We start from the raw sequence: 230686 nt of genomic DNA on the forward strand, positions 1-230686 counted from the left end.
GCCGCCTTACTTAGTAGAGCTTCGTCTCCGGGGTGTAGCCTTCCACATTATCCTTCACGCGCTGCAGGAACCGTCCGCTGATGACTCCGTCCAGAATCCGGTGATCCAGCGACAGACAGATATTCGCCATCGAACGAACGGCAATCATATCATTGATGACGACAGGCTTTTTGACAATGGATTCAAAAGTGAGAATCGCTGCCTGCGGATAGTTGATGATTGGATAAGACAGAATCGAGCCGAACGAACCGGTGTTGTTCACCGTGAACGTGCCGCCCTGCATATCATCCAGGCGCAGCTTGCCCTCCCGTGTCTTCAGTGCCAGTTCGTCGATCTCGCGGGCCAGCCCGGCGACATTCTTCTGATCGGCTTTTTTGATGACCGGCGTCATAACCGAATCCTCTGTGCCTACGGCCAGCGAGATGTTGATGTCGCGTTTGACGATGATTTTGTCCACGGCCCAGACGGAGTTCATGATCGGGTAATCCTTGATCGCACTAACCACAGCCTTCATCAAAAAAGCGAGATAAGTCAGGTTGATCCCTTCCTTGCGCTTGAACTCATCCTTCAGCTTGTTGCGCAGCACCACCAGATTGGTCACATCGACCTCGATCATCGTCCAGGCATGCGGGATCTCCGAGACGCTCTGGCGCATTCTGGTAGCAATCGTATTACGGATCGGCGTAACATCGATCAGATATTCCGAGCTGCTGCCCCGTCCGCCTTCGATCTCAATCGTCGGAATCTTCGGTGATTCGCTAAGGTGCAGGCCGGAGTTGCGGACCGGCTGAAGTGCGTCCGGCACAGGCTGGAGCACAGGCTGCTGCGCTGCGGGTACAGCGGCAGCAGGAGCCGTGTCAGGCACGGGCGCTGCGGCAGGGGCTACAGCGGATGCCGGCGGCTGAACGGCGGCCGCACCGCTTGCAAGGAACGTGAGCACATCCTTGCGTGTGATACGTCCGCCCAGGCCGGTGCCCGGCACGGCCGCCAGGTTGATGCCGTGCTCGGCGGCCAGCGACTGCACAGCCGGAGAGTACCGGGCGCGCATTGGAGCTGCGGCGTCATAAGCCGCAGCGGGCACGGGCGGCCGCGCGGCGGCGTGGGCCGCCTGCGGGGCAGTGCCAGATGCCGCAGCCGGGGCAGCGGCAGGGGCTGGGGCGTCACCGGAAGCTGCCGGTGACGGGGCCGCAGCGGCTGGCGCGGCTGAGCCAGCCACAGCGATGCGGGCGATGATCTCGCCGACGCTGACCGTCTGGCCCTCCTCGGCCAGCAGCTCGACCAGCGTGCCGTCTACCGTTGCAGGCAGCTCCGCGTTCACCTTATCCGTAATCAGCTCGCAGATCGGCTCATATTGCTCTATCGAATCGCCCGGCTGCTTCAGCCATTTCCCGATGGTCGCCGATACCAGCGATTCAGCCAGCTGCGGCATAATTACATCCGTCAGCGTTGTATTGTCAGACATAATGTCACTCCTTAAAGTTTTGTAAGCGTGGACTTCTTGAATTTAGTTCGTACAAAACTGCTTCGGAAGCATAGGCTTAGTTTGGTAAGCGTGGACTTCTTGAATTTGCTTCGTACAAAACTGGCTTCGAAAGCCAGCCATGAAATCCTGCACTTAATACAACATTCGCTCATACAAATCTGCCCAAAATCAAAAATGTTGCTCAAAACGCAGCAATTCTCTTCATTCGGTTGGCTGAGCGGACATATTGTTGTATTTCGTGCAGCATTCTTCCCAATTCACTGTATATTTCATATCCAAGTTGCACATTCTGCAACATTCTTGCCCGGGCCCGGGTCACGGTGTCCCGGAAGGATAAATTATTTAACTTAGTACTGCGCCAGACGCAGCATTTCAGCCTTGACCTTGTCCTTGCTGAGCAGGAAGAATTTCTCCATCGGCGGTGAGATCGGCATCGCCGGAACATCAGGTCCGCACAGGCGGAAGATCGGGGCATCGAGGTCGAACAGACAGTGCTCGGCGATAATCGCCGCCACTTCAGCGCCGATACCTCCGGTCTTGTTGTCCTCATGGACAATCAGCACCTTGCCGGTCTGCCGGACAGCGGCAATAATCGCCTCGCGGTCCAGCGGCTGGAGGGTACGCAGATCCAGGATATGTGCGGTGACGCCATGCTCCTTCTCCAGCTCCTCCGCTGCCTGCATCGCAAAATGCAGCGGCAAGCTATACCCGATCACCGTAATATCGCTGCCTTCACGCAGCAGATTCGCTTCACCAATCGGCACGGTGTAGTCGCCTTCCGGCACATCGCCCTTGATCAGCTTGTAGCATTTCTTGTTCTCGAAGAACAGCACCGGATCAGGATCACGGACAGCCGCCTTGAGCAGGCCCTTGGCATCTGCTGCCGAATAAGGAGCCACAATCTTAAGTCCCGGCGTGCCGAAGAAGATCGACTCCGGGCACTGCGAATGGTACAGCCCGCCGAAGATGCCGCCGCCGATCGGCGCACGGATGACGACCGGACAGTTCCAGTCATTATTGGAACGGTAACGGATTTTGGCTGCTTCACTGATAATCTGGTTCGTTGCGGGCAGCATGAAATCCGAGTACTGCATCTCGGCAATCGGCTTCATGCCGTACATCGCGGCACCGATGGCCACACCTGCAATGGCAGATTCCGCAAGCGGTGTGTCCAGCACCCGTTCTGCGCCGAACTGCTCCTGCAAGCCTTTGGTCGTTGTGAAGACGCCGCCCTTCACGCCGACATCCTCACCCAGCACGAACACTGACTCATCGCGCTCCATCTCTTCCTTCATCGCCAGCCGGATTGCATCGATATATTCCATCATCGCCATGGCTTAAGCGCCCCCCTTCAGGCCGGATTCATCGTAGACATGCAGCAGCGTATCTTCCGGTTTCGGGAACGGCGCATTCTCCGCGTAGGTTATAGCTTCTTTCAGTTCAAGATTATATTCGGCAGCCAGATCACGCTCCTGCTCGTCACTCCATAGACCGAGTCCGGTAAGATAGGTGCGGAACGCGGCGATGCCGTCTTTTGCCCAGTTCTCATCGACTTCCTCCTGCGTCCGGTAAGCCAGATCGTTATCCGAGGTGGAGTGCGGCGACAGGCGGTACATCATTGCTTCAATCAGGGTCGGGCCTTCTCCGGCCAGCGCCCGTTCGCGGGCTTCCTTCACCACGCGGTACACCTCCAGCGGATCATTGCCGTCCACCCGGATGCCGGGGAAACCGTAGCCAAGCGCACGGTCGCTGACCTTGCCGCCAAGCTGCTTGTGGGCCGGAATCGAGATCGCATACTGATTGTTCTGGCAAAAAATAATCATAGGCAGCTTATTCACACCGGCAAAGTTACACGCTTCATGGAAATCCCCCTGGTTGCTGGAGCCTTCCCCGAAGGTGACGAAGGAGACGAACTTCTTCTTCTGCATCTTCGCCGCCAGCGCGAAGCCTGCTGCATGCGGAACCTGGGTCGTGACCGGGCTGGAGCCCGTTACAATCCGCAGGCGCTTGCTGCCGAAGTGGCCTGGCATCTGCCGGCCGCCGCTGTTCGGATCTTCCGCCTTGGCGAACACGGACAGCATCAGCTCGCGCGTGGTCATTCCAACAGAGAGGACAAATGCATAATCCCGGTAATACGGAAGGAAATAGTCGTTCTCCCGGTCCAGTGCAAATGCCGCCGCAACCTGTGCCGCCTCCTGCCCGATGCCGGATACATGGAAATTGATCTTGCCCGCACGCTGTAACAACAGACTGCGTTCATCATATTTTCGTCCGAGCTGCATGAATCTGTACATATCGATAACCTGGCCGTCTGTGAGTCCAAGCTGCTTATGTCTGTTAACGGTGTCTACAGTACCTTGGGATTCCATATAAGAGGTACCTCCTTGAAAGTATTGCCGGCGCCAGCTTCCAGCCCCCGCTATCTCTAACCGGTTCAGGACGCGTCCGCCAGGCGGATTGACCTTAATATTATTATATATGCCCTGATCCTATCACCAGGTACTAAATTCATTATAATCGTTTTCCCGGCAAAAAGAAAAGCCAAAATCCCTCCGCCATGCAGAAGCACTGGAAACGAACAAATATAGCCGGTATGGAGCGATATTGGCGCAGTACGCGCCTTCCGCTCCCTCCGGCCTTCTTGTTAAGCTCTCTATCGCACGCTAGAATCCGATTGCTCTTCCATCTACCGCCAGCATCGCCTCGCCCAGAACCTCCGACAGTGTCGGATGGGCATGTACAGCCTCCCCGACCTCCCAAGGTGTGGCATCCAGGATCTGTGCCAGCGCCGCTTCACCGATCAGATCGGTCACATGCGGGCCGATCATCTGCACGCCGAGAATATCCCCGTTCTTCGCGTCCGCTACTACCTTCACGAAGCCGTCCTTCATGCCATAGACAATGGCTTTGCCGATCGCGGAGAACGGGAACTTCCCGGTCACCGTCTCACGGCCGAGCTGCTTCGCTTCCTTCTCCGTGTAGCCGACACTTGCCACTTCCGGCCGTGTATAGACACAGCGCGGAACCAGATGGGCTTCATACGGATGGAGCGCTTCACCGGCCAGATGGTTGACGGCACGGATGCCCTCATGGCTGGCAGCATGAGCCAGCTGCAGTCCGCCGATACAATCGCCAATCGCATAGATATGCGGTTCACCCGTCTGCATATTGGCATTTACCGCAATGACACCTGTGTCGAAGCGGATATCTGTATTTTCAAGCCCGAGATTCTCAATATTCGCTACGCGTCCCACGGATACGAGCAGCTTGTCAGCCGACAGGCTCTGGCTCTGCTCCCCCTTGCGGGCTTCAATCGTAATTCCTGTCTCTGACACCGTGCAGGTCTCGGCATCCACCGTTGTTCCGGTGAGCACCCGGACTCCGCGTTTCTTCAGCAGGCGCAGCAGCTCGCGGGCCACCTCTTCGTCCTCCTGCGGCAAAAGCTGTCCGGCTGTCTCGACAACAGTCACCTGTACACCAAAATCAGCCAGCATCGACGCCCACTCTACACCAATCACTCCGCCGCCTACGATAATGATCGATTCCGGCAGCTCCGTAAGCGTCAGCGCTTCCTCACTGCTCAGAATTACCTTGCCGTCGGGCACAAGGCCCGGCAGAACGCGCGGGCGCGAGCCGGTAGCGATAATGAGATTCGTAGAGACCACGGTCTCCATCTCGCCATTCTCCAGCTCCACAGCCACTGCGCCGCTTCGGGGAGAGAAGATCGAAGGACCGATAATCCGGCCTTTGCCCTTCAGTACCTGAATCTTGTGCTTGCGCATCAGATACTGCACCCCTTGATGAAGCTGCTCCACTACTGCTTCCTTGCGCTGCTGTACTTTGGGGAATACCAGCTTAGTGCCCGTAGTCTCTATACCGTAGCTTTCGCTCTCGTTGATTTCAGCCAATACCTCTGCACTGCGCAGCAGTGATTTGCTGGGAATACAGCCGCGGTGCAGGCAGGTTCCGCCCAGCTTGTCCATTTCAATAACGATAACGGATTTGCCCAGCTGCGCAGCGCGGATCGCTGCTACATAACCGCCGGTGCCACCGCCAAGTATCGCTACATCACAGGTCATTGTCATGATATGTATCCTCCAGTCATTCCTCTTGAATTCAGTTCAATCTATTATATTGTACTCTCTTTCGGGAGTAATACAAAACCTACAAACGTCATGTATTCATGGACTTTTGCAGGTTAAAGCGTTATCATATGGGTGAATTCAAACGGCTGCGAAGAGGAGCGACTGTGATGAAACTGCTAATTTCACGCTTCATTGCCATCCTTATTCTGGTAATCCCCGGCCTCCTGGCCATGACGGGCTTCCTGATGATGAAAGATGATCTGTTCAATTATTTCGCCATGCATGGCGATGAGACTGCTATTCCCAAATTTGCGTGGCTGCATTTCGGCGGCGGACTGCTCTTATTCCTGGCGGGCATGACCTTCCTCGGCGGCTGGATTCTAACCCGAGACCGCAAAAAGAACTACGTAGGCCCCCGCTTCCGGGAGAAGCAGCAAACGCAGCAGCCCCCGTCCACCGAAGCCCGCTCCTAATCCTACAACTGAAACAGGGGATGTCTCAAGCCATGAACGAACCGGCTGCTGAAGCATCCCCTGTTGGTTATTGATCACCCGCTATGAGTTACCTGCTGGACACGCCCGCTCTCTCACTCAGCGCTCATTCACTCTCCAGCCGCTTCCTTGCTCCCCCGCACCAGCTCGCTGTAGAGGCCGCCCTGCTGAAGCAGCTCCTCGTGCGAGCCCTGCTGAAGCAGGCGTCCGCCCTCAAGCACCAGGATGCGGTCGGCCGCACGGATCGTGCCCAGCCGGTGAGCGATGACGAAGCTGGTCCTCCCGCGCATCAGCGCCTGGAGCCCTTCCTGAATCTTAATCTCAGTCACCGTATCGATGCTGCTTGTCGCCTCATCCAGCACCAGCATGGACGGATTCGCCAAAATTGCCCGGGCAATAGCCAAGAGTTGCTTCTGTCCCTGGCTGATGCCGCTGCCGTCCACAGACAGCATCCGGTCGTACCCATCTTGAAGTCTCATGATGAAGGCATGGGCATTGGCCAGCTTCGCGGCCTCCTCCACCTCTTCATCGGTTGCACCCAGCCGGCCGTAGCGGATATTATCGCGGATTGTGCCTTTGAACAGGAAGGAGTCCTGGAGGACGAAGGCCATATGGCTGCGCAGACTCTCGCGGGTGACCGTTGACAGCTCCCGCCCGTCCAGCGTAATACTGCCACGACTTGGGTCGTAGAAGCGGGACAGCAGGCCGATTAGCGTTGTTTTGCCGGCACCGGTAGGTCCAACCAGCGCAATCATCTCTCCGGGCTTCGCCTCGAACGTAATTCCCTGGAGCGTATCGGCGCCACCTTCATAAGAGAAGGACACATCCGTGAACTTTACGGCTCCCTCCACATGTTCCAGCTTCACCGCCTCGCCTTCATCCCGGGCCTCCGTCTCCTCATCCAACACCTCGAAAACGCGCTCCGCACCGGCGATAGCTGATAGCAAGGTATTCCACTGGTTCGCGAGATCATTCAGCGGCCGGGTGAACTGGCGGGCATATTCGGCAAAAGCAATAATAATCCCCACTGTCACCAGCCCGCGGATCGCCAGCAGCCCCCCGACTCCGGCCACGATGGCAAAGCTCAGATTGTTCAGACCATTCATCAGCTTGGGAATGAAGCCCGAAATCGATTGCGCCCAATACCCCGACAGCATAATCCGTCTATTACGCTCTCTGAAGCCGGTAATTACCCGCTCCTCCTGCGAGAAGGCTTTGATAATCCGCTGCCCGGACAAGGTCTCTTCAATGAACCCGTTCAGCTCCCCCATGTTCCGCTGCCGCTCCTTGAAGAGCGGGCCGGTACGCCGGGTAATCCAGCGCATGCCCAGCATCATCAGCGGCACCACAATGAAGGTCAGCAGCGTCAGCAGCGGGCTTAGCCACAGCATGACGCCCACCGTTCCCACCAGCGTCAGAATACTGGAAAAGATCTGAATCGCCGAGCTGTTCAGCGTCGAGCTGATATTCTCAATATCATTGGTCAGACGGCTCATAATCTCCCCCTGCTGCCTGCGGTTGAAGAAGGAGATCGGCAGGCGGTGCAGGTGCGAGAACAGATCGGTCCGCATCCGGTAGACCGTCTCCTGGGCCACCTCGATCATCCAGACATTTTGCAGCCAGGAGACCAGAGAATTCAGCAGGTAGACGAGCGCCAGAACCAGCAGGAAGACAGCCCACGTTCTGCCGCCCTCCCCGCCGAGATAATCGTCCACTGCCCGGCTGATCAGGTAAGGTCCAAGGAGGGACAAGGCTGAGCTTAGCAGAACCATGAACAGCACTAAGATCAGCTTTGTCCGGCGTTCGGCGAGATACGTCCATATGCGGCCTAGTGTGCCCGACCAGTTCTTGGCCTTCGCCTTCGGCTTCCGGCTGCCCATCGCCCCGAAGATTTTGGCTTCGCCGTGGCCTACCTCCAGCTTCGGATAGCGGAACGGCTCAATGAGTGCTTTGAACATGCTGCGCCTCCCCTGTCTGCGATTGATAGATTTTGCGGTACAGCGCGGACTCATCCATTAGCTCGGAATGGGTCCCCTGCGCAATCAGCCGTCCTTCGTCCAGCAGCAGAATCAGATCCGCCGAGGCGGTTGAGCTGATTTTCTGTGTGATCAGGAAGGTCGTGCAGGACAACTTCTTCAATTCTGCCAGCAAAAGTCCCTCCGTCACCGCATCAAGCGCACTGGTGCTGTCATCCAGAATCAGAATCGCCGGTCTGCGCACCAGCGCCCGCGCAATGCTCAGACGCTGCTTCTGCCCGCCCGACAGATTGACTCCGCGTTGCCCGAGGGCAGTATCGTAGCCTTGCGGCAGCGCCGCAACCGTGTCATGAATCTGCGCTGCCGCCGCTGCCTGCTCAATCTCTGCCTGACTCGCCGCTGCATTCCCCCAGGCTATATTCTCCCGGATCGAGCCGGTGAACAGGAGCACCTCCTGCGGTACATAGCCAATCGAGCCCCGTAAGGTCTGCATATCCATCTCCGTATGCTTCTGTCCGTCCACCAGGATGCTGCCGCTGCCGCATTCATACAGCCGGGGAATCAGCGTTACCAGAGAGGTTTTGCCTGAGCCGGTCGCGCCCATAATCGCCACACGTTCACCCGGCTGCACCGAGAAGGAGATGTCCTCCAGCACCTTAATGTCACTGCCGGGATAGCTGAAGCTGACCTGCTGGAATTCAACCTTGCCTTGGACAGCCGACGTTATACCTTCTCCTGAAGTCATGCCCAGCTCGCCAGGACCTTCACTTGCCGCCATCACTTCAGCGATCCGTCCGGATGATGCCCGTGCGCGGGAGAAGCTTACCATGATCCAGGAGAGCGCTGACAGCGCTCCCATCGTACGCAGCGAATAGTTAATGACAGCAACCGTCTGGCCCAGCGTAGCATCCCCTGCAGAGATCTCAATACGCCCAAACCACAGCACGGCCAAAATCCCGGCATTGACGATGATCATAATGAACGGTGTTGAGGTCTCGGTGAGCCTCAGCGCAGCAACAGTCGATCTCATCAGCTCTCCGCTGAACGTCGCGAACCGCCCGATCTCATGGCCCATCCGCACAAATACACGGATCAGCCGGATTCCGGTCAGATTCTCCTGAATAACACCATTCACGCCGTCAAGCCTCGTCTGCACATTGCGGAACAGCTCGGACGCCCTGCGCATCAGCCAGATCATAAATATCACCAAGAACGGCAGGGTCACGGTCAGCAGCAATCCCAGCTTGATATGTACAACAAGCGCCATAATCACGCTTCCGATCACAACCAGCGGAATACGGGTCATGAACCGCAGCCCCATGAATATCGTATCCTGTATTTGTGTTACATCCCCAGTAAGGCGGGTGATCAGGGATGAGGTAGGGAAGCGGCTAAAAATATCGTAAGAGAACGACTGTACCTTTTCATACAGTTCGTCACGCAGGTCGAACGCGAACCCCTGACTGGTATGCGACGCAAAAAAGGAGCTGAGTATTCCCGCCACAAATGCCACAGCGGCACTCCCGACCAGCACACCGCCCCACAGCCAGACGACAGCCGTGTCCTGTTGCCGGATACCGTCATCAATGATTTTGGAGATCAGCAGCGGCTGCGACAGCTCCACGGCCAGCTCAATCAGCATCATGACCAGCGCGGCAATGGCAGCGACCCGGTATTTTTTAAGAAAAGTCAACATTAGCTTCATCGAAGATACCCCATTTGCTTATTCGTAGAGCGCATCCCGCAGGCGGGTAGACATGGCAGAGCCTTGTCCCGACTTCAAAATGACCCGGCGCAGTGCCTTGTTGCTGCGGTTCAGCTCAGTGAGCTCGGCCAGCATGTCTTCCAGTAAATTCTCCGTACCCGGGATAAGCTCCCCCTTCTCCCGCAGTGCATTAATCCGTTCCTTATATTGCTCCAATTTCTCTGTCACCTGACTAACTTCCCTTCTGTTCACTATATTCTCCTGCTGAAGACACAATTGCGTTTATTATAGCACATCCCGGGCGGAAACAATGTTTGCACTGGCTACTCCGGCCCCGAGTATGATACTCTAGTAAGGTCGATTTTTTGGTCGTGTAGCAGATTAGCTGAACAGTGAAAGGACAGATGGACGTGGCACAATTATTTTTCAGGTATGGAGCTATGAACAGCGGCAAATCCATTGAGATTCTCAAGGTTGCCCATAATTATGAAGAGCAGGGCAAGTCGGTGCTCCTCTTCACACCTTCCATTGATAACCGGGATGAAGTGGGATACATCTCCTCCCGGATCGGACTGCGCAAGCAGGCCATTCCTATCGACGAGCAGACCGATATTTTCAGCATGGTCAGCAGCAGTCTGCCGAAGCCCCACTGTGTGCTGATCGACGAGTGCCAGTTCCTGAGCAAGGACTGCATCCTGCAGCTGGTGCGCATTGTGGATGAGCTGGACATTCCGGTGATGGCCTTCGGCCTCAAAAACGATTTCCAGAACAATCTGTTCGAAGGCAGCAAATATATGCTGATCTACGCTGACAAGATTGAAGAAATGAAGACCATCTGCTGGTTCTGCGCACGGAAAGCCACCATGGCGCTGCGCGTCGAGAACGGCAAGCCGGTATACAGCGGCAAACAGATCCAGATCGGCGGCAATGAAGCCTATTACCCGGTCTGCCGTAAATGCCACAAGAATCCTCCATTGTAAAATACCCTAATATACAACATTAAAACGCACTCCAGCCCTAATCCGGCCGGAATGCGTTGTTTGTTCTCCCGTCTATTGAATCGCTTGAAGCGCCTTATGCTCATCCTCCTTGCGGACGAACAGTTCATGCTGTACCGTAGCCTTTCCGCCGAAGTTAGCACGCCGTGTTGTCTCTCTCATCCCGCCGTTAATCCGGGAACGGTGCGGGATGCCCTCTGCCGCAAGGCGGCTTTTGACCCGGAAATATTGCCCCTGATCGAAAGTAGTGTACACTAATGTGCGCTCACGAGGGACAAAGAAATGCCAGATGCCTCTAAGAAAGCCCACATGCGTCACCTCCCTTTAGTTCAGATAACGTTCATTAAGAATCCGCAGATGATGCCGCTCATGTCCGATGATCAGACAGAGCTGCGCACGCACAGACATCGCTATCCCGCCAAAATTCCCTGTACGGGCATAGACGTCCTCCGCAAGACTATCTGCCAGCGCCAAGGTGGACTCCCGGACGATCCGGTAGTGCTCAATCATCTCCTGCAGCGTGAAGCGGTCGAACGCCCCGGCAGCCGCATAATCATTCTCCTCATAACCAGGCAACGGCGCCTGTTCTCCCCTCGCAAAACACAGCAAGCGGTAAGACATAATGCGGTCATTATCCGTCAGATGTCCTAGCATTTCCTTGATACTCCACTTCCCGGGGGCATAGCGGTAGGCTCCTTGCTCCTCTGTCAGCCCGCCAAGCAAAGCCAGCACCTGCTGAGTCTGCTCTCTTAGAATGATGCTCAGCTCTCCTTCGGGCGGCACCAATGTAATATATCTGGACTGAAATTCGGTGTACTCTCCTTGCGCAGGACGCTGATTCATGGTAAAAACCCCTCTCCAAACCAAATTTTAAGAAATATTTGCCGGATTGTGTCAAAACCTGTTGTTGTATCTTAACCTATTATGTATAATATCACCAGGATTACAGATTTGTTAATCTATTTCCCGGGAGTGTAAGCATGCTTGATTTTGTGCTTTATATGGTGTTTTCCATTTTAGAAACATCTGCAATGTTTTATTTGGCTTTCAAGGTTTTTAAAATTGATGTTTTTCTTGTGGAAATGATATTTGCTGCTACATTAATGGCATTTGTCTCGTTTGTTCTCCGTAATGATTATAAACTGATATTAACCGATGTATTCTTCCAATATTTATTGACCTTCTGCTTTATCTGGCTTTTATTTAGAATTCATATTTTTTATGCTGTTTCTATGACAGGACTGACATACCTTGCCTATATGTTCATACAATCCTCATGTTATCTCTTGATGAAATTAATAGGACTGTATCAAGTTGGGTTACCTTATACGTCAATAGCTGTATATCTCCTTCAATTTATTTCTGCAACCGGAGCTATAACTATTGGAACTTATATCGGCAAGAAGAAAAAAGGATTTGACTTCGTGCCTGACAAACAAAATGTCAAAGTTAAAATTGAACTACGTGAAATAAAAATTTTGATTCTAAGTGCACCCTCCTTAGTTTTTGTTATATTATTGGTGTTCCTAACAGAAAAATATTCGCAATATTTCTTCCTTATGCCCATGATTTATGCTGTTTTGCTCTATTCTTACCTATATCTTTCATATAAGAAGGATCAAACACACAATGAATTTATTAGCTAATAGAATTGCTATCACAATTAAAAATGCTAACCCCGAGGAAACTCATTCTGTCGAAGTCATGCAATACTCCCTCGGCATTATATTAAATACATTACTAATCATAGTAAGTACAGCAGTTATAGGCCTTATTGCCGGCCGTTTAACAGAATGTTTAACCTTTCTGTTAAGCTTCTGTATCCTTCGCCTCGCCTCTGGCGGATTTCATTTAAAAACAGCTATGGCTTGTAATATTGTCACTACTTTGTTAAGTACCCTACTACCCACTTTAATCACATTTTCAGAATTCGGCCTTTGGATGGCTAACTCAGCCAGTTTGCTTGTCATGATTTTATTCGCTCCAAACCCTGATAAAAACTCAAGAATTTCCGCTTCAATTTATCCTATTTTGAAGTTGGTTTCTATAGTAATGGTCTCATCTAATTTCTTTATTCAATCAACTGTGCTAGGATTGGCGTTTTTGGTCCAGTCATTAACAGTAATTCCCTGGTCAAGGAGGCAAACACATTGAGAAAATTTATCGCAAAGCAGCTTTCATCCGCTCTTGCCGGATCAGCGCGTTTCTTTGTTTCAATCATGAAGCCAGCGATTCACAGCCCGGAAGCGCCAAAAGAATTACGCAAGTAATTACACAAGGATGGGGAGTACATGCGTGTCTTACTAAACGACGGCTCTTCCCGCAGTATCCGGGAGGAGGAGATATTGTATTTCTCTAACCACAAGAATACGATATTCGTCCATACGAAAGAAGGCGAATTTGTTCTCCCTACCACTCTTTCCGATTTGTATGCAGCTTACGGAGGCATGGGCTTTGAACGTCTTGACCGCAGCAATGTAGTCAACATTGGCAATATTGACGGTTATGATCCGGAACGGAAGATTGTTCTGTTCAATCAAGGGGAACAATTTGCTACTGTATCGGAATCCAATGAAACACGTATCCGCAGATTTCTAGCTTCAAGGAAAAACGAATCACCGTTATAGAAAGTAAAAAAGCAGCGATCCTCCAATAAGAGGGTCGCTGCTTTTTTTACAGTCATATATGGCTAATTAAAACAAATTCAATCATTATCACATATTATCCAACTTATGTAAAGAAAAATTCAGAGGGCGAATCCCAGCAGACGGATTATATTCCAGATGGTACCATTTAGCTAGAAGCATATTATGAATATTGTGATTATCTTTCTCACCACTCTCAACCATGATGGAGGAATACAATGGAAACTTACTTTCATCCTTCTCCGCGCCCCTCATCACTTGAGCTATTGTCTGACGAACAATTAAAGAGCATCTACGAATTGGCGCTGGAAGCCAAGGCTTCACCGGATTTTATTCAGATTATCAGGAACGTTCTCACTACGCGGAATATCTCAAAAACCCAACATCATTAGAATGCGAAGCTCTCCATCCATAAGTTACACCTGCACAGACGACCAAAAACCATCCTCCATGTTAAACGGGGATGGTTTTTGGTGTGTAGCAACCTTTTGTCTACTCGATGATTTCGGTCTTGAACACGTTCTCCAGCTTACCGCCGAGGCGCTTTTTCAGGGGAACCTTGATGTCGCGTCCCAGCTCTTTGAAGAAGGTCTCTGCATCACATTTGACGTTCTGAGCCATGGCAATGACGGTTCCATCGGCAACGATATTCTGATTCACTTCAAGCGGTACATCTACTTCGATATCGTATTTTTTGGTCAGTGTCTTGATGTATCGTGCAAAAATCTCCAACAGCTCTTCGTTGTTGAAATTCTCGATCGCAGCTTTTCCTTTACTGGTAAACTTCATATTGATTCTCATGTTTCTTATCCCCTTTTCTGTCTAACCATTTGTAGTTTGTTTATGGATCAAGATGAATAGATGGCTGCAAGAAAGGGCAACATTATTCATTTTTGAAGCAAGCTAAGCCGGGCCCTTCATTACTTATATATGCCCTTGATCTGCTGCACTTTGAACTGGGTGAATTCCTTCAAGGCCTGAATAACCTGGTCCTGTTCGTCTTCCTTCAGCTCATAGATACCTTCACGCAACCATTCACCAAATAAGTACGCCTGGCGTCCCTGACGCGGCTGCCTGCGGAGACTGTCCAGACTTCCCTCGAATTTATCGTTCAGCACGTCGGTCAGGTTGTATTTCTCAATCTTCTCAATAACCATTCCTGCCCCATATTCCGTTTCATAAACGATGACCTCGTCAGAATCGAAGGAAACATATGACGTTTCTTTGTCTTCCTTCGCCCGGAATTCCTTCAGCTTGTTAAATGCCGTCTCGTAGATATAGTCCTGAGACTGATTATGCTGCGGCAGCTTGTATCCCTGCTTGAGTGTCTTGATATACTCGATATCAGGCATATAGTCGGCCAAATGATACATCCGGTTCTTGAGATCTCCTCCGAGGGCCTCAATGATCTTGTCGAGGTTATCCTTCAGCGGGATACTCTCTCCCCGTTCAATCTTGCTGAGCTGTGAATAGCTGATGCCGCTCTTCTCTTCCAGCCCCCTGAGGGTTAATCCGCGGGCCTTTCTGAAGTGCCGGATGAAATTCCCCAGCTCATCGGGGTAATTATCGAAATCGTTCATTTGAGCCACCTCTACCTATATCATAACACAAGACAACAATTTGTGTTTCATAATAACAATTGTTTGTGTAAAATCTTTGTTCCTGAACCGTAAAAACCAACACATCCATTTAATATATATGGAGTTAATCCCCATAAATGCAAGCTCACGTGATCCGATTTCCTTATTCTCTCAAAAACACCCCGATTTTATCCGATATACTCTAATGTAAACTTAATACCACAACTGGAGGAATGTTCATGTCTTACACAATGGAAGTCAATGTTGCAAAAAACCAGGTGATCGTTAGGGCCTACGGGTTGACTGAGAGTGACGTACCCGCATACATAGCAGATTTCGAAAATGCACTGAAGCAGCTGAAGCCGGGCTTCACCGGATTCACCGATGTGACGGGTTCCCCAACCGTGCTCTCCCCTGAAGTAGCCGCAATGCTCGCTCCCACCGGTGACCGCGCGATAGAAGCAGGGGTAGGAGGCTGGGTATACGTTGCAGATTCCCCGGTCTGGAAAATGCAAATGAAACGGCTGTTCGGCAAATTCGCCGTACATTACCCTACATATCAAGAAGCCGATGCTTACCTGAGCAGCCTGGGCAACCAGTCCGTTAATTAAGTAGGAGGAGGAAGTTCTCTTGTTACCCATCTCTTCAACTTCTTCTCCGGGTGTTATCCCCGTGACGGATTCGAATTCGATGCATGCGATTATCTCAAGCAGTATCACATATGACCGTAACAGGATCGACAGCAAGATTTCGGAGTTAGCTTCAGAATTGCGGGAAGACAGCAGTGCGCTGCACAGCACAATAATGTTCCAAGCTCACTCTCCCGGATTAAAGAGGACAGCGATGAGATCAATTCCTCCAACCCGGAAACCAGCACCGACCCTGCTCCAGATTCAACTTCGCTGGATATTCTGGTGTGACTGCACATGTAAAAACCGTTCCTTACCGGAACGGTTTTTACTTTGTTAACGGATTCACCACATATAATGACCCAGGTATTTTTTATTATTCCTTAATACCCCGGCCAAGGACGCCGCACACAATATAATATAGAGTCCCAGGAAAAGCGGCATGGACAGGACCGCCTTACGCTCAATAATTCCCATTCCAATAAAAGTCATCCCTAATATGAGATAGGGCAGGACCATCCCTCTTTGAAAAGAGGCCCGCTCCTCCTTACTCAAACCATCCCTAACGGATTGCCGAAGGAACACATCAAGTCCAAAAAAGTGACAAGCCGCTTGTGTGAGCATCCAGATCCCTAAAAGAATCTGCGCTATGATTTATACCACCTCCTTTGCTTATCCCTTCATTATAAACTAAAAAAGCCACTCGAATGAAGGAGTGGCTTGATTTGTTATTTATTCCGTTGACGAGCTTCACTAGCTTTGATATATAATATATTCCAGCAGTTTACAATATTCATCCTCATGATACCTTTGATTTTCGTTGTTCAATCCAATCCTTACTATATAGCTATTATCTCATTTGTTGTTCTCTATTCGCTTTTAACAGGCGTTTACAGATCACATGCAAGCCATGACGCAGACGTGGCCGTTACTCAATGGCGACTGTCTCAGGATCATCCTAGACAAATAGAACGTTACATCATAACCGACCACTGTATGGAGCCACATTGTTGCACTTCTTGCAGGATTCCCCTGAAATCTTACTGGCTGTGGAGTTAGGCCTCTACATCATCGCAGCAGCGCCGAATGTAATCGGTTTTTCGATTACATTTGGGCCACATGCCTCTGCCGCGCTCAATGTAATCGGTTTTTCGATTACATTTGAGCCACATGCCTCTGCCGCTCTCAATGTAATCGGTTTTTCGATTACATTTGGGCCACATGCCTCTGCCGCACTCAATGCAATCGGTTTTTCGATTACATTTGGGCCACATGCCCACGCAGCGCCGAATATCGTTGGCTTTTCGTGTATATCGGACCTGGCTTCAGTGAAACAAAATACCACTGGCTATTGGGGAATACGATTTCCCATTAGCCAGTGGTATTTATTGTTAAGCTATTCCTGCCCCTAACCCTTTCAAGACACCTTATGCTCAATGCGCAGCTTGTCGGCGACCATGGCAATAAATTCCGAGTTAGTTGGCTTGGATTTGGAGATATTAATCGTATAGCCGAACAGGTGGGAGATGCTGTCGATATTGCCACGGGTCCAGGCGACTTCAATCGCGTGACGGATGGCGCGTTCTACGCGGGAAGGCGTGGTCTTGAACTTCTCGGCAATAGCCGGATACAGCGTCTTGGTGATGGCACCAAGTATCTCAATGTTGTTATAGACCATGGTGATGGCTTCACGCAGGTATTGGTAGCCTTTGATATGCGCAGGGACGCCGATTTCATGAATGATTGAGGTAATATTCGCGTCCAGGTTCTTGCCCTTGGACAGCGGAACCACATTACTGGAAGATCTGGAAGAAGAATAGCCGGACATGCTTCCGGAAGTGCTCATGCTGCCCTGCGTGCCGACCAGCTGACGCACACGGTTCGCCAGAACCTCCATGTCAAACGGTTTCAGAATATAATAAGAGGCTCCAAGCTGAACGGCTCTCTGTGTAATGTTCTCCTGGCCAAAAGCGGTCAGCATAATGATCTTGGGCTGCGGGTTCAGATCCATATCACGCAGGCGTTCAAGAACGCCGAGGCCGTCCAGATGCGGCATAATAATATCAAGGATAAGGACATCGGGGATCTTGCGTGCTCCGCTGAGCATCTGAAGTACCTCTTCCCCATTGTAGGCAATGCCTGTCACTGTCATATCTTCTTGTTCAGTAATGTACTCGGCGAGCAAGTTCGTGAACTCCCTGTTATCATCGGCCAACAACACTTCAATATTCTGCACTGGCTGCTTCCTCCTTATATATCTGCTATTCAGAAAATATTTATCATCTTCTCTCCCTATAACTTTCGACATCACGTTTGAATATCCTTCTGTCGAAAATTATTTTTCTTTATTTTTTTTCGGTGTTGATTTATAATTAAATATTTTGTTTCACGTTTCGAGGATAATCGCTGCCCTTCGACAAAAAAATCTTAAGGCTAAACCGCCTTAAGATTGTATTGAAGCTCCTGATCCTGTTGAACCACACCGGAGTCCCTAAGCATCCACTCAATGAAGCAGCCATACCCTGACTTAGGATCATTGACGAACACATGGGTCACTGCACCGATTAGACGGCCGTTCTGGACAATCGGGCTGCCACTCATCCCCTGGACAATCCCCCCGGTCTTATCGAGCAGACGCGGGTCGGTGATGCGCAGCACCATGCCCTTAGTAGCAGGGGTCTGTTGACGGGCCACATGGATGATCTCTACGTTGAAGCGTTCGACCTGCTGACCATCGACGACAGTAAGAATCTGTGCGGGACCTTCCTTCACTTCCGAACTCATGGCTACCGGAATCGGCTCCTGATACAGGCTGTGCTCGGGATTACGGGTCATTTTACCGAAAATTCCGAAATCCGTGTTGCTCTCCACATTTCCGAGAACCTGGCTTTCCTTCAGAAAATGGGCCCGTTTCTCCCCCGGATCGCCATCCTGGCTCTTGGAGATTGAAGTGACGCTGGACTGCACGATATGGCCGCTGCCAACCACAATCGGCGTACCTGTGTTCATGTCAGTGATGACATGCCCAAGGGCCCCATACACACCCTGCTTCGGGGCATAGAAAGTTAGGGTCCCTACACCTGCTGCGGAATCGCGGATGTAGAGCCCGAGCCGCCACACCTTGTCTGTGCGGTCATACGCGGGCTTCAGCTGAGCCGTATGCTCTTTACCGCCGCGTTTGTAGACGATGCTTAAGGAATCATTGCTTTTGCCGGCCTGCTCGACCAGCCTTGCTACCTTCGATACCTCGTCCAGCTTCACCCCGTTGATGGAGATCATCAGATCGCCGGGCAGGATGCCGCTGTTCTCGCCGGGTGAAATCTTGGACTGCTCCGATACTTCAATCAGATGATGACCAACAACCAGCACGCCTGCCGACTTCACCTTCACGCCAATCGTCTGACCTCCGGGGATGACCTTAAGTTCATTCTCGGTTCCCTGTACCGCCCTAAGCGGCTGATGTTCAAGCGGTGCTGCGTGGATCTGTGAGGGTCCCGTTATGCCTGATAAACTGAGAAAGAAGGCAAATAAAAGGCCGGGCATTAACTTCCTGAGGTTAGGCTTCAATGGCTGTCACACTCCCTTTTGCTTCTTTCGCTTGACGAAAAAGGTGGTCGCCAATTGCGTACCTATAAGATAACCCTGCCCCCAGGCTTTTATTACTGTCAATCATTGTCCCGCTTAGCTTGCAGCTGCCTTGCTGGCCTCGGCCAGACCCAGCATCTCCTGTGCGTGATGCAATGTTTTTTCGGTAATTTCCACACCGCCCAGCATCCGGGCCAGCTCCATTACGCGGCCTTCAGCCGAGAGGGAGTCCACCTCGGTCATCGTGCGTCCGTCTTCGACTTTTTTGGCAATCAGGTATTGATGATCCGCCATACAGGCCACCTGCGGCAGGTGGGTAATGGAGAACACCTGGCAGGTGGAGGACAGCTTATACAGCTTGTCCGCGATGGACTGGGCTGCCCGCCCGCTAACCCCGGTATCCACCTCATCAAAGATAAGGACTGGAATCGCATCATGCCGCGCAAAAATACTCTTCATTGCCAGCATAATCCGCGACAGCTCTCCGCCGGAGGCGATCTTGCCCAGCGGACGCAGCGGCTCGCCGGGATTCGGGGAGATCATGAATTCAGCGCTGTCGATCCCCTGCCGGGTCAGACGGTACCGCCGTCCCTGATACTCCATGCCGCGTGGATCTTCGAGCGTCTCCATCTTCACCTGGAGTGAGGTCCGTTCCATCTGCAGATCCTTCAGCTCTCCCTCGACCTGTGAAGCAAGATCCGTCGCACACTGCCGCCGCGCTCCGCTCAGAGCTTCGGCTGACTCCATTAAGATATGAAGCAGGCCATCGCGTTTGGCCGTTAATTTCAGGATATATTCGTCTTTATTCTCCAGAAGATCCGTCTCCCGCTCAATCTGCTGATAATATTCCAGAATCTGCTCCACGCTATCCCCGTATTTGCGCTGCAGTCCTGTGATCAGATCCAGCCGGTTCTCAATATCCTCCAGCCGCGCCGGATTGAACTCGATCTCTTCACGGTAGTCGCGCAGCTGAAACGCCGCATCCTCCAGCTGGTAATAAGCCGACTGCAATTGCTCGAAGACTGCCCGCAGACCCTTCTCGTCATACCGCACCGCATCTTCAAGCCTGGAGATTACATTGCCAATGGACTCCAGCCCTTGCCTGTCATACAGCAGCTCGTATGCGCCGGATACTGAATCCATCATTTTCTCACTGTGGGATAGTTTTACCCGTTCTTCGGCAAGTAATTCATCTTCTCCCGGTTTTAGTCCCGCAGCAGAAATTTCCTCCAGCTGAAAACGGTACAAATCCAGCATCTGATACGCCTTTTGGCTGGATTCCTGAAGTTCCCGGAGTTCTTTTTCCACTTTGGCGAAGGCTGTATATTTCTCCTGATAATCCGCTTTGAGCGGTCCGATCACCGGTTCCCCATAGGTATCCAGCAACCCTAAGTGACGTTCAGCCTTCAGCAGGTTCTGATGCTCATGTTGTCCGTGAATATTGACCAGTTGTTCCCCGATTTCGCGCAGCATGCTCAGATTGACCATCTGGCCGTTCACGCGCGAGGTACTCTTGCCCTGGGAGGTAATCTCCCGGCGGATCACCAGATGCTCCTCACGCTCTGCCCCGATGCCCAGCCGCTCCAGCGTATCCCAGACCGGATGAGTTCCCGGCAGACTGAAAAGCGCTTCCATTTCGGCCTTCTCACACCCGTACCGGATGGAGTCAGCGGAACCGCGTCCCCCGGCAATGAGTGCGAGCGCATCGATGATAATTGATTTTCCGGCACCGGTCTCCCCTGTAAGCACATGGAATCCCGGATAAAAATGCACATCCACCGCCTCAACCACGGCCAGATTGCGTATAGACAATGTCTCTAACACGAATACTGCACCTCCGACATGATGATTGTCTGTCTGCCCGCAGGCTGAATTACGATATATAGCCCATAATTTGTGAAATGACGTCCTTGCTGTCCTCCGGCTGGCGGCAGATAATCAGAATGGTGTCGTCTCCGGAGATCGTACCCATAATTTGCGGCCAGTCGATATTGTCGATCAGCGCAGCCACGGAATTGGCCGTTCCCGGCAGACATTTCATGACCACAAGATTCGCGGAATAGTCGATTTGTACAAAGTTGTCCACCAGCACCCGCTTCAGCTTCTGAGTCGGATTGTAACGCTGGTCGGTGGGCAGAGAATACTTGTAACGCCCGTCATCCATCGGTACCTTGATCAGCAACAGTTCCTTAATATCGCGGGATACGGTAGCCTGTGTTACTTGAAAGCCTGCTTCCCGTAGCGCCTCGACCAGATCATCCTGGGTTTCGATTTCCTTTTGCGAGATAATTTCTCTAATCTTGATATGCCTGTGTCCCTTCATTGTTGCCTCCCGTATTTATATAGTGCTTAACTGGATTCTCCGTCGTCCTTGCCGAAATTAATTACATGAATGTTGGAATTCACCGTATCCACATAGAGTACCCCGCTGCAATCCGGGTAGATCAGCAGATAGGGGAGGATGTAGTCCCGGAGTCCGCTGCCGGTGAATTCGAGCTCCTTGCGGGGGCGGGAGAGGATGACCAGATAGTAATGCTCCTCATTCCTGATGGCTACGTAATCAATGAACAGCCTGCTGTACATCGGTGCCCCATTCACCTGAAAAGACAGCGGGATCTTCAGCTTCCCGCCGATGACCTCGTACCCTGCATCCTCCAGCAGAGCGATGGACGGATGGGGCTGAATGACCTTGTTGATCGGCACCCGGTCCTTCATGAAGGAACCCGGGGACCCCTGCAGCCAGATATAGATTCTATAAAGGATAAAGATTGCCGCCGCCAGTCCTATAAGTGCCACTACAGCCTTGTCCGAGCTCGCCACTCCCATCACCTCGGTGAATCTATTCGCGTGCGGGCGGCTGAAATCCTGCTTCCGGCTGACAATCTGCCGCTAATTTCCGGTTCGGGAAGACCAATAATTCTTATATTGGCAGCAAAAGAAACTCATCGCTTCGATGAGTTTCCATGGCCCGCAGCGCTGAAGGTTGCATTCGCTTCCTTAATGACGGAGTCGGCAAGCGCGGCGAAAGTATTCGGCTGTGCTTCAGCCGCAGAAGTCTGCTGCACTGAAGGCAGCAGCTTCCAGTGTGCCAGAAATTCGATATTACCTTCCCCGCCGGTAATGGGGGAATATGTCAGTCCTGCAAGCGTGTAGCCCAGTTCGGCTGCCATGGTCAGTACGTTTACCAGCACCTCCCGGTGAACAGCCGGTTCGCGTACGACTCCAGACTTGCCCACCTTCTCGCGCCCGGCTTCGAACTGCGGCTTAATCAGCGCAGCGATATCAGCAGGACGGTTCAGCAGCGCCATGAGCGGCGGCAGGATGATTCTCAGTGAAATAAAGGAGACATCGATACTTGCAAAGTCAGGTACCGGTCCCTTCAAATCAGGCGGGGTCATGTAACGGAAGTTGGTCTGCTCCATTACGGTTACCCGCTCATCATTACGCAGGCTCCAGTCGAGCTGGTTATGTCCCACATCAATCGCGTACACATGGGCTGCACCATTCTGAAGCGCACAATCGGTGAAGCCTCCTGTAGAGGAGCCGATATCCAGCATGTTGCGGCCGGTCAGCTCGATGCCGAACTGCCGCAAGGCCTTCTCAAACTTCAAGCCGCCCCGGCTGACATACGGGTGCAGCGCTCCCTTGACTCTGAGGACAGAGCTGCGGAGCACCTTCATCCCCGGCTTTTCAATCCGTTCTTCGTTCGCAAGCACCAGGCCCGCCATAATGGCAGCCTTGGCCTTCTCCCGGCTGTCGTAGAAGCCTTGCTCCACCAACAGCACATCAATTCGTTCTTTAGGGTGTTCCATGTTCATCTCCCGATCACTTCGGTCCGCCCTCCGTCCCTGCCCTTAGGAGGTGGAGGTTGACTTATAGGTATAAGTGCTGAGCCCTTTCATTGACTTAATACGTGCGCACACGGCTTCAACGGTAAGCCCCGTCTCCTGCCGCTGCTCCTTGATGGACCCATGCTCGACGAAAATATCCGGCACGCCCATCAGGTGAACATGCGCATCATATATCTCCTGCTCTGCAAAGAACTCCAGCACCGCACTGCCAAGGCCGCCGGCCTGGCTCGCTTCTTCCAGCACCACCATACCCGTTCCGGCATGTGCCAGATCAAGCAGCATCGTGTTATCCAGCGGCTTCAAGAAGCGCGCATTGACTACACCGATCTGAATACCTTCACGCTTCAGTACTTCCGCCGCTTCTTCGGCCACCTGAACCATCGGGCCGCAGGCAAGCACGGCATAATCCTCTCCGGGACGCAGACGTTCCCAGGTGCCGATAGGCAGACTGTGCAGCTCAGCATCCAAAGCCACCCCCGTGCCGTTAATCCGCGGATAACGGTAAGCAATCGGTCCTTCATTATAGTCCAGCGCCGTCTTCATCATGTGGCGCAGCTCATTCTCATCCTTCGGCATCATAAGCACCATGTTCGGGATATGACGCATAAACGCGATATCGTACACGCCCTGATGGGTCTCTCCGTCCGCACCGACGAAGCCCGCACGGTCGATGGCGAACATAACATTGGCATTATGGCGGCAAATGTCGTGAACAATCTGATCATAGGCGCGCTGCATGAAGGTGGAGTAGACGGCAAATACCGGCTTCATGCCTTCCATAGCCAAGGCCGCACATAAGGTGGCCGCATGCTGCTCCGCGATCCCGACATCAATCATCCGGTCCGGGAATTCCTTGGCAAACGGGAATAGTCCCGAGCCGCCCGGCATCGCCGGTGTTACGGCAACCAGCCGCTTATCCTGATGCCCCAGCTCAATTAACGTCTGTCCGAAGACTTCCGTATACATCGGATTGCCGACCGCTTGAAGCACCTGGCCGGATTCGATTTTGTAAGGGGAAATGCCATGCCATTTATAGGAATCGACTTCCGCCGGTTTGTAGCCCTTGCCTTTGGTGGTAAGAACATGCACCAGAACAGGCCCGGATACATTATCCGCCTGATGGAAGGTGTCGATCATCTTCTCCAGATCATGACCGTCTACGGGCCCCAAATAGGTAAATCCGAGTTCTTCGAACAGAACACCGGGTACCAGCATGTTCTTCAGGCCGTCCTTCACATTCTGCGCAGTCTTCGCCAGACGTCCGCCGATGGCCGGGATTTTCTTCAGCAGGCCTTCGACCTCGTCCTTAGCCCGCAGATAATGACGGTCCGAACGGATCTTGCTCAGATAGTTATGCATCGCCCCAACATTCGGCGCAATGGACATTTCATTGTCGTTCAGGATCACCATGAGCTTGCGGCGCTCATGCCCGATATGGTTCAGCGCTTCAAAAGCCATTCCGCCAGTGAGGGCGCCATCGCCGATAACGGCAATTACCTTATTGTCTTCACCCTTCAGATCACGGGCCATCGCCATGCCCATTGCCGCTGACAGAGAAGTGCTGCTGTGTCCGGCTTCCCAGACATCATGCTCACTCTCCGTACGTTTGACGAAGCCGCAGAGTCCGCCCTGCTTGCGCAGCGAGTCGAACCTGTCCTGACGGCCGGTCAATATCTTGTGGACATACGCTTGATGCCCTACATCATAGATCATCTTATCCCGGGGACTGTCATAGCAGTAATGCAGGGCCAGCGTGAGCTCCACGACTCCCAAATTGGATGCGAGATGTCCCCCTGTTACTGACAGCTTCTCGATCAGAAACTGGCGGATTTCCTCCGCAAGGGCAGCCAGTTCCCCGACTGATAAAGATTTTAGCTCCTGAGGATCATTTATTTGTGGAAGCAGCACGAGTATTCCCCGCTTTCCTAGATGTTGTTAAAATATAAACCCCATTATAACACAAACGAAACGGCTGTCGAAACACAGCCGTTTGCCGAATCTTCATTTAGTGGTCACGTGACATCAAATAATCTGCAATTTCCAGCAGCCGGGACGGGTCCTGGAACCCTCCCTTTAGGATCGCCAAATGCGCAGCAGCCGTAAGTTGCTTCACCTCTTCGCGCGAAGCTTCAAGGCCGATGAAATACGGATAGGTCACCTTCTGCTGCTTGATATCACTGCCGGTTTTTTTGCCCAGCTTGCTCTCATCACCGATGAGGTCCAGAATATCATCCTGAATCTGGAAGGCAAGGCCAATCTGTGTGCCGAACCGGCGCAGGGCCTCCAGCTGCCCCTCATTCGCACCGGCGATTCTGCCGCCCGCAAGCAAGGAGAAGATCATCAGATCGCCAGTCTTGTGCAGATGAATATACTGGAGCTGCTGCAGGTCGGTCATTCCCTGCTCGCCTTCCATATCGGCTACCTGACCGCCGACCATACCGCGCGGGCCTGCCATCTCAGCCAGATCCTCCACGATGGACAACACGCGCTCTGCCGGAACCCCATACTTACGGGAGGCTTGTACCACACTGTAGAACGCATGGGTCAGCAGCGAATCCCCGGCCAGAATGGCCATCGCTTCCCCGAAGACCTTATGGTTCGTCAGCTTGCCGCGCCGGTAATCATCATTATCCATCGCAGGAAGATCGTCATGAATCAGAGAATAGGTATGCACCATTTCAATCGCAGCTGCTACAGGCAGCGCAGCTTCGCGGCTGCCGCCCAGTGCTTCGCAGGCAGCGGTAACCAGCAGAGGCCGCAGGCGCTTACCACCAGCTTGCAGCGAGTATTCCATCGACTCTCTTAGGACCCCGGGGACGTCCCAATGCTCCGGTACGACCCCGCTTAGAGCAGCAGCAACCCAGCTGCTAATGTCAGCTATATACTGCTCCAGCGGTTCGCGGCCCTGCGGCCCCGCCGCCCCGCCGGATGGCTCAAGCTCAGAATGACTCATCGCTATCGCCTTCCAGCCGGCTGCCGAACGGCTTCTTCCGCAGTTCGCCATCCTCTACGGTGATCATCTCAATCTTGCGCTCTACCTGCTCCAGCTTGCTGCCGCATAGCTGCGAGAGCTTCATTCCCTGCTGGAATAAATCAATCGCTTTCTCCAGGGGAACGTCACCGTGTTCAAGCTCACGCACGATACCCTCCAGGCGCTCCATGGCTCCTTCAAAATCCAACTCAGCTTCCTTCGCCATTCGCTTTGCCATCCTCCTTCATTCCCCATACGTGGCAGTTTAGTTGTCCGTCATTAAGCTTTATGTTGACCACATCGCCAAGCTCTACTTCCTTCAGCGATTTGATTAAATGCTGTTCCTTCTCGTCATACACAAGGCTGTAGCCCCGTGACATGACCTTAAGCGGGCTGAGCGCATCCAGATGGCGCAGCTCTGCCCCGAACCGCGCGCGATTATCTGCAAGGCGCGCCTGCATAGCCGCCGTCAGCTCACGGGTGAGGCCATCCGTGCGCCGGCGGGCAGCGCTGACGCTGCTAAGCGGATGGAAGCGCTGCAGGCTCTGGTGCAGCAGCGCGCTGCGCCCCTGTGCGCGGCTGTGCCTTGACTCTGCTGCGCGGAGCAGGGCCGCGCGCAGCATGTCCAGCCGCTGCGCGTGCTGGGCCAGCTGCCGGCGGGGGCCGGCCAGCGCCAGCGAGCGCTGCAGCGCAGCGAGGCGTTCGCCGCCGCGCTGCGAGCGGCGCAGCAGCCCTTGGCGCAGCCGCTGCCGGGCCATGCGCAGCTGCCCGGCCAGCTCGGCTGCGCTCGGCACAGCGAGCTCCGCCGCTGCCGTAGGGGTGGCCGCCCGGAGATCGGCGGCGAAATCGGCGATCGTGAAGTCGGTCTCGTGGCCCACGGCCGAGATGACCGGAATCCTGGAGGCCGCTATCGCCCGGGCGACGGCCTCTTCATTGAAGGCCCACAGCTCCTCCAGGGAGCCGCCGCCGCGCCCGACAATCAGCACATCGGCCTCACCCATGGTGTTCAGGTTCTGAATGGCCTGTACAATAGACGGGCCAGCCCCCTTACCCTGCACTAGTACAGGGTAGAGCACAATCGCCACCTGCGGGTAGCGGCGCTGCAGAGTGATGATAATGTCCCTCACAGCCGCTCCTGTCGGGGAGGTCACAACCCCTATACAGCGCGGGAATTGCGGCAGCGGACGCTTGCGCTCCGCTGCGAACAGTCCTTCCTTCTCCAGCTTGCTCTTCAGCTGCTCGTATGCGAGATACAGACTGCCGATTCCGTCAGGCTGCATATGTGTCGCATAGAACTGGTATTGCCCGTCCCGTTCATATACGGTCACATTTCCTCTGGCGATGACCTTCGTGCCTTCCTTCGGCACGAACGGCAGCCGCGAGTTATGCGAGGCGAACATGATGGCTTTGATCCGGCTGCTCTCATCCTTTAGCGTGAAGTACATATGCCCGCTTCCGTGATGGGTGAAATTCGAGATTTCACCGCGAATCCATACATCGGACAGCAGCGTATCCGAATCCAGCTTCATGCGGATATATTTGTTAAGCTCCTTGATGGAGTAGATCTGCCGCTCTGCCGCCATAAGTCCGGCCTACTTCAGGCCGCGGAGGCGTTTGGCCGCGATCAGCGTGTTGCTCATCAGCATAGTGATCGTCATCGGTCCCACTCCGCCCGGCACCGGCGTAATGAACCCGGCCACTTCCCGGGCACTCTCATAATCCACATCCCCGGCAAGCTTGCCGGTATCCAGACGGTTCATGCCGACATCAATCACAATCGCCCCCGGCTTCACGAACGAAGCATCAATGAAGTTGGCCCGGCCAATCGCTACCACCAGGATATCAGCCTGACGGCTAAGCTCAGCCATATTCGCTGTGCGCGAGTGGCACATGGTTACTGTGGCATTCTCACGCTGTAACAGCAGGGATACAGGCTTGCCGACAATATTACTGCGGCCGATCACAACAGCATGCTTACCGGAGATGTCCGTACCGGTCCGCTTGATCAGTTCAATGACCCCGGCAGGCGTGCATGGGAGCAGACTGTCGTCCCCAATGACGAGGTTCCCCACATTGACCGGGTGGAAACCGTCCACATCCTTCTCTACCGAGATGGCGTCAATCACAGCCTTCTCCTCAATATGCTTCGGAAGCGGCAGCTGAACGAGAATGCCGTCAATATCGCTGCGGCCGTTCAGGTCTGCCACCAGTGCCAACAGCTCCTGCTGGGTGGTAGCGGCATCCAGCCGGTGCACCTCGGAATGGAAGCCCAGCTCAATACAGGACTTCTCCTTGTTGCGCACATAGACCTGGGAAGCCGGATCTTCGCCGACCAGAACGACAGCCAGACCCGGCTTCACGCCGCGCTCCGCTAGATCTGCAACCTCCCGGGCAATCCCGATCCGAATGTCGTCCGATACCTGTTTACCGCTGATAATCGCTGCTGTCATGTAAGTCTCTCCCCTATTGTCTATTGAAGGCTTATAAGCCTGTTACTGCCGCTTGCTGCTGAATCTGAACCGGTTCTGAAGCTGAACTACAGCTCCGCTCTAAGCGTGTCCACATCCTGAATCATCTTGCCGAGGACACCGTTCACGAATTTACCGGAATCCTCTGTGCCGAAATGCTTGGCCAGATCAATTGCCTCATTGACAGATACCTTGGCCGGCACATCGCTGGCGAAGATCATCTCGAAGGTCGCCAGACGCAGAATCTGACGGTCTACGCGTGACAGGCGGCTCATCTGCCAGCCCTTAAGATAATGCTCCAGCATATCGTCAATCGCCATTTTGTGCTCCCACACGCCGTTGACATGCGTAACTACATAGGCCTTCAGTTCGATCTCATCCGTAATGACGCGCTCGGTTTCGTTCTCATCCGCCGCTTCTTCAATCAGCATGTCAACCGCCTCGGTTACTTCAACATCATTCATTTCCATCTGATACAGGCTTTGTACAATAATTTCTCTCGCTAAACGTCTCTTCATGTGTTCCTCCTACGAACTAACTTTCATTCTTGTTTTGATTTTATATTTCAAAAAAAACCGCGCAGCCTTTCTTCCGCAGGTCAGCAACTCAAAGTAACGGGTTCCAGGCTTCCGGGAGAAAGACTATCGCGGTTCACTTGAAGGGACGCCAGCGCCCGGACAGCCGCTCTGCGATCTCCTGCCATTGAAACAGGGGACCCTGCGCGGTATCCTTTCGTTTGCCGAACGTATATCCAATGAACACTACCAGTGCAAAGAACAGCATATCCCAAAAACCGCTAATCAGATAAATCAATCCGAGAAAGACACCGAAGGCAACTCCGGTAATTCTACCCCCGTGACTTTCCCATACTTCTCTCCAGGACATCAGGGAAACTCACCTCTATTCCACTCGACTTTTGAAGCTTGGTGCCTGTGTGAGGTTAGCAATGTATACAGACACATCGGCAACCGGAATTCCGGTTGTCTCCTGCACGAAATCATGCACCTGGCGCTGTACATCTGTGGTAAGCAGCGGCAATGAATGCTCGCCGTCGACGACCGCCCGGATCATAATCTCAAGACCCGCCTGTGAGACACGGATGCGCGATTTCAGGTCGCGTATACCCTTCACTTTGCCCGCAGCCTTCAGACTCAGGTTCTCAATGGTCTCCATTGAGATCTGAATATCCCCGTATTCTGTACGCTGATCCACAGACGGCAGGGATGCGCGGTCGCGGCGCAGGGAGATGTAGAAGAAGCGGATGCTCAGCAGAAACAGAATGACCGCCACCGAGATTGCAGCAATATAGACCGCCGGTCCGTCCGAAATCTCATACTTGTCCGGGATGACACCGCTTAAGAGGAGGATGGCAGTTACAGATAGTATTCCAATGCTTAAGCTGTACAGGAACAGCAGAAGCCTGTCCAGAATTTTGGCCACGAGTCTCACAACCTCCTAAAATTAAGGTAAACCCTCGACGCACTGTCGGGGGTTTATGGAAGAACTGAACCCTTACTTCACGCGGATAACCGCATCCGTGTCCTCGCTCTTGTCAATGCTTGTATTGCTTTTGAACTGCACATCATGAATATGCACGTTCACTTCCACAACGGTCAGACCGGTCATGGTTTCGATGGAGCGCTTAACATTACGCTGAATTTCAGCAGCCACTTCCGGAAGACGGTAGCCGTATTCGATAATTACGGACACATCCACCGCAGCCTCGCGCTGTCCAACCTCAACCTTAACCCCTTTGGACAGGTTCTTGCGTCCGAGAAGCTCAACGATTCCGCCGGCGAAACCGCCGCTCATTCCGGCCACACCTTTCACCTCAACGGTTGCCAAACCGGCGATCACCTCGATCACCTCTGGAGCGATCTGGATTTCACCGATTTCCGTACGTTCAAATTCTGTCGGCAATGTACTCATTTTGGACTTCACACCTTTCCAGCAAGTAGGGGCACTTCAAGCGGGCAGTACGCCTCTTATTAAACATACTATATCATTTGACGAACTTTATGACAAACCATGAGAAGCCGTCCTAAACTTCATACTCCTCAAGGAACTTGATATCGAAGTTCCCGTCCAAAAACACCGGATGCTCCAGCAGTCTCTGATGAAATGAAATGGTGGTATGTATGCCCTCCACCGCAAATTCAGCCAGTGCACGCTTCATCTTCGCAACAGCCTCATCCCGGGTAGGTGCCCACACGATCAGCTTGGCAATCATGGAGTCATAAAAAGGTGAAATGGTATAGCCGGGGTACGCTGCGCTATCCACCCGTACGCCGAGTCCGCCCGGAGGCAGATAGAAGCCGATTTTGCCGGGAGACGGCATGAAATTACGTTCAGGGTCCTCCGCATTGATCCGGCACTCGATCGACCACCCGTTGATGACAATATCCTCCTGGGTGAAGGAGAGCGTGTTGCCTTCCGCCACAGAGATCATTTCCTTGATCAGATCCACTCCGGTAACCATTTCTGTCACGGGGTGCTCCACCTGGATACGGGTATTCATCTCCATGAAATAGAACTGGCCGTCAGGTCCGAGCAGGAATTCCAGGGTGCCCGCCCCCGAGTAATTAACCGCAAGCGCGGCACGTACAGCTGCTTGGCCCATCGCCTCACGGGTCTCCGGTGTCAGGATGGAGCAAGGTGCTTCCTCCACCAGCTTCTGGCGGCGGCGCTGCACAGAGCAGTCACGTTCGCCCAAATGGACTACGTTGCCGTGATTATCGGCGATAATCTGAATCTCCACATGCTTCATGCCGGTCAGGAATTTCTCCAGGTAGACCCCGGCATTGCCGAAGGCCTTCTGCGCCTCCTGCTGGGCTGCGGTAATCTGCTTCACCAGCGATTCTTCATCCTCGGCAATGCGGATGCCCTTGCCTCCGCCGCCTGCGGTAGCCTTGACGATGATCGGATACCCGATATCCCGGCCAAGCATCACCGCTTCTTCTATGTCGCCGACAAGCCCGTCGGAGCCTGGAATAATCGGAACCCCCGCCTGCTTCATCGTCTCCTTGGCTACGGCCTTGTCGCCCATCCGCGTAATCGCATCCGGTGAAGGGCCGATGAAGGTAATGTTACAGGATTCACAGATCTCGGCGAAATCCGCATTCTCGGCCAGGAAGCCATAGCCGGGATGAATAGCATCGCATTCCGTCAGCGTGGCAACGCTCATAATATTAGTAAAGTTCAGATAGCTGTCCTTGGCGGGCATCGGTCCGATACAGTACGCCTCATCTGCAAGTCGGACATGCAGGGAATCGCGGTCCGGCTCCGAATAGACAGCCACGGTGGCAATACCCAGCTCGCGGCAGGCCCGGATAATGCGGACCGCAATCTCGCCGCGGTTGGCAATCAACACTTTTTGAATGTTCATGCGTTTCCTCCCAAAGTTTAGCGAAGCTTGCAAGCTCCTCCTCATTCTCGCGGCAATTATTCCGCTCTCACCAGAAACAGCGGCTGGCCGTACTCCACCAGTTGGCCGTTCTCAACCAGGACAGAGACAATCTCGCCCTTCACTTCGGCCTCCAGCTCATTCATCAGCTTCATCGCTTCAATGATGCAGACCGTGGATTTCTCATTCACCCGGTCTCCGACATTAACAAAGGCAGGCGTCTCCGGTGAAGCGGCACTGTAGAAGGTCCCGACCATCGGCGAGACGATTTTATGTAATGCGCCTTCAGCGGAGGTTGCGGGCTGCTGCGCCGCAGCAGGAACTTCACTAACAGCCGGAGGGGCAATGATCTGCGGACTTTGCGGCTGCGGGGCTGGCGTAAAGGGGTAGGTATAAGGAGCCGCCTGAATTACTGTTCCTTCAGCTTCAGAGCGATCCGGTTTACGGATAGCCAGCTTCATACCTTCGCTTTCAATCTCCAGCTCGTGCACGGAGGAAGTCTGGTCCAGCAATTGAATCAATTCCTTAATCTCGCTTAACTTGAACATTGGGTAGTTCACTCCTTCAGCTTTCTCTCGAAGCCATTTTGGGACGCTGGCTGAGCAGGGTACGATATCCGTTCTGACAAGCTTACCCATAAGGCGGGTGTGCTCTGTAACTCTCTTGAATCGCTACCTTGTGTAACCGCTGCCTGCGTAATCTTCTTTTTCTATACATCGATAACTTTATGTATTATATCACAAACGCTAGAAATGGAAAGAGCCTGGGACGCGCCCGGGCTCTTTCGGCATTTTATTCTATTTTCCCTGATTATATTCAGCCGGCTTACTGCTCCGAGACGTATTGGACCTTAATCTTGTCCTGGGTAACGCTCAGTTCCTTCATTACAAAGTCCACGATGCCAACCGCCTGCTTCACATCCAGCTTATCGCTCAGCACCACGATCGTGTAGGCATCACCGGATTCTTCTTTCACGATGGCCTCGCCGTATTTTTGTTGAAGCTTCTCTTCAATCCCGGTGATCTTGGACTCCTTCTCCTCCAGCTTGCTGAGCTGCTCCTGGGCTGCTGCATTCTCAGCCGGTGTCTTATCCATATCGTTAATCAGCGCCATCAGATCATTGTGATCCTTAAGGTTCTTTTGCTCGCGTTCATACAGGTAGTTCGTGAACAGGCTGCTGGCTGATACGCTCTGCGAAGCCACTTCATCCAGAATCGCCTCGTCGTCCTTCGCCGGAGTCTTGTCTGCAGCGGCTGACGTATCCTTGCTGTCTTTGCTGTCCTTGGTATCCTTAGTGTCCTTATTTTCCTTGGTATCCTTGCTGCCAGCCGTATCCTTGCCTTTATCAGCCGTAGCCGCCTTGTCCGTTGCAGCAGTTGTATCCTTGGCAGTGTTGCTGCTGTCAGCAACCACACTGCTGTCATCTATCACGGCCGGAGTCGTACTGTCCTCGGTTGCCACTGTCGATGCCGCTTCATCCTTGGTGGTCTTGCTGCTGTCATCTACGGTTCCTACTGCAATTCCCTTGTCCGTGCTGACCTCTTTGATGACAAGTCCGCTGTCCAGCGTAGTCGCAGTTCCACCGCCCGTTCCGTCTTTTATAGTATCCACCTGGATGCTGCCTGCGGTTTCTTTAGGGATGGGAGCCCCCGTATCTTCCGTGAACAGATAATATGCAGAGAGCACTACCATCAAACTGAGCATAGAAACCAGCCAAATCGTTTGTCTTTTGCCCTTCATTGTTTATACCTCCTATAATTTTGTTGCCAGCCCTCTTGTCGTCTCTGAGTCGTGTGTATCGTACAAGCCTCTTCTGTTAAAGCATATGCCGGGGTTGCCGGAGACATGCCTATTCCTGCTTGCGCGGGACAACAGAAATCCGGTAGACCGGTACGTTAAGCCCTTTTTCAACCGCCTGCTCAATCAGACTGCGCACGACCTTGTTCTCTGCCCCTTTGGCGACCACCAGCACTCCCCGTACCTGGGGCTTCACCCGCTTGGTGATGATCGGAGCCTCGTTCCCTGACTGGCTGTAAGTGACGATCTGGCCGTCCCTGGTGTACTGGGTGGTATGGCGTTTACCGCCGCTGGCATCCGTTTCTTCACTTTGCTGCTGCGAGTCGTTCATATTGCGCTGCACGATAATTTCCTCTGTGGAATCTACAGTGACCATGATATCCACAGTCCCGACCCCCACAATTTTCTCCAGAATCTCCTTGGTGCGGTTCTCCATCGCCAGTTCGATGCTGTCAAAAGAATTCGCGCTCCCGGCCTCCTGCTGCAGGACGGTCTGCGAGGTCCCGCTGTCCGGCGGTTCACGCCCCGTGTTCTCGTTGTCCAGCTTCTTCACATTCACGAAGGAGTTGAACAGCATGATCGCAACACCCAGCAGGCCGATAATGATCAGCCAGCGGAAGGTGTGGCTGCGCTTCGGGCTGCCGCTGCCGCCGCCTCCGGCCCACTGCTCCAGCTTTTTCAGCCAATTGCCCATTGATTGCCCGCCTCCTCTTATGATTTCACGGTACCGGCCCCGCTGCTCTGCACCTTGATCAGAGCGGGGTCCAGGTTCCAGTTCTGCTCCAGCAGCTTGATAATTGTTCCGGCTTCCTCCGCCAGGGTCTCCTTCACTCCTTCTGTGCCGTTCGCGGAAGAGGAGGACGCCGGAGCCGCACCTCCTGAGGAGGACGCTTCCTGCGCTTCCCCCTCTCCGCCGCTATCCTCCAGGCTGACCTGGACCGGCTCCACAGGGGTGATCTGTATCGGCCCGGATGACGGCGGGGCTACAGTGCCATTGCCCGGGACAGCACCTCCGGAGGCACTCTGCTCCGGCGGGAGAGCTACCATGACTGAGGAGATCAGCGGCACCTCCTCGCCCAGCGGCGCATTCGGATTCGGGCCCATAGCCAGGGCCACCGTCACCTTCACCCCGCCTAGCCCGGTGCTCCCGGCAATCTGGTCGCGCATCTGGCCGGCGATTTCCTCGGCAGCCAGCTTCAGGCTCTGGTCACGTGCTCCGGCAGCAAGCATCCGCCCGTCTGCCAGAATCTTGTCCAGCGAATCCGGTGCACCCTCCGCTCTGTTCAGCAGCCCCCCGCTTCTCTCCTGCTGCTGCATCGCCATGGTCAGCTCCTTGCTCGCATCCCCCTTCAGCAGAGAGATGATCGGGCTGAGCATCGTCAGCAGAACCAGCAGGCTGAGCACCAGCCTGGCGTAGCGTTCCATGGATTTACTGGGCAGGAGCATCTCCACGAATGCAGCCATCAGTACGACGAGAATCAGCTCATGGAGCCAACTGCTGAGCCAGGACATGGCGCACCTCCTTATCATTTCGTGCTATCGCATCATCACAGTCACATTGCCCGCGGTCAGCATAATGGTTACCGCCAGGAAGAACATCAGCGAGACGGCGGCCAGCGCCGCGAAGACATAAATCATGCTTTTGCCGATCGTCTGCAGGCAGGTCACGATCGGTGTCTCGCCCAGCGGCTGCATGACGGCGGCGGCCAGATTGTAGATCAGGGCGAGGATCAGGATTTTGATCGCCGGGAATGCGCACAGGAAGAGGATAATGATTACTCCCGACAGCCCGATGGCGTTCTTCACCAGCAGTGAGGCCGAGATGACCGTGTCCGTGGCATCCGCGAACATTTTACCGATCACCGGCACGAAATTCCCTGTAATATATTTGGCCGCGCGTATGGTCACTCCGTCTGTAACCGAGCTGGTAATCCCCCGGACAGAGATCACGCCGAGAAACACCGTCAGCAGCACCCCGAGCAGCCCGGCCCCGATATTGCGCAGCAGGTTGGCCAGATGGGTCAGCTTGTATTTCTCCGACATGGCGCTCACCAGATGCAGTACCGCCGAGAAGAACAGCAGCGGGAAGACCAGCGTATGAATCAGCGTGCCTACGGTATGGATCATGAATACGATCAGCGGGTGGGTCACAGACACCGTGACGATATTGCCCATCGAGGCCAGCAGCGCGAACAGCAGCGGAATCATGGCCATCATGAAATCGATCATCCGGTCGATGGCATCCTTGGCATAACCGATCGCGACATTGAAGCTGTTAACGGCGATGACCAGCACCACCATGTAGCAGAGCATATAAGCGATCTTACTGACGGATTTCCGTTCAAAAGCAGTCTGCAGCGTCTCCAGAATCATGCTCAGCACACTGATCATCACAATCGTGACCAGCAGCTTGCCGTTATAGAGCACCTCGTGCCACATGAAGTTCATCAGGCCGGCCAATACGCTTTTGAAGCTTAAGCCCTTATCTCCCGGCAGCAGCATATCCATCAAGGAAGGCGTCCGGCCCTCCGGGAAAAATCCCCCGTAATCCTTCATCAGCTGGTCCCAGTAAGACTCCACTTTGTCCTTTGGCAGATGCTCCACCTGCCCCTTCACCCACTGGTCAACAGGAGACGTAGAGCCTCCGCTGCCGCCTGCAGCCGGGGACGAAGGAACCGGGGCCGTGCTTGCAGCATCTGCAACACTTGCAGAACTTGCGGCGCTTGCCGTGCTTCCACACAGCAGAAGCAGCTGGAGCACCAGCAGCAGGGCTGGCAGAAGCAGGAGCGCTTTTACCCCTTTTGGCGGCCGAAAAAACCTATGCTCCTGCATTCCCCTCACCTCCGCTTTACTCCAACTTGTCCGGCATATCCGCTGTATCAGGCTGGCAGCAGCTTCATGACGGTTTCAATAATAATGCTGATAATCGGAACAGCCAGCACCATGATCAGCACCTTGCCGGCCAGCTCAATCTTGGAAGCAATCGATTCCTGCCCGGCATCCCTCACAATCTGCGCCCCGAATTCCGCGATATAGGAGATGCCGATGATTTTGAACACGGTTTTGATATGGATCATTTCCATCCCGGAGGATTCCGCGACCCGCTCCAGCGTACCGAGAATCGTTCCGATCTTGCCGATCAGGAACAAGAATATGAGAATGCCGGCCGCAGTGGTGAGCAGGAAGGCAAATACCGGCTTTTGCTCCTTCAGGACGAGGATCAGGACCGTCGCCAAGATGCCAATTCCCACAATCTGAATGATTTCCATAACTTCAGCCTACTGAAAAAGAAAAATCGTTTTGATTTCCTGCAGCAGCCCATCCAGCATCCGGATGACCATGAACAGGACGATGATAAAGCCGACAATCGTTACCCAGTGGGCGATATCCTCTTTGCCCATCTGCTTAAGCACCGTGTGGATCATGGCGATAATGATGCCGATGCCGGCAATCTGAAAGATCGCGTTGACTTCAATATTCATTCCTGGCACCTCGCTAAAAGATCAAAATGACGATCAATGCTCCAAGCAGCAGCCCCAGGCTTTTGCTCACCTTCTCATACTTGCCCTGATCTTCTCTGGCCGCTGTCTCCTCCTGCTTCAATTGCTGTAAAGCCAGAGCAATATGCGTGCTCTGATTCGGCCGGTCACTGGTTCCAAGCGTGCAGCTGAGCTGCCGGATAATTTCCTTCTCCGTGCCCCGCAGCGATGCGCTGCTCCAGTGGGCTTCCACCGCCCGCCGGATGGCCTCTTCCGCACTGTAGTTATGCGGCGGATTCATCTCATCCGCCGCCGTAAGGAAGAAGGCCCGCAGCGGCTCCTTCGTCTGCAGCCCGATCCGGCGCAGCGCCTCCGGCAGCGGCGTGTAGCCGTACTGGATCTCGGTCTCCAGCCGCTGGAGCGCGGCAATCAAGGCCCGGATATGCCTCGGCCGGTCCGCATACTGGGCCGCCCGCTTGAAGCCGGCCAGTGTGCCGGCCAGCACAATCAGTACCGCGCCAAGGAGCTTAAGCATGGCGGTCACCCCCTGACACCGGCTGCTCCTCCGGCGAGACCAGCAGCAGCCCGCGCTTCTGGGCATCCAGAATGCGGAAGGACAAGCCGGAGGCTCCGCGGTGCAGAATCACATACCGCTCGAACATCCGGTGCTCCAGCAGCCCGCCGAGCCCGGGCCGCCGGGCCAGCTCGGACACTTCCTTGCCGTGCGCGGAAGCGACCACCGAGATTCCGGCGTGCAGCGCCTCGGTCACCGCCTCCGCGTCCTCCACGCGGCCGATTTCATCGGCGATCAGCACATCGGGCGACAGGGAGCGGATCATCATCATCATGCCTTCCGCCTTGGGGCAACCGTCCAGAATATCCGTGCGCGGCCCGACATCAAAAGCCGGAATTCCCCGGCGGCTGCCCGCAATCTCGGAGCGTTCGTCGACGATGCCGACCTTCAGCCCCGGCCGGCTGCCATCCCGGCCCCCGCTTGTACCTGCCGACAGCTGCCTGGCCAGATCGCGCAGCAGTGTGGTCTTGCCATGCTGCGGCGGGGACAGGATCAGCGTATGCATGACCCGCTGCCGCCCCCGGTCTAGCAGATAAGGCAGCACGCCGTCGGCGATGCCGTGCACCTCACGGGCAATCCGCACGTTGAAGCCGGTAATATCACGCAGATGCTCCACGCCGCCCCCGCTTAAGACCGTCCGGCCGCAGAGGCCGATCCGGTGTCCGCCCGGAATGGTGATGAAGCCCTTGCGCAGCTCCTCTTCCATCGTATAGAGGGAATGATTGCTGATGAGGTCCAGCAGCCGGTGCGTATCCTCCCGGTCCGGCCGGTACGCCTCGCCGGGTAGCTGGGTCAGGGTGCCGCCAGTACCGATGAAATGATACTTGCCGGAATAGTTGATCTCCAGCGGCCGTCCCTCACGGACGCGAATCTCCTCCACCTTGTCCAGGAGCGCAGCGGGGAGGCCGCCGAGCAGCGCTCTTACTTTTTCGGGAAACAACAGAAGCCAGTCATTTGCCATACCAGGTACCCCCAAGCTGTCCTCTACTAATAGCTTTATTTCATATTTATGCTTGTACTTATGCTTTATGCCTATCATCTATCATTTCTTGAGAATCCCGAATAAGAGAATAGCCACCCCGCAGCCAATCCAGCCTAGCTTGCCCCAGGACAGCTGCTCTGCCATCCCTGTAAGGCCGACAGCCGTGGTCAGAATGAGGATCGTAGGGCCGACAAGCGCCAATCCCGAATTGACAGCCAGCGCCTTATCCACTTGGTTCAGCTTCAGCATAATCAAGGCCGCTGCAATCTCCACAGTGCCGGACAGCAGCCGCAGGCCAGACATCCAGCTTACATACTTGTCCAATGTTCTCAACTCCTTCGTTCAAATCTATGGATCGTACACATACCCTGCATATCAAACAAGCTGTTATCCATGGATATGCGGAAAGGGGCGACTTTAGACAAGAAGAAATGGGGATACTAGCGGAGAATTCAGGAGGTGTGAAAGAAATCATAGTGCCGCCCTCTATAAAAAAATATCATCGGTATGATAAAATTAATTTTGCCGTATCCAAAGATAACTGAGCAAAGAAGGGGATCACAGTCATGCAAGTTCGCAATTTCGTAGTACCGCTTGTATCAGGAACGATAGCCAGACAGGTAAAAGAGGTAGCTATTATTGTATTTTCAGCCTTTCTGGTAGCAGCAGGGCTCCGCCTGTTCCTGATTCCGCATCAATTGCTCAGCGGCGGTGTAGCCGGGACAGCTTCCATCATCGGGTATTTGACTCATCCCAAATTTATCTCGCTGTACTATTTCGCCATCAATCTCCCGATCCTGATCTGGGGCTTCGTCGCCGTGGGCAAAAAGTACATCTGCTATAGCATGCTGTCTGTACTGTGCACTACCTGGTTCCTGACCGTTATCCCTGTGGTGAAGCTCACCAAGGACCCGATCCTGGCCAGTATCTTCGGCGGGGTGATTATTGCGGGAGGGGTGGGCTTCTCGCTGCGGGCGGGCGGTTCTTCCGGGGGCTTCGACATTCTCGGCTCTATCATTACCCGTAAGCGGGATATTCCCATGGGCACCGTGTTGTTCGTCATGGACGGCCTGGTAATCTTAAGTCTGGGCTTCTTCAAAAGCTGGGATTCCGCGCTCTACGCGATGCTCTGTATCTTCGTCAAAAGCCGGGTGGTGGATATGATTCACATCCGCCATGTCAAGCTGACCTGCTTCATCGTCACCAAGGAGCGCGAGAAAATGCTGAACCGGCTGACCAGCCTGCCGCACGGCATCACCGTTGTGAACGCAGAGGGCGGGTACAGTCAGGAGGGCAATACGATGCTGATGACCGTAACCACCCGCTATGAGCTGGCAGATCTGCGCAAGACGATTCTGGAGACCGATCCGAAATCTTTCGTTAACGTGCTGGAGACGGTAGAGATTATGGGCAGGTTCCGGCGGCTAAGCTAGTGAGTGCATGTTGCGGGCCATTCCTAACTTATGTATGATGCAAAAAGAGTGCAGTTCTCCGCTTCGGCGGGGAACTGCACTCTTTTTGTTTTGCGTCTTTGTGTTAAGCATGATGGCACAATGTACTTGGTTATTCGCATACATTTGGCCCATTACCCTAACGACGGCACAATGTATTCGGTTTTTCGCATACATTCAACCTTATAATTTGCGGCTTAGCGGCGGTCCTGTGGACCTCCAACGAAGGCTTGCTCTTGTGTATCCAGGTTATAGGCGGTATGCAGCGCCTGAATAATCTGCTGCAGGTTGCCGGATTCAATCACACAGGACACCTTGATCTCGGAGGTGCTGACCATCTTGATGCTCACGCCTTCATTCGAGATCACCTCGAACATTTTGGCGGCAACACCCGGGTGGCTGACCATTCCGGCGCCGACAATCGACACCTTGACCAGACTGTCCTCGGAAGTCACTTCACGGTAAGGCAATACGCTGTGCAGCCCCTCGATGACCTCCTTGGCCTTCACCAGATCGCCAAGCGCTACAGTGAAGGAGAAATCTGCCGTCTCGTTTTGTACTCCGCTCTGCACGATAATGTCAACATCCACGCCCTCATCGGCCAGCTTGCCGAATACCTGGGCGAGTACCCCCGGCACATCAGGAACTCCCAGAATACTGATCCGGGCCACATTCTTGTCATAGGCAATTCCGCTTACTACTACACCCTGCTCCATGCTTGCTTCCTCCTTCACCACAGTACCTTCATTATGGTTAAAGCTTGATCTTACGACCAGCTTCACTTGATATCGTTTGGCATATTCCACGGCACGCGGATGCAGCACAGCTGCCCCGAGATTCGCCAGCTCCAGCATCTCGTCGTAGGAGATTTCCTTCAGCTTGCGCGCCGTCTTCACAATACGCGGGTCAGTCGAGTAGATGCCGTCTACGTCAGTGTAGATCTCGCAGACATCCGCTTTGATCGCTGCGGCCAGCGCAACCGCTGTCGTATCCGAGCCTCCGCGGCCCAGCGTGGTGATCTCGCCATCCAGCGTCATGCCCTGGAAGCCGGCTACAATCACAATCTGTTCACGCTCCAGCGATTCCAGCACCCGGCGTGGAACAATCTCACTGATCCGTGCCCGGCCGTGGGTCTCATCAGTACGGAACCCGGCCTGCCAGCCTGTATAGGATACTGCATTCCGTCCGATTCCGTGAAGCGCAATCGACAGAAGCGCAACGGAGATCTGCTCTCCGGTAGTCATCAGCATATCCATCTCGCGTGCGGGGGGCTGACCGTTCAGCTGATTCGCCTGATCGATCAGATCATCTGTGGTATCTCCCATAGCGGAGACCACCACAACGCAGCGGTGTCCTTCATCCTGCTTGGCTGCGATCCGCCCGGCGACCCGCTTCATACGTTCAATGTCGCCGACGGAGCTGCCCCCGAATTTCATGACATAAAGTGACAAAGTTCCATTCACTCCCTATTTCGCTCTAAAGTAGCTTAAATTTTGGTTAACGCTTTAACACAGTATAATACGAAAATCATAACATGCGTTAATGGTTTCACAAAATAATATGCCCATTTTTGAAGAACCCGGCCATAACCCCGAACCCGCCACGGCCTGCTCAGGCTCCATTCAGGGGCACTAGTGCTCCTCATTCGCTCATCCAGCCCGCTTCCGCTCCATTCAGGGGCACTAATGCCCTCATTCGCTCATCCAGCCCGCTTCGGCCCAATTCAGGGGCACTAATGCTCCTCATTCGCTCATCCAGCCCGCTTCGGCCCAATTCAACAGCACTAGTGCTCCTCATTCGCTCATCCAACCCGCTTCGGCCCAATTCAGGGGCACTAGTGCTCCTCATTCGCTCGTCCAGCCCGCTTCGGCCCAATTCAGGGGCACTAATGCACCTCATTCGCTCATCCAGCCAGCTTCGGCTCAATTCAGGTGCACTAATGCTCCTCATTCGCTCATACAGCCCGCTTCGGCCCAATTCAGGGGCACTAGTGCTCCTCATTCGCTCATCCAGCCCGCTTCGGCCCAATTCTGGTGCACTAGTGCACCTCATTCGCTCGTCCAGCCCGCTTCGGCCCAATTCTGGTGCACTAGTGCACCTCATTCGCTCATTTAGCCCGCTTCGGCCCAATTCAACAGCACTAGTGCTCCTCATTCGCTCATCCGGCCCGCTTCGGCCCAATTCTGGTGCACTAGTGCACCTCATTCGCTCATCCGGCCGCTTCAGCCCAATTCAACAGCATTTGTGCTCCTCATTACTCTCCTTCACGCCACATTCCGTCCCACCGTAGGCTTCCGTCAAAGGGATTTATCCCTTTGATTCCTAATGTGCTGCCCACTTTCTGCGAATCTGAGGGATTCATCCCTTTGATTTCCCGGTCCTGTCCACTTTTAGCTTAATCTAAGGGATTTATCCCTTTAATTCCCCCGTTTAGCTAACTTCCCGCTAAATCAGAGGGATTTATCCCTTTCATCCCTTTCATCCTTTTTATCCTTTTCATCCCCTTTCCCCATCACTTCTTCCCTCTCGGCCAGCTGCCACACAAGTGGAAACGGCCTTGCCATCCTTTTGAAGGACGGTATCGTTTCAGCGTAAATTGAAGGATAATTTATAGCTTGAAACATATAAGTTTATTTGCAAAAAAAGACCTCCGCCGCATCAAGCGGGGAGGCCCTCAAGTTACATCTGGAATCCAAAAAGGCTCCTACGCGCGGGAGATATATTTACCTTCGCGGGTATCGACCAGGAGAACATCTCCTTCATTGATGAACAGCGGTACCTGGACCGTATGACCGGTCTCCAGAACAGCCGCTTTGGTTGCGCCTTGAGCCGTGTTGCCCTTAACGCCAGGTTCGGTCTCGGTAACCTTCAGCTCTACGCTGGTCGGCAGGTTGATCCCGAGAATTTCGCCCTGATAGCTGACGATATTTACCGTCATGTTCTCTCTAAGGAAGTTAAGCTCCCATTCAAGCTGCTTGGCTGTCAATTCGAACTGGTCGTAAGTCTCGTTGTCCATGAACACATGCTCAGAGCCGCTTGCATACAGATACTGTACGCCACGGTTCTCGATGATGGCGCGGCCAATGGTTTCACCGGCACGGAATGTGCGTTCAACCGTATTGCCGTTACGCAGGTTCTTCAGCTTGGAGCGGACGAAGGCTGCGCCTTTACCCGGCTTCACGTGCTGGAAATCTAGGACGGTGAAGATGTCCCCTTCTACTTCTACGGTCAGGCCTGTCTTAAAATCGTTAACTGAAATCACAAAAAATCCCTCCTGGAATCCATAAATGAACTGAATGATAGTGTCTTACAGTACCAAATAATCCTTCGATGAATGTGTCAGCAGCGTGATGCCGCTCTCGGTAATGACAATATCATCTTCAATCCGAACGCCGCCAAGGCCCGAGAGATAGATTCCCGGCTCCACAGTGACAACCATCCCCGGCTGGATGACTTCATCCGCCAGCTTAGATAAGCGCGGCCATTCATGTACTTCCATCCCGAGACCATGGCCTGTGCTGTGGCCGAAGTATTCACCATACCCGTAGCGGGTGATGATATCACGGGCCAGGGCATCACACTCACGGCCGGTCATGCCGGGCTTGATATGCGCCAGCGTATGAAGCTGCGCTTCAAGCACAATATCGTAGATCTCCTTCAGCTTAGGGTCCGGTGATCCCAGAGCAATCGTACGGGTCACATCGGAGCAGTAACCGTCCAGGAGTGCGCCGAAATCGAAGGTGACGAATTCGTTGTTCCCGATAACCTTGCTGCTCGCTACACCATGCGGCATAGCTGAACGCTCACCGGAAGCGACGATCGTATCGAACGAAGACGAAGTTGCACCATGCGTACGCATGTAGAACTCCATTTCCAGATCGACATCGCGTTCTGTCATGCCCGGCTTGATCACATTCAGGATATGACTGAACGTGGCGTCTGCCAGATCGGCAGCCCGCTGCATAACAGCCAGCTCTTCCTCGTCCTTGAACATACGCAGGTTCTCAACAGCCTTCGATACCGGTACCATAGCTGCCGGGGCAAGAGCCTCCGCATAAGCGGTGTACGCACTGAAGGTCACATCATCCTGCTCGAAGCCGACACGGACTTGTCCGCCCTTCGGCAGCAGTTCCCGCACGGTGTCAATGAATTTCGAGTCATGCTGTACCACCTTGAGGCCATTCACCTGTTCCGAGGCCTGTGTCATATACCGGAAGTCCGTCAGCAGATAACTGTCATCACCGGTAACCAGTACATACCCGGAGGAGCCGGTGAACCCACTCAAATAGCGGCGGTTATATCCGCTGGTAATTAACATCGCATCCAGTCCCAGTTCCTGCAGAACCTTACGCAGCTTGGAGACGCGCTTGTTGCCCATTTTCATTCTCCTCTCGAAATAGCCACATTGTATTTTACCATAGCGGCAGGCCAACTGAGAAGTTTTTTCGAAGGGCCTAGGCTAGCTTCGTCTGCTGTTCGCGTTTGCGTTCATCCGTATACTCGATTGCCGCCGTATATCCGATGAATAATCCCCAGAGCAGGAAGAGGCAGAATTCGCTGATGACCGTGTTCCACGGCAGCTTGAACGGCGGCTGGAGCAGGAATAAGCGCGAGCATGCAAGGAATAGGACCGACCACCACAGCACCCCGTATATCATCCCAGGCCAAGGGCCGTTAAGTTTCCGGAAAATAAACACGTAGATCAAGGAAGCCAATACAGAGAGTACGATGAAGCATAAATAACCAAGCAGATGCCCGGCAGGGGTCAGCAGAAATTCATGCTTGAAAAAGGGTTCCGCCAAAAATCCCGGAATGACCTTGGTAAAGTGCAGAACATACATCAGCCAGTGCAATCCACCCCAGATTAAACCGGCGAAATAACCTAGTTCAATGGAGAAATAAAAAGGATTCGTCTGAACGTTTTTTTGCTTGCTTGAAGAACTCATAGAGCCGCCTCTCTTTCGGTATGGGGTTAATCCGGTTTCCACTCCGCTCTCTATGCCTAGTATGTACAGCTAACGGCAATCCAACTAGTAATGTGTTTAAAAATTAGTTACAATGTATTATATAAATCATATCAATATACGGGAAGGTGAATTGGTTGTCCCAGGAAACTCCCAGTTACGGCGGCCAAGCCGTCATCGAAGGCGTCATGTTCGGCGGCAAGCATGTCAACGTAACAGCAGTAAGACGAAAGAATCAGGAGATTACATTTTTGGAGGTGCCGAAGAGCGATAAGAGCTGGGTCCTTAAACTGCGCAAGATTCCGCTGCTTCGCGGCATTGTCAGTATTATAGATTCCAGCGCCAAAGGCTCGAAGCATCTGAACTATTCGGCAGAATCCTATGCCGAGGATGAGACGGAGCCGGAAGAGCTTGCCAAGCAGCAGGCGAAAGGCAAGGACAAGAAGAAGGACGAAGGCTGGAGCCTCGGAATGATCTTCGGCGTAGCTGTAATGGGGATTCTGTCTTTCCTGTTCGGCAAGCTGATTTTCACGCTGGTCCCGGTATTCGTAGAAGATTTTTTGTTCAAGAATGTATTTGACAACTATATTCTGCACAACCTTGTGGAAGGCGGCATCAAGCTGATTCTCCTGCTTGTCTATCTCTGGGCGATCTCACAGACGCCAGTAATCAAGCGGCTCTTCCAGTATCACGGAGCTGAGCACAAGGTCATCAGCGCCTTTGAAGCCGGTGAAGAGCTGACCGTAGCGAACGTACAGAAATACAGCCGTCTGCATTACCGCTGCGGAAGCAGCTTCATGATGCTGACGATTATCCTCGGTGTAATTATCTACTCGGTCGTCCCGTGGGATTCCCTGATGGAACGGGTGCTGCAGCGTATCGTTCTTTTGCCGGTGGTCATCGGAATCTCATTCGAGGTACTGAAGGGCACCAATGCGGTAAGAGATATTCCCGGCCTTAAGTATCTGGGGTACCCGGGCCTGTGGCTGCAGTTGCTGACTACCAAGGAGCCTAAGGACGATATGGTAGAGGTGTCGATCGCTTCCTTCAACCGGATGCGGGAGCTGGACGCTGCAATTGAAGCAAAAGGATATTCGGAGGCAAGTGTGTCAGGCGGCATTTTGGATCCTGCGAAAGGATGATTAGCCAATGATCAGACATGCTTTGATATTTTGGATCACGACAGCTCTTGCCGTATGGGGCCTGGTGGCAGATATTATGGCGCGCGGCCTGATGGCCCTGTCCATCTTTATCTTACCCCTGATTCTGTTGGGACTGTTGTATTACGCCTACAAGATAGCCCCCGGCAGAATGGGCGGCGGACCCGGACGTCCGCGCACCAAGGTTAAGCCTTCAGCCAAGACGATGTCCAAGGTTGCCGGCATCCGCAAGACCACTGGCTCACCCGGTAAGCGCAAAAGCTATCCCTTCCAGGTTATCGAAGGCAGTAAGGGTAAGAATGACGATCAGTTGCCCAAATATCACTGAATACTGAATTTGCGAAATAAAGCTGCAAAAGGCATCCCCGCGTTATTGAAATAACGTGGGGATGCCTTTTTTTGTTACCGCCTTGGAACGGCGGGCTGAAGGGGTGCCCTCCTGGTGTAGGACGGCGGTGCCGGACGATAGTTAGCGAAGAACTCTTCTCCGGCTGTGATGCCCGCCGTATACAAGGCGTCCGTCTGTGCCTGCGTGATATGAAACTCGGTGGTTGATATGCCCAGCGTAGGGATTTTGACCGTACGAACGAATTTATCCGTCTCAATATACCGTTCATCATGCGCGGAGAGCATCGTCTCCACCATCGCCTCCAGCATGCTGAACGGCCCCGTAATATGATGGGGCTGCGGAGTAGTCTTCCCAATCAGCTGATAGCCGATGGTTGGTGTCCTGCGCTGCGGTGAGAGGAAGCCGTCCTTCTTCTCATCGAACAGCCAGAGCGGGAAATTACTCAACACCCCGCCGTCCACCATATAGACCAGCTGCCCGCTGAACGATTTTCCTCTGGCCGCCTCTCCGGCCAGCCGCAGGATCACCGGATCGAAGAAGTACGGAATGCTGCAGCTCATCCGCACCGCCTTGGCAACTTCGAAGCGCTCAGGCTCGATCCCGTACAGCACCAGATCATCAGGCAGCACCACAATCCGCCCGTTGCTGATATCTGAGGTAATCACCCGCAGCTTGCCGCGCGGCAGATCCCGGAACGTAACTACCCCCTGCTCCAGCAGCAGGCCGCGAATCCATGCTTCCAGCGCCTCGCCGGAGTACAGCCCCTTCTTGAGCAGCACACGCAAGGCCGGTCCGACGAAGGCGGTGTTGTAGAGCGCTCCCCGCTTCAGGAAGGAGGTGAACGGCGTACGCCGGATAATCCGGCTCATGGTCTCACCGCTGTACCCCGCTGCCAGCAGCGAGGCAATGATCGAACCGGATGAGGTTCCTGCCACCCGCCCGAAGCTGCGGCCCGAGCGTTCTGTCGCCTCCACCGCACCTGCCAGAGCAACTCCTTTTACTCCCCCGCCTTCAAATACTGCATTAATCTCCATACATGGCAAACCCCCGTTCCATAGAATGTATTGTTATCTATGAGCACGGGGGACTATTCATGACTTAACTCTTGAAATAGAAGCTGAGCAGACTGGCCAGCCCGTACGGGTCACGGACGACAATATCATTCGCCCGGAACAGGATGCTGCCTGACACCTCATCGTATTTCTCATTATATTTGAGCTGGTTGATAATTTGATCTCCGCTCTGCCATTCCGCTGTTTGCTTGGGATCCCCAACCTTGTAGGAGGCCAGACCGATGTACAGCTTAACCTTCGTTCCCTTAACCTCGTTCACCCACCAGTCCACCAGCTTATCATAACGGGCGGCGCTGAAGGAGAGACTCCAATAGACCTGCGGAGCTACATAATCGATCCAGCCGTTTTGAATCCAGGTGCGCACATCCGCATACATATCATCATAGGCTGACACCCCTGCTGTAGTATCTGAGCCGGTGCTGTCCACCTTTTTGTTGCGCCATACCCCGAACGGGCTCACCCCGTAAGAGACGGACGGCTTCGCTGCATGAATCTCCTGCCCCAGCTGACGGATGAACTGATTGATATTATCCCTCCGCCAGTCGCCTTTGCTGGTAATCCCTTGTGTATTGAAGGTCTTGAAGGCCGTATCATCGGCAAAAGCTACATTGGACGGATAGAAGTAATCATCCAGATGTACTCCATCGATATCATACCCTCTGACCACCTCCATCACCGTGTCAATGATATGCTGCCGCGCTTCCGGAATCCCCGGATTTATGTACAGCTTGTTATCGGCCTTGACGATCCAGTCCGGATGAAGCTTGGCTACATGGTTGGGGGCCAGACTGCTGGTAGAAGCATCTGTGGTGGCCCGGAACGGATTGAACCAGGCATGCAGCTGCATCCCCCGGCTGTGGGCACTGTCAACCATATAGGCAAGCGGGTCATAGCCGGGCTCTTTTCCCTGTGTACCGCTAAGCACCTTGGACCAGGGAACGATCTGTGAAGGATAAAGCGCATCACCAGACGGTCTGACCTGAACGAATACACTATTGAATCCGGCTGCCTTCAGCTTGTCCAGCAGGCTGTCGAACTCCTTCTTCTGCTTGTCGGGATTGCCTGCCGAAGACGTTGAGGGCCAATCCAGATTATACACGGTAGATACCCAGGCGCCCTTCATCGCCTTTGCGGTCTTGGCACCAGGAATCGAAGGTACGGTTGGTGACGGTACCGTTGGTATTGGCACAGATGGCGTAGGTACAGTTGGTGTAGGCACTGACGGAACTGACGGCGTCACAGGTGTAGAAGGACCGCCGATTTCCATGCCGGAGTATAAGGAAATATGCTTCGTAGCCTGATCCCAGAGTACCTGCAGCCCAAGCTGCTCGCTTACAAAGCGAAGCGGTACCATCACCCGCCCCTGCGTGATCTGTACAGAAGTATCCAGACGGACGGCAGCACCGTTAACGATGGCGCTTGTTTTGCCGCTGGTCAGCTGCAGTACATTATTATCCTTGCTGATGGTTGCTGTCTTACTGGCCTGATCCCATTTCACACCGGCACCCAGTCCCTGGCTAACCACCCCAGCAGGCACCATTGTAACATTAGTACGTGTAATATAAGGCGGCACATCCGGGTTCAGCGTCTCCCCATCCAGTTCAATGGTGATTTGCACAGCAGCTGCGCGCACACCCGGCGTCCACACGGGCAGACATAACATAATCACGAGCAGTCCTACGATCCATTTACGGTAATTCATAATTCCTCCCAGGTGTTGAAGTTGTATATAGACAAAAAAATAGCCCTCTCGTCCTTGGTTCAGGGAGAAGGCCGTTCTTTTGTAAACGGAAGCCTTCCTTAGGTGAAAAAGGAACGGTACCCGTTTTGACGTAAAAAAACTGGAAAGGTTGCGCTAATCAAACAAAAAAAGCCACGTTTATGAATCGCTGGCTATCTCATGGTGAATATCGTACAAGGTCTGCACACGCGCTTCATCCCGGCGGAAATATTCCACCAGCGTTTCGATCCGGGTGATGGAATCCCAGCTCAAGTGATGCTCAATGCCTTCAACATCCTTATAAATATGCTCTTGCTGTACCCCAATAATCCCGAGGAACTCCTCCAGCAGCTGATGGCGGTCCACAAGACGTTTCCCCACTTTTTTTCCTTTGCTTGTTAGGACAAGCCCACGATATTTCTCATAGATGAGATATTCGTCCTTATCCAGTTTTTGGATCATCTTGGTCACAGAGGAGGGATGGACTTCCAGCCCCTCGGCAATATCCGAGACCCGCGCATAACCCTTCTCGTCGATGAGCTTATATATGCGCTCCAAATAATCCTCCATGCTGGGTGTTGGCATTCTAGCTTACCTCTTTTCTATAATGAGCGTAACGGTGGGACCGGGCCTTGCTCTAACAATGATACATGCTTCTGCCGCTCCTTGGCAAGTCCTGCCGGTCAGCCGCTTGCCCGCTTAGTGATGTTTACCATGATTCCATTCGCCTGCGGATTGGCACAATAACGTTATCCTCATCCCTAAGGAGCGTGAAATTATGAGCTTAATCACACCCGAACGCCCTCCTGCCAAAAGAACGCGCAAGCCCACCGGCCTCTTCATCCCGGAGCTGGTGTTCTTTGAACCTGATGCGCTGAATTATCCCAAAGGGGAGCGGATTATGGAGTGGGTCAAGTCCCGCAATATTCCCTACCGCATGACCACCTCGCATAACCGGATTACCAATCTGCCGGGCGAGACGGAAGTCGAGCAATACAAAATCGCCAAACGGACGCTGGTGGTCGGCTTGCGCAAGACGCTCACTTTTGACCAGTCGAAGCCGTCTGCCGATTATGCGATTCCGATTGCCACCGGCTGCATGGGCCACTGCCATTATTGTTACCTGCAGACGACGCTGGGAGCGAAGCCCTACATCCGTGTCTATGTCAACACCGGGGACATCATCGATGCCGCCAAAAAATATATCACGGAGCGCTCCCCGGAAATCACGACATTCGAAGCGGCCTGTACCTCAGACCCGCTCGGCCTTGAGCATATTACCGGCTCGCTGACAGAACTGATCGAATTCATGGCGGAGGAGCCGCTCGGGCGGCTGCGCTTCGTGACCAAATACCAGCATGTCGAGCCGCTGCTTAAGCTGAAGCATAACGGCCATACCCGTGTACGCTTCAGCGTGAACGCCGATTATGTAATCAAGAACTTCGAACCGGCCACCTCACGCTTCGAGGAGCGGATTGAGGCCGCCGGACAGATCGCCCGTGCCGGGTATCCGCTGGGCTTCATCATTGCCCCTATCATCTGGCATGACGGCTGGGAAGAAGGCTACAGCGAGCTGCTGGAGAAGCTGGCGCATGCCCTGCCGCCGGAGATTGGCAAGGGGCTGACCTTTGAGATGATCCAGCACCGCTTCACCAAGACAGCTAAGACTGTCATCGAGAAGCGTTATCCGAAGTCGAAGCTGGAGATGGACATTGAGAAGCGCAAGAAGAAATGGGGCAAATGGGGACAGAACAAATACGTCTACCCGGACGAACAGCAAACCGCCCTGCGCGAATTCATCACAGAGCGGATTTTCGAATATTTTCCGGAAGCAGCTATTGATTATTTCACTTAAGTCACCTAATTAGAAAATCAGCCAGCGCGGCGTGATGCCCTGCAGCCAAATCGTAATGCGAAACATCTGGTCGGTGAACAGCAGGATGCCCATGAATACCATCAGCCCGCCGCCCAGCTTCATCAGCAGGTTGGAGTATTTCAGGATTTTGCGTGCTCCGCCCAGGAAAAAAGCCAATCCGAAGAACGGCAGGGCAAAGCCGATACTATATGCCGTAATCATCGTAAACCATGTTCCCGGATCACTGGCCGATAACGCAATTATAGCTGTTAGAATGGGACCTATGCAGGGCGACCAGCCTGCCGAGAACCCGATACCGAAGATAAAGGAGCCGAGGTACCCGGCAGGCTTCCATCTCAGCTCCAGCTTGCGTTCCCGGAGCAGAAACTGCGGCTGGAATACCCCCAGCAGGAAGAGTCCCATGACAATAATAAGAATCGCCGATAGTTGACGGATCAGATCCCGCTGCCCGTTGAAGAATTCACCGAACAACCCGGCTCCAAAGCCAAGCGTATAGAACACTGCCGAGAAGCCCAGAATGAACGCCAGCGTATGCGAGAGAGTCCGGAGACGGACCTCTTTGCTGTTGCTGCCGTTCTTCAGCTCCTGGACCGATAAGCCGGTAATATAAGATAGATAAGAAGGATAGAGCGGCAAGCAGCAAGGCGATATAAATGACGCCACTCCGGCGGCAAAAGCGATTCCTGCATTCAGGTTGGACACGGGCGCATCTCCTTCCATAGTCGGGGTCACTCGGGTCACTTCATGTAGCAACAGAACAGATACAATTATGTAGGTGGTGCAAAGGGCGGCCGGTTGTACGCTTATTTGTTAGGCTGGCAGCCCTTTTTTGCCGATGAGGGTTAGGGTCAATAGTGCAATTAACAGCAGAACAATCGTTGCTCCCGGAGCCAGATTCCATACTCCAGCAATGACCAGTCCGGAAGTGACAGCAATCTCGGCAATCGCCACGGACAGAATAACCGAGGACTTGAAGCTCCGGGACAGCAGCAGACTAATGGCTACAGGAATGGTCAACAGCGCAGAGACCAGCAGTGAGCCGACAATTTTGATCGCCGTACTGATCACCAAAGCCGTTAACACCGTAATCAGCATATTGAGCAGCTTCACCGGAAGTCCGCTGACACTGGCCGCATCCTCCTCGAAGCTGAGCAGGAAGAATTCCTTGAAGAATAAGGTTACGACGACCACAACTGCAATTGTAACGATTCCCACCACGACAAGATCGGTAGTATTGAGCGTATAGATGCTGCCGAACAGATAGCTCATTACATCTGCATTATACCCTTTGCCCAGGGTGAAAAAAAGTGAGGCCAGCGCTACACCGCCCGACATGATGATCGCAATGGACAGCTCGGCGTAGCTTTTGTAGGCTTTGCGCAGCTTCTCAATGGCAAATGAGGCCACGACTGCAAAGATCAGCCCCGCCCCCAGCGGGTAAAAGCCGGTCAGAAAGCCCAGCGCTACCCCGGCGATCGTAACATGCGCCAGCGTATCTCCGATCATGGACAGACGCCGCAGCACCAGAAAAACGCCGATCAGCGGCGCCGTAATGCCAATCATCAGCCCGCCGGCCAGCGCCCGCTGGAAAAAATCACTAAACAGGATTTCCAAGATGAATGTCTCCTACCTTTCAAATATAAACCTTTCATGCGAAAAGCTTTATCAAACCCTTTTTCAAACCCTTTTCGATCCCTCCCAAACCCTCCCTTCCCGAAGGGAGGGCCCCAAGGGCTCTGCCCTATGGACACCCGCTAAGTGCAATGGGCGTGGGAGGACCGATTTTTGCTGCTTAGGGACGTTGGTGGAAGGATCGCTTTGCCTCCCTGCGGGATACGCTTCACAGAAGACGGGATCTACTTACGTCACAAGATTAAGATCAAAAGACTAAGATCAAAAGATTAAGGTCAAAAGATTAAATGATCGTCCTATGTTGCATAATGGACGATCCAAAAACTGACTTAAGCGTCCTATGTTGTACAATGGACGATCCGAAAACTGACTTGGTCGTCCTATGTTGCACAATGGACGATCCGGACAGCACCCCACCCCTTAATTGCAGAACGTACAACAGAATCTTAACTTTTGAGCGGTTAATCGGGTTCTGTTGTATTTCGTACAATGGATATTGGCAGAAAGGCTGGAAAAAGGCCCATTTCAAAGAATCTAATGTACAAACTGCAACAGAACAGCAAAAAGGGCAGAAATTCGGGCAATCTACTGTACAAAATACAATAGGCTGAATTTGGAGCAGTTGGATCGTTTAATGATCAGGGCAACTATCCTCTTATCAGCCAATTTCAACGATCAGGCTATCAGGACAACGTATGCTGCAAATTGTCGACGGCGCAGTTCTGCGCCTCGTGTGAATGGCGGCAGTAGAAATTTATCTTACCGTTCTTCTGGACCGGCTCGCTGCCCAGGTAATTCTTCATCATGTCGATATCATGCGAGACCATCAGGAAGGTCATATGGTGATGGGCATGCATATGCATGATCAGCTCGAAGAATCCGGCCTGGGTCTCGGCGTCAATACCGACGGTAGGCTCATCCAGAATCAGCAGATCCGGATGGTTGATCAGCGCGCGGGCCAGAAAGACACGCTGCTGCTGGCCGCCGGACAGCTGGCCGACTCTTTTCTCGGCGATGTCCTGAATCCGCATGACCTCCAGCGCATCCTCACATTGCCGGTGCTGGGCCTTCGAGACCCGCCGGATCAGGTTCTTGTTGTTGTACAGACCTGACAAGACCACTTCGCGCACGGTTGCCGGGAACAGCGGGTTGAACGCATTCTTCTGCGGCACATAGCCAATCCGCTCCCAGTCCTTGAACCTCCGCACAGGCTGCCCGAATAATTTGATCTCTCCGCTGGTGGCAGGCAGCAGGCCGACGATCATCTTAAGCAGCGTAGTCTTACCCGCACCGTTAGAACCGAGGATGCCGAGGAAATCACGTTCTTTTACCGTATAATTCAGATTTGAGATCACTTTCTGTTCCCCGTAGGAGAAGGACAAATCCTGTATTTCGATCATATGCTGATGGCAGTCCAGGGATACCGGTTGCATGTGAAGTACCGCCTTTCACTTATACTTTCCTTATTATTGTAAGGCCAGAATGAGATTTTGCAAATTTTTCTCCATTAAGGTGAAATAGTTGTCCCCGTTCTTCTGCTGGGCCTCGGTCAAACCTTCTACCGGATTCAGCACCATCGTGGACACACCGGTCTCACTTGCCAGTGTCTTAGCCAGCTTATCAGATACAAGCTCCTCGAAGAAAATATAACGGATGCCCTCTGCCTTAACCAGCGCCGCCAGCTTCACCAGATCCTGACCGCGCGGCTCAGCGTCCGGCGACAGCCCCATAATGGCATGCTGGGACAGGCCGTAGTCCCGCGCCAGATACGAGAACGCCTGATGTGATACGACAATCTCCTTGTTAGGCAGCTTGCCCAGCTCTTCAGTGAACTTCAGATCCAGTGCGTTCAGGCGGCCGGTGAGCTTTTGATAACGCTCTTCATACCCTGCGGTATGCGCAGGATCAACGGCTTGAAGACTATCCTTGATATTCTTAGCCATCACAAGCGCTGACTTCGGGCTTACCCAGGTATGCGGGTCGGTGTGCAGGCTGTCGCCATGCCCGTCTGCTTCAGCCTCTTCACCTTCATGACCGTGATCATGCCCATCGTCTTCGTCGGTTGTAATCAGCTTCACCCCTTGGCTAACCTCTACAGACTTGGTTTTACTGTCACCATCGAGGCTCTTAAGGAAATTTGGGACCCAACCTTCCAGACCGGCTCCATTATAGAGGAACAGCTGCGCCTTGGAAGTACTTATGATATCCTGGCTGCGCGGTGTCCAGTCATGCGGCTCAACCCCTACTGGAAGCAGGTTGATTACATTGGCATCGGCGCCGCCGATTTCGGCAGTGAATTCATATATAGGATAAAAAGTAGTTATAACGTTCACTTTACCTTCAACAATGCTTCCGCTGCTCTTCGGCCCGCATGCCGCCAGCGACAGCGTAAGCAGCAGAACAGCAGCGAGCAGCAGCCCTTTTTGTAAGCTTTTAGTTACCATTTCTCTATCGACCCCTTAAATCGTAAAATTTACTATTAGAATTATAATAGTAATGCTTACGATAAGTCAACTCCGATCTGCATTTCGCCAGTCTGCAGGGCTTCCTGTGCACGGTTAACTCGGAGCAAAAAGAAGCAATCCCCGCTGCCTCTGGCCTGCGGGGATTGCTGTACGGTCACTATACGGATGCTCTTCGCATCCCTATTTCACAATTGCTCCGTTCGGCATGCTATCCGGCACGGTAGCAATGGTCAGCTGCTCGCCCTTGGAGGCGGCCAGGATCATGCCCTGGGACAGCTCACCGCGCAGCTTCACCGGCTTCAGGTTCACAATGCAGATCACCTTGCGGCCCACCAGCTCCTCCGGTGTGTAGAACTTCGCAATGCCGGATACCACCTGGCGCTGCTCGTAGCCAAGATCCAGCTGCAGCTTCAGCAGCTTATCCGCCTTCTTCACCGGCTCGCAGGCGATAACCTGGGCTACGCGCAACTCCGCCTTGGCGAAATCGTCGATGCCGATTTCTTCCTTATGCTCCTCTTCCTCCGGATCGGCAGCAGCCGCTTCCGGGGCCACAGCAGCCGCAGCAGCAGGCGTTGCCTCTGCAGCGGCCGGCTTCCCGGCTCCCATCGCTTCGGCGATGTACGCTACCTCCTGCGCCACATCCAGGCGCGGGAAGATCGGGTCGCCCTTCACCAGCCGGGTACCTGCTGGAATCAGGCCGAAGGATCTGCCGCTCTCCCACGTAGTCAGCTCGCCCGGCTGAATGCCCAGCTGCTCCCAGATCTTCGCCGGAGCGCCGGTCAGGAACGGCTGGAGCAGAATGGACGCGGTGCGCAGTCCCTCTACCAGATGCCGCATCACCGAAGCCAGCTCAGCGCTGCGGCTCTCGTCCTTCGCGAGCACCCAAGGCTGGGTCTCGTCAATGTACTTGTTCGTCCGGCTGATCAGCGCGCCGATCGCGGTCAGGGCAACGGAGAATTCCATCTTCTCCATCGCCTCTTCCACTTTGGCGTAAGTGTTCTGCACTACCGCCTCAAGCTCGCCGTCAAATGCGGTGACTTGCCCGGCGTATGCCGGAAGCTCCCCGCCGAAGTACTTCTCAACCATTGCGCCGGTCCGGTTCAGCAGGTTGCCAAGGTCATTGGCCAGATCATAGTTGATCCGGTCCACGAAGCTCTCCGGCGTGAAGGTGCCGTCCGAGCCAAAAGGAACCTCGCGCAGCAGATAATAACGCAGAGCATCCAGGCCGTAGCGGTCAATCAGCGTCACCGGATCAACCACATTGCCCTTGGATTTGGACATCTTGCCATCCTTCATCAGCAGCCAGCCGTGCGCAAATACCTTCTTCGGCAACGGTTCGCCGAGCGCCATCAGAATGATCGGCCAGTAGATCGTATGGAAGCGGACAATTTCCTTCCCGACGATGTGTACATCCGCAGGCCAGTACTTCTCGTACAGACTGCGGTCCTCCGAGCCATAGCCGAGAGCCGTGATGTAGTTGGTAAGCGCATCGATCCACACGTACACTACATGCTTCTCGTCGCCTTTTACCTTAACGCCCCAGTCAAAAGTCGTACGGGATACCGCCAGATCCTCCAGACCCGGCTTGATGAAGTTGTTAATCATCTCGTTCTTGCGGGATTCCGGCAGGATAAACTCCGGATTCTGCTCGTAGAACTTCAGCAGGCGGTCAGCATATTTGCTCATGCGGAAGAAGTAGCTTTCCTCCTTGACCAGCTCCACCGGATGACCGCTGTCAGGGCTTTTTCCGCCAATAATCTTGCCGTCAGCATCACGTTCAATATCCACCAGCTGGGTCTCGGTGTAGAAGGTCTCATCCGAAATACAGTACCAGCCTTCGTATTCCCCTTTGTAGATATCCCCCTGCTTCAGCAGACGGTCAAAAATATCCGCAACCACCTTCTTGTGGCGCTCCTCTGTGGTACGGATGAAATCATCATTCGAGATGTCCAGCTTCTTCCACAGATCCTTAATACCGACGACAATCCCGTCCACGAACTCCTGCGGGGTCTTCCCGGCCTTGCCGGCCTTCTCTTCAATCTTCTGCCCATGCTCGTCCGTCCCGGTCAGATAGCGCACCTCATAGCCGCGCAGCCGCTTGTAGCGGGCCATCGCATCACCGGCTACCGTGGAATACGCATGCCCGATATGCAGCTTGTCGCTCGGATAGTAGATCGGTGTTGTCAGATAAAAGGTTTTGTTCTCACTCATTACTTCATCATCCCTTCGTTATCCCTAATCGTCCATTTCACACAAAAAACTCCCGCCCCCATTATGGGGCGAGAGTAAACTCACGCGATACCACCCAACATTCCCCGGCTCCTCACAGAGCACAGGCTTCGTCAGTTCCTCAAGCGGAACTGTCCATTAACGCTGGAACACGCCGTGCGCTTACGCAGACCCCGGCTTCAGGCCTTCCGCTCGAACACAGTTCCTCCCGGACCATATTCAATCTGGCATCCCATACCGGCTCCCAGCAGCCCCGGCTCTCTGTAATGGTGTCCATATCTACTTATCCGTTCCTCGGAATATCACTTATTATTCAAAATATACCCATCCCGGCAGCCCGTGTCAAGTCGTATGCAGCGGCTTGTCCCCGGAGGGCTGTTCTTTGCGCGGCGGCACCGGGTCAAGGCCTCCCGGATGGAAGGGATGACAGCGGGCGATCCGCCTGGCAGCGAGCCATGAGCCCTTGAGTGGTCCATGGACCTCAATTGCCTCCAGCGCATAGGCCGAACAGGTCGGGTAGAACCGGCAGGTGGCGGGCTTGAGCGGCGAAATGAACTTGCGGTAGACCCGGATAGGAGCCTGTACCGTTCTTCGTAAGCTAGCCATATTCAGCGTCCCTCTTTGCTGCGGGCGGCCCCGGCCGGCTCTTCTACTCTTCCCTGCTCACAATCCTTGCAGTAGCCGAATACCTCGAATTTATGCTTGACCACCCGGAACTGATCCGGCGGATCGGTTAGATTCATCGGGCAGAATTGAATCGGGTACGTCTTCATACACTGCAGACAAATCATATGGTGATGATGGTGATCCTGACTGCAGCTTGCCTTGAATTTGACGCCTTCTTCAAATACAATCTGCTCCAGTACCCCCAGTTCCTCCATAACGCGCAGGTTACGGTAGACTGTATCGAAGCTCAGCCCGCTATACTTGCGGCCCATATGCTCATATACATCCTTCGCAGACAAATATCCCGTGTTCTCGCCGAATAATTTGGCAAGCGTCTTGCGCTGATCGGTGATTCGCAGCCCCTGCCCCGACATGGCTTCCAGGATTTGATCTGTCGACAGCATTCGCTCATCTCCCATAACATAGGTCGTTTGTGTTGCACTCTCTTTATAATGCCCCAAAAGCACTGCCCCGTCAATAAAAGCGCCTGTTGCCTGCCCTCATCGGCAGACTTGCGGCAGAATACAAAACGGCAGCCGCCCCCTCAGGAGCGCTGCCGTTTTGTATTCTAGAAGAAATTATTTTTTCGCCGGAAGCGGCGTGAAGACAAAGTTAACGGGCAGGTTGCTGCCGGAAGCAACGGTGAAGACCATCTCCACACGGCTTTCGTATTCACCGGTACGGTAGACTACGGCGTTCATGTCCGACTTATCTAATTTGCCCTTGTTCGGCAGATTTACAACCGTGCCGTTTACGAGGATGGATCCAAGGTACCCTCCCCCACGCGGGTTGAAGGTAATCAGCGTATTGGCTGCAACACGTTCCAATACAATTTTGTACAGAACCCCGAAGTTACCGGAGTTGGAAGCTGTTGTCCCGTTCATCGGATCAATGCCGTCCAGGTTCTTGTCATTGACGTTATCGCCCAAGATCAGCTTGGACTGTGAAGAGCCCACCAGATCGGTCACATTCATGATGCGTGTAGAATCCGGATAGGTTCCCCGGTTATGCACGCCGTCTCGGTCAAGAATCGGTAGAATTGGCAGTTCAGCAAGCGGATCTTTGGACTGCTCGACCATAACCACGTTGTATAGAACAGGATAATCACTATTCAGATCCGCACTGAGGGACATAACGTCCTTTGGCTTCATAGCCACTTTGTTCAGGTCTGTCATAATAGAAATGCTCTGTCCCGGCTGCAGGGTAATCTGCGATTGGGCAGAACCGGTAATCATGGAATTATAATATTTCTCAACCGATATCTTACCTGTATATTCCGGAGATACAACCGGACCGGCGATCCCCAGATACTGGGTAGTAATCGTAGTAGGATACAGGTTATTGTTCGTAGCGATCACATAGAGCTTCTGTCTTGTAGACATATTGTTCATATGATGCACAAGGAAGCGTGTGTTGCCTACAGAAGTCTCACGGTACAGTACACCTTCCGTATTAACGGTCTCCGGGCTGTTGCTGCGGATCAGGGTGTAGCCTTCGGACGACAGCGTATACGGCAGGTTAGGGAGCGCCGGGATCATCCCGCCGTCCATACTGATGATGTCCCCAGGAATGGTGAACAGCTTTGTTACTTCATCTTGTGTATACAGTTGTTCATTGGTGATTGTAATCATCTTCTCAAAAGTACTGCTAAGACCGTGCTTATCCGTAACCGTCAGTTGAATGGACAGCGGACCCGGGGTGAAATACGCCAGGGAACGATTGTTCCAGGTAACAGTCAGCTCTTCATTCTCGGGATCATAGCTGGTATCGGTCAGGATTACCGGCTCACCCATTTTGTATGCGTCCTTATCGGTCGTGAATTGCGCGACCGGCGGCTGATTCGGCTGCAGCACTTGGATAGTCACCGGATAAGGATCACTCCACATGTTGTTGGCATCCCGTACCGAATACATAACCGTATAGAAGCCCGGCTGATCATACATATCCCGCTTATTGTCACTCCAACGTTCTTCCACAATCGGCGTACCGTTCGGCGAAGAGCTGGAGGTCACATAAGTCACGATCGTTTCCCCGGCGTAGATTTCCTTCGGCTGAACCGTAAAGGAAGCTGTCGGCTTCGTATTCAGCGTAAGAATAACCCGCTTCTGAACATTGTCAACGGTGTAGGGAATTTTGAGTGCAGAGGTTATCGAGGTTAACGGTATCATGAAGGTGCCTTTGAACTGGTAAGCAGGACCCTTCATGGTAACCTTGGTACCATCGACTGTGTATATCTTGCTGTCTGTCTTGAACCGCATAATGCTAGTGCCCTTGGTTACAATAACTTCTTTGGTTTTGGCGTCATACGTGAAGGCAACGCCGACCATTTCCACCATTGCACGGATGGATACGTACGAGACGCCGTTCTTGACTGCCATCGGCTGATTGGCGGTGTAAGGCGTACCATTCTTGAACATCTTGTTGCTGTTCATCATCAGAATAAGCTGACCGCCACCTGCTGTAGAGGAAGTCATGCTTGGGGTTACAGGCGTGTCCGTTAACGGAGTAGCCGTAGGCACAGCGGCATCGGTTGGAACTGTGCCGTCCACAGGAGCAGCCGTTGCCCCTGGAACCTCAGTAGCGGCCGGAGCCGGAGTCTCTGTTACTGCCGGAATCCCTTGAACCGGTGATGCTGTAGGAACAGGTGCCGGTGTTGGGGTTGGAATCACTGTACCTGCTGGCGGCTCGGTAACAAGCGGCGGCAGCGGATCTGTTGACTCGGGCTGAAGCTGTGTTACCTCAGTGCCTGCCGCTGCGGCCACATTCCCGGTTGTTGTAGTCTGTGTGCTGACAGGCGCGGCCCAAGCCGGGATGGCTGCAGCGACTTGCGACACAGCCAATACTGCCACTAAAAACATTTTTTTGAAATTCATTGTACGACTCCTTCTGCTCCCATTGTAGTATATAAGGCAGGTATCTTCTTGGCTTTCTCTCCACCTTATATTTCCCGTAAAAACGGGAACCGCCCTCTTCAGGACGGCAGCATATTTTGCCACGTTCATTTTACAAAACATAGTATTAGACGCAAGGAACAACGAAAAGTTTCATTCTGTGTAAAGAAAGATCTATATAAATCCAATTATCGCCATTTTCAATGGGGTGACCCACCGATTCTATTATTCGACTGAATGCACTTAGCACATTTTTGCTTGCGATAAGTAATGGGCCTGCTGTCACCAGGAGAGTATAATAGTGTTACAGAAGGCATAAATTAGGATGATTGTTGACAAGAGATCGTGGTCGGGTCCTGATTAAAAACAGAGGGCTGTCCCGCAAAGCTATGAAACGGCTTTGCGGGACAGCCCTAATTACTGGAAAAGCAGACTTACTGTGCTTCAGCAGTCCGGTACTTGCTGCGGTATTCCTTCGGGGTCATTCCCGTCTGCTTCTGGAACACCTTGGTGAAATAACGCCGTTCCTGATAACCGACGCCCGAGCTGATGGCGGTGATGCTCTTATCGCTGCTGGCGAGCATGAATTTGGCAGCTTCAATCCGCTGCTGGGTGACATACTCCACGAAGGTCACCGCGAAGCGGTTCTTGAACAGCAGGCAGAAATAACTGCTGCTAATGCCAATCGTATTCGCCACCTCATCAATACCGAGATCTGTGTGCAGGCGCTCCGTAATGAATTGTGCGGCTTGATTCATCAGCTGCTCCGGTGTTTTTTTGACAGGCTCGTCAGCCGCAGGCACTTCCTGAAACAACGGGATGCTGTTGTACAATTTGTCCTTATACTGCCTGCTGCGAATCCGGGAGCCGATCTCCCGCACCTTATCGCCAAGCTCCCCGTAATGAATCGGCTTGCAGATATACTCCTTCACCCCGAGCCGGATCGCTTCACGCGCATAATCGAATTCCTGGTAGCCGCTGAGCAGCAGCACCTCGCTCGTAAGCCCCATCTCCCGCAGCTTGCCTATGAACGTCAGCCCATCCATCACCGGCATGCGGATATCGCAGAGCACCAGATCAGGCGGCGTTTCCTCGGCGATGCGCAGCGCCTCCATCCCGCTTCGTGCCAGCCCCGCAACCTCCATCCCCATGTCCTCCCAAGGCAGTACAGTATTGAGATTGCTCAGAATAGGCGCTTCATCGTCAACCAATAATACTTTTAGCATAATGGCCTTCCCCCTGCCCGTATTTCGGAATGACGCACTGGATGATCGTTCCTTCCCCAGGACTTGCACATATGAAAATCCCATATCTGTCGCCGTATTCAATCCGTATCCGGTCTGCGACACTGCGTACACCCAGCCCACGCCGCTCCAGATGAATGCCTTGCCCCGGCCGGCCTGCCGGCTGCTGCTCTGCCGCATCATTCACCATATATTGGAACATAGACAACTGGGTCGGGGTCATCCCGATTCCGTTATCCTGTATCCGCAGTACCAGATTGCCTTGGGTCTCCCATACTGTGACACTCACCAGACCCTTATACCCGATCCCCTCAAAACCATGCTGAATGCTGTTCTCCACCAGCGGCTGGAGCGTAAGCTTCAGAATCCCGCAGCCCAGCAGCTCTGGCGGAATCTCAAGCTCATAATCGAACAAATCCTCGAACCTGAATTTCTGGATATCGAGATAATTTCGCAGATGCTTAACCTCTTCCTCCAGCGTAATCTCATCCCTGTCCTGAATGCTGATCCGCAGAATACTCGCCAGCCGGTAGACCATCTCACTGACCTTGCGGCCTTCATTCTGCACAGCCAGCACATTGATCGATTCCAGGGTATTGAACAGAAAATGCGGCTTAATCTGTGCCTGCAGCACACGCATTTCCGCTTGATTCTTGCGCTGCTGTTCCAGATGAACCCGGCTGAACAACGAGTTGATTTTGTCCATAAGATCATTGAAGCCTCTGGCCAGCAGCGTCATCTCATCGTTGCCCTTCTCCTCAACACGGGTAGTAAGGTCGCCGTCCTCTACCCGGCGCATGAAGCGCACAATGACAGCAATCCCGCCTGTAATCCGGTTCATGAAGAACAGATTGAAGATGACAGCGCCCAGGAGGCACAGGAACATCACTACGACGAACCAGCGGGCGAACACCGTCACCTCATGAGACAAAGTATCCCAGGAAGTGACGGAGACCAGACTCCAGGGATACTCCTTGAGGTGGTAGACCGACAGAATGCTTTTCTCGCCGCCGAACTGTGTCTTGAAGCTCTGAAAGCCGGGTTTAAACGTAATCTCCTTCGTAGTGAAGCTGCGGAAATCCTGCCCGTCCAGCTGCCTGTCCGGGTCCAGCAGAATCATCCCGTCATCGTTAACCAGCATGAAAGACACCTTCTGGTCGGTGCCTCCTATCTTAAGATTGCGGAAAATCGACTCGAATTCCCAGTTCTTGATCTGCACCACCAGAATGCCGATATTCTGAAAGAAGCTTAGCTCCTTAATCAGTCGGATTTGCGTAAATACAGCCTCCGTTCCGGTTAGCTCAGGGTATTCGTGCGGGGCCAGCCATTTCGGAACCCCGTTCAGCTTCATTACCTCCTGATACAGCTCGCTGCCTTTGAACTTATCATAGGGCAGCGTGCGGAAGTTCTCCTTATTGAAGACCGATACAATCTCCGAGCTGCCTTTTCCGTTGAAGTTGTACAGGAAGGCATAGCTGATAGACGGATGATTATAGAGCAGACTGCGGAAATTGCGCTGGCTGGCATTCAGGCTGAGCTGCTCGGCGTCGGTTAGATCCTGCTTGGAGGGATCATCCGCGCTGAGCGCCATATGAAATACCGAGGTGGCAATTCCGTTGTCTGTCACATTGTCCATATCCTTGAACACATTGGAAATGCTGTAGCTGATCGCTTTGAGCGAATATTCGGACTGCTGGCTGTATTTCTTCTCAATGGAATTATAAGTGACGAAGAACATAATCATGCCAAGAATGAACAGCGGAATGATAATCAGGCCTAAGAATGCCGTAAACAATTTGTAGCGCAGATTCATCGGCTGTTGCTCCTGACATGATTAATGTTATCCTTTTACACTGCCTGCGGTGACGCCTTCAATAATTTTCTCCTGCAGAACCGCATAGATCACGATGACCGGAACCACGCTGTAGACAATCCCCGCGGACATCTGTGCGTAATTCATCTGGTACTGATCGCGGAACTGGACCATCCCCACAGGAAGCGTCCGCAGCTCGTCATTGGAGAGGAAATAGTTGGCCAGCAGGAACTCATTCCAATTTCCCAGGAAATTAACAATGAATACGGTAACCATCGCCGGAACTGTCAAAGGTACAATAATTCTAGCAAATATACCCGGTGCCTTCAAGCCATCCATGACCGCCGCTTCTTCAATTTCACTGGGTAGCGAGCGCATGAAGGCCGCCAGAATAATGATCGTGAACGGGATTGCATTGGCAATGTAAGGAATAATGAGCGCCCAGTGGGTATTGAGAATATGCAGCTTGCGGACAATCGTATAAATCGGCAGCATCAGCGCATTGTTCGGAATCAGCATCCCGATCAGGACCAGCGAGAAAAGAATGGTGTTCCACTTCCCCTGGCGCATCCGCGTGACCGCGAAGGCAAACATAGACGCAAGCAGAATAGACACCACAGAAGCCAGAACCGAAATATATAAGCTGTTGAAAAAATAAGTGCTGATCTTGGCATTCACCCAGGCTTCCACATAGTTGGACCATTCGAAGCTCTTCGGAATACCGAAGGGATTGAGGGCAATCGCATTGTTATCCTTCTTCACCGAAGAGAAAAGGACGAAGAGGAACGGAAACAGCACAATCACCAGATATCCCAGCAGGGCGATGTGCGGCAGACTTTTCTTCAGAGCGCGCGGCATCAGTATTCAATCCTTTCCGTACGGCGGGCAAACACCAGCTGGTAGAGAGCGGTTACCACGAGTGTGAACAAGAAGATCAGAACAGCGATCGTATTGCCGTACCCGTATTTGAAGTTGGTAATCGCATACTTAATCATATAGGTGGCCATCACCTCGGTAGAACCCGCGGGACCGCCCTTGGTCATTACGATCACGATATCGGCAGCCTTCATCGCTCCGGCAATCGAGAGCATAATCACGACCGAGATGATCGGTACGATCAGCGGCAGCGTGATGCGTGTAGCCCGCTGGAACCCCGTAGCGCCATCGATGGCCGCTGCTTCCTCCAGCTCCCCGGGAATGGAGAGAATCGCCGCCAGCACCATCACAATGTAGAAGCCGGTCCACTGCCAGGCATTCGTAATCAGAATGGACAGCATCGCGAACCGTTCGTCCGACAGCCAGTAGACCGGTTCAATGCCGACCAGACCCAGCACTTTGTTGAACAATCCAATGTTCGGCTCGTAGATGAAGCCCCAGAGAATGCCGATTACTGCGGTAGACATAATGGACGGCATGAATACCGCCGTCTTGTACAGCCCCTTCAGCTTCTTTACATTGGCAATCAGTAAAGAGAAGAACACAATCAGCGGGACCTGTATGCCTACGGAGAACAGAATGAACCAGCCGTTATTTTTCACAGAAATCCAAAAGCGTTCATCTGCCAGAGCTTTCTTGAAGTTGTCCACTCCGGCATATTTGACCGTCTCAGATACACCGTTCCAGCTGGTGAAGCTATAGTAAATCGAGCTGAAGATGGGATAGATGAAGAACATAACGAACAGCACCAGTGCCGGAATAACGAACAGAATGAACACCAGAGGATTTCTCAGTGCCTTATTCATAGCTACCTCCATATTGCTTTTCTTTTGAAAAATGCACCCTGGAGCAAGCACCAGGGCACATGTACATAGGACGCACTTAAGGTTTGAACTCAAAGCTTGGTTGTCACTGCGGTGAACATTTGGACATTCAGCCGCTGTTCTCCCCGGATTTCTAGTGCTTCTTATTCCACTGCAGCGTTGGCCTCTTCCTGAATCTTTTGCAGTGCAGCACCCATCTTCTCCGGAGTCGTCTGCCCGCCAATCAGGCTCTGAATCTGGATATTACTGATTTCAGTAGTGACATCGGCCTGCACCAGTGAGTCAAAGGCCGGGAAGGACGACTTGGAGCTGTTCAATACCGCGACAATCTCACTCATCAGATCATCCGTAATATTCTTGTTCAGCACCGCCTGATCGATCTTCATGGCAGGCAGGACTCCGTCCTCTACCAGACCGCGCAGCTGCATTTCTTCATTGAACATATTCTTAATGAAAGATTTCACGGCCGCAAGCTGCCGCTCATCTTCACCCGCTGATGCCGAGAAGCCATAACCGTTGTTCACATCCCGCATCAGTGCTGTCTGGTCACCCACTCCGCCTTCAACCGCCGGAATATTGAAGAAGCCGACCTTGCCGATCAGACCTTCGCCGGATTGCCCGGCTTTGAACACGGAAGACTTCCAGGTCCCGTCATACATCAGGATCGCTTCACCGCTGGTGAACTGGGTGGTATATTCAGCATACTCGAAGCCGAGCTCACCCTTCTTGAAGTAGCCTTTATCCACCCATTCCTTGTATTTCGCCAAGCCCTTGATTACGTTCGGATCACTCCACTTTGCTTCACCGGTAGCGAATTTCGCAGTCACATCCGGTCCGGCATAGCGGGACCAGAGATGATTGGCCAGCATCAGCGGTACCCAGCCTGCTTTGGAAGCACCAGCCATTGGCACTTTACCATCCGCTTTAATATCGGCCAGCTGCTGCTCCAGTTCAGCGAAGGTCGTTGGAGCCTTCCAGCCCTTGCTGTTATAGTATTCTTTATTATAGAAAAAGCCTTCTCCGGAGCCGCCGATCGGCAGGCCGTAGATTTTGCCTTCATAGGTGAACGGGTCCAGATTGGAGAACTTGTCTTTGATGCCTAATTCATCAAGAATTGGGGTCAGGTCCAGTAGCTTGCCTTCCTTGGCATAGATCTTGGAGTCCGGACTGCCGAACAGGTCGAAGATCTCCGGAGGGTTGCCGGCTGCCATCTCACCGCGCAGCTTCTCTTTACGGTTCACATCCGAATCTACTCCATCCAGCTTGAAGGTCAGCCCAGGCACATCCGCCTGCACTTTGCCCACTACATCCTCAAGAATAGCCAATCGTTTCTGCTTATCTGCCCCAACCTGGGTATGACGGACCGTCATCTCAAAAGGTTCAGCGCTGGCAGGTTCTTCTGTTGCAACAGCATTGGTTGCAGCGGCCTCATTCGTCGCAGCAGGCTCTGTCGTTGGAGACGCATTATTCTTGTTGCCTCCACAGCCAGCCAGCAGCGCCGAGCTAACGAACATCAGGGACAATAGCAGTGTTAGACTTTTTCTCATTACGGGTGACCCTCCCTATTTTATGAATTCCCTTACAACTCTAATTATAGAAAATCACTTTTGTATTCGTAAGGTTAAGATTTATCTTCAATAGGGATAAAATCCTCTAATGAAAGCGAATTCAGTCAGGTTTCCTGACATACAAAAAGCGAAACTCCTCAGAATAGAAGCTCCGCTTTCGATAGTTACTCTATTCAATTAGACCAATGCAGACTCTTTACGGCCCTCTTCAATCAGCCGGTACGCACGCTGCACTTCTTCATCGGAAGGTGACTCCACCCCTTCAAGCTCATAAGGACGGCCAAGCTCCTTCCATTTGTAGATCCCCATTACGTGATAAGGCAGGATTTCGAACTTCTCTACTCCATTTAAGGTGCCAATGAACCGTCCAAGATTCTGTAAATCCTCTTCTTTATTATGAATGCCGGGAACATAAACATGGCGAATCCACATTTTGCGGTTATTATCAGATAACCAGCGGGCCAGTTTCAAGGTACGGTCGTTGGATTTGCCCGTCAGCTTGATATGCGCTTCATCATCAATATGCTTCAGGTCCAAGAGTACCAGGTCGGTAACATCCAGCAGGTCGCTAATTTTCGATCCATCATTATAGCCGTTAGTATCAAGCGTGGTATGCAGATTCCAGCGTTTCTTCACCTCGGTGAACAATTGCTTCACAAATTGCGCCTGGAGTGTTGGTTCACCGCCGGATACGGTCAGGCCGCCGCCGGACGTTTTATAATAATTCAGGTAAGGCTCAATTTCCGCCAGTACTTCCTCAACGGTCATTTCTTTGCCTTCATTTAATTCCCATGTATCCGGGTTGTGGCAATACTGACACTTGAGCAGGCAGCCTTGCATAAAAAGCACGAAGCGGATACCCGGGCCATCCACCGTTCCAAACGTCTCCAAAGAGTGGATATGTCCTTTAAGCATGAGATGTCATCCTTTCAAAAAAACCTTAAAATTTTAACCACTTTCAGACAAGAGTGTACCGCCCTCTTGCAAGGGCGGCAGCTCTTCAGTTCATTTCAGTTCTTGTAGAACAAGAATGCTTCTTACATGGAATCGTGGAATGTACGGTTGATAACATCCATCTGTTGTTCACGGGTCAGCTTGATGAAGTTAACAGCATAGCCGGATACGCGAATGGTCAACTGTGGATAGTTCTCTGGGTGATCCATAGCGTCAAGCAGTTGCTCACGGTTAAACACGTTAACGTTCAAGTGCTGAGCATTATTGTGGAAATATCCGTCCATCATGAAGACCAGGTTGGACTTACGGGAATCTTCGTCTTTACCCAGCGCCTTAGGTACGATGGAGAAGGTATTCGAGATACCATCTTGTGCATCGGAGTAAGGAAGTTTGGCAACAGAGTTCAGGGATGCCAGGGCGCCCTTCTTGTCGCGTCCGTGCATTGGGTTAGCACCAGGAGCGAATGGTTCGCCTTTTTTACGTCCGTCAGGAGTAGTACCGGTCTTTTTACCATATACAACGTTCGAAGTGATTGTCAGTACCGATTGAGTCGGCACAGCATCACGATACGTTTTGTTTTTGCGGATCATCGACATGAAGGTTTCAACCAGTTCAACTGCGATGCTGTCAACAGCGTCGTCGTTGTTACCGTAGCAAGGGAATTCACCCTCAGTTTCAAAGTCGATTGCGATGCCTTCTTCGTTACGGATTGGCTTAACCTTAGCGTATTTGATTGCGCTTAGGGAGTCAGCAGCAACGGACAGTCCAGCGATACCGCAAGCCATCGTACGCAGAATGTCGCGGTCATGCAGCGCCATTTCGATACGTTCGTAGGAATATTTGTCATGCATATAGTGAATGATGTTCAGCGTATTGACATAAGTCTTAGCCAGCCATTCCATCATTGGTTTGAAACGTTTCATTACTTCATTGTAATCCAGGTATTCAGAAGTGATCGCAGGATATTCAGGACCTACCTGAACGCCGGATTTCTCATCTTTACCACCATTGATCGCATACAACAGAGCTTTAGCCAGGTTGGCACGGGCACCGAAGAACTGCATTTGCTTACCGATACGCATTGGGGATACGCAGCAGGCAATCGCATAATCTTCACCCCAGTATGGACGCATTACATCATCGTTCTCATATTGGATAGCGCTGGTCTCAATGGATACCTTGGCACAATATTTCTTGAAGCCTTCAGGAAGCTTCTCGGACCACAGTACTGTCAGGTTTGGTTCTGGAGCCGGTCCCAGATTGTACAGGGTATGCAGGAAGCGGAAGCTGTTCTTAGTTACGCGGGTTGTACCGTCTTCAGCCATACCACCGATGGATTCTGTTACCCAAGTAGGGTCACCGGAGAACAGATCGTTATAGTCAGGCGTACGCAGGAACTTCACGATACGCAGCTTCATTACGAAATGGTCAACGATTTCTTGAGCTTGCTCTTCAGTCAGAGTACCTTCTTCAATGTCACGTTGTACATAGATGTCCAGGAAGGAGGATACGCGTCCAAGGGACATTGCCGCACCATTCTGTTCTTTAACAGCTGCCAGATAACCGAAGTATACCCATTGTGTAGCTTCTTTGAAGTTGACAGCCGGTTTGGAGATGTCCATACCATGTGCTGCAGCCATTTGTTTCAGTTCGCCCAGAGCACGTATTTGCTCGGACAGCTCTTCACGCAGACGGATAACATCTTCTGTCATGGAGTCTACTTCAAGCTCAGTCAGTTGCTGCTTCTTGTCTTTAATCAGGAAATCAATACCATACAGAGCAATACGGCGATAGTCGCCGATGATACGTCCGCGGCCATAAGCATCAGGAAGGCCTGTGATTACGCCGGATTTACGCACCGCTCTCATATCTGGTGTATATGCATCAAATACGCCTTGGTTATGCGTTTTGCGGATGTTCGTGAACATGTCAACGATATTCTGCGGAAGCTCGAAGCCGTAAGCCTTAGTAGCATCGATCATCATCTTGATACCGCCGAACGGTTGGATGGAACGTCTGAAAGGCGCATCAGTCTGAACGCCGACAATCTGTTCCTTGTCCTTGTCAATGTAACCAGGAGCATGGGAAGTGATAGTGGAGACAGTATCGAGGGAAACGTCCCATACGCCGCCTCTTTCTCTTTCTTCCTTACTCAGCTGGGAGATAATCTTCCACAGTTCAGTAGTGTTGCTGGTAGGACCTACGAGGAAATCTTCATTTCCTTCATATGGCTTGATGTTCTTGGCAATAAAGTTATTAACGTCAACTTTCTTGGACCATGTGCCTTTTGTGAAATTTCTCCAGCCAGACTTAACCTCTTGTACTTCTTTTTCAATCACCGACATGCTAAATCCCTCCATTTATATTTAGTATATTTGTAGAGATCGCGGGCTTGAAGGTTAATCCCGTGTCTCGTGATCCCATGAGCTATGGTTGTTATAAAATTCACAATCGCATCTTCATAACCGGGACCGTTGTTTATATAAACATTTTAGTTTATTTTCTGAAAAAGGACTGTGACAAATATCACTCTTTCGGTGATATTTGTCACTTCCATCCAGTCCCATATTAACCTTTAACCTTATTCTTTGTCAGGCAACCGTTAATTAGTTATCGAATTTGCCATAGAATGCGTTGCGGTATACATCAGCAAGCTCGGATACCAGCGGCATTTTAGGGTTGGCAGTTGTACATTGGTCTTCAAATGCACGGTCAGCCAGATAGTCTACACGGGATTCGAAGTCCTTAGGATCGAAACCAAGAGCCGAGAAGGATTCTTCGATGCCGAGTTTTTTATTCATGTCGCGGATCGCATTGATCAGGCTGGTTACGCCTTCTTCGGTAGTGCGTGCTGGCAATCCCAGAATACGGGCAATTTCAGCATACCGTTCGTCAGCTACAAAGTGCGAATATTTAGGGAACGAAGCGAACTTCGTAGGCTTCTTGGCATTGTAACGGATAACATGCGGCATCAGGATTGCATTGGTGCGGCCGTGTGCGGTGTGATACTGTCCGCCCCATTTGTGCGCCAAGCTGTGGTTAATCCCCAGGAATGCATTGGCAAAGGCCATACCGGCAAGTGTCGATGCGTTGTGCATTTTCTCACGGGCCAGTTTGTCACCTTGCAGTGCGGATTTCTCCAGCCACTGGAATACCAGCTGAATAGCTTTGATTGCCAGACCATCGGAATAGTCACTGGCCATTACAGATACATAAGCTTCAATAGCATGTGTCAATACGTCCATACCTGTGTCGGCGACAGCCGTTTTAGGCAAGCTGTATACAAACTCAGGATCGATAATAGCTACGTCTGGAGTCAGCTCATAGTCAGCCAGCGGATACTTAGTATTGTTCCCTGTTGTTTTATCTGTGATAACTGCGAACGAGGTTACTTCGGAACCTGTACCGGAAGTTGTAGGAATCGCAACGAATTTCGCTTTGTTGCCGAGCTTAGGGAATTTGTATACCCGTTTACGGATATCCATGAACTTCTGCTTCAGACCGTTGAAGTCTGCATCCGGATGTTCGTAGAACAGCCACATGCCCTTGGCAGCATCCATCGGGGAACCGCCGCCGAGTGCGATAATGCAGTCCGGCTGGAATCTGTTCATCATAGCTGTACCTTTTTCCACTGTAGTAGTCGACGGATCAGGTTCAACTTCCGAGAATACTTCGATCGCTACAGGAGTCTGGCGTTGACGCAGATAGTGCTCAACTCTTTCTACATATCCCAGCTTCACCATTACAGGGTCAGTGATAATAGCTACGCGTGTAATATCAGGCATTTTGGCCAGGTACTGAGTGGACCCCTTCTCGAAGTAAATCTTGTCAGGTACTTTAAACCATTGCATATTCACGGTACGACGGTTCACCCTTTTCACGTTGATCAGATTGATGGCAGTCACGTTCTGCGATACCGAGTTGCGTCCATAAGATCCGCAGCCCAGTGTCAATGAAGGGATATTGGTGTTGTAAATATCGCCGATTGCGCCGTGTGTAGATGGCGAGTTGACGAGAATACGTCCGGTCTGCAGACGGTTGGAGAACTTCATGATGACTTCTTCATTATTGGAATGGATAGCCGAGCTGTGGCCCATGCCGCCAAATTCAACGACTTGAGCTGCGCGTTCGATACCCTGGTCAGCATTCTTCACTTTGTAGCAAGCCAGAACCGGGCTCAGCTTCTCAGCGGACAATGGATATTTAGTACCTACGCCTTCAAGCTCAGCTACCAGGATCTTCGTTCCGGCAGGAACCTGAATGCCGCACATTTCAGCGATCTTCACTGCGGATTGGCCAACGATAGCCGGGTTAACCGCACATTTCTCTACATTCATTGCGCCGCTGGTCAGCTTAGCTGCTTCTTCTTTGTTGACAAAGTAACAGCCGTTCGCAATCATTTTCTTCTTCACTTGATCGAAGATGGCTTCTTCAATAATGACTGCCTGCTCGGAAGCACAGATCATACCATTATCAAAAGTCTTCGACAGGATAAGGTCTGTTACAGCCTGATCGATATCAGCACTCTTCTCAATGAAGGCAGGCACGTTACCAGGACCTACGCCGAGTGCCGGCTTGCCGCAGCTGTAAGCTGCCTTGACCATTGCCGATCCGCCGGTTGCCAGAATCAGTGCAACGTCCGGATTGTTCATCAGTGCGTTTGTTTTGTCCATCGTAGGAAGCTCAATCCATTGGATGAAGTTCTCAGGTGCGCCGGCTGCTACGCCTGCATCATGCAGAATTTTGGCTGCTGCCGCACTGCACTCTTGCGCTGATGGGTGGAAACCGAATATAATAGGGTTACGTGTCTTAGCGGAAATCAAAGCTTTAAACATCGTGGTGGATGTTGGGTTGGTTACCGGTGTGATACCCATAATGATTCCGACTGGTTCAGCAATCTTCTGGAAGCTGTCATAAACGTTATCCTCAATAACGCCTACAGTCTTGTCGTACTTAATTCCGTGCCAGATATATTCAGTGGAGAAGATGTTCTTCGTAATTTTGTCTTCGTATACTCCGCGTCCTGTTTCTTCAACTGCCAGTTTTGCCAGGTACATATGCTTGTCGAGTCCGGCCAGCGCCATTGCATGAACGATTGTGTTTGTCTGCTCTTGATCCAGGCCCATGAACGCTTCGTGGGCTTTCTTTGCTTTATCCACCAAAACCTGAATATACTCTTCAGCGGTGGTTTGTTTCACTTGGGCGGCGACTTCGTTTTTAACTGCCATCTCCCTCGTCCTCCTGTCAATTTTTAGGTTGTTTCTTTCTATACATTTATCTTAGCACATCCTTTTCACCTTGTATAGTGAAATCTTTCACAAAGTTTAAAGTTTTTTTTGAGTTGTTTTCAAAGCGCTTTCATTCGATCATTTACCGGTATTTTTTCCACATTATATGTATTATTCAATTAATATTTGTCTATTCTGCGAACGCAATACGGTAGTCTGCAGCGTTGATGGCCCATCTTGCCTTGCAATGACGGTTGGGCTTCAGGAATTTTGCTCAAGAATGCCAAGCCGTCCCTTCGGTTCATCCGGTGCTCTTCTACAGACTCACTCTGACGGTGAATATAAATATAAATCTCAGCTAACAAGTGGAACCGGCTTTGCCGTCCTTTTAAAGGAGGGTAGCCCATTCTTCCCATTAACAAGCAGAATCATGCTCTGTAACGCATCCTATTCGGAAAAACACTGAGATAGCCTGATCAGGCCGGAAGCTTCCATCTTGGAAGCCTTTGATATACCCGCCTCCTATCCATTCGCTCATTTGCGGCTCCACCCAATGGCCGCTAATATCGCTCGCAGCAGAGGCTGTCCCATTAACAACCGCAGTTTTAACCACTGGAGTAGTTGCATCTGCTTCTGTAGATGAAACTATATCCGTAGGCGCACCTGCTTCTGTAGCCGCTGCCGCAGAAGCCTGCCCCGCCTGCCAAAGTCCCGGAGGGATCAACCCCGCCATCAGACTCACGATTAATAGCAAATGGAGCGCGTGCTTCTTTCCTTGTCTTCCTGAGGGCTTTTTCACTCCTATTCCCCCTTCATCACAGCTTGAAAGTATCAGACTGCGAACACCAAAAAACCGTGCAGCAGCACGGCTTCGCGGTTTTTTGGTGCATGAAATAAATAATTTGAGTGATTGGGACTGGGAGTCTCTTATATTGCCAAAAAGACACCTATTCTGCTGATTGCGGACTGAGCGGCCGTTATTGGGTCTGGACGAGCCGAACACAAGAGCAAATAAGTTAGTTAAGAGCACCTCAGTCCGCCGAGCGTGCAGAATAGCCCAAACGTCTGAAATAACGGCCTCCCAGTCCGCATGGATTGCTGTAACATCGATGATGTATGGCTGTGATAGGCAAAACTACTGAATACTACGTACGTACCCAAGACTATACAAAATAACCCCACAAAGCCATCCATGCCGCTGACGCGGCACCACAGAAGATGGAAATGGGGAAGTAAAGTTACTTCCAGGGTAGTGGAGCTTTAGCGTAGGTGTTGACTCAGGTACTTTGCGGGGCCCCAAAACATATAAATCTGAGCTTTCAAAAAAGGAGACAGCATCTCTGCTGTCTCCCGTCCCGTTCATCCTTCGCCCCGACTCTAGAGGGGCTTAAACTACTCCACCTTAATCGTATCGAAGAATTTCTGCTGAACCGTTGCGGCCGCTGCATCAAGCTGGGCCTTCGAGTCTGTGCCCTCCTTGGCGAACAGCTCCTGGATCACGTTGGACATCGTTGCATAATAGTCCTGAGTGTTGTACTGGGCTTCGGGCTTGCCGTCCAGCAGCGCCATGATTTCGGGACTATACTGATATACAATATCGTACTTGTCATAGACGGCCTTGGTCTTCTTGCCGAAGTCGGAATCGGCAGCATAGTAATCCAGAAGCGGCGGGATATAATATTTGCCGTCCGTTTTACGCTGGCTGATAATGGCGTCGAGCGCTTCCAGTCCTTTATCTGAGAAATAGTCGAAGGTAATATAACGGAAGGCCATCTCCTGTTCATCCTTGCTGGCATTCGGGTTGATGACCAGATAGTCGCCGCCGAGTACGCCGGTATGCTTGCCGCCCTTCTCTGCCGCTGGCATCGGATAGGTCAGCACATCCTCAGGCTTGAACCCGCCCTGGTTGAGCGCCTGTTCGATGACACCGTCAGACCCGGCCATAACCATCGCTGTGCGGCCCTGCTGGAAGGCGCCCACAGCATCCCCCCAGCCAAGCGCCCAATCCTGGGGAACCGCTTTGGCTTCCCATCTCAGCTTCTTGTAGAAATCCAGCGCTTTGATCCCAGCTTCGGAATTGAAGGTTGCCACTACCTTGCCGCCTTCAATCTTCTGAATCTCCCCGCCTGCTTCAAACAGGAAGTTGGTCCAGTTCCAGCCGGCTTCATTGCCTTTGCCCATCGGGGCAATCCCGGAGATACCTTTCTTGGGATCGGCCACTCCTTTGGCTGTGTTCAGCATGTCGTCCCAGGTCCAATCCATTGGAGGTACGGCTACACTTTTGTCATCGAGCATCTTCTTGTTGATCATTGTTGTAGTGACGTAACCCTTCTGCGTAACCCCATACACCTTGCCGTCAATGATGAACTGGTTCTGCAGCACAGGATTGATCTGATCCTTGAACTCATAGTTGTTCCACAGATCGGTGATGTCGGCAACCCAGCCCTTCTCAATCAGGAATTTGGCTTCGGTGGCATACGTGTTGAAGAAGGTAGGCGCTTCGTTCGCTGCCATCTTCACCCCGATCTCGCTTACATTATACTGCCAGTCGTCCTTGACGATCTCCACATTCGGATAGACTTCCTGGAACCGCTTGATTTTGTCATCCTCCTGCGCTCTCACCTCGGTCAGGTCCGGCGTAGGATAGTGGATTTTAATTGTTACCTTTCTCTGGGTGATATCGTCAGCCGGTGCTGCAGACGGAGTGGCTGACTCTTCGGCCGCCTGGGTTTCCGCTGGTGCAGGTGTCCCCTCCCCTCCATTGGCCGCCGGCTTGTTCCCGTTATTATTGCCGCCGCAGGCGGACAATAAGGTCCCCGTGACCAGGAGACAGGCGAATATGCTGGAAACTTTACGCATGGTAACTCCCCTTTTCCATATCATAATGAGCTTACAAGTTCATCTTAAAAGAGAAACCGGTTACAAACGAGGTGTATTTATATTCCCTTCATGTGCAGGTTTACGATCTCTGCCGGATCTTTTCCTTCCTGCCTAGCCTTTGACCGCTGACAATGAAACCCCGCGCATAATGAACTTCTGGAAGACCAGGAACACCAGGATCGGCGGCAGAGAGACAATGAACAGAATCGCAAATTTGATGTTCGTATTCAGCGCTTTTACATTGATAACGTACTTGTAGATGGCGGTAGCGAGCGTATACTTCTCCTCACTGTGCATAACCAGCGACGGCCAGAACCAGTCATTCCAGGCTGTGGAGAAGATGAAGATCGCCAGTGTTGCAAAAATCGGAATCGACAGCGGCACCGCGATGGTGAAGAAGCTTCTCGGCTCCGAGGCCCCGTCCATCCGCGCCGCTTCCAGAATCTCCGGATGAATCCCGTCAAAGAAATTCTTAAGCAGCAGGAAAAAGAACGTGTTCGCGCCTGCCGGCAGCCAGAAGGCCGCATATTGATTGAGCAGGCCCAGCTCCTTTAGATTAACAAAGTTCGGAATCATATAGCTCGTAGCCGGAATGAACAGGGTCATCAGGAAGAAAAAATAGAAGGCCTTGCGGTAAGGCACATGCATCCGTGAGATACTGAAGGACGCGAGTCCCAGCACAATTAAGGTAGCGACCATATTTCCTGCAAAAATATACAGGGTGTTCCGCAGAAACATGGCCAGATCGATATAATCCAGCGCATCCTTCAGATTGCCGAAATGCCATTCCTGCGGGAAAAAATGCGGCGGAAAGGAATTGACCTCGATATTCGACTTCAACCCGTTGAACATCGTCATGAGGATAGGATACAGCATGCTGAATATCATCAGGACAATGAACAGCACCATAATTCCGTATACCACCCTGTTGCTGGTTTTCTTAAGATCATGCTCCGAGAGAATCCCTCTGTCTGCGCTCTTCATCCTAGTTGTCCTCCTTGTTAAGCTTGAACTGAAGAATGCCCAAACCGCCCAGAACAACAAACATCAGCATCCCCAGCGCAGTCGCCGTACCATAATCCAGTCTGGTAAAAGCATACTTCACAATAAGCAGCGCATACGTCAGCGTAGCATTGTTCGGCCCTCCGTCCAGCAAGGCCATCTGCGACTGGTAGCCCTGAGAGGTGGCGATGACCTGAAGAATCAGCATCAGGAGGATCAGATTGCGCAGTGAAGGCAGGGTGATGTGGCGGATACGCGCCCATACTCCGGCTCCGTCAATCTCGGCGGCCTCATACCAGTCCCGGGGAATACTGAGCACCGCAGCAAGATAGATCAGCATCCCCGAGCCGAACTGCTGCCAGGTCTCCATGAAGACCAGCGAGATCATCGACCACCGGGTATCGGTCAGGAAGGCGATCTGCTCCGCTCCGGTGCTGCCGATGACCGCATTGATCGGTCCAACGGGATCATACAGCCAACGCCACAGCCCGTATAGGACTACAGCAGGCATGACATATGGCAAATACGCGGCAACGCGCACGAATCCGCCGAATTTCCGCAGCTCGGAGATGGCAATGGCAAAGGCAATCGGAACCCAGAAGCCGATCACCAGGCAGAGCAGCATATAGTACAGGGTGTTTTTGACAGCAATAAGTACATCGGGGTCGGTAAGCGCCCTGGCGTAATTGTCCAGGCCGGCGAAGGTATTCCCTTTGACGAAATCAACGGTGTAGAAGCTATACAGGAACCCTTTGAAGATAGGCACCCACATAAACATAATGAAGATAATCAAAGCGGGGACAAGAAACATCACGCCCCAATAATTCTTTTTCCAGCGGTTCTGCTTGTACGGCTTGTTCTCCAGCTCCGCTGGAAGGTGATCGTGTAACGCAGCAGACTGATTCATTCCGGCTCCCTCATTCCTGTCGTCTTTCAGCACTTTATGGGAAAGCGCCTCCTGTCTTCATTGTAGGAAATGAGGGCGAGACTTAACATGTCTATATCTATGGCAATCGTAAGCGTTCTTACTTCTTCAGTTCGCTGGGACTGAACCCAAAGTATTTTTTGAAAATTTTGCTAAAATGCTCCGGCGACTCGTATCCTACCCGCTCCGCAATCTCATACCGCCGCAGATCGGTGTTCAGAATCATCTCCCGGCTGTCCTCCATCCGCAGCTTAATGACATATTCCCACAGGTTATAGCCTGTATTCTTCTTGAACAAATAGCTCAGGTAATTGGGACTGACATGATTCTTCTTCGCTACTTCATGAATCGTCAGCCCCTTCTGGGCGTAATTCCCGTCAATGTACTCCTTCGCCTTCTGCACGATCAGATTGCTGTGCGTATGCAATTCCTCGGGCGACGGATCAGCAGCGTAGTTATTCCAGTTGAAATCCCCATAATAGAACACATAATGATCGGCATGCTCGTTGTTCCAGAGGATCGCCTTCGAGGCTTGCCGGTTCAGCACATCCATGAAGCTCAGCCCCTTCAGAATCTGGCTGATGCCGATGACGGCCCGGAGCTGCAAATAGCGGTTAATATTGTAATGAAGGCTGCGGCCCAGCACCTCCAGCCGGCTCAGCTGGCCGGTGGACGGCTCCTCGTAGCTCTGCTCATCCCACTGGATGATTATGGTGATTTCCTGGTCCGGCGAATAGAAGGCGGTGGAATTCCACTCCTGATCCAACAGCTCCTTGGCAATATTCAAGGCGGCGTAGCGCAGCAGGCCATGATCACGGGTAGTGTACCTCTGCTCAGGCCGGTCTTGCGGCAGGGGGAGCCTGATTTTGATCACCGCAAAAAATGGTCCCTGCAGACTAAGCTCATCCAGCTTGCGCCGCTTCTCCTCTGTCCCCAGCACCGCCGCGGTCTCCGTAAGCAGACTATTCAGCAGCTCACTGTACTCGGGAAGCGGCTCCTCCAGGCGGAAGCGGTCCCCATTACCATCCATATATGTAGCCAGCTCCGGCGACGGTCTATTCATCTTCAGAACAACACTGCGCACCGAATCCAGGAACTGCTCACTGTTCAAGGGCTTGATCAGATAATCTCTCGCCCCCAGCCGGACGGCCATCTGGGCATACTGAAAGGTCTCATGCGCAGAGATGACGATCGTCTGCATCCAGGGCCTGGTCATTTTGGCATGCTGCATCAGTTCGATCCCGCTCATAGCCCCCATCTGGATATCGGTCACAAGCAGATCGATCTCCTCCATACGAATACAATCCAGTGCCTCATACCCGCTGCCGGCTGTATAGATATGGTCAATATCCAACCCGGAAGCAGCCAGCAGGCTGCTTAGTCCTTTGCAAATGAGCGGCTCATCATCAACAACCAGTATATTGAACACCGTACTCTCTCCTCTACTCTATAGTCTCTGACTTCGGAAGGATCACACTTACTATCGTGCCTCCGCGCTCGCGTGGTCCGTAGCTGATCCCGCAATCTCCGCCAAAATGCAGCTGCACACGCTGATGGATATTGCGGATACCGTAGCCGTTCACCGGGTTCGGGCTGTCGTCATGGAGAATCTGTTCGATAGCCTTATAATCGACCTGCTTATAGCCGTTATCCTCAATGGTAATCCGAATCCGGCTATCCTCCAGCACAGAGCTGATGATGATCTCGCCGTCCTCCTCCATATGCTTAACCCCGTGGATAATGGCATTCTCGATCAGGGGCTGCAGGGTGATCTTGGGAATCAGATTCCTGGTGGTCCCGGGAGCGATATTCCAGATAACGGCGAACACATAATCATGCCGGTGCTGCTGGAGCTTGATGTAGGCACTGGCATGTTCAAGCTCTTCTTCGAGCGTGATCAGCTCCCGGCCCCGGCTTAAGCTGATCTTCATCAGCTTGGATAATTCCTTGATCATTTCCGCGGATTCCACGTTGCCTTCGAGCGAGCTTTTCCAATAAATACTCTCCAGGGTATTGTATAGCAGATGCGGGTTGATCTGCTGATAGAGCAGCTGCAGCTGCGATTCCTTCTGCTTCAGCTCCATCTGGTATTTGTACATAATCAGGCTGTTGAGCCTGCGGGCCATATCATACGTGGCGGTAATCAGCACACTGACCTCATCGTTGCTTCCTCTGCGGGGAGTCTCGGGCACACGGTTGCCCGGCTCATACTTGCGTACAAAAAAAGCCAGCTTCTGCAAAGGGGTCATCAGCGAACGCCAGAAGTAGGTAATGATGATCAATCCGAACAGCGCGTAGGCCACCGTTATGTATTGAATAACGCGTTTCATTTCATTCTGCTGCTGGAGCAGGGATTTGACGGGCACCTTGTAGACCAGCTTTTGCTCAAAGGCATGATTGTTGTTCACCACGTAGATGAAGTCATCAGTGATAATATCCTCGGTTCCCTCCGGATCTCCCGCCTCCGAGCCGTCCGGCAGGACGATCACCTCTCCGGTTGAATTCGTGGTTGAGGCCAGTACACGGTTGTTCATATCCGTCAGATAGATTTCCCCGTCCGGCAGCGAGATCGACCTTAGCGATTCACCGATTTTCGATTCCATCTTGGTCACCACCAGCACGCCGAGCGTCCCTGCCCCCCGGTAGATATTATTGACGGCCCTGACATACGTAAGCGTCTTCAGATCTTCGGCCTGCGGGCTCAGCTTCTCGGCGAACATCAGGTATCCGCGGCCTTTCTGCTGTACCACCTGTTCGAACCAGTACGGCCGTTCCTCCTTGGAGAAAAAATAAACCCCCGCCTTCTTCACCTGCGGGAAATTGGGAGCGAAAAAGTAGTAGTTATCGGGATCATATACGTATAGCGAGTAGTAGATGCCGTCCCCCCGCTCCGCTCCCTGCGAATAGCTGCCGAGCAGCTTCTCGATGGTCTCATAACGTTCCACGCGCTCAAGCACTGTATCATCCCCGCTCATGTTGAGCTGCTGCAGGACCGGATTTTGGATGACGGTGGTCGTGATTTTGTTCACCGTATCGATGTCTCTGTTAATAATGGCGAGATTCTGCTTGTTCAGCTCCACATAGGCATTGGTCACATGGCGCTTCAAAATCTCCTCTGCCTTGTAGTTGCCGTAGCTGTTCAGAATCAGAATAGGCGTAATCATGATCAGGAACAGCAGAATCAACTGCTGCTTGACACTGAGCCTGACAATGGGTTTTACAAGCGTGGACAACACCCTGGATTCACCTCCAGTTCCAATAATACAAGTTCTTATATTTTAACAAACCTACAAGCGCTTACACAGGTTTATTTCCAAGTTCTTTATGTCCATTTGTATGGAGTTTTGCTATTGCATCAACCCAGAAACAAAAACCAGCCACAACACGGAGCTGCCGTGGTGACTGGTTTTTAGTGAATAGTACTTATAGCACGGACCTGGCAGCAGAAATTCAAGCTCTGGTATACCCTTGCAATTGCAGCCACGAGGCACAAGCATCCGTCCATGTCTTGGTGTGCAGCTCATCAGGGGCTAAGCCCAGACCGTGTACACCGTGCGCATAGATATGCAGATCGAATGGAACCTTATGACGGCTAAGCCCTGCGGCGAACAGCAGGCTGTTCTCTACCGGGACGTAATCATCATCAGAGGTATGCCAGAGGAACGTTGGCGGCGTGTCCGGGGTTACCTGGAACTCGCTGCTAAGCTTAAGCGACAGTTCTGCATCGGGAACAGCTCCCAGCAGATTCTCCTTCGAGCCCTGATGGGTCACCCCCTCGGTCATCGAGATAACCGGGTAACATAGAATCAGGCGGTCAGGACGGCTGGACAGCCGCTCCAATGGCTCCGGGTGATCAGGATTGCCCAGATCATAAGCTACCCCGGCGGTAGAAGCCAGATGTCCACCCGCCGAGAAGCCCAGAATGCCGAGCCGGTCCGGGTCAATGCCGAATTCGTCCGCACGGAAGCGGATCGTACGCAGCGCCCGTTGCGCATCCTGGAGCGCACTCGGATATTGATAAGGCGCTACACGGTAACGCAGTACGAAGGCAGAGATGCCCAGTGTATTCAGCCACTCCGCAACCGGACCGCCTTCATGGTCGGCACGCATCGCATACCCGCCTCCCGGACAGACCAGAACAGCGGCATTCCCTTTGCCTTCAACTAAATAAGGTGTGATCGCAGGCTGATCCTCTTGACTGGTTCCCAGCGCTCCAGGCACCCCTTCAGGCCATAGCAACAACGTTTCCATTATCATCCCTCAAGCTTTCCTTCTATAATAGAATAGATAATAGAGGAAAAAAGTTCCTCAAGAGCCATTCTATCAAGCTCTTACAATTCATGCAATGCGGATATCACCAGATCCGCTGCCTTCAGCAGCTCCGGCCGGCCAATCCCGACCACGTACATGCCGGCCGCCTTCCCGGCGGCTACTCCGGCCTCTGCATCCTCGAACACCACACAGTCCTGCGGCCCCAGCCCCAGCTCCCTGCAGGCGGTCAGGAAAACCTCAGGGTCCGGCTTCGCCCGCGAGACCTTGTTGCCGTCTACTACCGTATCGAACAGCCCCGCGATACTCAGCTTATCCAGTATGAATTCTGCATTCTTACTCGCAGAGCCAAGGGCGATAGCCACGCCGCGTGCTCTCAGCGCATTCAGATAGGCTCTGACACCGGGCAGCAGCTCCGATTCGTCCAGTCTGGAGATATATTCTACATAGAGGCGGTTCTTCTTCTCCGCCATCGCGAGCTTCTCTCCTTCGCCGAAGCTCAGACCGCCAATCTGAAGCAGAATATCAAGCGACCGCATCCGGCTGACGCCCTTCAGCTGCTCGTTGTCCTCCTCAGTGAACGGGAAGCCAAGCTCACCGGCGAGCGAGCGCCAGGCCAGATAGTGATATTTCGCCGTGTCTACAATCACGCCATCCAGATCGAAGATAGCGCCCTTCATATGCTCCAGCATCATGTCATGCTCCTCTCTGATTGGACTAAAGACGCTAACTCCAGGATTGCACCGGGCGGGCACAGCACCGCCTCCCCGCCGAATCCGGCGAAGCTTACCGCTTCGCTGTTGCCCGGCGCGGCCGTAACCGTTATCTCTTCGCGGCCGATCCGCAGCCGGAAGCTGCCTCCGCGCAGAATCACTGGCAGCTCGACTGCGGTCCAGCCTTGCGGCAGGGCTGGCTGGAGCCCGGCGGTCTCTCCGTCAAAGCTGAGGCCGGCATAGCCAAGCACTGCCGCCATCCATGCGCCGCCGTTCGCCGCCGGATGCGTTCCGCCAATATAGAGATCGCCGACATACTGCTTCGACTCACCGGTAAGATCTACGGTGGCAGTGCGCATAAAATACGGATATCCCCAGTCCGGCAAGCCGATATCCGCTGCAGCCAGCGCGTAGATACACGCACTGAGGCTGGAGCCATGCTCGGTTCGCGGCTCATAGAATTCCCAATTGGCCTGCTTCACTTCCCTGCTGAACCGGCTCTTGAACAGATGTAACATCAGCACCACATCGGCCTGCTTCAGGATTCTTGTGGTTGCAGCCAGCCCATTGCCTCCGCCCCAGTACTCATTCGGGTGGATGACCCGTGCCTTCAGCTCAGCCAGAGATACATCCTCCAGTTGCAGATAACGGTCGAATTGTTCAATCACCAGTGTATCCGGGTCCGGCTGCGGAACATAGAGCTGTGCCAGCATTGCAGTGAATTCATCCAGGAACGGCCCGTCTGCATAAGATTCAGCAAGACCGTTATACACGGCAGAATATTTGTCCTGCAACCGCTCAGCTGTCTGCAAGGCAATCTTCAGTGTCTCTTGAACCATGGCGCTCGTAAATACGTTATTATTCACACGTTCATGGTATTCATCTGGTCCGGTAACATCCAGCAGCTCATAACGCCGCTTCACAGGATTATAGTAAGCATAGGAATAGAAGAAACGCGCACATTCCCAGATGACTTCCGCCCCGCCGTCCGCCAGGATGCTGTCATCTCCAGTGAAGGTCACGTATCGCCAAAGTCCATGCACGACATCTGCACTGATATGAATCTGCTTATCGCGGAAATAGGTCCGCATGGGCCGCCCTGTAAATACATCGTTCACATTGAACAGGGTGCAGGCATCATCCCCCGTATCCTGACTCTCCCAGGCATAAAAAGCGCCTAAATATCCATACTCCGCTGCCTTCCGCCGCGCACCATCCAGCGTGTGGATACGGTACATCATCAGATTGCGGGCAATCCCAGGATCACTGTGCAGGAAAAAGGGCAGCATGAACATCTCCGTATCCCAGAATACCGCCCCCTTATAGACCTGCCCGGACAGGCCGCGCGCCGGAATCGAGACCTTCTCCGACTTCATCGGTGCAATGATCAGCAGCTGATACATACTGTACCGCAGCGCGAACTGCGCCTCTTCATCGCCTTCAATGACACAATCACTGCGTGACCATCGCTCCGCCCACTTGCGCCGGTGCGCCTCCAGCAGCCCGGCGTATCCTGTAGCGGCCGCTGCCTGGAGGGTCTGCACCGCCCGCTCATCCGGCCCGCCTTCGGCAGGATAGCCTTTCACATCGAGCCCCGTGTACACGGCTGCATATTTGTACCATGTATAAGTCTCACCTGCCCTGGCTTCTATAGAAAGATGGCGCAGCGCGGTCCCTCCATCCAGCTCGATAACAGCGTCAACCCGCTTCGGCTGTTCAGCCGTACCTAACGCTATAAGCTCCGCTACCGCCACCGGCAGCCCCAGCTCACCGGTGCATGCGGTTGACAGCAGCACCCCTCCGGCCGAGCGGCTCTGCTGCTCCAGCAGATGGGGGCCGTTAATATCCCACACCGCGCCATCGATTCCAGTCGTAATCTCGATCCGGCAATCGGCGGTACAGTGCAGAGTCCATCTGGCGGCCAGCAGGTGTAGCTGGTCCATGCTGGCGAACCGCTCTGCGGTCAGGGTCACCCTTCCGCCTCCCGGGATGCCGAACATTGTCTCCCGCCGGTGAATAGCAGCACGGAGATCCAGGCTCTGTGCATGAGCCAGCGGTTCGGACTCCAGCACACTAAGTTTGCAGCCGTTGGCACTGACTACCGTATACAGTCCATTCGGGGTGTTCACCGGCTCTCGCCATTTGCCGCCCGTCTGGTCATACACTCCTGCTAGCGTAACCGCTGCAAGCTGCTCCTTCCCGAACTCCTCCAGCACTCCCCGGAAGCCCATGTAGCCATTGCCGATCATATATTTGTTGCCGTTCGCCGTAATCCGCCCGGGTTCAAAGCTATGCTCGCTTACCGTCCAGTCCATTACACACCCATCCCTTCAGCAAGCGGAAGCTCGATCCCTGCTTCATCCACGGTCACCCGCTGATCATAGATCAGCACCTCCGCACTTCCGCCATTGACTGCCCTGAAGGAAACCGACTCTGCATTTACCTTAATGCCCAGCAATACTCCCCTGCACATCACCTGGAAGCTGTAGGCATTCCACTGCTGCGGCAGCACCGGCCGGAAGGACAGGCAATCTCCATCCGAGCGCATACCGCCGAAGCCGTATACAATGTTCATCCAGGCTGCGGCGATCGATGTGGTATGCAGCCCTTCCCGGGTATTCCGGTTATAGTTGTCCAGATCCAGACGCGTAGCGAACTCGAAGAATTGGTATGCTTCCTCCGGCTTGCCGAGTTCACTGGCCAGAATCGAGTGAATGGACGGAGAGAGCGAGGACTCATGAATACATCTCGGTTCATAATATTCGTAATTCGCCAGCTTTGCCTCACGGGAGAATTGCCCGTTATACAGGAACAGGAACATCAGCACATCCGGCTGCTTGATCATATCGTAACGGTACAGGCGATCATATGACCAGTTGGCATAGAGCGGGAACTCGGACACCGGAATGGAGTGAATGTCGAGATGCGGCATATCGAAGAAGCCGTCATGCTCCTCGTAAATGCCGCTGCCGGGATCGAACGGGATTTTCATATGGGCACTCTTGTGGTCCCAGTCGGCCAATTCCTCCTCGCGGAGCGCAGTAGCCGTTATAACCGCCGCATAATCCTCCGGCGTCTCCGCCTTCATTAGGGCTACCGTTTCAAGCGTATATTCGAATAACTTCTGGGCCATCAGATTGATGTAACAGTTATTGTTAACCATCAGCTGGAATTCGTCCGGCCCCATCACGCCGAAATATCCGTATTCCCCGGTGCGTTGACCCCACTGGCCGCGGGATGCGTAGAAACGGCTGATCTGAATCAGCATCTCGGCGCCTTTGCTGTAGAGAAATTCCAGGTCGCCGGTGTTCTTCACATAATGCCAGATGCCGTAGGCGACCGCCGTCCCGACATGAAGCTGCAGATTGGAGTGCTGCCACAGGTCACAGCTCTCTGATCCGTCTATTGTGGCAATCGGATAAAAAGCCCCCGCGCAATCCACCTCCTGCCCGCGCTGCAGCGCCTCCGGCAACGTCTTGTAGCGGAATTCCAGCAGACTGCGGGCCGCCTTGGGATTATTAAACAGATAGAATGGCAGACAGTAGGACTCGGTATCCCAGAAGGCAAGCCCCCGGTAAGCTTCACCGGTCAACCCTTTGGCACCGATGTTGTACCCGGGATGATCTCCGTGATAGGTCTGATACAGCTGAAAAATACAAAAACGGATGCCCTGCTGATTCTCCGGGTCGCCCTCAATCCGGATATCGCTGGCGGCCCAGATGCTGCTCCAATAGTCGGTCTGGTCGGCAAGCACCTCTTCCTCCGCCAGCCGGTCCGCCGCTGCTGCAAGCTCCATGCCTTTTGTCCAGAGACAGTCTGCTGCCTCTGAAGCATCACTGCCTGTCACATTGACCACCAGCTTCGTGAAGGAGGCTGGCTCACCTTCAGCCAGCATAAGCGAGAATTGCCGCCCGATATAGCGGTCCTCTTCCACAAGCTCCGTATGCAGCGCCTGCGGAGACTTCAGGACAAAGCCCGAATACAGCTGATTCCCGGTTGTCAGCGTACGGGCCATAATGGCAGTCACCGTACCCTCCTCTCCGCTGCGCAACTCCCTCCACATGCTCTGGCCGTGTTCCTCATGAGCCATGCCGAAATCAAGCCCTGTGCGAATATCTACTGTACCGTTGAAATTAAGCGGCGTGAACGTGATTTGCTGCAACCCCAGATGGGACAGAGTCATACTTACCAGCCGCGTGAAGCAGAGCTTCAGCTTTTTCCCGTCCGCCAGCTCCCAGATGAATTCCCGTCTGTAGGTCCCGGTTCGGAAATCCAGTCTGCGGGTGTACTTGTCAATACGGGAATGAGCCAGATCCAGCGGTTCACCATCCACCGAGATCCGGGTATGCAGCCAATCTACCGCATTCACCATATACCGCAGCGACCGGATAATGCCCTTATAGTGGTTGCCAACCTCCATCTGCTCATTCAGCCCATTGAAATAGCTGCCCGGCAAAGAATCCCCGCTGTAGCCCTCGTCTGCATACCCCCGTACTCCCATATACTCATTGCCCAGTGAAAAAATCGATTCTGAAGTCCGGTTTCGTTCCGGATCAAAGCCCTCCTCAATAATTGCCCATGGATCGACCTTCAGATAGGGATCTGCTACTTTTGCCATAATTGAAACTCTCCTTCGCTATGTGATGCTTGGGTCTGCTCCTCCGCTCACAGCGGAAACAACGGACACTTTAGTTCCAGAGTATCTCTAACCCCGCGCAGGACCAAGGTCAGCACGTAAGCGAGTTATGTGCATTTGTACGGACATCATTAACATGCGGGAAAACCAAAAAAAGCCGCCCCCCCTAGAACTATCCAGAACAGGGGGGAGCTGCTATAATATCCTATAACACAGGTAAAGGAACTCTTTTCAAGGAAAAAACGTAACCAATCTCACACAAATGAAGTGAAAATTATCACAATGTTAAAAATTCGACACTTTTATGCGAAAATAATTACCCATAAAGAGGAATTCCAAGGTATAATTAATTTAAAATTTACTGAAAAACTGAGGGAATAAAGGGGATGTCGATTATGATAAAGGAACATTATAATGTTATCGAAGCCCGCGGCAATACAAACTGTTTCTCCGAACAGAACTTTAACCGCCTGTTGGTCACCATGAAGGAACGTGTAGTCCCTGAAGGATCACACCTGTTCTGGGAAGGCGATTTCTCGGATAAACTGTTTTATATCAAGCGTGGACGTGTGAAATTAACCAAATCTACAGACGAAGGCAAGGAACTGATTCTGTATATGTATCAGGCAGGCGACATGGTCGGTCAGGCTGACCCTTTCTTCAGCACGAAGCACAGCTTCACAGCCGAAGTCATTGAAGAGAGTGAAGTCGGCGTGATTGAACAGAAGGATCTGGAGATTCTGATCTGCCAGCACTGCGACTTCGCCATCGACTTCATGAAGTGGATGGGGATTCATCACCGTCTCACACAGACGAAATTCCGCGATCTGATGATGTACGGCAAACCGGGCGCACTCTGCTCCACACTAATCCGTCTTGGCAACACCTATGGTGAGAAGACGGGCGACAGCATTCTGATCAACAAAAAAATCACGCATACAGATCTGTCCAACATGATCGGCGCTACCCGTGAGAGCGTTAACCGCATGCTGAGTGATCTGCGTAAAAAAGATGCAGTGGAGTATGAGAACGGCATGATTGTCATCAAAGATCTGGCGATGCTTCAAGAAATCTGCCACTGCGAACTATGTCCCAATGAAATTTGCCGAATTTAATTTCCTATCAATAATACCCTCTATTCACCTCATTGAAACATATCTGACCCAATAAATTTAATAGAGTGGTCAAGGCGCCCTCTCCGGCGTCTTTTTTTCTATCCCCCCTATCAGTAAGCTATACCGACACGGGATCTTATGAAATCGCCAGCATCAATTTGACTATAAATGAATTCCGCTGTATCCGCTACAGATATTTCAGTACCACCTTGGGGCAGAATGTCTTGTCTTACACGATAGGTCCCTATGCGTTCTCCGTCCAGCAGAGCGGTTGGGCACACAATCGTCCATTTAAGAGTTGATCGCTCCAGCAAGCGGTATGCTCGTTCATGTTCTTCTGCGGCACGGGTTGACCTGCGTTTAGACTCACTGGATTGGTAACGGAGGAGATCTGGGGAGCTCTCACTTTGAAGAATGCCCGCAGTTCCTACGGTTATAATGCGCTCTATCCCTTCCTCATACATGGCTCCGATGATAAAAGGCATGCTGTCTGTAAGCGTGGTTGTCCCATCGGTGTTCAATGCACTAATCACTACATCATTTCCCTGCACTGCCCGGGCGACATCCTCTTGATTAAGCACATTACCTTGGAGGATCGTCAGGTTGGCATGGAGAGGCTGAACCTTCTCCGGCGTGCGGACCAGAGCAGTCACATGATGTCCATCCTGAAGAGCGTGGGTAACAATATGGCTTCCCACCCGGCCAGTGGCACCAAGAATCAATATATTCATATGAAAATAACCTCCTGAAGTGTATTATAGCAGGGATTGAGCGGCAAAAAAGCCCCGCAGCATGTAACAGCTGCGGGGCTTGGTACTGGAACTAGCTTGCTTTCTTAGTCTGAGGAGGAACAGATACTTTACGCGGAGTACGCACAGGTGAAATTAGCCAGTAAGCCATTCCGACAAAGACACCGCCGCCGATAATGTTGCCAAGCGTAACAGGAATCATGTTGTGAAACCAGCCGGCGATGCTCACTGTCTCTGGATGATTCGGCAGCAGCACAGCTACGCTGAGCAGCGTCATGTTCGCAACACTGTGTTCATAGCCGCTCGCGATGAAGGCGAACAGACACCACCAGATCAGGACCAGCTTCGCTGCTTCACTCTTGGCGCGGGAAGACATCCATAGCGCCAGGCAGACCAGCCAGTTACAGAGGATGCCGCGGAAGAACAGCTCCGAGAACGGAAGGCTCATCTTTTTGGCAGCCGCCGCGAAGATCAGATGCTCGGCAGGCGCTGCTTTGAAGAGGCCCGATCCCTGAATCAGCAGTGCCAGCACCACAGCACCGGCCACATTGCCGAGGAATACCAGGACCCAGTTCTTCACCGTGTCCCAGACTGTAGTTCTCCCGGCAAGCGTGCTTACCGTGAAGAACATATTATTACCTGTAAACAGCTCTGAGCCGGCGAATACAACCAAGGTCAAGGCAATCCCGAAGGAGGCTCCCATAATCAGCGGCTGGAACGGTGACTTGATCGCCGCCAGCGGTGCCCCCAGTGAGAAGATCAGAATAATACCAATACCCACATATGCTCCTGCCAGGAGGGCCGCCAAAAAATATTTGGGCAGGCTCTCATTCATTTTGTCGCGTTTCCCTACGGCTGTCTCTACGATATTCTCTACGCTCTGCGTAAACATATCCGCACCTGCTCTTCCTTTAATTTAGGTTTGCTACTGCCGCAGGCAGAGTGACCTTAACAACTCCGCCCTCTACTGTAACCGGATAGACTTCTGCCTGCCCACGGTCCGGTGCCTGAACCTCTCCCGTGCGAAGGTCGATCTTCCAGTCATGCAGCGGATCATATAAATAATAGCCTGATACGATTCCCTCCGCGAGCGGGCCGCCCTTCGGGTGGGGACTGTGGTTGCGGACCGCATAAATTGCGCCGTCCGATGTGCGGAATATCGCTAATTCGACTTCTCCTGCATGAACTACCCGGCCGATCTGCAGCATGAAATCTTCCACTGCGCCTATCGTGTATTCCCGATTGCTCCGTTCCATTATGCTCTCTCCCTCTCCCTTTAGACTATACCTGTGTCTCTTCGAACAGCGCGGTGCGGGTGTTTTTGTCATCCAGCATTTTCCGCCAAGGATCACTCACCTGGGCCAGGGCAAAGTCAATACGTGCCGCAAGCTCTTTACGGTTGTCGTCATTACCCATAACCACAGTCTGGATTTGCTCAAGACCCATACGCTCTACCCATTCGGAGGTTCTCTCCAGGTAATTGCCGGTCTCACGGTAGTACTGGATGACAGCGGAGCAGACCTCAACCAGTTCCTCGTCGGTCTTCACCTTGCAGAAGGCATCTGCGATGCGCGGCTTAATCCCGCCGTTGCCGCCGATGAACACTTCCCAGCCGCCGTCATTGCCGACAATCCCGATATCCTTCGTGCACGATTCTGCACAGTTACGCGGACAGCCGTTAACCGCCATCTTGAACTTGGCCGGCATATCCAGCCGTTCATATTTACGCTCAAGCATAGCGCCCATGCCCATGGAATCCTGTGTGCCGAAGCGGCAGAACTGCGAACCTACGCAAGTTTTTACCGTACGCAGCGACTTGGCATAACCATAGCCGGACGGCATATCCAGCTCCTCCCACACCTTAGGTACATCTTCTTTTTTGACACCGATCAGGTCAAGACGTTGTCCGCCCGTTACCTTCACAACCTTCACATCATACTTCAGGGACACATCGGCAATCCGCTTCAAATCCTCAGGAGTGGTCACACCGCCATACATCCGCGGTATAACTGTATAAGTTCCGTCCTTCTGAATATTGGCGCTCATCCGTTCATTGACGAACCGGGATTCCTTCTCGTCCTCATGAGTGTCAGGGTAGATCATCCCCAGATAATAGTTCACTGCCGGGCGGCATTTGGAACAGCCTTCTGCCTGCTTCCAGTCCAGGACATGCATAACTTCCTTAGTAGTCCGGAGGCCTTTAGCCGTAATCTCGGCTACGATCTCATCCCGGCTTAGCGAGGTGCAGCTGCAGATTCCCTGCTTGGCGCTCTGCTGGAAGCTGTCTCCGAGAACGAATTGCAGAATCTGCTCCACCACTGGCTTACAGCCGCCGCAGGAGCGGGTTGCACCCGTGCAGGCTTTGATCTCATCCACCGTAGTGAAGCCGTTCTCCGTAACAGCATCCACAATCGCTTTTTTGGTTACGCCGTTACAGCCGCAGACGATTTCTTCATCAGCCATCGCTTCAACGGACATCCCCTTCTTGGCTCCTCCTCCGCCGCAGCAGCTTGTGCCCATAACCTCATCATAGATTTCATCCGTCATCTCTGTGCTGTTTTTCACAAGCTTCTGCAGGCTGGCAGATTCCGTTACATCACCGAACAGAACGGCACCGACAATCACATTATCCTTAAGCAAAATCTTCTTGTAGGTTCGCTTCCATTCATCCTTGGCAGAAATAACGGTATGCTCCGGCGTTTCTGTGAATTCACCGGCGGAGAATACATCTACTCCGGAAATTTTGAGCTTGGTAGCTACAACTGAGCCTTCATAGCCCGGAGTCTGTACACCAGACAAATGCTTGGCGAGAACCATGCCCTGCTCAAATAGCGGTGCAACGAGTCCGTAGCAGGTTCCCCGGTGCTCTGTACATTCGCCGACAGAATACACATCTGCCATAGAAGTTTGCATATAATCGTCAACTACGATCCCGCGGTTAACGGTAATTCCGCTGTCCTTTGCAAGCTGGACATTCGGCTTAATTCCAACAGCCATCACTACAAACTCTGACGGCAGCACACTGCCATCACTGAAGCGTAGACCAGTAACCCGTTCTTCGCCGGTCAATTCAACTGTCTGCTTGCCCATGGCGAATTTCACACCTTGCCGTGTAAGCTCTGCCTGCAGCATTGAAGAAGCGGTACGGTCCAGCTGGCGCTCCATCAGATCCTCCAGCAGATGCACAACGGTAACATCCATGCCCAGATTGACCAGGCCTTTCGCAGCTTCAAGACCCAGCAGTCCTCCGCCGATAACAGCCGCCGTGCGGTACTGCTTCGCCGCTGCCAGCATCGCATCGCAGTCCGCGATATCGCGGAACCCGACTACCCCATCCTTAGTACTGCCGGGTACGGGTAGAATGAAAGAATTCGAGCCTGTTGCAATAATTGCTTTATCGTAAGGAACCGCCAGTCCATTATCGGTCAATATCAGTTTGTTCTGTTCATCGATCCGGGTAACCGTTGTGCTGGTATGCAGTGTAATATGATTATCTTCATACCACCCGAGATCGTTGAGGATGATGTCTTCAATCGTTTTGCTGCCTTCAAGTACATAGGACAACATAATCCGGTTATAGTTGGGATGCGGCTCACTGCCGAAGACCGAAATATCATAAGCGCCGCCCAGCTTCAGAATCTGCTCAATAGTGCCTACTCCCGCCATGCCATTCCCAATCAGCACTAACTTTTCTCTTTCCGCTGCCACTGGTAGACCCTCCTTCAGAAACTCTGATTTCTTCAATAACTTTACCTGATAGAGAAATTATACTGTCCCCCATTCCATGGCAAGTGTGACCACAGTCACACCTTATGTGAATTTTTTCACACAAGTGAATATGATTGCTCCGTTCTTATATAGGACAACTTCTGGCGTGAATCCAATAGGAATATTATTCAAAAAAACGGATACCCATGCAGTTTCGCACAGTTATCCGTTCACTTATTTCAGTACCAGAGAGATCTCCAGCTTGTCCTGCGGACTGAGCTTCATGTCCACTCCATTGCCGAGCAGCCCTTTATCGTTGACCTTCAGTCTCCATTCCTCGCTGCTGAGCGGGGTATAATCCATCACAGTAAGCACCGTCCGGTTATCTTCGGCAAGCCGGACCATACCGCTGTTCTTGAGCAGTCCCTTGACGGACATATCCTGCATAAAAGAAAGCACATGCGAATGTGTCAGCTCCGGCTGCTCGCTCCCCCCGTTCACCGTGACGATGACAGGCTGAAACATCTTTCCGGTTCCGGCAGGCCCTGCTGACATCGTAATGGCCGAACCCGGTTCCAGGGTCGTATTCAGCTCTTGAACCTTCTTGCCGTTTACCTGAATCTCCCAGCTCATATCCTGACCCAGGGAGACCTTATTTACTTCAAGAATATTAGGGCCATCCGCTGAAAATGTAACAACACCGCTCTTCTTGAACAGCTCTATTATTGAATTTCCAGGCACGTAAGCTTCGTTAAGCAATCTGGCCGAGCTTCCGGCCATTTCACTGTCACCCACCATGACTGAAAAGGTTAATCCCTGGCTTCCGTTACTGCTGCCGCCATTCCCTGATCCCAAGCCACAACCGCTTGCCGCGGTCAGCAAGAGCAGGCACAGCATTAAGCGCATCCATTTCGTGGACATTCCACGGCACCGCCTTCATATGTATTTTCCCGGACTCTTTAAGGATAACGCATAGAGGAAGGGTTCTCAAATCATTTCTGCCGGCAGAAAAAGTAAAAAGTCCCCGAAGGGACTTTTACCTTACAGCAGGTCCTATTGATAACGCAGGAACAGAATGTTGTTCTCCAGATGCACGTGCTCGAAGGTCATGCCTTCCAGTTCTTCAAGGCGGGCATATGTCAGTCGATAAGTCGTGCAGGCATGTGCAGGCGGTGTGTAGTCATTAGTTACTCTACGCAGCTCACGCAGAATCTCTCCGGCCCCGTCATGCTCTGCTTCCAGATTATGCAGCAGTCCGCGCAGCTCCGCAAGTCCTTCTTCAGTTGGATTCTGAGTGTAAGCCAGCATCTTAGGGAATTCGCTCTCTTCTTCCTTCGCCGTGTGCTGCAGCAGCTCTTCACGCAGCATATTGAACAGGCGGTGCATTTCTCCCAGATGCGGTGAATCCTCACCATGAACGCGGAATACCTTGGTTACATTTTGACTGATTAACGGAAGCTCTTCACGCAGATAACGGTGATGCTTGTTCACAATATAATTCACCAGCTCCTCTGAAGAAGCCTCGTTCCAGGCGGTGTCTTCTTCCAGAACGGGGTGCTGCTCCTGCAGCTTGTTCAGCTCCTGCACCATTGCTGCCGGGTCAAGACCCTTCTCGGCAGCGGCTTCAGCCAGCGGCTTTGCGCCTCCGCAGCAGAAATCGATCCGCTGTGCTTTGAAATAATCTGCTGCTTTGGGGAACTGCAGAACAATATCTCTGACCATTGCTTCCGGGGTGAACCCGGGATGAATTGTTGTATCGTTTAATTGATTGGACGCCATGTTGGCCCCTCCTCAGGTTAAAATGTAGGTTTGTGTTTCTTTTCACTTCTACACCTTATCACTGGCCTTAGGCGGAACTTGTGATTGTACGCACTGAATATAACAAATTTTAATGAACGTGAAATTTAAGTATTTCAATGTAAAATATACTAGACATTTTGTTTTATATATTTTACAATATGCGTGAGGTGAGGGAATGGGGAAAAACTTAAGGCTCAAAGCCTCCAGAGCGGCAAAAGACATGTCGCAAAAACAGCTCGCAGATGCCGTGGGGGTCACAAGGCAGACGATTATCGCGATTGAGAACGGTGATTACAACCCCACCCTGAGGCTGTGCATTGACATTTGTGTAACACTCGGGAAGACGCTGGATCAACTATTTTGGGAGGGAACGAAGGATGAACAGAACGAACCTGGATGAGAGACAACTGCAGAAGCGGCACAAGGCGGGGAATCAGGCATTTCTTTTGATGGCATTCTTATTGCTGGCAGACATGGGGCTGCAAAACTACGGAATGAAGTGGCTGGAGTATCCGCTCAGCAATTACGCAATTTTCATGCTGGGTGTAGGCTCCTATCTGGTAAGACTGATCTGGAGCGGTTCATATGTGGGACCGGGCGGCGGGCAGAACGGAGTGAACGGGAGAAGCATTGCGGGTGCAATTCTGGCCATAGTGGTGGCGGCCTGTATCCTTATCGTTACCTTCGTGAATCCAACCGCCGCCCAATCAGCAGCTGACAGCGGTGCGAACGGGAAAGTGATTCTGATCATTTCTGTTACAGCAGGACTGATCATCTTAAGCACTGTATACTTGATCCGGCGGAGGAATAACCGGGCGGAGTAGAGCGGTTAATATCAGGAAATCCAAACTGGGCGCTGGCCGGAAGTCCAAATGTTCACCGCAGCGACGGCCTGGCTTCAAGTTCAACTCTTTTTTTCGAGTTTCATCTTTTTTATTGAACCGTCGCCTGCATATAAGTCCGCTTGCCCTGCGCATCCTTCAGGTAGGGGCCAAGTCCGGCGAACCTTGAATGATCCACATATACACCCGTCATCCATCTGCCTTCGGTCAGGCCGCCGTTCCACTGCAGCACCAGATCGGGGGCAGAGATCCATTCCTGATACACCCTAATGTTCTTGTCCTTATATTCTTTGGCTGGTTTGTTCAATTCGCTCAGCGGCGCCGGGGTCAGATAGGTTGGCACGAAGTATACAGAGATTAGCTCCATATCCTCCTCACTTAGAAAAGCCTCCTCCCCCAAGTAAGGCTGAAGCAGCCGGGTGTTCTCGTACATAGACCAGATTACAGCTTGAAGTACCATGCTCTGGCTAATTCCATTATGAAAAGTAAAACGGCGCTGAGCATTTGAGCCATTCCCTCCCCTTGCCGTTACAGGCTCCAGACAATGACGCTCACAGCCGATGCATTTCCAGCCGGACGGGCCTTGAATCCATTTCTGAAACACACTCCCGCTGTCATTGTCCCCTTTATATAGCGAAGAAATGATCTCATATGGCACGCCGATCCATGCATCCCACAGAGAATCCGGGAGATGGTTATGAAGCATGAACAACACCTTGTCATAGATTAGCTGTACTTTAATCGAAGCAGTCTCCAGTTCGGCGACATCCTTTTTTCCATAGGTTATTTCCCGGGAAAACAAGGTGATGGTCATGGTCCTCGCTCCTAAAAGTTGTGTAAGCCCTCCGCTTCCTTCCATCAGCATCGTCCAAAACACATCCTGTAAGCATCCGCGCTGCCATATAACCCTGGGCTTTTCCTACTTTTGTTAACGCTTCCACACATCCGTAATATTTAGTATGTTCTATTATATTACACAGGTGGGGCCTAAGTGCAAGGTTTATTTGGGCAAAATCCGCATAAATAAGCAGAACTGCATATGAAAAGCCCCTTACCCGGATACCGGACAAGAGGCTGTCATCAAATATATTACGGTACTGCTACTCCACCCAGCTCTCGGCCCAGGTCTGGATTTGCTGCATGACCGGCTCAAGCGCACGGCCCTTCACTGTTAATTCATACTCAATGCGCACCGGTGTCTCCGGGTACACATGCCGTACCAGAATGCCCTCGCATTCCAGATCCTTCATGCGCTCGGACAGCATCTTATCGCTCATTGACGGAATCAGTCCGGAAATATCCTTGAACCGCTTAGGGCCGCTCATCAAGGTCTGAATAATGAGTCCGTTCCAACGCTTGCCCAGAAACGAAAAAGCCGTCTCAAATCTCGGGCACATCGTCAATTGATGTTCTTCCATGGTTATCACCTCTCACTTATGAAGCTTACAATTAGTTAGTATATATAATTTTACCACATTTATTCTGGAATGAACATCGTTTGGCAAAAAAAAGTTCATTAACCACTAGTATTATATTTCCGCTCTCAATCCTTGGTGTCTTCTGCTTTGCGTCTTAGCTGGATGGCTTCTGTAACCACATAGGCAAGATCATCGTTGCTATATAGAGAGAGTACCCCCAGCACAGTATCATCGGAGATGAATCCGGCCTCCTCTGCGGATACCGTCAGGGCCAGCGCATTGGCCAGCGCCTGATTGCCCTCCTGCTGCGGATAAGCCTGCAGATACAAGGCATGCGGGTCCAGCTTGTTATTCACACACCACTGGGCAAATACGAGAATCATCATTTCCTCGTCCCGTTTATAGCTCTCGATGATCCGCTCTTCCATCGACTTGTCGTAATCCTCCATGTTGTCCTCCTCTCTGCTGCGATTCTGACCGCTCAGCGGCTTAGTCTTGCTGCTAATTCATGGCTCGGCAATACAGCCGAAGCGGAAATGCCGCATTGCTCCGGTGTCGCTATATTGCTGAGATAATGGCTGACCGCTCCGCTGAAGCCTCTGCGCTCCAGTACGGTATCCCAGCTGCCAAAGTTCTGCGTGCGCGGCAACGAGCCCTGCTCATATAATATAACCCGTTCCATGTCGGTCACCTCAACCGATCTCCCATGTCCGTGCAGCTCCAGCTTCTCCAGATCGGCTCCGGCATCCCGGACCATGCTGTAATGGCCGGTGGTCCCGTTCTCCCAGCCCAGCATTCCCGAAGCCTGCAGAAGCCGCCCCTCCGCATCCGCCTTCAGGCTGCTATGCAGCAGCTCATAATCCCCGCCGGACAGCCAGAGCAGCAGATCCAGCATATGGATCAGGTCATCATGGATCGTCTCATGGCTGCTGCCCTGCTGCAGCTTCGTGCGGTGCTTGACTGCGGTGGATTGGCTGATGCCTCCGGCCTTATGCAGCCAAGATTTGGCTGCGGCATACATCGGGGCATAGCGGCGGTTGAAGCCCACCCCCAGCAGCAGCCCCTTGTTCTCAGCAAGCTCTGCCATCCGGCGGGATTCCTCCAGATCATAGGAGAGCGGCTTGTCCACATACACGGATACCCCATGCTCCAGGCAAGCGGTCACCAGCTCATAGTGCGTGGTTGTAGGACTATGTATGAACACAGCATCCAGATCCCAGGACAGCAGCTCCGTAAGCTCGGTTGTGCCCCGCTGAAGGCGATAAGCCTGAACTGCCCGCTCGACCGTAGCAGAGGAATGGCTGAGCACACCCACCACCTCGGCCTGATCATGCCGGGAGAGCAGCGGCAAATAGACTTTACGGGCAATATCGCCAATGCCGATCAGTGCCACTCTTTTGCGGACAGATAGTTTCATTAACAGCATCTCCCTTACATACTCGGGGGAATTTCTATTCCCTTATAGATGTATTATACCGTGACATGCTGCGGGAACAATGATCTTTGCTTCAATAATTGCTTTAATTGCTTTTTTTTCAGTATGATGAAATGGATGGAGTGAAGAAGGGGCATAGTATAATGAGAAAATGGCTAACAATTATTCTGTATGTTTCGTGCATAATCCTCGCGTTTATCTACAGGTATGAACTCTTGGCCTGGCTTAGAGAGGATCATCCTTTGTATTTGTCCATGCTCGCGGCCACAGTGCTGGCCTTGTTTCCGGTCCTGCCCTATAAGCTGATTATCGGTCTGTTCGGGTATGCATACGGAAGCTTCGCAGGAGCGTTAATCTGCTGGAGTGCTACCACAATAGCGGCAGCCCTTGTCTATGGAGCCGTTACATCCATGTTCCGGAGCAAATCAATGGCCTATCTAAGCAGAATTTCGGCGCTGGACAGATTTGTGTCCGCTGTGGAGCAGCGTCCTTTTGCATCCGTAGTGATTGCCCGGCTGGCACCGTTTATCCCGCAGATGGCTGTGAATATCTATGCCGGTGCCGCCGGACTGCCTTTCTGGAGCTATCTTGGAGCCACCGCGCTTGGCAAAATCCCCGGCATCGCCCTATACGCCTTCCTCGGAGGACAGATGTTCCAGCATCCGCGAAGTGCCTTTGTAGCTATAATCGTGTATATTGCCGTACTGGCTGTGGCCGGATTGTCCATGCGCCGCCGTCCTTCTGCGGGCCGCTAACACTTCAAGAATATCAGGCATGCTGGCAGTAAGCCTCTATTTGATTTATAATTAAATTGTGATCTATTTAATTGCATTCTACAGATGGAGGGATAACAATGAGTGAATTTCAAGCTGATTCTATAAATTTCAAGACCGAACAGGCCACCTTCGCCGGTGGATGCTTCTGGTGTATGGTATCCCCTTTTGAAGAGCTTCCCGGCATTGTCAAAATTATCTCCGGCTATACAGGCGGACATACTGTAAATCCGACCTACGAAGAGGTATGCTCGGAAATGACCGGACATGTTGAGGCGGTACAGATTACGTTCAATCCGGATATTTTCCCATATAGCAAGCTGCTTGAGCTGTTCTGGCAGCAGATTGACCCTACCGATGCCGGAGGGCAATTCCATGACCGCGGCACTTCTTACGGAACGGCCATCTTCACCCATTCGGAGGAGCAGCGCCAGCAGGCAGAGGCTTCCAAGGCGGCCCTTCAGGCCAGCGGACGCTTCTCTGCTCCCATTGTGACGCCTATTCTTCCGGCTAAGCCCTTCTACCCTGCCGAAGAATATCATCAGGGCTATCACCACAAGAATCCAGGCCATTACAAGCGTTACCGCAAGGGCTCGGGCCGGGAAGCATTCATCGAAGCCCACTGGACCCACAAGGAGGACCCGCAGAGCCTGAAGGAGCGCCTGACTCCGCTTCAATATGAGGTGACACAGAACAGCGCAACGGAATCTCCGTTCCGCAACGAATTCTGGGATCACCATGGGGACGGGATCTATGTGGATATTGTCTCCGGGGAGCCGCTGTTCAGCTCAGAAGACAAGTATGATTCCGGCTGCGGCTGGCCGAGCTTCACGCGTCCGATCCGGGACTATGCGGTCAAGGAGAAATCCGACCTCAGCCACCTGATGGTCCGCACTGAGGTACGCAGCAAGACAGCGGATTCCCACTTGGGCCATGTGTTCAATGACGGCCCTGGAGCGAATGGACTGCGGTACTGTATCAACTCGGCAGCTCTGCGCTTTGTTCCCAAAGAGGATCTGGAGAAGGAAGGCTACGGCGAGTACCGCGTGCTCTTCCAGCATGCTTAAGGCTGGAGATCCCGGCTTGCTTCAAGCTATAGCTTCCTATTTTGCATAACTTGCCTGTGGCCCGAATGTATGCTGTTTTTCACATATATTCGGGTCACTTGCCTGCGTACCTGTACAATGTATGTTGTTTTCCGCATACATTCGGGCCACACACCTGCGCATCAGCACAATGTATGCTGTTTTCCGCATACATTCGGGCCACACGCCCACGTTCGTGCACAATGTATGTTGTTTTCCGCATACATTCGGACCACACACCTACGTACGTGCACAATGTATGTTGTTTTCCGTATACATTCGGGCCATATAATTTCCTGAACAAAACAAAGCCTCCAGCCCGGAGTCACGGGTATGGAGGCTTTGTTCTACTTGTTTTACTTGTTCTGCTTATCCATATTCTCCTCTTCCGTTGCGGCTGGAACTACAGGTGCCGCTTCAGTATGAGGCTGCGGTTCCCGGTCCGGCAGCCGGTTGCCGCCTAGCCGCGCCTGTTCAAGATGCGCGGGTTGCCGCCGTTTGATGCTTTTCCGTAACCAGAGCACCAGCGCCACCACGACACCTGCTACCAGCAGGACGGGGAGTGCAGCCGCCAGTACAACAACAAGCCACTGGAACATCACAGACAACGCCTTCATGCTGCTCTTGAGCGCTTCGGAAGCTCGTTCACCAAGCGGCCCCTGGGCATTGGTCTTGGTAAGGGTAAGACTCTTCTCAGTCTGGTAGAGGCGAAGCTCGACTGTAGAGAACGATACGTTCTGATCGATATACCGCATTCTGCCCTTAATCTGTTCGATTTGCTCTTGGATTTCCCCAAGCTGGTTGGCGAACTGGACGAGATCGGCCGGTTTGGTCGCTTTTTTCATAAAATCAATATATTGTGCCTCCATCATTTGCTTCGCCTTAAGGCGTGACTCCAGGTCCACATATTCCTCCGACACATCCTGCCCCTGGATGCTTCTCTGGAGCTTCTCATGCTTAATCTTCTCCAGATTGTTCAGGAACGGAGAGAAGCCTGCCGCAGGCACTTTTAGGATAATGGTTCCGCCCTGTTCATATTCAGACATATTCTCTGAGAATTCGATAATGTAGCCTCCGGCCAGAGTAACCATATTCCGCACTTCAGTCTGCGCTGCCCCATAGTCGCTTACCTCCATATTGAGGTTCGCCTTGTAGATCAGCTTCTTGTTCAGCCCTGCTACCACATCGGTGCCGGTGAATCCGGCAGAAGCATCTGTCCCTTGCCCACTATCCATCTTGGGGAGTGCCGAATTTCCCCCGCCGCCCTTCACCGCAGCCTGACCATTGTCAGCCATTGCCGTGTTAGCTAGACTATCCTCCTTAGCCTCTACCGCAGCAGGCGCACTTTCCGCTGATCCGTCTGATGCTGCTTCATTTCTGAACGCGCTTTCTGAATTCGCTGCCGAATCTGAATTGCCACTCGACGCGCCGCATCCCGTCAGAACCACGGCTACAACCACTAGATACAATAAGTAATGCAGACCCCATTTTCGCATGCTCATTCCTCCATAAAGTGTAATTGTATACTGCTTACGGTGTTTCAGCTTAGTCGGAGTACGGCCATTATCTCTATCGGTCCGTCCGTTCCGCACTTATCCCTCTTGACGTTCCAAAAGCTGGAAGGTTGCAGCCATTTACGGAAAATAACAAAAAAGACCATTTCGCGATAATTTGTTCTGCGTGGCCTTGTTTGCGTAATGTCTCTGTATTTGTTACAATTACGATGATAAAACGGCAAAAAAACACCAAAAACCCTATTCGCATAGAATAAGGTTATGGCGCTATTCGGACAAGCTCCACCTTGCCCGGGCAGCTGTATTGATTTCTTGCCGATTTATGTTGCCTACTACTACAAGAGGAGGTGAACCCTCATGGCAAAAGACGTATTGTGCGCAGTTAATTCTTGCACCTACTGGGCTGAAGAAAACAAATGCAACGCTGAATCCATCTTCGTTGCTTACCACAGCTCCAAGCAGCCTACACAATCTGAGGAAACAGATTGCAAAACCTTCGAAAGCAAATAATGAATGATTGCAGAATATGAAGGAGCCCTCCACAGGTTCCTTCTTTCTTTTCTCATTCTATCAAGAATGAGAATTATTATCAAGTGTTTCCTGCAAAAATAAAACCACTGCAACCGGAGACTGTACTCTCCCGCTTGCAGTGGTTTTTCTGTGCAACTCTGAGGATTTTAAACGGAACAGCCTCGTCTGTTAACGGGTCGCTGCGCTGTGCTGCTCTCTTACCAGGACCGCGGCCTTCACCATATTGCGCAGTGCGCCTGTGGTCTCTTCCCAGCCCCGTGTCTTCAGTCCGCAGTCGGGATTAATCCAGAACTGCTGGACATCCAGCACGCGCAGCGCACGTTCGATGGCCGAGGTCATCTCCTCTACCACCGGTACACGCGGACTATGGATATCATACACACCCAGTCCAATTCCCTTGTCGTATTCCTGCTCCTCGAAGCTGACGATCAACTCACCATGGCTGCGCGAGGTCTCAATGGAGATGACATCCGCATCCATCGCCGAGATCGAACCGATCATATCATTAAATTCACTGTAGCACATATGCGTATGCACCTGCGTGGTATCCTTGACATGATTCGTGGCGGTACGGAAGGATTTCACCGCCCAGTTCAGGTAATACTCATGATCTCTTGCCTTCAGCGGCAGACCTTCGCGGATCGCCGGCTCATCGACCTGAATCATCTCGATACCAGCCTCCTCGAGCGCGGATACCTCATGACGCAGGGCGAGGGCGATTTGTCCGGCCACCGCTTCCCGGCTGAGATCATCGCGGACAAAGGACCAGTTCAGGATCGTGACCGGTCCGGTCAGCATTCCTTTAACAGGCAGCTTCGTGAGTGACTGGGCATACACGCTCTCCTTCACAGTCATCGGCTCTATAAAGGCAACATCGGCATAGATTACCGGCGGCTTCACGCAGCGTGAGCCATACGACTGAACCCAGCCGCCTGCGGTGAACAGATAGCCGGCCAGCTTCTCGCCGAAGAATTCCACCATATCCGTACGCTCGAACTCTCCGTGTACCAGCACATCCAGACCAAGCTCCTCCTGAAGCGTAATCGCCTCGGCGATCTGCCGCTTGATGAACAAGTCATAACGCTCCTGGTTCCAGACACCCTTGCGCCATTTCAGACGGGCCTGGCGGACTTCAGCCGTCTGCGGGAAGCTGCCGATGGTCGTGGTCGGCAGCAGCGGCAGACGCCACTTCTCCTGCTGAACCTTGACACGCTCGGCGAACGGAAGGCTGCGGTGGTCCGGCAGCTGGGCAAGGGCACGCACCTGCTCCGCTACATCCTCACGCCCGCGCTCCGGTAAGGCACGGAATACGGCCAGCACCTCATGGCTGCGCTCCAGCTCGGCGGCATAACGCTCTCTACCTTCGTTCGCGGCTGCCGCAATCAGAACCAGCTCTGCCAGCTTCTCATTGGCGAACGCCAAGGCATTCTTGACCGCAGCCTTCAGCTTGACCTCACTCTCAACCGTTACAGGCACATGCAGCAGACTTGACGCTGGCTGGAGAATTAACTGTTCCTGAGGCACATAGCTCAGCAGCTTCGCTACCAGCTCCAGCTTGGCATCGGTATCGGCGCGCCAGATGTTGCGTCCGTCCAGGATACCGGCGCCGAGTGTCTTATCCTGCGGCCAGCCCAGGCGTGCAACCGACTCCAGATTCTTGCCGCCGTCATGGACGAAGTCAAGCCCCAGACCTTGCACAGGCAGTGCCAGCAATGCTTCAAGCGGCTCCGCAGCTTCGAAATAAGTCTGCAGCATCAGCTTCAGTCCTGGTACAGCAGCAGCAATCTCATTGTAAATGTTCTGGAGCAGTGCGGTATCCTCAGCCGTTAAGCCGGTAACGATTGCCGGCTCATCGATCTGTACCCAGGCTACTCCTTCAGCCTGTAGCTCCTGAAGCAGCTGTACATACAGCGGGAGGAAGCGTGCGGCAACGGCGGCGATGTCGGCTGCCGGGAAGCCCTTGGACAGCTTCAGGAAGGTATACAGTCCGACTATAACCGGCTTGCCCTCAATGCCTGCCCGCTCTTTGGCGAAGCGGTAGGCGGCCAGCGGCTTATTCGCTGTCAATACCGGGGTCAGGCTGCCGATTTCAGGAACAATGTAATGGTAGTTCGTATTGAACCATTTGGTCATCTCGCAGGCCGGGGCTTCTGCATTGCCGCGCGCCATGGCAAAATACAGATCAAGCGGAATCTCCCCGCCCTTATAACCGTAACGCGCCGGTACGATCCCGAACATGGCGGCGGTATCCAGCACATGGTCATATAAGGTGAAGTCGCCCACCGGGATCAGATCAATTCCGGCCTGCTGCTGGGTCTGCAAGTGCTGAAGCTGGATATCTTCCATCTGTGAGCGGAAGCTCTGCTCATCGATTTTGCCGGCCCAATAAGCCTCCAGTAATTTCTTCCATTCACGGTTCTTGCCGATTCTCGGATATCCGAGGCTGCTTGTCTTGATTCCTGTACTCATTGATGTCCACTCCCCTGTATAATTGTCTGCCCTTATGCCTGCAAGCCTTAATCTGATGCCATCTTACTGCACGCCTCCAGCGCCCCGCAACAGATTCCACGCAATCCGGCTATACAGATTCCCTATAGCAGAACGCCAAAAAAGCTGCACCCTCATAAAGGAGGAGCAGCTTAGACATGGAGTTCCGGCGAAATCAGAACCAGATCAGATAAACCACACCCGCAAGTACAATCCGGTAGATCGCGAAGGGCAGCAGCTTGATCCGGTTAATCAGCTTCAGGAAGAAACGCATCGATACCAGTGCGAATACGAAGGCGCTGATGAACCCGGCAATGAAGAACGGCAGGGCATCCAGCGTAAAATACTGCCAGTTCTTCAGCAGTGAAATCAGGCTCGCCCCGGCCATAATCGGCACCGCCATGATGAAGGTGAAGTCGGCTGCCGCACGGTGGCTCATGCCCAGCAGAACCCCGCCGGATATCGTCGACCCCGACCGCGAAAAACCCGGCCACAGGGAAATGCATTGGATCAATCCGACTGATAGCGCCTGCCTATATGTAATTTGATCCACACTCTCAGTCCGGGTATTCGCAGGCGCAAAACGGTCGGCACAGATCATAAATACGGCTCCTATCACCAGTCCGATCAGCACTGTGGATATCGAGAATAAATGTTCATCAATATAATCCTCGAACAGAAATCCGAATACACCTGCAGGTATCAGCCCTACGATCACCTGGCCCAGCTTCAGCCTGCCTTCTGCCGGAGCCTGCGGCTGACCTTCTGGGACTACAGTCAATTCCTTGCGGCTGAACCTCTTCAGTCCCAGCAGGTCAATGAACCGGTTGCGGAAAATGATGACGACTGCAAGTATGGAGCCCAGCTGAATGACTATCTTGAACGTATTCGCCGTATATTTACCCAGGAACTCCTGCGATTTAAGCCACATATCATCCACGATGATCATATGGCCTGTCGAGGATACCGGAGCAAATTCGGTCAGCCCTTCCACAATGCCCAGGATAATTGCTTTGATAATAGTCAGCAGCTCCATAACTAGCCCCCTAAATTGTTTTCATTATAATAGTTGTAAACTCGCACAGCTATTTCTGAAACTTACAGATACCATGCAATATTGCAGAGTCTAATCCATAACGCTGACTTGACAGACCGGAACGTACACCTTATATTTATATGCATGCGCATGCATTCATTATTTCAACAATTCCATTTACATCAAAGGAGCGAGACCCATGACAAAAGATCTGTTCACCCCCTATGAGTATAAAAGCTTAAAGCTGAAGAACCGGGTTGTCATGCCGCCCATGTGCCAATATTCAGTTACCAATAAAGATGGAATTGCTAACGACTGGCATTACAACCACTATGTCAGCCGTGCCGTCGGCGGTGCCGGACTAATTATTGTCGAGATGGCCGATGTGGAGCCGGATGGCCGGATTACCGATTATGATCTGGGGCTGTGGTCTGATGAACAGATCCCGGCGCTGGCGCGGATTGTGGAAGCCAGTCATGCCCATGGGGCCAAAATTGGAATTCAGGTGGCCCATGCCGGGCGTAAGGCGGAGGATGCCAGCGTCCCTGTCTCCGCTTCCGCTATTCCTTATGACGGCAAGTCCAAAACTCCTCATGCCCTGTCAACAGAAGAAGTTAAAGACATGGTCCAGAAATTCAAACGGGGCGTAGAGCGTGCGGTTCAGGCCGGGTTCGACACCATTGAGCTGCACGGCGCCCATGGCTATCTGATTCACCAGTTCCACTCGCCGCTGACCAATCAGCGGACTGACGAATACGGACAGGATCTGACCTTGTTCGGCCGGGAGGTTATCGCTGCCGCCAAGAGCGTTATGCCTGAGGATATGCCGCTGATCATGCGGATTTCCGCACGGGAATATGTGAAAGGCGGTTATGGCATCCAAGAGGGTCTGGAGATCAGCAGAGCTTATAAGGAAGCCGGGGCCGATATTTTCCATATCAGTTCAGGCGGTGAGGGAGCAGTTGACGCAGAGAATGGACCGGGCAACCATGCAGCCTATCAGTTGCCGCTGGCCAGAACGATCCGCCAGGAGCTGAACGTGCCGGTAATTGCTGTAGGACGGTTGGATGAAGCGCTGCTGGCCAATGCCGTAATCGGCAATGAAGAAGCTGACCTGGTGGCGGTAGGCCGGGGAATGCTGCGGAATCCTTACTGGACACTGGAAGCGGGTGTGACGCTGCGCCAAGACGCAGATGTGCCTAAGCAGTATGCCTTAGGATTCCCGCGTTAAGGACAATTCGTCAGCAGGTTGCCTATGGTGATGGTATACTTATAACAACTACTACTCATTACAGGTATACACCGGGAGGATGGAAGACATGACTAACCCCCCTTCGAATGATCTGATTAACAGCTGGGTATCGCTCTCTCTTATACAGACGAAGGTGGCCGCAGCCCTTGAAGCGAAGCTGACCGAGAACTATGAGCTATCGCTTAAGGAATTCTATGTTCTGCTGTTTCTGTCCGAAGCCCCTGAGAAAAAATTGAAGCTTCAGCAGCTGGAATCAATGGTCGGGCTTAGCCAGAGCGCTGTGTCTCGGCTGGTCAGCCGCTTCGAGGCCAAGGGCTGCGGAGCGCTTGAGCGCAAATCCTGCGAGACAGACCGCAGAAGCATTTATACTTCACTGACTGCCATTGGCCAGGACAAGGTTGACCGGGCGAAGCAGACCGTTAATGAAGTGCTGCAGGAAGCCTTTCCTGTAGACGACACGCAGCTGCTGCTGGAGCAGCTTATCCAGCTGAAGCAATCCTAGACCCGGGCAGCTGCCTGCCGGGGCAACCGGCGTCCCTCCCGAGGGGCGGCGGTTTTTTGTCTGAACCTCCCTCTCTCCCTGAGCATACATCATACTAATACGTAATTAAGAATAGCGGGGTGTATGAATGGTATTCTCTGTTATGCAGCTGGTCGGCGGCCTTATTCTGTCATTAGGCTGGATTCCGCAGATTGTGCAGATCCTCCGGACCCGTTCGGTTGCAGATCTCAGTCTGAAAGCTTACCTGCTGATGCTGCTCGGCATCCTTCTTATGGAGGCATATGCGGTTAACCTGGCGGCGCAAGGGGTCGGATTTGCTTTTCTGATCACCAATTCCTTATCACTAGCCGTTGTAACAACGGTAGTCCTGCTGATTATCCGCTACCGGACCCAAGGGTAACGTTGGTTTTAAAGGCTGCACCTCCGTCCTATCTGCGTTATACTTTCTGTAACAAAAGGATGTGGGAGGTACTGTAAATGAAGCAGAATAAATATGATGATGAGGGTTTCTTTGCGAATTACAGCCAGATGCCCCGCTCTACGGGCGGGCTGGAGGCTGCCGGAGAATGGGAGGTCTTCCGTACCCTGCTGCCTGATCTGACGGGCCAGCGGGTGCTTGATTTGGGCTGCGGCTTCGGCTGGCACTGCCGGTATGCCCGTGAGCAGGGGGCAGATTCCGTTGTAGGCATCGATCTTTCAGAGAATATGCTGGAGCGGGCCAGAGCGATGACTCATGATCCGCAGATTAAATATCAACGGCTGGCGATTGAGGATGCTGCTTTTGGTGCGGATGAATTCGATACCGTTATCAGCTCGCTGGCGATCCACTATATTGAAGATTTCGGCAGCCTCTGCCGCCAGGTCCGGCATTGTCTGAAGCCCGGGGGAGCCTTCGTCTTCTCTGTAGAGCATCCGATCTTCACCGCGCTCGCCGCGCAGGATTGGCATTACAGCCCGGACGGGGAGAAGCAGCACTGGCCCGTCGACAACTATCACTTGGAAGGCGTGCGGCAGGCTGACTTCCTCAATCATGTCGTCATGAAATACCACCGGAATGCTGCTACCTATATCAATACACTGATCCGTTCCGGCTTCACCTTGACCGGGATCTCCGAGCTGCAGCCGACTCCGGATATGCTGGAGCAGAATCCTGCCTGGCAGGAGGAGACCCGGCGTCCGATGTTTCTGCTGCTATCGGCAGTGAAGCGGTAGCTGTTATAGAATATACAGTATTAATGCAGACCAAACAGATATGCGAACTCAGGTGCAGACATGCGCAAAAAAAAGACCAGCCGGACGGTAGTCCGCTGACCTTTTATCATCCCCGTGGTTCACGGAGTTCACATTGCATTATTCACATTCACTGTGCCTTCCTGAGTCTTGGCAAGTGCGGACGGAATCTTAGGTGCCTGAACCAGCTTCCGTCTGCCCAGAGAGGTTGTAAAAGTGATTACATAACCGGCTACAACTACAGCCATCACCGTATACAGCGTTTCTCTTAACGGCATATAGAAGAGGGAAAAAGCCAGAACGATTACATCCATCAGGATAAATACGGTTCCTACCTTAATACCTTTCCATTCACTGATCAGCACGGACAAAATATCGTCCCCGCCGCTCGCCCCGCCGCCCAGCAGGACCATTCCTGCGCCCAGACCTGTCAATACCCCGGACAACAGCGCCGCAACCGGCAAGTTATCCTGCAGGTCAATAACCCAGCCGGAATAGCGTTCCATCAGCCCGTAGAATACCGTGAAGGCCACTACGGATATGAAGGTGTTCACTACGAATGACTTTCCTTTGAAAATGATTGCGATGATGAGTACCGGAATGTCCAAAATCAGGATGCTTAGTGATGGTGAAATCCCCAGTACATACTTGCCGAGCAGCGACAATCCTACGAATCCGCCTTCGGTCAAGTGGTTCTGATAATTAATGTGATAATACGTAAATGCAAGCAATAGTGTTCCGGTCAAAATAATCGCTAACCGGAGCGGCAAACTCATGCCACTGTCTTGTTTCCTCATTACTCGGTCTCCCCTTATCGTATATGGCGGCTAGACGTTCGTGCCGGTCTCTACGAGGGGATGTACGTGAGGAGGTGTTAGTCCTTCGCATACAATACTCCCTTCCCTTCGCAGAAGCGGCTTCGTCAATGAACAACGGTTCGCGCACATTCTACAGGGAAGCTAAGTATAAGACAGATCATAACGTTTCCAAATCGTCCTTTGGGGAATCGTCCTTCGGGGACACATGGTATCCTGATCCTTTCTTTAGTTTGATATGTTCTGAATAGATTATACCACGCGGAAGGGCCACTCTAAACAGTTTCCATCAAAAATAAGCAATCAGCCCTGATTTCTCAGCAGACGGTTGACCGTCTCGCGGCGGACGCCGATCAATTGTCCGATTTCTTCCTGTGTCAGCAGATCTGTAAGCTGTGCGCCATGAGAATATTCGGTCAGCCAGCGGGTCAGCAGAGCCATCCGCTCCCCCGGCGTCCCAACAGTGAGATGATCGAGCCTCGTCTGCATGAACCGCACCTTCTCCTGAAGCAAAAGGGCGATCTCCATCACCTTCTCAGGCTTCTCCCTCAGCTCCCGGTACCATTCTGCAGCCGGAATCAGCTCGACCTCACTTTTCATCATCGCCACTGCGGTTCCATGCGCCTCCTTCGGCGAAATGAGGGAATGATGCGGAACGGTCTCACCAGGATATAACAGGTTGAACAGTACCATGTTCCCGTTCTCATGCAGTCTCGTGACCTTGAACAGTCCGCTCTTCACCTTGAACAGGTTCTGGCCGCCGTCTCCCTGGCGGAATAAGACCTCACCTCTGTGCAGAATCATTTCGCATTCTCCTTTGCCTTCTCTGTATATATATTTTTAATTATACCGAAATAAGACACCAAAATGGAGGGGCAAGCGTAAAACAGCCATTATTCATGAGTTCAACGGTAAAGAAACCGCCCGGGGCAGAGAATGGTCTCTGCTCCCGGGCGGTGTCAGGGAAAGGTAAAATAGGTTATTTCGCTTCAATCGGCTTCTTCCAGAGCCCAAGGATCAGCCCGGAAATCACGGAGCCGATCAGCACAGATAACAGGAACAGCGCGGCATTGCTGGACAGGAAGGCTACGAACACACCGCCATGCGGTGCGGGAACGTTGAGGTTCCACAGCTGGGTAAGTCCGCCGGCTACGGCAGAGCCCAGGATACAGGAGGTAAGCACCCGCAACGGATCAGCCGCAGCGAATGGAATGGCTCCTTCGGTGATGAAGGATAAGCCCAGCACATAGTTGGTTACGCCGGATTTACGTTCGGTCTCCGTGAATTTATTCTTGAAGAATGAGGTGGCCAGAGCAATCGCCAGCGGAGGTACCATCCCTCCGGCCATGACTGCGGCCATCATCATTCCGTTCGTATTGCCGCTGGATGTAAACACGCCGATAGCAAAGGTATAAGCTGCTTTGTTGAACGGGCCGCCCATATCAATAGCCATCATCCCGCCAAGCACCAAGCCCAGCAGAATCTTGTTACCGGTGCCCAGATTATTAAGCACATCGGTCAGTCCCCCATTGATCCAGCTGAACAACGGATCGAACAGGAAGAACATAATCGCACCGGTAATCAGCAGGCTGAATACAGGATAGAGCAGAATCGGCTTCAGTCCGTCCAGTGTGCGCGGCAGGCCCGAGAAGGCTCTGCGGAGCATAACCACAACGTAACCGGCCAGGAACCCTGCGGCCAGACCGCCGAGGAAGCCTGAATTGGAGTTAAGGGCCATTAGACCGCCGACCATACCCGGCATCAGTGCAGGCCGGTCGCCGATGCTCATCGCGATAAATCCGGCCAGGATCGGAATGAGGAAGTGGAAGGCCCCGTCACCGCCGCCGATGCTCTGCAGCAGCTTAACCAGCGGGTTGTCGGGGCTGGCCACCTGTTCAATCAGGAAGGAGATCGCCAGCAGAATGCCGCCGCCGACTACGAACGGCAGCATATGCGAGATGCCGTTCATCAGGTCTTTATAGATTTTGCTTCCAATAGAACCGGACTTCACAGGCGCAGAACCTTCTTCACTACGTCCAGAGCTGCGGTAGATAGGTGCATCCCCTGCTACTGCGATCCGGATCAGCTCCTCTGACTTGCGGATACCGTCGCTAACAGGACGCTGGAGCACAGGCTTACCGCTGAAGCGCTCCATCTCCACGTTCTTGTCGGCGGCAATAATGACCCCGCTGGCCCGGGCAATCTCGTCCGGTGTCAGCACATTCTGCGCACCCTCCGAGCCGTTGGTTTCGACGCGGATATTAACGCCCATCTCCTTGGCCTTCTTCTTGAGAGCGTCCTCAGCCATGAAGGTATGGGCAATTCCAGTAGGGCACGCAGTTACAGCAACTACGAAGCTCTGTGAATTCGGGTTCCCGGTAACGATCCGTGCCGGTTCAGCTTGCGGTGCGGCTGCCTTCGGAACAGCCTTCACTTCCGCTGCCTTGGCTTCCGCTTCCGCCTGAGCTTCAGCCTCCGCTTGCTTGGCATCGAATAAAGCAGACACCTCGGCAGGTGTCTTCGCACCCATGAGCTGTTCGATGAATTCGCTTTCAATGAGCAGCCTGGACAGTGCAGCGAGTGTTCGCAGGTGCATATTTCCAGCTCCGTCCGGCGCGGCGATCATGAAGAATATATGGGCCGGTGCTTCATCCAGGGAGGCAAAATCAATTCCGGCGCTGCTCTTCGCAAATACCACCGTTGCTTCCTTAACGGCCTTGGTCTTGGCATGAGGCATGGCAATGCCTCCGCCGATGCCCGTGCTGGACTGGGCTTCACGCTCCAGAATCTTCTCCTTGAACAGCTTTGCATCCGTGATACGGCCGCTGGCCGCGAGACTGGCAATCAGCTCGTCAATGGCCCCTTCCTTCGTGGTAGCCTGCAGCTCCATTATCATCGTTTCCAGTATCATCAAATCTGTAATTTTCATCAAATCTCAACTCCCCGAATGTACTTGAACCTCTTACCTCTGTTATTCATAGCTGAGATATGGCAATAAGCGGACGAAGCTCTTCAATCAATGTCTTGTCTGCCAGATCGTCGGAGAACGCTGTGGCACTTCCTGATGCCACACCGGCACGGAAGGCTTCCAGCACATTCCCTGTCAGCGATAAGGTGCCCACGAATCCGGCAATCATCGAATCACCCGCACCTACTGAATTTCTCACCTGGCCCTTAGGAGCGCTGGCATGGTAGACCTCTTGCCCTGTAATGAACAATGCGCCTTCTCCAGCCATGGAGACCAGCACATGCTTAGCGCCGCCCGTAAGCAGCTTGCGTCCGTAAGTGATAATCTCCTCCTGGGTGCTGATCTGAACACCGAACAGCTCTGCCAGCTCATGGTGATTCGGCTTGACCAGCAGCGGTCCCTGGGATAAGGCATCCTGCAAGGCCTGCCCGGTTGTATCAATAACGAACTCCGCGCCCTTCTGCTTGCATACTGCAATCAGCCTGCTGTAGAAATCTCCGCCGAGCGAAGGTGGCGTGCTGCCTGACAGGATCACTATGTCACCCGGCTCCAGGGCTTCCAGCTTGTGCAGCAGCGAATCCGTCTCGGTCTCCGTAATGACTGGCCCGGCCCCGTTAATCTCCGTCTCCTGGCCGGCCTTAAGCTTGATATTGATCCGGGTATCGTCCGCAATAGGAACGAAGTCGCGGGATATCCCTTCCTGGCCCAGCCAAGTGTCAATATAGCCTCCGGTGAAGCCGCCAAGAAATCCGGTGGCCGTATTCTCCACGCCGAGCTGCTTCAGAACACGGGATACGTTAATTCCCTTCCCTCCGGGCAGCTTCATATCCCGCTTCATCCGGTTGAGTCCGCCTAATGTTAACTCTTCTACCTCCACGATATAATCGACGGAAGGATTGAGTGTCACCGTATAGATCATCATTCATCCCTCATTTATAATGTTTGTCTTCCCATCCCATCACACCAGTGTATAATCCACATCCAGCTTCTCAAGCTGCCTCCGGAAGCTATCCGGTATCCCGGTGTCCAGAATGCAGTGGTCCATCTCCTGCAAATCTGCAACCTTGCAGAAGGAGATCTGCCCGATCTTGCTATGGTCGGCCAGCAGGATCGTCTGCTTCGCTACAGCGATCATTTTGCGCTTCGTGGCCGCTTCCAGCATATTGGGCGTCGTAATCCCTTCGCGGATATCCAGCCCGTTGGTACCGAGGAAGGCCTTATCCACCCGCACCATGTCCAGCGAGCGTTCGGTCATCGGCCCGACAAAAGCCATAGTGTCCGGCCTTAGCATCCCGCCTGTAATGGACACCTCAATATGCCGGCAATCCTTCAGCTCATTCAGCGCCATGATCGAGTTGGTAATGACCTTGAGATTGCGGAACGGTTTCAGCGCCCGGGCAATCTGCAGGGTGGTGGTACCTCCGTCAAGGAGAATGGCATCGCCATCCTCTATCATCTCCACAGCCTTCCCGGCAATCCGCAGCTTCTCCTCCAGGAACCGGTCTTCCTTGTCCGGAACCGCCGCTTCAAAGTTCACACTCTGCAGGGACACCGCCCCGCCATGCGTACGCTTCAGCAGCCGTGCTTCCTCCAGCTCCTTGAGGTCCCGGCGGATAGTGGATTCCGAGACGGACAGCTCCTGGCCCAGCTCCTGAACCGAGGCTCTTGTATGCTTCTCGACAAACAGCAGAATCATCCGTTTGCGTTCTTCTTCAAACATGCAGCTCACTCCTTAGGATGTGCAGCTACCCGCTGCCGGATTCCTATATATACAGTAACTACTGAATTTAAAGATAAGATGACTGGATTCAAATCACTCGTGATTGATGTTGACCATTTGTGCTCATTTATGATTGTAACAGCGTTTTCATGAACTGTAAAGAGGCTTTCTCTGCTTATTTTTCGCCACTAAATCATGAGTTTAGCCCTGACATTCCTGCCGTATTCACTTCTGCTGCAAGAATTGGAGCATCTTATGCTCATTTCTGCTCATTTCACCCTGTCACTATATCATCCTGTGCGGCAAATTACCTCCCGATTGCCTATTTCACAATGGCAGCGAGCGACATATTTATATTACATATGGGGAAAAGCGGGTGAACAGGAGATGGCCTATTACAATAACAACGGATATGGCAGCGCGGGCGGTAACGGCGGCAATGGCAGTAGCAGCGGCATTAACGGCCACGGAGGGGCGGGCAGCGAAGGCCCAGTAGAAACCGAGGAGCTCAGTGCAGAGGATTATGCGATTATTGCTGCCGGCTTCGGCGTTCTCGGGGAACTGTTCACTTTTTTCTCTCTGGTAAAAGCCAAGCAGGTAACCCAGGAAACAGGCGGAAAGGTAGGTCCGGTTATCGACCCGGTGCTGTTCGTACAGAACCGCAAAAAAAAAGCAGCCAGACGAAAGTCCCGCCGGCTGCGTTGAACGTTTATTTTGTCCCAACCCATCGCTTACTTCAAAGGAATGGCCTCATGCTTCGCAAATATCCCTTGCACCTTCTCCCTCTGCTCCTCTTCAGGCAGAAGGACAATAACAATAATATGCTCCAGATCAGCATGCTCCGCATACGCCTCCGCGTCCTCTTGCGGAATGCCCATCCCGATCAGGCTGACCGCAAGCCCGTCTGTCTCCAGATCTGCTCCCGCCAGCTTGCGGGCTGCCGGACCTGCTGCGACCGCTGAATCGGCCACCATATCCAGTCCTACCCCGAGTCCGCGTGCTGTGCCGAACAAGCCCTTATTCCCCTGCCCTGCCTCCACATCCCCGATTCCTCCATCCTGGCTGATGATCTCCAGCGTGTTCTTCTGCTTTGTCACGGCTGAGATATGCTTCGCCTTGATCCCGTTCTCCTTCAATTCCCCGATCGCCAGCACCGCATCACTCCGGTGTCCAAAAATCCCCAAAATCAATATTGGCATGCGGCATCCCTCCTGTTACTGCGATATTACCACCCTGCCTGGCGGTTGAACCTGCCTTGTACCTTGCTGGCAACAGCGGCTCCGGCCGGTCGTGAATCAATCTCTTCTAATTCGGTTATAAAGATACGTATACATAAATATAAACATAACTTAAGAGATAGGGGGGACTGCCTATGCTTCAAAGCAAGTATTTCCGGACTTGCCTGGCCATTATCGCCTTTTTGACGATTCTGTACCTGGGCTCTAAGGTCATTTTTCTGTTCACACCGCTGGTATCTATCATTCAATTGCTCCTTGTACCGATGATGCTGTCGGGCTTCATGTATTATCTGCTGCGGCCGATCGTCAACTATCTGGGCACCAAAAATGTAAACCGCGGGCTGTCCGTGCTGCTGATCTATCTTGTGTTCGCCGGACTGTTCGTCCTATTCTGGGTACTGGTCTGGCCTACACTGCGCGAGCAGATCCAGAACTTCATTGACAATACGCCATATCTGGTCGAGGGTATACAGAATCAGTTCAACAAGCTCCAGAATGATCCGTCGCTCTCCCGCTTCTTCAAGGGTGATACAGATGTGACCACACGCCTGACGGAGTATCTGAACAATGTCATTACCTGGGTAACGAATTCAATGTCTAATCTGATCGCAGTGATCTCCAGTATTGTCGTGGTAATCGCCACCCTGCCGATCATTCTCTACTATATGCTGAAGGACGGCAATAAGCTGTCTCCGATTCTTCAGGGCCTGATCCCGAGAAAGTACCGCAAGGAAGGCCAAGAGATGTTCAAGGATATCGACTCTGCACTCAGCGGCTTCATCGTTACGCGCGTCCTGCTTAATGTGGTGCTTGGCATCTTGCTGTATATCGGATTTTTGCTGATCGGTCTGCCCTATTCCCTGCTGCTCGCCTTGATCTCCATTCCGCTGAATTTCATTCCTTATGTGGGCTCGCTGCTGGCGGCGGTTCCGGTTATTATCGTGGGGTTCATCGAATCGCCTTCACTCGCGATCTGGTCAGCCGTTGTCATTCTGATCGCGCAGCAGATTCAGGATAACGTGCTGTCCCCGGTCATCTACGGCAAGTCGCTGGATGTGCATCCGCTGACCACGGTGCTGCTTGTACTTGTGGGGGGCGACTTCTACGGCCTGATCGGCGTCCTCATTGCGCTTCCGGTCTATATGATTATCAAAATCATCTTCCTGCGCATTTACGAGATCATTGTCGCCGAACGGGTGGATCAACCCGTCCCTGAGCCCGGCGCTCCGCCAGGGATTGAGATCGAGATTGTCAAGGACGATCAGCTATAGTTGGACAAAAAGCCCTCCGGCGCAGATGATCTCCGCGCCGGAGGGCTTTTCAATGTACACACTTGGATGAATCTGGACTTCAGCCCCGGAGCGAACGGACCACGAAGATGTGGTTGCCCTTAGGCAGATTCTGCCCGTCCCGCAGCGTCACGGAGCCTTTGGTATGTGCGATGATCGTCGCATTGAACGCCACCAGCTGGTCTCCTTTCCAGACGGTAACCGCTGATTTGAAATAGACGGCATTATCAAACTGCAGGCGTTCTGTCATAATATATCCGACCGAATGGAGAACCGGGGGCAACGCTCTCTCTTTGGGAGCCAGAGCTTTGATGTATACAATATCGCGGAAAGGGACGGCAATCTCCTGATGCCCGATGACGGCTACCGAAGCTGCAAGATCCCATCTGCGCAGAACGCCTTTCATGATCGTGTATGGCTGCTCGCCGCAGTACATAATGACCGGTCTGCCAACCCAATGCTTCATGGCTCCACGCCCTTCCCTGTGCCTGAACTACTTATACCTTCGGTATGGACCAGTCTATGCCCTTAAGCCCATGCTGCTCCAGATACTGGTTGGCCTGAGAGAAGGGGCGGCTGCCGAGAAATCCGCGGTGTGCAGAGAACGGGCTCGGGTGCGGAGACTGGATCACCTTATGTCTGCTGCGGTCCACGACCGCGCCCTTGAGCTGGGCATGACTGCCCCACAGGATGAATACCATCGGTTCTGTCCGCTCGTTCAGCTTCTCCATAATGGCATCCGTGAAGGTCTCCCAGCCCAGACCCTTATGTGAATTCGGCTGGCCCTCGCGTACTGTCAGCACTGCGTTAAGCATCAGCACACCCTCTTCCGCCCAGTGCAGCAGCGATCCGTGACCCGGCACCTCTACACCTAGATCACTATGCAGCTCCGCATAGATATTGCGGAGTGACGGCGGAATCCTTACACCCGGCTCGACCGAGAAGCTAAGGCCATGGGCCTGTCCTGCGCCGTGATACGGGTCCTGTCCAAGAATGACTACCCGGGTCTTACTGTAAGGCGTCAGCTTCAGCGCCGAGAACAGCTTGTCCTTCGGGGGATAGACTGTATACTGCTTGTACTCGCGTGCCAGAGCATAGCGCAATTCCTCAAAGTAAGGCTTCTGTGTCTCTTCCTGAAGCACTTCATCCCAATCGTTGCCAAACATCCTGTTCTCCTCCCAATTCCCCTGCTATTAGTATTGTTTCATTACCTGTTATTAACCAGAATAACAGGAACTTATTTGCGACCATAGTCCGCTTTGATCTCGCCCCATGACTTCGTCTGCCATTTCAGCACCTTATTGTCATAGGTATGGCTCCGCAGCCAGCTCTCCGCCCGGTCAATCAGCTGCCAGATCTCCTCTGTGGAGGAATCCCGCGGCAAGGTCGTGGCCACCTTTTTCTGCTTGACCCATTTCATTGCATTGACAGAATCACTGTAGACCGTCTTGCTGCTGCCTTCCTTCTTAAGCAGAGCCAGCGCATGCACAATCGCAAGGAACTCTCCAAGGTTATTAGTCCCTTTGCGGATCGGGCCGCAGGAGAAGATCACATCCCCGGTCTGGGTATCCACGCCTTTGTATTCGACCGGTCCGGGATTGCCCCGGGTGCCTACATCCACGGAGATGCTGTCATAATCGATCTCCTCAGACGTCTCCACGCCAGCACTTCGGCTCCAAGACTTGCCTGACTTGCTTGTACCGGACGTCCCTGAAGCTGCCGCACCCGTTCCCCAGTTGCCCTTCCAGCCTGCCTTGTAGGCTGTCTCAGCAGCCGCCTTGCTCTCATAGGACTTATATTTCGCTCCGGTGTAATGATCCGTCTGCGCTTGGCATTCCGCCCATGTATTGTAGACTCCAGGCTTCTTACCTTCCCATACTACGTAGTATTTCTGCTTCGCCATTCCTGTTGCTCCCTCCTGCCGGTGTAACCTTAATCCAGATTCATATTGTAATGCATCCCGCGTTCATATTGAAGCCCGAATACACTCGAACGCCTGCTGATCCCGAATATATATTGGATAATTACCGGCAGGCGCGTTCATACTAATACGGCAGCTTAGTCCAGCACAGCAAGCGTAGTATCGGCAATGGTCTGGAGCTTGCTTGTATCCTGTGTTGCCTTGACCATAACCCGCAGACCTACCAGGGCATTATGCAGATAAGCAGCAAGCGCCGGGGCCGCATGCCGGGAGGATAGCTCTCCTGTCTCGTGACCGTGCAGGATTAGCCTCTCAATTAATCTCTCTGTATTCAAAAAAGCCTCATTCGCCCGGCCGGCAGCTTCCGGATCATGACCCGACAGCTCCACTGCCGTATTCACCAGCATGCAGCCCTTCGGCTCCTCTTCACTTCTGTGAATTGTGGCTTCGAATAATAGGCGGATAGCTGCCTTGGCGGAGGTGATACCCTCGATCCGGCTCTCCATCCGGGAGCTTATAAGGGATGCATAGCGCTCCAGCGCTTTTATATATAAGGTATGCTTGTCTCCAAAGGTGTCATACATGCTTCGCTTATGAATTCCCATACCGGTTACAAGATCCTGCATGGAGGTCTTCTCATAGCCCTGCTGCCAGAAAATCGTCATTGCCTTGAGCAATACATCATCAATGTCAAACTCTTTGCTTCGTGCCATGATCATGCTCCTTTCGCGGTCTATTTTACCATTTATAGAACGATCGGTAAATATTATTGTAGCAGTGTTAATTAAATCACATCCATTCCGCACCAATCATTCTATATTAATTTTAAGGAAAATCACATCAGCATTTCACACCCAAGGAGGTTATCACATGAGAAAAATCGCATTAATACTTGCGGCATTCACCCTGACCCTGCTCATCGGATGCGGCAACGCAAACAAAAATGCAAGCAACACTGGCACAGCAGCGAACACGGGCAATACGGCGGCTACGGCTGCGCCGGATGCAGTCACTTCGGCTTCGGTAGTCGATAACGGGGAAGCGTTCAAGAAGGCGATCAGCAAAGACGGCACCTGGATTGCGGCTACGCTGAAGGACCTGAGCTTCTCCGAGGAGCTTGTGCTCGACGGACAATTCATTCATAAGGAAGAGCCTGCCCGCAAAATCGCGCTCTATACCCAGGATGCTGATCACAACATCACGAACTCCTTCAAGCTCACCGCTCCGAAATTGACGATCCGCAGTGAGAATGCCCGGATTCAGGGAGGGACGTTTGTGGGTGATGTCTATGTGGAGGCTGACGGCTTCGCCGTCGTGAATGCCACCATTGAAGGCAATGTCTATTTCTCCGATGACAAATACCAGGCTACCTATTCCGCAGCAGATCAAGGGAAGGTAACCGGCGTCACTGAAGTGAAAAAATAATGCGGCAGGGTGCGGGGTGTTTCTTCGGGCAATCAGCCGGGGAGAACACCCTCTTTTTGCATTGTTACCCTGGAAAAGAGGTGCTGGCCTAATGAAATTCATCCGTAAATATGCTATCCTTCCTCTTCTGCTCCTGATGCTCTCCTCCTGCAACGGACAGGATGCGGCCGAGACAGAGCCGCAATACCGGATTCAGTCCGGTCATGATCTGAGTATCCTGACAACGAGCGATACCCATTATTTAGCGCAGGAGCTTAGAGATCTCGGGCCTGCCTTCCAGCAGTTTCTGGCTGCCGGTGACGGCAAGCAGCTCGGCTACAGCAAGGAGATGATGGAGGCTCTGGGCTATGATATCGGAATCCGCAAGCCGGATGTGGTGATTATCAGCGGAGATCTGAGCAACAACGGGGAAGAAGCCAGCCATAAGGAGCTGGCCGGACATCTGAAGCGCATTGAACAAGACACCGGAACCCGGATCTATGTGATCCCGGGCAATCATGATATCCGGAATCCCTGGGCCCGGAGCTTCCGCGATAAGCGCCAATACGCCACAGATTCCGTGAGCGCCACAGAATTCCGCAAAATCTATGGCAGCTTCGGCTATGATGAAGCCCTGCTGAGGGACGAGGATTCGCTCAGCTATCTGGCTGCCCCGTCGGAGGAGCTATGGCTGCTCATGCTGGATACTGCACAGTACGGGGACAATAAAGCGCTGGGCCATCCCCAGCTGGAGGGCCGGATCAGTGACCGGACCCTGGAATGGATCGCCGCCTGCGGCGCGAAGGCCGCTGCCGCAGGCGCGCAGCTCGTGACAGTCATGCATCACAGCCTGCTGGACCACAGTGAATTCATTCAGGAGGGCTTCACTGTAGAAGACCATGCCAAGGTTACAGATGCCTTGATGAAGAGCGGCGTGCAGACGGTTCTCAGCGGGCATATACACATTCAGGATATCAGTGAATACAGTCATGACGGGGAGCGCATCTATGACATCGCCAGCAGTGCTTTATCCGTTTATCCCCATCAATATGGAATCTTAACCTATTCCTCTGCCCGTCAGAGTCTGGATTACAGCACTGCAAGATTAGGGATGGATCAATGGGCAGCCGCCACCGGCAATACCGATCCGAACCTGCTGGGCTTCAGGGCTTACAGTGAAGCGAGTTTCCGCAAGCGGTCTGCCACCCGGAGTTATTCCCGTCTGGCTGAAGACCCCGCCTACGCCCGTTATACGGAGGCTGAGCTGAAGCAAATGGCTGACGTTGTCGGAAGGTTGAACGAGAACTACTTCGCAGGCTCTGCAAGTACGGGCAACGCTGCCGTGACCGCTACAGAAGGCTACCGGCTCTGGCAGGACGCCCCGGCAAGCTGGACGAGAAGCTATGTTCTGAAGATGGCCTTGCAGCAGCCGAAGAACAATCATGAGCTGCATGTCCAGTCTCCTCAGCAGTGATGTTTGAATAACTGGAAAAAGGTGTAAGATAGACAAGTATGCTTACACCTTTTGCTGAGGAGATGATGATCACCATGTTCACACGTATGGATGAGATTATGATTGAAATCCCGGACGTCGAGAAACCGGATCCTAATGCCGCAGCAGCCGTACAAGAGCTGCTCGGGGGCAAGTTCGGTGAAATGTCAACACTTAATAACTACTTGTACCAGTCCTTCAACTTCCGCTCCAAGGACAAGCTGAAGCCCTTCTACGACCTGGTGATGAGTATTACCGCCGAGGAGCTGGGCCATGTTGAACTGGTCTCCCACGCCGTGAACAAATGTCTTAGAGGTTCCACGGCCTATAAGAAACCCGATTCCACGCCTCTGGGGGATGTCAAAGACGCACGGCTGTCTTATCATTTCCTGGCAGGCGCACAAGGGGCCATGCCGTTCGATTCCATGGGCAATCCGTGGACCGGAGCCAATGTGTTCAACAGCGGTAATTTGGTTGAGGATCTGCTGCATAACTTCTTCCTAGAGTGTGGAGCCAGAACCCATAAAATGAAGGTCTACGAAATGACCGACCACCCTGCCGCCCGGGCGGTAGTCGGCTTCCTGCTTGTCCGTGGAGGTGTTCACGTAGTTGCTTATGCCAAGGCCCTGGAGATTGCCACAGGTGTCAATGTCACCAAGCTCGTGCCGATTCCTTCGCTGGACAATAAAGCATTCAACGAAGCCAGGAAGTATGAGGAAAAAGGTGTCCATACGAAGCTCTACACCTGGAGCGATAAGGATTTCAACTCGATTGACCAGATCTGGAAGGGCACGCACCCTGAGGACGGGCTTCCACTGGAGGTCATTCAGGGTGTACCGAAAGGCTTCCCTATCCCCGAAGCCCCGGAATCGAAGGAAGAATTCGCACCGGGCATCTCTGCCGAGGAATTCAAGGAGATTGCCAAACGGCTGAAAATGGCCGGGAATATTCACGACTAGCAGCCAGATCCAAGCCTATCCTAGCGAATAATAGCACCTATAAAGAAGCGGATGTCCCGGAAGCCATGAACTGGCTGCCGGAACATCCGCTTTGTTTGGGTATGGAGACTTGTATGATCTCCGCCTTATAACTCAGGCTCAAGCAGTAGTAGGGTATCGGCCACAGCCCGCCCATTCACAAGCAGCATAATCGTATGCTCACCGGGATAGTGCTTGCGTGTCGTCAGGTTGGCCCAGCGGTGGGTCCGGGTGCCGGAGAGTCTGGTGCCGCCGGGCACGGTTTTGTCGGATAGCAGAAACAGCTTGCGCGAGGTCTTACCGCCGGCCTTGACGAAGTTGATCCCATATTCAATACGGATGCGTACCGGACCGCCCTCCCGGATCGTCAGAGCGTATTGAAGCTCACAGTGCTCCCCGATCCGCAGTACAGCCGGGTCAGCAGCCAATGCAGCCGAGCTGACCAGCGGGGTGCCGCTCTCCTCCGGAGCATATCCGAACAGCTCCATGATCTCAGGGTCGGCCTTGCGGATCAGCGAGCGGCAGCCATGCCGCACAATCCAGTCTGTGTTCACGTTACTGCCCAGCCAGCGGCGGGCGGTGGCTATGACGATATCGGGGTGATCCTTCGCGATATCGTTCAGGTTGTTGGCTACACTTTTGCGCACATAGAGTGACGGGTCAGCCTTTAGCTTCTCCAGCAGCGGCAACAGCGGAGACGGGTCGCGCTTGAACACCGGCAGTGCCTGGCCCCAGGGCAGACGGGGACGGCTGCCCTCGCTGGCAAGCCGCCGCACATGCTCCCCCGGATGCTCCGCCCAGATCAGCATCTGCTCCATCATCCGCTGCGGATCACGCAGCAGGAACGGCCTGACGGCAAATTCCGCCGAGGACCTCTGGGTGAACCGCTCCAGCGCCTCCATCGACAGCTCCCAGTGCTCCCCGCTTCCGCCATACACCTCCACGAAATCCGGGAAGATCAGATACGGAAAGCCGACACAGTCCTTATCTATCGCATACAATATCTTCAGCGCTTCCTCATAGTCCGGGGGCAGGCAGCTGCCCAGCGTCTCTGTAATCCGCCGCATCCGCGCCTTCAGCTCCAGCTCCTCCCACGGCTCCTTCATCGCCTCCGCAACGAAGCGGCCTAGCTCGAACGAACCGTAGACGGCTTTAATTTTCATTCCCAGACTGTGCAGGAATTCTTGGTTGTACATTGCTTTCAGGGGTTCGGCCATTCTTGAATTCCTCCTGCTGATGTAATGGGATTCTCTTATGATGAGAGCATACCATACGAACCGGACAACCCTGTGTCAACTTTCAGCTGGATATATATACACAAAGTTTAGCCTATGTTCAAATCCGGCAGCCTGTCGTACAATAAGATTTAAGTTTTTTCCCGCTGACGATGAACTTATTCAATGAAAGGACTGGGACTTTTGCCACAGACACTTGTTAAAAATATTGATTTTTTCGTAGCCGCACTGTCACAGACCTTCGTATCCGCCCTCCAGCTTGACCCTGACGGAATGTACTCCCAGGTAGGCAGCGGAGTCGTTGAGAAATTCTCTGAGGAGTATGTCCGGCTGAAAAGATTCGACGGCACCACCTCACATTACGCCCGCGACATTACGAAATTCCAGCACAACCATGCCTGAGAAGGCTTCGGGTTTATCAACTAGAGGAAAACCGGCAGAGGAGAAGCAGCGCCCGCCTGTGATCCTCCATCCCTCTTCAAACGCAGACCCTGGACCTTGATCTGGGTCTGTTTTTGCGTTTACTTTTCACAAAATATTAACGTGTGCATTTCAATAAACTATTGACTTGACGTTGCTGGAGAACTAAACTGAAATCGTTAACAATTCCATGTACCCGGGGAGATCCTATGATTACCATCAAAGATATTGCCCGTGTTGCCGGTGTGTCCCATACTACCGTATCGAGGGCGCTGAACGGCAACCCGCTGATCAAGAAGGCCACCCGGGATAAGATTGAACGGATCGCCGCCGAAATGAATTATGTGCCGAATTACAGCGCCAAGAGCCTGGTCACCAAGAGATCATTCATCATCGGCCTGTTCTTCTCCAGTATTGAGCAGGGGACTTCCTCAAGCTTCCTGGTGGATGCGATCAAAGGCATTACGCATAGCCTCGATGAGAACTATAATCTGACGGTGAACGGGATCGACGGTGTCCAGCATTTCAGCAATATTCAGCCGCAGCGCTTCGACGGCATTCTGGTCATGAGCCAGAGCGATGAAGACAATGCCTTCATTTATCATGTGAAGAAGATGGGCATTCCGCTAGTGGTGCTTAACCGCCAGCTGGAGGACCCGGGCATCATGAACGTGGTGGCCAATGACCGTGAAGGCGTGAAGGAAGCAATTGACTATGCTGTGCAGCAGGGTCACCGCAAGCTGGCTATTATTGAAGGAAAGCCCGGCTTCAAGTCCTCAAGCGAACGCAAGCAGGGCTTCCTGGACAGTCTGATTGCAGGCCGGCTTCCGCTGAATCCCGATTATTTTGCCTCAGGAGATTATAGCATTGAGAGCGGATATGCCGCGATGAGCAAGCTGCTTAGCCTGGAGGACCGGCCTACGGCTGTGTTCTGCTCCAATGATGATATGGCGATTGGCGCCATGAATGCCTGTTATGCCCACAAGGTCAGGGTGCCGGAGCAGATCTCACTGATCGGCTTCGATGATATGATGTTCGCCCGCTATACGAATCCCGCCCTAACCACCGTCCGCAAGCCGATTGCCGAGATCAGTGAGCTGGGCATCGCTATGCTGATCCAGCTGCTTCAGCAGCCGGAGACCCCGCCGCAGCAGCTGTTCGTCAAGACTTCGCTGGTTGTACGGGATACGGTGGCCGCAGAATAACTCTACCAGAACCGCCGCTATTTTCTGCAGATACGGAGCCTTCCTGGAGAAGTGAAGGAATTCCGTATCTTGCTTAAAATAAAATGTTAACGTGTGCAATTTATCACTGTATTCTAAAGGAGATCATGACCACTATGACAAACCGTTTATCCAGAAGCACTCACCCGGAGCTAACCCTCCATCCTGAACGGATGATCCAGTTCGGCGAAGGCAACTTCATGCGTGCGTTCGTGGACTGGCAGCTGCAGCAAATGAACAATCAGGGTCTGTTCAACGGCAGCGCCGTCCTCATTCAGCCTATTGCGCAGGGCCCCGGAGGAGTAGCTGAATTGATGGCCGCTCAAGACAACCTGTACACTGTGCTGCTTAACGGCATTATGGACAACGAGACCGTCAATTCCCGCGAAATTATCGGCTCGGTCAGCCGGGTGATTAATCCATATACCGATTATGAAGCTTATCTCGCGCTCGCCGAGAATGATGATCTGGAGTTCATTACCTCCAATACTACCGAAGCCGGCATAGCCTATCTTCCAGGTGACCGCGCAGACGATGCTCCCCCTAAGAGCTTCCCTGGCAAGCTGACTGCGCTGCTCCACCGCCGCTTTGAGCTTGGCAAGAAAGGGTTCGTCATTATCCCCTGCGAGCTGATTGACCGTAACGGCGAGAAATTGCAGGAGATCGTAGAACGTTATGCGGCTGACTGGAACCTTGGCGCAGAATTCCTGCAATGGCTGAAGTCCGAGAATACTTTCTGCTGCAGTCTGGTAGACCGGATTGTTCCCGGTTATCCGCGTGACCAGGCTGCTGTCCTCGAAGCTGAGCTCGGCTATCTCGATAACGTGATGGTAACCGCAGAACCGTTCCTCTTCTGGGTCATTGAAGGGCCGGAATCTCTGGCAGAGCGCCTGCCGCTAGCTAAGGCCGGACTGAATGTCGTGGTGACACCGGATATGACGCCTTACCGCGAACGCAAGGTTCATCTGCTGAACGGACCGCATACTGCTATGGTTCCTCTGGGCCTGCTCGCCGGTCTTGAGACGGTTGAAGACGTCATGAACGACGGTACCTTCTCCCGTTTCGTGAAGCAGTTGATTGAAGAGGAGCTGATCCCGATGCTGGATCTGCCTGCTGAGCAGCTATTGTCCTACGCCGATGCCGTACAGGAGCGCTTCCGCAATCCGTTCATCCGCCATGAGCTGACCTCCATCTCGCTTAACAGCATTTCCAAATTCAAGGCCCGCCTGCTCCCGGTCCTGCTTCGCTACCAGCAGGAACGCGGCAAGCTTCCGGAGCGGATGACTCTCGCCTTCGCCGCCCTGCTGCTCAGCTACCGCGGAGACCGTATTCCCCGGCAGGACGGCGCAGAGGTACTCGCGGTGTTCGATCAGGCCTGGAGCCAGCCGGCCAGCTTCGTGAACACTATTCTTGCCGACACCAGCCTGTGGGGACAGGACCTGACCCGGCTGCCGGGGCTGGCTGATGCGGTTGCCGCCCATTTGCAGCAGCTGGAGCATGAAGATTCCCGCGCAGCATTACAGGAACTCGTCGGCTGAACCCGCTCGTTTGTATGAAGAAGTTCGGAGAAGTGTAGGCTTACAAACTTGGCATATGCTTCCGAAGCGAGTTTGTACGAAGAAGCTCAGGGAAGTGTATGCTTACAAACTTTTAGGAGGGTCAACATGAAGAACTTAATGAAAATGAACCCGAGAGATACGGTAGCTGTAGCCTTGAGGCCGATTGCTGCCGGAGAAGAACTGACGATAGACGGACTGACGGTTCAAGCCGCCCAGGAGATTCCGCAGGGTCATAAGATTGCCCTGACCGGCTTCAGCAGCGGAGATACGATTACCAAATACGGTTCCCCGATCGGTCATGCCACGGCACAAATTGCCGCAGGCGACTGGATTCATACGCATAACATCAAAACCAATCTGTCCGGCGAGGAAGAATACGAGTATGTGCCGGATGTCCATCCGGTAATCTATCCGCGCCGTGATTTGACCTTCCAGGGATACCGGCGGAGTAACGGTAAGGTGGGCATCCGTAATGATCTGTTCATTATTCCGACTGTGGGCTGTGTGAACGGCGTGGCTGAACAGATGCTTCAGGAATTCAAGGCTGAGCATCCCGATCTTGGCGGATTCGACAATCTGACCGTGCTGAAGCATCCTTATGGCTGCTCCCAGCTGGGCGATGACCACCGCATGACCCGCAGCATTCTGCTCGATGCCGTTAATCATCCCAATGCAGGCGGCGTACTCGTCTTCGGCCTGGGCTGCGAGAACAATATCGTCTCCGAGTTCCGCAGCATGCTGGGCGATTATGACGAATCCCGGGTTAAATTCCTGGTAGCCCAGGAGGTAGGCAATGAGCTGGAAGCAGGTCTTGTACTGCTGGAGGAGCTGTATGAAGCCGCTGCGAACGACGTTCGTGAGCCGGTTCCGCTCAGCGAGCTGAACATCGGGCTGAAATGCGGCGGATCTGACGGGTTCTCCGGCATCACAGCCAACCCGCTGCTGGGCGCATTCTCCGACTTCATTATCTCCCAGGGCGGAACCTCAGTGCTGACGGAAGTGCCGGAAATGTTCGGCGCAGAGAAGGTGCTGATGGCCCGCGCAGAGAGCAAGGAGGTCTATGATGATATCGTCTCGCTGATCAATAACTTCAAGCAATATTTCCTCTCTTACGGCGAGCCTGTCTATGAGAATCCGTCTCCGGGCAACAAGGCCGGCGGCATCAGCACGCTGGAGGACAAATCACTCGGCTGCACCCAGAAGGCAGGATCGTCACCAGTCGTGGATGTATTGCAGTATGGCGTGAAGCTGCGCAAAAAAGGGCTGAGCCTTTTGCAGGCTCCCGGCAACGATCTGGTCGCCGCCTCCGCGCTTGCCGCTTCAGATTGCCAGCTTGTGCTGTTCACAACGGGCCGCGGCACGCCGTTCGGCAGCTTTGTGCCAACGGTTAAGATAGCAACGAACAACGACCTTTTTGCCAAAAAAGGCCACTGGATGGACTTCAACGCCGGTCCCCTGCTGGAAACGCCGATGGCCGATGTGCTGGAAGAATTCATCACCTATATTATCGATGTCGCCAGCGGCCGGAAAACACGGAATGAGCAGAATGAAGTGCGTGAGCTGGCTATTTTCAAAACTGGCGTTACCTTGTAGAACTTATTCTATTTATCCTAATCCATTCAAAGGGAGATCCTATTCATGTTCCTAAACGAGGACTTCATGTTGTCCGGCGAAACAGCACGGCTACTCTTTCATAATCACGCCAAAACCATGCCCATAATCGATTACCACTGCCATCTGGACCCGCGCGAAATCTATGAGGACCAGCCATTTGAGAATCTGACCGCAGCCTGGCTGTACGGCGATCATTACAAATGGCGGCTGATGCGCGCGAACGGCGTGCCTGAATCGCATATTACCGGTGACGCCTCTGATTATGACAAGTTTCTGGCCTGGGCCCGTACACTGCCTAAGGCAGTTGGCAACCCGCTGTACAGTTGGACGCATCTGGAGCTCCGCCGTTTCTTCGGGGTAGAGGAGATGCTAAATGAAGCCACAGCGCCGGCCATCTGGGAGAAGGTCAACCGTAAGCTGGCTGAACCGGGCTTCACCCGGCGCGGACTGATCCGCAGCAGCGGTGTCAAAGTGATCTGCACCACCGATGATCCGGCAGATTCCCTGGAGTACCACAAGCTGCTGAGTGAGAGTGAGACTGCCTTCCAGGTGTTCCCGACCTTCCGTCCTGACAAGGCGCTGAACATCGATGCCGAAGGCTTCGCCGCCTGGACCCTTAAGCTGGAGTCGGCCTCCGGCCTGCCGGTCAAGAGCTATGCCGGGCTGCTGGAAGCCCTGCGTAACCGGGTCGCCTTCTTCCATGAGCAGGGCTGCCGCCTGTCGGACCATGCGCTGGATGTCCTGCGTTATGAAGCGGGTGAACCTGGAGCGGTTGAAGCTATTTTTGCCAAAAGAATGCAGGGCGCTACTCTGTCGCCGGAGGAAATCACCCGCTACCGCACAGAGCTGCTGACCGCGCTGATCGGCTTCTATCATGACAAAGACTGGACCATGCAGCTTCACCTGCATGCCTACCGCAACAACAATACGCCGATGTTCCAGCGGCTTGGACCGGATACCGGCTATGACGGCATCAACGATCTGCCGCTGACCACAGCGCTGTCGCAGCTGCTTGACCGGGCCGAGAGCGGCAGCGGCTTGCCGAAGACGATCCTCTACTCGCTGAATCCCGGCGACTACCCTGCCCTGCTGGCTCTGCTGGGCTGTTACCAAAAGGACACCCCCGGCAAGCTCCAGCTTGGCTCCGGCTGGTGGTACAACGATACCCGCAGCGGCATGCGCCAGCAGCTGACGCTGCTGGCCGAAGGCAGTCTGCTCGGCAACTTTGTCGGCATGCTGACCGATTCGCGCAGCTTCCTCTCCTATACCCGGCATGAATATTTCCGCCGCGTACTGTGCGGGCTGCTCGGTGAACTTGCCGAACGCGGGGAAGCGCCGGATGACCTCAGCGTCCTGGGGGCTATGGTCGAAGATATTTCTTACAATAACGCAGCCGGATATTTCGGGTTCCAGACGGCCGACAGCGGAGCCGGGGTCACCGTCTAATGGAGGCATGCTGAAGATGCCGACAATCTATATCGCCGGAGACTCTACCGCTGCCCAGAAGGGCGGCGGGGAAAGGCCGATGGCCGGATGGGGCGAATACCTGCAGCAGTATGTCAGCCGGAAGGTGCGGATTGAGAACCGGGCCATCAACGGACGGAGCACACGCTCCTTCCTGGCTGAGGGCAGACTGGCAGACATGGAGCGGGATTTTCTCCCCGGTGACTTCCTCCTGATCCAGTTCGGCCATAATGACCAGAAGCTGGAGGACCCTCTCCGTTATACAGAACCGCATACCGATTACCGCGAGAATCTGAAGGTATTCATCGATTCCGCCCGCAGCCGGGACTGCTTCCCTGTGCTGCTGACATCGGTGAGCCGCCGCCGGTTCACCCCGGACGGTGAACCTGATCCGCTGGCCGTCGGACTTTATCCGCAGGTCATGCGGGAGGTTGGCGTGGAGACCGGAACGCCTCTGCTCGATGTTTTTGCCGCCTCCCAGCAGCTCTACCGCAGGCTGGGAACCGAAGCATCAGCCGGGCTGTTCATGCATCTGCCGCCGGGTGCCCGCCCTAACTACCCGGACGGCATTACGGATGACACACATTTCTCCAGATCCGGGGCGCAGCAGATTGCAGCGCTGGTAGCCAAGGCGCTCGCCCAGTGTGCGGAGCTGAAGCTGCTGCACCCGTATTTGAGGGTGTAGTTGGGGGATGTAGGCAAGGTAGCAGAAGCGCTCGCATAGTCTGCAGAGCTGAGGCAGCTGTACCCGTATCTGCTTGTGTAGGCGGGAGATGCAAACAATTGTGTCGTGCGAATTAAGTTGTGTATCAGTCTGTGGGGCATTGTAAACGTACTGCACATATTCGCCATGCTTACATGTTGCTTCAATCCTCATTCAGCATGACCAGGCCGCCTGTGACCACTTTTGGACATAGGCGGCCTGATTTGCGGGAATCTCCCCGCGGCGCTCCATGCGAACTCTTGTCCCAGAATACAAAGGAGGCTAACCCTATGACCGTTCCATTTCACTTGGGCGTCCGCGCCCATGACTTCAAGCGGTGTTCGCTGCCGCAATTAATAGATAAGCTGAAAGAGCATGACTTCCCGGCGATTCAGTTGGCGCTGCATAAGTCTTTTCCGGAGAGTGTGACCGAGCTTAGCTCATTGAGTCCGGGGACTGCTGCGTACTATGGCGATGCCTTCAGACAAGCGGGTATTAAGATTGCAGTCCTCGGCTGTTATGTGAACATTATAGATGCTGACCCTGCCAAGCGCATGCAGGCGCTGAGCGACTTCAACACTCATCTGCGGCTGGCCCGTGACTTCGGTGCGAGTCTGGTCGGCACGGAGACCGGCAGCGTAGGTCAGGGGTATACAACGGATAATTTCACGGAGGATGCTTTTGAACAAGTGGTTGAGTCCGTTAGTGCCATGGTTGCTGAGGCCGAACGCTTTGGAGTAACTGTAGGCATCGAGGCAGGCGTCAACCACCCGCTCTACACGGTCCCGTTAGCCCGGCGTCTGCTGGATACTGTGCCGTCTAATAACCTGCAAATTATACTGGATGCCGCGAATCTGATGACCCCGGACAATTACCTTCAGCAGGAGCAGATTGTGACAGAAGCGCTGGAGCTGCTGGGTGACCGTATCGCGGTTCTGCATCTGAAGGATTTCACGGTTAAGAACGGCGCCATCGACATCGTTCCTGCCGGACAAGGGATGCTGAACTTCGCCCCGCTGCTCCGCTACATGAAATATAAGCGCCCTCATATCCAGGGCCTGCTGGAGAGCACTCCTGAGGAACATCTCCAGACTAGTGCTCAGTTGCTGCGAAACATGTATAACGAGGTTTAACAAAAGTGCTCTGTGGATGGATGTTGGAAGGCTGGGAGGCTGGGTAAGAGATGCTCGATAATGGAGGTTGGATGAGAGATGATTAATGAGAGGTAATGAGTGAGGGATGAGGTAAGGACTTCGGCGAATTCAGGGGCATTAGTGCTCTTTATTTGCTCATTTGTCCTGCGTTTGCTGAATTCAAGTGCATTAGTGCTCTTCATTTACTCATTTCGCCCACGTTTGCTGGATTCAGAGGCATTAATGCTCTTCATTTGCTCATTTGTCCTGCGTTTGCTGGATTCAGGGGCATTAATGCTCTTCATTTGCTCCCACTGGGCTGCATCTGATTTACGCACCTTCATGACTGCCCAAAGTATTCAGTTTTTCACACACATTTGCTCCGCTTGCCTCACTGCCGCTCAGTGTATTCGGTTTTTAGCACACATTTGGTCCACGTGCCTTACTGAAGCTGTTTTTCGGTTTTTCACATACATTTACTCCACTCACCTTCGCGCCAGCGCATTACACCCCAACTTTGTACTCCCCTTATCCACGACAGACGCATATTACGATTACTGTACAGTACAAAAGTGCCCCGCCGTATCGATGCATGGGGTACTTGTGCTGCATTCTTGTGCTGTATTTCTGTGCATCAACGTACAGAGGGACGGATACAAGGTACGTATGAGTAAAAGAGAAACAAAGCAATGGAGCAATAAACATATAGCCTTCCCCCTACAAACTAACACCAATAATCTTGCACAAACTGCAGCTTCTCCCCCAACATATACACTCCATAGCTAGTATTGTTGTACAAAAAGCAGGATTTCTCCTCTACCCAAGCTGCCTAGCCTGCACATTCCTGCATTTCCTGCAACAATCCTCAGGCAGGCCCTGGTTTAGGGGGTGCCAGGTTGCATAATCTGCAACATTTGAGGGTATTCGCTCTATATGAGCGCTCCTCTAAATGAACGGTCTTCCAAACGAGCGGTCGACTAAGCTGCGCGCTATATGCATGGCAATAAGACCGCCCATAGCCTAACCGGGCGGTCCGTTGCTTGGTGCCGCTATTCCCCGGCCTCGGGGGAAATCACACCTTTTTTGAGAATAATATTCCCGTAGAGCGCTTCTTCCCCAGTAATTAGAATGGCGTAGCTGTGCTTGGAGCGGTCATAGAAGTCAAAACGCTCTTCATACTCCACCTGCACCGCAGGATCATGCCGGGTGAGAATCTCCTTGTACGTGTCCCATATCACCGGAACGGTGGGGTCCCCCTCCACTACGGCCATGAAGGCCGCCTGAGCCGGAGCATAATGATCCAGCGGGAGCAGCTCCAGGATCGCGTCAAGCAGCCGGGGGATGCCGATCCCGTCAGCCCGCAGCACCCGGGAATGCAGCGCATGTCCCGGATAATTGGCATCTGCCAGCACCAGCTCATCCCCGTGGCCCATCTCCATCAGGGTGCGGACAAGCTCGGGGGAGAGCAGTTTGGGTATTTTTTTGAGCATAGCTTTCGTCTCCTCTCCGGCCTCATTACATTCCGTAGAATGATCTCAGCGCCACAAGTTCCTCAATCCGGTGCGGCGGCAGCTCACGCTCTCCATCAATCATGCGGGTCAGGAAGGTCAGCTTCGCCGTATATTCAAGCCGCTCCATGTTCATATAAGCAGCCATTACATCCTTGCCCCAGGTCAGGGCTCCGTGGCTCTCCAGCAGCACAGCCGTCTTCTTGCCCAGGAAGGGAGTCAGCGAATCCGGGATCTCTTCGGTCGAAGGCGTCCCGTATACCGCCAGTGGAATGTCGCCCATGGCAATGACGGATTCCGGCATCATCATTTTGTCCAGAGCTTCCCCCTTGATGGCAAAAGCGGTAGCATACGGCGGATGCGCATGAACCACCCCGCCCATCTCCGGCAGCTCGTTGTAGATCTTCAGGTGCATCTTCACCTCCGTGGACGGCCGATAGCCCTCCGCTGCATCCAGGATCTCTCCCTGCAGATTGACTTTGACCAGCATATGCGGCTGCAGATAGCCTTTGCTGACTCCTGTAGGCGAAGTAATGACCTCGGTGGCTGACAGGCGGGCTGAGATATTACCGTCGTTGGCCGCGATGAAGTCTTTGTTGAACAGATTCCGGCCGATATCACAGATTAGGCGCCGTAGTTCTTCTTCGTGATTATTCATAATTGCCTCCTTGATTGCTGCTTGATTACTGTATGAAACTTGTCAGTTCTGATGTGTTAAAGAAGGCTGGTACCGCACGGTTGAGCAGGACCGGGCTGCCACGCTGCGGACCTCTGCGGGATCGACGGCTCCAAGCGCCGTCAATTGCACCAAAATGTTGCCGATCGCGCTCGCTTCTACCGGTCCGGCAATAACGTCTTTGCCGGTGGCATCCGCCGTCAGCTGGCACAGCAGCTTGTTCTGAATGCCGCCGCCGACCATGTGAATGCAGTGCACCGGACGGCCGGTGAGCGCCTCCAGCTCACGGATCGTATCCGCATAAGAGCGGGCCAGGCTCTCCAGAATCGAGTGGATGATCTCCGCCCGGGTCTGCGGCACCGGCTGTCCGGTGCGGATGCAGTAGGATTCAATCCGCAGCGGCATATCGCCCGGCGTGCTGAAGAGCGGATCGTTCGGGTCCAGCATGGCTATGCACGCCCCCTGCCGGTCCAGCTGCCCGGCAAGCTCGGCAGCTTCCTGATGGCTGAGCGGTTCCCCCGCTTCAGCCCAGCTCCGCTGGGTCTCCTGGAGCAGCCAGAGGCCGGTGATATTTTTCAGCAGCCGGTTGGTGCCGCGAAAGCAGCTCTCGTTAGTGAAGCCGCTGGCCCGGGCGGCATCGCTTAATACAGGCTCGGCCGTCTCCAGGCCGACCAGCGACCAGGTTCCGCAGCTGATGAATGCAGCGGATGGCAGCGGATTGCTGAATCCGCCGATCCGGTCTGGATCGCCAAAGCCAGGATCAGCGCAACCAGAATCGGCATTGCTGGACTCAGCGTAGCTAGAGCCGAAGCCGCCATACGGAATGGAGGCCACGGCTGAAGCCGTATCATGCGAGGCACCGGCGATGATCTTAAGAGGACCGCTGCCCAGCTCTTCCTGAAGTGCGGGCCGGAGTTCACCCAGCACCGTGCCTGCCGGAACCAGCCGGGGCAGCAGCGTAGCCGGCAGCTCCAGCCTGCGCAGCACTTCGGCTGAAGACGCTGTGGACTGCGGATTCAGCAGGCCGCTGGTGCTCCAGATGGTCTGCTCGGCCACCGCCACGCCGCTGAGCATATAATTGAACAGATCCGGCATCATCAGCAGCTGTCTGGCGGTTGTCCGCAGCTCCGGCTTCGCCATAAGGTCGGCAAATAATTGATAGACCGTATTAATCGGGCTGGACTGGTTGCCCGTCAGCTTGAATTGCTCTGCTGGAGGCAAGGCAGCCTCCAGTACTGAAGCGATGTCCGCCATCCGCTGATCCCTGTAATGATGCGGAGCATCCAGCAGCCCGCCCTGCTCATCCAGCAAGCCGTAGTCGACTCCCCAGGTATCGACGCTTAGAGAGTGCAGCGGGCCATACTTTGCCGCAGCCGCTGCAATCCCTTGCTTGATCTCCTCAAGCAGCCGCTGCACATCCCAGTGTAAATGTCCATTCACCTCTACCGGCCCGTTAGGGAAGCGGTGAATCTCTTCCACCATTACCTTCCCGTCCCCGTAGCTTCCCAGCATCACTCTGCCGGAGCTGGCTCCCAGATCGATGGCCAGCAGCCGGATTCCTTGGTTACCGGTTATCTCCATAGCTCTCGTACCTGCCTCTGTCATCTTCCCACCTCTTCACCTGGAGGATTAATAGAGCGGACCGAAGTTGCGGCAGGCTCTGTAATCGGCACTCTCCAGATTCTCCGTGCCGAACAGCGACCAGACGCGCGGACGGAAAATCCGCGCTTCCTCCACGTTATGCATACTGACCGGAATCCGCAGGATCGAGGCCAGCGTAATGAGATCCGCACCGATATGCCCGTAGCTGATCGCCCCGTGATTGGCGCCCCAATTGTTCATCACATCATAAACTGACTGGAAGGAGCCATGGCCTGTCAGCTTCGGGGCGAACCAGGTTGTCGGCCAGGTAGGGTCTGTCCGCTGGTCTAGCGTATCGTGGACCTCTGCCGGAAGCTCTACGGTGTAGCCCTCTACCAGCTGGAGGACAGGCCCCAGCCCCTTGACCAGATTGAGCCGGGCCATGGTGACCGGCATGCCGCCCCGGGTCAGATAGTCCGTCGAGAAGCCGCCCCCCCGGAAATATTCCTGGGAAGCCGGGCGGAACTGGGTCTGCGCGATACAGGCAGCCGCCTCTTCATCCGTGATGTCCCAGAACGGTTTGATTGCCGGCTTGCCGTCAATACTCTGCTCGCCGGTACCGTCCAGCGCAGCCGAGCCCGAATTAATCAGATGCAGCAGCCCGCCTGCCGCTGCTCCCTCCAGCTCATACCCGGTCACGCGCTTCACGGCCGCCGGACTCCAGAAGGTGCGCACATCGGCAAAAATCTGCGCCGTATTCGTCAGCAGATAATTGAACAGCATCGTCACCCCGTTCAGGCTGTCGTTCTCAGTGGCGACGATATAAGGCGCCCGTCTGCCGTTCCAGTCGAACGAAGAGTTCAGAATCGTCTCCATGAAGTCGCCGTTCGGGAAATGGTCGGTCCATTGCCGCTGGCCCTGGAAGCCGCCCAGCAGGGCATTGTGACCACTCGCTTCCTCCTCGAAGCCAAGCTTTGCAAGCTGCGGATTGCCGGTCATGAGATCACGGGCAATCAGCGTCATTTTGACAACCGTCTCCCACTGCTCTTCTTTAACCTCTTCACTGAGCTGCAGATGCTGCGGATTATTATCCGCCCCCACACGGCAGTTGTCCTTCACCCAGGCCAGCGCCCGCGCGAACTCCTCAGGATCATAGATCCCTTCCTCAAATCTGCGTACAAATTCAGACATATCGATATATTCATTGCGCATGCCGAGATATTCCTGGAAGAACTGCTCGTTCACAATGGAGCCGGCGATTCCCATCGACACAGAACCCATCGACAGATAGGACTTCCCCTTCATCAGAGCGGCTGCCAGCCCGGACCTCGCGAACTGCAGCAGCTTCACCTGAACATCCGCCGGGATTTCCTCGCTGCTGGATTCCTGGACATCCTCTCCGTAGATGCCGAAGGCCGGAATGCCTTTTTGCGCATAAGCAGACAGAACTGCCGCCAGATATACCGCCCCGGGGCGCTCCGTTCCATTGAATCCCCATACCGCATGCGGGATGGACGCATCCATATCCATCGTTTCCGATCCATAGCACCAGCACGGGGTGACTGTAATGGATACGCCCACACCTGCACCCGCGAACTTCTGCGCCGCCGCCGCAGCCTCCTTCACGCCGCCAATCGTAGAATCGGCAATGATACACTCTACCTGTGAACCATCCGGATACCTTACATTCTTCTGCAAAAATGCCGCCACACGCTGCGCCATGCCCATCGTCTGTGCCTCCAGCGATTCGCGCACCCCGCGTCTTCTGCCGTCAATCGTCGGCCGGATTCCAATCTTCGGATAATTTGCTGTCACTGCTGTTCCTCCCCGGAATCGTAAGTTGATAGTATGAGAACACACTGGAGCCATAGCTCCGATTAGTAAGCGCTACCAAATACAGCCTCTGCGGCCTGCACACATCTGTCTTTCATCGCCAACTAATCCATTTCTTCTACATCATAGAATCACTCACCTTCAAAGTCAACACTATTCCACACTTTAAATTTGGTTATTGTGTGGTTTTGTGTGATATAATTGCAGTGAACTGTGGAATTGTTTGTGTTTGTGGGATTTATGTTATGCAGCAGGTTATAGTAAACTGTACATAACTACATAACGTAAGGGTGGGCATGAGTATGAAGGCTTTTGAACGGCGGGATCTGGTCATTAATGAGCTCTACAGGCATAAGAAGGTTCACGTGGCGGATCTGGCGCAGAAATTCGGTGTATCGGAGGAGACGATCCGGCGCGATCTTGACCGGCTGGACAAGGAGGGCATTGCCAAGAAGAATTACGGCGGGGCGATTCTGAACGCTCACACCAACGAGGACCCCTCCTACTCACACAGGCATCAGGTCAACATTGAAGCGAAGCGGATGATTGCGGTAAGTCTGCTGGAGCTGATTAATGACGGGGACAGTGTGATGACGGACACCAGCACTACGGCTTTTGAAGGATTGCGGAGAATTGTGGAGGACAAAAAAAATCTGACCATCATCACCAATTCCCTGGCGGTATTGTCAGAATTCCAGCATTCCGGGCAAAAGCTTATCTCCACGGGGGGCCTGCTCGGGCCGGAGACCAGCTCTTTCGTAGGGCCTACGGCCTCGCAGACTATTCTGAAATATAATGTGGATGTGGCGATTTTCAGCTGCAAGGCACTCTCCATGACCGGCGGACTCTGCGATTCCAACGAAGCGGAGACCGAGCTTAAGGTGCTGATGCAGCAGCAGGCGAGCAAGGTAGTCCTTCTGGCTGACCATTCCAAGTTCGACCGGATCGCCTTCATCCGGCTGTTCAGCTTCGACAAGGTCGATTATATCGTCACCGATCAGCGGCCGTCCGGGGAATGGATCGAGTTCCTTGCCAAATATCAGGTCTCCCTGCTATACCCTGCTGATTCACAATAAGTCTTAACGTTGACGTTTAAAAGCCTGCGCCGACACGTACACGAACCGTTCCGCTCTGGCCATCATATGGAACTTCTGCTCCGGGAAGTGGCGGTACAGGTAATCCACGAAATAACCCGGATTCTCGGCATTGCCGGCGAACAGGTCATAATGCAGCGGAACTACGGTCTCAAAATCTGAGGTCGCTGCGAACTCCGCCGCTTCCCGGTAATTCATATTGCCGACGATATTGCGGCTGCCCCGGTAATAATCGCGTCCATTAATCGGCAGCAGCGCCAGATCGATCTTGCGGCTGCCAACCTCCTCAATCAGCTCAGGGAACAGCACGGTATCCCCTGCATGATAGAGTCTCACCCCGTTCAGCTCCAGGATATAGCCCACGTACTTAGGATGTCCCTGTTCATCGCGTTCAAGCTGTTCGTGCGCAGCTGCCACGGGAATGACCTTCAGCCCGCTTGCAGGCTCAGCTTCAGTGGCAGGTAAGGCAGCAGTCAGCTGATCCTTGCGGATGCCTAGCGCCTGCAGACGTTCCAGGCAGACCGACGGAGCCATGAACTGCGCCTGCGGATTCAGTCCGGCAAGCACGGGGAGCGCCTCCTCATCCAGATGATCTGAATGGTCATGGGTAATCAGGCAGACCTCCATATTTGTAATTTCGCCAGGCCCCACCGGCGGCGGGAAAGTCCGGTCCGGGTTCGGGGATACATAAGGATCAATGTAGACGGTCACCCCCGCCCCCTTGACAATAACGCTGGCTTGTCCGAGGAACCAGACCGCCAGGCAGCCGTAAGGCACCTCAGTGCTGCGGATTTCTTCGATCAGTTCTTGTCCTGCTAATGGCATGATGGGTTACTCCCTTCCTCTTCTATCTCTCATTCATCATGGCTGGCTGATACATCTCTGTTTAGTTTATACCCGCGAGAAGGTAAATGGAAGCGCTTGTGATAATCCCTGCTTGTTACCGGTGACCATTGATGGGTACAATTAATAGATAGGTATCTCAACAACAGGACAGATAAAGGACAGGTGAAATGAATGCAGAATTACGGATTCGCAAGAGTCGCCGCCGCTTCCCCGGAACTCCGGGTGGCTGACTGCGTATTCAATGCAGACCAGATTATTGAAGCCATCAATACAGCCAGCGCCCAGGAGGTGGAGTACCTGGTACTCCCGGAGCTGTGCATCACCGGCTACAGCTGTGCGGATCTGTTCCTCCAGCCCCGGCTGCTGGAATCCGCGATGCAGGCGCTGCTGCGGATTACGGCCGCGACGGCAGAGCACCGGATGATTGTCATTGCCGGCCTGCCGGTCTCCATCAAAAGCAGGCTGTTTAACTGTGCCGCTGTGCTCCAGCAGGGCCGTATTCTCGGGATTGTGGTCAAGACCTGCATTCCCGGCTACAGCGAATTCTACGAGCCGCGCTGGTTCGCGGGAGCCGGCGAGCTGGAGGTGTCCGAGCTGCGGATCGGCGGATCGGCGGTGCCGGTCGGCAATGATTTGATTTTTGCCTGTGAGAGCGACGGGAATCTGTCGTTCGGTGTGGAGATCTGCGAGGATCTCTGGGTGCCGGTGCCGCCAAGCAGCCTGCTGGCCCAAGCCGGTGCGACGCTGCTGTTCAACCCGTCGGCCAGCAACGAGCTGGTCGGTAAGGCCGATTACCGCCGCCAGCTGGTCGGCGGCCAGTCCGCCTCCTGTGTGGCCGGTTATGTCTATGCCAGCTGTAATACCGGGGAATCGACAACAGACGTTGTCTTCGGCGGACATTCGCTGATCGCGGAGAACGGCCAGCTGCTGGCCGAATCGGAACGCTTCACTCATGAGAGCCGGATGATTACCGCCGACATTGACCTGCCGCGGCTGCAGTATTCCCGTACCGTGATGGGCACGTTCCGGGCAGGCAAGGGCGGACGCAATTACCGCGAGATTCTCTATACCGCGCCGCTTGGCAGCAGCACCCCACGGGAGCTGAAACGGAACGTAGGCGTCAATCCGTTCGTGCCGGGCAATCCGCTCCAGCGGGACGAACGCTGCCAGGAGATTCTCTCGATCCAGACCTCCGGCCTGATGAAGCGTATCCGCCACATCGGCACGAAGCAGGCTGTGATCGGCATCTCCGGCGGCCTCGACTCTACGCTTGCGCTGCTGGTTGCCGTGCGGGCTATGGAGCTGCTCGGACGTCCGGCCAGCGATGTGCTGGCGGTCACGATGCCGGGCTTCGGCACGACCAGCCGCACCTACGACAATGCTGTAGGCTTGATCAAGGCGCTTGGCGCCACGATGAAGGTCGTTGACATCAAGGCGGCCTGCCTCCAGCACTTCGCGGACATCGGCCACGACCCCGAGGTGCATGACCTGACTTACGAGAACGTACAAGCCCGCGAGCGTACCCAGATCCTGATGGATCTCGCCAACAAGAACGGCGGGATTGTCATCGGTACAGGCGACCTGTCCGAGCTGGCGCTGGGCTGGTGTACCTATAACGGCGACCATATGTCGATGTACAGCGTGAATTCGGGTATTCCGAAGACGCTGATCCAGTATGTTGTCGCCTGGTATGCAGACCATGAAGCCGACGAGACGGTGAACAAGTACCTCTACAGCATTATCGAGACCGGAATCAGCCCGGAGCTGCTGCCGCCTTCGGCAACCGGAGAGATCGTCCAGCTGACCGAGAATATCCTGGGGCCTTACATTGTGCATGACTTCTTCCTGTATTATATGCTGCGTACTGGCGCTTCTCCCGGCAAAATGCTCTATCTCGCCCAGCACGCCTTCGGCGGTGCTTATCCCAAGGAGCAGCTGACCGCCTGGCTGAAGGTGTTCGTCACCCGCTTCTTCACCCAGCAGTTCAAGCGCTCCTGCCTGCCGGACGGACCGAAGGTCGGTACGGTCAGCCTCTCGCCGCGCGGCGACTGGCGCATGCCAAGCGATGCTTCTGCCGCGCTCTGGCTGCAGGAAATCGAAGAATTGTAACTCCCGGCCGCAGTGACAAGGCCGAAGGCAAAAAGGCGTCCCCCATCATCGCAGGATGATCAGGGACGCCTCTTTTTTGTCAGCAAATAGCTTCACTCGTACCTATTATCAAGAATCAAGACTTCATCGCTGCCGAACGGGGTCTGAATCGTTACCGTCTCACCCGGACACGCCAGAATCAGCCCTCTGCCCATAGGCGACCAGAGTGAAATGCAGAATTCATCCAGCTCAGCTTCACCAGGAATTACAATCCGGTACGTATCCTTCAGCGTCTCCTGCCCGATACGCAGCGACACTCGGGAACCGACCAATACCATAGAACGTTCTAGCGCATCGTTGTCACCGGACAGAATCCGCTCCACCGTCTCCTGATAGCTTTTGATCATCGCCTGTACCTCTGCCCGCTCAGCCGGAGACTCCCATGTTCCCCTGTCCAGAATAGAGAATTTATGCTCATCGAGATAGACCAGCTGCTGCACCAGCTCTTCGCGCAAGGAAACGGTTCTGAGACTATGGCTCATAGTAGATTTCACCTACCTTCTTCATCAGGTCATGCTCGAAAATACGCTTGTTCCTGCTCATAGCCCTCAGTCCTCCTATATAAGAAAATAGATCCCGCGCAGGGACCTATTCTCTATGATAGCATCTTTCCTAGGAAAGACAATCTCATGTGCAGGGGATGGCGTGCTCCTGTTCAACGCTTCACAGAATCGGCAGATTTCCCGGACGCCACGGCAGCGGCCCGGCTGTACATATTCAGGTCCTGCAGCTTAATCAGCACCTTGCCGAACCGTCCGCCTTGGCGGATAACGACTTGCTGCTGCGGGTAGGCCGTGTGCAGATAGTCTGTAACTACCTTGCGGGTAGCCTCTCCCCCGTCCAGATGATGCAGCGGCAGCATTTCCATCACCTCAGCGGCTGCTGCTTCCAAGGTCAGCTCCTTGCTTTTCGCTTCTCGGGTAATAATCGTCTCATAGGAATAGCCCTTCAAATATAATAATTGCGTCAGATAAGCCATATCTGAGGACTCCGCATGAACCTCCCGGCCCGTCAGCAGCGGCAGCACTTCATTCATCAGACTATGCTCCTGCACACCTGCCGAGGTGCTGATATAGCAGTATTGCCGGGCACAGCTGATCACCTTCTCCGTGCTCTCCCAGTCGAACACCGCCGGACACATGGACACGAAGACCAGATCGAAGGCATTCAGCCAGCCGCGTGCGCTAATGTCTATATTCTCGAACGCTTCGTGCACCAGCTCCACCTGTCCGGGAGCCGCTCCGGCAGTGTTCTTCAGGAACAGCTCCGCTAAGGGAACATTAGGCTCTACTGCTGTAACCTTGGCCCCCCGCTCGATAAAAGGAACCGTGAACCCGCCCGAGGCTGCGCCCACATCGAGAACTGTCAACCCGTTAAAATCCACGCCCTGGCCTTCCATCCAGCCGATAATCCGCTCACTCCGGTCCCGCCCGGCACTGCTGAAGACCTCTTCATTGAACACCTCGGCTTTATGATCGAAGCTCGTGTGCGGGTTCATGCCCATCGCCTTGAACTTGTTAGCCATTGCCTTGGGATCTTCCTTCCAGGCCTTCTCCCATACGCTTGCATCGAATAATCCGTTATTCATTAATCATTCATCCTCTCTTATATACAGACTTAATAGACTTTGAATATCCATAATACATCCGGCAAAAACGGCCTTGACGCCCTTAGAGGGACGGCAGCCGTTTTTGGCGGGAACCACGCAGAACACAGCCCGGCAGCCGTTCTTGCGCCATGACCGTATTTGCTCAGCCAGTTCTTACTGCTGACATGCCCGCATCTTATCCGCCAGCTCTGACATCATCTTATTCCGCAGATAATCCTCCATCTGCCCTTCGGCCTTGACCATCTCCTGCTGAATCAGACACTGACTGGGATGGTCCAGCGTGCAGTCGAACAGCGACGCTGTGCCTTCAATGGCATGGATGATATCCAGGAACGAGATTTCGTCCCCCTTGCGCCGCAGACGATACCCGCCATTGGCCCCGGATGCGGATTCGATAAGCCCGGCCTTGACCAGCTTGGTCAGAATCTTGGACAAATACGTAGGCGATACATTCTGCCGCTCGGCAAGCTGCTGCACGCCCATCGGCTTATCGGGAGTGTGCGCCACCAGGAACAGCATCGTGTGCAGGGCGTAGTTCGTTGCTTTGGAGTATTTCATGTCTTATTCCACCTTACATAAGGACTATGTCTTTAATTGAAGACTTTATTTATCTATAATAGCGCTTATGTGGGAAGATTGCAAGGGGCAGGAGAGTGGAATGGGTGGAGGATTCTTTCCAGCACACAACAAAAAACAGAGCCCCTTACTCCCGTAGGCTCTGCTTTGCAGCATGATCAGTGGCTGAAACAGCCCCATCTACACTCCCCTTACTTCCGCAAAGGGTACTGGAATCTGTATTCCCCGGAGCCGAGCGTAACCTTCACCGCCTGTGCCATCTGCTCTGCGGAATGAATACCAGGGGTCTGCTCAAGCGGCTGTCCAGCCTCCATTCCCGTCTCCGATACTTCAGCCAGCAAGGCGTCCGGCAACAGTACCGTAGCCGAGGTATTCGGGGGAACCACGGCGGTCAGCCCGATTATCCCGGAGTCTATTGTCCATTCGGAACGGATCTTCCCGTACATGGATTCCAGACTGGCGGCAGCCGAGGTGAGTCCGCCTCCCGGATGCGGCTGGATCAGGAACTGCTTATAGCCCGGCCCTTCCTCTGTCTGTTCGATCCCGGCCACATAACGGTACAGGAAGTCTCCTACCGCCCCGTAAGCATAGTGGTTGAAGGAATTCATCTCCTTGCTCCAGAAGCTGCCGTCCACCTTAATTCCGTCCCAGTGCTCCCAGATGGTAGTTGCGCCGCGGGTAATCGGATACAGCCAGGACGGATAGTCCGTCTGGAGCAGCAGCTTGTAGGCGGCATCGTAACGGCCCGCTTCCGCCAGCACCAGAGTCAGATAAGGCGTGCCCACGAAGCCTGTCGTAAGATGATAATGGCTCGCTTCCAGCAGTTCGATAAGTCTTGCAACCGTGCGATCCTTGGCACTTCCTTCCACCAGACCGAACATCAAGGCCAGCACACAGGCTGTTTGGGTAGCCGGACCTTCCTCCCCCGCTGGCAGGATATACGCTTGGTTGAACGCATCCTTGACCCGGTGATGCAGCTGCGAGTACTTCTCCACATCTTCTGTCCGGCCCAGCACCTTCGCCGTTTTTGCCATTAACTGGACCGAATAAGCATAGAAGGCCGTTGCAATATAATTCCGGTCCGTAGCCCCCACATGACTGTCCGCCTTGGCATCCAGACCCAGCCAATCTCCGAAGTGGACGCCGGTATTCCATAGGAACTCATCTGTCCCTTGGCGGCGGATATATTCCACCCAGCCCTGCATGCTGCTGTACTGCTGCTCCAGAATCCGCTTATCCCCATAGCACTGGTAGATCGTCCATGGACAGATGACCGCCGCATCGCCCCACGCCGCAGAGGAATGTGCCTCCTCCCCCAATATATGCGGAATCACGTATGGAACTCCTCCATCCTCCCGCTGATCCGCTGCCAAGTCCCCCAGCCATTTGCTGAAAAAGGGGGCCACATTCATCAGATACGCCGCCGTGCGGATGAACATCTGCGCGTCCCCGGTCCACCCTAGCCGTTCATCCCGTTGCGGACAGTCGGTCGGCACATCGACGAAATTGCCCTTTTGCCCCCACAGGATGTTGTGCTGGAGCTGATTCAGCAGTGGGTTCGAGCAGGTGAAGGTGCCGGTTGGCTCCATATCGGAATGCAGCACCACGCCTGTGAAGTCCTGCAGATCCAGCAGTTCCGGGAAGCCGATCAGCTGGACATACCGGAAGCCCTGGAAGGTAAACCGCGGCTGGAAGCTCTCCCTGCCCCCGCCTCGGGCGATATAAGTAACGGTCTGTCTGGCCGTCCGGAGGTTCTCGGTATACACATTGCCCGCCTGGTCCAGCACCTCGAAATGCCGCAACTGATATTCCTGACCCGCCGCGCCATCTACGGTGAACCGCAGCCAGCCGACCATATTCTGTCCGAGATCCAGCACAGTCTCCCCTGCCGGGGTGCGGATGAAGGCCGCAGGTGCCAATTCCTGGACTGCCCGGACCGGATCATTCTCCTGCGCAAGCAGAATATTCTTGGCATACGGAAGAATCTCCGCCGGTGTCCACAACGTGTCGTCATACCCCGGCAGGCTGAAGCCGTGCTGCGCCAGGCGGGCGTCATAGGTCTCGCCATGATACAGCTCCGACATCAGGATAGGGCCGGGTAAGATTTTCCACTGCGGGCCGGTTCCTATGATCTGCTCCGTGCCGTCCTCATAGGTGAGATGAAGCTGCATCAGCAGCGCTGTCCGGCTGCCATAGATATGCTTCCTGTGCTCCCAGCCGAGATTCCCTTTGTACCAGCCGTTCCCGAGCCAGGCACCCGCCGCATTGTCCCCAAGGGTGAGCAGCGGGGTCACATCATACGTCTGGTATTGCAGGCGGTGGCTGTAACTGGTCCATCCCGGATTGAGATAAGTGTCTCCTACCCGTGTTCCGTTCAGCTCCAGCTCATACAGCCCGAGACTGGTCACATAGATTCTGGCACGGGCGACCGGCCGGTCCACCTGGAAGCTTCCGCGCAGCAGCGGGCTTTGCTCTGCATCTTCCGCCAGACAGGCCAGCGGAGCCGTAATCCATTCTGCGGTCCACTCCTCCGGCGAGAGCAGCCCCATCTCCCACCAGGCCGCCACGGACCACTCCGTGGAACGATGGTGCTGATCCCATATTTTAACCCGGTAATAATAACGCGTCCTGGACTGCAGCTCCAGCTCTTTCAGCTCGATATGGACAGATTCACCCGACTCCACTCTGCCCGAGTCCCACCATACGCTCCCGAAATCCGCCGCGCCTGCCACCTGTAATTGATACGCCTGCTGCCTTACATCGCGCTCATCCGCCCGCAGCTGCCAGCTGATTCTTGGATTACGGATATCCAGTCCCAGCGGATTCTCCTGGTACTCCACTCGCGGTTTTTGAATAGCTATCATTGAATACACCTCGTCTTTTATAGGATTAATCCTGTATATATGACGCGCTTTCTATTACAATTATAGGATTCCGCATGGTTTGCATGACCTGCAATATGGACATTTCACGGGGGTAAAAAGGACTTTCTGGATCTGGAGGAGGGAATTGATGGATTCGGCCAACCATACGCTAAAAGGGGAGTATTTCTTCCGGGGCAATCTCCTGTTATATGTGAACCGCGCTACCGAGAGCTATGATCTTCCGCTTCACTCCCATGACTTCATGGAGCTGACCTTCGTGGCCGAGGGCAAAGGATTTCATTATATCGGCCAGAAGGCTCACCCGACAGGCAAGGGCCAGCTGCACTACATTCCTGTCGGTGTCTCCCATGTCTTCCGCCCGTCTTCACCCAGTTTAATGCGTGAGCCGCTTGTCGTGTACAATTGTTTGTTTAAGCCGGAGCTGCTGGACCGTCTTGCCCCCATGATTCAAGACCCGCTGATTGCCTCCTACCTGGAGCAGATCAGAGAACACCGGCTGCCTTCCTTCTCCGTGACGGACCTGAACGGCTCCATCGAGAGCCTGTTCCTCTCGCTTCACCGCGAGGTTCACCTGCCGCAAAGCGGATCGGACAGCTACCTGCTGACCTTGTTCGTTCAGCTTCTGATCAGTATCTACAGACTGAAGCATGATGAGGTTCAGTTTCCGCTGGGCAGGCAGACGCAGTTTTTGCAGATTCTGAATTACGTCCAGCTGAACTATGTGCAGGAGATTACCCTGACGCATCTGTCACGCAGCTTCGACTGGAGCGAACGGCATCTTCAGCGGCTGTTCAAGGCGCATACCGGGCAGACCTTCTACCGTTATCTCCAGAACGTGCGGATTCAGAAAAGCTGTCTGCTGCTGGTCCAGCAGCCCAAGACACCCGTACAGCTCATTGCAGAGCAGGTAGGATACCACGATCCGTCGACATTCACTCTGGTCTTCAAGCGGATCATCGGAACCACGCCGGGGAGTTACCGGCAGACGCCCGGAAGGACACATGGCGGAAGCGATGAGGCGGGAGGAATAACTTTGACGCAGAATGATTGATGTTATTGATAAATAGTGTTAGGCTATCAACGGTAAACTCCATTCCAGCTACACAGAAAGGTAGTCCTATGATTAAAGTTCAACACCTGTCCTTCTCCTTCCCGCAAAAAGAGCTCTACACTGACATTTCGTTTACGCTCGAAGAGGCGCAGCATTGCGCTTTTATCGGAACCAGCGGCAGCGGAAAAAGCACCCTGATCGACATTCTGATGGACCGGGACAGATATTTGTTCGACGGCAGCATTGAGATGGAGCCTGATTGCAGCATCGGGTATGTCAGCCAGTTCGCCAAGCCGGACCTGCCTGCCGACACTACCGTGTTTGAATATATAGCCGGACCCTTCATTAAGCTACAGGAGGAAATACAGCTCATCTGCACAGAGATGGAGACCTCGGAGGACATTGAGCCGCTGCTGGAGAAGTATCAACTGGCTCTGGACGCTTACGAGGCCTTGGGCGGAGATGATTACGAGAGCCTCATTCACAAAAAGCTGAATCTGGCGGACCTCATGAAGCGCAGGGACCTCAAGGTATCCGAGCTGAGCGGCGGGGAATTCAAGCTAGTTCAGGTCATGAAGGAAATGCTGAACCGTCCCGACTTCCTGATTATGGATGAGCCGGATGTATTCCTGGACTTCGAGAACCTGAATGCGCTCCGGCAGCTGATTAACTCCCATAAGGGAATTCTGCTGGTGGTTACGCACAACCGTTATCTGCTTAACCATTGTTTTAACAAAATCATTCACCTTGAGAACAAGGAGCTTCAGGAGTTCGACGGCCGGTATCTGGAATACAACCTCTCCCTGCTTCAGACCAAAATAGAGCTGCAGGAGCTGGCCCTCGCCGAACAGGAAGAGATTGAGCGCAACGAGAACATCATCGACAACCTCCGGGTCATCGCCACGTATAATTCAGAAGCCTCCAGAGGGAGAGCGCTCAAAGCCAGAGTGAAGTTCCAGGAAAGACTGGAGGCCCGCAGAATCAAAGCGCCGTTCGTGGACATTAAGCAGCCCCAGATTCATTTGGGAATGGTGCATGAGCCGCAGAACGCGGACGCTCCTGTAGTGACAGTCCAGGATTACCGGGCGGCCTTCGATGAGCTGCTGCTGGACAAGGTTAGCTTCGAGATGAATGCTGGTGATAAAGTCGCCCTGATCGGTCCGAACGGTACCGGCAAAACAACCCTGCTGCGCGATATCGCGCGGGGCCAGCACGACTCTATAACCCTGAGCCCGGAGGCTACGGTAGCTTATCTGTCCCAGCTTCAAGGCGAAGTGCTGACAGATTCGAACACCCTGCTCGAAGAATTCATCGAGGCCGGAATGGCTACGTATGATGAGATCCGCACCCACCTGGCATCCTATGGCTTTGAAGGCGAGATTGTGAACCAGAGAATAGCAGCCCTGTCCGGCGGCGAAAAAAATCTGCTGCAGCTGGCCAAGGTATCTGCTCTGAAGGCCAATGTCCTGCTGCTCGATGAGCCGACCAGCCATCTGGATACCTACACGCAAATCGCTCTGGACCAAGCCATCCAGGAGTATAAGGGCGCAATTCTTATGATCTCGCATGACTTCTATTCCGTGGTCAACGGGATGGATTATGTGCTGATTATTGACGATAAGACAATCCGCAAGATGACGATCAAGAAATTCAAGAAGATGATCTATGCCCTGCATTTCGATAAGGATTATCTGGAGCTGGAGCAGAAGAAGAAAGCGGCCGAGACCCGGGTAGAACTGGCGCTGAAGGATAACAATTTTGAGCTTGCCAAAAGTCTGGTCATCGAGTTGGAAGAGCTGATTAAGCGGATGTAAGTACACAGCGAACTGTAGTACATTAGAACACCTGGCGCCAGCTAATGTATGCTGTTTTCCGCATACGTTAGGGCTGTGCGCCTGCGCGCTAGCAAATGTGTGTTGTTTTCCGCATACATTCGCCCGTTGCGCCCGTGCACCAGCAAATGTATGCTGTTTTTCGCTTACATTTGGCCCGTGCGCCTGTGATTCAGCAAATGTATACTGTTTTCCGCATACATTCGCCGTTGCGCTTGCGCGCCAGCACAATGTATGCTGTTTTCGCTTACATTCGACCCGTGCGCCTGTGATCCAGCAAATGTATGCTGTTTTCCGCATATATTAGGGCGGTGCGCCTGCGCGCTAGCAAATGTGTGTTGTTTTCCGCATACATTCGCGCCACAATTTCCTAAACAATAAAAAAAGGCCGCCAATTTCGGCAGGGTGTGTGAAAGCTCCCCTGCCGGAATGGCGGTCTTTTAGATGTGCCTTAACCTGCCTGGACGGGCAGATCAGACTTAAGCATTAGCCAAAAGTCAAATGAACCGTATGAATCTCATAAGGCTTGAAATCAAGCCGGATCGCTGAACCGTCTATGGCCTCTGTATTCAGCGGCCGCTCCATCAGATCGCGCAGCTGCCAGGAGGAGACGGTATAATCACTGCTGACACTCGCCGAGCAGCGTGTGCCGGTATACTCATGCAGCCGGACTATGCATCCGCTGCCGTCCTCGGCCAGCTTGACAGCATCGATGGCAATGTTCGGGGCATCGCAGGTAATTAAGGATTTGCCGCTTCCGGCAGTATAGGCTCCTTCCACAGCCAGGAGCGGCTGGTTCAACGCCCATGCTTCCTGTACCGTCCCCGCAGCCACCCAATCCCCTACATGCGGCAGCAGGGCATATGTGAAGTGATGCTCGCCCTGGTCCGCCAGCCGGTCGGGGCTGGTCGCCGATTTGATCAGCGACAGACGCATCGTATGATCCTTAATGTCATAGCCATATTTGCAGTCGTTCAGCAGACTGACTCCATAGCCCCGTTCTGACAGATCCGCCCACTGATGGCCCACGCTCTCGAACCGTGCATAATCCCAGCTTGTATTCCAGTGCGTCGGCCGCTTTACGTTGCCGAACTGGATATCGTAAGTCGCTTCCGTCGCCCGCACAGCTACCGGGAATGCCGTTTTCAGCAGCTGATGCTGCTCATGCCAGTCTACGTAAGTCTCGAAATCAATCCGCGCGCTTCCGGCGTACACCTTAACCTTTTGGATAATGGTAGAATCCATGTAGGTCCAGTTGAATTCCAGCACCGCCTGGAGCGGGCCGCATTCAGTCAGCTTGACGGAGCGCAGAGCGGTGATGACCTTCATTTTCTCCTGATAAAATAAATCAATATCCCACGCATCGAACATCTTCGGCTTATCCTCGAACACCTGCAGCACATTGCCGCATTCTCCCGGGGCCAGCACCTCGCGAGCGGCGCTGCGGTCGAAGACCCGGCTCAGCTGTCCGTCTGTGTTCCACTCCAGAATATAATAAGGAGTCGTAAGTGTGGAATCCTGCCAGCGGAACGGAATGGAGGGGTCTGGCTGAGCAGCTTCGGAACCGCCAGGCTCAGCGGCAACAATCACTGTACTGCCCAGCGCCGGAACCGCCGCTGTCTCCACCAGCCACTGCCCGCCGGAGCGTTGTGCGTTCAGCCGGTTGCCTTCGGCGTCTGTCCAGACAGCATTCTCTGCATCATGAGGCACAGTTGCCAGCCGGGGCGCGGTGAAGAAGGCGCTGTTGAACAGCGTGTATTCGGTGCGCAGCGGGGCCTCTGCCGGTGAGAGACCGGATTGCGGCGCAGGCGAACCCTCGGCAGACATAGATGCGAGACCGGCTTGCGCTGAAGGCGAATCTGCAGCAGGTCCAGATGCGAGACCGACAAGCCCCTCCGCAGCAGCCGCCCGTGCTGCCAGGCCGATCTGCTCTGCTTCCGCGTATTCTACGCGTGAGTCTTGATACACCTCATGAATGGAGGAACCGGGAATAATATCGTGGAACTGGTTGCGCAGAATGGTCTGCCAGCCTTCCAAAAGCGAATCCGCAGGATACTGGCTAAATTCGCCGCTCTCCGCCGCCCACAGCATCTGCAGCCATTCCGCTTCGCGGTAGAGGAGTTCCAGCTTGCGGTTCATTTTTTTGTTATAGGCCTGGCTGGTATAGGTTCCCCGGTGGTACTCCAGGTATAGCTCCCCGTCCCAGGTGTGCACATACTCCTCCGCCCTGTCTATCGTCTCATGAAGCCGCTCGAAGTACTCCGCTGCCCGGCCCGTCTTCACCTGGGGAAGACCCGGCATCGTATCCAGCCGCCGCCGCATCTCCAGCATCTCGCGGTTGACACCGCCGCCCCCGTCCCCGTAACCATAGGACAGCAGCAGCTCGCGGTTCAGGTTCTTGTCGCGGTACTGTTCCCAGATGCCCTGCACGGAGAAAGGCTCGATCAGGCCGTTATAGGTGTAATACCAGGCCCCCGATTCCGGGCCCTCCGGCGTCGTGATGAAATGGGTCAGCACCTCGCTGCCGTCAATTCCTCTCCACTGGAACGTATCATGCGGCATCCGGTTGTACTGGCTCCAGCTGATCTTGGTGGTCATGAAGGTGTCAATGCCCGACTTGCGCAGAATCTGCGGCAGCGCCCAGCTATACCCGAACACATCCGGCAGCCATAAGTATTTGCAGTCCACCCCGAACTCCTCGCGGAAAAACTTCGTCCCGTACAAAATCTGCCGTACCAGCGACTCGCCGCTCGTCAGATTGCAGTCCGCTTCCAGCCACATCGCCCCTCCGGCTTCCCAGCGGCCCTCTTCCACCCGTTCTTTAATCTCCTGATAGATCTCCGGGTAATCCTGCTTGATGTATGCATAGAGCTGAGGCTGGGTCTGAAGAAAAATGTACTCCGGAAACTCCTTCATCAGCCGCAGTACGGTGGAGAAGGAGCGGGCTGCTTTCTCTCGGGTGTGAGTTAAGCGCCATAACCAGGCCACATCAATGTGCGTATGGCCGATAGCGGTTACCGTCACTGGATGCTCCTGCTCCATCCGGGCAAGCGCCTCACGCAGCAGTGTTTCGGCTTCCTGAACCGAAGCATAGAACGCCGCGCTTCCAGGTCTGGACCAGTCCAGCCTGTTGAACGCCTTGTTCAAGGCGGCCAGCAGCTCATGCTTCTCGGTCCGGCTGTCCGAAAGCTGCTTAATGGTGCCAAGCGCCGCCCGCCCGGTGTAGTAGAGGTTGTCGGCGGACTCATCCAGATAGGCCAGCTCTGCCCGCTTGATCTTGTGCTCCTGCGGAATCAGCTGCCCGTCGCCGTTCAGGCCCGACCATAAGCGGAAGGTGAAATCCAGTTCCCGCCCGGCCGCGCCGTCTTCCAGGAATACCTCCTGATGGTTGGAGTCCACGCCCTGATAAGGCTTCCCGTCCAGATAGAGCAGCGATTCAAACCCGCTGTTATTCCCCCCGCCGGTGCGCCCGAAATCGAACAACCCGACCACACGTTTCCCCTGCCATTCGGCTGGAACGTTTACCTTGCGGTACAGCCACAGATAAGCATCATAGCCGGTCCAATACTCCCCGGTCCGTAGCTTCCTTCCCCCGTCAAGTGCAGGCGGATAAGCACCGTTAGCACCTTCAAGATCCTCAGTAACCTGCCACTCCACTAACTCAATCCGTTCACGGTACCGGTACCCCTCGAGCTCTCTCAACCGCGCACCAAGCTTCTCTTCTGTCCAGAACATTAACATTCTCCTCCCATGTTATAACACGTGTTATCAAGCGGGCAAAAGTGGTGGGCGGGCTAGTTCAGGTGCACTTATGCCCCTCATTTGCTCACCTGGCCCACTTTTGGCTAATTCAAGAGCACTAATGCCCCTCATTTGCTCACCTGGCCCACTTTCGGCTAATTCAAGAGCACTAATGCCAGTAATTTTGCAAACAACCTACCATGTAATGGAAGTCCAAAAAATTGCACAAAAAAAGAGATTCCTTTATCGTAGAAGTTGTTACGACACCCACGAAAGGAGATCTCTTGCTTTATAAGTTAGCGGAAAAAGGGTTGTTGTGTCAAGTCACTTCATGGTTAGAAACGAAGAGTCGCTTGTTGTTCGGTGACCGATACGCCAAAAAACTGAACTGGGGCAGTACTGTCTTTCTTTTTTTAGAAGCCCTATTGAGTCGTCGTCCCGGAGTACAAAATATAGTAGACACTCTGGTGCGGACGCCGTGCTATCAAGAGTGGACCGGGGTGACCTCCATCCACCAATCGTCTCTGAACCGGAGGCTCAGCCAATTACCACCTGAACAGCTGCGAGACCTCTATCACTCCCGCCTCCAGCAGTTACTGGAAAGAGAAGGACCTCCTCTGCCCAAGCACTTACAGAAACTCGGTCCTTTAGCAGCCGTCGATTCCTCCACCATAACCGTGGGAAAGCTTCGCGGGGAGTGGGCGTTTCAGCAAGCCGGGACGAATGCGGTGAAACTGCACACCTGCGTGCAGTTAACCGGCGAATCTAGCGCCATTCCTACTGCTTCGGTGCTGTCCACTGGAACGGTGGCGGACTTGGATTCGGAAGTCCTGAAGCACCTGGTGCTCCAGAAAGCATTCACTTATTTGCTGGACCGGGGCTACATCCATTATGCGCAATTTATAGCCTGGGAGCGCAGTGGAATCAAGTTTGTTGCCCGTCTGAAGAACAATAGCAAGGCGAAGGTTCTCCGGACGCGGAAAGTCACGAAGCCTTTTCTGAAACAGGATGCCACGGTGGAAATCACTTCGCCGGAAACCGGGGAAACAGGTAGGTTTCGACTCGTGGAGTACACCTATGTGGACAAGAAAGGAAAATCTCACCCGGCTCGTGTCCTGACGAATCGCTGGGATGTGACGGCGGCAGAGGTGGCGGAGTTGTACCGGTATCGTTGGAAGGTGGAACTCTTTTTTAAGTTCATGAAGTCGAGCCTCCACCTCAAAAAACTGTACAGCAGTTGTACACCGGCCGCGGTATGGAACCAGATTTATTTAAATCTGATTGCTTATGTGCTATGTGAGCACCTTCGTTTGCGCCATGCCCCCCACCAGCGAATCGGGCGAGTATTAGCAGTATTCCGGTTGTATTTGACTGGAGAATACACGGATTTTCTAAACCATCTTAACTGGGTCAAGACGCGAACCAGCAAGGGGCGAAGGAAAAAGGGTGGCAGGCCAAGGATCCATCCCAAACGGCTGACAAAAGAGCGCATTCTCTTTTACTAACAAAGACAAACAACTGAAGCTAGACCAATCCAAAAAAACGGGTGTTGTTAACGTTAAATTGGAAGAAGGCTTTTTTTGTCTTTTGAGCGCTCCCCCAGCAAAATCTCCCTCAGACGAAGGTGGAAAGATATCCTTTTTAGGTAACCAGCCCCCTGTTGATATACCGTGTTATGTTTTTTGCAAAATTACTGCACTAATGCCCCTCATTTGCTCACCTAGCTCATTTTCGGCTAATTCAGGGGCACGAATGCTCTTCATTTGCTCACCTAAAATACCTCAAGTAGCATATCTAACCTAGTTCCAGCCGAGCCAAAGTGATTTATCCCTCTCATTTCCGCATCCGACCCATTTTCAGCCAACTCAAAGGGATTTATCCCTCTCATTTCCGCATCCGGCCCATTTTCAGCCAACTCAAAGGGATTTATCCCTCTCATATCAGCATTCAGCCTACTTCCAGCCAATTCAGAGGGATTTATCCCTCTGAATTTCCATATCCGATCCATCCAGCCCACCCGGCACACTCCACGCCACCAACCGCACTATCTCCAATACCTCCAGCAGCTAACATTTTAGTTTTACTTGCACCACAATCTACGAGCTTTCTCCCGCCCTTAACACAGCCGGAAGCCAGATTTTCTCCGCCTGACCAGCCTTGTTCCCGGTCCCGCCGCTCATGTTCCCGTTCGCGCCGCTCATCTGCTGAAGCAGGCAGCGTACGGCCTCTTCTCCCATACTTACATAGGGGATCTCTACGCAGCTTAAGGAGGGCAGGCTGAGCCGGTCGCCTTGAATCGTGTTGTCTGCTGCCATAATGCGCAGGTCTTCGCCGATCCGCAGGCCCAGCTTATGAGCAGCCCGGTACAGGTCGGGAATCGCGCTCGACCAGTTGACCAGGAGCGGCGCATTCGGCTGGCCGCTGCCCACCGTAAGCCTCTGGAGACAATCTGCCCACGCGCTGCCATGCTCCTCCAAACGAATGATCACCGGCTCCAGCCCGCGCGATGTGCACCAGCTTGCGTAGGCTTCCCGGCGGTTCCGCTCCGCCCAGTTATCCGTGTCAAGCGCATGATATACCTCCGCGTAGACCGGCCCAGGCTGCTGTGCTGTGCCTTCCCGCATCAAATAATTCATTGCGGTCTCTACACTGCCTGAATAATCAGCAAGTACAGAGTGTACACCCGGCACTTCCGCATACCCTTCCACGGAGACGTAGGGGACTCCGGCAGCGCTGACAAGGGACGCCCACTCCTCATCCTTGTAGCTGGTGTGGTCCAGGGTAACTATCCCGTCAATCTTCCGCTGGTGATACAATTCCAGCAGCTCGGCCCTGCCGCCCGCATTCCCCTTGGGGCGCGGGGAACAGAGCAGGATGTGATACCCGCCCAGTTCACACTCCCGCTGCATCCCTTCCAGCAGCCGGATGAACAGCGGATGGCGCGTATCCCCATAAGCGGCAAGCGTCATGCTTCTGCCCGTCTTCATGCTGCGCGCACCGGCATCCACATGATAATTCAGCTCACGGATGGCTTCCAGCACAGCCTCGCGCGTATCGGCTCCAACGCCAATGCCAGGCGTATCATTCAGCACCGCAGAGACTACGCTGCGGGACACACCTGCCCGTTTGGCTACATCGAAGCTGGTTATTCTTTTTTTGCTCATAATTCAGCACCTCAAGGAAAGTATAACACGTGTTATAAAACAAAGTATAGCGCTTTCTTATGGCGCTGGAAAAGCAAGTTAAGGCCGGAATATCCGCCCTCGCGTGAAACATATAAATTCTAGATTTCAAAAAAAAGCCCCGCAGCCCATGATCAACCTCATTCATGGCTACGGGGCAGATTATTATCGCTGCAGCTCCTGATCCTTTTGCTTCAGCAGGTCGGCGTATTCTTCCTTGTACTGTTCCAGCTTCTGCTTGAGCTCGGCATTGCCGGGACTCGTCTTCAGCTGGCTGCTGGTGGTCAGGATGTTAGTAACTACGGCATCGATCTTCTCGTCAATAATATCAATTTTGCTCTTGGCCGCAGTGATGGCAGGATCAGGGGTGCTAACCGGCGCAGGACCAACCAGTGAGCTCTTCTCGTCAGACAAAGGAGGCGCTGGCCGCCCTTTATCGTCCAGGCTGATTGTTTTACCCTTTACTGTCACTTGGAATCCGGCCAGTTCGCCGATGGCGCGCACGGGCGCATAGCTTTTGCCGTCAATAACAATAGCCGGATCGGCCAGCTTCTTCCCATACACATTTACCGTATACTCCGCCTGAATGGCCTTTCCTACCAGTGTTGCAGAAGCGCCCAGCGCCTGCGCACCCACCATCAGTATCGCTCCGGCAATGACGCCGGCAGCAATCTTTTTCATAAGAAATTCACTCCCTGTATAAGACTATGACTATTATTCTATCATTTTATTGCAGCGGGTGCTTCTCTCCGGCAGAAACAGGTTTCAGTTATTTTTTCCAAGTGAGATAAAAGCAGCTTAAGGATTGACAACATAGCTATTCCTCTCTATCATAATTAAATGATAATGATTATCATCATCATTAAAATACATACTCTCTAAAGGAGCATTGCACATGCCAAGCCTCAAAAAATTAATACTCCCGTTAACCCTGCTTCTCTTCACCTTGATCCTGGCCTCCTGCGGCAAGCCAGACAATGCAACAACTGCGTCAGCTCCTACACCCGCTGCCACAAGTCAATCCACTATAGCACCGGAGGCCAGCCAGGCGGCTGTCACGGAGGCGGCTGCAACACGGAAGTATACCGATTACAAGAAACGGGAGGTTGAGATTCCAACCCAGCCCCAGAAGATTGTGTATGTTGGCAGTAATCCGGGCGACCTGCTGGCGCTAGGCATCAAGCCGATAGGGGCTACGTTAAGCGTCATCGGTACACAGGTGGCTTACCCCGATCTGCTCGAAGGGATTGAAGATATCGGCTACCCTTTCTCCCCTGAGAAAATCCTTACCCTCTCACCCGACCTGATTATCTTCGACGACTGGGACGAGACCGGTATTGAATCTCTGAGCCAGATTGCTCCGACGGTGGTAGTTGGACTGGACGGCACCTTCCCGACGGAGGAGCGTGTCCGCCAGATCGCAGAATTATTCGGCATCACCGGACAGGCTGATACATGGTTCAACAATTATAAGACGAAGGTTGCCTCCGTGAAGCAGCAGCTCAATCTGACTGAAGGCGATACAGCCACCTCCCTGCTTGTACTTGGCTCCGAGCTGTACATTATGGGCGGCAAAGGTCTGAACGAAACGCTGTACGGACAGCTTGGCTTCAAGCCGGCAGAAGGCGTACAGAAGCTGGTCGATGCCAGTGAACGGTTCGTAACCATCTCCGACGAGGTGCTGCCGCAGTATATTGGAAAGCATATGTTCCTTCTTACCGACACCAGCAGCAAAACAGTTGCGAGACAAAACGCACTTATGGACAGCGGCTTGTGGAAGGCTATTCCCGCCGTCAAAGAAGGCCGCGTGTATACTCTTGACAGCAAATATAACTTCGACGACCCGATTACGCTGGATAGATTGCTGGATGAGATCGCGGGTATTTTCAAAGGTAAACAGTAATTAGAAAAATCGCGTCGACCGAATGTATTCGGTTTTCCGATTACATTTGGACCGCGCATTCTCATGCCATCGCATTGTAATCGGTTTTCCGTATACACTCCGCCAGGGCGATATTCCCTTGCTGCTTTCCAAAAAAGACTCAGGCTGTCCGGAAAATTCCGGCAGCCTGAGTCTTCATCTATACTAAACCACTACTTCCTCTTACACGCCACCTTCACCGAAACCGCGCCCTTCGCGGCGATAGAGCAGGTCAGCAGCTCCTCCCCCTCCAGCCGCACAGACACGGTCTCTACGGCTTCGCTGTCGTTGAACAGGACGGCGGCTAGCGAGCCGTCCGCGTTGCGGAAGGCAACCGAGCGCAGATGCTCCCGGCTGGCGTTAGAAGCCAGGCGCAATGCCCCGGGACGGATCACCTTGCTGAAGTGTGCCAATGCGTAATAATCCAGGGTATAGGTCAGCTCCCGGGTCTGCTGGTTGACGGTCACTACCCCGCGGCAGGTGCTCTGGCCGAAGCCGGGCACGGTGGGGCCGTTCTGCTCATCTAAGGCCATATTCCATAGCACGAATGACTTGCTGTGATTCCGCAGAATCTCAATACCCGTGCGCATCACATTGGAGAAGGCCTGCTCGAACGGGGGAATCCATTCCCCGCCCGAGCCTTCGGTGAAATGCACCTCTGTATCCGGGTAAGCCGCCAGCACTTCCGACTGGGCTGACGGCGCACCGCCATACCAGTGCCAGGCCACACCGTCTACCTCCGCTTCCGCTCCCTTCAGCACAGACAGCGGATAATCCGGCCGGTCCCAGTTATGATCGTAGCAGAAGATTTTGGTGTCCAGCCCGTGCTCCTGGAAGGCCGGCTTCAGATAATCCCGGATGAACTCCCGCTGCTCCTCCGGCAGCATCAGCATGCTGGGGTAGTGCTGCGGTTCATAGAGCGGTTCGTTCTGCACAGTGACAGCATAGATAGGTAAGCCATGAGCGGCATAAGCCTGAATGAAGCGGACGAAATAATCCGCATACACCTGGTAGTGCTCCGGCTTCAGACTCCCTGCGATCATCGAGCCGCTGGTCTTCATCCAGCCCGGGGCGCTCCACGGCGAAGCCATCAGCTTAAGCTCAGGATTAAGCCTGAGTGCCTCCTGCACCAGCGGAATGATGTCCGCTTCATCATGGGCAATGGAGAATCTGGCTAATGCCGGATCGCTCCCGCCTTCAGGCATATCGTTATAGCTGTAAACCATTCTGGCATAATCCGATGCCCCCATGGGATTGCGCAGGAAGGACAAGCCGATGCCCTCCAGCGGATCGAACAGCTTCTGCATAACCTCCGTCCGCTGCCCGGCATCAAGCACCAGATGGATCAGGTAGGCGGCCGAGTCGGTGAAGGAAGCTCCGAAGCCATCCATCACCTGATACGTTTGACCGGCATCTATTTCAATGGTGGCAGTTAGCGCATCGGCCGGTAGCCGCGGCAGCTCTGCGGCCACTTGCTCCACAAACAGCTCATCCTCACCGTTAGAGTGGTACATGATAATTTCACGCATAGGTTATCCCTCCATCTTTTTATAGAAAAGGGCCCAAGCGGGCTCCTTCCATGTATCATGCTTACTTAATGCCCAGCTTCTCCTTGTTGGCCTTCATCTTCTCGCTGCGGACCTCGACAATCTTGTCCCAGTTGTTCTTATCCAGGAAGGCCTTGTGCTCCGCCAGAACACTGTCGAAGGTTGCATCGTCCTTCGCACGGATCATGCTGACCAGCGTAGTGTTCCAGTTCGTATTAATGGCCGTCTGGCCGCGGGCCTCCGGCGTTCCCTGATCCGGGTTAATGTTCTCCAGGATGAAGTGCGGCTTCAGCTTGCCTTTGCCCCATTCCTGCATCTGCTTGATCGACTCGGGGAAAGCGTCCTTGCTCAGCGCTTTGTGGCGGTCATGTCCGAAGAACATGAATTCGCCCATCCGGTAGTCCTTCTTGAACTTATCCGCATTATTAAGCTGCAGGTCTTTCACTTCCGGCAGCAGCTCAACTGTACTGTCCGGGTTCAATTTATACGTCACGCCTTCAACCCCGTAGTTCATCAGCTTCTGCCCTTCCTCGCTCAGCAGGTAGGTGAAGATTTGAATCGCTTTGGCCGGGTCCTTGCAATTCTTCGTAATGTAATTGATCATCCAGCCGGTAATCCCGGATTGATTGAGGGTCGGCTGATGCCCTACGGTGCTCTGCGGCCCGTCAACAGCCATATACTCCTTACCTGGATTGGCACTCATGAAAATCTGCAGATTGCCGCCCTGCTGAGGTGTACCGTCAAGCAGCATCGTTGCATATTTGCCGGATTTCACCTTTTCCTCAAAGCCGGTTCCGTCATCCGCGAAGCTGTCATCACTGATCGCCCCGTCCCGGTACACGGCATTCAGCGTCCGCAGCCAAGTCAGATAATCCTCATCCAGATTGCGGTTGTAGAACTTGCCGTCCTCCGTCTCCAGCGGAACGCCGATGAAATCCTGCAGCGCATCGCCGAGCGAGCCGGTCCCTTCTCCAATTGCGTTGAACCCGAAGGGAATCATGTCCGGGAACTTGGCCTTAATCTCACTCATTGACTTCCTGAAGGCCTCCGGGGTCCCGAAGTCAGGGCTGCCAAGCGTCTCATACACATCCTTGCGGATGACAAAAGCCGTCTTCGCCGGAATATTGCCGCTGTCATAATCCGCTTGGGTATTGGAATAGTTCGGATAACCGTAGGTTTTGCCGTCCTTCAGCTGGAACCAGTTCAGCGTGTCGGCAGCGGCCACCTTGTTGAAATACGGATCATACTTCTCCGCCAGCTCGTTCAGCGGAAGCGCCCAGGTGGCGGCCTTCTGCACAACCGGGGAATTGGAGTCGAAGATGGTCAGCAGATCCGGCATATCGCCGCCCGCGAAGAATGTATTCAGCTTCGTATCGTCCCCGGTAATGAACTTGATATTAATGTTCAGATCCTCTTTGATCTTCTTAGTGACTACATCCTTGCCGAAGTCCGTGTTCCACCAGTCCGCGTTCACATACCAGGTTAAGTCCGTAGGCTCCTCTTTCTTATCCAGCTGCCAGGCCGGAGTCTCCGGGTCTACCGTATACCGGCCTTCAAGTGATACCTCTACTTCCTTAGTGGAACCGCCGCCGGAGCTGCACCCTGCCGCCACCAGCATAGCTGCCATCAGGAGCAGCGCGGGCTTCAGTGTCTTTTTGCCGAGAACCTTAGTCATCTTGATCATCTTCGTGACCTCCTATAATGTAGTGAACCTCTTCTACTCCTTGACCGCTCCCAGCATCATGCCGGAGATGAAGTACCGCTGAAGAATGGGATACATCGCAACAATTGGCAGCGTAGTAATAACAATAGTCGCCAGCTGTACTCCTTTGGTGGTGGTCTCAATGACGACGGAGCCTCCGATATTCTGCATGGACTGGGTCTGCGACTGCACAATAATCTCATATAGCTTCATCTGCAGCGGGTAGAGCGCCTGATCGGTAATGTACAGCTTCGTGGTCATGAAGTCGTTCCATTGTCCCACCCCGTTGAACAGGGCGATGGTTGCCATCGCGGGCATGGAGAGCGGAATGAAGATTTTCAGGAAAATATGCCAATCGCCTGCGCCGTCAATCTTAGCCGACTCCTCCAGCGAATCCGGCACGTTACGGAAAAAGTTCATCAGAATCACCACATCGTAATAGCTGAATAATGCGGGGATAATGTAGACCCAGAAGGTGTTCAGCAGCCCGAGCGATTTGATCAGCAGATACGTCGGAATCATTCCGCCGGAGAAAAACATCGTGATCACACCCATCGCCACATACAGCTTGCGGCCTCGGATATATCTTTTGCTGAGCCCGTAGCCGATCATTGCGCAAAAGAACACGTGGGTGATCACCCCGATGAATGTCTTGGCGACCGAGACCACGAAGGATTGGCCGATCGTGCTGTCATTGAAGACCGCCCGGTAATTCTCCAGTGAGAATTCTTTGGACCAGAAAATGAATCCGCCTTCGGCAAGCGCCCTGCCCGAACTAAGGGAGGAGATAATGACGTTCCATAAGGGAACGAGGATAATAACCATGAAGCAGACCAACAACACCTTATTTACCGCATCAAAGATCCGGCTGTCGAGATCTTCCCGTATGACCTTCCGATTCACTCTAACGCCCCCTCTACAACACGGATTGATTATCGTTCAATTTACTGGTGACCTTGTTGGCCATAAGCAGCAGGATTACTGAAACAATGGAGACACCGAGGCCGACAGCCGTAGCATAAGAGAAATCGCCCTGCGTCATCCCCATCCGGTAGACATAGGAATTGATGACCTCTGCTTTCTCCCGGTTCTGCGAGTTCATCAAGACCAGCGTCTGATCCAGATTCGAGCCGAGTAAGCCGCTTACCGTAAGGATCAGGTTCAGGCTGATGATCGCCTTCATGTTCGGAAGGGTGATATTCCAGATCTGGCGCAGCCGTCCGGCTCCATCAATCCGGGCAGCTTCGTAGTAGGTGGGGTCGATCTTAGCCATAATGGCCAGATACAGAATCGTGCCCCATCCGGCTTCCTTCCAGATATCCGACAGCGTGGCAATCCACCAGTACTTGCCTGCATCCAGCAGGATGTTGGATGGCTTCGAGATCAGCCCGAGGTTCAGCAGCAGCTCATTGAACAAGCCGGAAGTAGAGAACCAGGTAATCAGCATCCCGCCCAGGACGATCCACGACAGGAAATGCGGCAGGTAGGAGATCGTCTGGACGAATTTTTTGAAGCGGCCCATGTTCAGCTCATAGATCATAATGGCGAGAATAATCGGAATGATGAACCCGATCCCAAGCTTCAGGAAGCTGATGCCCAGCGTATTGATAACAGCATCCCAGAAGTATTCGTCCGACAAAATAATCCTGAAGTTATCCAGTCCCACCCAGGGTGCAGTGGATAAGGTATCAATGACCGTGTAATTCTTAAAAGCAATGGTCAGCCCGTAGATGGGTATGTAGCAGAAAATAATCATAAAAATAATGCCTGGCAGCACCATCGACTGAATCTCCCACTGCCTCTTGTAATCGGTTACAAACTCTTTAATCCGCTGCCCCATGGGCTTCTTGGCGGACGGGGGTATTGCTGGCGGGATGGAAGCTGATGCAACAGACGCTGATGTTTTATTCATGATCTTGTCCCCCTCTCCATTGAGATATCCAGATGGTGCTCACATTGGTGCACAAAGCAATAAAAACGTTTTTATTTTGGCGCAAAAAATCCCCCTCCTGTAAAATCAGTTTCACCCGCTGCCCTCTATCTGCGGTCCTTCCGCTCCAGCTTCACATGACTTGAGCCTCTTACGACAAGCTCGCCCTGCAGCTTCTGTGCCGCACCCTGCTCCTTGTCCTGAATCATGCGGACCAGATGATCAATCGCCAGCATGCCCTGTCTTGCAATCTGATTCCTTACCGTCGTGAGCGGCGGCGAATAATAAGGTGCGATATCAATATCATCGAAGCCCATCACGCTGACATCCTGCGGCACTTCATAACCGTAGCTCTTGAGCGCTTGAATACAGCCCATTGCACTGATATCATTGCCGGCCAGGAAGGCGTCAGGGACTCGTGCGGGATGCAGACGGAGGTAAGACTTCACGGCATTATAGGTGCTGTCCTCCTCAAAATACCCCTGAAGGATAAAATCCTCCTCCACCGGAAGCTGGTATTCACGCAGCGCGGCCAGATAGCCTTCCTTCCGCTGCACGCTGTCAAACATCGTGTCCACGCCGGAGATATAGGCAATCCGCTTATGCCCCAGGCTGATTAAATACTTCGTAGCCTCATAGCCTGATTCATAGGAATCAAAGATAATGCTGCCCATTCCTTCATCCTCCAGCACCCTGTCCAGAAACACCGCCTTGATCTTGTCTTTCTTCATCGCGGCAATGTCCTGCTCGTCGATCCCCAGCTCCTCATAGATAATGACACCATCTACCCGTCTTCCGAGGATGTTGCTCATAATCACTTGTTTGTCCTTGGTGACAAATACATTCAGGCCATAGCCCATGCGGTCGCACTGACGGGACATGGATTCTACCAGCTTGTAGAAGTACGGACCGGACACACTTGTCGTGAAGAATCCCAGCATCTTCGTGGTCCCCGATTTCAGCAGCTTGCCGTTCAGATTCGGAACGTAATTCAGGCGCTGGGCCACCTTCAGAATATGGGCTTTGGTCTCCGGGCTCAGCACATCCACATCATTCAGGGCGTTGGAGACCGTTGAGATGGAGACCCCGGCTTCCCGTGCGACATCCTTGATCGTTATCTTAGCCATATCAATGTTCCTTTTTGATAAAAACGTTTTTATTGACTATAAAGTAACATGAAACCGCTTTAAATACAACACTTTTTCTCATGAGCTTGTCCTGCCACCTTTATACGCTTAATGATTACCTTGAATATCCACCCTTCCGGAGGGAGGGTATGTGGTTAAATTTATCTTATTTTACTATAAAGTACCGGGAGTTCGCTATGTCTTCTCACGCAGGCGGCTGAGGAGAAGACATAGCGGCCGATCAGCAGATGGGCGAACCCCCTGCGGTATTGATGTACTTGCTTTGCAGCCTGACTACTACACAGCCTAACGGCATTTCCGCTTCAGACCCAGCCCACGGTATCTCATGACCCTGCGGTACATAGATTTATCCTTCAGCTGATTAAAAATGTATGGGTCAGGATTCATATTCACTTCAATAATCCACGGCTTCCGCGCGCGGTCCAGTCCGACGTCTACACCGAACTGCCGGTGGTGCGGATAAGTCTTTTTCAGCTGCTGCGCTATGCGTATGCCCAGCCGGTTCATTTCTCCCTTAAGCTGCACAAGCTGCTGCGCAGACAGATGGGTGGAGAGCAAATGCTCTACTGCGGTCGGTTTGCCGCCGCTGTGGTAATTGGTCACAATTTTGCGCGGATGCCCGAGCCGCCCGATAATTCCGGTAGCCTCCCATACACCCTTGGGACTGAGCTGCACCATCACCCGGATATCGAAGCGCCGCCCGTGATGCTTCAGCAGGTGGATGCCTTTTTGCAGCAGATAGCTCCTCTTGCCGATTCTTGCCGCCAGACTGTGATGAAAAGCCTCAAACGTAGCGAACCGGCGCACGGTCTCCTCATACTGATACATATATCCCTGCCGGTCCCTCCGCTCCGCGCGGATCACGCCCATGCCATACGTTCCCCGTTCCGGCTTGATATAGATCATTCCATAACCGTGCATCATCTGCTCCAGATTACGCCTGTTAAATCTCCGGGTATCGGGGATGAACGCCTTGATTGTCTCGTTCTTAAGCAGCAGTTGTGTCTTATACCATTTGCTCTGACCTGACTGAACCTTTTTAGCTGTCACTTATGCACTCTCCTGTCCGGGCTGGGAGTCAACACTTTTTTTTTACATAAAAATACATATTCACTGCATCCTATGCCGGTGGAGGCGCCATGGAATATATCATTTGCCCCGTATGAAAAGATTAACTTGGTGCAGGATGATTGCCCTCTCCATCCCAGCTGCGCAGGCATACCCTAGTGAAGACGATCAAATGTCAATATATGTATGGAGATGAATCCATGTCCGTTGCTGCCGTAAGTGTAACCTCAAGCGCTCCGCCGATCGATGTCCTGATTCCTGCTATTGAAAAAGATCTCGCCACTCTCCCTTATGTGATTGATAGTCTTCGCCGTTATGTCCAGCACCCTATCAGCAATATTTACATTGTCTCGCCGGAGAATAGTAGAATCAGACAGCTGTGCTCCCGGAAAGCTTGCGTCTTTGTCAATGAAACCACCGTCCTGCCATTCACCAAAAAAGCGATCCGCTATTCCTCCTCCCGCTGGAACCGGTCAGGCTGGCTGTATCAGCAGCTGCTCAAGATGAACGGGGATCAGGTGTGCCGCGAGAAGTATTTCCTGGTCATTGATGCAGATACGGTGCTCATCCGTCCCCATCGCTTCCGTTCCGGCGGGAAAAGCATCTTCTATTGCCGCAGCTGGAGCCAGCCAGAGTATTTCCGCACCTACCGCAAGCTGCTCGGTGTACCTGCGCCTTCGCCCAAGTCGTTCGTGACCCACTATATGCTGTTCGAGTCCGCGAAGCTGGCCAGTCTCAAAAGAAAAATAGCAGCCCGGCACGGCATGTCCTGGCATGCGGCTATTCTGCACTCCATCAACAAGAAGCGGCAGTTCGGCTTCTCTGAATTTGAGACCTATGCCAACTATGTGTACAGCTTAAACCGCACCTCTGTGGTGCTCAAAAATGCCAATAATAAAGCGCTGAAGACCCCGGCGGGCTCATTGGGAAAAAAGCAGATAAGCAAGTATGCCCATACTTACCGTTCGCTCTCCTTCCATCAGCGCAAGGGATACTCCACTCCGGGCAAGCCTTAAGGAGGCAGGATATTGATGCATACTATTCTTCTGTGCGGCGGCTCCGGCCAGCGGCTGTGGCCCCTGTCCGGCAGCATCCGCTCCAAGATGTTCCTGCAGCTGCTGCCTGCACCGGGCGGGGGCACAGAATCCATGATCGGGCGGGTATGCCGTCAGCTCGCTCAGGCCGGGCTGGATGAATCCCTGTTGTTCGTAGCCCATCAGGAGCAGGTGGCTCTCACGCAGCGGCATACCGGGAGCAATTATCCGGTAATCGGAGAGCTATACAAGCGCGGGACCTTCACTGCTGCCGCGTTCGGCGCGCTGCACTTGCTTGCCGCCGGAAAGGCACAGCCGGAGGATATCATCTGCATCGCTCCGGCTGACATGTACGCGGATGATGATTTTTTCCGCCAGTTCCATCGATTCGAGGCCATTCTGGCCGATTCTGGGGCCGAACTCCTCCTGCTTGGAACGAGACCTTCATCTCCCTCAGAGCAATACGGCTATATCGTCCCGTCACAGGAGGACGCTGGCGGGTATGCTCCGGTATTATCTTTTGCTGAGAAGCCGGATAAGGTTAAAGCCCTGGAGCTGATGCGGGAGAAGGCCTTATGGAATTGCGGGGTATTCGCTGTGCGGCTGGGCTTCCTGCTGGAGCATCTGGAGAGGCTGGAGCTGCCTGTGGAATTGACAGCATTAACCGCACAGTATCCAGAGCTCCCGGTCCGCAGCTTCGACAAGGAAGTGGCAGAGCGCAGCACCAAAGCGGTTGTCGTAAGGCATGAAGGGGAATGGTCCGACCTGGGAAGCTGGGATACGCTGACGGCCCGGCTGCCGTCACAGGTCATTGGAGTAGGAGGGCTATGGGGAGAATGCGGAGACAGTTATCTTATTAACGAGCTGGAGGTGCCGCTGCATGTCATTGGGGTCTCCGGGATAGTCGCCATAGCCGGTCCCGAAGGCATTCTCATCGCAGATAAGAAGAACGCTAACATGATCAAGGAGATTCTGGCGGAGAATGAGCGGCGGCGGCAGGACTGCCCCTGATTAAAATAACCCCACAAAGTGAGGCTTTAGCTTCGATGATGACTCAGGTACTTTGCGGGGACCCCAAAACATATAAATCTTTTTAAAAAAACGCTACTGACAACTTTATGTCAGTAGCGTTACTATATTAGTCGCATTTATAGAACCCTGTGCTGTATACTGTTTTTCACATACATTCGGTCCGTGTGCCTGCTTGCGAGCATAATGTATACTGTTTTCCACATACATTCGGTTCGTGTGCCTGCTTGCGAGCACAATGTATACTGTTTTCCACATACATTCGGTCCGTGTGCCTGTTTGCGAGCATAATGTATGCTGTTTTCCACATACATTCGGTCCGTGTGTCGCTGTACCAGCCAATTGCTATTCGGTTCTAAGTTTCCGGAGCAAGTACAAAGAGATATCCCAAACGGCCTTCGCAGACGGTTCGGGATATCTCTAAACTATGCTAATTATAGGATTTGAAACACTGGCTGCTCCGGAATAAAGCGCACCGGCACCTCCGGGAACTGCCGGCTCAGCCGCTCTGCCAGCAGCTTCATTCCCGGCGCTTCGCTCTCGGCATGGCCGAGCATGATGAGTGCCCTGTCCTTGCCCTGCCGGACCGCGTCGCGGATATACTCAGGCACCTCCCATTCGAAGCCTTCACCGGCGATGACCAGATCAAGCGACTCCTGCTCATATATCGGGATGACCGTACTGCCGTTTCCCCGGAAACCCACCAGCACCCCCACCTTGGAGCATGTGGCAGAGAGGTTCCCGGCAACGCGTACATAGGGAATGTTCAGCTTCCGCTTCACATATGCAGCAGTCTCCGAGACGGTCATATCAGGAATAGTGAGGATCGATACCTCAGGCAGATGCCGCTCTATATATTGCTCCCACTCCAGCTCCCGTAGCAGCCCTTCCACGATTCCGTCCAGTGTATAGCGGTGTATCGTGTCATGGAAGCGGTAGATGCCTACCCCGCTGCTTGTAATCAGTGCAGACTTCTCCTGGTAGACGGAATCCTGCTCCCACTCGCTCCCGTGACCTTGGTGGCTATAAAATACACCTTCATGCGTGATTACCAGATTCGCGCCAAGCCGGACCGCCTGCTCCACCACATATTGCGAAGCGGCGAAGGCAGTCACGATTCCCTGCACTTCTGTTCCCGCAGCGTCCGGCGCAAGCTTATCCACCGTATTCGCGGGCAGCTGTACCCCTGCATTCAAGTGCTCCATCACATCACTGAAAGTCAGTGCCATGAGATCTTCTCCTCCTTGATGTTACCCGAATGAGTTCCCGGCACAGCCTGTCAAAAGACAGGACAGGGCCGTCAGGTACACAGATGCTCCCTTAGTAGATGGTCCGGCATAATGCATCTGCAATTCCGCTCTTGCGGTAGAAATACGTATTAATCTGGTCACGCCATTCCTTGGCATGAGCCGCCTGCCCCTTAAGGCGTTCCTCCACCTGAGTGTACAGGCCGTCTGCGATGCTGCCCTTCAGTCCGCTCCAGGCGTCCAGCAGCCCTTCAGCACGCTCTGCACCCTCGAAATGCGTATCGTAGATATGCTGGATCACGGTTTTGCCGGAATGCAGCACATGAGTGTATGGTACATGGTGGAAGAACAGCAGCAGCTCATCCGGGCATTCCTCCAGCGAATCATAACGCACAGCGTTGCTGCCCATGTACTGAGCGCTGTAGCCGGTACCGGTATTCACGGTACGGTCTACCCCGATGCCCTGATGATCGGCATAGTGGTAGGTGCCCCACATGGAATATTCATAGCCGTCCACATTCGGGCCGTAGTGATGCTCGGGATTGATCATCCAGCCTACGCCAAGCGGCGAGGTATAAGACTCATAGATCTCCCAGGAATCCAGCAGAATCCGGCTGATTACCCCGGCTACCGCGGTGTCCGCACCAAACGTCAAGGCGATCCATTCTTCCGCAATCTCTTCCGCGCTCAGCTCAGGATTCCAGGCCAGCCGGCCGAAGCCGTAGAGATTCGCCTGGGCCAGCAGATGGCCGGTCCAGTTCCGGTCATTGCCCACATTGGATACCGCCGCAATTCCGCTCAGGCGGTTGCCCCACAGCGATCCGTCAACGATCCGCTTCACCGGAGCCGGGCCGCCTTTGGCCTGCGTATCGAAATCCATAATCTCCTTCCACTGCGGAACGAGATAGCAGACATGACGCTGCTGTCCGGTATATTCCTGGGCGATCTGGAATTCGATCACATGGTTCGTCCGTTCCAGGGCGCCAAAGAGCGGAGAGACCGGCTCTCTGACCTGGAAATCCATCGGGCCGTTCTTGATCTGCAGAATGACGTTATCATGGAACTGGCCGTCCAGCGGCTTGAAATGGTCATAAGCCGCTCTGGCCCGGTCCGTCTTGCGGTCACGCCAGTCCTGCTTGCAGTTGTATACAAAACAGCGCCAGATGACGATACCGCCATAAGGCTCCAGGGCTTCCGCCAGCATGTTGGCCCCGTCTGCATGGTTCCGCCCGTAAGTGAACGGGCCGGGCCGGTTCTCCGAATCGGCCTTGACCACGAAGCCGCCGAAATCGGGAATAGCCGCATAGATGTCAGCCGCTCTCGTCTTCCACCATTCCCGTACACCTGCATCCAGCGGATCAGCCGTACCGACTTCTCCTTCATGCATAGGTCCGGCGAAGTTCACGCACAGGAACAGGCGGATGCCATAGATGCGGAAAATATCGGCGATTCCCGCCACATCCGGCAGATAGGTAGAGATAAACAGTGTCTCAAGTGCATGAACGTTAACATTATTGATCGCTATTGCGTTAATGCCGGCGGTAGACATCAGCCGCGCATAGTCTGTAATCCGGTCCATATCCTTCGTGAACTGATTATTCTCATACAGGAAGGATCTGCCGGAATAGCCGCGCTCCACACTGCCGTCGAAATTATCCCAATGATTAATTATCCGCAGCGAATTCAACGGATTCACTACTTCATCCAGATGCTCAATGTCCTTGCCGCTGGCGATCAGCCGCAGAAGATGGAAGACACCGTATAACACGCCTGCCTGGGAGGAAGCCCCTACAGCAATGCATTTACGGGACTGGCTGGTACGAATGGCGAATCCTTCCGGTCCCACAGCCTGGACCGTCTTGTCCTCGAACAAGCCCTGAATCAGCGGATGATCCCCCGCGAAGGTGCCGAAGGCCACACCGAATTCTTCCGGCTGCGGCTTGGAGACAGCCTCAAGGTCCAATAGCGAGGCAATGCCTCTTGTCCATTCCTGAAGTGCAGCCTGGATGGTCTCCCCGCCTTCTGTAACGGATACCGCTCCGCACCATTTCACATATTGCTTATATAGGGGGCCTTGTGGAAGCTTAGGATAGCTTAACCACGCATTGTATCCGCTGTCATATTGTGCAGCATACTCATTCCCGGATTGTTGTCTCATGTCCATATCTCCTCCGTATCCATCTTGTATACTAGATTTCATTCAGGTTCATCCTACCATGCAGCCGCAGCCCCGGAACATTGTCAAATCACGCTAATATTTACCCAAATCAAGCAGAATCCTGTATACTAAGAACAAGTGTACAGCTGGTACATACCTGTCACATGAACGCAAAGTATCAGGGGGCGATCCTATTGGTTGCAGCTTTTGAACCGCCGGTCCCGGGCCAAAGCCTTAGTGAAACTATCATCCCGGATGTGAAAACCACGCTCAACCTCTTCGGCATGCATCTGCGTAAGGTGAGCGGGGAATGGGATTATCCGCAGCACGCCCATCCCCAATATGAATTCAATTATGTGCTTGAAGGGGAGCAGCAGCTCACAGTCAACAACCACAGCTACCTCCAGCGCGCCGGGGATCTGGTCCTCTTGAGGCCGGGCGATATCCATTCCAGCCGCAGTGGAAACGGCGGGGCCTTCACCTATTTCTGCATCCATTTCGATATCGATGACAAGCTGTTCATTTCACTTCTCAGCCGGCTGAATCATGTATTGTTCACCTCAGAGAGCAATGTTGCCCATAGATTAGGACCGCTCCTCAGCAGGCTGGTGGAGATTTCCACCTCCGGCTCCGGCAGCATCACGATCTCCCAGCGCATGAGGCTGCAGTCCGCCGTCTTCGAGCTGTTCGCCCAGCTCTGGGAGGTCTTCTCCCTGGAGGCTGACAATTCCTCTCCGGGCACTTATGAGCGAATCGAGCTGGCCCACCAGATCCGCAGCCGCCTCCAGAGCCTGATCTACCAGCAGTTCAAGCAGGAGGTTCCCTATGACAGCCATTATGGCGTTGACGACATCGCCGCTGAGCTGGGGATCAGCCCCTCGCACTGCTACCGGGTCTTCCGCCAGGTATTCGGCCTCTCCCCACGCGTCTACCTCTCTGAGCAGATGCTGCATGAGGCCAAGGTACTGCTGGATGACCACAGTTTGACGGTCAGCCAGATCTCCGGCTTGCTCGGCTACCGCGATATCGCCCATTTCAGCAGACAGTTCAAGCGCTGGAGCGGCAAGTCGCCGCGGGAATACCGCGAGAGCAGGAGCTAGGCAGAGCGCGAAGCCTGTACAGATTTATATTTAGTAAAAGCCTGCCTTCATCGTTGATGAGGGCGGGCTTTGTGCGCTATTGCGGGTGGGGCTTGATGAAGGCCCGCCCTATTTTTTGATATACGTGGCGAAATGCTCCTGGAGGTTCTTGGAGTCGATATCCGCCCGCAGATGATGGTGCAGCAGCTCGTCGATCCCCGCGGTGTCGCCCTGCACGATATAATCCAGAAGCTGCTGATGCTCCTGCTGAATCGCCGTCAGCTTCTCGTCCTTCAGCATATGCAGCTTGCGGTAGCGGATGTAGTGCACATTGAACTGCTGGAGCACGCCCCACAGGAACTCACGCCCGGCCAAGCCGAACATCGTGCGGTGGAACTGGTCATCCAAGTGCAGGAATACCTCCGCCCCCTCCGCCTGCTCGATACACTTCTGCTGCTGTGCAAGGTTGTCCCTTAGCTCATGCAGCCCTTTTAACGGGATATTCCCGGCCAGCGACTTCATAATCTCCTTCTCCAGCACATTGCGCAGATAGATAATCTGTTCCACGGACTCCAGGTCTATGTAGGATACGAGATTGCCTTTTTTGGGATAGATATCGACGTATTGCTCCAGGGACAGCTGCTTCAGCACATCACGGATCGGCGTCCGCGACAGCTGGAAGCGCTCGGACAGAGCCGTCTCACTGATCATCGCCCCCGGCTTCAGCTCAAGGGAGAGAATCTCCTGCTTGAGGTAGGCCATTATTTCTTTTTTGGAAGTCATGGAATAGACCAACTTTCTGTTCGGGATTGTTCTTCCCCCCATTATATAGAAAAGGGATATGAATTTCATTGACAAAGATGTACACATATTCTATGATCATTACGAATCGAACTTGTATACAAGATTATGCCACATGTAACGCTGGTTCTGTAAGGTCAATTGTCACAAGGCTTCGGATGGTTATCATTTGTATTTATGCTTATCTTACTTAAGGAGGAAAATGACAATGAATATGACTTGGAGATGGTACGGCGAGGGCAACGACAACATCACTCTTGACCACATCCGTCAAATCCCGGGCGTTATGGGCATCGTCTGGTCGCTGCACCACAAGGTGGCCGGTGAGGTCTGGGAAATGGAAGAAATCCAGAAGGTTGCCGATCAGATCACAGCCAAGGGCTTCAGTACAGCGGTTGTTGAAAGCGTCAACGTTCATGATGATATCAAAATCGGACTGCCGTCCCGCGACAAATACATCGACATCTATATCGATACAATCCGCAAGCTCGCCAAGGTTGGCGTGAAGGTCATCTGCTACAACTTCATGCCGGTGTTCGACTGGACCCGTACCGAGCTGTATAAGGAGCTGCCGGACGGATCGAACGCCCTCTTTTATGAAAAGGCTGCCATTACCGATAATCCGCGCGCAATGGTAGACCGCATCCTGAAGGGTGCCGGACAATTCACCATGCCGGGCTGGGAGCCGGAGCGGCTGGCTAAGCTGGATGAGCTGTTCGCGGCCTATGCTGACGTTACCGAGGATAAATTGTTCGACAATCTGAAGTATTTCCTGGAGCGCATCATTCCGGTGTGTGAAGAAGTGGATATCAAAATGGCCATTCACCCGGATGATCCGGCCTGGCCGATCTTCGGACTGCCGCGCATTATCCGCAGCCGCGATACGATCCGCCGCTTCCTGGACATGGTGGACAGCCCGTATAACGGCCTGACCTTCTGCACCGGCTCGCTCGGAACGAACCCGGAGAATGATCTGCCGGCAATGATCCGCGAGTTCAGTGACCGGATTTATTTTGCCCATATCCGCAATGTGAAGGTGTTCGACAATGGAGACTTTATTGAAGTATCCCACCGTGGCCGTGATGGCAGCGTAGATGTGGCAGAGGTTGTTAAGGCGTACCATGAGAGCGGCTTCACCGGTTATGTGCGTCCGGACCACGGCAGACATCTCTGGGGCGAGGAGAAAAATTGCCGTCCAGGCTATGGCCTCTATGACCGGGCGATGGGGATCATGTATCTGCTGGGCGTATGGGACAGCCTGGACAATGTTAAGGAGGCCAAGTAAATGCTGAGTCTGAACAGAAGCAGCATTGCTGATCGGGCAGCCTGGGAAGCCGCAGGGGTAGAGCTGCCAAAGTTCGATTTCGCAGCGGTCGCGCAGAATACGCTTGCGAAGCCGGAGTGGGTTCACTTCGGGGCGGGCAATATTTTCAGAGGCTTCGTGGCGAATGCGCACCAGAAGCTACTGGACAGCGGCAAGGCCGACACCGGCATTATCGCCGCCGAGACCTTCGACTTCGAGATGATTGACAAGGTCTACAAGCCTTATGACAACCTGACTCTCTTGGTGCTGATGAATGCGGCGGGCGACTTCCAGAAGCGGATCGTCAGCAGCATCGTCGAAGGCATCACTGCAGACAAGACCCGGGAAGCGGATTACAGCCGGTTGACTGAGATTTTCGAAAACCCCAGCCTGCAGATGGCGAGCTTCACGATTACGGAAAAAGGCTATTCCCTAACCGGTCCTGATGGACAGTACCTGGGCATTGTGCAGAAGGACATCGCCGGCGGGCCGGAGCATCCGGTTCATGCGATGAGCATCGTGGCTTCCTTCGCCTACAAGCGTTACCTGAAGGGCCAGTACCCGATGACCTTCGTCAGCATGGACAACTGCTCGCATAACGGCGACAAGCTGAAGCAGGGCATGGTCACCATCGCCAAGGAATGGGCCGCTAAGGGCCATGTGGAGGAAGGGTTCGTCGCTTATCTGGAGGATGAGCAGAAGATCACCTTCCCGCTGTCCATGATTGACAAAATCACCCCGCGCCCGTCCGAATCCGTCCAGGCGGCACTGCTGGAACAGGGCATCGGCGGTATGGATGTCATCGTCACCTCCAAGAACACGTATACCGCTCCCTTCGTTAATGCGGAGATCAGCGAGTATCTGGTCATTGAGGACAAATTCACGAACGGCCGTCCGGCGCTTGAAGCAGCCGGCGTGATCTTCACGGACCGCGACACGGTTAACAACGTGGAGACGATGAAGGTAACCACCTGCCTCAACCCGCTGCATACGGCGCTGGCGGTCACCGGCTGTCTGCTCGGCTACACGCTGATCGCCGACGAGATGCAGGATGCTACGCTTCGTAAGCTTGTCGAGACTATCGGCTACAAGGAAGGACTGCCTGTTGTTGTTGATCCGGGCATCCTGAGTCCGAAGCAATTCCTGGACGAGGTGCTGCAGGAACGGTTCGCCAACCCGTTCATCCCTGACACTCCGCAGCGGATTGCCACGGATACCTCGCAGAAGGTTGGCATCCGCTTCGGTGAGACGATCAAATCGTATATCCGGCGGGAAGATCTGGACCCGTCGCAGCTGACCGCCATACCGCTTGCTATCGCTGCCTGGTGCCGGTACTTGCTCGGCGTGAATGATGAAGGCGCTGCCTTCACGCTCAGCCCTGACCCGCTGCTGGAATCGCTGCAAGCGCGGCTTGCGGGGATTACGCTGGGCGCAGATGCGGCTACGGCCGCTGGCGTGCGCGCGGTGCTGGAGGACCAGGCCATCTTCGGCGTGGACCTGTACGCCGCCGGACTGGGCGGGACGATCGAGGCCATGTTCACCGAGATGCTGGCCGGTCCGGGCGCGGTCCGGGCTACGCTGGAGAAGTATACCGCCTGAGTTGTGGGCCGGGTGTGTGCGAACACGCGAACATAAGTAAAAAGGCTAGGCCCTCCTTGTTCAAGGAGGGCCTAGCCTTTTTTTGTGTGGTGAGTGTTGCAAGTATGGCCGGTGGCGGGGAAGATAGCGTATAAACCAGTCTGCGGCACCAATCACATTAGACTGCGGAGTTGGCCCGTGGTGGCGGCGAATTCAGGAGCACTTGTGCTCTTCATTTGCTCGTTTAGCCAACTTTCCCGGGATTCAGGAGCACTTGTGCTCTTCATTTGCTTAGTGGGCGCGCATCTGGATAAATCAGTGGGATTTATCCCTTTCATTTACTCCTCCCGCCCACTTTTGGCGAATTGAAAGGGATTTATCCCCTTCAATTGTTCATTCCCTTAGTTTCCCTTGTAGCCTTAGCTTCATTGAAGCATCATTTTCGATGCTCCAGCTATAAGCTGATACTACTCCTGCTCCAGATACTCAAAGTAATCAAAATCCGCCGGATGCAGCGTTCCGCTGAGGTCCTGGGCGCACATGCCGATGAAGGTGCCGGTAAACCGGATGTAGGCCGGGAAATCATCTGACAAATGATAGATTTCTAAGGCAGGGCCGATCATCTCCCAGGAGGATTCGCCAGCCTTGTAATAGAACTGGGCAAACTCGCCGTCGATGACGACCTTGAGTGCTACACTTCCTCCGGCAGGCAGCGGAACCTCGGGCGTCAGGGTGTCTTCATAGACCCCGTCCTTGGAGCGGATGAGTCCCAGTGTTCGGCCGAGGACTTCATCGTGCGTGATCCGCAGATAGAGGTAATCCTTCGTATCGTAATAGACAATCAGGCCGGCCATCTGCTGGAAATGCTCCGGTTCGAAGTCCACCGAGGTCTCAGCGCTGCACCGGAAGGCTTGCTGGCGCAGGGCGACCAGGCTCTGACGGTGCATGGAGCTCATCGATTCCTTGCCACGCAGGCGCAGGTATCCCGGACGTTCCTGAAGCGAGAGCCAGGACTCATCCGCAGGTACCCGCAGGGTGCTCCAGCGGACATCCAGCTGCGGAGCATCGAAATCATCACGCGGAGCGGCTGACGCAAAAGGATGCGCCGGAAGATCCGGGCCTTCCACCGTCAGCGACGGAGCATTCCCTCCACCAGACAGGGCCAGCCAGCCGTCTTCAGTAAATGTGGCGCGCTGAATTGCCGTCTCCCGGCCCAGGTTGCAGTACTTGTCCTTGACCGGACGGCCGCATAGATGGACCATGTACCATTCACCTGTCTGCGTCTCGACCAGGCTGGCATGGCCTGCTTTTTGCAGCGTAAGCTCGGGGTTGCCTGCAGAGGTCAGCAGCGGATTAATAGGCGCGGTCTCGTAAGGACCTTCAATCTGCTTTGCGCGGGCTACGGTCACCGCATGATCATACTGCGTACCGCCCTCAGCCGTAATCAGATAATACCAGCCGTCCTTGCGGTATAGGTGCGGGCCTTCAGTCAGTGCCAGCCCCGTTCCTTTATAGATCGGAGTAACCGGTCCAACCAGGCGCTGCTCTTCCGCCGAATATTCCTGGAGCACAATCCCGGCGAAGCTGTTACGGCCGGTGCGGTGATCCCACAGCATATTAACCAGCCATTTGCGCCCGTCCTCGTCATGGAACAACGAAGGGTCGAAGCCGCTGCTATTCAGGTACACAGGCTCAGACCAGGGGCCTTCGATATTCTCCGCAGTCACCAGATAGTTAGGTGTATCCTTGAAGGCACCCTGGCGGCTTTTGACGTCGGTATAGATCAGATAAAAGAGTCCATTGTCGTACGTGAGGCAAGGTGCCCAGATGCCGCCGGAATCGGGGTCCCCCTCCATATTAAGCTGCGAGCTGCGGGTCAGCGCATAGGTCAGCGGCCGCCAGTTCACCAGATCGCGCGAATGATGAATCCGCACACCGGGGAACCACTCGAAGGTAGAGGTGGCGATGTAATAGTCATCCCCTGCCCGGCAGATCGACGGGTCGGGATGAAATCCGCGCAGAATGGGATTATGAATCAGATTTCGGCTCATAGTTTCTCCTCCAATGCTTGCCGTCCTGCTTCCAGTAAGGCAATGATTTTGTCAGTGTCGTAGATACAGCCCTTCCAGGTTCCGCCGCTGGCTGCTTGAAGCGCAGCCCACAGCCGGGTATCCTCCGGCAGGCCCGGGTCAACCGCCAGGCCCGGATGAGGTGTCCGCGAAGCCAGAATCAGCGTCCCCGCATCCTTGGTCAGCGGCTCATCCCCCTCACCGACCAGATTCACGCTTCCTTCCAGATTCACAGTATCAATCCGCACCTCCACCCAGTCATTATCACGAAGCTTGCCAAGCGGGCCACCCGCCAGTGCTTCCGGCCCCATATGGCCGATGCAGGCACCTGTGGAGACGCCGGAGAAGCGGGCATCCGTGATCAGCGTGACATATTTGCCGTAAGGCAGATGCTTGAGCGCCGAGGTGAGCTGGTAAGTCTCCTCCATCCCGGTTCCGCTCGGTCCACGGCCGATGACGGCCAGAATATCCCCCGCTTGAACCATACCCAGCTTGATGCTGCGGATGGCGGCTCTCTCTGTGGTGAACACCTTCACTCGCCCGGTATGGCGATAGACGCCCTCGCTGTCCAGAACGGCAGGATCAATGGCTGCCGATTTGATAACTGCACCTTCGGGGCAAAGATTGCCGATAGGGAACGTCATAGTAGACGCCATGCCCTGGCGCTTGGCCTCTTCCGGGCTCATGATGACAGTATCCGGGTCCACACCGTCCGCTTCCAGTAACCGCTGCCGCAGATCAGTCCGCCGCTGCGAGCTCTCCCACCAGTCCAGATTCTCGCCCAGAGTCCGCCCGGTCACCGTCAGCACGGACTCGTCAATCAGTCCCAGCTTGCGCAGATGCAGCATGACCTCAGGAACACCACCTGCCAGAAACACCCGGATGGTCGGATGCGGCACGGGACCATTCGGCAGCACGCTGACGAGGCGCGGGACCATCCGGTTCACCCGGTTCCAGTCCTCAACGGTCGGAACCTTCAGCCCGGCGGCATGGGCAATGGCCGGCAGATGCAGCAGCAGATTCGTTGAGCCGCCGAAGGCAGCGTGCAGCACCATCGCATTTTGTATCGACTTATCCGTAAGAATGTCGCTCATAACAATTCCGTGCTGATCCAGATGCTGAAGGGCCCGGGCCGACTGGCGGCCGATGTTCTTCCAGATCGGCTGCCCCGAAGGCGACAGGGCCGAGTGCGGCAGGGCCATGCCCAGCGCCTCGGCAATCACCTGGGCAGTCGCGGCGGTGCCGAGGAACTGACAGCCGCCGCCCGGCGTCGCACAGGCCCGGCAGCCGAGATCCGCAGCTTCTTCGAGGGACAGCTCTCCGTTGCTGTACCGTGCCCCGATGCTCTGTACCTTACCCGCGTCTTCTCCTTCCACCGGCGGCAGAGTTACGCCACCGGGCACAATAACTCCCGGCAGCTTGTGCATCCCGGCAAGGGCCAATAGCATAGCGGGCAGGCCTTTGTCGCAGGTAGCAACGCCAAGCACACCCTTACGAGTAGGGAGTGAACGAATCAGCCGCCGGAGCACGATGGCCGCATCATTACGGTAAGGCAGGGAATCGAACATGCCTGTGGTTCCCTGGGAACGGCCGTCACAGGGATCGCTGACATATCCGGCGAACGGAATCCCCTCATTCGCGGTAAGCTCCTCCGCAATCTCCTCCATCATGACGCCAATCTCCCAGTGACCGGTATGATAGCCGAGCGCCAGCGGAGTGCCGTCCTCGCGCCGGATGCCGCCCATCGTTCCTAGTATTAGGTATTGGGGCCGGTTCAGCAGCAGCGGATTCCAGCCCATCCCGGCGTTCTGGGTCATGCCAAAAATCTCTCCGCTCGGCGCATTCCGCAGCACCTCCCCGGTAATCGGCAACTGGCCCGCCGGTCCCTCCGCAGCGGTATGTACAGGTTCATTCTCAATGATGTCTTCCTTCATTAACTCTTGCACACTCAGTTTCACAGTAACCCCTTCTCTCCCTCAGTATGATTGAACTTGCCCTGATGCCTAAGCTAAGACAACGAGAGCTTTCCTGCAAGTAGGGTCACCTCCCGGATCGCTTCTTCCTGCTTCGCGGTGAAGGCATGCTGAAGCATCGAAGTGCTGACAGCGGCAACCGCCTTGCCTGCGGCATCCAGTACCGGCGCTGCCACACAGCTGATACCTTGGATAATCTCCTCCTGATCCAGCGCGTAGCCGGTCTTACGGATTGCTGCCAGGGCTGCTGTGAACTTAGACCAGTCTGTGAGCGTGCGGGTAGTGACCGCAGGCAGCATTTTACCCGGATAACGCCGTTCCAGCTCTCCCTCCGGCAGCAGCGCCAGCATCATCTTACCCATCGCCGTCGCATGTGCCGGAAACCGCATCCCGGGGCTGGACTCCAGCCTTACCAGGGACTGCCCCTCCTGCTTGGCCAGGTAAATAATCTCATCACGGTCCAGCACCGACAGCTGAAAGGTCTCCCCCACCACCCCGACACTCTGCGACGATTCTGCCAGGAACCGCTCTACCAGATTCAGATTCTGCTTAAGAGAATCATTGTAGACGGTATTATAGTAGGAGATCCCGGCACCAAGCACATACCTCTCGCCCGCATCCTTCACCACCCACCCCAGAGTCTCCATTGTGCGCAGCAGCGAGAACATCGAGCTTTTGTTAATGCCGGTCTCCTCGCAGAGATCTGTCATTTTGAGCGCTCCGGTCTGTCTTGAGATGGCCTTAAGAATCAGATCCGCCCGTTCCAATGCCGGAACCCAGTATTTCTGCTCCACACTCTATCCCCTCTCATAAATGCGTTGCTTAAGCTTAAGCAGTTCACTATAATAATCTTATGTTTATAATAACAAACCAGGAGGCAAAAATAAAATGAAACTTAGCCGCCCCAACGCAGGTGTCTTTCCTCCCGTTCCGACAATTCTGGATTCTGCGGGGAAGTTCGACCGTGCCGGTATGAAGCTGCTGATCGACCGATTGATTGAGCAGGGGGTTCACGGAATGTTGTTCTTAGGAACCGCCGGAGAATTCACCCTGTTCACCGCAGAGCAGCGCGAAGAGATTGCAGAAGCATGCCTGGAGTATACGAATAGCCGCATCCCGGCCTGGATCGGCACCGGCAGCAACACGGTCGCTGAGACCCTGCGGTTGTCCCGCCATGCTGCTGAGCATGGAGCTACCGGCATCGTTATCATGAATCCGTATTACTACAAGCTGAGCGAAGAGGCTCTGTTCGCGCATTTTGCCGCTGTGCTGGAAGCCGTCGATGTGCCGCTCATGCTGTACAACTTCCCGGCTATGACCGGCCAGGACCTCAGTCCGGCCTTCGTTGCCCGCCTGGCCGCACATTATCCGAATGTACTGGGCATCAAGGATACCGTGGACCAGCTTAGCCATATCCGCCAGATGATCATGCAGGTTAAGGCGGTCAGTCCGGACTTCTCCGTCTTCTGCGGGTTCGATGAATACCTGCTGCCTACGCTCGCTGCGGGTGGAGACGGGGCAATTGCTGCCAGCGCCAACTTCGCGCCAGAGCTCATGCTGGGTGTGTACGACAGCTTCCAAAAGGGAGACTTGGCCGGAGTGCTCGCCTTCCAGAAGCGTCTGATTGAGATTCCGGCGCTGTATGCCATCGATGATCCGTTCGTTGCTTCTATTAAAGAAGCCGTCCGTCTGTCCGGCCTGCCGGTATCGACACACAGTCTGGCTTCGCCTGGGGTGTGGAGTGCGGAGCATGAGGATAGGCTGAAGCAGATTTTCAGCCGGGCAGGTATTGTCCAAGGGTAAGCGATATTTATAGCGCGTACTCATCCATTCTTATTTTTCAAGGTCAGCCCGAGTTGGGGCTGGCTTTTTTGGACTTCCGGCCGTGAGGTTCCCTGCAAGGCTCGTAGTGAGGTTCCTCCTTTCTTCGTTGTGAAGGTTGGTCTATAATTTTGTTCAGATGCACAATGAGTGATTGAGAGGCAAAATAGGGGCGGTTACCCGCTCAAGACGAGGAGGGAGTTCCGGTTGTTTCAGTTATCGGAGAAGCAGGCGCAGGAGATTGTCGACAAGATGATGATGGACATCCCCTATAACATCAACATCATGAACGATCAGGGGATCATTATCGGCAGCGGGCATAAGGCAAGGGTCGGCACCGTTCATCAGGGGGCTGTCGAGGCGCTGTCCACCGGGCACAGGGTCGAAGTCATGGAGGACGGGCGATATGAGAAAAAGGGCACCAACGAACCGATTGTCATCGGCAATACCCGCGTAGGTGTAATCGGAATCTCCGGCAGCCCGGAAGAAGTCCGGCCTTTCTGCAATATCGTGAGGACCACGGTATCGCTGCTCATTGAACAAAGAAACACGCTGGAGCATCTGGCCAGCGAAGCCAGCCGCAAGAAGGCTCTGCTGGAGATGCTTCTTGATCATCAGGGAGCGTACTCCCAGAAGCTGCGAAAAGAAGCCGCGGCCTATCAGATCGACCTTCTGCAGAAGACCACCGTGCTGTATCTCAAGCATGTGCGGCCGGAGCTGGATGAGGCGAAGCTGCTGTTCCTGCATCCGTCCTTCCAGCTCGACGGGGATACATGGGTGATCCTGGTCCAGAACCGGCCCGATTGCAGCCGGCTAATTGCCGAACTGCTGCATAACCAGCCGCAGCTTCTGCTGGCCTCGGGCCGGCTGGAGACCAGTATCGCAGAGGGGTACCGGCAGGCAAAGTCAGCCCTCGGCGTTCTTCTGGCGCTCCGCCCTGCTGCGCAATCGATCCGCTACGAGGATGCAGAATTTCTGGTGAAGCTCAGCCAGTCGAGCCTGTCAGACAAACCCGGCACTACAATCAAGCTGGAGGATACCGCCGATCTGCTGGAGACGCTCCGCAGCTTCATCAACCACAATTGCAGCGTCTCGCAGACGGCTGAGCAGCTGAACATCCACCGCAACACGCTGCAATACCGCCTGAAGCGGATCGAGAGCATCACCGGCAAGGACCCGAGGAACCTGCTGCAGCTCTTCGAGCTTACACATGAGCTGCTGGCATTGTACAAGTAACGGTTGCTATACAAAAATAGCCCCGGGGAACCGTATCCCCGGGGCTATCTCTATGGCAGATAGCTATTCAGCCAGCTTCAGCAGCCTGGCGATGTTCTCACAGGTCCGCTCGACATTGGCGGGGCCGTCAGCCAGCAGCTTCTCCAGGCTCGAAGCGCCGGGAACGATGCCGAAGACGGCATCGATTCCTTCGGCGTAGAGCGTCTCGATTCCCTCGCCGATGTAACCGGCCAGGGCGATGACTTTTTTGCCGCTGGCCTTGGCGGTGCGGGCTACGCCGTACGGCGTTTTGCCGAACTTGGTCTGGAAGTCAATCCCGCCTTCACCCGTGAAGACGAAGTCCGCGTGCTCCAGCTTCTGCTGAAGCCCTGTGTATTCAATCACAATCTCGATTCCCTTCTGCAGCGTGGCCTGTGTGAAGATCATCAGACCCGCGCCCAGTCCCCCCGCTGCTCCGGCTCCGGGAAGGTCGCGTACATCCTTGTGAAGCTGCTGCTTCACAACCGCCGCATAATGGGCCAGGTTGGCATCAAGCTGCTGCACCATATCGGGGGTGGCCCCTTTTTGCGGACCGAATACGGCTGAAGCCCCCTGCTCCCCGCAGAGCGGATTGGTCACATCGCAGGCAACGATGAGCTGAACCTGCTGCAGTCTCGCATCAAGCCCGCTAACATCTACACTAACCAGCCGTCCCAGGCTGCCGCCGCCGCGCGGAAGTAAATCCCCCGCTTCATCCAGGAATCGGGCGCCGAGCGCTTCGGCCATTCCGGCCCCGCCGTCATTGGTGGCACTTCCGCCGATGCCGATGATGATTTTGCGGATACCCCGGTTCAAACATTCCAGAATCAGCTCGCCCGTCCCGTAAGTTGTGGTGATCAGCGGATTGCGCTCAGCTTTGTCCACCAGTTGAATGCCGCTGGCCGAAGCCATCTCGATGGCCGCTGTCCGGCCGTCACCTAGAATGCCGAATTGCGCCATCACCGGCTGTCCCAGCGGGCCTGTAACTTCTAAATAATGAATCTCTCCGCCGGAAGCATCGACAAGGGACTGTACGGTTCCCTCCCCGCCGTCAGCCATCGGAACATGGATATAGGTTGCTTCTGGGTATATCTTGCGGAGCCCGGTCTCCATCGCTGTACATACTTCTTTCGCGGTCATGCTCTCCTTGAAGGAATCCGGCGCCAGCACAAAGGTTCTCTCTCTCATTTCCACACCTCATCTATATTATTGATCTTAGAGTAAAAATCCGTAAACCAGCGTAGCCACAATCGTCATCGTGCCGCCCACTATGGCCTCATACGGGATGAGCCCCATACGCTGCTTGATCGACATTTTCATGCTGTCCGCCGTCACATGGAAGTAAGTGCCCTGCGGCAGCGAGTCGATGACTGTAGCTCCGGTATGAACCATCACAGCCGCAGCCAGGGGAGCCGTGCCCATATTCAGGATGGCCTGCCCGAAGGAGCCGGTAGCGACAATAACACCTGTGGATGTTGATGCGGTAGCCGCAGCCATCAGTATCCCGGAGATCGGTGCCAGGAACGTCCCGGAAATCCCGGACAGCTCAATCAGATGCACCACCTGGGCGGACAGATCGGAAGCGGAGATCAGACCGGCGATGCCGCCTGCCCCGATTAGAATCAGGACGGTTGCGGTCATTTTGCTAAGGCCGGAAGATGTATATTGCAGCACCTTGTTGCCTTGTCCCATCGCCAGCATCCCGATAATCCCCGCCAGCGGCAGAATGTATAGCGCATCCACCTTAAGCTTGGTCAACGCTTCGATCCCGGAGATGGAGCCGATTGGATTAATCATGAGCAGAACGATGGCCACAAGCGGAGCCACAATAGCTCTGCTGAGCGGCGGGTAAGCGGCCGTATTCGCATTGTCCGTCCCGTTCGCAGCTTCCGCCGGGGTAACCATGACACCTTTTTTCTTCAGCAAAGTTGCTAAGATAACGGTTACAATTAATCCGCAGATTGCCGGGATTACACCTGCCAGCATGACATTGCTAAGATCAAGATCAAAGCCGCGCGCAGCAGCAATCGTATTCGGATTCGGTGAGATAATATTACCGGCCTTCCCCCCGCCCGACAAGGCCAGCAGCAGCGCCAGCTTCGAGATTTCCATTTTGTTGCCTACAGATAAAGCAATTGGAGCCACAATCAGCACCGCTACCGGGATGAATACGCCCATTGCCGTAATGACCATCGTGGCGAGCGCGAGGGCCAGAATGGCCTTGCTTCCGCCGAACTTTCGGACAATAGCCTGGGCTATGGCTTCTGCCGCACCCGACTCCATCATCACACCAGCCAGCACACCGGCGGCCAGCACCCGCAGCACCGTGCCCATTACACTTTGTGTACCGCTTACAAGAACACTAACAGTCTGTTCGAGATTGGCTCCGCCGATCAGCGCCCCTACAATGGCACCCAGGAACAGAGCGTAGACCGGATTTAATTTTCTAAGAATCAGAATAATGGCAATTGCCAGTCCTGCGAGCGCTCCATACCAACCAATGATTAATCCTTCCATTTCAAAGTTCCCCCTAACAACTTGTTGAACACGCTCTCATTATAAGGTCTCAGGGGAGGAAAAGAATATTGATGAACGGACGAAATGCATTGTGCAAGTGACCAACGGATTAGGGGTGATACGGATCATTGCTCCAAGAGTGTAGTTAACAGCTTTTGCTGATTCCGGTACTCCAGCGGGCTTACGCCTTCGCTTTCTCTGAATACTCTATTAAAATTCTTGGTGTTCCCGAAGCCTGACCTACCGGCTATTTCATAGATTCTATCCTCCGTATCCCGCAGCAGCTCCTTCGCCTTATTGATCCGCAGCCGCTTCAGATAGCTTACAAAATTCTCTCCGGTGTAGTCCCGGAAAGCTTGGCTGAAATAGGAGTAGTTAAAAGACACTTTGCTTGAAACCATCATCATATTGATGTTATTCGAATAATTGTCGTGGATGTATTGCAGGGCACGTTCTATTCCCTCGTTCTCTTTCTGTACGGGTATGATACCTGAAGCAGGTGGCAGAAATGAATCTTCCACTGTAACCTCCGCTTGCTCACAGGCCGTATGACGCTCTTCCATACCGAGGTGAAGATTGCTTGCAGAAACGTTAAGCTCCTCTTCAATCCGCTCCAGCACTTCAGCTAATTCCTCACGAATGACCGGCTTGAGCAGATACTCATTCACTTCATAGCGGATAGCAGCTCTGGCATACGAGAAATCATCGTACCCGCTCACAATTACAATCGCCGGTCTGGGACTGAGCTCCTGAAGCTTCTTAATTAAGCCAATGCCATCCAGCTCGGGCATACGAATGTCCGTAATCAGAATTTCTATTTTCATTGACGCGATCATGTCCAGAGCCTCAAAGGCGTCACAAGCCAAGTGGATATCATAGCGCCCAGCAACCTCCCGCTCAATCATGGCCCGGAGCCCGCACCGGATATTCTTCTCATCATCTACAATCAGCAGCTGTCTCATAGGCTCTGCATTCCTCCTCTAACCGGTGTCAACAAAGGCAGCTTAACCCTCACTGTGGTATAACTTCTCTGCCTGCTCTCTACGCAAATTCCATAATCCTCCCCATAATGCAGCCGGATGCGCTGATTTACATTACGCAAGCCGATCCCGTTATGTCCTGTGCTATACTCGGCAGTCTCTTGTGTTAATTGATTGAATTCTTCGTCACTCATAATCAACTTGTGATTCAACTGCTGTAGGCCATCCACTGGAATTCCGATCCCGTTGTCAGTTACGTCTATGTAAAAGAAATGATCATCCGCATACGCATGCACATTGATTATCAGCCCGCCTCCCCTCATCAGAGAGGAATACATCCCGTGCTTCACCGCATTCTCAACGATGGGCTGCAGCGACATTTTCAATAATTCATGAGCATGGAATCTGTCTTCTGCATGAATCTGAACCTTAAGCTTCTCATCGTAACGGATGTTCATGATCGATATGTAATGCTGAATATGCTTCAACTCGTCTGCCAGCTGCACGGTATCGCCAGTCCATCTGAGATTGTAACGCATAATGCTGCCAAGAGAAGTGAGTGCATCCGATACAGTGTATTGGCCTTCAACCTCAGCGAGCATCTTCAAATTCTCCAGCGTGTTGTACAGGAAATGAGCATCGATCTGATTACGCAAGGCCTGAAGCTCCGCTTCTTTAGTGGCAGCGCTGCGCTGTACAGCTTCCGCAATCAAGCCATTAATGGTGCCTAGCATCTCCCTGAAGTGGCGAGCCAGCTCACCGATCTCATCACCACCCTGCACATCGATCTCTACATGGAAGTCACCGTTGCGGACCTTGTGCATCGACTCCCGTAAGACATGCAGCTTTTTCAGAACAATAGATTGAATCCAGTAAGTGACGACCGCAAGTACAACCAACAGCAGGATGATGAGCAGAATGACCTTATTTCTGGTGCTGACGAATGTAGAATAGGTGCCGTGCAGAGAGATGACGTTAACCAGATCCACATGTAAGCGGTCGATGGGTTCAAGGAGATACAGGAAATCTTCACCCCCTGCTGAAAATTGCAAGGATGCCTCACCTTCCTGCTTAACCTTAACGGCAGCCTTCAAGATTTGAGCTTGATTCAAACCTGGGAGCGGCTCCATACTGTTGGTGTACAATTTGCTTTGCTGATCTATAATGAAGAACCTTGAATCGCGTTCCCCGCTGTTGTTATACGCCTTGTCAAAAAGATCCTCAATCCGCATTTCAACTTTGACAATGCCAATATGTTGCTGGTTGGGCAGGTTAAGTCTGACCGCCAAGGCGACCATGGAGCTTGACCGTTCGTCCACCATTGTACTGCTATTCTCGAATATAGAATCCTCTGGCTGGATCTCCCATAAGGCATTATCCTTCTGATTCATCAATTTCGTGTACATGGGGCTGTCTTTAATCCGTTCTTCCTGATAAATAATCGGCCATAGCTCACTGACCCGCGGATTGTTGACGAAGAAACGGACACTCGCAATATTGGGATTATTAAACAACACGCTCTGTAAGTAATTTAACGAATAGTCCTGAAATTGCTTAATCTCATTCACTCCGGGCTCCACTTCAGCGGTCACATACTCCCCCAGACTCCTGTCTGAAATGAGCATAAAGAATGACTTTTCCATTACTTCAATCTTGCTCATGATCTCTTGTCTCTCGTTCTTGAGCTGATAGCGGTTCTCCTTAATAATGTCATTGACGGCATCCTGATAGAAACCAGCAAACAAATAGTTGGAGATCACAATGACCGGGACCAGAATAATGACGATATACGCCCCGATCAACTTCATATGAATGGATAAATCAGCAAACCACCTTTTCCACTTCCCTGCCGAGCTCCTGATGCTGGCCATCTCCTGCCCTCTTTTCCTCCAACTGTTCTAATATCATTATTATATTTCATTAGTTACCTCATCATAAGGCTTTAAAGTTCAGTCAGGGTTGCAGGATTTTAGGTATATTGCGTATAGGGAGGGAATGAGGTTGGGCTTTTTAAGATCAGGAAGGGGACAAAAAAATCCAACTATGGCTGAATGGCCGTGGTTGACTTGTGGGGATTTTGCAAAATCACATAAACAATAATTCACATGAGTTCGGCTTCTTTATAAGAGATCCTAAGCTTTTCAAATGGAAATTCCGAGAAATCTTCAATACTATTTACATATATAACTTCAATGTACATAGACCGCAATTAAGTTTATAACCTGACAAGCAGTATCTCCATCTAATCTGAAGATGAATTTCCGGATGTCTTTTATTTGATCTAACAAAGGCACAACTGAAGTTCAATTCTTAGTAGATAGAGTAGTGTGCATGTAGCTAAAAAACAGGTCAATCATGGTAGCATCTGACCATAATGACCTGTTTGATGTAACGGAATAGGGATATTTAGGTTAGTAAAACTTCATATGTGACTGGCACATTTTTCTAACATCCATTTCTTTGCTTCATCTGATTTCAACAAAATCGGCTTCTCCAACGTACCGATATTAATACTTTTAATATGAGCTTCTTCTATACCTTTAATATTTTCCAAAGTCACTCCGCTTAATAATGTTTCTTCAAATGTCGCTACACTTATATCTATATTTTCTAGTCTTGCCCAACTAAAATCCGTTAAGTAAAACGATACATTAATCAAATTACAATCTAGTAAATATGCATTTCTAAATATTGCTTCCCAACAATCACCTTTACTAAATCTACTGTTTTTAATGACGCAGTTGGTAAAATCCGTATATCTAAGATCTGATTTATAAAAATCACATTTATCTAAATATGCATTTTTAAATGTTGACGAGGCTAATAATGATGTGTGAAAATCAATATTTTCCAGTCTGAGATCATCAAAAGTACAATCAATCAAATATGCTTGTTCAAGCAATATATCGGATAAATCAATACTCCTTAAGTCCACTTCATCTAACTTTAACATTTCGCCTTCTTTACCTATTGTCTCAACCCACTTTTTATGCAAATCAAACTTCCTATTAAGATTCCCTTCCATTTTCCACATCCCACGTACATTGAAATAGTACTCCCATATCGCGACCTTCATAAATACCTGCATATGGAACAACAATTGACTTTAAAGCCCATAAACTTCAGAATAAACTTTAGAATCATAAATAGTTTTAGGATTTTTGTATTCTTCCCATTGATCAGTGAAATTTCCTTTTCCACCGTTAGCCGTGCTCATTCCGTCATATACAGGGAGCTTGTATTGGTGTCCTGACTCACTTGGCCGATCTTCGATAGCAGGCGCCTGACTTCATCTTAGTTAAATACTAGCTTTATTGATGCCATCTTCCCCCTTCCCGCCCTACACCCTACTTAACTGTAAGTTATGTTCACAAATTCATAGATCTACAATTCCTTAAAAAAATATGGAGTTCTAAGATGGTTAATTAACTCGGTTGTAAGATACTTTTTCTGGTATTGATCCAAATTTGTATTTATGATTAAATTATCATTCTCTTTCCTAAATAATTGATCTGTACCATTTTCCACAAACACCATATCAGGGTTAAAGGCCATCAAAATATTTCCGAAGATTCGAAATAAAATATCTAATCCTTCCTCGAATGATTTTCCAAATAATTGAATCCTGATTTCAGCATTTATTCCCAAACGATACTCTTCTCTTACATCATCAACACCAATAATATCCTCTGTTTCAATAAAAAGAGTGAAGTATTTACAGCTAAGAGTAGAAAAATTATCGTAACTAGTTACTTTATCTCCAACTCCACTGCACATAATGTCATAAATTGTTTTTTTCAGTATTTCCTGATCCAAATTTGAGACTAAGAATAAAGTACAATCCATTTCACTTCTAACCTCCAAATACTCTTATAATCTTTCCATCCTTCACTAGAATTAATTCTTCTAGTCTTTTTAAATCTCCATTCGGATTTGCCTTCCTTAATAATGTATTGATAATCTCGGTAACTTTTTCATTCGGAAAGTTGTCTAAGTTCAAAACAATTCTTGCAGACTGTTCCTTTGTCTTTTTTGCTATTTCATTAATTAGAGTTTTCACCTGTCCTTCTGGTTTTGGTGCATAGCAATCGAACACCTTACCTTCAATTAGAAAATCTGGATTCGATCCTTCCTTAATACCATGACCATTTCCACCCTCGATTTCATCTAACATCTTAATGTCATAGCCACTATCAGCCAAGAAATTGTCTGTATCATTTTGTTTCTTTATTCCATGAGAATCTCCTTCTCCGTAATTCCCTTTAGGTTTTCTGCCTGCCGGCAAAGAAGGCTCGGTCAGTTTAACCTTCCCAGTTCCACCCTCCAACCCATCCATATACCGCTGCTGCACCGGCGTCTTCGGCAAGGCTGGAGTATCGGGGATCTCTCCTATCTTGAACACAAACCCTTCCGGCGTCTGTACCACCGGGCCCAGATTCGGGAGCCTCTGCTTAATCCCTTGCAGGGCATCCTTCGCCGCTTGGCTGACGACGTCTTCTACCTCGCCTAGCACTTTCCCAACTTTACCTGCTTTGGTGACCTGGAATCCGGGGACGAGGATGGCGGCGACCGAGCCCAGCATTCTCGCCTTTTCTTCCGGGGTGCCTTCGTCAAACTGATGATACGCCATCTTGGCCGCTTCCACCAGCACTTCCGGGTGGTCAATCAGATATTGCGCTTGCTGCTTCATTTCTGTGGTGGTTTTGACCGGGTCCACAACTAGCTTGAAGGCAAAGGTTGCCGTATCCGCTACACCCATGACGACCTCTTTCACCAATCCTTCGGTAAAAGCCAGTACCACATCCCCCGACTGGCGAACCTTGCTCTCCCATTTCGTAGCCCGTATGTCTCCTCCAGCCACCCCAGATAACTGGTGTACATCGGGGTGAGATATTCATTCGGCACATAGACTTTGGCCTGATAAAAGTCCCAGGTGGTCTCATTTTCCTTGTTGTATGCGGTAATTGGCGTACCGTCCGGCAGCGTGAGCGGCGGCCCGTTCAACCGCCGCTGTGCTTCAATCTGTTCCAGCGCCTGCCGGGCAGCCGCTGCAAGCTGAATCTCCTGCCGCTTCGCTGCAAGCTGACTCCGCGCATACACTCCTGCGGCGGTCTTCTCCATTGCCAGCCGCAGGAGCAGTAAATATTCTTCGTTATGTAGTAAGGGGACCTTCTCCGCCGTAATTGACGGATCATACTCACAGGCGGTAACCGCTGGTTGCTTATAATGGGCGCTTAGATCCTTACCGGATTCATAGTAGATCTTGGCTACGCCTAGAGAAGCCAGCTTCTGCCGGCCTCTTCGGCCTTCGCATGAATAGCCTCCATCTGGGCCTGGTTTCCGAACGCCTGATACACCTTGAAGGCCATCTGAGCCTTGGCGATCTCATTGCGCGCCGCGAAGATATCGTTCAGCTTACTTTGTGCAGCGATACTTTCTACGGTCAACAGGCCGGAGGTTTGAATGACATTCCTGAGTTGCTGCACCAACGGGTCTCTGCTGAGTTCATCTTTTCTGGGTAGAGCGGCAATCGAAGTGATGAGATTCGTCGCACTTCGCTGCACAAATTCAGGGATAGAGACTCGTCCAGCGGCTGATTGCAGTCCCAAGCTTCCGAAAGCAGCGAGCAAAAGATTAAATTGCCCCGTCAGCTTGTCTGCCTGCCGCTTATTCTCTTCCTGTAGCTCTGCTACGCCTCTCAAGGCAACCCGGATGATATCCTCTAATTTCTCCGCTTCTACGGTTAATTCATTGATCAGAACCTGCGCCTTGACCATATGATCACCCATGGGAATACCGCCCCAGCCACTGGACTGGCCCTTCAGTTGAAGGTACATCCGGTTGGTGTCCTGGCTCACCTCGCTGATCTTCCTTTGCAGGCGCCTGACTTCATCCTCGTTAAATACTAGCTTTGTTGATGCCATCTTCACCCTCCCGCCATACAAACTACTTAATTGTAAGTTATGTTATACAAATTCACTGAATCATAGATTTACAACCCTTGTAAAAATACGGAGTTCTAAATCTCAGCAACAGGCGCTCAGGCCGAATGTATGCCAATAACAGCATACATTTGCTAGCACCAAGGCAATCTGGCCCGAATGTATGCGAAAAACAGCATACATTTGCTAACGCACAGGCAATCGGCCCGAATGTATGCCAAAAACAGCATACATTTGCTAGCGCACAGGCGCTCGGGCCAAATGTATGCGGAAAACAACATACATTTGCTAGCATCAAGGCAATCCGGCCTGAATGTATGCGAAAAACAGCATACATTATTCAATCTGCTAAGTTGATTTTGATATTTCCCCATAACGATTCAATATTTATCCAATATTGATGTAAACATTCCTTTATCATCGGAATTCGGAGCCGTAAAGTTTATCAAAAAAATATTTTCATGACATATATTGGCTGACATTTTCGCGCTATACTCTATTGTAAGCGTTATTACAAATGTGCTAACGGAGGGGATTTCATTCGTGTATACCCGTATCATCACCTTCATGAACAACCTGAAGCTCAGGACCAAGCTCTTCCTCTCCTTCGGCAGTGTTGTCCTGATTCCGGTGCTTATTGTGGGGGTGTTCCTGACCAGTGAATTGCGGAATATGGCGATGAATAATGCGCTGAAGCAGATTACGGCGAATGTCGACCGTGTGAAAAAGCGGACCAGCGAGATGCTGAACGTTCCGGTGGATATCGTCTACCGTTTGTCCAATGACAGCCGGCTGGAGGAGGCCGCGAATCACCGGTACGAATCGGTCTATGATGTGGTGCAGGCCTACTGGGATTATCCCGACTTCCGGGATTTCGTCCGTCTGTACAAAGAGGTCTCCAGCATCCGGCTGTATATCGATAACCCGACAGTGCTTAACAACTGGGAATTCCTCCAGGCTGACGAAGCGGTTACCCGGGAGCCGTGGTACCAGCTCGCCCTCGCCCAGAAGGGACTGGCGTTCTGGAGTTACATTCCTGACAGCCGGAACGGCCAGTATTATCTCAGCCTGATCCGCAAGGTCGACTTCCTCAAGCAGCGCACAACCGGCGTGCTGGTCGTGAATGTCAATTCGGATCAGCTCAGCAGCATCCTGAAGCAGGAGACCTTCGAGACCTTTATCGTCGATGAGAACGATAATATTGTCGCCTCCAACCGGGCGGGTACTCTCGGCAAGTCGCTGCACGAAATCAACCTGGAGCCGCTGTCCACCCTTGCCGGGCATGGGCCTGCGGACATCACGATTGACGGGCAGTCCTTCAAAATGCTGATCGACGACTGGCATCCCGAGGGCAGCCTGAACAGTCTGCGGATCATCTCTATTTTCTCTGTAGAAAGTATTGTGAGTGAGCCCAACCGGATTATTTCCCTGGCTACTTCCGTCATTATCTCCTCCCTAATTCTTGCAATCATCCTAATCTACTACTTCTCCCGCCTGCTCACCGGGCGCATGCTGCATCTCAGCAAGCATATCTCCAAGGTCGCTTCCGGGAATCTGGAAGCCCGTCTTGTGATTGACGGCAAAGATGAGATCGGCCAGCTGGCCCGCCAGTTCAACCACATGGTCCGCAATGTCAACGACCTGATGAGCGAGGTGCAGGAGTCCAACCTACAGAAGAATGCCATCCTGCTGAAGCAGAATGAGATCAAATTCAAAATGATGGCCAGCCAGATCAATCCCCATTTCCTGTTCAATGCCCTGGAGTCGATCCGGATGAAGGCCCATACCCGCGGCCAGACCGATATTGCGCAGGTTGTCCGGCTGCTGGGCAAGATGATGCGCAAGAACCTGGAGGTCGGCGGAGGCAGAATCACCCTGCAAAGTGAGCTGGAGACCGTGAACTGCTACCTGGTTATCCAGAAATTCCGCTACAATGACCGGCTAGCCTACGAGCTGTATGTAGATCCGGCAGCGAATACCCTAAGGATTCCGCCGCTTATTATTCAGCCGCTGGTGGAGAATTGTGTCATTCACGGCCTGGAGGACCGGATGGACGGCGGAATGGTCCGGGTGGATATCCGGGTGGAGGAGGGCAGCCTTACGGTTCAGGTCTCCGATAACGGAACCGGAATCTCGCCGGCCCGGCTCGCAGAGCTGCGGCAGATGCTGGACAACAACGATGACTATGAGACCCACAGTATCGGAATGCGTAACATCCATCTGCGGCTGAAGCTGACCTATGGCCCGGAATGCGGCCTGGTTCTGGCCAGCCAGAGCGGATACGGCACACAGATCAGCTTCGCCATCCCTTTAAGGAGTGATTCCTATGTATAGTGTGTTGATTGTTGATGATGAATTGTCTATCCGCGAAGGACTTGCCACGCTGCTGGATTGGGAGAGCCTCGGCTACCGGGTGGTAGATACAGCTGCCAATGCAGTTGAAGCCCGGCATAAGGCGAAGCTGTATTCCCCGGATCTGATGATCGTGGATATCCGTATGCCCGGGAAGGACGGACTGGAGCTGATCGGCGAGCTGCGGGAGGATCACGAGGAGCTGCATATTCTTATATTGAGCGGCTACGCTGACTTCAGTTATGCCAAGCGTGCGATGTCTTACAATATCGATAACTACCTGCTTAAGCCGGTCGATGAGGAGGAATTGCAGCTGTATCTTACCGGCCTGGCCGCCGTACTGAATGCGCGGACGACGCACCGCAAGAATAATGAGGCTGTAAAAGTCTGGAGCCGGGAGATGCTGGTTCAGTCCCTGCTGATGGAGAGCAGTCTGCATCCCGCCCCGGCGCTGATGGAGTCGGCACTGGAAGCTGGACTGCTCTGGGATTCCTACCAGATCGTGCTGATCCGGCTCCTGCTGCAGGATCATGCGGACAACGGACCTTCCAGCAGCGTTAAGTCCCGGCTGACGTCCAGCTTCGAGGATAACCGCTGGGGCATCGTTTTCGCGCTCGATTCTTATCTCGGAGTGCTGCTGCAACCCTCTTACCAGAAGGAGCTGGTGAGTAAACGTATGGCCCAACAGATACGTGAAGCTGCTGCCGCAGAGGGACTGGAGTGCATCATCACCGCCGGGGATATGGTGGACAGTCTGAGGGAGCTGCCGGTCTCTCATCAGTCGGCGCTGGCGCGGATGAAGGATCACTTCTTCTATGATGAGCCGGGGATGATCGGCCCCGATTCCCTTAAGCTGAAGCATGGGCTGCCTGCGAACCCCCAGGATACGGAGAACAGGCTCGCTCCCGTGATGGACCGCCTGTATTTCGCCCTGGATACCGGCAATCTGAGCGTAATCTCTGCCCTGATCCAGGAAGCAGGAGACCTCATGGCTGCTGCGGGATTATCCGAGATGGCGGTGAAATCCTACTATGTCCGGGCCGTCACCTCCATGTCCGGGAAGCTCTCCGTTCATTATAAGGAGCTTAGCACTGCGCAGAGCCGGATGGAGGAGCAGATTCAGCAGATCTACAGGCATACCTCCCTCCCTCAGCTCCAGCGCTATATCACAGGTCTGCTGGAGGAATACGCTGGCGGGATTATCCGCGACGATACGGATGTCCTCATGAAGCGGATGGTCGATCTGATTCACCGGCACTATGACGAGAATCTGAAGCTGGAGACGCTGGCCGACGTGTTCACCTATAGCAGTGCCTATCTTGGCAAGCTGTTCAAGAACACTATGGGCTGCTCCTTCAACACTTATCTGGATACGATCCGCATTGAGAAGGCCAAGGAGCTGCTGGACCAGGGCTGCAAAATCCATGAGGCAGCCAGCAGCGTCGGCTTCAGCGATGTCGATTATTTCCGTGAGAAGTTCAAAAAAATCGCAGGCATCTCTCCCTCCGCTTACCGGAGAAAGGAGCCGGAGAATGCTTTTTCAGAAAGCGCTTACGAAAAGGACTGATTTCCCCCTGTTTTTACACTTAAATCTTCGGGTGTTTCCCGGCCTGACGGCAGATTATGATAAAGCTATATCGAAGGAGGGACATAAATGAAAGCGATTACCACCGCGATGAAGCCGGAGCCGAAGAAATCCTCCTCCAGCTTCTGGGGGAAATTCCGGCAGCAGAAATACCTCTATATGATGGCTGTTCCTTTTGTCCTCTGGGCCTTTGTCTTCAGCTATCTTCCGTTATGGGGGTGGATGATGGCTTTCCAGAAGTATAAGCCGGGCAAATCCTTTTTCGAGCAAAAATGGGTCGGCCTCCAGTACTTCCGGGAGCTGTTCCAGGATGAGCAATTCTTCAACGCCCTGCGCAATACGCTGGCCATGAGTATCATGGGACTGCTGGCAGGCTTTATCATTCCGATTATCTTCGCTATTCTGCTGAACGAGGTACGGCTGCAGGTGCTGAAGCGCTTCGTTCAGACGGTGTCGTATCTGCCGCACTTTGTGTCCTGGGTGGTTGCTGCCGGGATCATTACCAAGATGCTCTCCACAGACAACGGCGCAGTCAATGACCTGCTAATGGGCCTGCATATCATCAGTGAACCGATCCAGTTCATGGCCAAAGGCAATCTGTTCTGGGGCATTGTCACCGCATCGGATGTGTGGAAGGAGACAGGCTGGAACACCATTATCTATCTAGCCGCCATCTCGGGCATCGGGCCGGAGCTGTACGAGGCAGCCAGGGTGGACGGAGCCAGCCGGCTCCAGCAGGTACGTCATATCACTTTTCCGGGCATCCGGGGTACCATCGTGATCCTGCTGATTATGTCCATCGGCCATCTGATCAGCATCGGGTTCGAGAAGCAGTTCCTGCTCGGCAACAATCTGGTGCGTGACTACTCGCAGACTCTTGACCTGTATGCGCTGAATTACGGGCTGGGAATGGGACGGTTCTCCTTCGGGACGGCGATTAATATTTTCAACTCCGTGGTGAGTGTGATTCTGCTCTTTACCGCCAACGGCATCTTCAAAAAAATAACCAAGGAAAGCATCATATAGGAGGCCCTGCTCATGATTAAAAAACTGGCTGCGGCCTCCTGGTCGGACCGCATCTTCGATTTGGTTGTCTATCTGGCGATTACGGTCGTTACTGTAGCTACGCTGTACCCTTTTCTGAACGTGCTGGCGATCTCCTTCAATGACTCGACGGACAGCATCAAGGGCGGGATTACGATCTACCCCCGGGTGTTCACCTTCAAGAATTATGAGACGATCTTCGCCTTCTCCGGCCTGATTACCGGGTTCAAAATTTCGGTGCTGCGGACGATTATCGGGACCCTGCTCGGACTGGTCAGTGCCTCCATGCTGGCCTTCACCTTAAGCCGGGTGGACTTCCAGGCCCGCAAGTTCGTCTCCACCTTCCTGGCACTGACGATGTATGTATCGGGAGGTCTGATCCCCTTTTATATTCTGATCAAGGATCTGCATATGATGGGCACCTTCGGCGTGTATGTCCTACCCGGTCTGGTGAGCGCTTTCAATGTGTTCGTGATCCGCTCCTTCATCGACGGTCTGCCTTACGCCCTGCAGGAATCCGCCAAGCTAGACGGAGCCAATGACTTCACCATCTACTGGCGTGTTATTCTGCCGCTGACCAAGCCTGCGCTGGCAACCATCGCCCTGTTCCTGGCCGTCGGCCAGTGGAATGCATGGATTGACACCTATCTGTATAACGGCTCGAAGGACTCGCTGACCACGCTGCAATTCGAGCTGATGAAGGTCATCCAGAGCACCACGACCAACGCGGATAATTTCCGCGGGCGCAATATGACTGAGGTCATGGCCCAAATCTCCCCGGAATCGGTCAAAATGGCAATCACCATTGTCGTCACCGTTCCCATTCTGATTGTCTATCCGTTCCTCCAGCGCTATTTCGTCAAGGGCATGACGCTGGGTTCGGTTAAAAGCTAAGCTGCTTACTGGTATCTTCAGGCTGACGCCTGTGAATACAATATGATTCTACCAGACAAAGGGAGGGTTTCTATTCATGACAAGAAAGACAGCGAAACCGGTTGTGGCGCTGATGGTGCTGACCTTGCTGCTCAGTGTGCTGGCAGGCTGCGGCGGAGGCAATAATAACGGCAACAAGAATACGGCTGAGAATACCGGGGCCAAGGCGACGAACAGCGGCAACGCCACGGCAACGGCTGAAGCTACAGCGGCGGCTGAGGACTTAAGTCCCCTGACACTATCCTTCTTCGCGGAAGACCCCAATCCGAACTGGAACAATATGAAGGATGAGGTCAGCACCGTCATTACGCAAAAGACCGGCGTGACTCTCGATGCCGAATTCGCTGTCGGTGATCCGCAGCAGAAGATTGCCCTCATTGCCGCCGGCGGGGAATACCCCGACATTATCTCGGCTAAAGGCGACATCGGTAAGCTGGTGGATGCCGGTGCAGTCCTTGATCTCACCGATCTGATCGATAAGCATGCTCCTAACATTAAGCGCGTACTCGGCGATAATCTCGCCCGGGCCAAGTATACGAACGAAGACCAATCGATCTACGCGATCCCGACCTGGGCAGCGGTGGATGAGAAGAAATTCGTAGCGGGCGGCGGCTTCGAGCTGCAGCACCGGGTCCTGAAGGAAGCCGGATATCCGGAGATTAAGACCGTCAAGGATTATGAGAACGTTATTAAGGCGTACCTGGATAAGCACCCTACCGATGAGAACGGCAACAAGAATATCGGCGTCTCGCTGAACGCAGACGACTGGCATATGTATATTTCCGTTACCAACCCTGCGGTAGCCACTACCGGCGGCTCCGATGACGGTGAATATTACATCGATCAGGAGACTCACGAAGCGATCTACCACTTCCGCCGTCCGGAGGAGAAGGAATATTTCCGCTGGCTGAACCACATGAACGATATCGGCCTGCTTGACAAGGAGAGCTTCGTGCAGAAATACGACCAGTATAAAGCCAAAGTGGCGACTGGACGTGTACTCGGCCTGATTGACCAAGACTGGGACTACAATGACGCGCAGCAGGCGCTCAAAGCCGCTGGCAAATTCGATCAGACGTACGGACACTATCCGGTCACTTTAACTGATGAATACAAGGAAACCAGCTTCTGGCCTACCGGCTTCATGGGCGGCTACGGGATCTCCATCTCCACCACTAACCCTGATCCGGTCCGCACCATCAAGTTCCTGGATTATCTGGCCTCCGATGAAGGCCAAATCCTGAATAACTGGGGAATCGAAGGCAAGCACTATAAAGTAGAGAACGGCAAACGCGTCGTTCCGCAGGAAGTCCAGGACCGCATCAACAATGACAATACCGCCTTCACTAAGGAAACCGGCATTGGCTTCTACTGGAATATGATGGTTCACTACGGCGACGGAGCCAAGGATTCCACCGGCAACTATTACACCAAAAACTTCCCTGAGCAGCTCGTGCTTGGCTATAGCGATGTAGAGAAGGAGACGCTGGCGGCTTACAAAGCTACGACCTGGAAGGACCTGTTCCCGAAAGAAGAAGAATTCAAGGAAAAAGCCTACGGCGCAGCCTGGAACATTTCGATTCCCGGTGAGGACGAAGTTTCCATTCTGGGCAATAAAATGAAGGATATTACCTGGAAGCGCATCCCGCAGGCCATTCTGGCCAAACCGGCTGAATTCGATAAAATCTGGGATGATTACATGGCCGATCTGGAAAAAGCAGGTGTTAAGAAAATGGAAGCTGGCTATACCAAGTATGTGCAGGACCGTGTGGAGCTGTGGACTAGCAAATAAGATTCCATAAACCTTGATGGAAAAATCTTAGTAATAGAGTAGTCGCCACTGCGGAGCTTTTGGACTTCCGGCCGCTGTTGTCTCCAGATTTCCTGATTTAGACCGCTGGTTGTGGTAGAAATCCGGAGACTGCTGATGCTTCCGAAGCTAGCTTTCCTGCGGAAAGCTTTCAGGCGGACGCTAACGCTCCTACAGTTCCAAAATCTCCTCCGCCGCTCCCTCCTATTTACTAAAGTTTGTAGTTCAACCTATATTTCATTGCAGAAGGGCACCCGTGCGGAATAGCACGGGTGTTGTTTGCTGCGTAATAAGGGTAGTTAGTAGCTCATCGGATCTAAATGCGTGAATATTACTTTAACTAATGGCTTGCTGAGGAGGTACCGTGCCGATTAGGGTGCGAGGGGTAGGCTTAATTGTAATTTGTACAACTAAATCGTCCGGTGTGCCACCAAATCTCCATTTAGATGTAGTTCGTGCAATTAAAATGCCCCTATACCTGGATTTTCGCCCATTCTAGCAGATTTAGTTGTATGGAATACAGTTAGGAGAGGAATGCCTTCCTTTTCACTGTTTTTAGATGTACGGAATACAACTATCACCGACTGGCTCGGTTCAAACGCAACTTCATACATTACTTTATTTATTGAATAAATTCACTTGTTTAGCTCTGATGCTCTATTAGTTATGCAGCTCGCGGTAAGTTTTGTTGATCATTTCGGTGTATATGGAAGGCGGGTATTCCTTCACCTGATCATAGGCGAACCCGGCCAGCCGCAGCGCCTCCTCCTTCATGCCCCGGCGCATATAGATCTGTGCCCGGTAAGCATAAGCTGTCAACAGGTTGCCGCGGTCAAGCGGGTGGTAGACCTGATTACCCGGCTCAGCCTTGGACAGGCAGATCAGCGCTTCATCGTCCTGGCCAAGATGATACCAGGCGATGCCAGACATGAGCTGAACGCTGGGCGCGTACTGTTCGTCCTCCAGCGGATACTGCTCCGCCAGTGCAAGAACCTTGCTGTATTCTCCTTTAGCTACCGCAAGTCTGATCTCTCCGATCACCACCAGCTTCAGTGAATCCTGAGATTCGGTGAATTCTGCGAATACTCTGGCCTTCTTCAAGGCCTCCTCTGCCGCCAAAGCCTCTCCTTCGGTCAGCGCCAGAATCCCGAGCACCCGGTACAGATGATCCGTCATATAGTAGATTCCCTCTTCCCGCGACACCTGAAGCGCCGCCGATGCAGCTTCACGGCTTCCCGCATAATCCCCCAAGGCAGACAAGCTAATGCTCTCGGCATAATGAAGATCGATTTCAAAGATAAAATCATTCCCCACCTTGTTAGCTTCGTACTCCCTGCGGACCCGGCGGATCAGCTCCAGCCCTTCGGCATATCTGCTCTGTGCGAAATTCAGGGCATAGGAAATATACTGCACCTTCGCCCGTTCCACAAATAAGCCGAAGCGCTCATAGATTAGCGCTGCACGCTCCAGCTCCGCTTCCCCGCCTCCGGCACCTGTATAGAAAAGGGAGCTTACATAGAACTCCAGCAGGCGTGCAGCATCAATCGTCATCGGAAGCGTATGCTCCGTGAGCGGCTGGAGCCGCTGGATGACCTCCCTATAATTCTTCGCCTTAAACTCGGCCTCCATCTCCCGGACAAGCGGAGCCAGCTCAGCCTCCTCCTCGCCTTCGAGGAAATAGCCCGGATCAACTCCCAGCCTGCCGGCCAGAACTTGCAAGCTGTTCATCGAGGGCAAGGCGCGTCCATTCTCGATTTGGCTCAGCATGCTCTTGGTCATATGGTCTCCGGCGAGGTCCGTCTGCGTAAGTCCCTTAGACTTGCGCAATTGCTTGACTTTCTCTCCAATAGTTTGTTTGGTGGTCATCTGCTTGCCAACTTTCCGGGTAGCTTTTCTTTTCAGTATAGCTTACCTATACCCTAAGAGAAAGCTGAAAATACGATAAAGTTAAATTAAATTAAACTTTTTATTGCATTCCTTAACTTTTACTCATACAATAAGTTTAATTAAATTTAACTTTCGATCAAAGGGAGTGCTATTATGTCTCAAATAACATCCGCAACCCATGATAAGGCAGCGACTAACCGTAACATATTCCTCTTCTTCGGCAGCAAGCTGATCTCTGTTCTCGGCTCCAGTATGTATACCTTCGTAGCTGGGCTGTACATTCTGAACGAGACTGGCTCAGGGAGCAGTTTCGCTGTTACACTGCTCTGCGGGCTGCTGCCCGGAATCCTGCTGTCCCCCTTCGCCGGTGTGCTCGCCGACAGAGTTAACCGCCGCAGGCTGCTGATCGGCTCGGACCTGGCCAGTGCCCTGATTATGTCCCTAGCCTTTCTGTTCGTCTCGCTGGAGGGATTGTTCCTATGGACTATCTATCTGTCGCTCATTCTATTATCTATCTGCTCTACCTTCTATAGTATCTCAGTCTCCTCCTCGATGATGATGCTTGTAGACAGCGGCTCCGTCCAGCGGGCCGGATCACTCAATCAGATTGCCGGATCGGCTGGTCACCTGCTGGCTCCGATTCTCGCCGGTCTTCTGTATGCCTTCCTTCCCCTTCAGGATTTCATGCTGCTGAACGCGGCTGGCTTCACCGTTTCGACCGTGATGGGCTGCATGCTGAGATACAAACCGATTTCACCTCTTCAAGTTGCCCTTGAATCTGCCGAAGCCGCAGACCCCCAGCCGCTCCGCGAACGTCTGGGCACTGCTGTTAACGGGTTCCGCACGAATCTGAAGGAAGGCTTCGCTTATGTGATCCGCCGTCCGGTCCTCCGCTCCCTGATGGGTATTGTGTTCTGGATTAATTTCTTCGTCGTCGCCCTGAATGTTGTGCTGCCCTATGTTGCAGTACAGACACTCGGACTCTCCTCGAAGCAATATGGAGTCCTCGAAGCAATGCTGGCGGCAGGCGTACTTCTGATGTCGCTGCTGCTTGCTGTACTTCCCCAGAGCAAGAGTCCAGTGAAGCCGATCCTCGGAGGCTTAAGCGCACTGGGAGTGTTATTCCTCGCGCTGGCAGTGCCGCTGCTGCTTGATTTCACCCCGAATGCCACCTTCCTTCTCTTCCTGCCGCTGCTGATCCTTATCGGCGTCATGATTATGGTCATTAACATTCCGGTTCAAGTCTATCTGCAGCAGACTACCGAGGAAGAGTACCGCGGACGCGTATTCGGTCTGGTAGAGGGCATCGCCGGTTCCATCGCTCCGCTCGGAATGCTGCTCTATGGCGTCCTTCTCGACCGGCTTCCCGGCTCACTCATTCTGCTCGTCTCCGGTGCAGCTATTCTGGCGGTCACCCTCGCCGGACGGAGAAGCCTCATCCGCAGCGGTGCCGCAGAGCAGACGGCGACTCAGGGGAAGACAGAGCAGGCGGGAGCCTGAATGTCTGAATTGACCATAGCTGGCAAGCTGTCCTATTGATACGCTTAACGCAGCAGAATTCATTCAAGGAGGCTGAACGCAATATGTACGCGCACCACAGACAGACACTGGAAAAGCTGGCGGAGAAGCTGGAGCAAGACCCTTCTTGTCTGGCGGCAATTACCAGCGGATCAGTAGCCAAGGGAACCGCCAGCGAGACCTCGGATGTGGATGTCCATCTGGTCTTCACCGATGAAGCCTATAAGGAATATGAGCGGAACGACAGGCTCTCCTATGTGGACCGCGAAGTCAGCACCTATGAAGGCGGATACGTCGATATCAAGGTAATTAACCGCCGGTTTCTGGAGCTTGCAGCCCGGCAGGCCAATGAGCCGACAAGGTATGCTTTTACTGGTGCAGAGGTGCTCTTCTCCAGAATCCCGGAGCTGGATGAGCTGGTGGCCCGGATTCCCGTCTATCCTGAGGAGAACCGCGAGCGCAATTTGCAGGACTTTTGCGCCCAGATCTATCTATTCGGGCTGTATTTCGCCAAAGAGGCGGCCCGGAAGGACGACGCCTACCTGCTCGCCCATACTGCCAGCAATCTGGTCTTCTTCAGCGGAAGAATGATCCTGGCTTATAACCGCATGCTTTTTCCAAGCCACAAGGGGCTGCTGGATGCCGTCGGTGCTGCGGAAGCCCAGCCGAAGAATTTCCATACGCTGGCAACAGAGCTGCTGCAGTCGCCCAGCGCAGATAAGAGTGTGCGCTTCGCCGCGAAGATGCTGGCATTCTATAATCACGGCCTGTCCTTCGAGCAGGCGCTGGGAATATATGTGCTGAACAACGAGCGCTCCTGGACAAAGCAGCCGCCTTCGTTGCAGAACCGATAAGACACAAGCAGCGACTCTCCGGTAACGGAAGTCGCTGCTTGTGCGTTTGGACTATTGGCGGGTTGCTTCACAGATAGACCCGTCGCTGCTGCGCCTCGGCCCAGATTCAGGAGCTCTTCATTTGTCATCCTGATTTAACATAGCCAAGTCCCTTTCTAAGCTAAGGCATCAAATTTCATAATCTGTTGCTTAACATACGTTTCGTGAATATCTGCTGGTTGTATTCATGGGAATATCGTACTACTATCATATCAAACAAGTGTTGCCTAAACAACTTGTGACTACTTCTTCAAAAAGAAAGGAATGGATATAACAATGAAAGCAATAGCTTTAACCGGCAGGATCACCTTGCTGTTATCCCGGAGAGTCTTTCCTTCGAAGAGACTGATGCCATACCTACGGTTACATTGACGGCCTGGCAAGCCCTGGTTGAGCATGGCAGACTTCAGCAGGGTCAGCGTATTCTTAAAAAGTGAGATGCAGCCTAAACGCGGGAAAATCGTGATTAAGAAATGAGGGGGAGATGAAGATGAGAGTAGATATATGGTTCGATTATACTTGTCCGTTTTGCTATATTGGGGAAAAAAAGTTTGAAGCCGCCTTGGAACAGTTTGATTACAAAAATGAGGTAGAAATCGTGCTCCACAGCTTTGAAATGGTACCTGGTTATTATCCGCAAGCAGGAGAATCGATTTACGAAACGGCTTCCAAACATGCAGGGATGAGTGTCTCCCAGGCAAAACATGCCTATATGCAGGTTACTGAAATGGCAAGAATGACAGGCCTCGATTATCGGTTTGATCAGACCGTGCCGGCAAACACCTTTAACGCACACCGCCTAACGCATTATGCGGCCGCCCATGGGAAAGCTTATGCGCTCTCGGAACGTATCTTCAGAGCCTATTTTACAGAAGGACTTAACATAAACGACCCTAGTACCCTTGCCTTACTGGCAGCAGAAGCAGGTCTGGATGGAACGAAATCACTGGCGGTCCTGGAGAGTAACCAATTCACAACAGAAGTGCAAAAGGATGAAAAAGATAGCCGCCTTGCCTCCGTACGGGGAATGCCGTATTTTCTGTTTAATGAAACGTATTCTGTATCGGGTGCCCGGGATCAATCAGTATTCAAAGAGGTGCTGGATCAGGCATGGTCCAAGGTGGAGACTGTATCCGATGATAATACCGAATCCGCCACCAGCCCCGGATGTCTGGATGGCTCCTGTCCTATCAGGTAATCATGCCACTAGCAGCGACTCTCCGGTCAGGGGGGGCGCTGCTGTGGCGTTTGTTTCGGTCATCGTCGGTCTGCTTCACAGCTAAACCCGGCACCGCTGCGCCCCGGCCATGATCCGGGCTTGCAGCTGCACCCGTTCCCAGGTAGCGCCCAGGCCCTCGGCCCGTTGCCCGCTCATGATTGCCGCAAAAGCCTCCAGCTGGCCCACATAATAGTTCAGCGGTTCGAATTCGCATAGGGTGGTGCGGTTGTCCGGCAGATCATGCCGGATTTTGAGCTTGTAGAACCCCTTGATCGGCCGGAAGAAATCCGGGACCGTAAGCACGGTATGGTCGAAATACAGGGTGTGCGAGGCCCGGTATGGCAGCTCGAAGGAAGTGAGGCACTCGGCCCTCAGTCCGTTCTTGTATTGCAGCGCCGCCTGAAAGGTCCAGTCACAGCCATCCGGCCCGTCAAAGGCCGACTCCGCCAGGATCTCCTCCGGCTCTAGACCGGCAAGCATCTGCACGAATTGCAGCCAATAGCAGCCCAGATCGGCAAAAGCCCCTCCGCCCTTCTCCCTGACACTCCGGTAATTTCCGGCATGCCCGTTCTTGGCAGGAACGGAGATTCGGGTGCTGATCCTGCGCAGCGCGCCGAATTCGCCCGAATCGACGATGCCCTTCAGCGCCTGCTGCCAGGGGTGACAGGCAATCATCAACCCCTCAGTGAGCTTCGGAGCCGCAGGGTTGTTCTTCGCCTGCCTTAATTGCTCCGCTTCTTCGGGATGGAGACAGATCGGCTTTTCCACCAAGACATGCTTGCCCGCATTCAAGGCCCGGATCGCCCACTGCGCATGAAGCTCATTGCTGAGCGCAATATATACTCCATCCAGCTCGTCTAGCTCCAGCAGCTCGTCCAGACTACCTGCCACATAGGGAATCCGGTATGCCTCGGCCATGGCCTCCGCTTTCGCCAAGGTGCGGTTGGCAATTGCCGCGACCTTCACCTTCTCCACTACCCGTGCCGGCTCCAGCATCGCTGGAACCGCAATATTTGAGGCGCCCAGAATACCGAGCTTATAGCTTGGCCCCTCTGCCACACTGCTCATATCTGAGCCAGCGCAGCATAGGTGTTCAAGTACAGCACATTGCATTTGGAGCAGGCCGGAGACAAGCCTTCGTCCATAATCCGCCGCAGCCGGTCATAACGCGCAGAATTCCATATGTCTGTCAGCGTCTGATCCTTCACATTGCCAATAGCCAGCTCCCCAAAAAATTTACAGGCGCTCACCATGCCATTCGGGGCAATATCCACCCGGGTACTGAGCGCCAGACATTTCGACGTACTGCGGGATTTCATCGGCTTGCCGGCCACAAAATCCTCAATCTCATCAAAATCGAGACCCGGCTGATAACGGATTCGGGTATTGTGCCAGGTATTGCTGTTAATCCGCTTCAGGTCTTCGGTCAGTCTGGTGATATTCTCCGGCTTGATATGGTATTTGAACGCGTGCCAGCTGCTCCGGTGATCCGGCGGAAGCTCAGCCAGCCACTGGAAGTGTTCATCATAGAAGCGGTCCATCGCAAAGCTGGTCTCCTCAGAGATATACCAGGGGAAGCAGAGCAGGACCAGATCGACGCCTTTTTGCTCAAAAAATTCCACCAGCTCATACAACCGGCCGATCATATTGTCATTAATCACATTGTGCACCGAGATCCGGCCGCGGAAGCGGCCTTGCTCGCGCAGCTCCAGCAAACGGTCAACGGCGTCGATGACCTTCTGGAACGAATTCTTGCCGCGCAGGAAATCATGCTCCTCCTGGAACCCCTCGATCGGGATCAGCAGCTCCAGATTGTCGGAGATTGCACACAGCTCCTCTTCAAACTTCGGAATCATATAGGCATTGGTACAGATCGTAGTATCCCGGGGGTGCTCCTTCAGCAGCTCCAGAATCTCCTTGGCCTGCCGGTGAAACAGCGGCTCCCCTCCCCATAAATACAGGCGGGACTGCGCTTCATCCGTCTCCTCCAGCAGCCTCTGGATCATTCCCAGATCCATATCCAGATTCTGTTCAGCGGCATCCATATCATGATGGTAGCCGTCTTCATTCCATTGATAGCAATGCTTGCAGCGCAGATTACAGCGGTTGGTCAGCTTGAGGGACATAATCTCCGGCATCACCGTCTTGAAGCCGGGATCATGCTTACGTTCCCGGTGCGGGACCACCACATTCTTGATTGTACGTTTCAATGCCTCAAAGGACTGCTCGTCCAGGCTCACTCTACTGGTAGGCTGCATTAGCTTCTCCCTCCTGCTGTGGATAATTGTTCGGCATAGCTTGCCGCATAGTCCGGGTATTGACCGTTGGCGGCTCTGAGGTTATCCGCCAGCTTGCGCAGTTCATCATCATCATATCCTGACATGGCCCACTCTCCATAAGTAATGCCGTAACCAAGCTTGACCCACAGATCACTGTTGATCTTCTCATGCGGGCCGAAGGGGTCCAGCAGCACAAGCGGTGTACCCGAAGCCAGCGAATCTATCAAAGCGCCGCCGCCCGGCTTGCTGATGACTGCGGATGCCTGCCGGATAACTCCGAACATCCCCTCCCCATAGCTCTGACAGGGCGGGAAATGCTCCGTCCGGTTACCGGTTACCTCTGCAAACGGCGGGAAGGTATACTGCCCGCTGCTGTCCTTCGTCCAGGTGCGCCACTGCGGATCATTCATATAATAACGTCTTCCATGGATAGCCTCGCCAATCTCCTGAATACTGTAAGCGGCGATATCCAGCTCGTACCCCGCCGACTCCAGCGCGTCAAACTTCTCACGGAAGGTTCCAATCCCCCAGCCGCCCCCATGAACGACCAGCCGCCCGTTCCTCGCCGCGGCAGGCAGTGCTTCCCCAGACCCGGCATCGATGCTGCACAGAATCTCCTGCTTCCCGGGATCATACAGGCTTACTTCATGATAGCCTTCCGCATAACCCGGATTCAGTTTGCGCAGATTTTTCCACGATGGCGACAGGCCGGCGTCAATATACAGCAGGTCAGCATACACGCTCACCCCCGCCAGCTCACGGTACTGGTCCATGATATGCACCCAGTGCCCGGACAAGACGATGAAATGCTGCCGTTCCTCATGCTTCCATTGCTGCAGCAGTTGTTCAACGGCTGCAGGGTCAAGGCTGCTTCTTATATCGGACGGTATTTTTTGTGAGGTCAGAGCTACGGCGAAGCTCTGCTGATACGCCCTGCGGCTGTTGTCTGTCTGTTCCTTTTTGCGCTCAGGCATTAAGCTCTCGAACACCTCAATCTCCGCCTGAAGACCCAGCGCGGTTAACTTGCGTTCCAGCAGCAGACCAGGGACATAGAAGCCGAGACCAAAGCCTGAGCATAGAATCGTCACGGTGTTATTCATTGGAGGGTTCCTTTCTTTATCGCAGGATAGTATAGCCTGTGCGCATGAGAGACTCGTCCAGCGTACGGATGAGCCTATGCTTGCTGTCTTCACTCCGGTAAGTCAGGGCCGCATACAGCTTGCCCTTCACGGAACCGGCAGTACGGGCGGGGTCCAGCGGCTGGAGCGCGCTTGAGGTCAAGGGCATCACACCTTCCCCTGTCTCCAGCGAGAACAAAATCCCCGTCTCCTCCATCCGCTCCAGCAGCTCCTCATAATGAACCTTGCCCATAGCCGCCAGCGGCACCTGAATCAGGCAGGTGTGCACACCCTCCTGCTTGAACCGGCGGTCCACATGATGCTTAATCAGACTCATCGACTTGCGGGCATTGATCTCTACCAGAGGCGCCAGGCTTCCGTCACGCAGCAGCATGGAATCGACACATACCTCCCCGTAATATCCGTCAGCGTACAGCTCCCGGCCTATGCTGTGCATAGTCTCCCAGTAGCCTTCCTTCTCCAGCTTGTCCAGCAGAGACGGCTGCGGGGAGTGGGATTCTCCGAAGGCGAAGCCCTGATTCACCAGCTGCTGAACGGACAACAGGGTGATCCGGCCTTCCGGATCAATCTGAAACTGGCAGGAGAAGTCTGTCTCCCGGTCCAGCAGCGGCTCGAGGACAAACCGGATTCTTTTCCCCTGATTACGGCTCGACTCCAGATGCCCGGCCATCCGGCGCAGCATACGCTCTGAATCCACCAGCTGATTCCCTTTACCGGATACCCCATACTCGTCCTTGATCAGAAAAGCTCCCTTCTCCAGCAGCACTTGTCCCGACTGCAGCAGCTCCTCCATACTGTGGACCACTACCGCAATATTCGGCAGCCCCAGCCGGTCCCGCATCGCCGTAGAATAGCTCTTGGTATTCACCGCCCGTACAATCTCTTCATTAGGCAACGTGGGCAAAAGCTTGTACCGGCTAACCGCCTCCTGTGTCCCGGGAAGCACAGCAAAGGGCTCCAGCAGCGCTCCTTCCGGTATTAAGCGGTCCGGCTCCTGCCCGGCTTCCATCCGGCCCAGCAGTTCAAATACATTCAGCGCCGCCTGTGCGGGAACAGACGCCTCTGCCTCCAGACTGAGCGTATCCATATTGGTGCTGAAGGCATAACCGAGCGATTGCAGATAGTCATATTGTGCCCGGTTCATCCCCTGGCGGGTTAAGAGAACATCGCCGCTCCCGCAAAAGACAAACAGCATCTCATCCATCGCCTGCACGATAGCCAGTGCCTTCGTATCGGGAATGGCCGGCAAGGAGGCCAGATCCTCCTCCCGCCAGTACCGCTCCGACTCCAGGCTGCCGCAGTGCACAGCATTCCTCATTGTACGGCAAGCCCGGCGACATAAGCGGAGAACCGGTCCACTGATTTCAGGTGCTCCAGATCAAAGGTATCGAAATCTACCTCTATATTGAATTCATCCTCGACTCTCAGAATAAAATTAATGATCTGCAGGGAGTCAAGTGCGGCGTCCAGGGTCAGGTCAGAAGCTCCGCTGAGCGTCTGAAGCAAGCCTGGTTCCTCCTTGATTTCGGCGATAATCTCAATGACTTTCTGCTGCATGTGTCTACCCCTTTCAGGTTGCATAATTGGAATGAATAGCATGAATATACCAAATTTTAAGTTGTTAATATATGGTTGAATGCGCCAAAATATTGAGATATACTAGGATGGATTCCAGTTGCCAACATAAGGAAGCAGGAAACGGAGGTTTGTTAATGGAAGCTTTTCCGCTATTTACGGGGGACTATGTATTCGACTCCTGTTCACCCGTACAAATGCTCCTGACTCAAAAAACGGTCACTTCCGTACGTCATCAGCACGACTTTGTAGAGCTGGCCTACGTGGTTCAAGGGACAGGCATTCATCTGGCAGGTGAGGATAAAATGCAGGTGACGCAGGGGGATGTGCTAGTGATTCCGCCGGGGGTGTCCCATGTCTTTCATCCGCAGGATCTGAGCGGTACCGAGCCGCTGCTGATCCTGGATTGTATGCTCAGGCCCGGGCTTGACAGTGTGCTCAGAGAGCTGCAGGGTCCCTTGTCCGAAGAGGCCCTCTTGCCGCTGCTGAAGCTGCTGGAGGTGCGGCAATGGTTCGGATACAGGGAGAAGAATAAGGAAATTCTCTTCCTGCTCGGGCGGCTGCAGGGGATGCTGAACTCTGGCCTGCTCATGGATGAGCAGCGGCTATACCCGCCGCTGCTGGAGCTGGCGAAGCTGATTATGCCCGCTGCAGACCTTCCCTTCGCCGAACGCCCGGGAACCCAGTACGACCCGCTGCATGATGTCCTCTTATATATGATCAGTAACTATAATGAGCGGATCACGCTGAATGAGATGAGCCGCCAGCTTGCGATGAGCTCCCGCCAGTTCCAGCGGCTGCTCAAGAATAAGACCGGCAGGTCCTACATCCAGATCTTCCAGGAGATCCGGATGAAATACAGCTGCCTCCTGCTCCTGTTCACGAAGCTTGGCGTCCAGTCCGTGGCCCTTGAGGTCGGCATTTATGACATGAAATATTTCTACCGGCTCTTCCGCGAATTCAGCGGCATGACTCCCGCTTCTTACCGCGACCGGCTGCACAGCCACTTCTGCTCGGCGAAGGAGATGATAAGCAGTGTTGAACATTGCTCCTGTTAAGAGTACCCTGTACCCTAAGCTGCGCAGCTGCATTGATGATTGCATCCAGTCTGTAGCGCAGTGGCAGGGACTTGATAGCAAAGGCATGTACGGCGATGCCTGGCAGATGTACCTGGATGAGCCGCATGCCCCGGACCAGCCGCTGATTGAGCGGATACGTCTGCCCCGGATCAATACCGGCTACCTGTCTGCGTACCATGGCCTTACCTTCACATATATCGAACGGACTGGACCGGCAACGGATCGAAGCTACATGCTTGACTTGCTGGAGAATCAGCTGTCCGCAGGCATGCCGGTTCTGGTCGGCTTCGACTCCTATGACTGTCCCTGGTGTGTAGCCTACCGCAGGCTGCATACGAGCCATGCCTGTCTTGCCGTAGGTCTGGACCGGGAGAAGAACCTGATCTATCTGACAGATGCTTACTATGGAAGGGAACTTGAGACGGTGGATTTCAGCATCCTAGAAGGGGCCTGTCATTTCTACGCCTTATTCGGGCGGTGCGAAACCTCCCGTTCCTGCTCAGACTGGCAGACTATCCTCCAAGAGGTGCTCACCAGCCCTGCCCAACAGATTCGGCCGGATCAGGTGGGCGTCCAGCTCAGAGCGTATGCCCAGGCTTATCTTGAGACCGGGATACAGCCTGATAATACAGCTGAAGCCAGTTCAGCCTTCAAGATCTACGCCAACGCGCTGCCGATCAGCCGAATCCGGTTCAGCCAGTTTCTGCAGCTGCTGGAGCGCGAAGGCCCGGCGCCTGCTCTATCCCGGGCGGCTGAAGGCTACCGTCAGGCAGGCGAGAAGTGGGATCTGGTCAATCAGTTCATGATTAAGGGAATGTGCTCGGGCAACAAGCCCGCCGCACGGGTGAAGCTGCACAGGAATATGTGCGAGATTATCCGCCTGGAGGAGCAGCTTCTGGAGGAACTGGCAGATTTGACGATGACGACGCAGCCTGGCAGATAGGCCCTCTACCCTGCAACACAAATAGAGCAGCGGCCCCCAACCGGGAACCGCTGCTCTGCTCTTTTAATCAAACTATCCTGCTATTTGCGCACCGAGAGGACGAACCGCTCCAGCGCGCTTATATCCGTAATGCTCTGATTGCAGCCCTGATTATCCATACATACATACTGGCCTACGGAAGCAAAATTATCTGCCGCCGCCAGCTCCGGCTTGGTCTTGACAGTCAGGAAGGCAAGCTCCTGCTGCCGGTTGCAGAACAGGCAGTAGCCCTTCTTGTGCACAGGCAGCATCCGGCCTTCCACACCAATGAACTGCCCTTCATGCGGATAGACGATGAACAGCTTGTTCGTGGCAATGTCCGCCCAGGCCAGATAAGTGACATAACGGAAATCAAAACACTGCAGATCAGGCAGCTTCATCTTTTTATTCTTGGGAAACAGCTTCTGAATCTGCTTCAGCGTAATCGGCGGAAACGGCTCCAGATAAGGCTCCAGCCCGCTGGTATACTGCTGAAAGTCCTCGGCCTTCTCGAAGGTGGAGATTGACCGCAGCATCTGCTCCTGCCCCTCGGTCAGTGAAGCAAAGGCTCCCGTCACGTTGAGCTCGGCGCTGTATCTTACGGTCTCCAGGACACGCCGGTCCGCTACCGAACGCAGTGTTTTCAGCACAAAATCCGCTTGTTTCTTAATATAATTATATTGATGGTTTCTAATAAATGTTGTTTTCACAGCTCTTCAGCCCCTTATTATTATTGATTAATGCAATAAGGTGCAGAGCCTGCGATTAGAAACGATAATATCTGTTTGGGCGATCAAGATTGTCCTGCCGCACCCCACGCAAAGTATCGCCCCGGATCAGGCTCTGCATGAGGACTCCCTAGCTAATGAGCAATTCGTTGCCATCCGTGTAACCCCCTATCAAACTAACCTGTCAAAAGTATAGCAGGAAATTATGGACGGAACAATTCCATTTTCCTGCCTGTTCCTCAAGGTACTTTGATAGAGCTATTCTATAACAGGAGTGCCCGGTTTATTTAATAATCATAACGCCCCAAGCATCAAGTGTAAGTTCTTCATCCTGCCCCACCGCATCGCCGGACAACAGCTCCTGACCCGCCTCATGCGGATATTTGAAGCTGAGCGGCTGGGCTGAGTAGTTGTAGTAGTAACGGATAGCGCGGCCCTGGCGGTTCACGCCGGACTTCACGATGAGCGGGAACGACAGCTGCTGGTCCGCTCCCCATAACCCGGCTATCTGGAGCGTATCGCGCAGGATCTCCGCAAGTGCGGCAGGTCCGGTCATACAACCAATGTAGGTAGCTGTTCCTTCACCGAAGGTATTACGGGTGACAGCAGCATATTCGCCCCACTGGGGATGATCGTAGCTGGCCAGCATCTCCGCTGAACCGGGAACAATCATCTCCATCCAGGTGTGGACGGTGTGAACGCCTGCTTCGGCTCCCTTAGGGAACAGCTTGCCGGTAAGTCCCGTCACCGCATTCGGCGTGGCAAAATGACTGTAAGCAATCCCGCAGGCCTCTTGAATGATTCCAGGCTGCGCCGTATGACGAACCTTCACCTGTTCATCGGTGAACCCGCTCTTGAAGGAATAGACCACATGGCCGCCGCTGCGGACGTAATCATTTAACTGCCGGAGCGCTTCATCGGAGACGGCGTACAGCGCAGGAACCACGACAAGCTCATACTCGCCGAGGCGCGGGCTTCCCGGCTGGATGAAATCGCAGGCGATGTTCATCTTATAGAGCTCATCATACATCCAGCGGACTACATCATTATAGATCAATCCGCCGGGCAGCTTGAACCATTCGATGGCGGACAGCGCTTCATTGCTGACCATCACAGCCACCTTGCTGGTCTTCTTCAGTCCGATAAGCTGATCGCTTAACCGCTTGAAGTCCGCACCGATAGTCTGGGCTTCCTTATATACCGGATTCGGCAGGAAATCATGACTGAGCAAGCCCTTCCAGTAGGTCTCGAAGGAATTATGAATCGAATGCCAATGCCAGTAGGCGACCATCGAAGCGCCTGAGCCCAGATGGCTGAACGCCAGCTGCCGCAGCTGTCCCGGATACGGCGTCCACTCGGGGAACGCTTGCGCCTGGGTCTCCAGCACGAAGTAGTTATCCTGCTTCAGCGAGCGGGTCATATCTCCTCCGAAGGCAATCTCTGCACCTGTAAGCTGATCCTGGGACGGGTGATAAATATCTGTACCGGCAATGTCAAAGGGCTGCGAAGCCGCAAAATGATCCACCGAAGGCTGAACGCCGAACGAATACCCCCGCCACTCGAAATCGAAATTATGGGTGGTGAATTGCCCCGGCTGCTTATACTCATTCACAATTCCGACCTGCCACGCCAGGAACTCATTCACCAGTCCCCGCTGGAACCGGGCGAATTCAGCCCCCAAGCTGCCGTTGATTGTGCCTACCATGGACGGGAAGTCCTCCCAGCTGTCGATCCGGTTACTCCAGTAGTCCAGACCGAACTGGTGGTTGATGGCTTCGGGCGTTCCGTAGGTCTCCCTCATGTATTTGACGAATCTAAGCTGGACGTTCGGTCCGGCTGTCTCATAATGCTTGGTCTCATTATCGATCTGGTATCCGATGACTGCCGGATGCTTATGTACCACAGCCATCAGCTTGCGGATAATCCGCTCCGAGTAGAACAGATACGCCGGACTAGTGATATCCATAATCTGTCTGGCGCCATATTTGCCTTCCCCTTTCACAGTCACGGCCAGCACCTCCGGGTGCTCCTTGACCATCCAGGCCGGCACCGCATAGGTAGGTGTTCCCACAATGACATGAATGCCGGCCTCATGCATCGCATCCAGCACTCTCTGTACAGAAGAGAAGTCGAATACCCCGTTCTGCGGCTCATGCGTGCTCCAGGTGGATTCGGCAATCCGGACGGTATTAATGCCCGCATCCTTCATCATTTGGATGTCCTGCGTAAGACGGTCATAAGGCATATATTCATCATAATAAGCAACGCCGTATAACAAGTGATCCATTATAATCCTCCTAAGAGTATTGATAGCGTATAATTCTCTTCGTAAAACTGACTTCGGGAGCATACGCTAAAAGTTTTGATAATTTGAGTTTAGCCTTTTACCGCACCCGCTGTCACGCCCTTGGTAATCTGTTCATTGAAAATGGCGTAGATGACAATGGCCGGGATCGATGTCAGCACCATGACCGCAAATTGTGAGCCGTAGTCTGAAGAATACTGGCCGGCGAAGTTCATGACCGAGAAGGGCAGCGTCTTCAGCGCATCTTTACTGAGGAAGGTCGATGCCATAATGAATTCATTCCAGCAGTTCAGGAACGTTGTAACAATGACCGTAACCAGTGCAGGCGCGGTAAGCGGTGCAATGATCTGGAAGACAATCCGGTAAATATTCGCGCCGTCAACTACAGCGGACTCTTCCATTGCTTTTGGAATGCTCCGCATGAAGCCTGTCAGGATGAAGGTTCCCAGCGGTACAGACACTGCGGTGTATGGCAGAATCAGCCCCAGATAGGAATTCGTCAAGCCCAGCGCCTTGAAGATCGCAAAGTTAGGCAGGAGGGTCGCATGAATCGGAATCATAATCCCCAGCAGGATAATGGTGAAGAAGATGGGGCGCAGCTTCCACTGCATACGGGTAAAGGCATAGCCCAGCGTAAGGGACAGAATCACTGTTAACAGAATGGTTACCGAGGTAACGAAGGTACTGTTAATGAAGTAGCGCAGGAATTTACCGTCCACCCATGCATTGATATAGTTCTGCCACTGGGGATCACTCGGCCATTTCAGGACGCTGGAGGAGTAAAACTCATTGCTGCTTAAGAATGAGAAATCAATCAGCCAGATGAGCGGAAACAGCTGGACCAGGGCGACGATCAGGAAGAACACCCATAGTATGGTTTTTGTGCTTTTTGTCATGGTGATTCCTCCTTAGAATTCCGTCGCATCACTGCGGGTCAGTTTGTTGCTGATATAGGTGGCAAGCAGGCAGACAATGATAAACAGAATCGAGATGGCGTTGGCATAACCATATTGGCTGGCCGAGAACGCCTTGTTATAGAGATACACGGCCAGGAATTGGGTGGAATCGCCGGGACCGCCGTTGGTGGTCAGGAACACGGTTTCCATCTGTTTCAAGGCGGTAATCATAGCCAAAGTAATCTGCACCGTAATAACCGGTGACAGCAGCGGAACTGTAATCCGCCAGTGTAATCGGAAGCCGGAGGCTCCGTCCAGTGAAGCGGCTTCATACAAATCATCGGGAATGCCTTTGAGTCCTGCATAATAGAACAGCAATCCCCAGCCGAAGCCGGCCCAGATCAGAATGAACAGCATGGAGATCAGCGCGGTGCTGCTATCCCCCAGCCAGGCATGCTTTAGCATTCCAAGCCCCAGGGAATCGAGCATTTTGTTGAAGGCGCCGAAGGTAGGGTCCAGCAGGGACAGCCACATCTTTGAAATAACGACTACAGAAATGACACATGGGATGAAGAAAATCGTTCTGAACCACTTCTCTGCCTTACCGCCCAGGCGGTCCAGCATAATGGCAAAAAAGATGGCAATCGGATGTTGGATCAGGATAAAGCCCAAACCAAGCAGTACGGCATTTCTAAGTGCCAGCCAGAACCGTGAATCGTGGAGCAGCAGCTGCGTATAGTTGGCGAATCCGATGAATGCCGAGGGCGTACCCGGAGACAGGGTGTCTCTGAACGAGTAATACGCGCTGAGTACGATCGGCACGAGAAAGGTCAGGGCGAATAGGAGAATCCCCGGAAAGACGAACAGAAAGATTGCCATTTTGTTGTTAAATACTTTTTGCATGGAACTCCAACTCCATCCTTAAGATTAGAGAGGGGCAAGATTGCTTCCCGCCCCGTCTCCTTTCACTCTCTATAGTGGTGATCTGTTATCTGTGTTTGTGATCTGTTATTGTGTTTCCGCAGCCTTTTGAAGATCGGCCAGCAGCTGCTCAGGTGTTGTTCCGCCGGCGAAGAACTTGCCGAAGGCATTCTGTGCATCATCCTTGAACTTAGGTGTACCCGAGTCGAGGGCGATAGAACCCGCTGTGCTGGTAGCCCCTGTCAGAACCTCAGTCAGTTGCTTCTGCAGCTCGCTCTCTTTGCCGGTAAGCTCATATTTCTGTGCCGGTACAGCTGCTCCGGTATCCCATACAATCTTGGCCCATTGATCGGCGGACATCATATAGTCGAAGAACTTCTTGGCTTCTTCAGGATGCTTCGAGCTGCTCACCAGTGAATATCCGCCGCCGTTCCAGGCCAGAAGATCGGTATCCTTGCCTTTGCCGCCTTCGACAACCGGGAATTTCAGTACATTCACATTGTTGCGGAAGTCTTCCGGCAGCTTGTCATTCGTTGCCATCCCTGCTTCCCAAGAGCCCATGTACCACATGGCAGCCCGGCCTTGCGTGAACAGGTTCTGGGATGCGCCGTAGTCCGCTGTCATGAACGATTCCTGGAACAGCTTGGTGTCTCTGGCCTGGGCCAGCAGCTCAGCAGCTTTGGTGAAATTCTCATCACCAGTGAAATTCTTCTTCTTCGCTACCGCATCCAGCATCAGGTTCTGATCGCCGGTGAGGCGTACGACAAGGTCCTGGAAGAAGGCTGCGAAGCTCCACAGGTCCTTACCGTTCATCGACATCGGCTCAATGCCTTTGGCGCGGAACTGCTTGCCCGCTTCCAGCAACTCGGCGTAGGTGGTAGGAATCTTGATGCCGTTGTCATCGAACAGCTTTTTGTTATAATAGATCACTTCATAGTCACTGTTGCGGGGCAAGCCATACAGCTTATCATTGAAGGTGAATGATTTGTACACGCCCGGCAGGAATTTAAAAGTATCGCCTTCGTATTCCTTAGGGTCCAGCTCTTTCACGTAGCCGGCTTGTACCAGCGTATTCAGCTCTGCTCCGCCGTGAACCATGGTCACATCCAGCGCTTCGTTGGAGGCCATGTACGCCTTTAGCTTGTTTTTGAACGGCTCCTCGGCCAGGGTCTCGATATCGATCTTGACATTGGGATTCGCTTTGATATAGTTGTCGATTACCATTTGCTCTGCCAGCCCCTGGCCGGATTTACGGTCGGGAAGATTCGAGAACAGACGCAGCGTCACTTCCTTGTCCGCAGAGCCTGTTGTACCGCCGTTCGTGCTGCTGCCTGCATTATTGTTCTTGTCATTGCCGCCTCCGCATGCGCTAAGCACCGCGACTGCCGCAAGGGCCGTAACCAGCAGTATATTACGTGTGGATTTTGAATTCATAACCATGTCAATTCCCCCTATTTGTTATGGATCGTGGGTTGCTTTCTTTGTTTCTGAACACATCGTACCAGAGCATCAGAGTCAGGGTCAGTAGAGAAAAAGAGAGTAATGTTGAAAATTGTCGACTTCGTTTGTCAGCTCCCTTGTGTATATTCGGCATTGCGCATAAGATAAAAAACAAAAAGGTTAGTGATCCTGTGCTGCGCTACTACTTGAATATGAACCTGCGATACAAGATAACCATTCTGATCTTCCTGCTGATCACCGGGGTGGCCTGCACGCTGGGCGCTTACTCCTATAAGATCTCCAAGCAGCAGATTATCAATAAGGTGAGCAATTCCAACCAGAGTGTGCTCAAGCAGATTGACAGTAATCTCGCCCGTATGCAAAAGACGTTAGCCGACTGGGTCACGGTATTCAGCCTCGCTCTAGTCGTTCAGGACACGCTGCGGAGCAATACTTCGGATTCGGCGAAGATTGAGAACCAGCTCTATAACGGACCCACCGCGTCGATCATGAACCAGATGCTGGTAACCGGAAGCTTCGATTATCTGGCTCTCTACGGCAGCCTGTCCGAGCCGCTGTTTCAGGTTGCCACCGATGACAGCAGCGGTGCGTATAGTCTGAGCAAAATTACCTCAAATGATACTTATAAACAGACCGTTGCCTTAAACGGTGCCTCCTACTGGTTCCCGCTGACAGAAGAGAACAATGTATTCATTCAGAGCAACCGCAATGACAAGCTCGGCATGACCCGGATTATCCGTGATATTGTGAACGGGAACCGGATCGGCTTCGTGTTCGTCGGCATTAATCTGGAGACCATCCGCCGAACCTATCTGACGAATCTGTATGACAAGGATCACGGCATCCTCATTCTGAGTGAACAGGGCACACAGCTGTTGTCGGCAGGCAAAGAGACCTACAGTCCCGAAGCCGCAAAGTTCGTGATGAAGCAGGCCAAGGCCGGTATCCGCTCCGGCAACACTATCGTCAGCCTGGAGGGCAAGGATACGCTGCTGAATTACAACATCAACCAGGATGGCTGGATCACTCTGTACAGTGTTCCGCTCTCTTCGCTGACCGGGGAGCTGAATTCCATCAAATCCGCAGTGCTCGTTATGGTATTAGCCAGCCTGGTGCTTAGTATCCCTCTGCTCATGTTCTTCTCCTCCTTCCTGACAGCGCCGATCAAGACGCTGCTGCTGTCCATGCGGCGCTTCCAGAACGGGCAGTTCGACGAGAAGGTGGAGATCAAATATTGGGATGAGATCGGCCAGCTCAGCCGGGGCTACAATAATATGGTCGGCAACATCAAGGCGCTTGTGGACGATGCCTATCTGCTGAAGATGAAGGAGCAGGAAGCGGAGCTGAAGGCGCTGCAATCCCAGATTAACCCCCATTTTCTCTACAACATGCTCGACACGATCTTCTGGGAAGCGGAGGCGGCAGGACAGGACAAGATCAGTGAGATGGTCATCAACCTCTCCCGGCTGTTCCGCTTAAGTCTGAACCAGGGCAAGAGCTTCACCAGCGTAGCCAAGGAAAAAGAGCTGATTGAGCTGTATCTGTCGCTCCAGAAGATGCGGTTCCAGGAATCTCTCGAGTATGTGATCGACATTCCTGAGGAGCTGTACACCTATGTCATCCTGAAGCTCAGCCTGCAGCCGTTCATTGAGAACGCGCTGATCCACGGCATTGAACGCAAGCGCGGCGGCGGACGGGTAAGCATCAGCGGACAGCGTACCGGAGATCAGCTGAGGTTCGTGATTGAGGATAACGGGGGCGGGATGAGCAGCGAGACGCTGCAAAAGATTCTTGCCATGCCTGACGAGACAGATGTGTACACTGCCCGGGATGTCGGCGGCTATGCGGTGCAGAATGTACAGGCACGGCTGAAGCATTTTTATAAAGGTGACTATGCCTTGAACTATACCAGTGTTCCCGGAGAGGGCACGCGTGTGGAGATCGTAGTACCGGTGATCGTAAATGACTTGCAAGAATAGACACAGCCGGGCGGATAGACAATACAAATACAAATCGGAGGGGATGGTCCCTTGTATAATATGATTATTGTGGATGATGAGGAGCGCGCACGGGTAGGCATCACCACCCTGATTGACTGGCAGTCGCACGGCATCCATATTGCAGGCGAAGCCAGAGACGGCCTGGAGGCACTTGAACTTCTGGATACCTATGCCGTCGATATCATGCTAACGGATATCCGGATGCCGCAAATGGACGGACTGGAGTTAATCAAGGTTGTCTCTGAGAAATACCCCAGCGTCAAATCGGTCATCATGAGCGGATACGATGATTTCGCCTATGCCCAGCAAGCCATAAGATCCGGGGTCAGCAATTATCTGCTGAAGCCGAGCCGCCGGCAGGAGATTCTGAGCACTGTTCTGGCCATCACGGAGCAGATTCAGTCGGAGAAGCTGGAGATTACTTCGCTTGAGCATCTGCGGCAAGGCTTCCGGGAGAGTCTGCCCCTGCTGAAGGAGAAGACGTTAAGCCAGCTCATTCTCACCGAGAGTCCCTCGTATTCCAGGCTGCTGGTTAATCTGAAGATGAACCAGCTGGTTTTCCCCTATCTTCTGTATGGCATCATTCTGCTGCGGATCGACAATTTCCAGCTGCTGCATGAGAAGTATATGCATGAGGATACGGAGCTGCTGAAGTACGGGCTGAAGAATATTTGCGAGGAGTCGCTGCCGGAGACAGTGCTATGTGTTGCCTTCGAGCATCAGGACGACATTGTGCTAATCCTCAATATGGACGAGCTGCCGGATCAGGAGGAATTAAGCGGTTATATCCGGATTATTCAGGAGAATATCGCCAGCTTCTTGAAGTTCACTGTATCCGCCGGGATCGGAAGTATCGACAAGAATATTGAGCATCTGCGCCACTCCTTCGTGGAGGCCTGCCAGGCCCTGAATACCACCAACTACACCGGCATTGCCAAAATCGTGGAGTACAGCGGAGAATTCGATGCCGAGTCCTCTCAATCCTCCTATCCCCTGCATGAGGAGCAGGAGGTGCTGAAGGCGGTACGCGGCGGTTCTCCCGGGGACATTGCCGATAAGCTCACGCTTTTCAATGTTGCCCTGCAGCCCGAGACAGTCTCCAGGGACCAGGTGATTAAGTCAAGCTTCGCCCTGTTCTTCGCCCTGTATAAATTATGTATTGAGAACAATGTCAATGTAAATAAAGTCTTTGGGCAAAATCTGACCGAGCTGATCCATGTCCTGTCCCGCTCCAGTCTGGATAACTTGTTCCAGTCGCTGCTGGAGACGGCCCAGCGGGTCAGTGAGCATCTGACGTCCAAGAAGAACAGCAACAAGCTGCTCGAAGCGGCCAAGAGCTATATCGGGGAGCACTTCATGAAGGATATCAACCGCGAGATCGTCGCCAGGGAGATCTATATTACCCCCGGATATTTAAGCCTGCTGTTCAAGCAGCAGCTTAAGATCAGCTTCATCGATTATCTGCACAAGGTCCGCATCGAGCATGCCTGCCAGCTATTCAAAGATCCCGGAATGCGGATCGAGGATATTGCGCTGCAGTCCGGGTATAATGATACGAAATATTTCTATCAGGTGTTCAAAAAGTATAAAGGTCTCACGCCCAATCAGTTCCGCAGCAATACGGAGTGAGGGAATTGTGAGTACAGTCGGTCCACTCTTTGCACCGGATAATTCACACGGGTGCAGAGGCTTGTGGCGGGTTTGTTTGGGTTGAGGTTGGATTACGCACTCAGTCCAATTGTGATCGGTTTTTCGATTACATTCGGTCCACACGCCGCTTCCAGTCCAATTGTGATCGGTTTTTCGATTACATTTGGCCCACGCGCCGCTCCCAGTCCAATTGTGATCGGTTTTTCGATTACATTTGGCCCACGCGCCGCTCTCAGTCCAATTGTGATCGGTTTTTTAACATACATTTTTGTCCGTTAGCCTTGAAAGGCCAGCAGCCTCTCCAATTGGAGAAGCTGCTGGCCTGCTTGCGTGATGGCGCTATGAAACCGATGTTGTGCTATTGCACCGGAATGCTGAGCTCTGTTCCGCCAGAGGTGACCACCGTAATACGCTCTACGGCGAACTTGACCTTCAGCAAGACGTCAGGGGCCTGCTCCAGAAATTGACCGGGAGTGAGTCCCCCTCCCATTGGCGTAATCGCCGAAGGGTCGCCGTACACAGCCGAGGCCAGCCAGTGAACTCCAGGCTCCAGTGATGCCGTCAAGGTAGGCAGCACTGTCCGGGGATGAAGCAGGTTCGTGTTGGCATTCGGCGAGATTAGCTGAGCCTTCGTATAACCCTTTAGCCCTTGGATGGCGCTTGTGCCCCATGGAGTCGCTGCCGCCGCCTTCAACTCGTCCAGTTGCTGCACAAGCTCCGTCTCCTGTCCCAGCGCGAAGCCTCCCTCGGCAACATCCAGCGCCCGGCCCGTCTCAATCCGGTGGATGCGGATATGCCAGGGTAGTCCCGCCACCACCCAGGTGCGCACTTCAACGTCTGCCCACGGCTGCCAGACAGACCGCAGCACATTGTCTATGATCTCCGTCTCCCGGTTCCGGCGCCGTACCCGGTACAGATTGTCCCCGCTTTCGCTGAGTGCCAGCATGGAGTCATAAGCTCCTTGCGCTAATCCCCATTCCGCGCGGGGCACGCTGAAGCCGAAGCCGGTGGAATAGACGAATTTCTCGTATTTGGCTGAGGTATGCGTATGCTCATTGGTAGATAGATGCCCGCTGTTGAAGGCGGCCATATGACCGGAAGCCGGTTCGCGGACCAGGACAAGATGCGGCGGTTGCTGCACACTTACCGCCGGAAGCTCCGGCAGCGGCAGCTCCGGTTCGCTCCAGAACGGATGCTCCGCGCCGAGGGCCAGCGGCAGGAAGGTCTTCAGCGCCCAGTAGGGCGAACCGGGAGCATTATAATTCTCTGCCATGACCAGATTCGGATAGGTGTATCCGATGGTCAGCACACCCGCCGCATCGAAGATGGGCTGGCGGAACCACCAGCGCAGATTACGCAGGATGATACCTTTGACCACTCCGGCAGGGAAGCCCTCCACCTCTGCATACGCCAGGGCGCTCCAGAATGCAGACTGGGCGAACCGGTAAGCCAGACTGCGGCCGTAGGGAAGCGCAGCGCCGTCCGGGGCGAACCAGCCGATGAATTCAGCGGCGAACAGCCGGGCGCGTTCTTTGAACAAACGGGAACGCTCCGGGTCTTCCCGTTCCATCAGCTTCGCATACAGCAGCGAATAATAATGGATGGCGAAGGGCCCGTAATAATCACAGTGTCCGTTAACGCCGTCGCTGTACCAGCCTTCCCCCAGATAGAACGCATCCATCCGCGTCAGGTTCCTCTCCAGCTGCACAACATCATAAGGCCTTCCTACCGAGCGGAAGCCGACATTCACCAGCACATTGAAGAACAGCCAGTTACAGTCGTAGCATGGGCGGGAATTGATCTGGTTCAGCCAGTTGTATAGATGCTCCTGCTCCTGCGGAGCAAGCGGCGCCCAGATCTGCTCCGGCACAGCCGCCAGCGCGAAGCCGAAGGCGGCCATCTCGACCAGCCGCTGATCATAGTCCCTTACATCGCCCCAATACTCCTCATGTGCCGGATCGGTGCCGTGACGGATGCCGTCCAGTACAGTGGCCCATAGCCTACTTTCCCCGCCTCCGGCGAGCAGCGGAATCATTCCCCAGAGTACCCGGGAGAAGCCCTCCATTCCGGCGGTGGCTGCCGGATAGCTCGCTCCCGTAATCCCGATCTCAAGTCTGGCGCTGCCTCTGCTATAGAGCGGCCGAAGCGGCTCTGTCAGCTGGTCAAGGGCAGCCAGCAGGTCTTCCCGAGTCTTTAGCGGATTGCTCTGAATTGCCAGATTGCCTGTCGCCTGGCCGCCTGTTCCCGGATTTCCAATTACCGGAGTCATGTTATTGTTCGTCATTGTCATACTCCTCCTACTCCCAATAGAACGGGCCTGCTCCCTTGATCCGGGCCAGTGTCTCAACATAGAAGAAATCTCCGTAGATCAGCGGCACATCGATGTTCCGGTCCTCAGGATAATTGCTGGTGCCGTGAAGCAGCAGCCCCTGTTCGCCGGGATTGTCCCAAGTTCCATAATTGCGGTAGAGAGATTCCGTAATTCTAAGCGCCCCGTTCCGGTAGACATGAGCCTCTGATTCCTCCACCAGCCCGGCCAGCAGCAACAGACCGCTTGCCGCGCAGGAACCGGCAGAAGTATCGCGGATCTCCCCAACATCACCGGGAGCACGGAAATCCCACTGCGGCACCTGATCCTCCGGCAGCCGGGTCAGGAAGAAATGCGCAACCTGCTTGGACGCATGCAGGTAGCTCAGCTTGCCGGTATGATGATAGGCCAGCGCCAGCCCGTATAATGCCCAAGCCGCGCCGCGCGACCAGGCCGATTCCGGCGCATAGCCCTGTCCGCCCAGCTTCTCTGCCACTTCGCCCGTCTCCGGGTTAAAGTTGACAATATGATAGACGGAGCCGTCCGGCCGGATAAAATGCTCCAGCACTGTATCCATATGTGCCTCCGCAATATGCCGGTAACGCGGATCTCCGGTGACTTCTGAGGCCCAGAACAGCAGGCTGGTGTTCATGCTGCAGTCGATAATGGCGACCCCGCTGTTGTCCTCGCCTTCCCTCCAGGGATTCCAGGCCCGGATGTAACGGCCCTTGAGGTTGAAACGGGCGGCCAGATAGTTGGCGGCCTTCAGTCCGCGGACCCGTGATTCTTCTCTGCCTGTCAGCTTGTAATTGGCGACGCTGGTCAGCAGCCACATGAAGCCAAGGTCATGGTCCAGCTTCACATAGCCGTCCAGCACCTCATCCAGCCGCTCCTCGCAGCGCTCGGCTACCGCTTTCAGACTCTCATCGCCGCTCCCGGCGTAGAGCTGCCAGAGCAGGCCCGGCCAGAAGCCGGCAGTCCACCAGCTCGGCACTTCCAGCACATACTTGCCGCCTTGACTGGCATGCGGGAACTCCGCCCCGATGCTGATACTGTTCGTTCTCGTCTTCTCCAGCGCCTTACTCCAAGCCTCATCGACCCAGGTCTGATCTATGGTTCTGTTCATTTGAATCCCGCCTTTATGTGAATGTTGTACCCGTGCCGTGCGTCTTATATAAACTCAAAAGTAAACACCAATACGCCCTCTGACCCGGGCTGGAGAACCTGGAAGTCCAGACTATGCCACACCGTGTCCTGGCCATAATGGTTCTGGTACACATGTGCGGTAATCTCCGGCCGGACGATCTGCGGATCATAGGTTACCTGAACACCGTTCCCTTCAGCAGCTCCCGGGAGTAATACGCACCCTGGACCTAGCAGCTCCGGTCTGCGCCACGTTACGAACCGTTCCGTCCAGCTTGCCGGAGCTCCGTCATACCGGTAAGTATCTGTCAGCTCCAGACGGGGCAGCTCCTCCTTATGCCAGACCAGCGAACGGACCAGGGATTGCAGTCCGGCTACCGGGTACGCCCGGGCCAGCTCCAGCGTCAGCTCATCCTTCGCCTTTGCAGCCGATGCATGCAGCACCGTAGCCTGGAACTCCCGTCCGGCTCCCTGGAACTGGCCGTCAATAATCGGCACGCTATGTCCCTGCGACCCGTTGCAGTCATAGCCGTAACGGCCGGTCCCGAAATAGTCCGCCGTATACTCTCCGCTGCCCAGATCGGCCGCGACAATCTCCCCCCGGCCGCTCAGAATAAATTGGCCCAGGTCATTATGGTTATGCGGCTCGTCGTTATGGCCGCCCTTGGCGGCGAAGCCGAACTCGCCCGCAGCGCAGACATGCCGCGATACGAGCCAAGCGGCATCAGGAAGATAGCTGCTGCCTGCCTCCCAGGACTCCTTTTCCTTCCCGGCCCTTGTCCAGATCAGATTGCGCAGCGCCGGAGCGAAACGGCTGCAGTGATCCTCCGTGAACGGGGCGCGCAGCGCAGACGGCGGGCGCAGGACATCGGGATAGACGTCCGCCAGATAATGGGAGAGTCCCATATGCACCCGTACCCGGGGGACGGAGTCGGAGAAATTGGCTACATAGCTGCCGTCAATGAAGCATTGCTGCTGGAAGCGGGCGATCTGTGCCACCTTCTCGTGGTTGAACCAGTCCAGCTTGCCTCCGCTTCTTGAACGGAGCAAATCACTGTAATAAGTGAAATAGCCGAACCCGTAATTCCAGTAGCCCAGCCCCTCCTGGCAGGCCCCGTCTTCCCCAAAGCCCTGCAGATAATAATTCATGCTGCTCTCTGTCTTCAGGAGAATCTCCGCCAGCCTATCCTTGTCCTTCACAAGAAGCAGTGCAGCTGCACCCACAGAACCCGCACAGACCGCCGCCCAATTGTGAGTGGAGGTCTCCCAGAAATAAGGGCCATGCGCGAGGAATGGCTGAAAGATTCTATGTTCCACCTCACTGCGTATCCGGGAACGGAGCAGCAGCGGGAGACGTTCCCCGAGCAGCAGCAGACATTCGCTTAAGGTAAAGCCTGTCTCGGAGGAGAACAGATCGATATGCCGGTTGATCTCAGCAGCGTCATGCTTCTCAGGAAGATGAGCGGGAACACACCACGTGTACTCATCGCAGATCGCCCATAGAATATCTGTAAGCTGCTCCAGAGCTGCTGCGTTCTCCGGCTCCAGCAGACTAAGGAACACATACGTATTCAGCCTTCTTCTCCGTTCAAAATAAGGCCGCTCATATTCCAGTCTCGACCCCGTCTGCCGGAAAAGGGTAAACAAACTATAAGGCAACAGCGGTATTGGCTGCCCTTCCAGCCGCTGTGCTTCTGCACGAATCTCACTGATACCGGCCTGCAGCACTTCAGAAGATGCCGCCTCACTCCAAAAAGCAGCCGAATCCCCCCGCGGATAATATAGGCTGAGATCTGCCGGCTTCATGTTCTCTACGATTGTCTTAAGTTCCTGTATGTTCATGCCTGAGCTTCCTCTCTTATTCAGTCTGTCTCTATCCCTTATTCCAAAGCATGGTCCCGCATCACGTTCTCGCCGTCTGCGATTCTCCGTGCCGTCCATTTCATGTCCCCGCCCGACCAGAAGGAGTCAGCAGGAGGCAGGCCCAGCGGCAGAAAAACAGCAGCGCACAGATACAGACTGCCCGTATTAATGTAGCTCTCGGCCAGCTCCGGCTGATAGCCGTAGATCCCCGGCTGCAGCCAGCCGTTCTCATCCAGCGTGCCCGGGTATTGCATAATCCGGCTAATAACTGCGGTCAAAGCGCAGCGCACCTGGGCCGGAGGCAGCGAGTCTTCCAGGAAATCCTGGAGCGCCGCCTGCGACAGCAGCTGAAATGCCCCGAACCGGTAGACAATCGAACGCCCGAGGAACGGATACGTCCCGTCCGGAGCGATGCTGCGCTCCAGCACGGATGCATATCTCTGCGCCCGCTGCAGGACCAAGGGTCTAAGCCGGGCATACTCCTCATTCTCCTGTTCAAAAAGGGTAACAACATCCAACAGCATCGGCTGAATAACAAAACTGTTGTAGTAATCCCAGTGGAACTCCTTCCCGTCTCCATAGACTCCGTCACCCTTGTACCAGTCCATGAACATGTGGACCGCATAACCCACCCGCATCCGGTCATAATCCGGGTCGCCCAGCAGATATAAGGCTGCTTCCACCATCGCACTGAACAGCAGCCAGTTGCTGCCGCTGGGAGCGGTCCGCCGCGTCTGCTTCAGCGCCACAATCAGATTACCTTTGACCCGTGCGTCCAGCCGGGCTGTAACCGCTTTCGGTGCACGCACCAGCGCATGGGCCAGAAATGCCGCATCGACCAGCGGCTGGCCTTCGGTCTTGAATTCCATATAGTCAGGCGACTGCGGATCAACCGCCGCATCAATCGCTTCCAGCATCAGCCCGGCATAACGGGCTCTTAAGCACTCTTCTTCACCCTCAAGCCCTTGAAGCTCCAGCCAGGGAGCCATCCCGCAGGCCAGCCTCGCAAAAGCTTCCAAATGCGCAAACTGGCTGCGCCCGCTATGAAACTCCGCAGGTAACCGCTCTTTCAGTTTCCGTGCAGCGAGCGCCTCCAGAACCGGTGTTCCAATCTGCAGCATCGTATCCAGCCAGTATTTACGCTGTTCTATCCCACTCATCCCTAGTTCCACCCTCTCAGGTATTCTTCTTCTCTAGTGTATTGTGGTATTATTGCAATGTCTTTGCGAATAATGATGATTTATTGCGTATGTTGTGATCAACAAGAAAGGGGCTGTGACTATTGAAGCATGCCCGGTATTATGAAACGTTCGACGGCGACATTTTGGCCGGTATCGGCAATTCTCCGATCTCTCCGACGAGGGATTTCCATATCCATGACCACTATGAAATTTTCCTGTTCCTGGGCGGCAGCGTGAACGGCTTCGTGGACCAGTACAGCTATCCGCTGGAGCGCGGCGACGTTCTGTTATTCAACAATCATGAGATTCATAAAATCATCAACCGCTCCCCCGAGCCTTATGAGCGGCTGACCATTCATTTCAAAGCACCACTGGTCTATCCGTTCTGTACGGCGACTACGAATCTGCTGGCCTGCTTCCAGAACCGCCAGCCCGGGGAGAATAACCTGGCCCGGATGGAGGAGCCGCTGC

Annotated in this window: 203 protein-coding genes and 2 pseudogenes (1 of these 205 cut by a window edge); 61 read left to right on the plus strand and 144 right to left on the minus strand. The window is 53.4% G+C overall.

Translation table 11 applies throughout. From position 1 onward, the window contains the following. Window positions 1–10: 10 nt before the first annotated feature. The 4 genes from NSS83_RS08205 to lpdA all read right to left on the minus strand — a co-directional run bounded on the left by NSS83_RS08205 (window position 11) and on the right by lpdA (window position 5568). Window positions 11–1462 carry a dihydrolipoamide acetyltransferase family protein gene (locus NSS83_RS08205; protein WP_341184878.1) on the minus strand — a complete coding sequence of 484 codons (1452 nt, stop codon included), beginning with the start codon at window positions 1460–1462 and terminating at the stop codon, window positions 11–13. A 368-nt stretch (window positions 1463–1830) separates the two neighbouring features. Beyond that, window positions 1831–2817 carry an alpha-ketoacid dehydrogenase subunit beta gene (locus NSS83_RS08210; RefSeq protein ID WP_036698320.1) on the minus strand — a complete coding sequence of 329 codons (987 nt, stop codon included), beginning with the start codon at window positions 2815–2817 and terminating at the stop codon, window positions 1831–1833. A 3-nt stretch (window positions 2818–2820) separates the two neighbouring features. Continuing rightward, complete coding sequence (locus NSS83_RS08215) at window positions 2821–3852, minus strand: thiamine pyrophosphate-dependent dehydrogenase E1 component subunit alpha (RefSeq protein ID WP_076086471.1); 1032 nt, start codon at window positions 3850–3852, stop codon at window positions 2821–2823. Between the two features lie 294 nt (window positions 3853–4146). Beyond that, window positions 4147–5568, minus strand: coding sequence for a dihydrolipoyl dehydrogenase (lpdA, locus tag NSS83_RS08220; RefSeq protein ID WP_341348020.1), 1422 nt, complete (start codon window positions 5566–5568; stop codon window positions 4147–4149). Between the two features lie 167 nt (window positions 5569–5735). Here lpdA and NSS83_RS08225 point away from each other — a divergent pair, with 167 nt between their 5' ends. Then, window positions 5736–6041, plus strand: a complete 306-nt coding sequence (locus NSS83_RS08225; protein WP_341184875.1) for a DUF2627 domain-containing protein — start codon at window positions 5736–5738, stop codon at window positions 6039–6041. Window positions 6042–6169: 128 nt separating this feature from the next. On the opposite strand, the gene NSS83_RS08230 is transcribed toward NSS83_RS08225, so the two are convergent. The 3 genes from NSS83_RS08230 to NSS83_RS08240 are packed head-to-tail and all read right to left on the minus strand — an operon-like array spanning window position 6170 to window position 9968. Further along, on the minus strand, window positions 6170–8017 hold the full coding sequence (locus NSS83_RS08230; RefSeq protein WP_341348021.1) for an ABC transporter ATP-binding protein: 1848 nt from the start codon (window positions 8015–8017) through the stop codon (window positions 6170–6172). After that, a complete protein-coding gene (locus NSS83_RS08235) occupies window positions 7998–9740 on the minus strand; it encodes an ABC transporter ATP-binding protein (RefSeq protein WP_341348022.1) in 1743 nt (580 codons plus the stop codon). Before NSS83_RS08235 ends, NSS83_RS08230 begins: the two co-directional genes overlap by 20 nt. A gap of 18 nt (window positions 9741–9758) precedes the next feature. Beyond that, window positions 9759–9968: a hypothetical protein gene (locus tag NSS83_RS08240; RefSeq protein WP_340752771.1), complete on the minus strand. Its 210-nt coding sequence runs from the start codon at window positions 9966–9968 to the stop codon at window positions 9759–9761. A 182-nt stretch (window positions 9969–10150) separates the two neighbouring features. Here NSS83_RS08240 and NSS83_RS08245 point away from each other — a divergent pair, with 182 nt between their 5' ends. Next, window positions 10151–10720, plus strand: a complete 570-nt coding sequence (locus NSS83_RS08245) for a thymidine kinase (protein ID WP_341348023.1) — start codon at window positions 10151–10153, stop codon at window positions 10718–10720. Between the two features lie 72 nt (window positions 10721–10792). Here NSS83_RS08245 and NSS83_RS08250 read toward each other — a convergent pair whose 3' ends face one another. Together NSS83_RS08250 and NSS83_RS08255 are read right to left on the minus strand one after the other, a co-directional pair. Continuing rightward, on the minus strand, window positions 10793–11047 hold the full coding sequence (locus NSS83_RS08250; protein WP_341348024.1) for a hypothetical protein: 255 nt from the start codon (window positions 11045–11047) through the stop codon (window positions 10793–10795). Window positions 11048–11062: 15 nt separating this feature from the next. Then, on the minus strand, window positions 11063–11581 hold the full coding sequence (locus tag NSS83_RS08255) for a DinB family protein (protein ID WP_341348025.1): 519 nt from the start codon (window positions 11579–11581) through the stop codon (window positions 11063–11065). A gap of 137 nt (window positions 11582–11718) precedes the next feature. On the opposite strand from NSS83_RS08255, the gene NSS83_RS08260 reads away from it, so the two are divergent. Genes NSS83_RS08260 through NSS83_RS08275 form a run of 4 tightly spaced genes read left to right on the plus strand, consistent with a single transcriptional unit; the run spans window position 11719 to window position 13365 of the window. Next, window positions 11719–12384, plus strand: coding sequence for a hypothetical protein (locus NSS83_RS08260; RefSeq protein ID WP_341348026.1), 666 nt, complete (start codon window positions 11719–11721; stop codon window positions 12382–12384). After that, entirely contained in the window at window positions 12368–12892 is a 525-nt protein-coding gene (locus NSS83_RS08265; protein WP_341184871.1) for an accessory gene regulator B family protein, read from the plus strand. The genes NSS83_RS08260 and NSS83_RS08265 overlap by 17 nt, the downstream gene beginning before the upstream one ends. Continuing rightward, the gene (locus NSS83_RS08270; protein ID WP_341184870.1) at window positions 12889–13008 is read left to right on the plus strand and encodes a cyclic lactone autoinducer peptide; all 120 of its coding nucleotides are present in this window, start codon (window positions 12889–12891) and stop codon (window positions 13006–13008) included. The genes NSS83_RS08265 and NSS83_RS08270 overlap by 4 nt, the downstream gene beginning before the upstream one ends. Before the next feature lie 21 nt (window positions 13009–13029). After that, window positions 13030–13365, plus strand: coding sequence for a LytTR family DNA-binding domain-containing protein (locus NSS83_RS08275; RefSeq protein ID WP_341184869.1), 336 nt, complete (start codon window positions 13030–13032; stop codon window positions 13363–13365). A gap of 510 nt (window positions 13366–13875) precedes the next feature. On the opposite strand, the gene NSS83_RS08280 is transcribed toward NSS83_RS08275, so the two are convergent. Then, the gene (locus NSS83_RS08280; RefSeq protein ID WP_036698353.1) at window positions 13876–14184 is read right to left on the minus strand and encodes a hypothetical protein; all 309 of its coding nucleotides are present in this window, start codon (window positions 14182–14184) and stop codon (window positions 13876–13878) included. 119 nt (window positions 14185–14303) lie between these two features. Beyond that, window positions 14304–14963: a helix-turn-helix transcriptional regulator gene (locus tag NSS83_RS08285; RefSeq protein WP_341184868.1), complete on the minus strand. Its 660-nt coding sequence runs from the start codon at window positions 14961–14963 to the stop codon at window positions 14304–14306. 239 nt (window positions 14964–15202) lie between these two features. Between NSS83_RS08285 and NSS83_RS08290 the strand changes: the two genes are divergently transcribed. Both NSS83_RS08290 and NSS83_RS08295 read left to right on the plus strand, forming a co-directional pair. Next, a complete protein-coding gene (locus tag NSS83_RS08290) occupies window positions 15203–15574 on the plus strand; it encodes a hypothetical protein (protein ID WP_341184867.1) in 372 nt (123 codons plus the stop codon). Window positions 15575–16602: 1028 nt separating this feature from the next. After that, window positions 16603–17004, plus strand: a complete 402-nt coding sequence (locus NSS83_RS08295) for a hypothetical protein (RefSeq protein WP_341348027.1) — start codon at window positions 16603–16605, stop codon at window positions 17002–17004. A 5-nt stretch (window positions 17005–17009) separates the two neighbouring features. On the opposite strand, the gene spo0A is transcribed toward NSS83_RS08295, so the two are convergent. From spo0A to NSS83_RS08425, 26 genes are all read right to left on the minus strand, one after another. Further along, window positions 17010–17828, minus strand: a complete 819-nt coding sequence (gene spo0A, locus NSS83_RS08300) for a sporulation transcription factor Spo0A (protein ID WP_036731960.1) — start codon at window positions 17826–17828, stop codon at window positions 17010–17012. A gap of 197 nt (window positions 17829–18025) precedes the next feature. After that, window positions 18026–19159, minus strand: coding sequence for a SpoIVB peptidase (gene spoIVB / locus NSS83_RS08305; RefSeq protein WP_341348028.1), 1134 nt, complete (start codon window positions 19157–19159; stop codon window positions 18026–18028). 114 nt (window positions 19160–19273) lie between these two features. Beyond that, window positions 19274–21001 (minus strand): DNA repair protein RecN, encoded by a 1728-nt coding sequence (recN, locus tag NSS83_RS08310; RefSeq protein WP_341348029.1) that lies wholly within the window; start codon window positions 20999–21001, stop codon window positions 19274–19276. A 49-nt stretch (window positions 21002–21050) separates the two neighbouring features. After that, window positions 21051–21500, minus strand: coding sequence for a transcriptional regulator ArgR (gene argR / locus NSS83_RS08315; RefSeq protein ID WP_340752740.1), 450 nt, complete (start codon window positions 21498–21500; stop codon window positions 21051–21053). Between the two features lie 26 nt (window positions 21501–21526). Next, window positions 21527–21997, minus strand: coding sequence for a hypothetical protein (locus NSS83_RS08320; protein WP_341348030.1), 471 nt, complete (start codon window positions 21995–21997; stop codon window positions 21527–21529). A 122-nt stretch (window positions 21998–22119) separates the two neighbouring features. Further along, a complete protein-coding gene (locus NSS83_RS08325) occupies window positions 22120–22989 on the minus strand; it encodes a TlyA family RNA methyltransferase (RefSeq protein ID WP_341348031.1) in 870 nt (289 codons plus the stop codon). A 42-nt stretch (window positions 22990–23031) separates the two neighbouring features. Next, entirely contained in the window at window positions 23032–24936 is a 1905-nt protein-coding gene (gene dxs, locus NSS83_RS08330; RefSeq protein ID WP_341348032.1) for a 1-deoxy-D-xylulose-5-phosphate synthase, read from the minus strand. Window positions 24937–25033: 97 nt separating this feature from the next. Beyond that, on the minus strand, window positions 25034–25981 hold the full coding sequence (locus NSS83_RS08335; protein ID WP_341184861.1) for a polyprenyl synthetase family protein: 948 nt from the start codon (window positions 25979–25981) through the stop codon (window positions 25034–25036). Continuing rightward, window positions 25968–26225, minus strand: coding sequence for an exodeoxyribonuclease VII small subunit (xseB, locus tag NSS83_RS08340; protein ID WP_036698378.1), 258 nt, complete (start codon window positions 26223–26225; stop codon window positions 25968–25970). The genes NSS83_RS08335 and xseB overlap by 14 nt, the downstream gene beginning before the upstream one ends. Further along, window positions 26209–27582: an exodeoxyribonuclease VII large subunit gene (gene xseA, locus NSS83_RS08345; RefSeq protein WP_341184860.1), complete on the minus strand. Its 1374-nt coding sequence runs from the start codon at window positions 27580–27582 to the stop codon at window positions 26209–26211. Before xseA ends, xseB begins: the two co-directional genes overlap by 17 nt. A gap of 9 nt (window positions 27583–27591) precedes the next feature. Continuing rightward, entirely contained in the window at window positions 27592–28449 is an 858-nt protein-coding gene (folD, locus tag NSS83_RS08350; protein ID WP_341150857.1) for a bifunctional methylenetetrahydrofolate dehydrogenase/methenyltetrahydrofolate cyclohydrolase FolD, read from the minus strand. Between the two features lie 86 nt (window positions 28450–28535). After that, window positions 28536–28985, minus strand: coding sequence for a transcription antitermination factor NusB (gene nusB, locus NSS83_RS08355; protein WP_036698385.1), 450 nt, complete (start codon window positions 28983–28985; stop codon window positions 28536–28538). Between the two features lie 133 nt (window positions 28986–29118). Then, window positions 29119–29352 carry a DUF2273 domain-containing protein gene (locus NSS83_RS08360; protein WP_036698387.1) on the minus strand — a complete coding sequence of 78 codons (234 nt, stop codon included), beginning with the start codon at window positions 29350–29352 and terminating at the stop codon, window positions 29119–29121. Window positions 29353–29367: 15 nt separating this feature from the next. Next, window positions 29368–29907, minus strand: coding sequence for an alkaline shock response membrane anchor protein AmaP (gene amaP, locus NSS83_RS08365; RefSeq protein WP_036698389.1), 540 nt, complete (start codon window positions 29905–29907; stop codon window positions 29368–29370). Window positions 29908–29979: 72 nt separating this feature from the next. Next, window positions 29980–30396, minus strand: a complete 417-nt coding sequence (locus NSS83_RS08370; protein WP_036698392.1) for an Asp23/Gls24 family envelope stress response protein — start codon at window positions 30394–30396, stop codon at window positions 29980–29982. Between the two features lie 112 nt (window positions 30397–30508). Next, window positions 30509–31852, minus strand: a complete 1344-nt coding sequence (gene accC / locus NSS83_RS08375) for an acetyl-CoA carboxylase biotin carboxylase subunit (protein WP_341184859.1) — start codon at window positions 31850–31852, stop codon at window positions 30509–30511. 56 nt (window positions 31853–31908) lie between these two features. Continuing rightward, window positions 31909–32418 (minus strand): acetyl-CoA carboxylase biotin carboxyl carrier protein, encoded by a 510-nt coding sequence (gene accB, locus NSS83_RS08380; RefSeq protein ID WP_341018124.1) that lies wholly within the window; start codon window positions 32416–32418, stop codon window positions 31909–31911. A gap of 277 nt (window positions 32419–32695) precedes the next feature. Further along, entirely contained in the window at window positions 32696–33610 is a 915-nt protein-coding gene (locus tag NSS83_RS08385) for a SpoIIIAH-like family protein (RefSeq protein WP_341348033.1), read from the minus strand. Between the two features lie 109 nt (window positions 33611–33719). Continuing rightward, a complete protein-coding gene (gene spoIIIAG / locus NSS83_RS08390) occupies window positions 33720–34361 on the minus strand; it encodes a stage III sporulation protein AG (protein WP_341184857.1) in 642 nt (213 codons plus the stop codon). Between the two features lie 17 nt (window positions 34362–34378). Beyond that, a complete protein-coding gene (gene spoIIIAF, locus NSS83_RS08395) occupies window positions 34379–35179 on the minus strand; it encodes a stage III sporulation protein AF (protein WP_341184856.1) in 801 nt (266 codons plus the stop codon). A 24-nt stretch (window positions 35180–35203) separates the two neighbouring features. Further along, entirely contained in the window at window positions 35204–36499 is a 1296-nt protein-coding gene (spoIIIAE, locus tag NSS83_RS08400) for a stage III sporulation protein AE (RefSeq protein ID WP_341348034.1), read from the minus strand. A 47-nt stretch (window positions 36500–36546) separates the two neighbouring features. Beyond that, window positions 36547–36936 (minus strand): stage III sporulation protein AD, encoded by a 390-nt coding sequence (gene spoIIIAD, locus NSS83_RS08405; protein ID WP_036698407.1) that lies wholly within the window; start codon window positions 36934–36936, stop codon window positions 36547–36549. 9 nt (window positions 36937–36945) lie between these two features. Then, a complete protein-coding gene (gene spoIIIAC / locus NSS83_RS08410; RefSeq protein ID WP_020426549.1) occupies window positions 36946–37149 on the minus strand; it encodes a stage III sporulation protein AC in 204 nt (67 codons plus the stop codon). A 13-nt stretch (window positions 37150–37162) separates the two neighbouring features. Next, the gene (spoIIIAB, locus tag NSS83_RS08415; RefSeq protein WP_036698413.1) at window positions 37163–37681 is read right to left on the minus strand and encodes a stage III sporulation protein SpoIIIAB; all 519 of its coding nucleotides are present in this window, start codon (window positions 37679–37681) and stop codon (window positions 37163–37165) included. Continuing rightward, entirely contained in the window at window positions 37674–38681 is a 1008-nt protein-coding gene (gene spoIIIAA, locus NSS83_RS08420; protein ID WP_341348035.1) for a stage III sporulation protein AA, read from the minus strand. Before spoIIIAA ends, spoIIIAB begins: the two co-directional genes overlap by 8 nt. Before the next feature lie 81 nt (window positions 38682–38762). Further along, entirely contained in the window at window positions 38763–39005 is a 243-nt protein-coding gene (locus NSS83_RS08425; protein WP_341185255.1) for a YqhV family protein, read from the minus strand. A gap of 263 nt (window positions 39006–39268) precedes the next feature. Between NSS83_RS08425 and NSS83_RS08430 the strand changes: the two genes are divergently transcribed. Next, window positions 39269–40135, plus strand: a complete 867-nt coding sequence (locus tag NSS83_RS08430; RefSeq protein ID WP_341348036.1) for a YitT family protein — start codon at window positions 39269–39271, stop codon at window positions 40133–40135. A 215-nt stretch (window positions 40136–40350) separates the two neighbouring features. On the opposite strand, the gene NSS83_RS08435 is transcribed toward NSS83_RS08430, so the two are convergent. From NSS83_RS08435 to NSS83_RS08450, 4 genes are all read right to left on the minus strand, one after another. Further along, a complete protein-coding gene (locus tag NSS83_RS08435; RefSeq protein WP_341184851.1) occupies window positions 40351–41604 on the minus strand; it encodes an aspartate kinase in 1254 nt (417 codons plus the stop codon). A gap of 1253 nt (window positions 41605–42857) precedes the next feature. Then, window positions 42858–43415, minus strand: coding sequence for an elongation factor P (gene efp / locus NSS83_RS08440; RefSeq protein WP_036731916.1), 558 nt, complete (start codon window positions 43413–43415; stop codon window positions 42858–42860). Window positions 43416–43460: 45 nt separating this feature from the next. Beyond that, entirely contained in the window at window positions 43461–44531 is a 1071-nt protein-coding gene (locus NSS83_RS08445) for a Xaa-Pro peptidase family protein (RefSeq protein WP_036731914.1), read from the minus strand. A 76-nt stretch (window positions 44532–44607) separates the two neighbouring features. After that, window positions 44608–45099 carry a YqhR family membrane protein gene (locus NSS83_RS08450; RefSeq protein WP_341184849.1) on the minus strand — a complete coding sequence of 164 codons (492 nt, stop codon included), beginning with the start codon at window positions 45097–45099 and terminating at the stop codon, window positions 44608–44610. A gap of 155 nt (window positions 45100–45254) precedes the next feature. On the opposite strand from NSS83_RS08450, the gene NSS83_RS08455 reads away from it, so the two are divergent. Together NSS83_RS08455 and NSS83_RS08460 are read left to right on the plus strand one after the other, a co-directional pair. Beyond that, window positions 45255–46259, plus strand: coding sequence for a DUF1385 domain-containing protein (locus NSS83_RS08455; protein WP_341184848.1), 1005 nt, complete (start codon window positions 45255–45257; stop codon window positions 46257–46259). 7 nt (window positions 46260–46266) lie between these two features. Further along, entirely contained in the window at window positions 46267–46605 is a 339-nt protein-coding gene (locus NSS83_RS08460) for a hypothetical protein (RefSeq protein ID WP_341184847.1), read from the plus strand. A 74-nt stretch (window positions 46606–46679) separates the two neighbouring features. Here NSS83_RS08460 and NSS83_RS08465 read toward each other — a convergent pair whose 3' ends face one another. From NSS83_RS08465 to mntR, 3 genes are all read right to left on the minus strand, one after another. Continuing rightward, window positions 46680–47660 (minus strand): patatin-like phospholipase family protein, encoded by a 981-nt coding sequence (locus NSS83_RS08465; RefSeq protein ID WP_341348037.1) that lies wholly within the window; start codon window positions 47658–47660, stop codon window positions 46680–46682. A 64-nt stretch (window positions 47661–47724) separates the two neighbouring features. Then, window positions 47725–49401 (minus strand): family 10 glycosylhydrolase, encoded by a 1677-nt coding sequence (locus NSS83_RS08470; protein ID WP_341348038.1) that lies wholly within the window; start codon window positions 49399–49401, stop codon window positions 47725–47727. Window positions 49402–49578: 177 nt separating this feature from the next. Continuing rightward, window positions 49579–50004: a transcriptional regulator MntR gene (gene mntR / locus NSS83_RS08475; RefSeq protein ID WP_036698430.1), complete on the minus strand. Its 426-nt coding sequence runs from the start codon at window positions 50002–50004 to the stop codon at window positions 49579–49581. 193 nt (window positions 50005–50197) lie between these two features. On the opposite strand from mntR, the gene splB reads away from it, so the two are divergent. Beyond that, a complete protein-coding gene (gene splB / locus NSS83_RS08480; protein WP_341184844.1) occupies window positions 50198–51274 on the plus strand; it encodes a spore photoproduct lyase in 1077 nt (358 codons plus the stop codon). A 9-nt stretch (window positions 51275–51283) separates the two neighbouring features. Here splB and NSS83_RS08485 read toward each other — a convergent pair whose 3' ends face one another. The 26 genes from NSS83_RS08485 to NSS83_RS08610 all read right to left on the minus strand — a co-directional run bounded on the left by NSS83_RS08485 (window position 51284) and on the right by NSS83_RS08610 (window position 88152). Next, a complete protein-coding gene (locus NSS83_RS08485; RefSeq protein WP_341184843.1) occupies window positions 51284–51997 on the minus strand; it encodes a cytochrome c biogenesis protein CcdA in 714 nt (237 codons plus the stop codon). 108 nt (window positions 51998–52105) lie between these two features. Then, window positions 52106–52909 (minus strand): metal ABC transporter permease, encoded by an 804-nt coding sequence (locus NSS83_RS08490; protein ID WP_341018096.1) that lies wholly within the window; start codon window positions 52907–52909, stop codon window positions 52106–52108. A 701-nt stretch (window positions 52910–53610) separates the two neighbouring features. Next, entirely contained in the window at window positions 53611–54360 is a 750-nt protein-coding gene (locus NSS83_RS08495) for a metal ABC transporter ATP-binding protein (RefSeq protein ID WP_076154425.1), read from the minus strand. Window positions 54361–54393: 33 nt separating this feature from the next. Next, a complete protein-coding gene (locus NSS83_RS08500) occupies window positions 54394–55371 on the minus strand; it encodes a zinc ABC transporter substrate-binding protein (protein ID WP_341184842.1) in 978 nt (325 codons plus the stop codon). A gap of 201 nt (window positions 55372–55572) precedes the next feature. Then, window positions 55573–57603 (minus strand): methionine--tRNA ligase, encoded by a 2031-nt coding sequence (gene metG, locus NSS83_RS08505; protein WP_341184840.1) that lies wholly within the window; start codon window positions 57601–57603, stop codon window positions 55573–55575. A 360-nt stretch (window positions 57604–57963) separates the two neighbouring features. After that, a complete protein-coding gene (gene yidD / locus NSS83_RS08510; protein ID WP_339249555.1) occupies window positions 57964–58227 on the minus strand; it encodes a membrane protein insertion efficiency factor YidD in 264 nt (87 codons plus the stop codon). A gap of 2 nt (window positions 58228–58229) precedes the next feature. Continuing rightward, complete coding sequence (locus NSS83_RS08515) at window positions 58230–58691, minus strand: Fur family transcriptional regulator (RefSeq protein ID WP_341184839.1); 462 nt, start codon at window positions 58689–58691, stop codon at window positions 58230–58232. A gap of 174 nt (window positions 58692–58865) precedes the next feature. Next, the gene (locus NSS83_RS08520) at window positions 58866–61160 is read right to left on the minus strand and encodes a stalk domain-containing protein (protein ID WP_341184838.1); all 2295 of its coding nucleotides are present in this window, start codon (window positions 61158–61160) and stop codon (window positions 58866–58868) included. A 452-nt stretch (window positions 61161–61612) separates the two neighbouring features. Beyond that, window positions 61613–62404 carry a response regulator gene (locus NSS83_RS08525; RefSeq protein ID WP_341184837.1) on the minus strand — a complete coding sequence of 264 codons (792 nt, stop codon included), beginning with the start codon at window positions 62402–62404 and terminating at the stop codon, window positions 61613–61615. After that, a complete protein-coding gene (locus NSS83_RS08530; protein ID WP_341348039.1) occupies window positions 62382–64235 on the minus strand; it encodes a sensor histidine kinase in 1854 nt (617 codons plus the stop codon). Before NSS83_RS08530 ends, NSS83_RS08525 begins: the two co-directional genes overlap by 23 nt. A 27-nt stretch (window positions 64236–64262) precedes the next feature. Continuing rightward, complete coding sequence (locus NSS83_RS08535; protein WP_341348040.1) at window positions 64263–65093, minus strand: carbohydrate ABC transporter permease; 831 nt, start codon at window positions 65091–65093, stop codon at window positions 64263–64265. Then, entirely contained in the window at window positions 65093–65977 is an 885-nt protein-coding gene (locus tag NSS83_RS08540) for a sugar ABC transporter permease (RefSeq protein WP_341348041.1), read from the minus strand. The genes NSS83_RS08535 and NSS83_RS08540 overlap by 1 nt, the downstream gene beginning before the upstream one ends. Window positions 65978–66138: 161 nt before the next feature. Further along, entirely contained in the window at window positions 66139–67542 is a 1404-nt protein-coding gene (locus NSS83_RS08545) for an extracellular solute-binding protein (protein ID WP_341184833.1), read from the minus strand. 198 nt (window positions 67543–67740) lie between these two features. Then, window positions 67741–68478, minus strand: a complete 738-nt coding sequence (gene pflA, locus NSS83_RS08550) for a pyruvate formate-lyase-activating protein (protein WP_341184832.1) — start codon at window positions 68476–68478, stop codon at window positions 67741–67743. A gap of 122 nt (window positions 68479–68600) precedes the next feature. After that, window positions 68601–70862 (minus strand): formate C-acetyltransferase, encoded by a 2262-nt coding sequence (pflB, locus tag NSS83_RS08555; protein WP_341184831.1) that lies wholly within the window; start codon window positions 70860–70862, stop codon window positions 68601–68603. 261 nt (window positions 70863–71123) lie between these two features. Next, window positions 71124–73745 (minus strand): bifunctional acetaldehyde-CoA/alcohol dehydrogenase, encoded by a 2622-nt coding sequence (gene adhE / locus NSS83_RS08560; protein ID WP_341184830.1) that lies wholly within the window; start codon window positions 73743–73745, stop codon window positions 71124–71126. A 415-nt stretch (window positions 73746–74160) separates the two neighbouring features. Beyond that, entirely contained in the window at window positions 74161–74544 is a 384-nt protein-coding gene (locus tag NSS83_RS08565; protein WP_341184829.1) for an S-layer homology domain-containing protein, read from the minus strand. Between the two features lie 593 nt (window positions 74545–75137). Beyond that, entirely contained in the window at window positions 75138–76604 is a 1467-nt protein-coding gene (locus NSS83_RS08570) for an extracellular solute-binding protein (RefSeq protein ID WP_341184828.1), read from the minus strand. A gap of 132 nt (window positions 76605–76736) precedes the next feature. Beyond that, window positions 76737–77609, minus strand: coding sequence for a carbohydrate ABC transporter permease (locus NSS83_RS08575; protein ID WP_341184827.1), 873 nt, complete (start codon window positions 77607–77609; stop codon window positions 76737–76739). A 1-nt stretch (window position 77610) separates the two neighbouring features. Next, window positions 77611–78534 (minus strand): sugar ABC transporter permease, encoded by a 924-nt coding sequence (locus NSS83_RS08580; protein WP_341184826.1) that lies wholly within the window; start codon window positions 78532–78534, stop codon window positions 77611–77613. A gap of 118 nt (window positions 78535–78652) precedes the next feature. Further along, window positions 78653–79981 carry a response regulator gene (locus NSS83_RS08585; RefSeq protein WP_341184825.1) on the minus strand — a complete coding sequence of 443 codons (1329 nt, stop codon included), beginning with the start codon at window positions 79979–79981 and terminating at the stop codon, window positions 78653–78655. Window positions 79982–79994: 13 nt separating this feature from the next. Next, entirely contained in the window at window positions 79995–81716 is a 1722-nt protein-coding gene (locus tag NSS83_RS08590; RefSeq protein WP_341185254.1) for a histidine kinase, read from the minus strand. A 286-nt stretch (window positions 81717–82002) separates the two neighbouring features. After that, window positions 82003–82803, minus strand: coding sequence for an alpha/beta hydrolase (locus NSS83_RS08595; RefSeq protein ID WP_341184824.1), 801 nt, complete (start codon window positions 82801–82803; stop codon window positions 82003–82005). An 80-nt stretch (window positions 82804–82883) separates the two neighbouring features. Then, window positions 82884–83513 (minus strand): beta-phosphoglucomutase, encoded by a 630-nt coding sequence (pgmB, locus tag NSS83_RS08600; protein WP_341185253.1) that lies wholly within the window; start codon window positions 83511–83513, stop codon window positions 82884–82886. Next, window positions 83513–85849, minus strand: coding sequence for a glycosyl hydrolase family 65 protein (locus tag NSS83_RS08605; protein ID WP_341184823.1), 2337 nt, complete (start codon window positions 85847–85849; stop codon window positions 83513–83515). Before NSS83_RS08605 ends, pgmB begins: the two co-directional genes overlap by 1 nt. Beyond that, entirely contained in the window at window positions 85849–88152 is a 2304-nt protein-coding gene (locus NSS83_RS08610) for a glycosyl hydrolase family 65 protein (protein ID WP_341184822.1), read from the minus strand. Before NSS83_RS08610 ends, NSS83_RS08605 begins: the two co-directional genes overlap by 1 nt. A 416-nt stretch (window positions 88153–88568) precedes the next feature. On the opposite strand from NSS83_RS08610, the gene NSS83_RS08615 reads away from it, so the two are divergent. After that, window positions 88569–89285 carry a Crp/Fnr family transcriptional regulator gene (locus NSS83_RS08615; protein WP_339314919.1) on the plus strand — a complete coding sequence of 239 codons (717 nt, stop codon included), beginning with the start codon at window positions 88569–88571 and terminating at the stop codon, window positions 89283–89285. A 110-nt stretch (window positions 89286–89395) separates the two neighbouring features. Here NSS83_RS08615 and NSS83_RS08620 read toward each other — a convergent pair whose 3' ends face one another. The 6 genes from NSS83_RS08620 to ric form a co-directional block, all read right to left on the minus strand. Continuing rightward, a complete protein-coding gene (locus tag NSS83_RS08620; protein WP_341348042.1) occupies window positions 89396–90016 on the minus strand; it encodes an SDR family oxidoreductase in 621 nt (206 codons plus the stop codon). A gap of 91 nt (window positions 90017–90107) precedes the next feature. Then, window positions 90108–90926: a formate/nitrite transporter family protein gene (locus NSS83_RS08625; RefSeq protein WP_341184820.1), complete on the minus strand. Its 819-nt coding sequence runs from the start codon at window positions 90924–90926 to the stop codon at window positions 90108–90110. 19 nt (window positions 90927–90945) lie between these two features. Continuing rightward, window positions 90946–91290, minus strand: coding sequence for a nitrite reductase small subunit NirD (gene nirD / locus NSS83_RS08630; protein WP_341348043.1), 345 nt, complete (start codon window positions 91288–91290; stop codon window positions 90946–90948). Window positions 91291–91315: 25 nt separating this feature from the next. After that, window positions 91316–93742 carry a nitrite reductase large subunit NirB gene (nirB, locus tag NSS83_RS08635; protein WP_341348044.1) on the minus strand — a complete coding sequence of 809 codons (2427 nt, stop codon included), beginning with the start codon at window positions 93740–93742 and terminating at the stop codon, window positions 91316–91318. A 234-nt stretch (window positions 93743–93976) separates the two neighbouring features. Then, window positions 93977–94663 carry a hypothetical protein gene (locus tag NSS83_RS08640; RefSeq protein ID WP_341348045.1) on the minus strand — a complete coding sequence of 229 codons (687 nt, stop codon included), beginning with the start codon at window positions 94661–94663 and terminating at the stop codon, window positions 93977–93979. A gap of 132 nt (window positions 94664–94795) precedes the next feature. Next, window positions 94796–95491, minus strand: a complete 696-nt coding sequence (ric, locus tag NSS83_RS08645; RefSeq protein WP_341185252.1) for an iron-sulfur cluster repair di-iron protein — start codon at window positions 95489–95491, stop codon at window positions 94796–94798. 226 nt (window positions 95492–95717) lie between these two features. Here ric and NSS83_RS08650 point away from each other — a divergent pair, with 226 nt between their 5' ends. Beyond that, window positions 95718–95942: a helix-turn-helix transcriptional regulator gene (locus NSS83_RS08650; protein ID WP_036698494.1), complete on the plus strand. Its 225-nt coding sequence runs from the start codon at window positions 95718–95720 to the stop codon at window positions 95940–95942. Next, entirely contained in the window at window positions 95920–96366 is a 447-nt protein-coding gene (locus tag NSS83_RS08655; protein WP_341184816.1) for a DUF6773 family protein, read from the plus strand. Before NSS83_RS08650 ends, NSS83_RS08655 begins: the two co-directional genes overlap by 23 nt. 109 nt (window positions 96367–96475) lie before the next feature. On the opposite strand, the gene NSS83_RS08660 is transcribed toward NSS83_RS08655, so the two are convergent. The 4 genes from NSS83_RS08660 to NSS83_RS08675 form a co-directional block, all read right to left on the minus strand. Then, a complete protein-coding gene (locus NSS83_RS08660; RefSeq protein WP_341184815.1) occupies window positions 96476–97198 on the minus strand; it encodes a hypothetical protein in 723 nt (240 codons plus the stop codon). A gap of 286 nt (window positions 97199–97484) precedes the next feature. Beyond that, window positions 97485–97802: a helix-turn-helix domain-containing protein gene (locus tag NSS83_RS08665; protein WP_341184814.1), complete on the minus strand. Its 318-nt coding sequence runs from the start codon at window positions 97800–97802 to the stop codon at window positions 97485–97487. Window positions 97803–97927: 125 nt separating this feature from the next. Then, window positions 97928–98251, minus strand: a complete 324-nt coding sequence (locus tag NSS83_RS08670) for a hypothetical protein (RefSeq protein WP_341348046.1) — start codon at window positions 98249–98251, stop codon at window positions 97928–97930. A gap of 32 nt (window positions 98252–98283) precedes the next feature. Next, window positions 98284–99219 carry a Gfo/Idh/MocA family oxidoreductase gene (locus NSS83_RS08675; protein ID WP_341184812.1) on the minus strand — a complete coding sequence of 312 codons (936 nt, stop codon included), beginning with the start codon at window positions 99217–99219 and terminating at the stop codon, window positions 98284–98286. 161 nt (window positions 99220–99380) lie between these two features. On the opposite strand from NSS83_RS08675, the gene NSS83_RS08680 reads away from it, so the two are divergent. Continuing rightward, window positions 99381–99992 (plus strand): VTT domain-containing protein, encoded by a 612-nt coding sequence (locus tag NSS83_RS08680; protein ID WP_341348047.1) that lies wholly within the window; start codon window positions 99381–99383, stop codon window positions 99990–99992. Between the two features lie 98 nt (window positions 99993–100090). Further along, window positions 100091–101077, plus strand: coding sequence for a peptide-methionine (S)-S-oxide reductase MsrA (gene msrA / locus NSS83_RS08685; RefSeq protein ID WP_341184810.1), 987 nt, complete (start codon window positions 100091–100093; stop codon window positions 101075–101077). A gap of 374 nt (window positions 101078–101451) precedes the next feature. On the opposite strand, the gene NSS83_RS08690 is transcribed toward msrA, so the two are convergent. Then, entirely contained in the window at window positions 101452–102591 is a 1140-nt protein-coding gene (locus tag NSS83_RS08690; protein ID WP_341348048.1) for a DUF4349 domain-containing protein, read from the minus strand. A gap of 375 nt (window positions 102592–102966) precedes the next feature. Between NSS83_RS08690 and NSS83_RS08695 the strand changes: the two genes are divergently transcribed. Further along, entirely contained in the window at window positions 102967–103119 is a 153-nt protein-coding gene (locus tag NSS83_RS08695) for a DUF1540 domain-containing protein (protein ID WP_076079942.1), read from the plus strand. Between the two features lie 189 nt (window positions 103120–103308). Here the strand turns inward: NSS83_RS08695 and metE are convergent, their stop codons facing one another. Together metE and NSS83_RS08705 are read right to left on the minus strand one after the other, a co-directional pair. Further along, on the minus strand, window positions 103309–105609 hold the full coding sequence (metE, locus tag NSS83_RS08700; protein WP_341184808.1) for a 5-methyltetrahydropteroyltriglutamate--homocysteine S-methyltransferase: 2301 nt from the start codon (window positions 105607–105609) through the stop codon (window positions 103309–103311). 193 nt (window positions 105610–105802) lie between these two features. Beyond that, window positions 105803–106663, minus strand: a complete 861-nt coding sequence (locus NSS83_RS08705) for an undecaprenyl-diphosphate phosphatase (RefSeq protein WP_341184807.1) — start codon at window positions 106661–106663, stop codon at window positions 105803–105805. Window positions 106664–106862: 199 nt separating this feature from the next. Between NSS83_RS08705 and NSS83_RS08710 the strand changes: the two genes are divergently transcribed. The 4 genes from NSS83_RS08710 to NSS83_RS08725 all read left to right on the plus strand — a co-directional run bounded on the left by NSS83_RS08710 (window position 106863) and on the right by NSS83_RS08725 (window position 109629). After that, the gene (locus tag NSS83_RS08710) at window positions 106863–107894 is read left to right on the plus strand and encodes an NADH:flavin oxidoreductase/NADH oxidase (protein WP_341184806.1); all 1032 of its coding nucleotides are present in this window, start codon (window positions 106863–106865) and stop codon (window positions 107892–107894) included. 88 nt (window positions 107895–107982) lie between these two features. Further along, window positions 107983–108417: a MarR family transcriptional regulator gene (locus NSS83_RS08715; protein WP_341184805.1), complete on the plus strand. Its 435-nt coding sequence runs from the start codon at window positions 107983–107985 to the stop codon at window positions 108415–108417. Window positions 108418–108544: 127 nt separating this feature from the next. Further along, entirely contained in the window at window positions 108545–108817 is a 273-nt protein-coding gene (locus NSS83_RS08720) for a PQ-loop domain-containing transporter (protein ID WP_341184804.1), read from the plus strand. Window positions 108818–108894: 77 nt separating this feature from the next. Continuing rightward, entirely contained in the window at window positions 108895–109629 is a 735-nt protein-coding gene (locus NSS83_RS08725) for a class I SAM-dependent methyltransferase (protein WP_341184803.1), read from the plus strand. Window positions 109630–109757: 128 nt separating this feature from the next. Here the strand turns inward: NSS83_RS08725 and NSS83_RS08730 are convergent, their stop codons facing one another. The 5 genes from NSS83_RS08730 to NSS83_RS08750 all read right to left on the minus strand — a co-directional run bounded on the left by NSS83_RS08730 (window position 109758) and on the right by NSS83_RS08750 (window position 115150). Further along, window positions 109758–110444 (minus strand): YitT family protein, encoded by a 687-nt coding sequence (locus tag NSS83_RS08730; RefSeq protein WP_036698508.1) that lies wholly within the window; start codon window positions 110442–110444, stop codon window positions 109758–109760. Between the two features lie 321 nt (window positions 110445–110765). Beyond that, window positions 110766–111266: a Crp/Fnr family transcriptional regulator gene (locus NSS83_RS08735; RefSeq protein ID WP_341018027.1), complete on the minus strand. Its 501-nt coding sequence runs from the start codon at window positions 111264–111266 to the stop codon at window positions 110766–110768. Window positions 111267–111441: 175 nt separating this feature from the next. Then, window positions 111442–113391, minus strand: a complete 1950-nt coding sequence (locus NSS83_RS08740; protein WP_341348049.1) for a fructose-specific PTS transporter subunit EIIC — start codon at window positions 113389–113391, stop codon at window positions 111442–111444. 46 nt (window positions 113392–113437) lie between these two features. Next, on the minus strand, window positions 113438–114349 hold the full coding sequence (pfkB, locus tag NSS83_RS08745; RefSeq protein WP_341348718.1) for a 1-phosphofructokinase: 912 nt from the start codon (window positions 114347–114349) through the stop codon (window positions 113438–113440). Window positions 114350–114388: 39 nt separating this feature from the next. Then, window positions 114389–115150 (minus strand): DeoR/GlpR family DNA-binding transcription regulator, encoded by a 762-nt coding sequence (locus tag NSS83_RS08750; RefSeq protein WP_341348050.1) that lies wholly within the window; start codon window positions 115148–115150, stop codon window positions 114389–114391. Window positions 115151–115537: 387 nt separating this feature from the next. Between NSS83_RS08750 and NSS83_RS08755 the strand changes: the two genes are divergently transcribed. Next, on the plus strand, window positions 115538–115855 hold the full coding sequence (locus tag NSS83_RS08755) for a hypothetical protein (RefSeq protein ID WP_341184800.1): 318 nt from the start codon (window positions 115538–115540) through the stop codon (window positions 115853–115855). Between the two features lie 26 nt (window positions 115856–115881). Here the strand turns inward: NSS83_RS08755 and NSS83_RS08760 are convergent, their stop codons facing one another. Further along, window positions 115882–116349: a hypothetical protein gene (locus tag NSS83_RS08760; protein ID WP_341348051.1), complete on the minus strand. Its 468-nt coding sequence runs from the start codon at window positions 116347–116349 to the stop codon at window positions 115882–115884. A 173-nt stretch (window positions 116350–116522) separates the two neighbouring features. On the opposite strand from NSS83_RS08760, the gene NSS83_RS08765 reads away from it, so the two are divergent. Next, on the plus strand, window positions 116523–117659 hold the full coding sequence (locus tag NSS83_RS08765) for an AI-2E family transporter (RefSeq protein WP_341184798.1): 1137 nt from the start codon (window positions 116523–116525) through the stop codon (window positions 117657–117659). A gap of 79 nt (window positions 117660–117738) precedes the next feature. On the opposite strand, the gene NSS83_RS08770 is transcribed toward NSS83_RS08765, so the two are convergent. From NSS83_RS08770 to NSS83_RS08785, 4 genes are all read right to left on the minus strand, one after another. Continuing rightward, window positions 117739–118143, minus strand: a complete 405-nt coding sequence (locus NSS83_RS08770; protein ID WP_341018019.1) for a hypothetical protein — start codon at window positions 118141–118143, stop codon at window positions 117739–117741. Window positions 118144–118174: 31 nt separating this feature from the next. Beyond that, window positions 118175–118843, minus strand: a complete 669-nt coding sequence (ung, locus tag NSS83_RS08775; RefSeq protein WP_339219046.1) for a uracil-DNA glycosylase — start codon at window positions 118841–118843, stop codon at window positions 118175–118177. A gap of 71 nt (window positions 118844–118914) precedes the next feature. Next, the gene (locus NSS83_RS08780) at window positions 118915–119580 is read right to left on the minus strand and encodes a ribonuclease H family protein (RefSeq protein WP_341184797.1); all 666 of its coding nucleotides are present in this window, start codon (window positions 119578–119580) and stop codon (window positions 118915–118917) included. Window positions 119581–119735: 155 nt separating this feature from the next. Continuing rightward, on the minus strand, window positions 119736–120311 hold the full coding sequence (locus NSS83_RS08785; RefSeq protein ID WP_341184796.1) for a TetR/AcrR family transcriptional regulator: 576 nt from the start codon (window positions 120309–120311) through the stop codon (window positions 119736–119738). A 157-nt stretch (window positions 120312–120468) separates the two neighbouring features. On the opposite strand from NSS83_RS08785, the gene NSS83_RS08790 reads away from it, so the two are divergent. The 3 genes from NSS83_RS08790 (at window position 120469) to NSS83_RS08800 (ending at window position 123453) form a co-directional block, all read left to right on the plus strand. Then, window positions 120469–121023 carry a hypothetical protein gene (locus tag NSS83_RS08790; protein WP_341348052.1) on the plus strand — a complete coding sequence of 185 codons (555 nt, stop codon included), beginning with the start codon at window positions 120469–120471 and terminating at the stop codon, window positions 121021–121023. 91 nt (window positions 121024–121114) lie between these two features. Beyond that, complete coding sequence (locus NSS83_RS08795) at window positions 121115–122476, plus strand: metallophosphoesterase (protein WP_341184794.1); 1362 nt, start codon at window positions 121115–121117, stop codon at window positions 122474–122476. A 74-nt stretch (window positions 122477–122550) separates the two neighbouring features. After that, window positions 122551–123453: a manganese catalase family protein gene (locus NSS83_RS08800; protein WP_341185250.1), complete on the plus strand. Its 903-nt coding sequence runs from the start codon at window positions 122551–122553 to the stop codon at window positions 123451–123453. Window positions 123454–123578: 125 nt separating this feature from the next. Here the strand turns inward: NSS83_RS08800 and NSS83_RS08805 are convergent, their stop codons facing one another. After that, the gene (locus tag NSS83_RS08805) at window positions 123579–124688 is read right to left on the minus strand and encodes a hypothetical protein (RefSeq protein WP_341348053.1); all 1110 of its coding nucleotides are present in this window, start codon (window positions 124686–124688) and stop codon (window positions 123579–123581) included. 201 nt (window positions 124689–124889) lie between these two features. Here NSS83_RS08805 and NSS83_RS08810 point away from each other — a divergent pair, with 201 nt between their 5' ends. The 7 genes from NSS83_RS08810 to NSS83_RS08840 all read left to right on the plus strand — a co-directional run bounded on the left by NSS83_RS08810 (window position 124890) and on the right by NSS83_RS08840 (window position 132822). Beyond that, entirely contained in the window at window positions 124890–125108 is a 219-nt protein-coding gene (locus NSS83_RS08810) for a hypothetical protein (protein ID WP_341018011.1), read from the plus strand. A gap of 227 nt (window positions 125109–125335) precedes the next feature. Further along, entirely contained in the window at window positions 125336–126331 is a 996-nt protein-coding gene (locus NSS83_RS08815) for a LacI family DNA-binding transcriptional regulator (RefSeq protein ID WP_341184792.1), read from the plus strand. Between the two features lie 134 nt (window positions 126332–126465). Continuing rightward, a complete protein-coding gene (locus NSS83_RS08820) occupies window positions 126466–127887 on the plus strand; it encodes a tagaturonate reductase (protein ID WP_341184791.1) in 1422 nt (473 codons plus the stop codon). A gap of 126 nt (window positions 127888–128013) precedes the next feature. After that, the gene (locus NSS83_RS08825) at window positions 128014–129501 is read left to right on the plus strand and encodes an altronate dehydratase family protein (RefSeq protein ID WP_341184790.1); all 1488 of its coding nucleotides are present in this window, start codon (window positions 128014–128016) and stop codon (window positions 129499–129501) included. Between the two features lie 45 nt (window positions 129502–129546). After that, window positions 129547–130968, plus strand: coding sequence for a glucuronate isomerase (uxaC, locus tag NSS83_RS08830; RefSeq protein WP_341184789.1), 1422 nt, complete (start codon window positions 129547–129549; stop codon window positions 130966–130968). Window positions 130969–130984: 16 nt separating this feature from the next. After that, window positions 130985–131671, plus strand: a complete 687-nt coding sequence (locus tag NSS83_RS08835; RefSeq protein ID WP_341348054.1) for a rhamnogalacturonan acetylesterase — start codon at window positions 130985–130987, stop codon at window positions 131669–131671. A gap of 308 nt (window positions 131672–131979) precedes the next feature. Beyond that, window positions 131980–132822 carry a sugar phosphate isomerase/epimerase gene (locus NSS83_RS08840; protein WP_341184787.1) on the plus strand — a complete coding sequence of 281 codons (843 nt, stop codon included), beginning with the start codon at window positions 131980–131982 and terminating at the stop codon, window positions 132820–132822. Between the two features lie 1049 nt (window positions 132823–133871). On the opposite strand, the gene fucU is transcribed toward NSS83_RS08840, so the two are convergent. Genes fucU through NSS83_RS08860 form a run of 4 tightly spaced genes read right to left on the minus strand, consistent with a single transcriptional unit; the run spans window position 133872 to window position 138402 of the window. Beyond that, complete coding sequence (gene fucU / locus NSS83_RS08845) at window positions 133872–134312, minus strand: L-fucose mutarotase (RefSeq protein ID WP_036698546.1); 441 nt, start codon at window positions 134310–134312, stop codon at window positions 133872–133874. Between the two features lie 25 nt (window positions 134313–134337). Further along, complete coding sequence (locus NSS83_RS08850) at window positions 134338–134988, minus strand: class II aldolase/adducin family protein (RefSeq protein WP_341348055.1); 651 nt, start codon at window positions 134986–134988, stop codon at window positions 134338–134340. 42 nt (window positions 134989–135030) lie between these two features. After that, the gene (locus NSS83_RS08855; protein WP_341184784.1) at window positions 135031–136611 is read right to left on the minus strand and encodes a rhamnulokinase family protein; all 1581 of its coding nucleotides are present in this window, start codon (window positions 136609–136611) and stop codon (window positions 135031–135033) included. Window positions 136612–136635: 24 nt separating this feature from the next. Further along, window positions 136636–138402, minus strand: coding sequence for an L-fucose isomerase (locus NSS83_RS08860; RefSeq protein ID WP_341184783.1), 1767 nt, complete (start codon window positions 138400–138402; stop codon window positions 136636–136638). Window positions 138403–138722: 320 nt separating this feature from the next. Here NSS83_RS08860 and NSS83_RS08865 point away from each other — a divergent pair, with 320 nt between their 5' ends. Continuing rightward, entirely contained in the window at window positions 138723–139496 is a 774-nt protein-coding gene (locus tag NSS83_RS08865) for a DeoR/GlpR family DNA-binding transcription regulator (RefSeq protein WP_341184782.1), read from the plus strand. A gap of 3 nt (window positions 139497–139499) precedes the next feature. Here the strand turns inward: NSS83_RS08865 and NSS83_RS08870 are convergent, their stop codons facing one another. Continuing rightward, a complete protein-coding gene (locus tag NSS83_RS08870; protein ID WP_341348056.1) occupies window positions 139500–140339 on the minus strand; it encodes an MBL fold metallo-hydrolase in 840 nt (279 codons plus the stop codon). Between the two features lie 192 nt (window positions 140340–140531). On the opposite strand from NSS83_RS08870, the gene NSS83_RS08875 reads away from it, so the two are divergent. Further along, complete coding sequence (locus NSS83_RS08875; RefSeq protein WP_341184780.1) at window positions 140532–142469, plus strand: NAD(+) synthase; 1938 nt, start codon at window positions 140532–140534, stop codon at window positions 142467–142469. A 92-nt stretch (window positions 142470–142561) separates the two neighbouring features. Here NSS83_RS08875 and NSS83_RS08880 read toward each other — a convergent pair whose 3' ends face one another. The 4 genes from NSS83_RS08880 to NSS83_RS08895 form a co-directional block, all read right to left on the minus strand. Beyond that, on the minus strand, window positions 142562–142990 hold the full coding sequence (locus tag NSS83_RS08880; RefSeq protein WP_341184779.1) for a GreA/GreB family elongation factor: 429 nt from the start codon (window positions 142988–142990) through the stop codon (window positions 142562–142564). Between the two features lie 173 nt (window positions 142991–143163). Beyond that, the gene (locus NSS83_RS08885; protein ID WP_341184778.1) at window positions 143164–144096 is read right to left on the minus strand and encodes a methyltransferase domain-containing protein; all 933 of its coding nucleotides are present in this window, start codon (window positions 144094–144096) and stop codon (window positions 143164–143166) included. Window positions 144097–144270: 174 nt separating this feature from the next. Next, on the minus strand, window positions 144271–144675 hold the full coding sequence (locus NSS83_RS08890) for an Rrf2 family transcriptional regulator (protein WP_341184777.1): 405 nt from the start codon (window positions 144673–144675) through the stop codon (window positions 144271–144273). 209 nt (window positions 144676–144884) lie between these two features. Next, window positions 144885–147557 (minus strand): glycoside hydrolase family 78 protein, encoded by a 2673-nt coding sequence (locus NSS83_RS08895; RefSeq protein WP_341184776.1) that lies wholly within the window; start codon window positions 147555–147557, stop codon window positions 144885–144887. Between the two features lie 148 nt (window positions 147558–147705). Between NSS83_RS08895 and NSS83_RS08900 the strand changes: the two genes are divergently transcribed. Together NSS83_RS08900 and NSS83_RS08905 are read left to right on the plus strand one after the other, a co-directional pair. Further along, window positions 147706–148629: an AraC family transcriptional regulator gene (locus NSS83_RS08900; RefSeq protein ID WP_341184775.1), complete on the plus strand. Its 924-nt coding sequence runs from the start codon at window positions 147706–147708 to the stop codon at window positions 148627–148629. A 68-nt stretch (window positions 148630–148697) separates the two neighbouring features. Continuing rightward, window positions 148698–150443 (plus strand): ATP-binding cassette domain-containing protein, encoded by a 1746-nt coding sequence (locus NSS83_RS08905; RefSeq protein WP_341184774.1) that lies wholly within the window; start codon window positions 148698–148700, stop codon window positions 150441–150443. A gap of 504 nt (window positions 150444–150947) precedes the next feature. Here the strand turns inward: NSS83_RS08905 and NSS83_RS08910 are convergent. After that, on the minus strand, window positions 150948–154196 hold the full coding sequence (locus tag NSS83_RS08910) for an alpha-mannosidase (RefSeq protein ID WP_341184773.1): 3249 nt from the start codon (window positions 154194–154196) through the stop codon (window positions 150948–150950). A gap of 227 nt (window positions 154197–154423) precedes the next feature. Between NSS83_RS08910 and NSS83_RS08915 the strand changes: the two genes are divergently transcribed. Beyond that, window positions 154424–155707 carry an IS4 family transposase gene (locus NSS83_RS08915; protein ID WP_341186521.1) on the plus strand — a complete coding sequence of 428 codons (1284 nt, stop codon included), beginning with the start codon at window positions 154424–154426 and terminating at the stop codon, window positions 155705–155707. A gap of 266 nt (window positions 155708–155973) precedes the next feature. Here the strand turns inward: NSS83_RS08915 and NSS83_RS08920 are convergent, their stop codons facing one another. The 3 genes from NSS83_RS08920 to NSS83_RS08930 all read right to left on the minus strand — a co-directional run bounded on the left by NSS83_RS08920 (window position 155974) and on the right by NSS83_RS08930 (window position 158065). Then, a complete protein-coding gene (locus NSS83_RS08920) occupies window positions 155974–156210 on the minus strand; it encodes a hypothetical protein (RefSeq protein ID WP_341184772.1) in 237 nt (78 codons plus the stop codon). 88 nt (window positions 156211–156298) lie between these two features. Beyond that, entirely contained in the window at window positions 156299–157366 is a 1068-nt protein-coding gene (locus tag NSS83_RS08925; protein WP_341184771.1) for a LacI family DNA-binding transcriptional regulator, read from the minus strand. 183 nt (window positions 157367–157549) lie between these two features. Beyond that, the gene (locus NSS83_RS08930) at window positions 157550–158065 is read right to left on the minus strand and encodes a hypothetical protein (RefSeq protein WP_341348057.1); all 516 of its coding nucleotides are present in this window, start codon (window positions 158063–158065) and stop codon (window positions 157550–157552) included. 214 nt (window positions 158066–158279) lie between these two features. On the opposite strand from NSS83_RS08930, the gene NSS83_RS08935 reads away from it, so the two are divergent. Then, a complete protein-coding gene (locus NSS83_RS08935; RefSeq protein ID WP_341184769.1) occupies window positions 158280–159287 on the plus strand; it encodes an ABC transporter substrate-binding protein in 1008 nt (335 codons plus the stop codon). Between the two features lie 191 nt (window positions 159288–159478). On the opposite strand, the gene NSS83_RS08940 is transcribed toward NSS83_RS08935, so the two are convergent. The 6 genes from NSS83_RS08940 to NSS83_RS08965 form a co-directional block, all read right to left on the minus strand. Next, on the minus strand, window positions 159479–160834 hold the full coding sequence (locus NSS83_RS08940) for a glycoside hydrolase family 30 beta sandwich domain-containing protein (RefSeq protein ID WP_341348058.1): 1356 nt from the start codon (window positions 160832–160834) through the stop codon (window positions 159479–159481). A 61-nt stretch (window positions 160835–160895) separates the two neighbouring features. Beyond that, the gene (locus tag NSS83_RS08945; protein ID WP_341184767.1) at window positions 160896–162536 is read right to left on the minus strand and encodes a sugar ABC transporter substrate-binding protein; all 1641 of its coding nucleotides are present in this window, start codon (window positions 162534–162536) and stop codon (window positions 160896–160898) included. Window positions 162537–162569: 33 nt separating this feature from the next. Further along, entirely contained in the window at window positions 162570–163457 is an 888-nt protein-coding gene (locus NSS83_RS08950) for a carbohydrate ABC transporter permease (RefSeq protein WP_341184766.1), read from the minus strand. Window positions 163458–163470: 13 nt separating this feature from the next. After that, window positions 163471–164466 carry an ABC transporter permease subunit gene (locus NSS83_RS08955; protein ID WP_341184765.1) on the minus strand — a complete coding sequence of 332 codons (996 nt, stop codon included), beginning with the start codon at window positions 164464–164466 and terminating at the stop codon, window positions 163471–163473. 125 nt (window positions 164467–164591) lie between these two features. Beyond that, complete coding sequence (locus NSS83_RS08960) at window positions 164592–165611, minus strand: LacI family DNA-binding transcriptional regulator (RefSeq protein ID WP_036698589.1); 1020 nt, start codon at window positions 165609–165611, stop codon at window positions 164592–164594. A 306-nt stretch (window positions 165612–165917) separates the two neighbouring features. Continuing rightward, window positions 165918–166682, minus strand: a complete 765-nt coding sequence (locus NSS83_RS08965; RefSeq protein ID WP_341184764.1) for a YheC/YheD family protein — start codon at window positions 166680–166682, stop codon at window positions 165918–165920. A gap of 218 nt (window positions 166683–166900) precedes the next feature. Here NSS83_RS08965 and NSS83_RS08970 point away from each other — a divergent pair, with 218 nt between their 5' ends. Both NSS83_RS08970 and NSS83_RS08975 read left to right on the plus strand, forming a co-directional pair. Continuing rightward, window positions 166901–167716: a DUF6492 family protein gene (locus NSS83_RS08970; protein ID WP_341185249.1), complete on the plus strand. Its 816-nt coding sequence runs from the start codon at window positions 166901–166903 to the stop codon at window positions 167714–167716. A gap of 15 nt (window positions 167717–167731) precedes the next feature. Next, window positions 167732–168745, plus strand: a complete 1014-nt coding sequence (locus tag NSS83_RS08975; RefSeq protein ID WP_341348059.1) for a sugar phosphate nucleotidyltransferase — start codon at window positions 167732–167734, stop codon at window positions 168743–168745. A 452-nt stretch (window positions 168746–169197) separates the two neighbouring features. Here NSS83_RS08975 and NSS83_RS08980 read toward each other — a convergent pair whose 3' ends face one another. Together NSS83_RS08980 and NSS83_RS08985 are read right to left on the minus strand one after the other, a co-directional pair. Further along, window positions 169198–169992, minus strand: coding sequence for a Nif3-like dinuclear metal center hexameric protein (locus NSS83_RS08980; protein WP_341184762.1), 795 nt, complete (start codon window positions 169990–169992; stop codon window positions 169198–169200). Between the two features lie 91 nt (window positions 169993–170083). After that, window positions 170084–172168, minus strand: a complete 2085-nt coding sequence (locus tag NSS83_RS08985) for an alpha-glucuronidase family glycosyl hydrolase (RefSeq protein ID WP_341184761.1) — start codon at window positions 172166–172168, stop codon at window positions 170084–170086. 194 nt (window positions 172169–172362) lie between these two features. Between NSS83_RS08985 and NSS83_RS08990 the strand changes: the two genes are divergently transcribed. Next, window positions 172363–173268, plus strand: a complete 906-nt coding sequence (locus NSS83_RS08990) for a helix-turn-helix domain-containing protein (RefSeq protein WP_341348060.1) — start codon at window positions 172363–172365, stop codon at window positions 173266–173268. Window positions 173269–173376: 108 nt separating this feature from the next. Here NSS83_RS08990 and NSS83_RS08995 read toward each other — a convergent pair whose 3' ends face one another. Then, entirely contained in the window at window positions 173377–174030 is a 654-nt protein-coding gene (locus tag NSS83_RS08995; protein ID WP_341184759.1) for a GntR family transcriptional regulator, read from the minus strand. A gap of 226 nt (window positions 174031–174256) precedes the next feature. Here NSS83_RS08995 and uxuA point away from each other — a divergent pair, with 226 nt between their 5' ends. Together uxuA and NSS83_RS09005 are read left to right on the plus strand one after the other, a co-directional pair. Continuing rightward, window positions 174257–175333 carry a mannonate dehydratase gene (gene uxuA, locus NSS83_RS09000; RefSeq protein WP_341184758.1) on the plus strand — a complete coding sequence of 359 codons (1077 nt, stop codon included), beginning with the start codon at window positions 174257–174259 and terminating at the stop codon, window positions 175331–175333. Continuing rightward, window positions 175334–176950, plus strand: coding sequence for a mannitol dehydrogenase family protein (locus NSS83_RS09005; protein ID WP_341184757.1), 1617 nt, complete (start codon window positions 175334–175336; stop codon window positions 176948–176950). 446 nt (window positions 176951–177396) lie between these two features. Here the strand turns inward: NSS83_RS09005 and NSS83_RS09010 are convergent, their stop codons facing one another. From NSS83_RS09010 to NSS83_RS09020, 3 genes are all read right to left on the minus strand, one after another. Then, the gene (locus tag NSS83_RS09010) at window positions 177397–178980 is read right to left on the minus strand and encodes a glycoside hydrolase family 43 protein (protein ID WP_341348061.1); all 1584 of its coding nucleotides are present in this window, start codon (window positions 178978–178980) and stop codon (window positions 177397–177399) included. Further along, window positions 178977–180932 (minus strand): YjhG/YagF family D-xylonate dehydratase, encoded by a 1956-nt coding sequence (locus NSS83_RS09015; protein ID WP_341184755.1) that lies wholly within the window; start codon window positions 180930–180932, stop codon window positions 178977–178979. Before NSS83_RS09015 ends, NSS83_RS09010 begins: the two co-directional genes overlap by 4 nt. A 74-nt stretch (window positions 180933–181006) precedes the next feature. After that, on the minus strand, window positions 181007–181765 hold the full coding sequence (locus tag NSS83_RS09020) for an IclR family transcriptional regulator (RefSeq protein WP_341348062.1): 759 nt from the start codon (window positions 181763–181765) through the stop codon (window positions 181007–181009). A 94-nt stretch (window positions 181766–181859) separates the two neighbouring features. Between NSS83_RS09020 and NSS83_RS09025 the strand changes: the two genes are divergently transcribed. Further along, complete coding sequence (locus NSS83_RS09025) at window positions 181860–182774, plus strand: dihydrodipicolinate synthase family protein (protein WP_341348063.1); 915 nt, start codon at window positions 181860–181862, stop codon at window positions 182772–182774. Between the two features lie 225 nt (window positions 182775–182999). Then, window positions 183000–184028: a sugar diacid recognition domain-containing protein gene (locus NSS83_RS09030; protein WP_341348064.1), complete on the plus strand. Its 1029-nt coding sequence runs from the start codon at window positions 183000–183002 to the stop codon at window positions 184026–184028. 63 nt (window positions 184029–184091) lie between these two features. Here NSS83_RS09030 and NSS83_RS09035 read toward each other — a convergent pair whose 3' ends face one another. The 10 genes and pseudogenes from NSS83_RS09035 to NSS83_RS09080 all read right to left on the minus strand — a co-directional run bounded on the left by NSS83_RS09035 (window position 184092) and on the right by NSS83_RS09080 (window position 193467). Then, window positions 184092–185234 carry a glycerate kinase gene (locus tag NSS83_RS09035; RefSeq protein WP_341348065.1) on the minus strand — a complete coding sequence of 381 codons (1143 nt, stop codon included), beginning with the start codon at window positions 185232–185234 and terminating at the stop codon, window positions 184092–184094. Window positions 185235–185261: 27 nt separating this feature from the next. Further along, the gene (locus NSS83_RS09040; RefSeq protein ID WP_341184750.1) at window positions 185262–186563 is read right to left on the minus strand and encodes an SLC13 family permease; all 1302 of its coding nucleotides are present in this window, start codon (window positions 186561–186563) and stop codon (window positions 185262–185264) included. Between the two features lie 125 nt (window positions 186564–186688). Beyond that, window positions 186689–187525: a response regulator gene (locus NSS83_RS09045; protein WP_341348066.1), complete on the minus strand. Its 837-nt coding sequence runs from the start codon at window positions 187523–187525 to the stop codon at window positions 186689–186691. Further along, window positions 187522–189414, minus strand: coding sequence for a histidine kinase (locus tag NSS83_RS09050; protein ID WP_341348067.1), 1893 nt, complete (start codon window positions 189412–189414; stop codon window positions 187522–187524). Before NSS83_RS09050 ends, NSS83_RS09045 begins: the two co-directional genes overlap by 4 nt. 551 nt (window positions 189415–189965) lie before the next feature. Beyond that, window positions 189966–190568, minus strand: a complete 603-nt coding sequence (locus tag NSS83_RS09055; protein ID WP_341348068.1) for a pentapeptide repeat-containing protein — start codon at window positions 190566–190568, stop codon at window positions 189966–189968. Next, window positions 190552–190653 (minus strand): annotated as a pseudogene (locus NSS83_RS09060) (DUF2004 domain-containing protein); the annotation flags it as partial. The pseudogene NSS83_RS09060 and the gene NSS83_RS09055, both read right to left, overlap by 17 nt. A 274-nt stretch (window positions 190654–190927) precedes the next feature. Then, window positions 190928–191389, minus strand: coding sequence for a hypothetical protein (locus NSS83_RS09065; protein ID WP_341184746.1), 462 nt, complete (start codon window positions 191387–191389; stop codon window positions 190928–190930). A 7-nt stretch (window positions 191390–191396) separates the two neighbouring features. Beyond that, complete coding sequence (locus NSS83_RS09070; RefSeq protein WP_341348069.1) at window positions 191397–192302, minus strand: hypothetical protein; 906 nt, start codon at window positions 192300–192302, stop codon at window positions 191397–191399. A gap of 11 nt (window positions 192303–192313) precedes the next feature. After that, window positions 192314–192664, minus strand: a complete 351-nt coding sequence (locus tag NSS83_RS09075; protein ID WP_341184744.1) for a hypothetical protein — start codon at window positions 192662–192664, stop codon at window positions 192314–192316. A gap of 152 nt (window positions 192665–192816) precedes the next feature. Continuing rightward, on the minus strand, window positions 192817–193467 hold the full coding sequence (locus tag NSS83_RS09080; RefSeq protein ID WP_341348070.1) for a hypothetical protein: 651 nt from the start codon (window positions 193465–193467) through the stop codon (window positions 192817–192819). Between the two features lie 561 nt (window positions 193468–194028). Between NSS83_RS09080 and NSS83_RS09085 the strand changes: the two genes are divergently transcribed. From NSS83_RS09085 to NSS83_RS09105, 5 genes are all read left to right on the plus strand, one after another. Continuing rightward, entirely contained in the window at window positions 194029–195819 is a 1791-nt protein-coding gene (locus tag NSS83_RS09085; RefSeq protein ID WP_341184742.1) for a sensor histidine kinase, read from the plus strand. Then, on the plus strand, window positions 195812–197404 hold the full coding sequence (locus NSS83_RS09090; RefSeq protein ID WP_341348071.1) for a response regulator transcription factor: 1593 nt from the start codon (window positions 195812–195814) through the stop codon (window positions 197402–197404). Before NSS83_RS09085 ends, NSS83_RS09090 begins: the two co-directional genes overlap by 8 nt. Window positions 197405–197491: 87 nt before the next feature. Then, a complete protein-coding gene (locus NSS83_RS09095; RefSeq protein WP_076081235.1) occupies window positions 197492–198448 on the plus strand; it encodes an ABC transporter permease subunit in 957 nt (318 codons plus the stop codon). Window positions 198449–198460: 12 nt separating this feature from the next. Further along, a complete protein-coding gene (locus tag NSS83_RS09100; protein ID WP_051478569.1) occupies window positions 198461–199360 on the plus strand; it encodes a carbohydrate ABC transporter permease in 900 nt (299 codons plus the stop codon). 76 nt (window positions 199361–199436) lie between these two features. Beyond that, a complete protein-coding gene (locus tag NSS83_RS09105; protein WP_341348072.1) occupies window positions 199437–201191 on the plus strand; it encodes an ABC transporter substrate-binding protein in 1755 nt (584 codons plus the stop codon). Window positions 201192–201869: 678 nt separating this feature from the next. Here NSS83_RS09105 and NSS83_RS09110 read toward each other — a convergent pair. After that, window positions 201870–203075 carry a helix-turn-helix transcriptional regulator gene (locus tag NSS83_RS09110; protein WP_341184739.1) on the minus strand — a complete coding sequence of 402 codons (1206 nt, stop codon included), beginning with the start codon at window positions 203073–203075 and terminating at the stop codon, window positions 201870–201872. A gap of 174 nt (window positions 203076–203249) precedes the next feature. On the opposite strand from NSS83_RS09110, the gene NSS83_RS09115 reads away from it, so the two are divergent. The 4 genes and pseudogenes from NSS83_RS09115 (at window position 203250) to NSS83_RS09130 (ending at window position 206705) form a co-directional block, all read left to right on the plus strand. Next, the gene (locus NSS83_RS09115) at window positions 203250–204596 is read left to right on the plus strand and encodes an MFS transporter (protein ID WP_341184738.1); all 1347 of its coding nucleotides are present in this window, start codon (window positions 203250–203252) and stop codon (window positions 204594–204596) included. A gap of 83 nt (window positions 204597–204679) precedes the next feature. Further along, a complete protein-coding gene (locus NSS83_RS09120) occupies window positions 204680–205468 on the plus strand; it encodes a nucleotidyltransferase domain-containing protein (protein WP_341184737.1) in 789 nt (262 codons plus the stop codon). 338 nt (window positions 205469–205806) lie between these two features. Further along, window positions 205807–205935: pseudogene (locus NSS83_RS09125) on the plus strand (NADP-dependent oxidoreductase); the annotation flags it as partial. Between the two features lie 62 nt (window positions 205936–205997). Next, window positions 205998–206705 carry a DsbA family oxidoreductase gene (locus NSS83_RS09130; RefSeq protein ID WP_341184736.1) on the plus strand — a complete coding sequence of 236 codons (708 nt, stop codon included), beginning with the start codon at window positions 205998–206000 and terminating at the stop codon, window positions 206703–206705. Window positions 206706–206786: 81 nt separating this feature from the next. On the opposite strand, the gene NSS83_RS09135 is transcribed toward NSS83_RS09130, so the two are convergent. From NSS83_RS09135 to NSS83_RS09155, 5 genes are read right to left on the minus strand one after another with little or no spacing between them, the layout of a single operon-like run. Further along, complete coding sequence (locus NSS83_RS09135; RefSeq protein ID WP_341348073.1) at window positions 206787–207794, minus strand: Gfo/Idh/MocA family oxidoreductase; 1008 nt, start codon at window positions 207792–207794, stop codon at window positions 206787–206789. Continuing rightward, window positions 207791–208984: a radical SAM protein gene (locus NSS83_RS09140; protein WP_341348074.1), complete on the minus strand. Its 1194-nt coding sequence runs from the start codon at window positions 208982–208984 to the stop codon at window positions 207791–207793. The genes NSS83_RS09135 and NSS83_RS09140 overlap by 4 nt, the downstream gene beginning before the upstream one ends. Next, window positions 208984–210105 carry a UDP-glucuronosyltransferase gene (locus tag NSS83_RS09145; protein ID WP_341184733.1) on the minus strand — a complete coding sequence of 374 codons (1122 nt, stop codon included), beginning with the start codon at window positions 210103–210105 and terminating at the stop codon, window positions 208984–208986. The genes NSS83_RS09140 and NSS83_RS09145 overlap by 1 nt, the downstream gene beginning before the upstream one ends. A gap of 16 nt (window positions 210106–210121) precedes the next feature. Beyond that, window positions 210122–211462 (minus strand): hypothetical protein, encoded by a 1341-nt coding sequence (locus NSS83_RS09150; protein ID WP_341348075.1) that lies wholly within the window; start codon window positions 211460–211462, stop codon window positions 210122–210124. Next, entirely contained in the window at window positions 211459–211701 is a 243-nt protein-coding gene (locus tag NSS83_RS09155; RefSeq protein ID WP_340752608.1) for an acyl carrier protein, read from the minus strand. Before NSS83_RS09155 ends, NSS83_RS09150 begins: the two co-directional genes overlap by 4 nt. Before the next feature lie 155 nt (window positions 211702–211856). Here NSS83_RS09155 and NSS83_RS09160 point away from each other — a divergent pair, with 155 nt between their 5' ends. Further along, complete coding sequence (locus tag NSS83_RS09160; protein ID WP_341184731.1) at window positions 211857–212777, plus strand: helix-turn-helix domain-containing protein; 921 nt, start codon at window positions 211857–211859, stop codon at window positions 212775–212777. Further along, window positions 212755–213741, plus strand: a complete 987-nt coding sequence (locus tag NSS83_RS09165; RefSeq protein ID WP_341184730.1) for a hypothetical protein — start codon at window positions 212755–212757, stop codon at window positions 213739–213741. Before NSS83_RS09160 ends, NSS83_RS09165 begins: the two co-directional genes overlap by 23 nt. Window positions 213742–213821: 80 nt before the next feature. On the opposite strand, the gene NSS83_RS09170 is transcribed toward NSS83_RS09165, so the two are convergent. From NSS83_RS09170 to NSS83_RS09190, 5 genes are all read right to left on the minus strand, one after another. After that, the gene (locus NSS83_RS09170) at window positions 213822–214469 is read right to left on the minus strand and encodes a FusB/FusC family EF-G-binding protein (protein ID WP_341348076.1); all 648 of its coding nucleotides are present in this window, start codon (window positions 214467–214469) and stop codon (window positions 213822–213824) included. A gap of 301 nt (window positions 214470–214770) precedes the next feature. Next, window positions 214771–216774, minus strand: coding sequence for a beta-galactosidase (locus NSS83_RS09175; RefSeq protein ID WP_341184728.1), 2004 nt, complete (start codon window positions 216772–216774; stop codon window positions 214771–214773). Between the two features lie 89 nt (window positions 216775–216863). Next, window positions 216864–217688, minus strand: coding sequence for a carbohydrate ABC transporter permease (locus NSS83_RS09180; protein ID WP_341017918.1), 825 nt, complete (start codon window positions 217686–217688; stop codon window positions 216864–216866). Window positions 217689–217700: 12 nt separating this feature from the next. Beyond that, window positions 217701–218591, minus strand: coding sequence for a sugar ABC transporter permease (locus NSS83_RS09185; protein WP_341348077.1), 891 nt, complete (start codon window positions 218589–218591; stop codon window positions 217701–217703). Window positions 218592–218696: 105 nt separating this feature from the next. Continuing rightward, complete coding sequence (locus NSS83_RS09190) at window positions 218697–220049, minus strand: extracellular solute-binding protein (protein WP_341184726.1); 1353 nt, start codon at window positions 220047–220049, stop codon at window positions 218697–218699. 191 nt (window positions 220050–220240) lie between these two features. On the opposite strand from NSS83_RS09190, the gene NSS83_RS09195 reads away from it, so the two are divergent. After that, window positions 220241–222049, plus strand: coding sequence for a sensor histidine kinase (locus tag NSS83_RS09195; RefSeq protein WP_341348078.1), 1809 nt, complete (start codon window positions 220241–220243; stop codon window positions 222047–222049). 60 nt (window positions 222050–222109) lie between these two features. Beyond that, complete coding sequence (locus NSS83_RS09200; protein ID WP_341185247.1) at window positions 222110–223699, plus strand: response regulator; 1590 nt, start codon at window positions 222110–222112, stop codon at window positions 223697–223699. 379 nt (window positions 223700–224078) lie between these two features. Here the strand turns inward: NSS83_RS09200 and NSS83_RS09205 are convergent, their stop codons facing one another. The 4 genes from NSS83_RS09205 to NSS83_RS09220 are packed head-to-tail and all read right to left on the minus strand — an operon-like array spanning window position 224079 to window position 230194. Continuing rightward, on the minus strand, window positions 224079–225989 hold the full coding sequence (locus tag NSS83_RS09205; RefSeq protein ID WP_341185246.1) for a DUF2264 domain-containing protein: 1911 nt from the start codon (window positions 225987–225989) through the stop codon (window positions 224079–224081). Window positions 225990–226017: 28 nt separating this feature from the next. Then, a complete protein-coding gene (locus NSS83_RS09210; RefSeq protein WP_341184725.1) occupies window positions 226018–227154 on the minus strand; it encodes a glycoside hydrolase family 88 protein in 1137 nt (378 codons plus the stop codon). 44 nt (window positions 227155–227198) lie between these two features. Beyond that, the gene (locus NSS83_RS09215) at window positions 227199–229013 is read right to left on the minus strand and encodes a hypothetical protein (protein ID WP_341348079.1); all 1815 of its coding nucleotides are present in this window, start codon (window positions 229011–229013) and stop codon (window positions 227199–227201) included. A 38-nt stretch (window positions 229014–229051) separates the two neighbouring features. Then, window positions 229052–230194, minus strand: a complete 1143-nt coding sequence (locus NSS83_RS09220; RefSeq protein ID WP_341348080.1) for a DUF2264 domain-containing protein — start codon at window positions 230192–230194, stop codon at window positions 229052–229054. A 122-nt stretch (window positions 230195–230316) separates the two neighbouring features. Between NSS83_RS09220 and NSS83_RS09225 the strand changes: the two genes are divergently transcribed. Beyond that, window positions 230317–230686: the beginning of an AraC family transcriptional regulator gene (locus tag NSS83_RS09225; protein ID WP_341184722.1), read on the plus strand. Its footprint extends 461 nt past the window's final position; 370 of the gene's 831 nt are visible here — the first part of the coding sequence; the start codon lies at window positions 230317–230319; its stop codon lies off the right edge, out of view.

The organism is Paenibacillus sp. FSL H3-0469 (genome assembly GCF_038051945.1).
Lineage (GTDB): Bacteria > Bacillota > Bacilli > Paenibacillales > Paenibacillaceae > Paenibacillus_AQ.

What these genes read in the sequence shown, in the direction of transcription:
- NSS83_RS08205 (WP_341184878.1), bottom strand. Translation starts at nt 1,462, where the DNA reads ATGTCTGACAATACAACGCTGACGGATGTAATTATGCCGCAGCTGGCT.
- NSS83_RS08210 (WP_036698320.1), bottom strand. Translation starts at nt 2,817, where the DNA reads ATGGCGATGATGGAATATATCGATGCAATCCGGCTGGCGATGAAGGAA.
- NSS83_RS08215 (WP_076086471.1), bottom strand. Translation starts at nt 3,852, where the DNA reads ATGGAATCCCAAGGTACTGTAGACACCGTTAACAGACATAAGCAGCTT.
- lpdA (WP_341348020.1), bottom strand. Translation starts at nt 5,568, where the DNA reads ATGACAATGACCTGTGATGTAGCGATACTTGGCGGTGGCACCGGCGGT.
- NSS83_RS08225 (WP_341184875.1), top strand. Translation starts at nt 5,736, where the DNA reads ATGAAACTGCTAATTTCACGCTTCATTGCCATCCTTATTCTGGTAATC.
- NSS83_RS08230 (WP_341348021.1), bottom strand. Translation starts at nt 8,017, where the DNA reads ATGTTCAAAGCACTCATTGAGCCGTTCCGCTATCCGAAGCTGGAGGTA.
- NSS83_RS08235 (WP_341348022.1), bottom strand. Translation starts at nt 9,740, where the DNA reads ATGAAGCTAATGTTGACTTTTCTTAAAAAATACCGGGTCGCTGCCATT.
- NSS83_RS08255 (WP_341348025.1), bottom strand. Translation starts at nt 11,581, where the DNA reads ATGAATCAGCGTCCTGCGCAAGGAGAGTACACCGAATTTCAGTCCAGA.
- NSS83_RS08260 (WP_341348026.1), top strand. Translation starts at nt 11,719, where the DNA reads ATGCTTGATTTTGTGCTTTATATGGTGTTTTCCATTTTAGAAACATCT.
- NSS83_RS08265 (WP_341184871.1), top strand. Translation starts at nt 12,368, where the DNA reads ATGAATTTATTAGCTAATAGAATTGCTATCACAATTAAAAATGCTAAC.
- NSS83_RS08275 (WP_341184869.1), top strand. Translation starts at nt 13,030, where the DNA reads ATGCGTGTCTTACTAAACGACGGCTCTTCCCGCAGTATCCGGGAGGAG.
- NSS83_RS08280 (WP_036698353.1), bottom strand. Translation starts at nt 14,184, where the DNA reads ATGAGAATCAATATGAAGTTTACCAGTAAAGGAAAAGCTGCGATCGAG.
- NSS83_RS08285 (WP_341184868.1), bottom strand. Translation starts at nt 14,963, where the DNA reads ATGAACGATTTCGATAATTACCCCGATGAGCTGGGGAATTTCATCCGG.
- NSS83_RS08290 (WP_341184867.1), top strand. Translation starts at nt 15,203, where the DNA reads ATGTCTTACACAATGGAAGTCAATGTTGCAAAAAACCAGGTGATCGTT.
- argR (WP_340752740.1), bottom strand. Translation starts at nt 21,500, where the DNA reads ATGAAGGGACACAGGCATATCAAGATTAGAGAAATTATCTCGCAAAAG.
- NSS83_RS08325 (WP_341348031.1), bottom strand. Translation starts at nt 22,989, where the DNA reads ATGGAACACCCTAAAGAACGAATTGATGTGCTGTTGGTGGAGCAAGGC.
- NSS83_RS08335 (WP_341184861.1), bottom strand. Translation starts at nt 25,981, where the DNA reads ATGAGTCATTCTGAGCTTGAGCCATCCGGCGGGGCGGCGGGGCCGCAG.
- xseB (WP_036698378.1), bottom strand. Translation starts at nt 26,225, where the DNA reads ATGGCGAAGGAAGCTGAGTTGGATTTTGAAGGAGCCATGGAGCGCCTG.
- xseA (WP_341184860.1), bottom strand. Translation starts at nt 27,582, where the DNA reads ATGGCGGCAGAGCGGCAGATCTACTCCATCAAGGAGCTTAACAAATAT.
- folD (WP_341150857.1), bottom strand. Translation starts at nt 28,449, where the DNA reads ATGACAGCAGCGATTATCAGCGGTAAACAGGTATCGGACGACATTCGG.
- nusB (WP_036698385.1), bottom strand. Translation starts at nt 28,985, where the DNA reads ATGAAGAGACGTTTAGCGAGAGAAATTATTGTACAAAGCCTGTATCAG.
- NSS83_RS08360 (WP_036698387.1), bottom strand. Translation starts at nt 29,352, where the DNA reads ATGTCCTGGAGAGAAGTATGGGAAAGTCACGGGGGTAGAATTACCGGA.
- NSS83_RS08370 (WP_036698392.1), bottom strand. Translation starts at nt 30,396, where the DNA reads ATGAGTACATTGCCGACAGAATTTGAACGTACGGAAATCGGTGAAATC.
- accC (WP_341184859.1), bottom strand. Translation starts at nt 31,852, where the DNA reads ATGAACATTCAAAAAGTGTTGATTGCCAACCGCGGCGAGATTGCGGTC.
- accB (WP_341018124.1), bottom strand. Translation starts at nt 32,418, where the DNA reads ATGTTCAAGTTAAGCGAGATTAAGGAATTGATTCAATTGCTGGACCAG.
- NSS83_RS08385 (WP_341348033.1), bottom strand. Translation starts at nt 33,610, where the DNA reads ATGAAGGGCAAAAGACAAACGATTTGGCTGGTTTCTATGCTCAGTTTG.
- spoIIIAG (WP_341184857.1), bottom strand. Translation starts at nt 34,361, where the DNA reads ATGGGCAATTGGCTGAAAAAGCTGGAGCAGTGGGCCGGAGGCGGCGGC.
- spoIIIAF (WP_341184856.1), bottom strand. Translation starts at nt 35,179, where the DNA reads ATGTCCTGGCTCAGCAGTTGGCTCCATGAGCTGATTCTCGTCGTACTG.
- spoIIIAE (WP_341348034.1), bottom strand. Translation starts at nt 36,499, where the DNA reads ATGCAGGAGCATAGGTTTTTTCGGCCGCCAAAAGGGGTAAAAGCGCTC.
- spoIIIAD (WP_036698407.1), bottom strand. Translation starts at nt 36,936, where the DNA reads ATGGAAATCATTCAGATTGTGGGAATTGGCATCTTGGCGACGGTCCTG.
- spoIIIAC (WP_020426549.1), bottom strand. Translation starts at nt 37,149, where the DNA reads ATGAATATTGAAGTCAACGCGATCTTTCAGATTGCCGGCATCGGCATC.
- spoIIIAB (WP_036698413.1), bottom strand. Translation starts at nt 37,681, where the DNA reads ATGCTTAAGCTCCTTGGCGCGGTACTGATTGTGCTGGCCGGCACACTG.
- spoIIIAA (WP_341348035.1), bottom strand. Translation starts at nt 38,681, where the DNA reads ATGGCAAATGACTGGCTTCTGTTGTTTCCCGAAAAAGTAAGAGCGCTG.
- NSS83_RS08425 (WP_341185255.1), bottom strand. Translation starts at nt 39,005, where the DNA reads ATGTCTGGCCTGCGGCTGCTGTCCGGCACTGTGGAGATTGCAGCGGCC.
- NSS83_RS08430 (WP_341348036.1), top strand. Translation starts at nt 39,269, where the DNA reads ATGCAAGTTCGCAATTTCGTAGTACCGCTTGTATCAGGAACGATAGCC.
- NSS83_RS08445 (WP_036731914.1), bottom strand. Translation starts at nt 44,531, where the DNA reads ATGGGCAACAAGCGCGTCTCCAAGCTGCGTAAGGTTCTGCAGGAACTG.
- NSS83_RS08450 (WP_341184849.1), bottom strand. Translation starts at nt 45,099, where the DNA reads ATGAGTTCTTCAAGCAAGCAAAAAAACGTTCAGACGAATCCTTTTTAT.
- NSS83_RS08460 (WP_341184847.1), top strand. Translation starts at nt 46,267, where the DNA reads ATGATCAGACATGCTTTGATATTTTGGATCACGACAGCTCTTGCCGTA.
- NSS83_RS08465 (WP_341348037.1), bottom strand. Translation starts at nt 47,660, where the DNA reads ATGGAGATTAATGCAGTATTTGAAGGCGGGGGAGTAAAAGGAGTTGCT.
- NSS83_RS08470 (WP_341348038.1), bottom strand. Translation starts at nt 49,401, where the DNA reads ATGAATTACCGTAAATGGATCGTAGGACTGCTCGTGATTATGTTATGT.
- mntR (WP_036698430.1), bottom strand. Translation starts at nt 50,004, where the DNA reads ATGCCAACACCCAGCATGGAGGATTATTTGGAGCGCATATATAAGCTC.
- splB (WP_341184844.1), top strand. Translation starts at nt 50,198, where the DNA reads ATGAGCTTAATCACACCCGAACGCCCTCCTGCCAAAAGAACGCGCAAG.
- NSS83_RS08495 (WP_076154425.1), bottom strand. Translation starts at nt 54,360, where the DNA reads ATGCAACCGGTATCCCTGGACTGCCATCAGCATATGATCGAAATACAG.
- NSS83_RS08500 (WP_341184842.1), bottom strand. Translation starts at nt 55,371, where the DNA reads ATGGTAACTAAAAGCTTACAAAAAGGGCTGCTGCTCGCTGCTGTTCTG.
- metG (WP_341184840.1), bottom strand. Translation starts at nt 57,603, where the DNA reads ATGAGTGAGAACAAAACCTTTTATCTGACAACACCGATCTACTATCCG.
- yidD (WP_339249555.1), bottom strand. Translation starts at nt 58,227, where the DNA reads ATGGCTAGCTTACGAAGAACGGTACAGGCTCCTATCCGGGTCTACCGC.
- NSS83_RS08515 (WP_341184839.1), bottom strand. Translation starts at nt 58,691, where the DNA reads ATGCTGTCGACAGATCAAATCCTGGAAGCCATGTCGGGGCAGGGGCTG.
- NSS83_RS08520 (WP_341184838.1), bottom strand. Translation starts at nt 61,160, where the DNA reads ATGAATTTCAAAAAAATGTTTTTAGTGGCAGTATTGGCTGTGTCGCAA.
- NSS83_RS08525 (WP_341184837.1), bottom strand. Translation starts at nt 62,404, where the DNA reads ATGCTAAAAGTATTATTGGTTGACGATGAAGCGCCTATTCTGAGCAAT.
- NSS83_RS08530 (WP_341348039.1), bottom strand. Translation starts at nt 64,235, where the DNA reads ATGAATCTGCGCTACAAATTGTTTACGGCATTCTTAGGCCTGATTATC.
- NSS83_RS08535 (WP_341348040.1), bottom strand. Translation starts at nt 65,093, where the DNA reads ATGCCGCGCGCTCTGAAGAAAAGTCTGCCGCACATCGCCCTGCTGGGA.
- NSS83_RS08540 (WP_341348041.1), bottom strand. Translation starts at nt 65,977, where the DNA reads ATGAATAAGGCACTGAGAAATCCTCTGGTGTTCATTCTGTTCGTTATT.
- NSS83_RS08545 (WP_341184833.1), bottom strand. Translation starts at nt 67,542, where the DNA reads ATGAGAAAAAGTCTAACACTGCTATTGTCCCTGATGTTCGTTAGCTCG.
- pflA (WP_341184832.1), bottom strand. Translation starts at nt 68,478, where the DNA reads ATGCTTAAAGGACATATCCACTCTTTGGAGACGTTTGGAACGGTGGAT.
- pflB (WP_341184831.1), bottom strand. Translation starts at nt 70,862, where the DNA reads ATGTCGGTGATTGAAAAAGAAGTACAAGAGGTTAAGTCTGGCTGGAGA.
- adhE (WP_341184830.1), bottom strand. Translation starts at nt 73,745, where the DNA reads ATGGCAGTTAAAAACGAAGTCGCCGCCCAAGTGAAACAAACCACCGCT.
- NSS83_RS08570 (WP_341184828.1), bottom strand. Translation starts at nt 76,604, where the DNA reads ATGCGTAAAGTTTCCAGCATATTCGCCTGTCTCCTGGTCACGGGGACC.
- NSS83_RS08575 (WP_341184827.1), bottom strand. Translation starts at nt 77,609, where the DNA reads ATGAAGAGCGCAGACAGAGGGATTCTCTCGGAGCATGATCTTAAGAAA.
- NSS83_RS08580 (WP_341184826.1), bottom strand. Translation starts at nt 78,534, where the DNA reads ATGAATCAGTCTGCTGCGTTACACGATCACCTTCCAGCGGAGCTGGAG.
- NSS83_RS08590 (WP_341185254.1), bottom strand. Translation starts at nt 81,716, where the DNA reads ATGATTACGCCTATTCTGATTCTGAACAGCTACGGCAACTACAAGGCA.
- NSS83_RS08595 (WP_341184824.1), bottom strand. Translation starts at nt 82,803, where the DNA reads ATGGAAACGTTGTTGCTATGGCCTGAAGGGGTGCCTGGAGCGCTGGGA.
- pgmB (WP_341185253.1), bottom strand. Translation starts at nt 83,513, where the DNA reads ATGCTGGAGCATATGAAGGGCGCTATCTTCGATCTGGATGGCGTGATT.
- NSS83_RS08605 (WP_341184823.1), bottom strand. Translation starts at nt 85,849, where the DNA reads ATGGACTGGACGGTAAGCGAGCATAGCTTTGAACCCGGGCGGATTACG.
- NSS83_RS08610 (WP_341184822.1), bottom strand. Translation starts at nt 88,152, where the DNA reads ATGGCAAAAGTAGCAGATCCCTATCTGAAGGTCGATCCATGGGCAATT.
- NSS83_RS08620 (WP_341348042.1), bottom strand. Translation starts at nt 90,016, where the DNA reads ATGAATATATTGATTCTTGGTGCCACTGGCCGGGTGGGAAGCCATATT.
- NSS83_RS08625 (WP_341184820.1), bottom strand. Translation starts at nt 90,926, where the DNA reads ATGTTTACGCAGAGCGTAGAGAATATCGTAGAGACAGCCGTAGGGAAA.
- nirD (WP_341348043.1), bottom strand. Translation starts at nt 91,290, where the DNA reads ATGGAACGGAGCAATCGGGAATACACGATAGGCGCAGTGGAAGATTTC.
- NSS83_RS08640 (WP_341348045.1), bottom strand. Translation starts at nt 94,663, where the DNA reads ATGTCCACGAAATGGATGCGCTTAATGCTGTGCCTGCTCTTGCTGACC.
- NSS83_RS08650 (WP_036698494.1), top strand. Translation starts at nt 95,718, where the DNA reads ATGGGGAAAAACTTAAGGCTCAAAGCCTCCAGAGCGGCAAAAGACATG.
- NSS83_RS08655 (WP_341184816.1), top strand. Translation starts at nt 95,920, where the DNA reads ATGAACAGAACGAACCTGGATGAGAGACAACTGCAGAAGCGGCACAAG.
- NSS83_RS08660 (WP_341184815.1), bottom strand. Translation starts at nt 97,198, where the DNA reads ATGACCATCACCTTGTTTTCCCGGGAAATAACCTATGGAAAAAAGGAT.
- NSS83_RS08665 (WP_341184814.1), bottom strand. Translation starts at nt 97,802, where the DNA reads ATGGAAGAACATCAATTGACGATGTGCCCGAGATTTGAGACGGCTTTT.
- NSS83_RS08670 (WP_341348046.1), bottom strand. Translation starts at nt 98,251, where the DNA reads ATGGAGGATTACGACAAGTCGATGGAAGAGCGGATCATCGAGAGCTAT.
- NSS83_RS08675 (WP_341184812.1), bottom strand. Translation starts at nt 99,219, where the DNA reads ATGAAACTATCTGTCCGCAAAAGAGTGGCACTGATCGGCATTGGCGAT.
- NSS83_RS08680 (WP_341348047.1), top strand. Translation starts at nt 99,381, where the DNA reads ATGAGAAAATGGCTAACAATTATTCTGTATGTTTCGTGCATAATCCTC.
- msrA (WP_341184810.1), top strand. Translation starts at nt 100,091, where the DNA reads ATGAGTGAATTTCAAGCTGATTCTATAAATTTCAAGACCGAACAGGCC.
- NSS83_RS08690 (WP_341348048.1), bottom strand. Translation starts at nt 102,591, where the DNA reads ATGCGAAAATGGGGTCTGCATTACTTATTGTATCTAGTGGTTGTAGCC.
- NSS83_RS08695 (WP_076079942.1), top strand. Translation starts at nt 102,967, where the DNA reads ATGGCAAAAGACGTATTGTGCGCAGTTAATTCTTGCACCTACTGGGCT.
- metE (WP_341184808.1), bottom strand. Translation starts at nt 105,609, where the DNA reads ATGAGTACAGGAATCAAGACAAGCAGCCTCGGATATCCGAGAATCGGC.
- NSS83_RS08705 (WP_341184807.1), bottom strand. Translation starts at nt 106,663, where the DNA reads ATGGAGCTGCTGACTATTATCAAAGCAATTATCCTGGGCATTGTGGAA.
- NSS83_RS08710 (WP_341184806.1), top strand. Translation starts at nt 106,863, where the DNA reads ATGACAAAAGATCTGTTCACCCCCTATGAGTATAAAAGCTTAAAGCTG.
- NSS83_RS08715 (WP_341184805.1), top strand. Translation starts at nt 107,983, where the DNA reads ATGACTAACCCCCCTTCGAATGATCTGATTAACAGCTGGGTATCGCTC.
- NSS83_RS08720 (WP_341184804.1), top strand. Translation starts at nt 108,545, where the DNA reads ATGGTATTCTCTGTTATGCAGCTGGTCGGCGGCCTTATTCTGTCATTA.
- NSS83_RS08725 (WP_341184803.1), top strand. Translation starts at nt 108,895, where the DNA reads ATGAAGCAGAATAAATATGATGATGAGGGTTTCTTTGCGAATTACAGC.
- NSS83_RS08730 (WP_036698508.1), bottom strand. Translation starts at nt 110,444, where the DNA reads ATGAGGAAACAAGACAGTGGCATGAGTTTGCCGCTCCGGTTAGCGATT.
- NSS83_RS08735 (WP_341018027.1), bottom strand. Translation starts at nt 111,266, where the DNA reads ATGATTCTGCACAGAGGTGAGGTCTTATTCCGCCAGGGAGACGGCGGC.
- NSS83_RS08740 (WP_341348049.1), bottom strand. Translation starts at nt 113,391, where the DNA reads ATGAAAATTACAGATTTGATGATACTGGAAACGATGATAATGGAGCTG.
- pfkB (WP_341348718.1), bottom strand. Translation starts at nt 114,349, where the DNA reads ATGATCTATACGGTGACACTCAATCCTTCCGTCGATTATATCGTGGAG.
- NSS83_RS08750 (WP_341348050.1), bottom strand. Translation starts at nt 115,150, where the DNA reads ATGTTTGAAGAAGAACGCAAACGGATGATTCTGCTGTTTGTCGAGAAG.
- NSS83_RS08755 (WP_341184800.1), top strand. Translation starts at nt 115,538, where the DNA reads ATGGCCTATTACAATAACAACGGATATGGCAGCGCGGGCGGTAACGGC.
- NSS83_RS08760 (WP_341348051.1), bottom strand. Translation starts at nt 116,349, where the DNA reads ATGCCAATATTGATTTTGGGGATTTTTGGACACCGGAGTGATGCGGTG.
- NSS83_RS08765 (WP_341184798.1), top strand. Translation starts at nt 116,523, where the DNA reads ATGCTTCAAAGCAAGTATTTCCGGACTTGCCTGGCCATTATCGCCTTT.
- NSS83_RS08770 (WP_341018019.1), bottom strand. Translation starts at nt 118,143, where the DNA reads ATGAAGCATTGGGTTGGCAGACCGGTCATTATGTACTGCGGCGAGCAG.
- ung (WP_339219046.1), bottom strand. Translation starts at nt 118,843, where the DNA reads ATGTTTGGCAACGATTGGGATGAAGTGCTTCAGGAAGAGACACAGAAG.
- NSS83_RS08780 (WP_341184797.1), bottom strand. Translation starts at nt 119,580, where the DNA reads ATGGCGAAGCAGAAATACTACGTAGTATGGGAAGGTAAGAAGCCTGGA.
- NSS83_RS08785 (WP_341184796.1), bottom strand. Translation starts at nt 120,311, where the DNA reads ATGGCACGAAGCAAAGAGTTTGACATTGATGATGTATTGCTCAAGGCA.
- NSS83_RS08790 (WP_341348052.1), top strand. Translation starts at nt 120,469, where the DNA reads ATGAGAAAAATCGCATTAATACTTGCGGCATTCACCCTGACCCTGCTC.
- NSS83_RS08795 (WP_341184794.1), top strand. Translation starts at nt 121,115, where the DNA reads ATGAAATTCATCCGTAAATATGCTATCCTTCCTCTTCTGCTCCTGATG.
- NSS83_RS08800 (WP_341185250.1), top strand. Translation starts at nt 122,551, where the DNA reads ATGTTCACACGTATGGATGAGATTATGATTGAAATCCCGGACGTCGAG.
- NSS83_RS08805 (WP_341348053.1), bottom strand. Translation starts at nt 124,688, where the DNA reads ATGGCCGAACCCCTGAAAGCAATGTACAACCAAGAATTCCTGCACAGT.
- NSS83_RS08815 (WP_341184792.1), top strand. Translation starts at nt 125,336, where the DNA reads ATGATTACCATCAAAGATATTGCCCGTGTTGCCGGTGTGTCCCATACT.
- NSS83_RS08820 (WP_341184791.1), top strand. Translation starts at nt 126,466, where the DNA reads ATGACAAACCGTTTATCCAGAAGCACTCACCCGGAGCTAACCCTCCAT.
- NSS83_RS08825 (WP_341184790.1), top strand. Translation starts at nt 128,014, where the DNA reads ATGAAGAACTTAATGAAAATGAACCCGAGAGATACGGTAGCTGTAGCC.
- uxaC (WP_341184789.1), top strand. Translation starts at nt 129,547, where the DNA reads ATGTTCCTAAACGAGGACTTCATGTTGTCCGGCGAAACAGCACGGCTA.
- NSS83_RS08835 (WP_341348054.1), top strand. Translation starts at nt 130,985, where the DNA reads ATGCCGACAATCTATATCGCCGGAGACTCTACCGCTGCCCAGAAGGGC.
- NSS83_RS08840 (WP_341184787.1), top strand. Translation starts at nt 131,980, where the DNA reads ATGACCGTTCCATTTCACTTGGGCGTCCGCGCCCATGACTTCAAGCGG.
- fucU (WP_036698546.1), bottom strand. Translation starts at nt 134,312, where the DNA reads ATGCTCAAAAAAATACCCAAACTGCTCTCCCCCGAGCTTGTCCGCACC.
- NSS83_RS08850 (WP_341348055.1), bottom strand. Translation starts at nt 134,988, where the DNA reads ATGAATAATCACGAAGAAGAACTACGGCGCCTAATCTGTGATATCGGC.
- NSS83_RS08855 (WP_341184784.1), bottom strand. Translation starts at nt 136,611, where the DNA reads ATGACAGAGGCAGGTACGAGAGCTATGGAGATAACCGGTAACCAAGGA.
- NSS83_RS08865 (WP_341184782.1), top strand. Translation starts at nt 138,723, where the DNA reads ATGAAGGCTTTTGAACGGCGGGATCTGGTCATTAATGAGCTCTACAGG.
- NSS83_RS08870 (WP_341348056.1), bottom strand. Translation starts at nt 140,339, where the DNA reads ATGCCATTAGCAGGACAAGAACTGATCGAAGAAATCCGCAGCACTGAG.
- NSS83_RS08875 (WP_341184780.1), top strand. Translation starts at nt 140,532, where the DNA reads ATGCAGAATTACGGATTCGCAAGAGTCGCCGCCGCTTCCCCGGAACTC.
- NSS83_RS08880 (WP_341184779.1), bottom strand. Translation starts at nt 142,990, where the DNA reads ATGAGCCATAGTCTCAGAACCGTTTCCTTGCGCGAAGAGCTGGTGCAG.
- NSS83_RS08885 (WP_341184778.1), bottom strand. Translation starts at nt 144,096, where the DNA reads ATGAATAACGGATTATTCGATGCAAGCGTATGGGAGAAGGCCTGGAAG.
- NSS83_RS08890 (WP_341184777.1), bottom strand. Translation starts at nt 144,675, where the DNA reads ATGAAATACTCCAAAGCAACGAACTACGCCCTGCACACGATGCTGTTC.
- NSS83_RS08895 (WP_341184776.1), bottom strand. Translation starts at nt 147,557, where the DNA reads ATGATAGCTATTCAAAAACCGCGAGTGGAGTACCAGGAGAATCCGCTG.
- NSS83_RS08900 (WP_341184775.1), top strand. Translation starts at nt 147,706, where the DNA reads ATGGATTCGGCCAACCATACGCTAAAAGGGGAGTATTTCTTCCGGGGC.
- NSS83_RS08905 (WP_341184774.1), top strand. Translation starts at nt 148,698, where the DNA reads ATGATTAAAGTTCAACACCTGTCCTTCTCCTTCCCGCAAAAAGAGCTC.
- NSS83_RS08910 (WP_341184773.1), bottom strand. Translation starts at nt 154,196, where the DNA reads ATGTTCTGGACAGAAGAGAAGCTTGGTGCGCGGTTGAGAGAGCTCGAG.
- NSS83_RS08920 (WP_341184772.1), bottom strand. Translation starts at nt 156,210, where the DNA reads ATGGATCGGATATGGAAATTCAGAGGGATAAATCCCTCTGAATTGGCT.
- NSS83_RS08925 (WP_341184771.1), bottom strand. Translation starts at nt 157,366, where the DNA reads ATGAGCAAAAAAAGAATAACCAGCTTCGATGTAGCCAAACGGGCAGGT.
- NSS83_RS08930 (WP_341348057.1), bottom strand. Translation starts at nt 158,065, where the DNA reads ATGAAAAAGATTGCTGCCGGCGTCATTGCCGGAGCGATACTGATGGTG.
- NSS83_RS08935 (WP_341184769.1), top strand. Translation starts at nt 158,280, where the DNA reads ATGCCAAGCCTCAAAAAATTAATACTCCCGTTAACCCTGCTTCTCTTC.
- NSS83_RS08940 (WP_341348058.1), bottom strand. Translation starts at nt 160,834, where the DNA reads ATGCGTGAAATTATCATGTACCACTCTAACGGTGAGGATGAGCTGTTT.
- NSS83_RS08945 (WP_341184767.1), bottom strand. Translation starts at nt 162,536, where the DNA reads ATGATCAAGATGACTAAGGTTCTCGGCAAAAAGACACTGAAGCCCGCG.
- NSS83_RS08955 (WP_341184765.1), bottom strand. Translation starts at nt 164,466, where the DNA reads ATGAATAAAACATCAGCGTCTGTTGCATCAGCTTCCATCCCGCCAGCA.
- NSS83_RS08960 (WP_036698589.1), bottom strand. Translation starts at nt 165,611, where the DNA reads ATGGCTAAGATAACGATCAAGGATGTCGCACGGGAAGCCGGGGTCTCC.
- NSS83_RS08970 (WP_341185249.1), top strand. Translation starts at nt 166,901, where the DNA reads ATGTCCGTTGCTGCCGTAAGTGTAACCTCAAGCGCTCCGCCGATCGAT.
- NSS83_RS08975 (WP_341348059.1), top strand. Translation starts at nt 167,732, where the DNA reads ATGCATACTATTCTTCTGTGCGGCGGCTCCGGCCAGCGGCTGTGGCCC.
- NSS83_RS08980 (WP_341184762.1), bottom strand. Translation starts at nt 169,992, where the DNA reads ATGGCACTGACTTTCAGTGATGTGATGGAGCACTTGAATGCAGGGGTA.
- NSS83_RS08985 (WP_341184761.1), bottom strand. Translation starts at nt 172,168, where the DNA reads ATGAGACAACAATCCGGGAATGAGTATGCTGCACAATATGACAGCGGA.
- NSS83_RS08995 (WP_341184759.1), bottom strand. Translation starts at nt 174,030, where the DNA reads ATGACTTCCAAAAAAGAAATAATGGCCTACCTCAAGCAGGAGATTCTC.
- uxuA (WP_341184758.1), top strand. Translation starts at nt 174,257, where the DNA reads ATGAATATGACTTGGAGATGGTACGGCGAGGGCAACGACAACATCACT.
- NSS83_RS09005 (WP_341184757.1), top strand. Translation starts at nt 175,334, where the DNA reads ATGCTGAGTCTGAACAGAAGCAGCATTGCTGATCGGGCAGCCTGGGAA.
- NSS83_RS09010 (WP_341348061.1), bottom strand. Translation starts at nt 178,980, where the DNA reads ATGAGCCGAAATCTGATTCATAATCCCATTCTGCGCGGATTTCATCCC.
- NSS83_RS09015 (WP_341184755.1), bottom strand. Translation starts at nt 180,932, where the DNA reads ATGAAGGAAGACATCATTGAGAATGAACCTGTACATACCGCTGCGGAG.
- NSS83_RS09025 (WP_341348063.1), top strand. Translation starts at nt 181,860, where the DNA reads ATGAAACTTAGCCGCCCCAACGCAGGTGTCTTTCCTCCCGTTCCGACA.
- NSS83_RS09035 (WP_341348065.1), bottom strand. Translation starts at nt 185,234, where the DNA reads ATGAGAGAGAGAACCTTTGTGCTGGCGCCGGATTCCTTCAAGGAGAGC.
- NSS83_RS09040 (WP_341184750.1), bottom strand. Translation starts at nt 186,563, where the DNA reads ATGGAAGGATTAATCATTGGTTGGTATGGAGCGCTCGCAGGACTGGCA.
- NSS83_RS09045 (WP_341348066.1), bottom strand. Translation starts at nt 187,525, where the DNA reads ATGAGACAGCTGCTGATTGTAGATGATGAGAAGAATATCCGGTGCGGG.
- NSS83_RS09050 (WP_341348067.1), bottom strand. Translation starts at nt 189,414, where the DNA reads ATGGCCAGCATCAGGAGCTCGGCAGGGAAGTGGAAAAGGTGGTTTGCT.
- NSS83_RS09055 (WP_341348068.1), bottom strand. Translation starts at nt 190,568, where the DNA reads ATGGAAGGGAATCTTAATAGGAAGTTTGATTTGCATAAAAAGTGGGTT.
- NSS83_RS09065 (WP_341184746.1), bottom strand. Translation starts at nt 191,389, where the DNA reads ATGGATTGTACTTTATTCTTAGTCTCAAATTTGGATCAGGAAATACTG.
- NSS83_RS09070 (WP_341348069.1), bottom strand. Translation starts at nt 192,302, where the DNA reads ATGGGTGTAGCGGATACGGCAACCTTTGCCTTCAAGCTAGTTGTGGAC.
- NSS83_RS09075 (WP_341184744.1), bottom strand. Translation starts at nt 192,664, where the DNA reads ATGGAGAAGACCGCCGCAGGAGTGTATGCGCGGAGTCAGCTTGCAGCG.
- NSS83_RS09080 (WP_341348070.1), bottom strand. Translation starts at nt 193,467, where the DNA reads ATGGCATCAACAAAGCTAGTATTTAACGAGGATGAAGTCAGGCGCCTG.
- NSS83_RS09090 (WP_341348071.1), top strand. Translation starts at nt 195,812, where the DNA reads ATGTATAGTGTGTTGATTGTTGATGATGAATTGTCTATCCGCGAAGGA.
- NSS83_RS09095 (WP_076081235.1), top strand. Translation starts at nt 197,492, where the DNA reads ATGAAAGCGATTACCACCGCGATGAAGCCGGAGCCGAAGAAATCCTCC.
- NSS83_RS09100 (WP_051478569.1), top strand. Translation starts at nt 198,461, where the DNA reads ATGATTAAAAAACTGGCTGCGGCCTCCTGGTCGGACCGCATCTTCGAT.
- NSS83_RS09105 (WP_341348072.1), top strand. Translation starts at nt 199,437, where the DNA reads ATGACAAGAAAGACAGCGAAACCGGTTGTGGCGCTGATGGTGCTGACC.
- NSS83_RS09110 (WP_341184739.1), bottom strand. Translation starts at nt 203,075, where the DNA reads ATGACCACCAAACAAACTATTGGAGAGAAAGTCAAGCAATTGCGCAAG.
- NSS83_RS09115 (WP_341184738.1), top strand. Translation starts at nt 203,250, where the DNA reads ATGTCTCAAATAACATCCGCAACCCATGATAAGGCAGCGACTAACCGT.
- NSS83_RS09120 (WP_341184737.1), top strand. Translation starts at nt 204,680, where the DNA reads ATGTACGCGCACCACAGACAGACACTGGAAAAGCTGGCGGAGAAGCTG.
- NSS83_RS09130 (WP_341184736.1), top strand. Translation starts at nt 205,998, where the DNA reads ATGAGAGTAGATATATGGTTCGATTATACTTGTCCGTTTTGCTATATT.
- NSS83_RS09135 (WP_341348073.1), bottom strand. Translation starts at nt 207,794, where the DNA reads ATGAGCAGTGTGGCAGAGGGGCCAAGCTATAAGCTCGGTATTCTGGGC.
- NSS83_RS09140 (WP_341348074.1), bottom strand. Translation starts at nt 208,984, where the DNA reads ATGCAGCCTACCAGTAGAGTGAGCCTGGACGAGCAGTCCTTTGAGGCA.
- NSS83_RS09145 (WP_341184733.1), bottom strand. Translation starts at nt 210,105, where the DNA reads ATGAATAACACCGTGACGATTCTATGCTCAGGCTTTGGTCTCGGCTTC.
- NSS83_RS09150 (WP_341348075.1), bottom strand. Translation starts at nt 211,462, where the DNA reads ATGAGGAATGCTGTGCACTGCGGCAGCCTGGAGTCGGAGCGGTACTGG.
- NSS83_RS09155 (WP_340752608.1), bottom strand. Translation starts at nt 211,701, where the DNA reads ATGCAGCAGAAAGTCATTGAGATTATCGCCGAAATCAAGGAGGAACCA.
- NSS83_RS09160 (WP_341184731.1), top strand. Translation starts at nt 211,857, where the DNA reads ATGGAAGCTTTTCCGCTATTTACGGGGGACTATGTATTCGACTCCTGT.
- NSS83_RS09175 (WP_341184728.1), bottom strand. Translation starts at nt 216,774, where the DNA reads ATGGATCACTTGTTATACGGCGTTGCTTATTATGATGAATATATGCCT.
- NSS83_RS09180 (WP_341017918.1), bottom strand. Translation starts at nt 217,688, where the DNA reads ATGACAAAAAGCACAAAAACCATACTATGGGTGTTCTTCCTGATCGTC.
- NSS83_RS09185 (WP_341348077.1), bottom strand. Translation starts at nt 218,591, where the DNA reads ATGCAAAAAGTATTTAACAACAAAATGGCAATCTTTCTGTTCGTCTTT.
- NSS83_RS09190 (WP_341184726.1), bottom strand. Translation starts at nt 220,049, where the DNA reads ATGGTTATGAATTCAAAATCCACACGTAATATACTGCTGGTTACGGCC.
- NSS83_RS09200 (WP_341185247.1), top strand. Translation starts at nt 222,110, where the DNA reads ATGATTATTGTGGATGATGAGGAGCGCGCACGGGTAGGCATCACCACC.
- NSS83_RS09205 (WP_341185246.1), bottom strand. Translation starts at nt 225,989, where the DNA reads ATGACTCCGGTAATTGGAAATCCGGGAACAGGCGGCCAGGCGACAGGC.
- NSS83_RS09210 (WP_341184725.1), bottom strand. Translation starts at nt 227,154, where the DNA reads ATGAACAGAACCATAGATCAGACCTGGGTCGATGAGGCTTGGAGTAAG.
- NSS83_RS09215 (WP_341348079.1), bottom strand. Translation starts at nt 229,013, where the DNA reads ATGAACATACAGGAACTTAAGACAATCGTAGAGAACATGAAGCCGGCA.
- NSS83_RS09220 (WP_341348080.1), bottom strand. Translation starts at nt 230,194, where the DNA reads ATGAGTGGGATAGAACAGCGTAAATACTGGCTGGATACGATGCTGCAG.